General features: G+C 73.2%; 159 protein-coding genes, 1 tRNA gene and 4 pseudogenes. 66 read left to right on the plus strand and 98 right to left on the minus strand.

Features of this window, described 5'->3' with window-relative positions; translation table 11 throughout:
- Nucleotides 1-168: 168 nt before the first annotated feature.
- Together ACL02R_RS12805 and uvrA are read right to left on the minus strand one after the other, a co-directional pair.
- Complete coding sequence (locus tag ACL02R_RS12805) at nt 169-3,468, minus strand: phosphodiester glycosidase family protein (protein ID WP_412797139.1); 3,300 nt, start codon at nt 3,466-3,468, stop codon at nt 169-171.
- Between the two features lie 351 nt (nt 3,469-3,819).
- Nucleotides 3,820-6,747: an excinuclease ABC subunit UvrA gene (gene uvrA, locus ACL02R_RS12810; RefSeq protein WP_412796999.1), complete on the minus strand. Its 2,928-nt coding sequence runs from the start codon at nt 6,745-6,747 to the stop codon at nt 3,820-3,822.
- A 338-nt stretch (nt 6,748-7,085) separates the two neighbouring features.
- Here uvrA and ACL02R_RS12815 point away from each other — a divergent pair, with 338 nt between their 5' ends.
- From ACL02R_RS12815 to pgi, 12 genes are all read left to right on the plus strand, one after another.
- Nucleotides 7,086-7,820, plus strand: a complete 735-nt coding sequence (locus tag ACL02R_RS12815; RefSeq protein WP_412797000.1) for a maleylpyruvate isomerase family mycothiol-dependent enzyme — start codon at nt 7,086-7,088, stop codon at nt 7,818-7,820.
- Nucleotides 7,821-7,857: 37 nt separating this feature from the next.
- Complete coding sequence (locus ACL02R_RS12820; RefSeq protein WP_412797001.1) at nt 7,858-8,514, plus strand: MBL fold metallo-hydrolase; 657 nt, start codon at nt 7,858-7,860, stop codon at nt 8,512-8,514.
- Between the two features lie 47 nt (nt 8,515-8,561).
- The gene (uvrC, locus tag ACL02R_RS12825) at nt 8,562-10,571 is read left to right on the plus strand and encodes an excinuclease ABC subunit UvrC (protein WP_412797002.1); all 2,010 of its coding nucleotides are present in this window, start codon (nt 8,562-8,564) and stop codon (nt 10,569-10,571) included.
- A gap of 65 nt (nt 10,572-10,636) precedes the next feature.
- Nucleotides 10,637-11,590 (plus strand): RNase adapter RapZ, encoded by a 954-nt coding sequence (gene rapZ / locus ACL02R_RS12830; RefSeq protein ID WP_362967661.1) that lies wholly within the window; start codon nt 10,637-10,639, stop codon nt 11,588-11,590.
- A 2-nt stretch (nt 11,591-11,592) separates the two neighbouring features.
- Complete coding sequence (locus ACL02R_RS12835; protein WP_362967662.1) at nt 11,593-12,648, plus strand: gluconeogenesis factor YvcK family protein; 1,056 nt, start codon at nt 11,593-11,595, stop codon at nt 12,646-12,648.
- Nucleotides 12,639-13,616 carry a DNA-binding protein WhiA gene (gene whiA / locus ACL02R_RS12840; RefSeq protein WP_362967663.1) on the plus strand — a complete coding sequence of 326 codons (978 nt, stop codon included), beginning with the start codon at nt 12,639-12,641 and terminating at the stop codon, nt 13,614-13,616. The genes ACL02R_RS12835 and whiA overlap by 10 nt, the downstream gene beginning before the upstream one ends.
- 224 nt (nt 13,617-13,840) lie before the next feature.
- Entirely contained in the window at nt 13,841-14,845 is a 1,005-nt protein-coding gene (gene gap / locus ACL02R_RS12845; protein ID WP_412797003.1) for a type I glyceraldehyde-3-phosphate dehydrogenase, read from the plus strand.
- Between the two features lie 69 nt (nt 14,846-14,914).
- On the plus strand, nt 14,915-16,132 hold the full coding sequence (locus tag ACL02R_RS12850) for a phosphoglycerate kinase (RefSeq protein ID WP_412797004.1): 1,218 nt from the start codon (nt 14,915-14,917) through the stop codon (nt 16,130-16,132).
- A 79-nt stretch (nt 16,133-16,211) separates the two neighbouring features.
- The gene (gene tpiA / locus ACL02R_RS12855; protein WP_412797140.1) at nt 16,212-16,967 is read left to right on the plus strand and encodes a triose-phosphate isomerase; all 756 of its coding nucleotides are present in this window, start codon (nt 16,212-16,214) and stop codon (nt 16,965-16,967) included.
- 123 nt (nt 16,968-17,090) lie between these two features.
- On the plus strand, nt 17,091-17,321 hold the full coding sequence (secG, locus tag ACL02R_RS12860) for a preprotein translocase subunit SecG (RefSeq protein ID WP_362967666.1): 231 nt from the start codon (nt 17,091-17,093) through the stop codon (nt 17,319-17,321).
- Between the two features lie 141 nt (nt 17,322-17,462).
- The gene (locus tag ACL02R_RS12865; RefSeq protein ID WP_079032138.1) at nt 17,463-17,798 is read left to right on the plus strand and encodes an RNA polymerase-binding protein RbpA; all 336 of its coding nucleotides are present in this window, start codon (nt 17,463-17,465) and stop codon (nt 17,796-17,798) included.
- 210 nt (nt 17,799-18,008) lie between these two features.
- Complete coding sequence (gene pgi, locus ACL02R_RS12870; protein WP_412797005.1) at nt 18,009-19,643, plus strand: glucose-6-phosphate isomerase; 1,635 nt, start codon at nt 18,009-18,011, stop codon at nt 19,641-19,643.
- A gap of 57 nt (nt 19,644-19,700) precedes the next feature.
- On the opposite strand, the gene pgl is transcribed toward pgi, so the two are convergent.
- Genes pgl through tkt form a run of 5 tightly spaced genes read right to left on the minus strand, consistent with a single transcriptional unit; the run spans nt 19,701 to nt 26,402 of the window.
- On the minus strand, nt 19,701-20,444 hold the full coding sequence (gene pgl / locus ACL02R_RS12875; protein WP_412797006.1) for a 6-phosphogluconolactonase: 744 nt from the start codon (nt 20,442-20,444) through the stop codon (nt 19,701-19,703).
- Nucleotides 20,441-21,604 carry a glucose-6-phosphate dehydrogenase assembly protein OpcA gene (gene opcA / locus ACL02R_RS12880; RefSeq protein WP_412797007.1) on the minus strand — a complete coding sequence of 388 codons (1,164 nt, stop codon included), beginning with the start codon at nt 21,602-21,604 and terminating at the stop codon, nt 20,441-20,443. Before opcA ends, pgl begins: the two co-directional genes overlap by 4 nt.
- Nucleotides 21,601-23,160: a glucose-6-phosphate dehydrogenase gene (gene zwf, locus ACL02R_RS12885; RefSeq protein ID WP_412797008.1), complete on the minus strand. Its 1,560-nt coding sequence runs from the start codon at nt 23,158-23,160 to the stop codon at nt 21,601-21,603. The genes opcA and zwf overlap by 4 nt, the downstream gene beginning before the upstream one ends.
- Before the next feature lie 7 nt (nt 23,161-23,167).
- Nucleotides 23,168-24,289, minus strand: a complete 1,122-nt coding sequence (gene tal, locus ACL02R_RS12890) for a transaldolase (RefSeq protein ID WP_412797009.1) — start codon at nt 24,287-24,289, stop codon at nt 23,168-23,170.
- 34 nt (nt 24,290-24,323) lie between these two features.
- Entirely contained in the window at nt 24,324-26,402 is a 2,079-nt protein-coding gene (tkt, locus tag ACL02R_RS12895) for a transketolase (protein WP_412797010.1), read from the minus strand.
- 378 nt (nt 26,403-26,780) lie between these two features.
- Here tkt and ACL02R_RS12900 point away from each other — a divergent pair, with 378 nt between their 5' ends.
- From ACL02R_RS12900 to ACL02R_RS12910, 3 genes are read left to right on the plus strand one after another with little or no spacing between them, the layout of a single operon-like run.
- Nucleotides 26,781-27,722 (plus strand): heme o synthase, encoded by a 942-nt coding sequence (locus ACL02R_RS12900; protein WP_412797011.1) that lies wholly within the window; start codon nt 26,781-26,783, stop codon nt 27,720-27,722.
- 40 nt (nt 27,723-27,762) lie between these two features.
- A complete protein-coding gene (locus tag ACL02R_RS12905) occupies nt 27,763-28,185 on the plus strand; it encodes a hypothetical protein (RefSeq protein WP_412797012.1) in 423 nt (140 codons plus the stop codon).
- A gap of 52 nt (nt 28,186-28,237) precedes the next feature.
- On the plus strand, nt 28,238-29,242 hold the full coding sequence (locus ACL02R_RS12910) for an amidohydrolase (protein ID WP_412797013.1): 1,005 nt from the start codon (nt 28,238-28,240) through the stop codon (nt 29,240-29,242).
- Nucleotides 29,243-29,419: 177 nt separating this feature from the next.
- Here the strand turns inward: ACL02R_RS12910 and ACL02R_RS12915 are convergent, their stop codons facing one another.
- The 5 genes from ACL02R_RS12915 to ACL02R_RS12935 form a co-directional block, all read right to left on the minus strand.
- A complete protein-coding gene (locus tag ACL02R_RS12915) occupies nt 29,420-31,159 on the minus strand; it encodes a hypothetical protein (protein WP_412797014.1) in 1,740 nt (579 codons plus the stop codon).
- A gap of 153 nt (nt 31,160-31,312) precedes the next feature.
- Nucleotides 31,313-32,887 carry an alpha/beta fold hydrolase gene (locus tag ACL02R_RS12920; RefSeq protein WP_412797015.1) on the minus strand — a complete coding sequence of 525 codons (1,575 nt, stop codon included), beginning with the start codon at nt 32,885-32,887 and terminating at the stop codon, nt 31,313-31,315.
- Nucleotides 32,888-33,018: 131 nt separating this feature from the next.
- The gene (locus ACL02R_RS12925) at nt 33,019-34,008 is read right to left on the minus strand and encodes a COX15/CtaA family protein (protein ID WP_412797141.1); all 990 of its coding nucleotides are present in this window, start codon (nt 34,006-34,008) and stop codon (nt 33,019-33,021) included.
- Between the two features lie 94 nt (nt 34,009-34,102).
- Nucleotides 34,103-34,873 (minus strand): ABC transporter permease, encoded by a 771-nt coding sequence (locus ACL02R_RS12930; RefSeq protein ID WP_412797016.1) that lies wholly within the window; start codon nt 34,871-34,873, stop codon nt 34,103-34,105.
- Nucleotides 34,870-35,808, minus strand: a complete 939-nt coding sequence (locus ACL02R_RS12935) for an ABC transporter ATP-binding protein (protein ID WP_412797017.1) — start codon at nt 35,806-35,808, stop codon at nt 34,870-34,872. Before ACL02R_RS12935 ends, ACL02R_RS12930 begins: the two co-directional genes overlap by 4 nt.
- Nucleotides 35,809-35,957: 149 nt before the next feature.
- On the opposite strand from ACL02R_RS12935, the gene ACL02R_RS12940 reads away from it, so the two are divergent.
- From ACL02R_RS12940 to ACL02R_RS12975, 8 genes are all read left to right on the plus strand, one after another.
- The gene (locus ACL02R_RS12940) at nt 35,958-36,815 is read left to right on the plus strand and encodes a helix-turn-helix transcriptional regulator (protein WP_412797018.1); all 858 of its coding nucleotides are present in this window, start codon (nt 35,958-35,960) and stop codon (nt 36,813-36,815) included.
- Entirely contained in the window at nt 36,812-38,233 is a 1,422-nt protein-coding gene (sufB, locus tag ACL02R_RS12945; RefSeq protein WP_412797019.1) for a Fe-S cluster assembly protein SufB, read from the plus strand. Before ACL02R_RS12940 ends, sufB begins: the two co-directional genes overlap by 4 nt.
- Before the next feature lie 130 nt (nt 38,234-38,363).
- On the plus strand, nt 38,364-39,545 hold the full coding sequence (gene sufD / locus ACL02R_RS12950) for a Fe-S cluster assembly protein SufD (protein ID WP_412797020.1): 1,182 nt from the start codon (nt 38,364-38,366) through the stop codon (nt 39,543-39,545).
- The gene (locus ACL02R_RS12955; protein WP_412797021.1) at nt 39,542-39,901 is read left to right on the plus strand and encodes a non-heme iron oxygenase ferredoxin subunit; all 360 of its coding nucleotides are present in this window, start codon (nt 39,542-39,544) and stop codon (nt 39,899-39,901) included. Before sufD ends, ACL02R_RS12955 begins: the two co-directional genes overlap by 4 nt.
- A 7-nt stretch (nt 39,902-39,908) precedes the next feature.
- A complete protein-coding gene (gene sufC, locus ACL02R_RS12960) occupies nt 39,909-40,673 on the plus strand; it encodes a Fe-S cluster assembly ATPase SufC (protein WP_362966672.1) in 765 nt (254 codons plus the stop codon).
- Nucleotides 40,670-41,929 (plus strand): cysteine desulfurase, encoded by a 1,260-nt coding sequence (locus ACL02R_RS12965; RefSeq protein WP_412797022.1) that lies wholly within the window; start codon nt 40,670-40,672, stop codon nt 41,927-41,929. Before sufC ends, ACL02R_RS12965 begins: the two co-directional genes overlap by 4 nt.
- Before the next feature lie 27 nt (nt 41,930-41,956).
- Nucleotides 41,957-42,409 carry a Fe-S cluster assembly sulfur transfer protein SufU gene (gene sufU / locus ACL02R_RS12970; protein WP_412797023.1) on the plus strand — a complete coding sequence of 151 codons (453 nt, stop codon included), beginning with the start codon at nt 41,957-41,959 and terminating at the stop codon, nt 42,407-42,409.
- A complete protein-coding gene (locus ACL02R_RS12975) occupies nt 42,406-42,744 on the plus strand; it encodes a metal-sulfur cluster assembly factor (RefSeq protein ID WP_362966666.1) in 339 nt (112 codons plus the stop codon). The genes sufU and ACL02R_RS12975 overlap by 4 nt, the downstream gene beginning before the upstream one ends.
- Nucleotides 42,745-42,926: 182 nt before the next feature.
- Here ACL02R_RS12975 and ACL02R_RS12980 read toward each other — a convergent pair whose 3' ends face one another.
- The 10 genes from ACL02R_RS12980 to ACL02R_RS13025 form a co-directional block, all read right to left on the minus strand.
- The gene (locus ACL02R_RS12980) at nt 42,927-44,729 is read right to left on the minus strand and encodes an ABC transporter substrate-binding protein (protein ID WP_412797024.1); all 1,803 of its coding nucleotides are present in this window, start codon (nt 44,727-44,729) and stop codon (nt 42,927-42,929) included.
- 44 nt (nt 44,730-44,773) lie between these two features.
- Nucleotides 44,774-45,745: an ABC transporter permease gene (locus ACL02R_RS12985; protein WP_412797142.1), complete on the minus strand. Its 972-nt coding sequence runs from the start codon at nt 45,743-45,745 to the stop codon at nt 44,774-44,776.
- 349 nt (nt 45,746-46,094) lie between these two features.
- Nucleotides 46,095-47,144, minus strand: a complete 1,050-nt coding sequence (locus ACL02R_RS12990; RefSeq protein WP_412797025.1) for an ABC transporter ATP-binding protein — start codon at nt 47,142-47,144, stop codon at nt 46,095-46,097.
- The gene (locus tag ACL02R_RS12995; protein WP_412797026.1) at nt 47,137-48,177 is read right to left on the minus strand and encodes an ABC transporter ATP-binding protein; all 1,041 of its coding nucleotides are present in this window, start codon (nt 48,175-48,177) and stop codon (nt 47,137-47,139) included. The genes ACL02R_RS12990 and ACL02R_RS12995 overlap by 8 nt, the downstream gene beginning before the upstream one ends.
- Nucleotides 48,178-48,193: 16 nt before the next feature.
- Nucleotides 48,194-49,144 (minus strand): ABC transporter permease, encoded by a 951-nt coding sequence (locus tag ACL02R_RS13000; protein ID WP_412797027.1) that lies wholly within the window; start codon nt 49,142-49,144, stop codon nt 48,194-48,196.
- The gene (locus ACL02R_RS13005; RefSeq protein WP_412797028.1) at nt 49,137-50,060 is read right to left on the minus strand and encodes an ABC transporter permease; all 924 of its coding nucleotides are present in this window, start codon (nt 50,058-50,060) and stop codon (nt 49,137-49,139) included. Before ACL02R_RS13005 ends, ACL02R_RS13000 begins: the two co-directional genes overlap by 8 nt.
- A gap of 4 nt (nt 50,061-50,064) precedes the next feature.
- Entirely contained in the window at nt 50,065-51,708 is a 1,644-nt protein-coding gene (locus ACL02R_RS13010) for a peptide ABC transporter substrate-binding protein (protein WP_412797029.1), read from the minus strand.
- Between the two features lie 532 nt (nt 51,709-52,240).
- Entirely contained in the window at nt 52,241-54,109 is a 1,869-nt protein-coding gene (gene typA, locus ACL02R_RS13015; protein ID WP_412797030.1) for a translational GTPase TypA, read from the minus strand.
- A 193-nt stretch (nt 54,110-54,302) separates the two neighbouring features.
- Nucleotides 54,303-56,438, minus strand: a complete 2,136-nt coding sequence (locus tag ACL02R_RS13020) for an ABC transporter family substrate-binding protein (protein ID WP_412797031.1) — start codon at nt 56,436-56,438, stop codon at nt 54,303-54,305.
- Between the two features lie 138 nt (nt 56,439-56,576).
- Nucleotides 56,577-57,311 carry an SDR family oxidoreductase gene (locus ACL02R_RS13025; RefSeq protein WP_412797032.1) on the minus strand — a complete coding sequence of 245 codons (735 nt, stop codon included), beginning with the start codon at nt 57,309-57,311 and terminating at the stop codon, nt 56,577-56,579.
- A gap of 90 nt (nt 57,312-57,401) precedes the next feature.
- Between ACL02R_RS13025 and ACL02R_RS13030 the strand changes: the two genes are divergently transcribed.
- The 4 genes from ACL02R_RS13030 (at nt 57,402) to ACL02R_RS13045 (ending at nt 63,757) form a co-directional block, all read left to right on the plus strand.
- On the plus strand, nt 57,402-57,995 hold the full coding sequence (locus ACL02R_RS13030) for a TetR/AcrR family transcriptional regulator (RefSeq protein ID WP_412797033.1): 594 nt from the start codon (nt 57,402-57,404) through the stop codon (nt 57,993-57,995).
- 1,260 nt (nt 57,996-59,255) lie between these two features.
- Complete coding sequence (locus tag ACL02R_RS13035) at nt 59,256-60,914, plus strand: TPM domain-containing protein (protein WP_412797034.1); 1,659 nt, start codon at nt 59,256-59,258, stop codon at nt 60,912-60,914.
- An 83-nt stretch (nt 60,915-60,997) separates the two neighbouring features.
- Entirely contained in the window at nt 60,998-61,204 is a 207-nt protein-coding gene (locus tag ACL02R_RS13040) for an SPOR domain-containing protein (RefSeq protein ID WP_362967773.1), read from the plus strand.
- 66 nt (nt 61,205-61,270) lie between these two features.
- A complete protein-coding gene (locus ACL02R_RS13045) occupies nt 61,271-63,757 on the plus strand; it encodes a SpoIIE family protein phosphatase (protein WP_412797035.1) in 2,487 nt (828 codons plus the stop codon).
- Nucleotides 63,758-63,821: 64 nt separating this feature from the next.
- On the opposite strand, the gene ACL02R_RS13050 is transcribed toward ACL02R_RS13045, so the two are convergent.
- A complete protein-coding gene (locus ACL02R_RS13050; protein WP_412797036.1) occupies nt 63,822-64,574 on the minus strand; it encodes a GntR family transcriptional regulator in 753 nt (250 codons plus the stop codon).
- A 296-nt stretch (nt 64,575-64,870) separates the two neighbouring features.
- Here ACL02R_RS13050 and ACL02R_RS13055 point away from each other — a divergent pair, with 296 nt between their 5' ends.
- Nucleotides 64,871-65,797 (plus strand): cation diffusion facilitator family transporter, encoded by a 927-nt coding sequence (locus ACL02R_RS13055; protein ID WP_412797037.1) that lies wholly within the window; start codon nt 64,871-64,873, stop codon nt 65,795-65,797.
- Nucleotides 65,798-65,874: 77 nt separating this feature from the next.
- Here ACL02R_RS13055 and ACL02R_RS13060 read toward each other — a convergent pair whose 3' ends face one another.
- Both ACL02R_RS13060 and ACL02R_RS13065 read right to left on the minus strand, forming a co-directional pair.
- Complete coding sequence (locus ACL02R_RS13060; RefSeq protein WP_412797038.1) at nt 65,875-67,464, minus strand: S8 family serine peptidase; 1,590 nt, start codon at nt 67,462-67,464, stop codon at nt 65,875-65,877.
- Between the two features lie 300 nt (nt 67,465-67,764).
- On the minus strand, nt 67,765-68,082 hold the full coding sequence (locus ACL02R_RS13065; protein WP_412797039.1) for a hypothetical protein: 318 nt from the start codon (nt 68,080-68,082) through the stop codon (nt 67,765-67,767).
- 333 nt (nt 68,083-68,415) lie between these two features.
- On the opposite strand from ACL02R_RS13065, the pseudogene ACL02R_RS13070 reads away from it, so the two are divergent.
- Nucleotides 68,416-68,858 (plus strand): annotated as a pseudogene (locus ACL02R_RS13070) (hypothetical protein).
- 17 nt (nt 68,859-68,875) lie between these two features.
- Here ACL02R_RS13070 and ACL02R_RS13075 read toward each other — a convergent pair.
- Nucleotides 68,876-69,634, minus strand: a complete 759-nt coding sequence (locus ACL02R_RS13075; protein ID WP_412797040.1) for a LysR substrate-binding domain-containing protein — start codon at nt 69,632-69,634, stop codon at nt 68,876-68,878.
- A 58-nt stretch (nt 69,635-69,692) separates the two neighbouring features.
- On the opposite strand from ACL02R_RS13075, the gene ACL02R_RS13080 reads away from it, so the two are divergent.
- Both ACL02R_RS13080 and ACL02R_RS13085 read left to right on the plus strand, forming a co-directional pair.
- Nucleotides 69,693-70,106: a DUF5997 family protein gene (locus tag ACL02R_RS13080; protein ID WP_412797041.1), complete on the plus strand. Its 414-nt coding sequence runs from the start codon at nt 69,693-69,695 to the stop codon at nt 70,104-70,106.
- Between the two features lie 38 nt (nt 70,107-70,144).
- Nucleotides 70,145-70,750 (plus strand): Uma2 family endonuclease, encoded by a 606-nt coding sequence (locus tag ACL02R_RS13085; protein ID WP_412797042.1) that lies wholly within the window; start codon nt 70,145-70,147, stop codon nt 70,748-70,750.
- Between the two features lie 111 nt (nt 70,751-70,861).
- On the opposite strand, the gene ACL02R_RS13090 is transcribed toward ACL02R_RS13085, so the two are convergent.
- Complete coding sequence (locus tag ACL02R_RS13090) at nt 70,862-71,209, minus strand: TetR family transcriptional regulator C-terminal domain-containing protein (RefSeq protein ID WP_412797043.1); 348 nt, start codon at nt 71,207-71,209, stop codon at nt 70,862-70,864.
- Nucleotides 71,210-71,570: 361 nt separating this feature from the next.
- Here ACL02R_RS13090 and ACL02R_RS13095 point away from each other — a divergent pair, with 361 nt between their 5' ends.
- The gene (locus ACL02R_RS13095; RefSeq protein ID WP_412797044.1) at nt 71,571-72,134 is read left to right on the plus strand and encodes a nuclear transport factor 2 family protein; all 564 of its coding nucleotides are present in this window, start codon (nt 71,571-71,573) and stop codon (nt 72,132-72,134) included.
- 197 nt (nt 72,135-72,331) lie between these two features.
- Here the strand turns inward: ACL02R_RS13095 and ACL02R_RS13100 are convergent, their stop codons facing one another.
- From ACL02R_RS13100 to ychF, 3 genes are all read right to left on the minus strand, one after another.
- Nucleotides 72,332-72,799, minus strand: a complete 468-nt coding sequence (locus ACL02R_RS13100; protein ID WP_412797045.1) for a hypothetical protein — start codon at nt 72,797-72,799, stop codon at nt 72,332-72,334.
- A complete protein-coding gene (locus tag ACL02R_RS13105) occupies nt 72,796-73,386 on the minus strand; it encodes an ArsR family transcriptional regulator (protein WP_412797046.1) in 591 nt (196 codons plus the stop codon). The genes ACL02R_RS13100 and ACL02R_RS13105 overlap by 4 nt, the downstream gene beginning before the upstream one ends.
- A 188-nt stretch (nt 73,387-73,574) precedes the next feature.
- A complete protein-coding gene (gene ychF / locus ACL02R_RS13110) occupies nt 73,575-74,663 on the minus strand; it encodes a redox-regulated ATPase YchF (protein WP_412797047.1) in 1,089 nt (362 codons plus the stop codon).
- A 261-nt stretch (nt 74,664-74,924) separates the two neighbouring features.
- Here ychF and ACL02R_RS13115 point away from each other — a divergent pair, with 261 nt between their 5' ends.
- Complete coding sequence (locus ACL02R_RS13115; protein WP_412797048.1) at nt 74,925-75,368, plus strand: DUF6542 domain-containing protein; 444 nt, start codon at nt 74,925-74,927, stop codon at nt 75,366-75,368.
- A 10-nt stretch (nt 75,369-75,378) separates the two neighbouring features.
- Here the strand turns inward: ACL02R_RS13115 and ACL02R_RS13120 are convergent, their stop codons facing one another.
- Nucleotides 75,379-76,371, minus strand: coding sequence for a 4-hydroxy-3-methylbut-2-enyl diphosphate reductase (locus tag ACL02R_RS13120; protein WP_412797049.1), 993 nt, complete (start codon nt 76,369-76,371; stop codon nt 75,379-75,381).
- A gap of 76 nt (nt 76,372-76,447) precedes the next feature.
- Between ACL02R_RS13120 and xseA the strand changes: the two genes are divergently transcribed.
- The 3 genes from xseA to ACL02R_RS13135 all read left to right on the plus strand — a co-directional run bounded on the left by xseA (nt 76,448) and on the right by ACL02R_RS13135 (nt 78,705).
- Complete coding sequence (gene xseA, locus ACL02R_RS13125; RefSeq protein ID WP_412797050.1) at nt 76,448-77,683, plus strand: exodeoxyribonuclease VII large subunit; 1,236 nt, start codon at nt 76,448-76,450, stop codon at nt 77,681-77,683.
- A 60-nt stretch (nt 77,684-77,743) separates the two neighbouring features.
- Nucleotides 77,744-78,043, plus strand: coding sequence for an exodeoxyribonuclease VII small subunit (locus tag ACL02R_RS13130; RefSeq protein WP_412797051.1), 300 nt, complete (start codon nt 77,744-77,746; stop codon nt 78,041-78,043).
- Between the two features lie 68 nt (nt 78,044-78,111).
- Nucleotides 78,112-78,705 (plus strand): malonic semialdehyde reductase, encoded by a 594-nt coding sequence (locus tag ACL02R_RS13135; RefSeq protein WP_412797052.1) that lies wholly within the window; start codon nt 78,112-78,114, stop codon nt 78,703-78,705.
- Nucleotides 78,706-78,768: 63 nt separating this feature from the next.
- Here the strand turns inward: ACL02R_RS13135 and ACL02R_RS13140 are convergent, their stop codons facing one another.
- Entirely contained in the window at nt 78,769-79,431 is a 663-nt protein-coding gene (locus tag ACL02R_RS13140) for a DUF4245 domain-containing protein (RefSeq protein WP_412797053.1), read from the minus strand.
- A 146-nt stretch (nt 79,432-79,577) separates the two neighbouring features.
- On the opposite strand from ACL02R_RS13140, the gene glpX reads away from it, so the two are divergent.
- On the plus strand, nt 79,578-80,606 hold the full coding sequence (gene glpX / locus ACL02R_RS13145) for a class II fructose-bisphosphatase (protein ID WP_412797054.1): 1,029 nt from the start codon (nt 79,578-79,580) through the stop codon (nt 80,604-80,606).
- A gap of 111 nt (nt 80,607-80,717) precedes the next feature.
- Here the strand turns inward: glpX and ACL02R_RS13150 are convergent, their stop codons facing one another.
- A complete protein-coding gene (locus ACL02R_RS13150; RefSeq protein ID WP_412797055.1) occupies nt 80,718-81,086 on the minus strand; it encodes a WhiB family transcriptional regulator in 369 nt (122 codons plus the stop codon).
- Nucleotides 81,087-81,270: 184 nt separating this feature from the next.
- On the minus strand, nt 81,271-81,936 hold the full coding sequence (locus ACL02R_RS13155) for a DUF1707 SHOCT-like domain-containing protein (RefSeq protein WP_412797056.1): 666 nt from the start codon (nt 81,934-81,936) through the stop codon (nt 81,271-81,273).
- 99 nt (nt 81,937-82,035) lie between these two features.
- On the opposite strand from ACL02R_RS13155, the gene ACL02R_RS13160 reads away from it, so the two are divergent.
- The 3 genes from ACL02R_RS13160 to ACL02R_RS13170 all read left to right on the plus strand — a co-directional run bounded on the left by ACL02R_RS13160 (nt 82,036) and on the right by ACL02R_RS13170 (nt 83,885).
- Nucleotides 82,036-83,001, plus strand: coding sequence for an SPFH domain-containing protein (locus ACL02R_RS13160; protein ID WP_412797057.1), 966 nt, complete (start codon nt 82,036-82,038; stop codon nt 82,999-83,001).
- Complete coding sequence (locus ACL02R_RS13165; protein WP_412797058.1) at nt 82,998-83,234, plus strand: hypothetical protein; 237 nt, start codon at nt 82,998-83,000, stop codon at nt 83,232-83,234. Before ACL02R_RS13160 ends, ACL02R_RS13165 begins: the two co-directional genes overlap by 4 nt.
- Nucleotides 83,235-83,330: 96 nt before the next feature.
- The gene (locus tag ACL02R_RS13170; protein ID WP_412797059.1) at nt 83,331-83,885 is read left to right on the plus strand and encodes a peroxiredoxin; all 555 of its coding nucleotides are present in this window, start codon (nt 83,331-83,333) and stop codon (nt 83,883-83,885) included.
- Here the strand turns inward: ACL02R_RS13170 and ACL02R_RS13175 are convergent, their stop codons facing one another.
- The 4 genes from ACL02R_RS13175 to ACL02R_RS13190 all read right to left on the minus strand — a co-directional run bounded on the left by ACL02R_RS13175 (nt 83,886) and on the right by ACL02R_RS13190 (nt 89,463).
- Nucleotides 83,886-85,739 carry a SpoIIE family protein phosphatase gene (locus tag ACL02R_RS13175; protein WP_412797060.1) on the minus strand — a complete coding sequence of 618 codons (1,854 nt, stop codon included), beginning with the start codon at nt 85,737-85,739 and terminating at the stop codon, nt 83,886-83,888.
- A gap of 110 nt (nt 85,740-85,849) precedes the next feature.
- Nucleotides 85,850-86,581: a DUF402 domain-containing protein gene (locus ACL02R_RS13180; RefSeq protein ID WP_412797061.1), complete on the minus strand. Its 732-nt coding sequence runs from the start codon at nt 86,579-86,581 to the stop codon at nt 85,850-85,852.
- 56 nt (nt 86,582-86,637) lie between these two features.
- Nucleotides 86,638-88,032 carry a class II fumarate hydratase gene (locus tag ACL02R_RS13185; RefSeq protein WP_412797062.1) on the minus strand — a complete coding sequence of 465 codons (1,395 nt, stop codon included), beginning with the start codon at nt 88,030-88,032 and terminating at the stop codon, nt 86,638-86,640.
- A gap of 24 nt (nt 88,033-88,056) precedes the next feature.
- Nucleotides 88,057-89,463: a serine/threonine-protein kinase gene (locus tag ACL02R_RS13190; protein WP_412797063.1), complete on the minus strand. Its 1,407-nt coding sequence runs from the start codon at nt 89,461-89,463 to the stop codon at nt 88,057-88,059.
- A 166-nt stretch (nt 89,464-89,629) separates the two neighbouring features.
- Here ACL02R_RS13190 and ACL02R_RS13195 point away from each other — a divergent pair, with 166 nt between their 5' ends.
- On the plus strand, nt 89,630-91,396 hold the full coding sequence (locus ACL02R_RS13195; protein WP_412797064.1) for a hypothetical protein: 1,767 nt from the start codon (nt 89,630-89,632) through the stop codon (nt 91,394-91,396).
- Nucleotides 91,397-91,610: 214 nt separating this feature from the next.
- Here the strand turns inward: ACL02R_RS13195 and ACL02R_RS13200 are convergent, their stop codons facing one another.
- From ACL02R_RS13200 to ACL02R_RS13215, 4 genes are all read right to left on the minus strand, one after another.
- Complete coding sequence (locus ACL02R_RS13200) at nt 91,611-93,959, minus strand: FtsX-like permease family protein (RefSeq protein ID WP_412797065.1); 2,349 nt, start codon at nt 93,957-93,959, stop codon at nt 91,611-91,613.
- Entirely contained in the window at nt 93,956-94,651 is a 696-nt protein-coding gene (locus ACL02R_RS13205) for an ABC transporter ATP-binding protein (protein WP_412797066.1), read from the minus strand. The genes ACL02R_RS13200 and ACL02R_RS13205 overlap by 4 nt, the downstream gene beginning before the upstream one ends.
- Nucleotides 94,648-95,172 carry a PadR family transcriptional regulator gene (locus ACL02R_RS13210; RefSeq protein ID WP_412797067.1) on the minus strand — a complete coding sequence of 175 codons (525 nt, stop codon included), beginning with the start codon at nt 95,170-95,172 and terminating at the stop codon, nt 94,648-94,650. Before ACL02R_RS13210 ends, ACL02R_RS13205 begins: the two co-directional genes overlap by 4 nt.
- 338 nt (nt 95,173-95,510) lie before the next feature.
- Entirely contained in the window at nt 95,511-97,049 is a 1,539-nt protein-coding gene (locus tag ACL02R_RS13215) for an MFS transporter (RefSeq protein ID WP_412797068.1), read from the minus strand.
- Between the two features lie 63 nt (nt 97,050-97,112).
- Here ACL02R_RS13215 and ACL02R_RS13220 point away from each other — a divergent pair, with 63 nt between their 5' ends.
- The 3 genes from ACL02R_RS13220 to ACL02R_RS13230 are packed head-to-tail and all read left to right on the plus strand — an operon-like array spanning nt 97,113 to nt 100,219.
- Nucleotides 97,113-98,087: a helix-turn-helix transcriptional regulator gene (locus tag ACL02R_RS13220; RefSeq protein ID WP_412797069.1), complete on the plus strand. Its 975-nt coding sequence runs from the start codon at nt 97,113-97,115 to the stop codon at nt 98,085-98,087.
- Nucleotides 98,088-98,113: 26 nt separating this feature from the next.
- Nucleotides 98,114-98,986: an NAD-dependent epimerase/dehydratase family protein gene (locus tag ACL02R_RS13225; RefSeq protein ID WP_412797070.1), complete on the plus strand. Its 873-nt coding sequence runs from the start codon at nt 98,114-98,116 to the stop codon at nt 98,984-98,986.
- 45 nt (nt 98,987-99,031) lie between these two features.
- Nucleotides 99,032-100,219 (plus strand): PLP-dependent aminotransferase family protein, encoded by a 1,188-nt coding sequence (locus tag ACL02R_RS13230; protein WP_412797071.1) that lies wholly within the window; start codon nt 99,032-99,034, stop codon nt 100,217-100,219.
- Here ACL02R_RS13230 and ACL02R_RS13235 read toward each other — a convergent pair whose 3' ends face one another.
- The 4 genes from ACL02R_RS13235 to ACL02R_RS13250 form a co-directional block, all read right to left on the minus strand.
- Nucleotides 100,220-100,816 (minus strand): hypothetical protein, encoded by a 597-nt coding sequence (locus tag ACL02R_RS13235; protein ID WP_412797072.1) that lies wholly within the window; start codon nt 100,814-100,816, stop codon nt 100,220-100,222.
- Entirely contained in the window at nt 100,806-103,028 is a 2,223-nt protein-coding gene (locus ACL02R_RS13240) for a hypothetical protein (protein ID WP_412797073.1), read from the minus strand. The genes ACL02R_RS13235 and ACL02R_RS13240 overlap by 11 nt, the downstream gene beginning before the upstream one ends.
- Nucleotides 103,022-103,456, minus strand: coding sequence for a hypothetical protein (locus tag ACL02R_RS13245; protein ID WP_412797074.1), 435 nt, complete (start codon nt 103,454-103,456; stop codon nt 103,022-103,024). The genes ACL02R_RS13240 and ACL02R_RS13245 overlap by 7 nt, the downstream gene beginning before the upstream one ends.
- A gap of 81 nt (nt 103,457-103,537) precedes the next feature.
- On the minus strand, nt 103,538-104,530 hold the full coding sequence (locus ACL02R_RS13250) for an extracellular solute-binding protein (RefSeq protein WP_412797075.1): 993 nt from the start codon (nt 104,528-104,530) through the stop codon (nt 103,538-103,540).
- 107 nt (nt 104,531-104,637) lie between these two features.
- Here ACL02R_RS13250 and ACL02R_RS13255 point away from each other — a divergent pair.
- From ACL02R_RS13255 to ACL02R_RS13265, 3 genes and pseudogenes are all read left to right on the plus strand, one after another.
- Nucleotides 104,638-105,285: pseudogene (locus ACL02R_RS13255) on the plus strand (acyltransferase); the annotation flags it as partial.
- Nucleotides 105,286-106,046: 761 nt separating this feature from the next.
- Nucleotides 106,047-106,484, plus strand: coding sequence for a hypothetical protein (locus tag ACL02R_RS13260; RefSeq protein ID WP_412797076.1), 438 nt, complete (start codon nt 106,047-106,049; stop codon nt 106,482-106,484).
- 157 nt (nt 106,485-106,641) lie between these two features.
- Complete coding sequence (locus ACL02R_RS13265) at nt 106,642-107,430, plus strand: SAM-dependent methyltransferase (RefSeq protein ID WP_412797143.1); 789 nt, start codon at nt 106,642-106,644, stop codon at nt 107,428-107,430.
- Between the two features lie 22 nt (nt 107,431-107,452).
- On the opposite strand, the gene ACL02R_RS13270 is transcribed toward ACL02R_RS13265, so the two are convergent.
- From ACL02R_RS13270 to ACL02R_RS13300, 7 genes are all read right to left on the minus strand, one after another.
- On the minus strand, nt 107,453-108,334 hold the full coding sequence (locus ACL02R_RS13270; protein WP_412797077.1) for a helix-turn-helix domain-containing protein: 882 nt from the start codon (nt 108,332-108,334) through the stop codon (nt 107,453-107,455).
- Nucleotides 108,335-108,535: 201 nt separating this feature from the next.
- The gene (locus tag ACL02R_RS13275; RefSeq protein ID WP_362961075.1) at nt 108,536-108,769 is read right to left on the minus strand and encodes a DUF397 domain-containing protein; all 234 of its coding nucleotides are present in this window, start codon (nt 108,767-108,769) and stop codon (nt 108,536-108,538) included.
- 255 nt (nt 108,770-109,024) lie between these two features.
- Nucleotides 109,025-109,915 (minus strand): anchored repeat-type ABC transporter permease subunit, encoded by an 891-nt coding sequence (locus tag ACL02R_RS13280; protein ID WP_412797078.1) that lies wholly within the window; start codon nt 109,913-109,915, stop codon nt 109,025-109,027.
- Nucleotides 109,915-110,658, minus strand: coding sequence for an anchored repeat-type ABC transporter ATP-binding subunit (locus ACL02R_RS13285; RefSeq protein ID WP_412797079.1), 744 nt, complete (start codon nt 110,656-110,658; stop codon nt 109,915-109,917). Before ACL02R_RS13285 ends, ACL02R_RS13280 begins: the two co-directional genes overlap by 1 nt.
- Complete coding sequence (locus tag ACL02R_RS13290; protein ID WP_412797080.1) at nt 110,655-111,647, minus strand: TIGR03773 family transporter-associated surface protein; 993 nt, start codon at nt 111,645-111,647, stop codon at nt 110,655-110,657. The genes ACL02R_RS13285 and ACL02R_RS13290 overlap by 4 nt, the downstream gene beginning before the upstream one ends.
- Nucleotides 111,648-111,696: 49 nt before the next feature.
- Nucleotides 111,697-113,277, minus strand: coding sequence for an anchored repeat ABC transporter, substrate-binding protein (locus ACL02R_RS13295; protein WP_412797081.1), 1,581 nt, complete (start codon nt 113,275-113,277; stop codon nt 111,697-111,699).
- A 98-nt stretch (nt 113,278-113,375) separates the two neighbouring features.
- Nucleotides 113,376-115,607, minus strand: coding sequence for a choice-of-anchor M domain-containing protein (locus ACL02R_RS13300; protein ID WP_412797082.1), 2,232 nt, complete (start codon nt 115,605-115,607; stop codon nt 113,376-113,378).
- 201 nt (nt 115,608-115,808) lie between these two features.
- On the opposite strand from ACL02R_RS13300, the gene ACL02R_RS13305 reads away from it, so the two are divergent.
- Entirely contained in the window at nt 115,809-116,453 is a 645-nt protein-coding gene (locus tag ACL02R_RS13305) for a choice-of-anchor M domain-containing protein (RefSeq protein WP_412797083.1), read from the plus strand.
- A 132-nt stretch (nt 116,454-116,585) separates the two neighbouring features.
- Nucleotides 116,586-118,115: a PLP-dependent aminotransferase family protein gene (locus tag ACL02R_RS13310; RefSeq protein WP_412797084.1), complete on the plus strand. Its 1,530-nt coding sequence runs from the start codon at nt 116,586-116,588 to the stop codon at nt 118,113-118,115.
- Here ACL02R_RS13310 and ACL02R_RS13315 read toward each other — a convergent pair.
- The 10 genes from ACL02R_RS13315 to ACL02R_RS13360 form a co-directional block, all read right to left on the minus strand.
- A complete protein-coding gene (locus ACL02R_RS13315) occupies nt 118,081-119,526 on the minus strand; it encodes a UbiD family decarboxylase domain-containing protein (RefSeq protein WP_412797085.1) in 1,446 nt (481 codons plus the stop codon). The two genes, ACL02R_RS13310 and ACL02R_RS13315, sit on opposite strands and share 35 nt — an antisense overlap.
- Complete coding sequence (locus ACL02R_RS13320; RefSeq protein WP_412797086.1) at nt 119,523-119,900, minus strand: chorismate mutase; 378 nt, start codon at nt 119,898-119,900, stop codon at nt 119,523-119,525. The genes ACL02R_RS13315 and ACL02R_RS13320 overlap by 4 nt, the downstream gene beginning before the upstream one ends.
- Nucleotides 119,897-120,277, minus strand: coding sequence for a cupin domain-containing protein (locus tag ACL02R_RS13325; protein ID WP_412797087.1), 381 nt, complete (start codon nt 120,275-120,277; stop codon nt 119,897-119,899). Before ACL02R_RS13325 ends, ACL02R_RS13320 begins: the two co-directional genes overlap by 4 nt.
- A 141-nt stretch (nt 120,278-120,418) precedes the next feature.
- Entirely contained in the window at nt 120,419-121,087 is a 669-nt protein-coding gene (locus ACL02R_RS13330; RefSeq protein ID WP_362961105.1) for a flavodoxin family protein, read from the minus strand.
- A gap of 64 nt (nt 121,088-121,151) precedes the next feature.
- Nucleotides 121,152-122,456, minus strand: coding sequence for a TrpB-like pyridoxal phosphate-dependent enzyme (locus ACL02R_RS13335; protein ID WP_412797088.1), 1,305 nt, complete (start codon nt 122,454-122,456; stop codon nt 121,152-121,154).
- 62 nt (nt 122,457-122,518) lie between these two features.
- Entirely contained in the window at nt 122,519-123,787 is a 1,269-nt protein-coding gene (locus tag ACL02R_RS13340) for an MFS transporter (protein WP_412797089.1), read from the minus strand.
- Between the two features lies 1 nt (nt 123,788).
- On the minus strand, nt 123,789-125,006 hold the full coding sequence (locus ACL02R_RS13345; protein WP_412797090.1) for an ATP-grasp domain-containing protein: 1,218 nt from the start codon (nt 125,004-125,006) through the stop codon (nt 123,789-123,791).
- A 40-nt stretch (nt 125,007-125,046) separates the two neighbouring features.
- Complete coding sequence (locus ACL02R_RS13350; RefSeq protein WP_412797091.1) at nt 125,047-125,793, minus strand: B3/4 domain-containing protein; 747 nt, start codon at nt 125,791-125,793, stop codon at nt 125,047-125,049.
- Between the two features lie 216 nt (nt 125,794-126,009).
- Entirely contained in the window at nt 126,010-126,612 is a 603-nt protein-coding gene (locus tag ACL02R_RS13355; protein WP_412797092.1) for an anthranilate synthase component II, read from the minus strand.
- The gene (locus ACL02R_RS13360; protein WP_412797093.1) at nt 126,609-128,135 is read right to left on the minus strand and encodes an anthranilate synthase component I family protein; all 1,527 of its coding nucleotides are present in this window, start codon (nt 128,133-128,135) and stop codon (nt 126,609-126,611) included. The genes ACL02R_RS13355 and ACL02R_RS13360 overlap by 4 nt, the downstream gene beginning before the upstream one ends.
- A 287-nt stretch (nt 128,136-128,422) precedes the next feature.
- Here ACL02R_RS13360 and ACL02R_RS13365 point away from each other — a divergent pair, with 287 nt between their 5' ends.
- Nucleotides 128,423-129,838, plus strand: coding sequence for a PLP-dependent aminotransferase family protein (locus ACL02R_RS13365; protein ID WP_412797094.1), 1,416 nt, complete (start codon nt 128,423-128,425; stop codon nt 129,836-129,838).
- A 47-nt stretch (nt 129,839-129,885) separates the two neighbouring features.
- Here the strand turns inward: ACL02R_RS13365 and ACL02R_RS13370 are convergent, their stop codons facing one another.
- Together ACL02R_RS13370 and ACL02R_RS13375 are read right to left on the minus strand one after the other, a co-directional pair.
- The gene (locus ACL02R_RS13370; protein ID WP_412797095.1) at nt 129,886-130,917 is read right to left on the minus strand and encodes a zinc-dependent alcohol dehydrogenase family protein; all 1,032 of its coding nucleotides are present in this window, start codon (nt 130,915-130,917) and stop codon (nt 129,886-129,888) included.
- 5 nt (nt 130,918-130,922) lie between these two features.
- Complete coding sequence (locus tag ACL02R_RS13375; protein ID WP_412797096.1) at nt 130,923-131,345, minus strand: hypothetical protein; 423 nt, start codon at nt 131,343-131,345, stop codon at nt 130,923-130,925.
- 124 nt (nt 131,346-131,469) lie between these two features.
- Here ACL02R_RS13375 and ACL02R_RS13380 point away from each other — a divergent pair, with 124 nt between their 5' ends.
- The 4 genes from ACL02R_RS13380 to ACL02R_RS13395 all read left to right on the plus strand — a co-directional run bounded on the left by ACL02R_RS13380 (nt 131,470) and on the right by ACL02R_RS13395 (nt 134,669).
- Nucleotides 131,470-132,273 (plus strand): helix-turn-helix domain-containing protein, encoded by an 804-nt coding sequence (locus ACL02R_RS13380; protein WP_412797097.1) that lies wholly within the window; start codon nt 131,470-131,472, stop codon nt 132,271-132,273.
- Between the two features lie 152 nt (nt 132,274-132,425).
- Nucleotides 132,426-133,034: a dihydrofolate reductase family protein gene (locus ACL02R_RS13385; protein WP_412797098.1), complete on the plus strand. Its 609-nt coding sequence runs from the start codon at nt 132,426-132,428 to the stop codon at nt 133,032-133,034.
- A gap of 55 nt (nt 133,035-133,089) precedes the next feature.
- The gene (locus tag ACL02R_RS13390) at nt 133,090-133,413 is read left to right on the plus strand and encodes a YciI family protein (RefSeq protein WP_412797099.1); all 324 of its coding nucleotides are present in this window, start codon (nt 133,090-133,092) and stop codon (nt 133,411-133,413) included.
- Nucleotides 133,410-134,669, plus strand: a complete 1,260-nt coding sequence (locus ACL02R_RS13395; protein ID WP_412797100.1) for an RNA polymerase sigma factor — start codon at nt 133,410-133,412, stop codon at nt 134,667-134,669. The genes ACL02R_RS13390 and ACL02R_RS13395 overlap by 4 nt, the downstream gene beginning before the upstream one ends.
- 497 nt (nt 134,670-135,166) lie before the next feature.
- On the opposite strand, the gene ACL02R_RS13400 is transcribed toward ACL02R_RS13395, so the two are convergent.
- Nucleotides 135,167-135,685 (minus strand): hypothetical protein, encoded by a 519-nt coding sequence (locus ACL02R_RS13400; RefSeq protein ID WP_412797101.1) that lies wholly within the window; start codon nt 135,683-135,685, stop codon nt 135,167-135,169.
- Nucleotides 135,686-136,002: 317 nt separating this feature from the next.
- On the opposite strand from ACL02R_RS13400, the gene ACL02R_RS13405 reads away from it, so the two are divergent.
- Nucleotides 136,003-137,589, plus strand: a complete 1,587-nt coding sequence (locus ACL02R_RS13405) for a translation initiation factor 2 (protein WP_412797144.1) — start codon at nt 136,003-136,005, stop codon at nt 137,587-137,589.
- Nucleotides 137,590-137,617: 28 nt separating this feature from the next.
- Here the strand turns inward: ACL02R_RS13405 and ACL02R_RS13410 are convergent, their stop codons facing one another.
- From ACL02R_RS13410 to ACL02R_RS13470, 13 genes and pseudogenes are all read right to left on the minus strand, one after another.
- Nucleotides 137,618-139,654: an NB-ARC domain-containing protein gene (locus tag ACL02R_RS13410; RefSeq protein ID WP_412797102.1), complete on the minus strand. Its 2,037-nt coding sequence runs from the start codon at nt 139,652-139,654 to the stop codon at nt 137,618-137,620.
- A 698-nt stretch (nt 139,655-140,352) separates the two neighbouring features.
- Nucleotides 140,353-140,429 (minus strand) — tRNA-Thr (locus ACL02R_RS13415).
- A gap of 40 nt (nt 140,430-140,469) precedes the next feature.
- Nucleotides 140,470-140,676, minus strand: a complete 207-nt coding sequence (locus ACL02R_RS13420; RefSeq protein ID WP_412797103.1) for a zf-HC2 domain-containing protein — start codon at nt 140,674-140,676, stop codon at nt 140,470-140,472.
- Nucleotides 140,677-140,694: 18 nt separating this feature from the next.
- On the minus strand, nt 140,695-142,296 hold the full coding sequence (locus ACL02R_RS13425) for an alpha/beta hydrolase (protein WP_412797104.1): 1,602 nt from the start codon (nt 142,294-142,296) through the stop codon (nt 140,695-140,697).
- A gap of 91 nt (nt 142,297-142,387) precedes the next feature.
- A complete protein-coding gene (locus tag ACL02R_RS13430) occupies nt 142,388-143,590 on the minus strand; it encodes a DNA polymerase III subunit delta' (RefSeq protein WP_412797105.1) in 1,203 nt (400 codons plus the stop codon).
- 530 nt (nt 143,591-144,120) lie between these two features.
- Nucleotides 144,121-144,508 (minus strand): annotated as a pseudogene (locus tag ACL02R_RS13435) (transposase); the annotation flags it as partial.
- Between the two features lie 154 nt (nt 144,509-144,662).
- Entirely contained in the window at nt 144,663-147,593 is a 2,931-nt protein-coding gene (gene tmk, locus ACL02R_RS13440; RefSeq protein ID WP_412797106.1) for a dTMP kinase, read from the minus strand.
- Between the two features lie 115 nt (nt 147,594-147,708).
- Nucleotides 147,709-150,546, minus strand: a complete 2,838-nt coding sequence (gene topA, locus ACL02R_RS13445; RefSeq protein WP_412797107.1) for a type I DNA topoisomerase — start codon at nt 150,544-150,546, stop codon at nt 147,709-147,711.
- Between the two features lie 218 nt (nt 150,547-150,764).
- A complete protein-coding gene (locus tag ACL02R_RS13450) occupies nt 150,765-152,288 on the minus strand; it encodes a methyltransferase (protein WP_412797108.1) in 1,524 nt (507 codons plus the stop codon).
- Nucleotides 152,289-152,316: 28 nt separating this feature from the next.
- Nucleotides 152,317-152,940 carry a small secreted protein gene (locus tag ACL02R_RS13455; RefSeq protein WP_412797109.1) on the minus strand — a complete coding sequence of 208 codons (624 nt, stop codon included), beginning with the start codon at nt 152,938-152,940 and terminating at the stop codon, nt 152,317-152,319.
- Between the two features lie 291 nt (nt 152,941-153,231).
- Nucleotides 153,232-154,167: a phosphorothioated DNA-binding restriction endonuclease gene (locus ACL02R_RS13460; RefSeq protein ID WP_412797110.1), complete on the minus strand. Its 936-nt coding sequence runs from the start codon at nt 154,165-154,167 to the stop codon at nt 153,232-153,234.
- 68 nt (nt 154,168-154,235) lie between these two features.
- Nucleotides 154,236-154,655, minus strand: coding sequence for an ATP-binding protein (locus ACL02R_RS13465; RefSeq protein WP_412797111.1), 420 nt, complete (start codon nt 154,653-154,655; stop codon nt 154,236-154,238).
- 82 nt (nt 154,656-154,737) lie between these two features.
- Nucleotides 154,738-155,079 carry an STAS domain-containing protein gene (locus ACL02R_RS13470; RefSeq protein ID WP_052847650.1) on the minus strand — a complete coding sequence of 114 codons (342 nt, stop codon included), beginning with the start codon at nt 155,077-155,079 and terminating at the stop codon, nt 154,738-154,740.
- A gap of 139 nt (nt 155,080-155,218) precedes the next feature.
- Here ACL02R_RS13470 and ACL02R_RS13475 point away from each other — a divergent pair, with 139 nt between their 5' ends.
- Complete coding sequence (locus tag ACL02R_RS13475) at nt 155,219-157,588, plus strand: DEAD/DEAH box helicase (protein ID WP_412797112.1); 2,370 nt, start codon at nt 155,219-155,221, stop codon at nt 157,586-157,588.
- Between the two features lie 39 nt (nt 157,589-157,627).
- Here ACL02R_RS13475 and ACL02R_RS13480 read toward each other — a convergent pair.
- From ACL02R_RS13480 to ssd, 7 genes and pseudogenes are all read right to left on the minus strand, one after another.
- A pseudogene (locus ACL02R_RS13480) lies at nt 157,628-157,960 on the minus strand (Rv3654c family TadE-like protein); the annotation flags it as partial.
- Nucleotides 157,944-158,315 carry a TadE family type IV pilus minor pilin gene (locus ACL02R_RS13485; protein WP_412797113.1) on the minus strand — a complete coding sequence of 124 codons (372 nt, stop codon included), beginning with the start codon at nt 158,313-158,315 and terminating at the stop codon, nt 157,944-157,946. The pseudogene ACL02R_RS13480 and the gene ACL02R_RS13485, both read right to left, overlap by 17 nt.
- The gene (locus ACL02R_RS13490) at nt 158,269-158,568 is read right to left on the minus strand and encodes a DUF4244 domain-containing protein (RefSeq protein ID WP_412797114.1); all 300 of its coding nucleotides are present in this window, start codon (nt 158,566-158,568) and stop codon (nt 158,269-158,271) included. Before ACL02R_RS13490 ends, ACL02R_RS13485 begins: the two co-directional genes overlap by 47 nt.
- Nucleotides 158,569-158,570: 2 nt before the next feature.
- A complete protein-coding gene (locus ACL02R_RS13495) occupies nt 158,571-159,194 on the minus strand; it encodes a type II secretion system F family protein (RefSeq protein WP_412797115.1) in 624 nt (207 codons plus the stop codon).
- On the minus strand, nt 159,191-160,045 hold the full coding sequence (locus ACL02R_RS13500) for a type II secretion system F family protein (protein ID WP_412797116.1): 855 nt from the start codon (nt 160,043-160,045) through the stop codon (nt 159,191-159,193). The genes ACL02R_RS13495 and ACL02R_RS13500 overlap by 4 nt, the downstream gene beginning before the upstream one ends.
- Entirely contained in the window at nt 160,042-161,265 is a 1,224-nt protein-coding gene (locus ACL02R_RS13505; protein ID WP_412797117.1) for a TadA family conjugal transfer-associated ATPase, read from the minus strand. Before ACL02R_RS13505 ends, ACL02R_RS13500 begins: the two co-directional genes overlap by 4 nt.
- Nucleotides 161,262-162,332, minus strand: a complete 1,071-nt coding sequence (gene ssd / locus ACL02R_RS13510; RefSeq protein WP_412797118.1) for a septum site-determining protein Ssd — start codon at nt 162,330-162,332, stop codon at nt 161,262-161,264. Before ssd ends, ACL02R_RS13505 begins: the two co-directional genes overlap by 4 nt.
- 556 nt (nt 162,333-162,888) lie before the next feature.
- On the opposite strand from ssd, the gene ACL02R_RS13515 reads away from it, so the two are divergent.
- A complete protein-coding gene (locus tag ACL02R_RS13515) occupies nt 162,889-163,719 on the plus strand; it encodes an HAD family hydrolase (protein ID WP_412797119.1) in 831 nt (276 codons plus the stop codon).
- Nucleotides 163,720-163,747: 28 nt separating this feature from the next.
- Here ACL02R_RS13515 and ACL02R_RS13520 read toward each other — a convergent pair whose 3' ends face one another.
- The gene (locus ACL02R_RS13520) at nt 163,748-164,605 is read right to left on the minus strand and encodes an oxidoreductase (RefSeq protein WP_412797120.1); all 858 of its coding nucleotides are present in this window, start codon (nt 164,603-164,605) and stop codon (nt 163,748-163,750) included.
- Nucleotides 164,606-164,708: 103 nt separating this feature from the next.
- Here ACL02R_RS13520 and ACL02R_RS13525 point away from each other — a divergent pair, with 103 nt between their 5' ends.
- The gene (locus ACL02R_RS13525) at nt 164,709-165,710 is read left to right on the plus strand and encodes an ATP-binding protein (RefSeq protein WP_412797121.1); all 1,002 of its coding nucleotides are present in this window, start codon (nt 164,709-164,711) and stop codon (nt 165,708-165,710) included.
- 34 nt (nt 165,711-165,744) lie between these two features.
- Here ACL02R_RS13525 and ACL02R_RS13530 read toward each other — a convergent pair whose 3' ends face one another.
- The gene (locus ACL02R_RS13530) at nt 165,745-166,995 is read right to left on the minus strand and encodes a hypothetical protein (RefSeq protein WP_412797122.1); all 1,251 of its coding nucleotides are present in this window, start codon (nt 166,993-166,995) and stop codon (nt 165,745-165,747) included.
- A gap of 227 nt (nt 166,996-167,222) precedes the next feature.
- Between ACL02R_RS13530 and ACL02R_RS13535 the strand changes: the two genes are divergently transcribed.
- The 5 genes from ACL02R_RS13535 to ACL02R_RS13555 all read left to right on the plus strand — a co-directional run bounded on the left by ACL02R_RS13535 (nt 167,223) and on the right by ACL02R_RS13555 (nt 174,097).
- Nucleotides 167,223-169,637, plus strand: a complete 2,415-nt coding sequence (locus ACL02R_RS13535) for a bifunctional SulP family inorganic anion transporter/carbonic anhydrase (protein WP_412797123.1) — start codon at nt 167,223-167,225, stop codon at nt 169,635-169,637.
- Nucleotides 169,638-169,791: 154 nt separating this feature from the next.
- Entirely contained in the window at nt 169,792-171,762 is a 1,971-nt protein-coding gene (gene acs, locus ACL02R_RS13540) for an acetate--CoA ligase (protein ID WP_412797124.1), read from the plus strand.
- Nucleotides 171,763-172,369: 607 nt separating this feature from the next.
- On the plus strand, nt 172,370-172,807 hold the full coding sequence (locus ACL02R_RS13545) for a phage holin family protein (protein ID WP_362965005.1): 438 nt from the start codon (nt 172,370-172,372) through the stop codon (nt 172,805-172,807).
- On the plus strand, nt 172,804-173,739 hold the full coding sequence (locus tag ACL02R_RS13550; protein ID WP_412797125.1) for an alpha/beta fold hydrolase: 936 nt from the start codon (nt 172,804-172,806) through the stop codon (nt 173,737-173,739). Before ACL02R_RS13545 ends, ACL02R_RS13550 begins: the two co-directional genes overlap by 4 nt.
- 169 nt (nt 173,740-173,908) lie before the next feature.
- Nucleotides 173,909-174,097, plus strand: a complete 189-nt coding sequence (locus ACL02R_RS13555; protein ID WP_412797126.1) for a hypothetical protein — start codon at nt 173,909-173,911, stop codon at nt 174,095-174,097.
- Between the two features lie 78 nt (nt 174,098-174,175).
- Here the strand turns inward: ACL02R_RS13555 and ACL02R_RS13560 are convergent, their stop codons facing one another.
- From ACL02R_RS13560 to nth, 3 genes are read right to left on the minus strand one after another with little or no spacing between them, the layout of a single operon-like run.
- Nucleotides 174,176-175,375: a MarP family serine protease gene (locus ACL02R_RS13560; RefSeq protein ID WP_412797127.1), complete on the minus strand. Its 1,200-nt coding sequence runs from the start codon at nt 175,373-175,375 to the stop codon at nt 174,176-174,178.
- 13 nt (nt 175,376-175,388) lie between these two features.
- The gene (locus tag ACL02R_RS13565; protein WP_412797128.1) at nt 175,389-176,075 is read right to left on the minus strand and encodes an NUDIX hydrolase; all 687 of its coding nucleotides are present in this window, start codon (nt 176,073-176,075) and stop codon (nt 175,389-175,391) included.
- A 25-nt stretch (nt 176,076-176,100) separates the two neighbouring features.
- Nucleotides 176,101-176,919, minus strand: coding sequence for an endonuclease III (gene nth / locus ACL02R_RS13570; RefSeq protein WP_412797129.1), 819 nt, complete (start codon nt 176,917-176,919; stop codon nt 176,101-176,103).
- A 249-nt stretch (nt 176,920-177,168) separates the two neighbouring features.
- Here nth and ACL02R_RS13575 point away from each other — a divergent pair, with 249 nt between their 5' ends.
- Nucleotides 177,169-177,843 (plus strand): Crp/Fnr family transcriptional regulator, encoded by a 675-nt coding sequence (locus ACL02R_RS13575; protein WP_052847634.1) that lies wholly within the window; start codon nt 177,169-177,171, stop codon nt 177,841-177,843.
- Nucleotides 177,844-177,849: 6 nt separating this feature from the next.
- On the opposite strand, the gene ACL02R_RS13580 is transcribed toward ACL02R_RS13575, so the two are convergent.
- The 7 genes from ACL02R_RS13580 to ACL02R_RS13610 all read right to left on the minus strand — a co-directional run bounded on the left by ACL02R_RS13580 (nt 177,850) and on the right by ACL02R_RS13610 (nt 193,314).
- Entirely contained in the window at nt 177,850-178,680 is an 831-nt protein-coding gene (locus ACL02R_RS13580) for an MBL fold metallo-hydrolase (protein WP_412797130.1), read from the minus strand.
- Between the two features lie 4 nt (nt 178,681-178,684).
- Nucleotides 178,685-179,479 (minus strand): NUDIX hydrolase, encoded by a 795-nt coding sequence (locus tag ACL02R_RS13585; RefSeq protein ID WP_412797131.1) that lies wholly within the window; start codon nt 179,477-179,479, stop codon nt 178,685-178,687.
- Between the two features lie 127 nt (nt 179,480-179,606).
- A complete protein-coding gene (locus ACL02R_RS13590; RefSeq protein ID WP_412797132.1) occupies nt 179,607-185,489 on the minus strand; it encodes a hypothetical protein in 5,883 nt (1,960 codons plus the stop codon).
- Nucleotides 185,486-187,717 (minus strand): hypothetical protein, encoded by a 2,232-nt coding sequence (locus ACL02R_RS13595; RefSeq protein WP_412797133.1) that lies wholly within the window; start codon nt 187,715-187,717, stop codon nt 185,486-185,488. Before ACL02R_RS13595 ends, ACL02R_RS13590 begins: the two co-directional genes overlap by 4 nt.
- 346 nt (nt 187,718-188,063) lie before the next feature.
- Complete coding sequence (locus ACL02R_RS13600; protein WP_412797134.1) at nt 188,064-191,831, minus strand: caspase, EACC1-associated type; 3,768 nt, start codon at nt 191,829-191,831, stop codon at nt 188,064-188,066.
- Nucleotides 191,828-192,244: a hypothetical protein gene (locus tag ACL02R_RS13605; RefSeq protein ID WP_412797135.1), complete on the minus strand. Its 417-nt coding sequence runs from the start codon at nt 192,242-192,244 to the stop codon at nt 191,828-191,830. The genes ACL02R_RS13600 and ACL02R_RS13605 overlap by 4 nt, the downstream gene beginning before the upstream one ends.
- Nucleotides 192,245-192,822: 578 nt before the next feature.
- The gene (locus ACL02R_RS13610) at nt 192,823-193,314 is read right to left on the minus strand and encodes an orotidine 5'-phosphate decarboxylase / HUMPS family protein (RefSeq protein ID WP_412797136.1); all 492 of its coding nucleotides are present in this window, start codon (nt 193,312-193,314) and stop codon (nt 192,823-192,825) included.
- 1,341 nt (nt 193,315-194,655) lie between these two features.
- On the opposite strand from ACL02R_RS13610, the gene ACL02R_RS13615 reads away from it, so the two are divergent.
- Together ACL02R_RS13615 and ACL02R_RS13620 are read left to right on the plus strand one after the other, a co-directional pair.
- On the plus strand, nt 194,656-196,116 hold the full coding sequence (locus ACL02R_RS13615) for a class I SAM-dependent DNA methyltransferase (protein ID WP_412797137.1): 1,461 nt from the start codon (nt 194,656-194,658) through the stop codon (nt 196,114-196,116).
- Nucleotides 196,113-197,090, plus strand: a complete 978-nt coding sequence (locus ACL02R_RS13620; RefSeq protein ID WP_412797138.1) for a BsuBI/PstI family type II restriction endonuclease — start codon at nt 196,113-196,115, stop codon at nt 197,088-197,090. Before ACL02R_RS13615 ends, ACL02R_RS13620 begins: the two co-directional genes overlap by 4 nt.
- Nucleotides 197,091-197,101 lie beyond the last annotated feature (11 nt).

Here is a 197,101-nt window from a genome sequence, read left to right on the forward strand (position 1 = left end):
CACCTTCGTGGGCGGCGTCGCGCACACCGGTCAGGTCAGGGCCAGGGTGGCGCGCCGGGACTCCGGCTGGCGGATGACCGCCATCGGAGCCCCGGCGGACGGGTCCACCTTCAAGGACCTCCTGCCGGACATCGAGGCCCACCTCTGACTCCGCCGCTGACCCGGCGGTCAGCGGCGGACGGTGACCACCGCCTCCTGCCGCGCCCCGGCGACCGTCACGGCGAGGGTCACCCGCCCCGGCCGCAGCCCCGTCAGCTCGCCGGTCGCCGGGTCGAACGCCGCCACGTCATGCCGCCCCGCCGTCCGCGCCGGACCCAGATGCAGCCCGCGCGACCCGGCCCAGTCCGCGCTGACCGGGAACGCCACCGGCACCGCCCGCACCCCGCTCGCGTCCCGCTGCTCCACCGTCGCGGCGGCCCGTTCCGTGGCACCCACCGCGAGGAGGCCCGGGGCGTCGAGGCCGAGACCGTCCACGTGCGGCATCGTCCGGACGGACAGCCAGTCGGGCAGCCGCGCCCCCGGCGTCCTGCGGGCCTGCGCCCGCTCCGCCCGCGACACGCCGTCCACCCCGACCAGCGCCCAGCCGGTGAAGCCCCCGTCGCCCGGCGCGGCGGCCGGTCGCTTCCCCGCGTCGCCACCGATGACGTACGGCACCCCGTCCAGGTGGTACGCGTCGAAGACCCCGACATGGGCGCCGAAGAACGCCACACCCTTGCCCGTCTCCCGGCGGAAGTCCGCCAGCCACTCCTCCAGCAGCGCCGCCTCCAGGCGGTCCGTCAGCTGGCTCGCGGGCTGCGCCGTGGTGTCGCGCGGCGGCACGTGCGAGAGGACGACCACCGAGCCCACCGCCGGGTCGTCCGCCGCCGCGTCCAGTTCGGCGCGCAGCCGCTGGAACTGCGCGTAGCCCGCGCCCCGCAGCGTCAGTGACGACGTGTCCAGCGTGAGGAACCGCGTCCCCCGGTGATCGAATGTGAGCTGGCTTGGACCGAACTCCGCCTCGAACTGATCGATACTGCCGCCCATCACCTCGTGGTTGCCCGGCACGTAGTACCACGGCACGGCATCGCCCAGCTCCTCCTCGATCACCCGCCGCCCGAACGCCAGGTCCGCGGGCGAGCCCTCGTCCACCCAGTCCCCGTTGACGACCACGAAGTCCGGGCCGGCCGCCAGCGCCTCCCGCAGCGTCCGCCGCGCCGTCGCGACGATCGGGCCGTCCGGGTCCCGCGCCACGAACTGCGCGTCCGACACCACGGCGAACCGCCAGTCACGGCCCGCCGCCCCCGCCGCCGTGCCGATCACCGGGTCCGCCACCGGGCCGCCCTCCGGCAGCGCCACGTCCGGCGGGGTCCGCGCCCGCAGGCCGTCCAGGACGACCGAGCCGGTGTACTGCTCCCCGGCCCGCGTCTCCGCCAGGTAGAAGCGGCGCACCGACACCGGGTACGCCACCCCCTCCGGCACGGCGAACTCCACCTCGCGCCAGCCGTCCCACGTCACATGCTCACCCCGCAGCACCTGGTCGGTCCCCTGCGCGTCCACGAGGTGCAGCGACGGCCACGCCCCCCGCCCGTCGCCCTCGATCCACAGGGCGAAGCTCTGCGGCTGCCCCGGCACGGGGATGCCGGACGGCGGCGACGCGTACGCGGCACGGGTCGCGGTGCTCAGCCCGAAGTCGTACGTCATCCGCAGCCCGCCGCCCGTCCGCCCCGCCGGTTCCGGGGCGAGCGCCCCGCCCGCCCGCGCGTGGCTGAACCGCCAGGCGCCCGCCTCGCCGGGGTCGTCGAAGCCGGCGAGCACCGTCTCCGTCAGCCCCACGGTCACGCCGAGCACCGCCGTCGCCCCGCCCACGGTGACGGTCACCGTCCCCGAGCCCGACGTGGTGCCGGGCGCGGCGCGCACGGTGAAGCCGCCGCTCCCCACGTCGGGCGCGACGGTGAAACGCTCCCGGTCGTAGGCCAGGCGGACGTCGTCCGGCTCGATGGGCGCCGACGTGCCCGCCGCGTCGTACCCGAGCACGCCGAACCGGCCCTCGGCGCCGGGGCCGGCGAGCCCCACGCGGGTCGTCGTCGGCGTGATCCGCGCCAGCTCGCCGAGGACCGTCAGGTCGAACGAGCCGCGTGCCCGGCCCCGTTCCGCCGTCACCGCCGTGGTGCCGGGGGAGCGGGCCGTGAAGACGCCCGCGCCGTCCACCCGGCCCACGCCGGGGCGCTCCGACCGCCACCGGCCGGGCGTTCCCGCGGCGGGACCGTACGTCTCGTCGTGCCCGGTCGCGGTGAGCCGCCGCGTCAGCCCCGGGAAAACGCGGTCCGGGTGCCCGCCGGGGACGGGGCCGGCCGTGGGCGCCGCCGCCGGGTCGGCCGCCGTGGTCACCCGGAAGCCGGTGATCCGGCCGCTGCCCAGCGGCGCGGTGAGCGCCAGGCCGTTGGGCACCGGGCGCTGCTCGCCGTCCGACGGGCTGTTCACGAGGTGCGGCGCCGCGTCGCCCGGGGCGCGGGCCAGCAGGGTGGCGGACCCGCCGCCGTCCAGGTTGAGCGCGCTCCAGGCGCCCAGATCGGCCATCATGACGGCGAGTTCGGTGAGCGTGGTGCCGCCCGAGTGGGCCTGGCGGCCGTCGACGGACAGCAGGTACATCTCCTGGCCGTCCCGCGAGAAGCCGACCGCCGTACGGGGCGCCGTCGCGTTGTTCGGCAGCCCCTCCCAGTCCAGCGGCTCCCCCTCGGCCACGAGGACGCCGCGTCCGCCGACGGCCGTACGGGGCAGCGGCCCGCCGTCGCCGGTGCGCGGCGCGTACTCGGTGGCCAGCGTGTCCCCGGGCGCGAGCCCCGCCAGGGCCGCGGCGCCCGCCTCGCGCCCGAGCAGCACGTACGCGTCCTCCGGCACCGGCTCCCCGCCGGGCGCGCCGGTCACCGAGGTCACCTCGCCGCCGTCCGTCACCGTCACCTCGGTGACGCGCCCGGCGCCCGCCACCGGGAGCGCGCGGTCCGCCGCACCCCACTGCGCCGTGTAGAGGCCGATGCCGCCCGCCGGGACGTCCGCCGCGTTGTACCCGTCGAGGGGGAGCGTCCCGCCGTCCGGCAGGGTCAGTGTCCCGTCGAAGTACAGGTCGAGCACCCGGCCCGCGCCACCGGGGCCGATCCCCACCGCCTGCGTCGCCGTACCGGAGGGCGACTGGACGAGCGCGCCGTCCGCGACGCCCGCGCCCAGCGGCGCGCCGGTGGCGTTGATGTCGAAGAAGTCGCCGTTGACGGCGGCCACCGTCGTGCGGCCCGCGCCCGGGTCGTGCGCCGCGGCCAGGTCGCCGACGGGCGCCGTCGCGGCCACCGGGCCGGGGGAGAGGTAGTCGACGCGCAGGTCGCTCGTCAGATCGACGGTGAGCGCGTGGCCGCTCAGCCACTTGTCGGACTCCAGGCGGCGGAACGACGTCAGCTCCGCGCCGGGTGCGACCGGCTGCTCGGTGCGGACGAGGTCCATCCCGTCGCGGTCGGCGATCCCCGCCGGGAGGGCGGTGTGCGCGGGGACGGGGGCCGCCGGCGTGCCGGCGGCCCCCGGTGGGGCGAGTCCGGAGGTGAGGAGCGCCGCGGCCCCCGCCGCGACCAGCGCCCGCGCTCCCGACCACCTGCGTCCCGACCTTCTGCGTACCGCGCGTGCCCTCACCGGCAGCTCCCTCGAACGCGACCACAGGGCGCGCGGACAGCGCGCCCAGCGGCACAGCGTTCCAAGCGGGCGCCCCCGACGCCAGAGGGCCTTGCCGAAGCCCGGGGGAACAACGCGTGTCCCCCGGGCCGCCGGTCACCGGCCGGGCCCGGGGGGAGTGACGGACGGTCAGCCGCGCCCGGCGACCGCCGCCTTCTTCTTGGCGCTGCGGGCGGCGCGCGTCCCCCGCGGGGCGCGGGCCGGCGCGTCCGACACCGCGTCACCCAGCACGTCCCGCAGGAACTTGCCGGTGTGGCTCGACGGCTCGGCCGCCACGTCCTCGGGCGTGCCCTCGGCGATCACGACGCCACCGCCGTGGCCGCCCTCTGGACCCATGTCCACGACCCAGTCGGCGGTCTTGATGACATCGAGGTTGTGCTCGATGACGATCACCGTGTTGCCCTTGTCGACCAGGTCGGACAGCACCCCGATCAGTTTCCTGATGTCCTCGAAGTGCAGGCCGGTGGTCGGCTCGTCCAGGACATAGACCGTGTTGCCGGTGGACCGCCGCTGAAGCTCGGACGCCAGCTTCACGCGCTGCGCCTCGCCGCCCGACAGGGTCGGCGCGGGCTGCCCGAGGCGGACGTACCCGAGACCGACGTCGGTCAGCGTGCGCAGGTGCCGCGCGATGGCGGGGACGGCCTCGAAGAAGTCCAGCGCCTCCTCGATGGGCAGGTCAAGGACCTCGGCGATGGACTTGCCCTTGTAGTGGACCTCCAGCGTCTCCCGGTTGTACCGGGCGCCGTGGCAGACCTCGCACGGCACGTACACGTCGGGCAGGAAGTTCATCTCAATCTTGATCGTGCCGTCGCCCGAGCAGTTCTCGCAGCGGCCGCCCTTCACGTTGAACGAGAAGCGGCCCGGCTGGTAGCCGCGGACCTTGGCCTCGGCCGTCTCCGCGAACAGGCGCCGCACGTGGTCGAAGACGCCGGTGTACGTCGCCGGGTTGGAGCGGGGCGTGCGGCCGATGGGCGACTGGTCGACGTGCACGACCTTGTCGAGGCCCTCGTCCCCGTCGACGCGGGTGTGCCGCCCCGGGACGGCCTTCGCGCCGTTCAGCTCGCGCGCCAGGTGCGTGTAGAGGATGTCGTTGACCAGCGTGGACTTGCCCGAGCCCGAGACGCCGGTCACCGCCGTCAGCACACCGAGCGGGAAGTCCACGTCGATGTCCTTCAGGTTGTGCTCGCGGGCGCCGCGCACCGTCAGCTGCCGCTTCGGGTCCACCGGGCGCCTGACCTCCGGGGTCGGGATGGTGCGCTTCCCGGCGAGGTACTGCCCGGTGAGCGAGGCGTCGTTGGCCAGCAGCTCCGCCAGCGGGCCGCTGTGGACGACCTCGCCGCCGTGCTCACCGGCGCCGGGGCCGATGTCCACGACCCAGTCGGACGTCCTGATGGTGTCCTCGTCGTGCTCGACGACGATCAGCGTGTTGCCGAGGTCGCGCAGCCGCACGAGGGTCTCGATGAGGCGGTGGTTGTCCCGCTGGTGCAGGCCGATCGACGGCTCGTCCAGCACGTACAGCACGCCCACGAGGCCCGAGCCGATCTGCGTCGCGAGCCGGATGCGCTGCGCCTCGCCGCCGGACAGGGTGCCCGCGGCGCGGTCGAGCGAGAGGTAGTCGAGACCGACGTCCACCAGGAAGCGCAGCCGCTCGTTGACCTCCTTGAGGACGCGCTCGGCGATCGCCTTCTCGCGCGCCGACAACGTCATCGCGCCGAGGAACTCCGCGCACTCGCTGATCGACATGCCCGCGACCTCGGCGATCGAGCGGCCCTGCACCGTCACCGCGAGGATCAGCGGCTTCAGCCGCGTCCCGTTGCAGGCCGGGCAGGGCGCCTCGCGCATGTACCCCTCGAAGCGCTCCCGGCTGGAGTCGGACTCGGCCTCCGCGTGCCGCCGCTTGACGAAGGGGATGACGCCCTCGAACGCGGTGGTGTACGCGCGCTCCTGGCCGTGCCGGTTCTCGTACCGCACTTCGAGGCGGGCCTTGTGCCCGTGCAGCAGTGCCTTGCGCGCCCGCTGCGGCAGCCCGTTCCACGGCATGTCGGTGCGGAAGCTGAGGGCCTCGCCGAGGGCGCCGATGAGGAGGTTGAAGTAGCCGCGGGTGTGGCCGTGCGACCACGGGTGGATGGCGCCGTCCTCCAGCGTCCTGTCGGGGTCGGGGACGATCAGCTCGGGGTCCACCTCCATCCGCGTGCCGATGCCCGTGCACTCGGGGCAGGCGCCGAACGGCGAGTTGAACGAGAAGGAGCGCGGCTCCAGCTCCTCGAAGGACAGGTCGTCGTACGGGCAGTACAGGTGCTCGGAGAACATACGCTCGCGCTGCGGGTCGTCCTCGGGGAGGTCCACGAAGTCGAGGATCACCATGCCGCCGGACAGGCCGAGCGCCGTCTCCACCGAGTCGGTGAGGCGCCGCTTGGCGCTCTCCTTCACGGTGAGGCGGTCCACGACCACCTCGACGGTGTGCTTCTCCTGCTTCTTCAGCTTCGGCGGGTCGGTGAGCTGGACGGTCACGCCGTCCACGCGGGCGCGGCTGTAGCCCTTGGTCTGGAGGTCCGCGAAGAGGTCGGCGAACTCGCCCTTGCGCTCGCGCACGAGCGGCGAGAGCACCTGGAAGCGGCTGCCCTCCTCCAGCGCGAGCACCTTGTCCACGACGGCCTGCGGGGACTGCCGGGCGATCGGGCGGCCGCACTCGGGGCAGTGCGGCTTGCCGATGCGGGCGAAGAGCAGGCGCAGGTAGTCGTACACCTCGGTGATGGTGCCGACGGTGGAGCGCGGGTTGCGCGAGGTGGACTTCTGGTCGATGGACACGGCGGGGGACAGGCCCTCGATGAAGTCCACGTCCGGCTTGTCCATCTGCCCGAGGAACTGCCGGGCGTACGCGGACAGCGACTCGACGTAACGCCGCTGGCCCTCGGCGAAGATCGTGTCGAACGCGAGCGAGGACTTGCCCGAGCCCGACAGCCCCGTGAAGACGATGAGCGAGTCGCGGGGCAGGTCGAGCGAGACGTTGCGCAGGTTGTGCTCGCGAGCGCCACGAACGATGAGTCGGTCGGCCACGGCCGGATGGCACCTTTCGTCGGAAACGCGGGCAACCCGCGCGGTGCGGGTGCCCCTCCCCAGAGTAGGACGGGTGTCCGGTGATCGGCGCCGGTCGCCCGGGGGCGGGGAGATAGGCCACCCTATAGCACGTGCGTTCGATTACCGGAAGTTTCGCGCCTTCTTCACCCGATCGAGCGGCGTCGCCGCCGGATTCGCCCCGACGGGCCCGGCTTGCGGCGCACGCACGGGCTCCACCGAGGGCCGCGGGGGCTCGTCCAGCTGTGCCAGGGATCACTCGATCCGGTGATCTCGCGGCGGTGCTGCGCCGCCGCCCCGCGCTGGCTAGGGTGGCGACCGTGACAGGACACCGGCCCGACCCCCACGCCGACCTGACCGCGCTCGCCACGGCGACCGACCGCCTCCTCGCGGACGCCGCCGCCCTCGGCGCGGACGACATCGCCGCCCCCTCCCGCCTGCCGGGCTGGACACGCGGCCACCTGCTCGCCCACCTGGCCCGCAACGCCGACGCCCTCGTCAACGTGCTGGCCGGACGGCCCATGTACCCCGGCGAGGACGCCCGGAACGCCGACATCGAGCGCGACGCCGACCGGCCCCCCGCCGTACACCTGGACGACCTGCGCACCGCCTCCGACCGGTTCGCCGAGGCGGCGGGCCGCCTCACCGACGCGCAGTGGGACACCGTCGTGGCCTTCCGCAACGGCGTCACGGGGCCGGCCGGCGCCGTCCCCCTGCGCCGCTGGATCGAGGTCGAGCTGCACCACGTGGACCTCGACATCGGCCGTACCGTCGCGCAGCTGGACCAGGCGTTCCTCCGCCGCGCCCCCGGCTACCTCGCCGACCGCTACCGCGGCCACCCCGCCGTCCCCCCGCTCGACCTGCGCGCCGACGACGGCCGCCAGTGGGTCACCGGCACCCCCGCCCCCGCCGGGACCGCCGCACCGGCCACCGCGCTCACCGTCTCCGGCACGCCCGCAGCCCTCGTCGGCTGGCTCAGCGGACGCACGGACGGCGGCGACCTCGCCGTCGACAGGGCCACCGGCGCCGCCCTGCCCGCACTGCCGCCGCTGTGACCCGCTCGCGGCCCCCCGCACTGGGAGACTGACCGTCATGCCCTACACCGGAAACGTCACCGTCGGCGGGCCCGCCGACGTCCACGAGCTGACCCACCTGATCATCTCCAAGGCAGCGGTCGGCCCCATGGACAACAACGCGTACCTCCTGCGCTGCCGCGCCACCGGCGCCCAGCTCCTCGTGGACGCGGCGGCCGAGCCCGGCACCCTCACCGAGCTGATCGGCGACACCGGCCTCGACGCCGTGGTGACCACACACCGTCACGCCGACCACCGGCAGGCGCTCGCCGACGTCGTCCGCGCCACCGGTGCCCGCACGTACGCCGGACGCCTCGACGCGGAGGGCATCCCGGTCCCCACCGACGTCCCGCTGGACGACGGCGACGAGATCCGCGTCGGCGCCTGCCGCCTCACCGTCCGCCACCTCACCGGCCACACGCCCGGTTCCGTCGCCCTCGTCTACGACGACCCCGAAGGCCACCCGCACCTGTTCACCGGCGACTCCCTCTTCCCCGGCGGCGTCGGCAACACCCACGGCGACCCCGCCGCGTTCACCCGGCTCCTCCACGACGTCGAGACCCGGCTCTTCGCCGCGCTGCCGGACGAGACCTGGGTCTACCCCGGCCACGGCGCCGACACCACCCTCGGCGCGGAGCGGCCCCACCTCGGGGAGTGGCGCGAACGCGGCTGGTGACGCGGTGAAGTTACTCACTGTCAGTCCCGGGCAGTAGGGTTGCCGCCATGGCCGACCCCTCCAGCTACCGCCCGAAGCCGGGCGAGATCCCCGACTCGCCGGGCGTCTACCGCTTCCGCGACGAGCACCGCCGGGTCATCTACGTCGGGAAGGCCAAGAGCCTGCGCCAGCGGCTCTCGTCCTACTTCCAGGACATCACCCACCTGCATCCCAGGACCGCGACCATGGTCACCACCGCGTCCTCGGTGGAGTGGACCGTCGTCTCCACCGAGGTCGAGGCGCTCCAGCTGGAGTACTCCTGGATCAAGGAGTACGACCCCCGGTTCAACGTCAAGTACCGCGACGACAAGAGCTACCCGTCGCTCGCCGTCACGCTGAACGAGGAGTTCCCCCGCGCCCAGGTCATGCGCGGCCCCAAGCGCAAGGGCGTGCGCTACTTCGGCCCGTACGGCCACGCCTGGGCCATCCGCGAGACCGTGGACCTCCTCCTGCGCGTCTTCCCCATCCGCACCTGCTCGGCCGGGGTGTTCAAGCGGGCGAGCGCCATGGGCCGCCCCTGCCTGCTCGGCTACATCGACAAGTGCTCGGCCCCCTGCACGGGCCGGATCACCCCCGAGGACCACCGCGAGCTGGCCGAGGAGTTCTGCGACTTCATGGCCGGGCGCACCGGCGCCTACCTGCGCCGCCTCGAAGAGCGGATGCACGAGGCCGCCGAGGACCTGGAGTACGAGCGCGCCGGGCGCCTGCGCGACGACATCGAGGCCCTGCGCCGCGCGATGGAGAAGAACGCCGTCGTCCTCGCCGACGCCACCGACGCCGACCTGTTCGCCCTCGCCGAGGACGAGCTGGAGGCCGCCGTCCAGATCTTCCACGTCCGCGACGGCCGGGTGCGCGGCCAGCGCGGCTGGGTCACCGACAAGGTCGAGCAGATCTCCACGCCCGAGCTGGTCGAGAGCGCCCTCCAGCAGCTGTACGGCGAGGAGCGCGGCGAGGGCGTGCCGCGCGAGGTCCTCGTCCCCGCGCTGCCCGAGCCCGCCGAGCCGGTCGCCGACTGGCTGGCGCAGCGGCGCGGCTCCCGCGTCAGCCTCCGCGTCCCGCAGCGCGGCGACAAGCGCGACCTGATGACCACCGTCGAGCGCAACGCGCAGCAGGCCCTCGTCCTCCACAAGACCAAGCGCGCCTCCGACCTCACCACGCGCTCCCGCGCCCTGGAGGAGATCGCCGACGCGCTCGGCCTCGACTCCGCGCCGCTGCGCATCGAGTGCTTCGACATCTCGCACTTCCAGGGCGACGACGTCGTCGCCTCCATGGTCGTCTTCGAGGACGGCCTCGCCCGCAGGAGCGAGTACCGCCGCTTCCAGATCAAGGGCTTCACCGGCCAGGACGACGTCCGCTCGATGCACGAGGTGATCTCCCGCCGCTTCCGCCGCTACCTCAGGGAGCGCGAACGCACCGGCGAGTGGGCCGTCGAGGAGCCGGACGGCACGACCCCGGCCGAGGACATGCCCGACGGGGAGGTCACGGACGGCGGCTCCCTCCGCGACGACGAGGGCCGCCCCCGCCGCTTCGCCTACCCGCCCCAGCTCGTCGTGGTCGACGGCGGACAGCCCCAGGTCGCGGCGGCACGCCGGGCGATGGACGAGCTGGGCATCGACGACGTCGCCGTCTGCGGCCTCGCCAAGCGCCTGGAGGAGGTCTGGCTGCCGGGCGAGGAGGACCCCCTGATCCTGCCCCGCACCAGCGAGGGCCTCTACATGCTCCAGCGCGTACGTGATGAGGCCCACCGCTTCGCGATCCGCTACCAGCGCGGAAAGCGGTCACAATCGATCCGCAGGAGTCCCCTCGACGCCGTCCCAGGGCTCGGGGAGACCCGCAAGAAGGCCCTGCTCAAGCACTTCGGCTCGGTCAAGCGGCTGCGCACCGCCACACCCGAGGAGATCGCCGAGGTGCCCGGCATAGGCCCCAAGACCGCCGAGACGGTCGCCGCCGCCCTCGCCGAGGGCGCGCCGGCCGCTCCCGCGGTCAACACCGCCACCGGAGAGATCATCGAGGACTGAACCGGCAGGCCGACCGTACCCACCCGACGCACACACACGCTGAAGACAGGCGGGGGAACCGCACCATGGACGAACGCAGCAGAGACAGGGAACAGACCGCCGCCCCGCCGGAGCAGCCGGGCGGCGCGCCCGCGGCCGGGCTCACCGAGGAACTCGTCACCACACCCGAACTCGTGATCATCTCCGGCATGTCGGGCGCGGGCCGCAGCACCGCCGCCAAGTGCCTGGAGGACCTCGGCTGGTTCGTGGTGGACAACCTGCCGCCCGCCCTCATCCCCACCATGGTGGACCTCGGGGCGCGCTCGCAGGGCAACGTCGCCCGCATCGCCGTCGTCGTCGACGTCAGGGGCCGCAGCTTCTTCGACAGCCTCCGCGAGTCGCTCACCGACCTGGAGGCCAAGGGCGTCACCCGCAGGATCGTCTACCTGGAGGCGTCCGACAACGCGCTGGTCCAGCGCTTCGAGTCCGTCCGCCGCCCGCACCCGCTCCAGGGCGACGGCCGCATCGTGGACGGCATCGCCGCCGAACGCGACCTCCTGCGCGAGCTGCGCGGCGACGCCGACCTCGTGATCGACACCTCGGCGCTCAACGTGCACGAGCTGCGCGCCAAGATGGACGCCCAGTTCGCCGGCGGGGACGAGCCGGAACTGCGGGCGACCGTCATGTCCTTCGGCTACAAGTACGGCCTGCCCGTGGACGCCGACCACGTCGTGGACTGCCGCTTCCTGCCCAACCCCCACTGGGTCCCGGAGCTGCGCCCGTTCACCGGCACCAGCGAGGAGGTCGCCGGCTACGTGTTCAACCAGCCGGGGGCCAAGGAGTTCCTCGACCGTTACGCGGAGCTGCTGAGCCTCATCGCGACCGGCTACCGCCGCGAGGGGAAGCGCTATGTGACGATCGCCGTGGGCTGCACGGGCGGCAAGCACCGCAGCGTCGCCGTCTCCGAGCGGCTGGCCCGCAGGCTCGCCGCCGAGGGCGTCGAGACCGTCGTCGTCCACCGGGACATGGGGCGCGAATAGGAATGCCACGCAAGGGCGTCCGGCAGGCCCGGACAGCGAGGAGCCGCGAGCGCGGCCGGCACGGCGGCCGGCCACGGCTCGGCCGCGGCCGGGGCGCCCAGCCCAAGGTCGTCGCGCTCGGCGGCGGCATGGGCCTGTCCGCGTCGCTCACCGCGCTGCGCCGCATCACCGGCGACCTGACCGCCGTGGTCACCGTCGCCGACGACGGCGGCTCCAGCGGCAGACTGCGCGACGAACTGGGCGTCCTGCCGCCCGGCGACCTGCGCAAGGCGCTGGCCGCCCTGTGCGGCGACGACGACTGGGGCAGGACCTGGTCGGAGGTCGTGCAGCACCGCTTCAAGAGCGAGGGGGCGCTGCACGACCACGCCGTCGGCAACCTGCTGATCGTCGCGCTGTGGGAGCAGCTCGGCGACCACGTACGTGCCCTCGACCTGGTCGGCAAGCTCCTCGGCGCGCACGGCCGTGTCCTGCCGATGTCCGCCGTGCCCCTGGAGCTGGAGGCGCTGGTCAGGGGCCACGACCCGCGCAGACCTGACGAGCTGAGCCGCGTCCGCGGCCAGGCCACCGTCGCGCTGACCCCCGGCGAGGTCCGGCAGGTCGACCTCGTCCCGGCCGACCCGCCCGCCGTCCCCGAGGCGGTGGCGGCCGTCCTCGACGCCGACTGGGTGGTGCTCGGCCCCGGCTCCTGGTTCTCCTCCGTCATCCCGCACCTGCTCGTCCCCGAACTGCTCGACGCCCTCACCCGCACCAAGGCCCGCCGGGTCCTCTCACTCAACCTCGCACCGCAGCCCGGCGAAACTGATGGCTTCTCCCCGCAGCGTCATGTGGAGGTTTTGGTACAACACGCCCCTAAACTCGCCTTTGACGTGGTGCTGGCCGACCAGGCAGCCGTGCCGGACCAGGAGAGTCTGCGCGAGGCGGCCGAACGGCTGGGAGCCGGGGTGCAGCTGGCACCTGTGGCCGCGCCCGACGGGACGCCCCGGCACGATCCGGAGCTGCTGGCCGCCGCGTACGACCGTATTTTTCGGATGCATGGAAGGATCGGCCCATGGCGATGACGGCTGCGGTGAAGGACGAGATCTCCCGCCTTCCCGTCACCCGCACCTGCTGCCGCAAGTCGGAGGTGTCGTCGATCCTGCGTTTCGCGGGCGGCCTGCACCTGGTCAGCGGGCGGATCGTGATCGAGGCGGAACTGGACACCGGGATCGCCGCACGGCGGCTGCGCCGGGACATCCTGGAGATCTTCGGCCACTCCTCCGACCTGGTGGTCATGGCGCCCGGCGGACTGCGGCGCGGCAGCCGCTACGTGGTGCGGGTCGTCGCGGGCGGCGACCAGCTGGCCCGCCAGACGGGTCTGGTGGACGGCCGCGGCCGTCCGATCAGGGGGCTGCCGCCACAGGTCGTCTCCGGGGCGACCTGCGACGCCGAGGCCGCCTGGCGCGGCGCGTTCCTGGCGCACGGGTCGCTGACCGAGCCGGGCCGCTCGTCCTCACTTGAGGTCACCTGCCCCGGGCCCGAGGCCGCGCTCGCGCTGGTCGGCGCCGCGCGCCGGCTCCAGATCGCCGCCAAGGCGCGCGAGGTCCGCAGCGTGGACCGCGTGGTCGTCCGTGACGGTGACGCCATCGGCGCGCTGCTGACCCGCCTCGGCGCCCACGAGTCGGTGCTCGCCTGGGAGGAGCGCCGCATGCGCCGCGAAGTGCGCGCCACCGCCAACCGGCTGGCCAACTTCGACGACGCGAACCTGCGCCGTTCGGCCCGCGCCGCCGTCGCGGCGGGCGCCCGTGTGCAGCGCGCCCTGGAGATCCTCGGCGACGAGGTCCCCGACCACCTCGCCGCCGCCGGACGGCTGCGCATGGAGCACAAGCAGGCGTCCCTGGAGGAGCTTGGCGCCCTCGCCGAGCCGCCGCTCACCAAGGACGCGGTCGCGGGCCGTATCCGCCGCCTCCTGGCCATGGCCGACAAGCGGGCGCAGGACCTCGGCGTCCCGGGCACCGAGTCGAACCTCACGGAGGAGATGGTCGGCTGACCGGCCGTCCGCACGGGATGCCCGCGCCCCCGCGCGGGCGTCGCGCCGTACCCCCCCCGGCCCCCCACCGGGACGGCCGTCCCGCCCCGGGTTTCCGGGCCCGGACACGGCTGGCCGGTGTCACTCCGCGGAGCGGGGCGCGGTAGGGTCGTCCGTGGTCGGGGACATCCCATACAGCATCGTCGGCAGCAGTCCCGCCGGCGTACCAACGAGGAGATCGGTTCGTGACGATCCGCGTAGGAATCAACGGCTTTGGCCGTATCGGTCGCAACTACTTCCGCGCGCTCCTTGAACAGGGGGCGGATGTCCAGATCGTCGGTGTCAACGACCTGACCGACAACGACACCCTGGTCCACCTGCTGAAGTACGACAGCATCCTCGGCCGCCTCAAGGAAGAGGTCAGCCACACCGACGACACGATCACGGTCGGCGGCAACACGTTCCGCACCTTCGCCGAGCGCGACCCCGCGGCCCTCCCCTGGGGCGAGGTCGGCGCCGACATCGTCATCGAGTCCACCGGCATCTTCACCAAGCGCGCCGACGCCGCGAAGCACCTCGCCGCGGGCGCCAAGAAGGTCCTGATCTCCGCGCCCGCCAAGGACGAGGACATCACGATCGTCGTGGGCGTCAACCAGGACCAGTACGACCCGGCCAAGCACGACGTCATCTCCAACGCCTCGTGCACCACGAACTGCGTCGCGCCGATGGCCAAGGTCCTCGACGAGAGCTTCGGCATCGTCAAGGGTCTGATGACGACCGTCCACGCGTACACGAACGACCAGCGCATCCTGGACTTCCCGCACAAGGACCTGCGCCGCGCCCGCGCCGCCGCGATCAACATCATCCCGACCACGACCGGTGCCGCCAAGGCCACCGCCCTGGTCCTGCCCCAGCTCAAGGGCAAGCTCGACGGCATCGCGCTGCGCGTCCCGGTCCCCACCGGCTCCGTCACCGACCTGGTGGTCGAACTGGACCGCGAGGTCACCAAGGACGAGGTCAACGCCGCGTTCAAGTCGGCGGCCGACAGCCAGCTGAAGGGCATCCTGGAGTACACCGAGGACGCGCTCGTCTCCTCGGACATCGTCAACTGGCCCGCGTCCTGCACCTTCGACTCCTCGCTCACCATGGCGCAGGGCAAGCAGGTGAAGATCGTCGGCTGGTACGACAACGAGTGGGGCTACTCCAACCGCCTCGCCGACCTGACCGTCTACGTCGGCGAACGGCTCTGACCGGTCCCCTCAAGCAGGGCTCGCAGCACACGCTGCGGGCCTTGCGCCACTTCAGGAGTCAACGAAACCATGAAGACGATCGATGACCTCCAGGTCGCGGGCCGCCGGGTCTTCGTCCGCGCCGACCTCAACGTCCCCCTGTCGGACGGGACCATCACCGACGACGGCCGCATCCGGGCCGCCGTGCCGACCATCTCCGCGCTCGCCGACGCGGGCGCGCGGGTGATCGTCGCCTCGCACCTCGGCCGCCCCAAGGGCGCGCCCGACCCGCAGTACTCCCTCGCCCCCGTGGCCCAGCGGCTCGGCGAACTCCTCGGCAGGCCCGTCGCGTTCGCCTCCGACACGGTGGGCGAGAGCGCGCGCGCCACCGTCGGCGGGCTGGCCGACGGCGAGGTCGCCCTGCTGGAGAACCTCCGCTTCAACGCGGGCGAGACCAGCAAGGACGACGCCGAGCGCGGCGCGTTCGCCGACAGCCTCGCGGCCCTCGCCGACCTCTACGTGGGCGACGGCTTCGGCGCCGTCCACCGCAGGCACGCCTCCGTGTACGACCTCCCGGCCCGGCTGCCGCACGCGGCCGGCGGGCTGATCGCCACCGAGGTCGGCGTCCTGCGCAAGCTCACCGACGACGTGGCGCGCCCGTACGCCGTCGTCCTCGGCGGCGCCAAGGTGTCCGACAAGCTCGGCGTGATCGGCCACCTCCTCCAGCGCGCCGACCGCATCCTCATCGGCGGCGGCATGGTGTACACCTTCCTCGCGGCCCAGGGCCACGAGGTCGGGGACTCGCTGCTCCAGGCGGACCAGATCCCCGCGGTCCAGGGCTACCTGCGGGAGGCGGCGGAGCGCGGCGTCGAGTTCGTGCTGCCGGTGGACGTCGTCGCGGCGAAGGCGTTCCCCGACCTCAAGACCAAGGCGCCCGCCGACCCGCAGGTCGTCGCCGCCGACGCGCTGACCCCCGGCGTCCAGGGCCTCGACATCGGCCCGGAGACCAGGAAGCTGTACGCCGCGAAGCTCGCCGACGCGGCCACCGTGTTCTGGAACGGCCCGATGGGCGTCTTCGAGCACCCCGACTTCGCCGAGGGCACCAGGGCGGTCGCCCAGGCGCTGCTCGACAGCCCGGCCTTCACGGTCGTCGGCGGCGGCGACTCGGCGGCGGCGGTGCGCATCCTGGGCTTCGACGAGTCGGCGTTCGGCCACATCTCGACCGGCGGCGGCGCGAGCCTGGAGTACCTGGAGGGCAAGGAGCTGCCCGGCCTGGCCGCCCTCCAGGGCGGCGGGGACAGCGAGTGAACGGGCTGGTACGCGGCGTACGGCCGCGCAGCGGAGCGACGAGAGAAGGCACAGCGTGACCGAGGGACGCACCCCGCTCATGGCGGGCAACTGGAAGATGAACCTCAACCACCTTGAGGCCATCGCCCATGTCCAGAAGCTCGCCTTCGGCCTGTCCGACAAGGACTTCGACGCCGTCGAGGTCGCCGTCCTGCCGCCCTTCACCGACCTGCGGTCCGTGCAGACGCTGGTGGACGGCGACAAGCTGCAGATCAGGTACGGCGCGCAGGACATCTCCGCGTACGACTCCGGGGCCTACACAGGCGAGGTCTCGGGCGTCATGCTGGCGAAGCTGAACTGCGCCTACGCCGTCGTCGGCCACTCCGAGCGCCGCCAGTACCACGGCGAGGACGAGGCCGTCTGCAACGCCAAGGTGAAGGCGGCCTACCGGCACGGGATCACCCCGATCCTGTGCGTCGGCGAGCCGCTGGAGGTCCGCAAGGCGGGCACGCACGTCGCGCACACGCTGGCCCAGCTCGACGGCGGTCTGAAGGACGTCCCGGCCGAGCAGGCCGCGTCCGTCGTGATCGCCTACGAGCCGGTCTGGGCCATCGGCACCGGCGAGGTCGCCACGCCGGACGACGCGCAGGAGGTGTGCGGCGCGATCCGCGCGCGGCTCGCCGAGCTGTACGGCCGCCCGCTGGCGGACGGGGTGCGCATCCAGTACGGCGGCTCGGTCAAGGCGGCGAACGTCGCGGCGATCATGGCCAAGCCCGATGTGGACGGCGCGCTGGTCGGCGGGGCCGCGCTGGACGCGGACGAGTTCGTCAAGATCGTCCGGTTCCGCGACCAGTAGGGCCCCTGTACGCTGTCCGGGACCGGGGGGAGCGGGTACGTCCGCGCCCTCCGGCCCCGTGGTGCCGGTCACCCCGGCAGCCCGATCGAATGTCCGTCCGTTGGTGAGAGAGTTGGTTCAGTCGTGGAAACGGCGTTCCAGATCGCGCTGATCGTCTTCAGCTTCCTGTTGGCCCTCCTCGTGCTGATGCACAAGGGGAAGGGCGGCGGCCTCTCCGACATGTTCGGCGGAGGCATGCAGTCCTCGGTCGGCGGCTCGTCCGTCGCCGAGCGGAACCTCGACCGGATCACCGTGGTCGTCGGCCTCGCCTGGGCGGGGATCATCGTGGTGCTCGGTCTGCTGATGCGGTCCTAGGTCCCGGCCCGGAGGTGGTGCTTCCGCCTCCGGCGCCCGGCGGCCGCCGGGCCTCCAAGTCAGTAACTCCCAGCACTGGACGTGCGTTGAGCCTTGCATAGACTGAGGACTTCGCAGGATGGCAGGCAGGGAGTGACGACCGTGGCAGGTGGCAACGCGATCCGGGGCAGCCGGGTCGGGGCGGGGCCCATGGGTGAGGCCGAGCGCGGCGAGTCCGCGCCCCGGCTGAGGGTCTCCTTCTGGTGCGCGAACGGGCACGAGACACAGCCCAGCTTCGCCAGCGACGCACAGATCCCGGATACCTGGGACTGTCCGCGCTGCGGCTTCCCGGCGGGAACCGAACGCGACGCGCCCCCGGCGCCGCCGCGTACCGAGCCCTACAAGACGCATCTGGCGTACGTCCGCGAGCGCCGCAGCGACGCCGACGGCGAGGCGATCCTCGCCGAGGCGCTGGCGAAGCTGCGGGGCGAGATCTAGTGCCGTGCCGGGCGCCGTGAGTCGGTGAACCTTTCCGGTCACAGCACTAGAGACGTCCGTCCCGGAGGACCCGGGTGCCGGCCCGTGTGGCCGGTGCCCGGGTCCTCCGCGCTTCCGGGGCGCGGGCCGGGGAGCCGGTGTACGGGTCCCGACCGGTGATCGGCTAGCGTGCGGCGGGAGTTTCCTGCGTGCGAGAACAAAAGGCGGATCATGAGGCTCGATCAGACGGCGGAGTGGCGTGCGCTCGCCGGACACCGGGACGCGCTGGGCGAGGTGGGGCTGCGGGCGGAGTTCGACGCCGACCCGGGCCGCGCCGGGCGGTTCGCGGTCCAGGCCGGGGACCTGTACATCGACTACTCGAAGCAGCTCGTCACCGACGAGACGCTGCGGCTGCTCGTCGCGCTCGCCGGGGCCACCGGCGTCGCCGCCCTGCGGGACGCGATGTTCCGTGGCGAGAGGATCAACGTCACGGAGGGGCGGGCGGTGCTGCACACGGCGCTGCGCGCGCCGCGTGACGCGGTGGTGGAGGTGGACGGGGAGAACGTCGTCCCGCGCGTCCACGAGGTGCTGGACCGGATGGCTGATTTCTCGCGCCGCGTCCGGTCGGGGGAGTGGACCGGCCACACGGGCCGCCGCATCAGGGCCGTGGTCAACATCGGCATCGGCGGCTCCGACCTCGGCCCGGCCATGGCGTACGAGGTGCTGCGCCCGTACACCGACCGCGCGCTGACGCACCGCTTCGTGTCGAACGTGGACGGCGCCGACCTGCACGAGGCGCTGCGCGGCCTGGACCCGGCGGAGACGCTGTTCGTCGTCTCGTCGAAGACGTTCACGACGATCGAGACGATCACCAACGCCACGTCGGCCAGGCAGTGGCTGCTCGACGGCCTCGGCGCGGGGCAGGAGGCCGTGGCGCGGCACTTCGTCGCCGTCTCGACCAACGCGGACGAGGTCGCGCGGTTCGGGATCGACACCGCCACCATGTTCGAGTTCTGGGACTGGGTCGGCGGGCGGTACTCCTACGACTCGGCGATCGGTCTGTCGCTGATGATCGCGATCGGTCCCGACCGCTTCCGGGAGATGCTCGACGGTTTCCACACCATCGACGAGCACTTCCGCACGGCTCCCTTCGAGGCCAACGCGCCCGTGCTGCTCGGCCTGCTGGGTGTCTGGTACGGGGCGTTCTTCGGGGCGCAGTCGCACGCGGTGCTGCCGTACAGCCATTACCTGTCGCGGTTCACGGCGTACCTCCAGCAGCTCGACATGGAGTCGAACGGCAAGTCCGTCACCCGTGGGGGTGAACCGGTGGACTGGCAGACCGGGCCCGTGGTGTGGGGGACACCGGGGACGAACGGGCAGCACGCGTACTACCAGCTGCTGCACCAGGGCACCAAGGTCATCCCCGCCGACCTGATCGGCTTCGCCCGGCCGGTCGGCGAGCTGTCCCCCGCGCTCGCCGCGCAGCACGACCTGCTGATGGCGAACCTCTTCGCCCAGGGCCAGGCCCTCGCCTTCGGCAAGACCGCCGAGGAGGTGCGCGCCGAGGGCGTTCCCGACGCGCAGGTGCCGCACCGCACGTTCCCCGGCAACCGGCCGACCACCACCATCCTGGCCGCCGAGCTGAGCCCCTCGGTGCTCGGGCAGCTGATCGCGCTGTACGAGCACAAGGTGTTCGTGCAGGGCGCGGTGTGGGACATCGACTCGTTCGACCAGTGGGGCGTGGAGCTGGGCAAGGTCCTCGCCAAGCGCGTGGAGCCCGCGCTCACCGAGGGCGCCGAGATCCCCGGGCTCGACCCGTCCACCACCGCCCTCGTCGCCGCCTACCGGAAGCTGCGCGGCCGCTGACACGGGAACGCCCCCGGCCCCCCCGTCACCGTGCGGTGCGGAAGCCGGGGGCGGCCGTCAGCCTCCGGGGCGCAGCCCCGCCGCCGCCGGTACGTCCACCAGCCACAGCGTCCGCGACAGGCCGAACGCCCCCGCCGCCGGGGCACGCAGCTCCCCCGGCTCCGAGAACGCCGTCGCCACCGCGTCCGCCTTGTCCTCGCCCGCCGCCAGCAGCCACACCTCGTGCGCCGTGCGGATGGTGGGCAGGGTCAGCGAGACACGTGTCGGCGGCGGTTTGGGCGCGTCGTGCACGGCGACGACCGTGCGCTCCGTCTCCCGCACGCCCGGCAGCCCCGGGAACAGCGAGGCGACGTGCGTGTCAGGGCCGACGCCGAGCAGCAGCACGTCGAACGGGCCGGGCGCGGCGGCGAGCTCCGCCGCGTACGCCTCCGCCGCCGCCTCGGCGTCCGCGCCCCACGGCCCGTCCGAGGCGGGCATCGGGTGCACGCGGTCCGGGTCGAGCGGCACGGCGTCGAGCAGCGCGGCGCGCGCCTGCCCGTGGTTGCGGTCCGGGTCGTCCTGCGGGACGAAGCGCTCGTCGCCCCACCACAGGTCGAGACTGCCCCAGTCCACGGCGTCCCTGGCGGGCGAGGCGGCGACGGCGGCCAGCACCCCGTTGCCGTTCCGGCCGCCGGTGAGGACGACGGACGCGGAGCCCCGCGCGGTCTGGGCGTCCACGATCCTGGTGATCAGCCGGGCCGCCACCGCCTGGGCCATGAGGTCCTTGTCGCGGTGGACGACCAGCTCACGTGCCACGGTCATGCCGGCGGCTCCCCGTTCTTCCCGCCCGCGGACCGGGACCGCGGCGCCTTCTTCTGCGCCGCCTTGCCCGCTGCCCTGCCCGGCGCCTTCGCGGGCGCCTTGCGCGGTGTCCTGGCCGGGGCCTTGGCGGCGGGCCTGGCCACGGCGGTACCGTGCGCGCCGTCCCCCGGCGCGGCGTCCACCGACTCCGCCGCGCCCGCCGGAGGCCCGGCCGCCTCGGCGGCCGAGGTGCCCGGCGGGGTGTTCAGCCGGCCCAGGCCGTGCCGCACCGTGCCCGCGTACGCCTCGTCCGGATCGAGCCGCCGCAGCTCCTCCGCGATCAGCTCCGCCGTGGAACGCCGGTGCAGCGCCACATGCCGGTCCGGCTGGCCCGGTACGGCGAGGGTGGCCAGCGCGCCGTCCGGCCGGTCCAGGCAGATCACGCCGTCCGCCGTCGTGAGGCGCACCGCCGTGATGCCGGGGCCGTCGGAGACGACCCGGCCCACCGGCACGTGGAGCCGTTCGGCCAGCCACAGGGCCAGCAGCTCCGTGCTCGGGTTGTACTCCTCGCCCTCGACCTCGGCCGCCGTGACCTTCGTGTGCTTCTGGTCGAGCGCCGCCGCGAGGACGCTGCGCCACGGCGTGACGCGCGTCCACGCCAGGTCGGTGTCGCCAGGCGCGTACACCTCCGCCCGGGACACCAGGGCCGCCACCGGGTCCTCCGTCGCCGCCGCGTCGGTGATCCGGCGCTGCGCCAGCGTGCCGAGCAGGTCGTCCGCCGGGTGCGCGGGCGCCTCGTCCGGCCACCAGACGACGACGGGCGCGTCCGGCAGGAGCAGCGGCAGGACGACGCTGTAGGCGTGCGCCGACAGTTCGCCGTGCAGCCGCAGCAGGACGGTCTCGCCGTTGCCCGCCTCGCCGCCGACCCGGACCTCCGCGTCGAGACGCGCCCCGGCGCGTTCCCGCGGGGAGCGGCCCGGCCGCTTGATGACGACCAGGATGCGCGACGGGTGCTCCTTCGACGCCTCGCTGGCCGCCTTCAGGGCGTCGTAGTGGTTGCCCTCGTCCGTGACGATGACGAGGGTCAGCACCATCCCGACCGCCGCGCCCACGGTGCGGCGGCCCTCGACGAGCGCGGTGTTGATGCGGGCGGACGTCGTGTCCGTGAGGTCGATGTTCATGGGCGGCGCCAGCTCCGTCCGTCTCGTGCGAGCATCTCGTCGGCCTCCGCCGGGCCCCACGAACCGGCCGGGTACGGCGCGGGCCGCCCGTGCCTGGCCCAGAACTCCTCGACCGGGTCGAGGATCTCCCAGGAACGCTCGACCTCCTGGTGGCGGGGGAAGAGGTTGGCGTCGCCGAGGAGGACGTCGAGGAGCAGGCGCTCGTACGCCTCCGGGCTGGACTCGGTGAAGGACTCGCCGTAGGCGAAGTCCATCGTGACGTCCCGGATCTCCATCTGGGTGCCGGGCACCTTCGAGCCGAAGCGCACGGTGACGCCCTCGTCCGGCTGGACGCGGATCACCAGCGCGTTGTGCCCCAGCTCCTGCGTCTCCGTCGCGTCGAACGGCGAGTACGGCGCCCGCTGGAAGACGACGGCGATCTCGGTGACGCGCCGCCCCAGCCGTTTGCCCGTGCGCAGGTAGAACGGCACCCCGGCCCAGCGCCGGTTGTCGATCTCCAGCTTCACCGCCGCGTAGGTGTCGGTCACCGACTGCGGGTCGATGCCCTCCTCCTCCAGGTAGCCGGGCACCTTCTCGCCGCCCTGCCACCCGGCCGTGTACTGGCCGCGCACGGTGTGCCGCGCCAGGTCGGCGGGCAGCTGGACGGCCGAGAGGACCTTCAGCTTCTCCCTGACCAGCGCGTCCGCGTCGAAGGACGCGGGCTCCTCCATCGCGGTGAGGGCGAGGAGCTGGAGGAGGTGGTTCTGGATGACGTCCCGGGCCGAGCCGATGCCGTCGTAGTAGCCCGCGCGGCCGCCGATGCCGATGTCCTCGGCCATCGTGATCTGCACATGGTCCACATAACCGCGGTTCCAGATCGGCTCGAACATCGTGTTGGCGAAGCGGAGCGCCAGGATGTTCTGGACGGTCTCCTTGCCGAGGTAGTGGTCGATGCGGAAGACCTCGGCGGGCGGGAACACCTCGTGCACGATCTGGTTCAGCTCCTGCGCCGACTCCAGGTCGCGGCCGAACGGCTTCTCGATCACCGCGCGCCGCCACGACCCCGCGGCCGGGTCGGACAGGCCGTGCCGCTTCAGCTGCCGCACCACCGTGGGGAAGAACTTCGGCGGCACCGACAGGTAGAACGCGAAGTTACCGCCCGTGCCGTGCTCCTTGTCCAGCTCCTCGATGGTGTCCCGCAGCTGCCCGAACGCCTCGTCGTCGTCGAAGTCGCCGGAGACGAAGCGCATCCCCTCGGCCAGCTGCCGCCACACCTCCTCACGGAACGGCGTGCGCGAGTACCGCTGCACCGAGTCGTGCACGACCTGCGCGAAGTCCTCGTCCTCCCAGTCGCGGCGGGCGAAGCCCACCAGGGAGAACCCCGGCGGCAGCAGCCCCCGGTTCGACAGGTCGTACACGGCGGGCATCAGCTTCTTGCGTGACAGGTCGCCGGTGACGCCGAAGATCACCAGGCCGGAGGGCCCGGCGATCCTCGGCAGCCGGCGGTCCTGCGCGCTGCGCAGCGGGTTCGTGAACCCGTCCCGCGTCCGCGCGCGGGGCTTCGAGCCGTCGCTCACCGGTGCGTCAGCCCTTCCCGGACCCGGCGAGGCGCTCCAGCTCGGCCTTGGTGGAGTCCAGCAGGCCGTTCCACGCGGTCTCGAACTTGTCCACGCCCTCGTCCTCCAGGACCTGCACGACGTCGTCGTACGAGACGCCGACCCCGGCCAGGGCGTCGAGGTCCGCGCGCGCCTGCGCGTAGGTGCCGCGGACCGTGTCGCCGGTGATCTCGCCGTGGTCCTCGGTGGCGCGCAGCGTGGGCTCCGGCATGGTGTTGACCGTGCCGGGCGCGACGAGGTCGGCCACGTACAGCGTGTCCTTGTACGCCGGGTCCTTCACGCCCGTCGAGGCCCACAGGGGCCGCTGGACGTTGGCCCCCGCGCGGGACAGCGCCTGCCAGCGGTCGGCGGCGACGACCTCCTCGTACGCCTGGTACGCCAGCCGCGCGTTCGCGACCGCGGCCTTGCCCTTCAGCTCCAGGGCCTCGGGGGTGCCGATGTCCGCGAGCCGCTTGTCGATCTCGGTGTCCACGCGGGACACGAAGAACGACGCGACCGAGTAGATCTCCTTCAGGTCGAGCCCGCGGGACTTCGCCTGTTCAAGACCGGCCTGGTACGCGTCCATCACCTCGCGGTAGCGGTCCAGCGAGAAGATCAGCGTGACGTTGACGCTGATGCCGCGGCCGATCGTCTCCGTGATGGCGGGCAGGCCCGCGCGGGTCGCCGGGATCTTGATGAACGTGTTGGGCCGGTCCACCAGCCAGGCCAGCTGCTTGGCCTCGGCGACGGTCGCGTGCGTGTCGTGCGCCAGCCGCGGGTCCACCTCGATGGAGACCCGGCCGTCGAGACCGCCGGTCGCCTCGTACACCGGGCGCAGCACGTCGGCGGCGTCCCGTACGTCGGCGGTGGTGATCATCCGCACGGCCTCCTCGACCGTCACCCGGCGGGCGGCGAGGTCGGCGAGCTGCTCCTCGTAGCCCGCGCCCTCGGAGATCGCCTTCTGGAAGATGGACGGGTTGGTGGTCACCCCCACCACGTGCTGCTGGTCGAGGAGTTCGCCGAGGTTGCCCGAGGAGATCCGGCCGCGTGACAGGTCGTCGAGCCAGATCGCCACACCCTCGTCGGAGAGGCGCTTGAGTGCGTCGGTCATGAGAATCGCATCTCCTGCTTGTCGTGTATCTGTGTCAGCGCTCGGCGGCAGCGAGGGATTCCCGTGCGGCCTGCGCGACCGCTTCGGGGGTGATGCCGAACTCGCGGTACAGCGTCTTGTAGTCGGCCGAGGCGCCGAAGTGTTCGAGCGACACCACGCGCCCCGCCCCGCCCACGTAACGGTGCCAGGTCAGCCCGATGCCCGCCTCGACCGCCACGCGGGCACCCACGGACGGGGGCAGCACGCTGTCCCGGTACGCCTCGTCCTGCTCCTCGAACCACTCGGCGCACGGCATCGACACGACGCGCGTGGGCACGCCCTCGGCCTGGAGCGCCTCGCGCGCGGCGACGGCGAGGTGCAGCTCGGAGCCGGTGCCGATCAGGATGACGCGGGGCGTGCCGCCCTCGGCCTCGGTGTGGACGTAACCGCCCTTGGCCGTCGCGTCGTTCGGCGCGTATGTCGGGACGTTCTGCCGGGTCAGGGCCAGGCCGTGCGGCGCCGGGGCGCTCGCGTGCCGCTTCAGGATCTCGCGCCAGGCGAGGGCCGTCTCGTTGGCGTCCGCCGGGCGGACGACGTTCAGCCCCGGGATGGCGCGCAGCGCGGCCAGGTGCTCGACGGGCTGGTGGGTCGGGCCGTCCTCGCCCAGGCCGATCGAGTCGTGCGTCCAGACGTACGTCACCGGCAGCTTCATCAGCGCGGCGAGGCGGACGGCCGGGCGCATGTAGTCGGAGAACACGAGGAACGTGCCGCCGTAGATCCGCGTGTTGCCGTGGAGGGCGATGCCGTTCATGGCCGAGCCCATGGCGTGCTCGCGGATGCCGAAGTGGACGGTGCGGCCGTACGGGTCCGCCTCGGGCAGCGGGTTGCCCGCCGGGAGGAACGAGGAGGACGCGTCGATCGTCGTGTTGTTGGAGCCCGCGAGGTCGGCCGAGCCGCCCCACAGCTCGGGCAGCACGTCGCCGAGCTTCTTCAGGACCTCGCCGGACGCCTTGCGGGTCGCGACGTCGGTGCCCGCGTCGAAGACCGGCAGGGCCTTCTCCCAGCCCTCGGGCAGCTCGCCGGCCCGCACGCGGTCGAACTCGGCGGCACGGTCGGGGTTCGCCTTGCGCCAGGCGGCGAACCGCTCGTCCCAGGCGGCGTGCTCCTCGCGGCCGCGGTCCACGGCCTTGCGGGCGTGCGCGAGGACGGCGTCCTCGACGGCGAAGTCCGCCTCCGGGTCGAAGCCGAGGACGCGCTTGGTGGCGGCCACCTCGTCGGCGCCCAGGGCCGAGCCGTGCGCCGCCTCGGTGTTCTGCGCGCCGGGCGCGGGCCAGGCGATGATCGACCGGGCGGCGATGATCGAGGGACGGCCGGTCTCCGCGCGGGCGGCGGTGAACGCCTCGTACAGCGCGGCCGGGTCCAGGTCGCCGCTGTCCTGCGGCGCGACGCGCTGGACATGCCAGCCGTACGCCTCGAAGCGGGCGAGCACGTCCTCGGAGAACGCGGTGGCGGTGTCGCCCTCGATGGAGATGTGGTTGTCGTCGTAGAGCAGGACGAGGTTGCCCAGCTTCTGGTGCCCGGCCAGGGAGGCGGCCTCGGCGGCGACGCCCTCCTGGAGGCAGCCGTCGCCCGCGACGACCCAGACGGTGTGGTCGAAGGGGGAGGTGCCCGGCTCCGCGTCCGGGTCGAACAGGCCGCGCTCGTAGCGGGCGGCCATGGCCATGCCGACGGCGTTGCCGACACCCTGGCCGAGGGGCCCCGTGGTGGTCTCGACGCCCACGGTGTGCCCGTGCTCGGGGTGCCCCGGCGTCCTGCTGCCCCAGGTGCGGAAGGACTTGAGGTCGTCCAGCGTCAGGCCGTATCCGGCCAGGTAGAGCTGGATGTAGAGCGTGAGGCTGGTGTGCCCCACGGACAGGACGAAACGGTCGCGGCCCGTCCAGTCGGGGTCGGACGGGTCGTGGCGCATGAGCTTCTGGAACACCAGGTAGGCCGCCGGTGCCAGGCTCATCGCCGTGCCGGGGTGACCGTTACCGACCTTCTGGACGGCATCCGCGGCCAGGACACGGGCGGTGTCCACGGCTCGCCGGTCCAGGTCGGTCCATTCGAGATCTGAGGTGGTCGCCTTGCTGCTCACCCTGCGTCAGGGCTCCTCTCCGCGTCAGTCAGGCCGGTGACGGGACCGTGGCCGCCTGGCGGCGGAGTGACGGCTCACCGGGCCGGTCCGAGCCTACCTCCGGCCCCTCCGCCGTCCGGCGGCGAGAGGGCACTCGGCGACCCTTCCAGGGTGCCCCGGATCATCCCGCCGGGCACGCCGGGCGGGCCGCCGCCGGGACCGGCCGCCGCCGGGCCGGATGGGGGGCCCGGCGACAAGCCGCGTAATCCGGGCGTCTAGAGTGACGGGGTGTACGCGAAGTCCCACCCGACGGTCCACCCGACCGGTTTCGCGTCCGGGCAGCCGCCCGCAGCGCACCATTCCGCTGAATCCGCTGATGTCGCACAACCAGGGGTGTCCGTGACGGCCGTCGATTCCCGTCCCGTGGCAGAGCACCGACAGGTCGCCGGCCGCGTGACCGCGGGAGCCCGGGTCAAGGCGTTCGTCTCGCTGACGAAGCCTCGCATTATCGAGCTGCTCCTGACCACGACCGTGCCCGTGATGTTCCTGGCCGAGGGCGGCGTCCCCGACCTGTGGCTGGTGCTCGCCACCTGCGTCGGCGGCTACCTGTCGGCGGGCGGCGCGAACGCGCTCAACATGTACATCGACCGCGACATCGACGCGCTGATGGACCGCACGCGCAACCGCCCGCTCGTCACCGGTGTGCTGCGTCCCGCCGAGGCGCTGGTCTTCGGGCTCGCGCTCGCCGTCGTCTCGACGCTGTGGTTCGGGCTGCTGGTCAACTGGGTCTCGGCCTGGCTGGCGCTGGGCGCGCTCCTCTTCTACGTCGTCGGCTACACGATGATCCTCAAGCGCCGCACGGCGCAGAACATCGTGTGGGGCGGCATCGCGGGCTGCCTGCCGGTCTTCATCGGCTGGTCGTCGGTCACCGGAACGGTCTCCTGGGGCGCGGTCGTCCTCTTCCTGGTGATGTTCTTCTGGACGCCGCCGCACTACTGGCCGCTGTCCATGAAGGTGAAGGACGACTACGAGCGGGTCGGCGTCCCGATGCTGCCGGTCATCGCCGCGAACACCGTGGTCGCCCGCCAGATCGTCGTCTACAGCTGGGTCATGGTCGCCGTTTCGCTGCTGCTGTGGCCGCTGGGCTACGCGGGCTGGTTCTACACGGTCGTCGCGGCCGTGGCGGGCGGCTGGTGGCTGTGGGAGGCGCACGCGCTCCAGGCCCGCGCCCGCGCGGGGGCGAAGGGCGCGAAACTGAAGGAGATGCGGCTGTTCCACTGGTCCATCACCTACGTCTCGATCGTCTTCCTGGCCGTCGCCCTCGACCCGTTCGTCAGCTGACCCCGCGCCGCGCGGGCTACCGGGCAGTAGCATGAGCCGTATGGCTGACACCGGTGAGAACACCCCGCCCCCGGACCCCGTGACCCCCGCCGCGGCTTCCGACGATGTTTCCGCCGGCACGCCCGCCGCCGACGGGGAGGACGGCGTCCTCGGCCGCCGGGTCGCGCGGCTCGCGAAGCGCGTGCGGTCGTTCGCCGCCGCACACGGCGGCGCGGCCGGCACCGAGGGGCAGATCGCGTACCTGGGCGCCCGCGGCCACCGCCTCGTGCTCGTCGGCGCGGACGGCGCCTGGGGCGACGTGGTGGCGCCCGACCGGGGCGAACTCACCGCCGCCGCGGCGGCCGCCGGGGTGACGCTGCGCGAGAAGCTGGACGGCGAGACGGCCGCGCGGCTGCGCACCGGCCCGTACGAGTGGTCCCGCATGGCGGGCATCCAGATCGGCGGCGGGCGGCACACCGCCTGATCCCCGGCACCCGGGAGGGGTCCGTTCCGTTGTCCCGTACGTCATGACAGACATGAGCGCCGCACCCCTCGTGGACCAGTACGGCCACGGCGTCCTCCACGGCGAGGCGGCGCCCGGCGTCTTCGAACGGCGCCTCGCGGAGGCGGGCGGCGCGACCTGGCGGGCCGTGCTCCGCTGGTGCCCGCCGCTGCTCGGGCTCGACGCGGACGTCCCCGCCACCCGCTACCTGGCGCGGCGGCGCGAGCTGGGCGCGTACACCGCCACCCGCCTGCTGCTGCGCGGCAGCGGCATCCGCGTCTTCCTGCTGGCCGACGCCGCGGAGGCGGGGGAGACGGACGACGGCGAACTGACCGGCCCCGCCGCGACGGCCTCGGCCGCCGGCGGCACCACGCGCCCGCTGGCCGGGCTGACCGCGCTCGCCGCACGGGCGGCCGGCACCGCCGGGACAGCCCGCGCCTTCCTCGACCACGCGGCGGAGTCCCTCGTCACGGCGGCCCGCGACACCGCCGCGTTCGTGTGCGCCGCAGACGGCCTCGGCGGGGAAGGGCTGCCCGAGCCCACCGCCGTACGGCACGCGGCGGACCGCTGGCTCGCCGACCCGCGCGGGCCACGGCGCCCGGGTCCTGTCGTCACCCTCCACCTGCTGTGGGGCGCGCTGGCCACCGGGCGCCCCGTCCAGCTGCACTGCGGCGACCCGATGCCCCTCGTACCGCTGCTGCACGCGACGGCGGGCGCGGGGACGCTCGTTCTCCTGCCGTCCCGCGACCACCACCGGGCGGCGGCGCGGCTGGCCTCCGCCTTCCCGCACGTGTACGCCGACGCCGGTCCCGAACCCGCGGCGGCGCTCGCGGAGGCGCCGCCGGGCAAGCTGCTCTTCTCCACCAGGGCGGGGACGCTGCCGGAGCTGCACGTCGCCCGCGCCGGGCTGTTCCGGCAGGCGCTGGGCGCGGCCCTGCGCGCGCGTCCGCACGCCGAGGCCGCCAGGACCGCCCGCCAGATCGGCGGCGGCACCGCGCGCCAGGTCTACCGCCTGGGGGAAGCGGTCCAGGTGTACTGACCTGTGATCAAAGGGAGCGGCGCCGGATCGTCCCTGTACCGGGCTGTCCGGGGCGAGCCGGCAACGCGGCGAGCACGCGCGCCCCGGGACACCGCCCAGCCGTCAGGCCGGGGGAGCGTCGCGAGCGGGGCGACCCCTTTGAAGACGAGCCCCGAGGGCGGTGCCCGGACCCGGCTGTCAGAGGAACGGGACCCAGGGCTCGTCCGGCAGGTGCGCGAAGCGGCCGAAGCGGCCGGGGTCCAGATCGCCGTAGGTCTTCACCAGGCCGCGGATCGTCTCGGCGTCCACGTTGTGCAGGTCGCCCCCCGACGCCGCCTCCGCGTAGGAGAGGTAGGCGTACGCGGCGTCGGCGTGGGCGCGGCCCGCCGGACTGTCGTGCGTGACGCCCTCGGGCAGGGTCGTCGCGCGTTCCACGAACCGCTGCACGTTCGGCTCCACGCCGTCCGTCCAGGTGTCGAACGGGTAGACGTCGCCCAGGAGGCTGCCGGTGAAGCCGGGGTCGCCCATCATCTCCGCCGCACGTTCCGGGTCCCGGGAGGTCACGGCCAGGAGCTTCCTGGCGTCCGTGTCCAGGGGGTTCCCGGCGGCGTCGGTCCTGCCGCGCCCGTGGGCGAGGGTGTCGATCACCGACTCGGTCAGGTCGTGGCCGAACTCCCGGCCGAGGGGGACGGTCGAGTGGCTCAGCACGCTGCCGAAGCCGCTCAGCGCGGCGATGTCCTCGTCGTCGGCGTGGCCGCCCTCCGGCAGGCGGCGGGTGAGGCCGGTCAGCGGGGGAGGGGGGATCGCGTCCCACTCCTCGCGCTGGCTCACGCCGCCCAGTTCCGGGTCCAGCAGGACGGTGACGCCGTCGCCCGCGACACGCATGAGGTGGTCGCCCAGCTCCCGGAGGCGGTCGGTGCCCGCCGTCCAGTGACGCCCGCCCAGCGCGCCCAGGCTGCTCTCGTCGAACACCCGGTAGAAGTCGTCGAGGTAGGCCCGTTCGTCCGCGGTGAGGCGGCGGGACGCCTCGCCGGGGGAGGCCGGGCCGTAGTCGTCGAAGAGGCCGTGGAGAATGCCCTCGACGCCGGCCAGGGCCTGGAGCATCTCCTCCGCCGCCGTCCCGTGGTCGCTCTCCAGCAGGTCGTTCAGTCGGCCGGCCGCCCACCTCGCCATGCCGGGGTTGATCCACAGGCTCTTCAGCGGCCCCTCGGACAGGTCGTACTCGTGCTTCGTGAGCTCGCCCGCCAGCTCGGTCATCTGCCGGTGGTACGTCTCGATGACGGCGGTCAGCTCCTCGTTCGCCGTCCTCGCGTCGTCGGCCGCGTCCTGGAGGTGGCGCGCGCGGATCTCCACGGCCCAGTCGTCGAGGGAGACGTGGTACATCCCGTCGGACCCGATGGCCGGGCTGATCGTGCGCGTCCCGTGCCCGGGGAGGGTGACGGGGACGGCGCGTGGGGGGAGGCCGTCCGCGCTCGGCGGCAGCGCCGCCATGACGCGGTTCACGGCCTCCACCCAGCCGTTGTACTCGTTGACGGAGCCGCTGAGATGGTGGGTGTAGCCGACGTCGAGGCCGCCGTCGCCGAGGATCAGGCGGACCGTCTCGTTCTCGGCGTCGATCGCGAGGTTCATCGCGCGGATCAGGAGGCTCGGGACGTCCTTCAGCTCGGCGGGGCGCAACTGGCGGTCCGTCTCCTTGACGCGGCCCTCGGCGTCGACGAGGGACGAACCGTCCAGCTCGCCCGCCTCCGCGGCGATCGCGGTGGCCCGTCCGGCGATGTCCGCCGCGTCGGTGCCCTCGGCGGCGGCGCGGGCGTAGACGGCCGCCTTCTCCGCCATGTCCTCCGAGTCCACCTCGTCGCAGAACGTCTTCTGCGCCACCCACGGCCAGCAGCCGGCCTTCTCCTGCACATGGTCCCTGGTGAAGTGGAGATCGGGCATACCGGGCGCGCCTCTTTGCCTGGGGGAATCATGGGGTCGGACCAACCAGACCCTCACGCAGGCGGCTTGACGCCCGGTCACATCATCGCGTCGCTCCGGTGAACGGAAGCCGTCCAGCGCCCCCAGCGGTGTCGCGGGGGCGCCGGCCGGGCGTCAGCAGCGCGTCCCGTCGTCCGGGACGGCCCCCTCCAGCAGATGCGCGTCCACCGCCGAGACGACGCAGTCGTCCCCAGAGGTGTACGCGCTGTGGCCCTCGCCGTCGAAGCTGAGCAGCGGCGCCACCTCCGGGCCGCCGATGGCCTCCTGCATCCGCGCCGCCCCGGCGTACGGGGTGGCGGGGTCGCCCGTCGTGGCGACCAGCAGCAGCGGCGACGCGGCGTCCGGCGCGTCGTACCGGGGCCGTTCCGTCTCCGACGCGGGCACGGGCCAGCCGTCGCAGCCGGTCAGGCCCCACATCATGTCCGCGCCGAAGACCGGGGAGAGCGCGACGAGCTCGTCCTCGTGGGAGCGCGCCTCCTCGACGGACATGCCGGACGGGTCGTCGGCGCACTGGATCGCGGTGAAGGCGTCGTTCTGGTTGCTGTAACGGCCCTGCGCGTCACGGCCGTTGTAGAAGTCGGCGAGGAACAGGAGCGTGTCGCCGCTGCCCAGGGAGAGGGCCTCTTCGAGCGCCATCGTCAGGTACTCCCAGGACTCCTCGGAGTACAGCGTGGCGATGATGCCGGTCATCGCGAGGTCCGCCGTCAGCTCCCGGCCGTCCGGGTCCGAGGTCGGGAGGGGGCCGTCCTCCAGGCCGTCGAGGAACGCCGCCATCTCCTGCTGCCCGCCGGCCGGGTCGGTGCCGGTCGGGCAGGGCCCGTCCTCCTCGGCGGCGCAGTCCTCCAGGTAGTGCTCCAGCGCGAGCTGGAAGCCCTCCGTCTGGAGCCTGACCTGCTCCAGGACGTCGGGGGAGGGGTCCACGACCGCGTCGAGCACGGTGCGGCCGACCGAGCCGGGGAAGAGGTGCGCGTAGACGGCGCCGAGCTGCGTGCCGTAGGAGATGCCGAAGTAGTTGAGCCGCTCGTCGCCCAGGACATGGCGCAGGACGTCCATGTCGCGGGCGGCGTCGGTGGTGGAGACGTGCGGGAGGACGTCGCCCGAGTTCTCCTGGCACGCGGCGACGTACTCCGCGTCCCGCTCCTCGGCCTCGGCCAGCTCCGCCGCCGTGTCGGGGTCGCCGGAGTCCTCCTGCGCCCACGCGTCGACGGTCTCCCCGTCCAGGCAGACCACGCCCGCGCTCTCGCCGACGCCGCGCGGGTCGAAGCTCACCAGGTCGTAGCCGCCGTCGCGCAGTTCGCGGTACTCCTCCGCGAACTGCGGCAGCGTGTACACACCGGAGCCGCCCGGTCCGCCGAAGTTGAAGACGAGGGAGCCGAGCCGTTCGCCGGCCGGGGCGGTCGTCGCCGCCCGTATCAGGGCTATGCCTATCGTCCCGCCGTCCGGGTCTTCGTAGTCCAGCGGCACGGTGAGGGTCGCGCACTCCCAGTCCTCGCCGGGCGCCGTGCCGGTGCCCTGGAGCGGCGTCGGCGCCTCGCAGGTCTCCCAGGACAGCTCCTGCCGCCCGATGGTGTCGGGCAGCCCGTCGTAGCTGCCGGCCGGGCCCGCCGCCGAGCCGGACGGCCGGGAGTCCTGGGGCATGGCCAGGTCGTTCGTGCAGGCCGTGGCGGCGAGCAGGGCGACGGCGGCCACGGGGGCGAGAGCGGCCGGCGCGCGGCGTCGGCGGGTCCTGTGGCGGAACGGCGGAGGTGTCTTCGCGTATTTCATGGCACGCAGACCGTATCGCCACGCACCGACAGCGGACGCGCTGGGTGAGCCCCGGTTCAGGCGGTCGCGGGGACCCGGGGCTCGGCGGCCGTGCCGCCGCTCCCGTCCGCCGCTGCTTGCGGGGCGGGGCCGCCCCGGTCGCGGACCGACAGCAGCAGCCGCAGCGCCGCGATCCACACGAGCGTCGCGCCCAGTATGTGCAGGCCGACGAGGATCTCGGGCTCGTCCAGGAAGTACTGCGTGTAGCCGATCACGCCCTGTCCGAGCAGCACGGCCAGCAGGTCGCGGGCGCGTGCCCGGGTGACGCTCGACGCGTCCATCAGCCGCAGCCCGACGACCAGGGCCACCGTGCCGAGCACCACCACCCAGGCGAGGCCGGAGTGCACCCGGGTCACGGTGTCCCAGTCGAACGGCATCCGCTCGATGTCGCTGTCGTCGCCCGCGTGCTTGCCGCTGCCCGTCACCGCCGTGCCGGCGGTGACGAGGGCCGCGCTCGCGGCGGTCAGCGCCACGATCGCGCGCCGTACCGGCACCCCGACGAGCGGCCGGGGCGCCGCGTCGCCCTCGCGGGCTCTGATCCAGCTGACCGTGGTCACGGTGAGCAGCGCCATGGCGGCCAGGAAGTGCGCCGCGACGATGAACGGGTTCAGCTCGGTGAGGACCGTGACCCCGCCGAGTACGCCGTTGCTCATGATGACCCAGAACTGGGCCCAGCCGAGCCGGGTCAGCTCCCTGCGGCGCGGCTTCGCGGCGCGCGCGGCGACGATGAACCAGCCCGTGGCGGCGGAGACCACGTACGCCATCATCCGGTTGCCGAACTCGATGGCGCCGTGCAGGCCCATCTCGCGCGTCGCGACGAGGCTCTCGTCGCTGCACCGGGGCCAGGTGTCGCAGCCGAGGCCGGAGCCGGTCAGCCGGACCGCGCCGCCGGTCACGACGATGACCACGCTCATCACGAGCGCGGTGGTGGCCGCGCGCCGGACGGTCCTCGGGTGGGGGGTCCAGCGCCCGGCGATGTACGCGAGGGGGTTTCGCACCGCTTTCAGCACCCCGTCATCGTAGCCCCGAGCTTGTGCGCCGATTCACGAGCCCCCGGCCCCTCTCACTCCCAAAGGCCCCTCTCACTCCCAACGGCCCCTCTTACTCCCATCGAAAGAAGCGCGCCGCCGCGGCCGGCGCGAGGACGGCCCAGGCCGCGAGGACCCCTGTGTCCGCCCACGGCATGGCCGCCCCTTCCCGCAGCACGGACCGCAGGCCGTCCGCCAGCGCGCCCACCGGCAGCAGCTCCAGGACGGTCCGCACCCCGGCGGGGAAGTCGTCCAGCGGGATGATCACACCGCCGAAGAAGACCAGCAGGACGAAGACCAGGTTGGCCGCGGCCAGCGTCGCCTCCGCCCGCAGCGTCCCGGCCATCAGCAGCCCGAGCCCCGAGCAGGCGGCGGCCCCCAGCAGCATCAGGACGGCGACGGCGAGCGCGTTCCCGTGCGGTGACCACCCCAGGGCCAGGGCGACGACGCACAGCACCGCCGTCTGGAGCGCCAGCGTGACCAGTACCGCGCAGGTCTTCCCGCACATCAGCGCCCAGCGCGGCAGGGGAGAGGCGGCGAGCCGCTTCAGCACCCCGTAGCGCCGCTCGTACCCGGTCGCGATGGCCTGGCTGGTGAAGGCGGTGGACAGCACGGCGAGCGCCAGGATGCCGGGCGTCAGGAAGTCGACGCGGCCGTCGCCGCCGCCGTCCGGGAGGTCCACGATGTCCACCGCGCTGAACAGGACGAGCAGCAGCGTCGGGATCACCGCGGTGAGGAGCAGCTGCTCCCCGTTGCGCAGCAGCATCCGCGTCTCCAGCGCCGCCTGCGCCCTGATCATCCGGGACACCGGCGCCGCGCCGGGACGGGGTGCGTGACCGCTCATGACCGCAGCTCCTTGCCGGTCAGCTCCAGGAAGACGTCCTCCAGGGAGTGCCGCCGCGTGGTGATCCGGTCGGGCAGCACGCCGTGCTGCGCGCACCAGGCCGTGACGGTGGCGAGCATCCGCGGGCCGACCTCTCCGGCGACGCGGTAGCTCCCCGGGCTCGGCTCGGACACCTCGCTCCCGGCGGGCAGCGCGGCGCGCAGCGAGTCGAGGTCGAGGCCGGGCCGCCCGGCGAAGCGGAGGACGTCGGCCGCGCCGCCCCTGGCCAGTGCGTCGGGGCTGCCCTGGGCGACGACCCGGCCGCCGTCGATGATCGCGACATCGTCGGCCAGCTCCTCGGCCTCGTCCATGAAATGCGTGGTCAGCACGGTGGTGACGCCGTCCGTGCGCAGCGCGCGGATCAGGTCCCAGGTGGCGTGGCGTGCCTGCGGGTCGAGGCCCGCGGTCGGCTCGTCGAGGAAGACCAGCTCGGGGCGGCCGACCACGGCGAGCGCCAGCGCGAGCCGCTGCTTCTGGCCGCCGGACAGGCGGCGGTACGGGGTGCGGGCGGCGGGGCCGAGGCCGAGGCGCTCGGTCAGCTCGGCGGTGTCGAGGGGGTGCGCGTGCAGCCCGGCCATGTGGCGCAGGATCTCCCCGGCGCGCACGCCCGGGTACACGCCGCCCTCCTGGAGCATCACGCCCACGCGGGGCCGCAGCGTGTGCGCGTCGGCGACGGGGTCCAGGCCGAGGACGCGGACGCGGCCCGCGTCGGGGACGCGGTAGCCCTCGCAGCACTCGACGGTGGTGGTCTTGCCCGCGCCGTTCGGGCCGAGCACGGCCGTCACGGTCCCGGCGCCGACGGTCAGGTCCAGGCCGTCCACGGCGGTGGTGGCGCCGTACCGCTTGACCAGGCCGCTGACCACGACGGCCGGTGCGGCGGCTCCTGTGGACTGCATGGGGGCGAGTCTAGGTCGGGGCCCGTGCCCGCCGGGCCCGGGGGCTTCGCGGGCCGGTGGAGCTTAGGCATGCCTTACGTGACGCACTCCATCCGGGCTGGTCAGGACGCGGCTTGCCCGTCTCCCGGGAATTACGCAACAATGGCGTTGTGAAAAACCGGAACGAGCAGCGCGACGCGCCCGCGGCCCCCCGGGCCGCCGGTGAGGCGGGCCTCTCCCCGGTGACCGACGAGCAGTCCGGCACACGGCAGCGCGTGGTCCGTTCCATCCGCGACCACGGCCCCTCCACGGCGGCCGAGCTGGCCGACCGGCTCGGCCTGACCCAGGCCGCCGTCCGCCGCCACCTCGACGCGCTCGCCGCCGACGGACTGGTGGAGCCGGGCGAGAAGCGGGTGCGCGGCTCACGGGGCCGCGGCCGCCCGGCCAAGGCGTTCGCCCTCACCGACTGTGGCCGTGACGCGTTCGACCAGGCGTACGACGAGCTTGCCGTCGAGGCGCTCCGCTGGATCGAGCGGGCCGCCGGGGGCGGCGAGCCGGGCGCGGCCGCCGTGCTGGCGTTCGCGCGGGCGCGTGCGGCCGGGCAGGCCGAGCAGTACCGTGCCCTGCTGGAGGGCGTGGCGCCCGGGGAACGGGTCGCCGCGCTCGCCGAGGCGCTCTCCACCCAGGGGTTCGCCGCCGCCGCGCACGCGGTGAAGGCCCCGGCCGGTGAGCAGCTGTGCCAGCATCACTGTCCGGTGGCGCACGCCGCCGCCCGCTACCCGCAGCTGTGCGACGCGGAGACCGAGGTGTTCTCGGCCCTGCTCGGCAGCCATGTGCAGCGTCTGGCCACCATCGCCCACGGTGCCGACGTGTGCACGACGTTCGTGCCCAGGGCCGCGCCCGGCGGCACGGACGGCGGCACCGCTCCCCGGAGCACCGCAGCACAGCCCGCAGCACAGACAGTCGGCACCGCCGGCGCACAGAAGACCACCGCAACAGCACGTATCGCCGGGAGGAACCCCGCATGACGCTCCCCACGGAGACCGCCCACCCCGAGCTCGACGGCCTGGGCAAGTACGAATACGGCTGGGCCGACTCCGACACGGCCGGCGCCACCGCCAGGCGCGGCCTGTCCGAGGACGTCGTCCGGGACATCTCGGGGAAGAAGTCCGAGCCCGACTGGATGCTCAAGCTGCGGCTGAAGGGCCTGAAGCTCTTCGGCAAGAAGCCCATGCCGAACTGGGGCTCCGACCTCAGCGGCATCGACTTCGACAACATCAAGTACTTCGTCCGCTCCACGGAGAAGCAGGCCCAGAGCTGGGAGGACCTGCCCGAGGACATCAAGAACACCTACGACAAGCTGGGCATCCCCGAGGCGGAGAAGCAGCGGCTGGTCGCCGGTGTCGCGGCGCAGTACGAGTCGGAGGTCGTCTACCACCAGATCCGCGAGGACCTGGAGCGGCAGGGCGTCATCTTCCTCGACACCGACACGGCGCTGAAGGAGCACCCGGAGCTGTTCCAGGAGCACTTCGGCACGGTCATCCCGGCCGGTGACAACAAGTTCGCCGCGCTGAACACGGCCGTCTGGTCCGGCGGCTCCTTCATCTACGTGCCGCCGGGCGTGCACGTGGACATCCCGCTCCAGGCCTACTTCCGGATCAACACCGAGAACATGGGCCAGTTCGAGCGGACGCTGATCATCGTCGACGAGAACGCGTACGTCCACTACGTCGAGGGCTGCACCGCGCCGATCTACAACTCGGACTCCCTGCACTCCGCCGTGGTCGAGATCATCGTGAAGAAGGGCGGCCGCTGCCGCTACACGACGATCCAGAACTGGTCGAACAACGTCTACAACCTGGTGACCAAGCGCGCCGTCGCCTACGAGGGCGCCACCATGGAGTGGGTCGACGGCAACATCGGCTCCAAGGTCACCATGAAGTACCCGGCCGTCTACCTGATGGGCGAGCACGCCAAGGGCGAGACGCTGTCCATCGCGTTCGCCGGCGAGGGCCAGCACCAGGACGCCGGGGCCAAGATGGTCCACATGGCGCCGCGCACCTCCTCGAACATCGTCTCCAAGTCGGTCGCGCGCGGCGGCGGGCGCACCTCGTACCGCGGCCTGATCGAGATCAGCGAGGGCGCCGAGGGCTCGAAGTCCAACGTGCTGTGCGACGCACTGCTCGTCGACACGATCTCCCGCTCCGACACGTACCCGTACGTCGACGTCCGCGAGGACGACGTGACGATGGGACACGAGGCGACCGTCTCCAAGGTCAGCGACGACCAGCTCTTCTACCTGATGAGCCGCGGGCTGTCCGAGGACGAGGCGATGGCGATGATCGTGCGCGGCTTCGTCGAGCCCATCGCGAAGGAACTGCCCATGGAGTACGCCCTGGAGCTGAACCGGCTCATCGAGCTCCAGATGGAGGGCGCGGTCGGCTGACGCCGCCCCCGTACCCCCGTCCAGCCCCTTCCCGTACCCCCGTTTCCCGACAGGTTCCCCGGACGGGCCCCGCGGACAGGTTCCGCGGGGCCGATCACGGCCGATCAAGAGAGTGAGCACGACGAGACCCATGGCCGATGCCCAGAGTATTCCGGCAGGCGCCAGCGCGGGCGGGTCGGTCGCGGTGGCCGCCGAGTCCACCGTCGCGACCCGGATGAGCGCCCCGCCGTCCTTCGACGTCGCGGACTTCCCCGTGCCGCACGGGCGCGAGGAGGAGTGGCGGTTCACGCCGCTCGAACGGCTGCGCGGCCTGCACGACGGCACCGCGGTCGCCGACGGGTCCCTCAAGGCGGACCTCACGCTGCCCGAGGGCGTCACGGCCACCACGGTCGGCCGGGACGACCCGCGGGTCGGCCGCGCCGGCACGCCGGTGGACCGCGTCGCGGCGCAGGCGTTCAGCTCCTTCGAGAAGGCCACCGTCGTCTCCGTCCCGGCCGAGAGCGTGCACACCGAGCCGGTGCGGCTCGTCCTGCACGGCGAGGGCGGCGCCACCTACGGCCACACGATCTTCGAGGTCGGCAGGTTCGCCGAGGTCGTGATCGTCGTGGACCACACCGGTGACGCCGTGCGCGCCGCCAACGTCGAGTTCCAGATCGGCGACGGCGCGAAGGTCACGTTCGTCAGCGTCCAGGACTGGGCCGACACCGCGGTGCACTGCTCGCAGCACAGCGTCTCGGTCGGCCGCGACGCGACGTTCAAGTCCGTCGTCGTCACCTTCGGCGGTGACCTCGTCCGGCTGCACCCGCACATCGAGTTCGCCGGCCCCGGCGGCGAGGCGGAGCTCTACGGGCTCTACTTCACCGACAACGGCCAGCACCACGAGCACCGGCTCTTCGTGGACCACAACGCACCCAACTGCCGCAGCGACGTCGCGTACAAGGGCGCCCTCCAGGGCACCGACGCGCACGCGGTGTGGGTCGGCGACGTCCTCATCCGCGCCGCCGCCACCGGCACGGACACGTACGAGCTGAACCGCAACCTCGTCCTCACCGACGGCGCCCGCGTCGACTCCGTGCCCAATCTGGAGATCGAGACCGGCGAGATCGTCGGCGCCGGGCACGCCTCGGCGACCGGGCGCTTCGAGGACGAGCAGCTGTTCTACCTGATGGCGCGCGGCATCCCCGCCGAGGAGGCCAGGCGCCTGGTGGTGCGCGGCTTCTTCGCCGAGCTGGTCCAGCAGATCGGCGTCCCCGACGTCGAGGAGCGGCTCGTCGCCAAGCTCCAGGCCGAACTGGAGGCGTCCATCGCATGACCGCCACCGAAGGCAGCGGCACCACGGAAGGCTATGTGCGCGCCTGCGCGCTGGCCGACCTGGAGCCGGACGTCCCGCTCCGGGTCGAGCTCGGCGGCGTCCCGGTGTCCGTCGTCCGCACCGAGGGCGACGTCTTCGCGGTGAACGACATCTGTTCCCACGCGAACGTCTCCCTCTCCGAGGGCGAGGTGGAGGACTGCCAGATCGAGTGCTGGCTGCACGGCTCCAGCTTCGACCTGCGCACGGGCAAGCCCTCCGGGCTGCCCGCCACCCGGCCCATTCCCGTTTACCCCGTCAAGATCGAGGGAGACGGCCCCGACGCGGCCGTGCTCGTCTCCGTCACCCAGGAGTCCTGAAGGCACCATGGCAACGCTTGAGATCCACGACCTGCACGTCTCCGTCGACGCCGAGGGCGGACCCACCGAGATCCTGCGCGGGGTCGATCTGACCGTGAAACAGGGCGAGACGCACGCCATCATGGGCCCCAACGGTTCCGGCAAGTCCACCCTGGCCTACTCGCTGGCCGGCCACCCCAAGTACACCGTCACGGGCGGCACCGTCACCCTGGACGGCGAGGACGTCCTCGCCATGTCCGTGGACGAGCGGGCCCGCGCCGGCGTCTTCCTCGCCATGCAGTACCCGGTCGAGGTCCCCGGCGTCTCGGTCTCCAACTTCCTGCGCACCTCCGCCACCGCCGTACGCGGCGAGGCCCCCAAGCTCCGCACCTGGGTCAAGGAGGTCAAGGAGGCCATGGCCCGGCTGGAGATGGACCCGGCCTTCGCCGAGCGCAACGTCAACGAGGGCTTCTCCGGCGGCGAGAAGAAGCGCCACGAGATCCTCCAGCTGGAGCTGCTGCGCCCGAAGATCGCGATCCTCGACGAGACCGACTCGGGCCTCGACATCGACGCGCTGCGCATCGTCTCCGAGGGCGTCAACCGCGTCCGCGAGACCGGCGAGGTCGGCACCCTGCTGATCACGCACTACACGCGCATCCTCCGGTACATCAAGCCCGACCACGTCCACGTCTTCGCGGCGGGCCGCGTCGTCGAGTCCGGCGGCGCCGAACTGGCCGACAAGCTGGAGGCCGAGGGCTACGAGCAGTACACCAAGGGAGGCGGCACCGCATGAGCCACGACCTGCCGGGTCTCCTGGACACCGAGGCGATCCGGAAGGACTTCCCGATCCTCGACCGCACGGTCCACGAGGGCAAGAAGCTCGTCTACCTGGACAACGCGGCCAGCTCCCAGAAGCCGCGCCAGGTCCTCGACGCGCTGAGCGAGTACTACGAGCGGCACCACGCGAACGTCCACCGCGGCGTCCACGTGCTCGCCGAGGAGGCCACGGCGCTGTACGAGGGCGCGCGCGACAAGATCGCCGCGTTCGTCAACGCGCCGAGCCGCGACGAGGTGATCTTCACCAAGAACGCCTCCGAGTCCCTCAACCTGGTCGCCAACATGCTCGGCTGGGCCGACGACCCCTACCGCGTCGACTCCTCCACCGAGATCGTCATCACGGAGATGGAGCACCACTCCAACATCGTCCCGTGGCAGCTGCTCGCGCAGCGCACGGGCGCGAAGCTGAAGTGGTTCGGCCTCACCGACGACGGCAGGCTCGACCTGTCGGACATCGACGAGATCATCACCGAGCGCACCAAGGTCGTCTCGTTCGTCCTGGTCTCCAACGTCCTGGGCACCCACAACCCGGTCGAGGCCATCGTCCGCCGCGCCCAGCAGGTCGGCGCGCTGGTGGTCGTCGACGCCTCGCAGGCGGCGCCGCACATGGCGCTCGACGTGCAGGCGCTCGGCGCCGACTTCGTGGCCTTCACCGGCCACAAGATGCTCGGCCCGACCGGCATCGGCGTGCTGTGGGGACGGCAGGAGCTGCTGGAGGACCTGCCGCCCTTCCTCGGCGGCGGCGAGATGATCGAGACCGTCTCCATGGAGCACTCGACATACGCCCCCGCGCCGCACAAGTTCGAGGCGGGCACGCCGCCGATCGCGCAGGCGGTGGGCATCGGCGCGGCCGTGGACTACCTCACCGGCGTCGGCATGGACCGGATCGAGGCGCACGAACGGGCGATCACCGGGTACGCGCTCGGGCGCCTCGCCGAGGTGCCGGGGCTGCGGATCGTCGGCCCCACGTCGGCCGAGGACCGGGGCGCCACCATCTCGTTCACCCTGGGCGACATCCACCCGCACGACGTCGGGCAGGTGCTGGACGAGCAGGGCATCGCCGTGCGCGTCGGGCACCACTGCGCCAGGCCCGTCTGCCTGCGGTACGGAATTCCGGCGACCACGCGGGCGTCGTTCTACCTGTACTCCACCCCGGCCGAGGTCGACGCCCTGGTCGAGGGCCTTGAGTACGTGCGTGGCTTCTTCGGATGACAAGGGCGGAACACGAGGGCGGATGACGTGCAGCTGCAATCGATGTACCAGGACGTGATCCTGGACCACTACAAGCACCCGCACGGGCGCGGCCTGCGCCGGGGCGACGCCGAGGTGCACCACGTCAACCCGACGTGCGGTGACGAGATCACCCTGCGCGTCCGGTACGACGGGGAGACCGTCGCCGACGTCTCCTACGAGGGACAGGGCTGCTCCATCAGCCAGGCCAGCGCGTCCGTGCTGAACGAACTGCTGGTCGGCAAGGAACTGTCCGAGGCGATGGCCATCCAGGCGACGTTCCTCGACCTCATGCAGTCGAAGGGGCAGATCGAGCCGGACGACGCGATGGAGGAGGTGCTGGAGGACGCGGTCGCGTTCGCCGGCGTCTCCAAGTACCCGGCGCGGGTGAAGTGCGCCCTGCTCAGCTGGATGGCGTGGAAGGACGCGACGGCGCAGGCACTGGAGAGGGAGAAGCTGTGAGTGACACCGGGACGACCGCGACGGCGCCGGCGAGCGAGGAGGAGATCCGCGAGGCGATGATGGACGTCGTCGACCCCGAGCTGGGGATCGACGTCGTGAATCTCGGCCTCATCTACGGCGTGCACGTCGACGACGCCAATGTGGCGACGATCGACATGACCCTCACCTCGGCCGCCTGCCCGCTGACCGACGTCATCGAGGACCAGGCCAGGTCGGCCACCGACGGGCTGGTCAGCGAGCTGAAGATCAACTGGGTCTGGATGCCGCCGTGGGGGCCCGACAAGATCACGGACGACGGGCGGGAGCAGCTGCGCGCGCTCGGCTTCAACGTCTGAGGGGCCGGGGGAGCGGCGTGACCGCTTCCCCGGGATCGCGAGGGGCGTGGGGGGGGGGGGGGGGGGGGGGGGGGGCACCCCCCCCCCCCCCCCCCCCCCCCGGCCGGATGTGCGGGGCCCTGGCCGCCCCGCCCGGTGGCCCGCCGTGGGGCGGGGCGGCCGGGCGGGGCGGGGGTCCGGCTCTACTCCTGGACGACGTAGAGGCGCTGCATGTCGATCGTGCCGACGTCGTCGTTGAAGACGGCGCCGCCGATGAGCGAACCGTGCAGCAGCGTCTGGCGGTAGTAGATGACCGGCACGGACGCGATGGCGTCCTCGACGACGTACTTGCTCAGCTCGAACCACTCGCGGGCGGCCTCGTCCGGGTCCTCGATCAGCAGGATGCGGTCGATCTCGGAGTTGACGTGCTCGTCGTTCAGGTGCGCGTAGTTGGAGGCGCCGTCGGCGATCTGGCGGCCGTCGTACTGCGGCGGGACGACCGTGGAGCCGGACAGCCAGTCGGCGCCCCAGCTGGAGCGGTAGATGTCGTAGCCGGAGTCCACGACGCCGATGGTGTCGTAGTAGGTCTCCGGCGGGACCTCGGTGCGGTTGACCACGAAGCCGGCCTCCTCCAGCGCGTCCTCGATGGCGACGGCCGCCTGCTGGTCCTCGGGCGCGGTGTGGTGGACGTAGCTCAGTTCGTAGCCGACCGCGTCGGCCTCCTCCAGGAGCGCGCGGGCGCCCTCGATGTCACCCTGCGGGTTGGCGACCTTGCCGAACGGGTCGTAGTCGTCCTCGCGGCCGGGCAGCAGCGGGCTGATCAGGCTGCCCGCGTACTCGCCGCCGAGCGCGCCGCCGTACGCGGCGCGGACGCCGTTGAGCGGCACGGCCAGGGCTATCGCCTCGCGTATGCGGCGGTCGGTGACGGTGTCCTGGTTGATCGCGAGGCTCCAGACGTAGGGCTGGTAGCCGTCGATCAGGCGGTCCTGGTACTGCGGGTCCTCCACGACGGAGGGGCCGTTGCCCGCGTCCAGGCCGTTGTTGAACGTCACGGTCGTCCGGTTGTCACCGTTGTCGGCCATGAGCCGGGCGGTGGTGTCCTCGCGGGTGTGGCCGAACGAGATCTCGTACCGGTCCGGGTAGGCGTTGCGCGCCGGGTCGGTCGCCGGGTCCCAGTACTCGTTGCGCGTCAGCGTCATGGAGCGTCCTGGGCGGAAGTCCTCGATCTGGTAGGGGCCGGACGTCACCGGCTCCTGGTCGTACTGCTCCCGCGTGTCGCCCGCCTCGGAGACGACGCCGTAGCCCGGCGTGGCCAGGGCGTAGGGCAGGTCGTTCTGCGGTTCCTCGAAGTGGAAGACGATCGTGCGCTCGTCCGGGGTCTCCAGGATCGAGTCGGGCAGGTGCTCCCCCTCGAAGGGTCCGTCGGGCAGCAGCGCGCGGTACTCCTTCGGGTCGTTCGCCAGCCAGCCCTGGATGTAGTTGGGGCCCTGGGTGATGAACGGGGCGAACATGCGCTCGAACGTGTGCCGGAGGTCGGCGGACGTGATCGGCGTGCCGTCGTTGAAGAAGATCTCGTCCTTGAGGGTGTACGTCCAGGTGCGGCCCTCGTCGCTGACCTGGCCCGCGTCGGTGGCGAGGTCGCCGAGGACGCTGTAGTTCCCCTCGTTGTCGAGGCGGATCGCGGTGAGCCCACGGTGGAGCAGGCGCGTGATGTTCGACTCGTGCGAGACGTAGACCTGGCCCGGGTCCAGGTGGTCGGGCGCGGTCTCCTGGAGCACGTGGATCGTGCCGCCAGGGGCCGCGCCGGGGACCTCCTCGGCGGGTCCTGTCGAGGCGGCCTCGTCGCCGAAGGTGATGGCGGCGGACACCTCCGGGCCGGCACTCGCCTCACCCTCGGGGTCGCCCCCGCCTCCGCCGCCGCTGCTGCACGCGCTGAGGACCAGGGCCCCGGCGAGGGCGAGCGCCACCCCCGCCGTGCGCCTTCTGTGCGCTGTTCGCTTGCTCATGGGTTCCTTGGCACCTGCCCGTTCGTTGTGAGAGGTCGTGCCGGTCATCGCACGGTCTTCGGGTCGAAGGCGTCCCGGACCGCGTCTCCCAGGAGGTTGAAGGCGACGACGAAGATCACCAGCGAGACTCCGGGGAAGAACATGTAGGTGATGTCGCTGCGGTACACCTGGGCGGCGGTGGCGAACATCCGGCCCCAGTCGGGCGTGGGCTCGGTGATGCCGACGCCGAGGAAGGACAGGGCCGCCGCCGTGGTCACGAAGGAGGGGAGCATGTAGGTCGCCTGCACGAGGATGGGCGAGACCACGTTGGGCAGCAGTTCCTTGCGGATGATGCGCCAGGACGACGCGCCGCTGACCTTGGCCGCCTCGACGAACTCACGCTCCCGCAGCGTCAGGGTCACGCCGCGCAGGATGCGGCCCAGGGTCATCCAGCCCAGGGCCCACAGCACCACGATGATCGAGACGACCTTGATCCAGACCGGTGTCTCCTCTCTCGGGTCCACGAACAGGCTGGTCGTGATCGGGAGGAAGGCCACGAAGAACAGCTGCTGGGGGAAGGCCATGAGCAGGTCGGTCGTGCGGCTGATCAGGAAGTCCCACACACCGCCGAGGTAGCCGGCCGCGATGCCGAGGACGATCGCCGTCAGCACGGCGAGGACCGTCACCGCCAGGGCGATGAAGAGCGATGTGCGGATTCCGTAGAGAAGTTCGGTCAATACGTCGCGTCCGGTGCTCGGTTCGAGACCGAACCAGAACTCGCCGTCGATCCCGCCGTTGGGCTTGACCGGATAGCCGTAGTCGTTGAGCAGCTCGGGCCGAACTTGCCCATAACGGGTGTAGGGGTCCTTGCCGTACAGCCACGAAATGACCGGCGCGAGCAGTCCCACCAGAAAGAAGAACGCCACGATCAGGGCGGATATGACGCCTATCCGATCACGTCGGAAGCGGCGCCACATCAGCTGCCCTGGCGAGCGGCCGACGAGTTCGGCCTCGACGGGCTTGGTTGCAATGGACATCTCGGCGCCCCCGGCGGGATGGACCTGCATGCGATGCGTGTAGATCGCGACTGTGGCAAGGCACAGACTTTCCCGTCAAGAGTTAGCAATGGTATAAACCTATGACAGTCCATTCATGGGTGAGACTTATGCAGATCGAGCCCGTAGCGTGCTTGACTACGATTCCGGATTTCCGGAATGTGCCGCTAAGTGGGGACCATGTCTTTTAACGCGGAGGCAACACCGGTGACGCCTTCGCGATATGCGAACGCCCCAGACTGGGGCGGTACGGCCGTGCGGGTGCCGTAGACCGGGGTGGCACCGCTTCCAAGCGGTGCCACCCCGGTCACTGTCCAGGCGTTTTTGCCGTTCAGGCCGCCGACGCGGCGGGCTCCTCGGCGGCGAAGTGGCAGGCCGAATCGTGGGCCGCGGGGCCCGATGCCTTCGCGAACGCCACCGGTACCGCGAGCGGCGGATCGACCTCCGCGCACAGGTCCTGCGCCTTCCAGCACCGGGTGCGGAACCGGCATCCGGACGGCGGGTCCGCGGGCGAGGGGACATCGCCGGCGAGGATGATCCGCTCCCGCCGCCGCGCCCCCGGATCGGGCACCGGCACCGCCGACAGCAGCGCCTGCGTGTACGGGTGCGTGGGGTGTTCGTAGATCTCCCGGTCCGTTCCGGTCTCCACGATCCGGCCCAGGTACATCACCGCGATCCGGTCGGAGATGTGCCTGACCACGGAAAGGTCGTGCGCGATGAAGAGATAGGCGAGGCCGAACTCGTCCTGGAGCCGCTCCATCAGGTTCACGACCTGTGCCTGCACCGAGACGTCGAGCGCGGAGACCGGCTCGTCCGCGATGATCACTTCAGGCCGCAGCGCGAGTCCGCGCGCGATGCCGATACGCTGCCGCTGCCCGCCGGAGAATTGGTGCGGATATCTGTTGATGTACTCCGGATTGAGCCCGACCACATCGAGGAGTTCCCGCACCCGGCGGCGCCTGTCCCCCTTTGGTGCGACCTCCGGATGGATGTCGAACGGCTCCCCGATGATGTCACCGACGGTCATCCGCGGATTCAGCGAAGTATAGGGGTCCTGGAAAACCATCTGGATGTTTCGGCGCACGGATTTCAGGGCACGGCCGGACAGCCCGGCGATGTCCTCGCCCTTGTAGAGAATGCGTCCCCCGGTGGGCTGTTCCAGGTGCATCAACAGTTTCGCCACCGTCGACTTGCCGCAGCCGGATTCGCCGACCATGCCCAGCGTCTCGCCGCGCCGCAGGTCGAACGAGACACCGTCCACCGCCTGCACCGCGCCGACCCTCCGGCGCACCAGCACGCCCTGTGTCAGCGGGAAGTGCTTGATCAGGCCGCGCACTTCGAGCAGGGGCTCACCCACCGCCTCATTCGCCGTCTCACTCACCGACGGTCTCCTTCCAGAAGTGGCACGCGCTGGAACGCCCGAGGGCCGAAGGGTCGTCCGGCATCAGCTCGGCCGCCCGCAGCGCCTCGGCGTCCCGGCCCGCGTACGTCACCTCGTACAGCGGCGGCGGCGGATCGACGCGGCACACGTCCCTGACCTGCGGGCAGCGCGGGTGGAACGGGCAGCCGGGCGGGATGCGCAGCAGGTTGGGCGGCAGCCCGCTGATCGCGCGCAGCTCCCGCCCCTTGCGGTCGAGGCGCGGGATGGAGTCGAGCAGCCCCTTGGTGTACGGGTGCGCCGGCCGCTTGTAGAGGTCCGCGACCGGCGCGTTCTCCACGATGCGGCCCGCGTACATCACCGCGATCTTGTCGGCGACGTCCGCGACCACTCCCAGGTCGTGCGTGATGAGGATCAGCCCCATCCCGAACTCCCGCTGGAGATCGGCCAGCAGCTCCATGACCTGGGCCTGCACGGTCACGTCGAGCGCCGTCGTCGGCTCGTCGGCGATGATCAGCTCGGGCTCCAGCGCGAGCGCCATCGCGATCATGATGCGCTGGCGCATGCCGCCGGAGAACTGGTGCGGGTAGTCCCCGGCGCGCGCCCTGGCCGCCGGGATGCGGACCCGGTCCATCAGCTCGACGGCGCGCTCCCGCGCCTCCTTGCGCGACGCGCGCCGGTGCACGCGGAACATCTCGCCCAGCTGGTACCCCACCGGCAGCACCGGGTTGAGGGACGACAGGGCGTCCTGGAAGATCATCGCCATCCGCTCGCCCCGCACGCGCCGCCGCTCCTCCGCGCCGAGCGTCAGCAGGTCCGTGCCCTGGAACAGGACCCGGCCGCCGGTGACCCGGGCGGGCGGGGTGTCGAGGATGCCCATCACCGCCTGCGCCGTCACGGACTTGCCCGAGCCCGACTCGCCGAGCACCGCCAGGGTCTCCCCCTCCGCCACCGAGTAGCTGACCCCGTTGACCGCCCGCACGACGCCCTCCCTCGTGCGGAACTCGACGCGCAGGTCGCGTACGTCAAGCAGCATGGAGCCTCCCGGCGGGTCAGCGGAGCTTGGGGTCCAGGGCGTCGCGGACGGCGTCGCCGAGCATGATGAACGCGAGCACCGTGATGCTCAGGGCGGCGGCCGGATAGAACAGGATGTGCGGCGCGTTGCGGAACTGCATGCCGTCCGAGGCGGCCGAGATGTCCACGCCCCAGGAGACGGTGGGCGGGCGCAGGCCGACGCCGAGGTAGCTGAGGGTGGCCTCCAGGGCGATGAACGTGCCGAGCATGATCGTCGCCATCACGATGACCGGCGCGACGGCGTTCGGCAGGATGTGCCGCAGCAGCAGCCGCGTGTTGCTCGCGCCGAGGGCGCGGGCGGCCTGCACGTAGTCGTTCTGCTTGGCGGTGATGACCGCGCCGCGCGCGATGCGGGCGATCTGCGGCCAGCCGAGCGCCGCGATGATGAGGACGACCGGCCAGATCCCGCCGAGCGAGACCATCGACAGGAAGACGATGGCGCCCAGCACCATCGGGATGCCGAAGAAGACGTCGCCGATCCGGGAGAGCACCGCGTCCCGGAAACCGCCGTAGAAGCCCGCCAGACCGCCGATGACGGCGCCGAGCAGCGCCACGCCCAGCGTCGCGCAGACGCCGACGGCGATCGACGCGCGGGCGCCGTGGACCGTGCGGGTGTAGACGTCGCAGCCCTGGGTGTCGAAGCCGAACCAGTGGCCGGACGACGGGCCTTCGAGCGAGCGGATCAGCTCGCAGTGGTTCGGGTCGCCGCTCGCGATCAGGCCGGGCCACACCGCGACGAGGACCAGGAAGAGGATCAGGAGGGCCGAGACGAGGAAGACGGGGTTGCGCCGCAGGTCACGCCAGGCGTCCGTCCACAGGCCGTGGGGCGCGCCCGGCTCGGGGGTGGCGCCGGACGTCCCGGCCGTCAGGCCCCCTGCGGCGGCGTCCTCCTGGGCGCCCAGCGGCTGGCGCGCCTGCGGGTCAGGCATAGCGGATCCTCGGATCGAGCACGGCGTACAGGAGGTCGACGAGCAGGTTGGCGAGGAGGAAGATCAGGACGAGGACGACGACGAAGCCCACGACGGTGGGCGAGTTCTGCCGCAGGATGCCCTGGAAGAGCTGGTAGCCGACGCCCTGGATGTTGAAGATCCGCTCCGTGACGATGGCGCCCGCCATCAGCGTGCCGATGTCCGCGCCGAGGTAGGTGACGACGGGGATCAGCGAGTTGCGCAGCAGGTGCCGCACGGTGATGCGGCCGCGCGGCAGGCCCTTGGCGACGGCGGTGCGGATGTAGTCGCTGCGGGCGTTCTCGACGACGGAGGTGCGCGTCAGCCGCGTCACGTAGGCCAGCGAGACGAGGCTCAGGATCAGGCCGGGGACGAGGAGTTCGCTGAACGGCGCGTCCGGGCTGACGGCCGGGTCGATCCAGCCGAGCTTGACGCCGAGGAAGTACTGCGCGGTCGTGCCGAGGACGAAGGTGGGGATCGCGATGACGACCAGCGTCAGGACGAGGACCGTGGTGTCCACCGCCCGGCCGCGCCGCAGGCCGGTGACGACGCCGAGGGCGATGCCGATCAGCATCTCCAGGACGAGCGCGACGATCGCCAGGCGCAGGCTGATGGGGAACGCGTGCCGCATCAGGTCGGTGACGGGCTGCCCGTTGAACGCGGTGCCGAAGTCGCCGGTGAAGATCTTGCCCATGTAGAGCAGGTACTGCTGCCACAGGGGCTTGTCGAGGTTGAACTCGTGGCGCAGCGCCCGCGCGGTCGCCGGGTCGGGGGCCCGGTCGCCGAACAGGGCGGTGACCGGGTCCCCGAGCGCGTAGACCATCAGGAAGATCAGCAGCGTCGCCCCGATGAACACGGGGATCATCTGGAGCAGTCGGCGGACGATGTAGCGCCCCACGGAGTCAGTCCACCTTGATGTCGGTGAAGACGGGGACGGAGAACGCGTTGAGCCGGACGTCGCTCAGCCGGTCCGAGTAGCCCGCGGTGCCGTTCTGGTACCACAGCGGGATGGCGGGGAGGTCCTTGGCGAGCTCACGCTCCGCGTCCTGGAAGAGGCCGATGGCGTCGTCCTCGTCGTCCGCGGCGTTGGCGCGGTCCACCAGGTCGTCGAAGCGGCTGGAGCTGTAGCCGGAGTCGTTGGAGGAGCCGTCGGTGTAGTAGATCGGCTGGAGGAAGTTCTGGATCAGCGGGTAGTCCATCTGCCAGCCGGTCCTGAACATGCCGGTCATCCGGTGGTCGCCGACGCGGTTGCGGAAGTCGGCGAAGGTCGCGACCGGGTTGACCGTGCAGGCCTTCGACTTGTCCAGCGCGTTGTTGATGCTGTTGCAGACCGCGTCCATCCACTGCCGGTGCGAGCCGGTGTCCACGTTGGAGGTGATCGTGACCTTGCCGCCCGGCAGGCCGCCGGCGTCCTCGATCAGTTCCTTGGCGCGGTCGGGGTCGTAGGTGCAGGCCTCGCCGCAGAGGTTCTTCTTGTAGCCGCCGTCCTTGCCGAGGACGGGCGAGGTGAAGTCCGTCGCCGGGGTGCGGGTGTCGTGGTAGAGCTTCGAGGTGATCTCCTTGCGGTTGATCGCCATCGACAGGCCCTTGCGGAGCTTGGCGGCGTCCGCGCCCTGCCAGTCCTCGTCGTAGAGGGGGAAGGAGAGGGTCTGGATGATGCCGGCCGGCTGGTTGATGAAGCGGTCGCCGAGGTCGTTCTCCGCGTTGCCGAGCTGGGAGGCGGGGATGTCGTCGACGATGTCGAGGTTCCCGGCCTGGAGGTCGGTGTACGCGGTGTTGTTGTCGGTGTAGACGCGCAGTTCGACACCGTCGTTCTCGGGCTTGTCCGACCCGGCGTAGTGCTTGTTCTTCACCAGCTTCATGCTCTGGCTCGGCCGGTAGGAGTCGATGCGGTACGGGCCGTTGCCGACCGGCTTGTCGAGCCAGCCGTCGTGGTCGTCGAAGAACGACTGGGGCAGCGGCGAGTAGGCGGCGTACCCGAGCGTCTCGGGCCACAGGGAGAACGGCTCGCTGAGGCGGACGGTGAAGGTGTGCTCGTCCTTGACGGCGAGGCCGCTGAGGGTGTCGGCGGTGGGCTCGGCGTCCTCGTCGGCGGGGTGGACCGCGTCGTAGCCGTCGATGAACTGGAAGAAGTAGCTGCTGACCTGGGCGTTCCTGGCGTTGGCGCCGTAGTTCCAGGCGTCGACGTACGACTTCGCGGTGACCGGCGTGCCGTCGCTGAACTTCCAGCCGTCCTTGAGCGTGATGGTGAAGTTCTGCTGGTCGTCGGTCTCGATCGACTTGGCCATGGCGTTCTTGGCCTCGCCGGTCTTCGCGTCGTAGCGCTTGAGGCCGCGGAAGATCATGTCGAGGACCTTGCCGCCCTGCACCTCGTTGGTGTTCGCGGGTTCGAGCGGGTGCTGCGGGTCGCCCCATGAGGCACGCACCACGCGGTCGCCCGCCCCGGCGTCGGCGGAGTCGCCGCCGTCGCCGCCGCAGGCCGTCGCCGTCACGGAGAGGGCCGCCGCGCAGGCGAGGGCCATGGTGAGGTGGGTGCTGCCGCGCATGGGGCGCCTCCTCAGAAATCCCGAAAGTCACATCCGAGTACCATCACACCCCTTATGTCCCTTTCGTGCATCCAGGCGAGCGCCGCTGAGGCGGAATGTTGCCGAGAACCCCCCATATGCCGGAGGAGGGAGGCGGCCTGCGTCCCGGGGACGCGCGGATCGCCGCAGGCCGCCCTCGTCCTGCCGGCGCCCCTGGGGCCGGTCGGGTGTACGGGCTCGGGTCGGGATGCCCCGGACGACCCCCACCCCGGCTCCGGCGCCGCCGCCCGTGCCGTCCGCGCCGACGGGTCGGACGCGTTCGCCCTCCCGTGTGCTGTCCGGCGGCACGTGCGTCCTGAACCGGCCCACGGCGTCCCGGCCGGATCTTCCGCCACGGCGACGGCGCCATCCGGGTGAGCGAGGACGGCGGCAGGCCGTTCCCGGTGGACCGGCCGGGCCCGCCGCCCGAGTGGGGTGCCCGGCCGTTCCGACGGCAAAGCCCCCGGGCCGTTCACACGCGAACGGCCCGGGGGCTCCGGAAAGATCAACCGCGTCAGGCGCGCTTGGCCCGCGCCGTCGTACGGGCGCGCTCGCGCTGGTCGAGGACGACCTTGCGCAGCCGCACCTCGTCCGGCGTCACCTCGACGCACTCGTCCTCACGGCAGAACTCCAGCGACTGCTCCAGCGACATCTTGCGCGGCGGCACGAGGTTCTCGGTGTTGTCGGCCGAGGCCGCGCGCATGTTGGTGAGCTTCTTCTCCTTGGTGATGTTCACGTCCATGTCGTCCGCGCGGGAGTTCTCGCCGACGAGCATGCCCTCGTACACCTCGGTGCCGGGCTCGATGAAGATGACGCCGCGCTCCTGGAGGTTCATCATCGCGTACGGGCTCGCGACGCCCGCGCGGTCGGCGACCAGGGAGCCGCTCTTGCGGGTCCGCAGCTCGCCCGCCCACGGCTCGTGCCGCTCGAAGATGCTGTGCGCGATGCCGGTGCCGCGCGTCTCGGTCAGGAACTCCGTGCGGAAGCCGATCAGGCCGCGCGAGGGCACCAGGAACTCCATGCGCACCCAGCCGGAGCCGTGGTTCGTCATCGTCTCCATGCGGCCCTTGCGGGTGGCCATCAGCTGGGTGATCGCGCCGAGGTGCTCCTCGGGCGCGTCGATCGTCATGCGCTCGACGGGCTCGTGCAGCTTGCCGTCGATCTCGCGGGTGACGACCTCGGGCTTGCCGACGGTCAGTTCGAAGCCCTCGCGGCGCATCGTCTCGACGAGGATCGCCAGCGCCAGCTCGCCGCGGCCCTGCACCTCCCAGGCGTCGGGGCGCTCGGTGGGCAGCACGCGCAGCGACACGTTGCCGATCAGCTCGCGGTCGAGGCGGTCCTTGACCAGGCGGGCGGTGACCTTGTGGCCCTTGCCGCCGCGGCCGACGAGCGGCGAGGTGTTCGTGCCGATCGTCATGGAGATGGCGGGCTCGTCCACCGTGATCAGCGGGAGCGGCAGCGGGTTCTCGGGGTCGGCGAGGGTCTCGCCGATCATGATCTCGGGGATGCCCGCGACGGCGCAGATGTCGCCGGGACCGGCCTGCTCGGCGGGCTTGCGGGTGAGCGCGTCCGTCATCAGCAGCTCGGTGACACGCACGTTCTGCTGGCTGCCGTCGCGCCGCAGCCAGGCGACGGTCTGGCCCTTGCGCAGCGTGCCCTGGCGGATGCGGCACAGGGCGATGCGGCCGAGGAAGTTGTCCGCGTCGAGGTTGGTGACGTGCGCCTGGAGCGGCGCGTCCTCCTCGTACACCGGCGCGGGGACGGTCTCCAGGAGCGTCGAGAAGAACGGCTCCAGGCTGTCGCTGTCGGCCGGGACCGTGCCGTCGGCGGGCTGCGTCAGCGAGGCGATGCCGTCGCGGGCGCAGGCGTAGACGATCGGGAACTCGATCTGCTCCTCGTCCGCCTCCAGGTCGAGGAACAGGTCGTACGTCTCGTTGAGCACCTCGGAGATCCGGGCGTCCGAGCGGTCCGTCTTGTTCACGCACAGGATGACCGGCAGCCGGGCCTGAAGCGCCTTGCGCAGCACGAACCTGGTCTGCGGCAGCGGGCCCTCGGAGGCGTCCACGAGGAGGACGACCGCGTCCACCATGGACAGGCCGCGCTCCACCTCACCGCCGAAGTCGGCGTGGCCCGGGGTGTCGATGATGTTGATGACGACCGGGTCGCCACCGCCCTTGGGGTGGTACTTCACGGCGGTGTTCTTCGCGAGAATGGTGATGCCCTTCTCGCGCTCCAGGTCGTTGGAGTCCATGACGCGGTCGTCCACCTGCTGGTGGGCGGCGAAGGCTCCCGCCTGCCGGAGCATGGCGTCGACCAGGGTCGTCTTGCCATGATCGACATGGGCGACGATGGCGACATTACGGATGTCGTGGCGCGTAGGCATGGCTGGGCGCTTCTCCCGGGCGAGGACGGTGTCAGGACGGCTCGGCGGGGGATGTCCGCCCGGCGGGGGTACGCCCCCGAACAGACCACAGCACCGGCGTCACCCGCCATCGTACGTTGCCGCGCCGGACCGGGCCGAGCCGCGCGGGCCGGCCCCCCGGCCCGGCACGGGCCGGGGGGCCGCGGCGCGGGGGTCAGCGGCGGTGGCCGATGTCCTGGTAGCGGGGGGTCTGGAGGCCGAACGCGCCCGCCCCGGCGAGGGTGTCCCGCACGGCCACGAGCTGGGGGCGCTGGTAGAGCGGCAGGGAGCCGGCGGCGGCCCAGATGCGGGCGTCGGCGCGGTCCAGCAGCGCCGCGTGCTCCTTCTCGTCCAGCTCGCCAGCGGCCTGGTCGAGGAGCTGGTCCACGTAGTCGGTGCCGATGCGCGCGTAGTTCTGCGCCACGCGCAGGGTGCCGCCCGGCAGCTCGCGCGGCTTGCCGAACAGGGGGCGGGCGTCGGTGGCGGGGTAGGCGGTGGCGGGCCAGGAGAAGAGGGCGAGGTCGAAGGCGCCGGTCGCGATGTGGTCCTCGAAGTAGCGGTCGGCGTCCACCTCGGTCGTCACGGCGCGGATGCCGACGGTGGCGAGCATCGCGGCGATGCGGCGGGCGGCGGCGCGCAGGGGCGCGGCGTCGGCGCCGTCGGGGAGGACGAAGCGCAGTTCCAGCGGGGCGCCGTCCTTGGTGCGCGGCGGGGTGGCGGCGGCCTCGGCCAGCTCGGCGGCGCGGCGTTCGGCGGCCTCGGCGCGGCGTTCCGTACGGGCGGCGGCGGCGTCGTCGCCCGCGGCGCGTTCGGCGGCGGCCGACTGGCGCAGGAGGGCGGCGGACGCGGCGGTGGCAGGGCCGGCGGCGTTCAGGGGCGCGGGGGCGGCCGCGCCCGGCTTGGCGTCGCCGTCCGTCTCCTTCCCCTGGCCCGAGCCGGGCGTCAGCCACCCGGCGTCGTCCAGCAGCCCGGCGGCGGACGCGGTGCCCGTCTCGCCGATGGCGGCGCTGTTGTCGCGGTAGCCGGCCTGGCCGAGGGTCCGCAGGTGGCTGCCGAGGGGGGTGGCGGGCAGGTCGGCCGGGCCGTGGACGGCCTCGGCGAGCGCGGCACGGTCGACGGCGCGGGCGACGGCCCAGCGGACGCGTTCGTCGGTGAGGGCGGGGGAGGTGCCGTTCAGGGTGAGCTGGGTCCAGGACGGGTCGTACGCGCGGTGGACGACGAGGTGGCTCATGGCCTCGCGGTCGGCCTCCTCGCGGGTGGCCCACTGGCGCTCGCGCGCGTGCTCGGCGTCGGCGTACGCGTCGCGGTAGCGCTCGGCGGCGGCCGCCACCTCCTCGCCCTCCAGGCGGGCGCGGGCGAGGTCGCCCAGGGCGTCGGCGGCGGAGGGGGCGGCGGGCGCGGGCTGCTTGCGGTCGTCGGTCCCCGGGGCGGCGGCGGCCGTGCGGCGGGCGGCGGTGATCCGTTCGGCGTCCCCCGGTGTCACCTCGGCGATGTCCAGCTCGCCCGCGGCGAGCGCGGCGCGGCGTTCGGCGCGGGGCACGGCGGCCAGGACGAGTGTGTCGAGGAGCGCCGGGTCGCCCCACCACGCGTCGTTGCGCTCCAGGGTGACGGTCCCCGCCTCCTCGTCCACGTCGGCGACCTCGAACGGGCCGCCGGAGACGGGCAGTTCCGTGCGGGCGCCGTCGTTGAACGCGTCGGCGTCGCCGGTGACCGCGCGCGGGTAGAGGGGTGTGAACAGGGACTTCCAGTCGGCGTAGGGGCGGGTGAACGTCACCTCGACCTGGTGGCGTTCCGGGCCCTTGCGCACCTTCTCGATGCGGTCGTACCCGACGTTGCGCGCCGACCAGTAGTCCTTGTCCTCGCCGCCCAGGGCCTTCCACTGGGCGATGAAGTCGTCGGCGCCGATCGGGGTGCCGTCGCTCCAGCGCGCGTCCGGGTCGAGGGTGTAGACGACGCGCTGGCGTGGCTCGCGTTCGGTGATCTCGGCCGACCTGAGGTAGTCGGTGTTGAGCTGCGGGCGGCCCTCGGCGTCGAGGATGAAGAGGCTGGGCAGCACGGCGCCCGCGACGCGGTCGGTGACGGCGTCCGCCTCGAACTGGTAGGCGTTCAGCGTCGCGGGCAGGGCGTCCACGGCCCAGCGGGCGGTGCCGCCGCGTTCGAGCTGGGCGCGGCGCGCGGTGCTGACGGACTGGACGGACCTGGGCGCCGCCCGTTCGGCCGCGTCCCCGGTGGTGCAGGCCGTCAGCGCCGGCACGAGCACCGCTCCCATGGCGCACGCGGCCAGCCACGCGCGTCCCGTCCCGCCTGCCATCCTGCTACCTCCGGCCCTACCGGTGCGTTGATCACATCTATGCGCTCACTGAAGAGGAGCCGCAGGTCATCGCGTTGGAGGCACGGCGGCGGCGGGGCGACAGGCCACCCGAACGGGCGGGCGGGGCGGCCGGTCGAGTCAGCCGAGGGAGACGAGGCGGGCGCCGCCGTCGGTCTCCAGCACGGTGCCGGTGACGTTCGGGTTGGTGGCGGCGAGGACGACGGCCTCGGCGATGTCCTCGGCGGTGGCGACGCGGCCGGTGGGCAGGGCGGCGGCGACCTGGGCGAAGTACGCGTCGCGCGCCCCGGCGGGCATGGCGTCCCACCAGGGCGTGTCGACGACGCCGGGCGAGACCGCGTTCACGCGGACCGGGGCCAGTTCGACGGCGAGCGGGCGGACCATGGCCTCGATGGCGCCGTTGACCGCGGCGAGCCCGGCGGTGCCGGGCAGGGCGGCGCGGGCGCTGGCCGCGCTGATGAACGTGACCGATCCGGCGGGCGCGAGGTGCGGCAGCGCGGCCCGCACGGCCGTGAGCTGGCCGAACAGCTTCGCCTCGAACGCGCCGCGCAGCACGTCGGGTTCCAGCTCGGCGAGCGGACCCGCGCCCGCGCCGCCGCTGCTGGCGAGCACGAGGTGGTCCACGCGGCCGACGGACGCGAACAGCCCGGCCATGCGGGCGGCGTCGGCGGCGTCGCCCCGGTGGACGGTCAGGTCCGGGTCGGAGACGGCCAGCGCCTCGGCGCGCGCGGCGGACCGGCCGACGACGTGGGTGGCCGTGCCGCGCCTGAGCAGGAGGCGGGCGGTGGCGAGGCCGATGCCCGAGGTGCCGCCGACCACGACCGCGGTGGGCTGGGAGGACGTCTGGGAGGACATGGGGCCGCCTTTCCTGGCAGGGAGGAACATGCGACGGTCACGGTCCGCGTTTAATTTCGGACCGTCGCGTCTCGATATAAACTTACACCCATGCCGATCCGCTCCCCAGGCCCGCCCCGCGCGGGCCGCCCGCGCAGCGAGGAGAGCCGCCAGGCGATCCTGGCGGCCGCCGTGTCCCTGCTGACCGAGAAGGGGTACGCCGAGCTGACGGTGGAGGGCATCGCGCAGCGCGCGGGCTGCGGGAAGCAGACGATCTACCGCTGGTGGCCGTCCAAGGCGGACGTGCTGATGGACGCCGCGCTCACCCGGAGCGAGCTGGCGATCGACGTGCCGGACCAGGGGTCGTGGGCGGCGGACCTGCGGGCGTTCCTGAGCGCCACGTTCGCGCTGGCCACGCGGCCGGAGATCGGGCCGCTGCTGCGCGCGATGATGGGCCAGTCCCTGACCGACGAGGAGTTCGGCGCGCGCTTCCGCGCCCGTTTCCTGCCGACGCGGCGCGACGCGCTGCGGGTCCTGGTCGAACGGGCCGCGCGGCGCGGCGACCTGCCACCGGTCCCCACGCCCGGGACGCTCCTCGACCTGGTCTTCGGCGTGCTGTGGTACCGCGTCATCGCCACGCGGGAACCGCTCGACGAAGCCCTGGTGGAAGAACTCGTCACCCTGGCCACCACCCCGCGTTCCTGACCCGGTCGGAGACCCGAGGAGCCCGCGGAGCGGGCCGCCGACCACGGCACGCGCACACGGAGTCGGCGGCCCGCCCCGGTGAGGGACCACCCGATCCGCCCGGCCTCGTGTTCCGTCCGGGTGACGGAGCCCGGGGCATCCGCCCAGCTCACCTCCGCGCGCGGCGGACCTCGCCGGGTAGCGGCGGGCAGGGAGCCCGTCCCGGCGGGGATGTCACCACCGGCCCCCGCAGGAGCCCACCCGAGCGCCCGCCCCGGCACCAAGGTCCGGCCCGCGACCAGCCGCAAGAGGCGCTCCCGGTCTGTCGTGAGGCCCGGCCGACGCCGACCGCTCGGCCGAACCCGGACGCGACACCCCTGTGTCCGGTCCATCGACCCGTCGTCCGGCAGCCGCCCGGTGAGGAAGGAAGCGGGGCATGGCACGCAGCCCCTGACGGCGCAGCACCCGGAGGCAGCAGGCCGGCCGGAGCAGGTCCCGTTCCCCGGGCGTCCGGTGCTCCGCCAGGTCCGGTGTTCCCCCCGCAGCGGCCGGTCCCGGCGCCCGGGAGACACCCCGACCGTGCCCGCGACTCCTCCGGACCGCGCGCCGCCGTGGCCCCGGACGGCGGCCGCGGTGACGGCGTCGAGCGCCCGTGGCGCGGCCCTCGAACACCTCCCCTGCCCGGCCGCCGGCGCACCGCCCGCGGCCTCACGTGCCGGGACGCCGAGGGTGACCTCCCCGCCGCCACGCCTCTGACCGTCCAGGACCGTCCCCACCACTGTTCCGTCCCCTGCCCACTCGCGTGCGGGCCGGAAGGCCCGTACGCACCCGTCCGTCGCGCAGGAGACCGCCGAGTTCTCCGCTCGTGATCGCCTGCTGTGGCAGGGGCACCGCCCGCGACACCGCACGCACCGGAGTCCCGCCACGCAGTCCGGAGCGAACGGCGCACGGCCCTGCCCTGAGCCGGGAGCGCGGTCCTTCCCCGTCACGCCCTCGCCCCCGTACAGCGGACGGCAGGACCTTCCACACCTCCCGCACCGTCGTCCTCCGCCCGCGCATGCGGAGACCCGTGCACGCGGCGTGCGGCCGAGCCGGGCGGCACACCGTTCGCCGGGGCGCGCGGCGGACAGCCCGCCCTGGGACCGCCCACTCCGTCCGGGCCACGGAACCCGGCGCCCGCGCGGGCGACATGGGCCGCCCGTCCGGCCCGGAGCGGTCGCGCCCACGGGGCCCCGCGCCTACGGTCGAGGCGATGCGCTTCCCCGGTCGGGAGGTGGGCGGATGCGCGCACGCCCGGCCGCCGCGCTGACCGCCGCACTGGCCGCGTGCCTGACGGCCGTCCCCCTTCCGGCCATGGCCGAGGACACGGTGACGCTCGACCACGCCGGGCAGATCACCGACCAGGTGGGCGCCCTCGGCGGACGCGCGGACGCGGTGCAGCGCGCGCTCACCCGGCTGGAGGACGAGGAGCGGTACCAGCTGTTCGTCGTGTACGTGCGCGACTTCTCCGGGCACGAGGCCCAGTCGTGGGCGGACGGCGTGGCCGACCGCAACCGGCTCGGCGCCCACGACCTGCTGCTCGCCTTCGCCACCCACGAACGGCGGTACGCGCTCTCCGCCGACGTGCACTCCGGCTTCTCCGCCCGGGAGCTCGAACGCGTCGAGTCGGTCGCCGTCGCCCCCGCCCTGCGGCACGCCGACTGGGCGGGGGCCGCCATCGGCGCGGCGGAGGGCTTCGCGGCGGTCAAGGAGGGCGAACGGGTCCGGCGGCCCGCGATCGTGCCGGGCGACCAGGACCCCGGCCCCTCCCCCGGCAGGGACATCCGGGACTGGGTGGTTCCCGTGGTGCTGCTCGCCGGGGCGGCCGCGCTGGTCGTCTTCCTGATCCGCCACGGGGAACGCGGCCTGCCGCCCGTCGTCCCGCTGACGGCGCTCGACACCCACGTCCGGGGGCTGCTGATCGACCTGGACGACGCCGTACGCACACGCGCGGCCGGGCTGTCGTTCACCCCGGCCGCGCCCCGGGCGGCCCCGGCGGCGCTGGAGGACGCCCGCGCGGGCACCACCGCCGCGCTGCGCGAGTGGTACGAGGCGGACGCGACGGCGGCCGGGGCGGGCGCGGTCGTCCGGCGCCGGACGCTGATCAGGATCGCCGAGCGCTGCGCCCTCGCCCGGGAACACCTGGCCGCCGCCGGGCCGGTCGCGGCGGCCGGGACGGCGGGCGCCGTCGCCACCGCCGGGACCAGGATCGCCGCCGTGACGGCGCCCGCCCGAGCCCTGCCCGTCGCACGGGCACGGCTGGCCGGCGCCCGCGAGCAACTCACCCGCGCCCGGCGGGCGCTCGCCCGGAACGACCGGTCCGCGGCGGCACACGCCGTCCGGACCGCGCGCGACGCCGTCGCGGCCACCGAGACACTGCTCGCCGCCACGGCGCGCCGGACCGCGGCCCAGGCACGCGCCCGCGTCGTCCTCGCCGAGGCGGCGGCGGGGACGGCGGCGGACCTGGCGGAGGCACGCGCGGGGCGCGCGGCGCCCGGCGCCGTCGCGCGGGCCACCGCCGCGCTCGCGGGCGCACGCCGGGCGCACGACCCTCTCGACGCACTGCGGACACTGCTCGCCGAAGCCACACCGCTCGCCGGCGACCTGGCGGCGCACCGGACGCCCGCGGAACGGGAACGGCGCGCGCGGGCGCTGCTGGCCCAGGCCCTGCTGCTCGCCCACACGGAGGTGAGCTGGGCGGACGCCCTGGTCACGGCGCACCGCGCCGCCCTGGGCACCGCCGCCCGCGCCCGGCTGGCGGCGGCCCGGAGCGTGCTGGCCGAGGCCGCCGCGCGGGCGGACCGGGAACCGGTCCGCGCCCTCGCCGCCGCCCGTCTGGCGGACGCGCTCGCCCGCGTGTCCGTCGCCAGGACGGAACGTGACGCCGGGCCGCTGACCTGAGGGGACGCTCCGGCTGCCCAAAGCCCTGTTCGGTGGGTGAGGCGCTGGCGTATGGTCTGGCATATGCGGATGGGGGGTGATGAATGAACGCCGGCAATGCACAGCCCTGGCAGGTGGTCCGGCAGGACGAGGACGGCAGCAGGTACCGGATAGGGCACTGCGCCACCCGTGCCGAGGCCCAGCGCCTGATCCAGCGGCTCCTGCTGAACGCGGGGCCGCAGGCGGCGGACGCTCCGGCGCACTACGTCGTGGAGCGCGTCGATACGCCCGCGGACCGCATACCGCGCTGACCCGCCGCACCCTTGGCACAATCGGTCATGAGGGACAGAAGAACCCAAACCCGACAGGGGCCGGCGGTGTCTGTAGAACCAACCGAACCGAGCGGCCGTGACGAGGCCGTCACGGGACGGTCGGCCCGGTACTCCCTGCTGGACCTCCTGCCCGTGGGGACTGCCGCGCTGGACGCCCGCGGGACACTCCTGCTCTGGAGCCCGCCCGCCGGAGACATCCTCGGCTGGGGCGCCCACGAGGTCACCGGGCGCGCGTTCACCGCCTTCCTGCCGCCGGACCATCCCGCCGGGAACGGCACCGCACTCCTGCGGACCCTCCTCCGCGACGGCCACTGGCACGGCGTCCTGCCCCTGCGCCACCGCGACGGGCGCACCGTCGCGACCGCCGTCCTCGCCTGGCGGGTCATGGACGCGGACGGCACCCCCCGCGTCCTGGCCGAACTGGCCGAGGCCGCGCCGCTCGACGGGGCCGGACGCGATCTCGCCGCGCTGGACGCCCTGTTCACCGCGTCCCCGCTCGGCATCGCCCTCTTCGACACCGAGCAGCGCTACACGCGGGTCAACGACACGCTCTCCCGCCTGTACGGCATGCCCGCCGACGACCTGATCGGCCGTACCGTCAAGGAGGTGCTGCCCGCCCCCATGGGCCAGGAGCTCCACCGCATCCAGCGCGCCGTCCTGCGCACCGGCCAGCCCATCACCGACCTGGTCACGGCGTCCCCCGACGGCAAGGGCGCGCAGTCCGTCTCGTTCGGCCGGGTCACCGACCGCGCGGGACGCCCCCTCGGCGTCAGCTGCACCGTCCTGGACATCTCCGAGCGCCGCGTCGCCCTCGCCGACATCGAACGGACCCGCCAGCGCCTCGCACTGCTGGACGACGTCGGCACGACGCTCGGGGACCTCCTCGACGTCCGCCGCATCGGCCAGGCCCTGGCCCTCGCGCTCGTCCCGCGCTTCGCCGACTACGCGGGGGTGGAGCTGCTCGCCCCGGTCGCCACCGGCGGCGAGCCGCCCAGCGTCGGGGACGACGGCCAGGCCGAACTCGTCCAGGTCGGCATCGCCGCCAAGCGGCACGACTCGACCGTCGACCGGTGCCTGCGCGTCGGCGGCGAGGACGTCACGTTCCGCCCCGGCTCGGTCCTCGGCCCGGTCCTCACCTCGGGCACGCCCCACCTGGCCGAGACGCGCGAGCAGCTGCGGGCCGCCGTCGCCGGCGACGAGCCGATGGCGGAGGCCGTCGAACTGCTCGGCATCCACTCGATGCTCACGGTGCCGCTGCGCGCCCGCGGCACGGTCCTCGGGCTCCTCGTCGTCAGCCGCGCGGGGGAACGCGCCGCCTTCGACCGCGAGGACCTCGCGCTCACCCTCGAACTGGCGGGGCGCGCGGGCATCTCGCTGGACAACGCGCGGCTGTACATCCGCGAGCGCGAGGGCGCCCTCACCCTCCAGCGCAGCCTGCTCCCCCAGTCGTTCGCCGCCCAGCCAGGCGTCGAGGTCAGCCACCGCTACGTCCCCGGCAGCACCGGCGCCGAGGTGGGCGGCGACTGGTTCGACGCCATCCCGCTGACCGGCGGCCGGGTCGCGTTCGTCATCGGCGACGTCACCGGGCACGGGCTGCGCGCCGCCGCCCTGATGGGCCAGCTCCGCACCGCCGTCAGGACCCTCGCCGGGCTCGACCTGGCGCCGGGGCAGCTGCTGCGACGGCTCAACCAGCTCGGCCGCGACATCGCCCAGCGGCCCGACGACCCGGTGATGGCCACCTGCCTGTACGCGGTGTACGACCCGGCGACCGGCGTGCTCGTCCTCGCCAAGGCGGGGCACCTGCCGCCCGTGCTCGCCGGGACCGACCCCGCCACCGGCCGCTGGACCGCCCGCGTCCTCGACATGCCGTCCGGCGCGCCGCTCGGTGTGGACGGCGTGCCGTTCGAGGAGCTGCGCGTGGACGTCCCGCCCGGCAGCGTCCTCGCGCTCTACACGGACGGACTGGTCGAGACGCGGGGCGAGGACATCACCGACCGCGTGACCGGGCTGGCCGACCTGCTCGCCGGGTCCGCCGGGCGCGGCGCCCCGCTGGACGCCGTCTGCGACCGGGTCATCGACGAGCTGCGCCCGGCGGACGACGGGCACGACTCCGACGACCTCGCGCTGCTCCTCGCCAGGCTCTCCGTCCTGCCCGCGGACCGGGTGGAGAGCTTCCGGTTCGCGTCCGGTCCCGATGCCGTGGACGAGGCGCGGCGGCGCGTCCGCGCCACCCTCGCCGCCTGGGACCTCGCCGCGCTGGCCGACCGTGCGGAACGCCTGGTGGCCGAGCTGGTCGGGAAAGCGGTCGGCGCGCTCCGCGAGCCGGTCGCCCTGCGCATGGTGCACAGCACCACGCTCCTGGTCGAGGTCACCGACCCGTCCCCCGACCCGCTGCGGGAGACCGCGTCCGTGCTGGACGACGACGCGCGGCACGGGCTGCCGCTCGTCTCCGCCGAGGCCCACCGCTGGGGCACGCGCGAGGGGCCGATCGGCCGCAGCATCTGGTTCGAACTGTCCATCTCCGACCCCTGAGGTCCCCATCCCCGTCCCCTCCCCGATCCCGCACGGTCCCGCACGATCCCGCCGCCGCGCCCCCTCAGCGCACCGGCAGGTGGTAGGCGACGCGGAACCGGTCGGCGGGGACGACCACGTCGGCCGTCTCCACCGGCAGCCCGCCCGCCTGGTACGTCCTGCTGACGACCAGCACCGCGTGCCCCGGCAGCCCGCCGAGCTGCCGCGCCTCCTCGGCCAGGGCGGGCCGCGCGCCGACGTGCTCGACGACGTTGTCCACCGTGACGTCGATGGCGGCCATCCGCTCCACCACCCCGCGGCCCGCGAGCGGCCCGTGCTCCGGGAGCACGACCGGCGTGCGGCCGGTGAGCCGCAGCGGTTCCCATGACGTGGAGAGCATCACGGCCTCGGAGCCTGTCCTGAAGACGTACCGCGTCCGCATCACCGGGTCGCCCGCCTCCACGCGCAGGCGGGCGGCGATGGCGGGCGCGGCCTCCTCCCGCTCGCTGTCGCCCTCCCAGGTGCCGCGCACCCGTTCGTCCGTCTGTTCCTGGCGGAACGGCGTGCAGCCGCCGAGCGTCCTGAAGCCGCTGCGGCGGATCGCGCGCGGCACGGGCTGCTCCCGCACATAGGTCCCCGACCCGGAGCGGCCCTCCACCAGCCCCTCGGCCATGAGCACCTTCCTGGCCTCCAGCGCGACCGTGTCCGAGACGCCGTAGGCGGCGCGGATGGTGGCCTGCGACGGCAGCCTGGTGTGGGGCGGCAGCGTGCCGTCGGCGATCTGCGCTCTGAGGTCTTCCGCGACACGGAGGTACGCGGGCTTCTCACCCAACGGCACTGGCCCTCCCGGTGCTGTCGACCGCGGTGCTCGTCACCCGGTGCTGTTGACATGCTGTTGACTACCTGCAACAGCTTGACAACGCTCGGTTGCGATGCGCAAGAGACGGCCAGAGTTTCACCCGAAGTGATGACCACGGGCGGGACCACCCGCAGGCACCCCGCGGGCGCCCGGCCGGGACCGCCGGGGAGCGGCCCGCGACGGCCCCCTGTACCGGCCCTCTGACGGGGAAGCGGTACTGCAAGAATGTGCCGCGCCGCAGGGTGCGGAGACCGTCAAAAGGGGGACCCACAGACATGAGCGCGTCAGGTGGAACCAAGGCGATCGTCGCCGCGTTGGGCGCCAATCTCGCCATCGCCGTCAGCAAGTTCGTGGCCGCCGTCTTCAGTGGCTCGTCCTCGATGCTGGCGGAGGGCGTGCACTCGCTCGCCGACTCGGGCAACCAGGCACTGCTCCTCCTCGGCGGCAAGCGCGCCAAGCGCGCGGCCAGCGAGGAGCACCCCTTCGGGTACGGGCGCGAGCGCTACATCTACGCGTTCCTGGTCTCGATCGTGCTGTTCTCCGTCGGCGGCGTGTTCGCGCTCTACGAGGGCTTCGAGAAGATCAGGCACCCGCACGAGATCGAGCACTGGTACTGGCCGGTGGGCGTGCTGGTCTTCGCGATCATCGCCGAGAGCTTCTCGTTCCGCACCGCCATCAAGGAGTCGAACGAGACGCGCGGTTCGCAGTCGTGGGTCCAGTTCGTCCGCACGGCCAAGGCGCCGGAACTGCCCGTCGTGCTGCTGGAGGACCTCGGCGCGCTGGTCGGCCTCGTCCTGGCGCTCGGCGGCGTCTGCCTCGCGCTGGCGACCGGCGACGGCGTCTGGGACGGCGCCGGCACGCTGTGCATCGGCGTCCTGCTGATCGTCATCGCCCTCGTCCTGGCCGCCGAGACGAAGTCGCTGCTGCTCGGCGAGGCCGCGGGCAAGGGCGCGGTCGTCCGTATCCGCGCGGCCGTCGTGGACGGCGAGACCGTCACCCAGGTCATCCACATGCGCACGCTGCACCTGGGCCCCGACGAACTGCTGGTCGCCGCGAAGATAGCGGTCGAGAGCGGGGACGACGCGGCCACCGTCGCGCGGGCGATCGACGCCGCCGAGGCACGCATCCGGGCGGCCGAACCGACCGCCCGCGTCATCTACCTGGAGCCGGACATCCTGCGGCGGCCCGCCCCGGCGGAGTGACGCGGGCGGGATGACGCGTACGGCGCCGGCCGGCCCTCGGCGGAGGACGGACCGGCGCCGTCACGCGTCCGGTGCGCTCAGAACTGGAGCGACCAGGAGTCGATCAGGCCCTGGTCCAGGCTGGCGTTGTCCGTCACCTGGAGGGTCCAGGTGCCGTCCGCGTCCACCCCGTTCCCGTTCAGGTTGTAGGTGGCGTCGATGTCGTCGGCCGAGCCGCCCGACTGGTCGCGCAGCAGGACGGTGTCACCCGCGGGGGTGACCAGCTCCACGGTCAGGTCGCCGACCCAGGTGTGCTGGATGTGGATCTCCACCTGGTAGATGCCGCTGAGCGTCCCGACGCCGGAGACGGCGAGCGGGGACGACACGGTGCTGTTGTCGACGATCGCGACGTTCGTGTCGCTGGTGAACTTCGGACCGGTCGGCAGCTCGGGGCCGCCGCCGCCCTCGCCGCCGATGTGCAACAGCGCGTTGGCGGTGTCGGCCGGGATGCCGGACAGCTGGTTCCACACGGCGGTGTCGACCAGCTCGTCCTCCACCTCGGCGGGGGTGGCGTCCGGGTTCTCGGCCAGGAAGAGCGCGGCGGCGCCGGCGACGTGCGGGGTCGCCATGGACGTGCCGGAGATGGTGTCCTCGTCGGTGTCGCTCCCGTTCCAGGCCGACGTGATGCCGCTGCCGGGCGCGAAGAGGTCCACGACGCCGCCGACGTTCGAGAAGTACGAGATGGCGTCGGTCGAGTCGCTGGCGCCGACCGTGATGGCGTCGGCGACGCGGGCGGGCGAGTAGCCGCTCGCGTCGTCGCCGTAGTCGTTGCCCGCGGCCACGGCGTAGACGACACCGGCGTCGATCGAGTTCTCGACCGCCTCGTCCAGGACCTCGTCGGCGCCGCCGCCCAGGCTCATGTTGGCCACGGCCGGGCCGTCGAGGTCCGCCACGTCGCCCGTGACCCAGTCGATGCCGGCGACGACCGACTCGGTGGTGCCCGAGCCGTTGTCGTCCAGGACGCGGACGGAGACGATCTCCGCCTCCTTGGCGACGCCGTAGTCCGCCCCCGCGACGGTGCCGGCGACGTGCGTGCCGTGCCCGTAGCCGTCGAGGCCGTCGCCGCCGAAGGCGTCGAAGCCGACGCGCGCGCGGCCCTCGAAGTCCTCGTGCGTCACGCGCACACCGGTGTCGATGATGTACGCCGTGACGCCCTCACCGGCCGAGTCCGGGTAGGTGTAGCTGCCGTCGAGCGGCAGGCTGGGCTGGTCGATCCGGTCCAGGCCCCAGGACGGCGGGTCCGTCTGGGTCGCGTCGGCGTGGTAGACGCTGTTCTGGACGACGCGCTCGACCGCCGGGTCGGCGGCCAGTTCCAGCGCGTCGGCTTCGCTCAGTTCGGCGGCGAAGCCGTTGAGGGCGTGGGTGTAGACGCTCGTCACCTTCGCGTCGTGCCGGTCGGCGAGCGACTCGGCGCGCGCGGAGGACGCGGAGAAGCCGCCGTCCTTCAGGACGACGATGTAGCTGCCGGGCACGGTGTCCGCCGCACCGGCGTTCGCGATCACCGCCCGCGGCCCGTCCGCGGCCTGTGCTGTCACCGGCATCAGCGCTCCGGCGCCGAGGGCCAGCAGCGCGGCGGTGGCCACGCTCGTCCTGGTCCGCGGCAGGCCGGGGAATCGCATCACTGCCATCGAGGGGTTCCTCCTCATCGGTGGTGCGCCAAAACCCAAGGGAGGGCAGCGCACGGTCACCGATGCACCATGGCATGGCCATGACATATCCATGACCGTGGGGGGCTGCCAGATGGAATGATGCGATCACGTACAGGAGTTGACAAGACCTACGCGAGTAGCGACACACGGCGGACATCTTCGTGAAATCAAGGCGACGATCCTTCGCGCAGGTCACGGCCGTGTCACGGTGGTCAGGTGAGGGGATGTTACGTTTTCCACCACACGACCGGCACACCCCACCCGGCGCGCGGTACCCCGTCAGCCGCCCAGCGCCTCCCCGACCGTGACGGCGAGCGGCGTGGCGGGACGGCCGAGGAGCGCGCTCAGGTCGCCCGTCGTCCGGGACAAGGCACCGCGCGCGATCTGCACGTCCGCGTCGACGATCAGCTCGACGGCCGGGCCCGGCAGCCCCGCCCGGTCGAGCACCCGCCGGTACTCGTCCGCCGGCAGGTCCGTGCAGGCGACCGGCCTGCCCGACCGCGCGGCGGTGTAGCCGGGGTGGCCCTCGGCGACGAGGCGGCGCGCGGTCCCGTACCCGAGCCCCTTGTTCGCTCCCGTGACGACTGTGCCGGTCATGCGGTCGAGCATGCGCCGCGCCGCGCGCGCCCTCCAGGAACGCCTCGTCCTGGGAACGCGGGTACCAGGCTGTCCGCCGCCCCTGTTGGGACGACGGACATATGGACGACGCCTCGGGCGAGCTGGCGGCGGTCCTCCGCGTAGGGCGCGAACGCCTGGCCCCCCGGGCCGCCGACCCGCCCGCGAACACCTCCCGCCGCACGAGCGGCCCGCGCCACGCTCGCCCGCGCGCTCCAGCTCAGCACCACCGAGCAGGAGCACCTCTTCCGGCCGGCGGGCCACGCCACCGGTACGGGCCGTAGCAGCCGCCTGGTCCCCGCGGGCATCAGGCGGTTGGCGGAGCGCACGCCGGACCGCCCCGTCGCCGTCTTCGATGCGATGTGGACCCTGCTGCTCCGGAACCCGGTGTGGGCGGCCCTGATGTCCGCCCCCTCCCGCCCGCGCGAGGCGGAACGCAACGTGCTGTGGCTCCACTTCGACGGCCTCACCGACTGCCACGTCCGCGCGACGCGGGCCGCTACCCGGACGACCCGGAGCTGCGGCGGCTCGTCGCGCGGCTGGGCGAGGAGAGCGCGCCGTTCAGGGAGCTGTGGCGGCGGCACGAGATCGCGGAGCACGGGCCGACCGTGAAGAGCGTCGGGCGCCTCGACCCGGACTGCGACGTCCTCACCACGCAGCGCGGCGACCTGCGGATCGTCCTGTACTCGGCGGAGCCCGGCAGCGAGTCGGAGGGCAAGCTCGCGCTGCCGGCCGCGATCGGGACGCAGCGCCTGTGACGTGCCGGGCGGGCGCGTCAGCCCTTGCGGCGGGGCTTCCCGCGCCGGGCGCCCGCCTTCTTCGCGGCGGCCTGGGGGCGGGGCTTGGCCTTCGCCTTGGCCTTGGCCTTGGCCTTGGCCTTCGCGGTGGGCTTCGCCTTCGGCTCGGGCGGCGTCGCGGGGCGCCCGCGCGTGCTGTTCACCGTCCTGCCGCGCACGATGCCGATGAACTGCTCCACCAGGTCCGTCGTCCCGTCCTCCCGCCAGGACAGCGCGACGCGCGACGCGGGCACGTCGTCGCCGGTGAGCGGCCGGTACGTGAGGTCCTTGCGGTGGTGCAGCCGGGCCAGCGACATGGGGACGACGAGCAGCCCCACGCCCGCCGCGACCAGCTCGACGGCGTCCCCCGTCGTGGCGGGCCGCTCGACCGCCGGGCGGCCGGGCGGGCGTTCCCATGCGAGAACGTCGTCCAAGGGGTGGAACACGACCTCGTCGGCCAGGTCGTCCGACGTGACCTCGTCGGCGGCGGTCACGACATGGTCCTTGGGCACGACGACGACCGTCGTCTCCGTGTACAGGGGGATGGCGCTGAGGTCGGTCCGGTCGGCCGGCAGCCGCAGGAGCCCGGCGTCCGCGCCACGTCCGCGCAGCAGCCCGGCGGCGTCGGCGGCGGGCACGGGCACGAGTGCGAGCGGCACCCCGGGGAGCCGCTCCTGCCAGATGCGCACCCATTTGCCCGGCGTCGCCCCCGGGACGTAGGCGAGCCTGAACGAGGGCGGGGTGTCCGAGCCTGTCACCCGGCCAGGTTACCGGGCGTGTCCCGGGCACCCCGACACGCTCGTTACGCTTGACACCATGACGCCGCACAGGACCAGCCAGACGATGAAGCCCGCCACCGCGGCGAAGAAGCTGGAGGTCTACCTCAAGGCCACTCCGGCCGAGTTCCAGGAGGGTACCGTCTCGCGCGACGAGCTGGACGCCCTCCGGTCCGACCCACCCGCCTGGCTGCGCGACCTGCGGCGCAACGGCCCGCACCCGCGCTCCGTCGTCGCCGCCCGGCTCGGCGTGTCCATCTCGGGCCTCGCGCGCGGCGGCGTCACCGAGGCGCTGACGACCCAGGAGATCGAGGAACTGCGGGCGGAGAACCCGGAGTGGCTCCAGCGGGAGCGCGCCACACAGGCGGAGGTCCAGAAGGAGGCGCTCCGCCTCAAGGAGAAGAACGCCACCCCCGCCAAGCCGGCCAGGCCCACCTCCCGCAAGCGCCCCTGACCCCGCTGCGGACAGCTGTCCGCACCTATGGTGGAGCCATGACCGCACTGCCCGACTGGATGCGCCCGCCACGCGCGGAAGGCTGGTTCGCGGAGGACCTGGACCGCCTCCCCGAGGCACCGCGCCACACGGAATTGATCGATGGAGCCCTCGTCTTCATGATGTCCCCCCAACGGTCCTGGCACGGCCGTCTCGTCACCGGGCTGACGACGGCGCTCGTGGCGGTGGCGCCTGCCGGTGTCGAGATCGAGCGGGAGATGACCATCCGCCTCGACGCGCGCAACCGTCCCGAGCCGGACCTTCTGGCGACGACCGCGCCGTACGACCCGGACCGCACCTGGTTCGCGCCCGAGGACATCCGGCTCGTCGTCGAGGTGGTCTCGCCCGAGTCCGCCCACCGCGACCGCACCGTGAAGCTGCGCAAGTACGCGGAAGCGGGCATCCCGCACTACTGGTGCGTCGAGGACGAGGACGGCTCCCCCGCGGTGCACGTGTACGAACTCGACGGCCCCACCGGCGCGTACGCGCCCGCGGGCATCTTCCGAGGCGCCCTGCACCGCCCCGTACCGTTCGACATCACGCTGGACCTCACCCGCCTCGTCCCACCGCGCGAGAACCTCCACGACGACGCGGCCGGGAACTGAGCACCAGGCGCCCTCCGGCGACCGTCGCCATAGCGAGGTGACCGGCGCACGCCGCGCATCCAGCACAGGTAGTACGTCAGCGGCTCCGGCTTGCCGGCACCGGCGAGCCGATCACGTGGTGGAAAGAGAGCGGGCCACCATGGCGCGGTCGTATCCGGCGCCCAGATGACCGATCGCGACGTCCAGCGCGGCGGCCAGGTGCCGCGACGAGCCCGTGACCGCCGTCATGGCCACGCCGCCCTGCACGGCCGAGATGATCGCCGAGGCCGATCGCTCCGTGTCCACCCCAGGAGGTACGGCGCCCTCGGCCTGCATCACGCCGATCCCCTCGGTCAGATGGGTGTGCCACTGCGCAAGGAGCTGCCGGACCAGCGCGAGGGCCCCGGGCGTGGTCGGCGCGAGGTCGTTGACCAGGACACGCAGCGGGCAGTCGTTCCCCTCCGCACCTGGTCCCGCCACCGCACCCAGCCTTCCCAGTCGGTCAGCGGCGGCATGCGCAACCGGAGGGCGGAGACGGCGCGTTCCGCCTCGTGCCGGGCGACCGCGGTCAGCAGTTCGTCCTTGCCACCGGGGAAGCAGCGGAACAGCTGGCTCTTGCTCGCCCCGGACGCATCGCGCAGATCGTCGAGCGTGGCGTCGGCCACTCCGAGCGAGAGCAGCGCCTCCGCCGCACCCGCCACGATACGGGCCCTGGTGGCCTCACCCTTGCGCGTCGTCCCGTTCGGCATGCCACGCCCCTCAGCCCAAAGCAAACTCGCCGGTCCATTCTGCTCCGTCGATCCTCGGTGGCGACCGTTCCCGACACCGGAGGCGACACCCGGTGAGGACCGACCCCTCAGCCGACGCCACCATGCCACGCGCCCTGACAGAACTGCTGGACAAGCAGGCGATACACGAACTGATCCACGCCTACGCCAACGCGGCCGACCGGCGCGACCACGCCAGGATGCGGCAGCTCTACCACCCCGACGCGATCGACGAGCACGGGCGGTTCTCGGCCGGACCGGCGAGGGACTTCATCGACCGCCTCCCGCAGATGCAGGCGGACATGCTGATCCTCCAGCACCACATCACCACCGTGAACCTCAAGCTGGACGGCGACCGCGCCGAGGGCGAGGTGTACGTCATCGCCTTCCACAAGATCGACGACGGGCAGGGCGGGGTCGACATGCTCGTGCACGGCCGCTACCTCGACAAGTACGAGAAACGCGGCGGTGTGTGGAAGTTCAGCCACCGCGTCATCGTGGCCGACTGGCTCTACCCGGCCGAGCCCTCACGCGTGGACCTCGACCACCCTTTCCTCGCCGGAGCCCACATAGGCCACCCGGGCCCCGACGACCCCTCCTACGCCTTCTTCACCTTCCTGCGCCGCGGCCACCGCTGACCCCACCCGCCCCAGCACTCCCGGCGTGCGCGCAGCGAGGCGCTGTCAGCTCATCCGCTCAGACGTTGAAGCGGAACGCGCGGTGCAGGGCTCTGCACTGCGGAGATGTGGTTCTGCGGGGTTCAAGTCAGCACAGGATCAGCACGGGAGAACAAGGTCGATGCTCCCGGCCCGCGACCGAGTCGGCGGATCGGAGTTCAGTAACGCGGCATGTTCGTAATTGCCTTTCCCGCAAGGTCGATGAGCGCCTCCACCTTCGCCAAGTCGCCAGCGACCTCGTCCGGCGTCACAGCGGGAGCCTCCGACGACCGGTACTCGACTTCGTTGCGCCGGGCTCGCATGCGGTGGAAAGGGCGCAGCATGGACCCGAGCGGGGGGTCGAGCTGCGCCCGCACGGCCTCATAGATGACGGTATGGCCACCACGACTGGTCGCACGCAGCCCCTGGTTCTGCAATACCGCGGCCAACGCTCGGCGCGCGGCGTCATAGGCCAGCGTGTACGCACCCTCCGGGTCTCCGGACGCCAACTGCCGCGCGGAGCCGACATGGGTTCGCGCCCGAACCAGTTCCGCTTCGGCGGCCTCCAGGGAGGCGGGGACTCGTTCGAGTCCGCCACTGGCGATGAGCGCGTCAACAGTCGACCGCCCTTGATTCCAGCGCGTCATTGCACCTCCACGTCAAGGTTCAGCTGTACCAGCGGACGTTCGCGAACGCTGGTGAGGAATGGATCGCCCGTAGGGGCCTCCCACGCCTTGGCGGAGACCCGATGCACATTGACCTCACGGCGCAAGCGCCGCGACGCTTCCTCGGCAAGGTCGAAGAGCGCGTCGGCATCGGGGGCACCCACAACGAGGACATCCACATCAGCAGGCGGCAGCCCGGACTCACCGCTGTACCGAGCGGCCCACGAGCCATAGATATAGGCGCGCTCCACGCCTTCGAGTCCGGCGAGCGCATCGGTGAGCACGGACACAGGGCCGAAGGAGACGGACATGAGCTCACTCAGCGGACGGTACAGCGGAGTATCCGTACGGGCCTTGACGAGGCGACTACGTCCCACTCGCCGATCCATCAGGATGCCACCACCGACCAACCGGTCGACCTCTCGGAGAACAGCGGTGGGCGTCACGCCGACCTCGGCCGCGAGCTCCGTGATGCTGTACTCGCGGTCCGGGTGCAGGAGTACCAAGGCGAGGAGCTCGCCCTGCGTACGAGACCGGAGGATGGGGAGCAGACTCGGTGACACTTTCATTGGGCGCAGGATATCAAGCGCCCAATGAAAGTAACAATCCGCATTTACTTGATCACTCAACACTTACGGACATCTGTCGCGGAGCACCCCCAGGTCAGCACCAAGTCAGCACGGAACGCAGGAGGGGGTCGGGCTCGACAGAGTCCGACCCCCTCCGACCTGCACGCTTGACGAAACCATCTGACCGACTACACGTTGAAGCGGAATTCCACCACGTCGCCGTCGCGCATCACGTAGTCCTTGCCCTCCATGCGGGCCTTGCCGCGGGCGCGGGCCTCGGTGGTGGAGCCGGCTTCGATCAGGTCGGTGAAGGAGATGACCTCCGCCTTGATGAAGCCCTTCTGGAAGTCGGTGTGGATCACCCCGGCCGCCTCGGGAGCGGTGGCGCCCTGTTCGATGGTCCAGGCGCGCGTCTCCTTCGGGCCCGCCGTCAGGTAGGTCTGGAGGCCGAGGGTGCGGAAGCCCGCGTGGGCGAGGGTGGCGAGGCCGGGTTCGGTCTGGCCGACGGTGGCGAGCAGTTCGAGCGCCTCGTCCTCGTCCAGTTCGGCGAGGTCGGCCTCCAGCTTCGCGTTGAGGAAGATGGCCTCGGCCGGGGCGACGAGGGCGGCCTGCTCGGCCTTGAACGCGTCGTCGGTCAGTTCGTCCTCGTCCACGTTGAAGACGTAGAGGAACGGCTTGACCGTCAGCAGGTGCAGCTCGTGCAGCGGCTCGGCGCGCTCGGTGCCCTGGGCGATGCCGGCGGCGAAGAGCGTGCGGCCCTCCTCCAGGATCGCCTGGGCCTCCTCGACGGCCTTGACCTGCGGCTGCTTGTCCTTCTTCACCCGGGCCTCCTTCTGGAGGCGCGGCAGGACCTTCTCGATGGTCTGGAGGTCGGCCAGGATCAGCTCGGTGTCGATGGTCTCGATGTCGCTCTTCGGGGAGACCTTGCCGTCCACGTGCACGACGTTCTCGTCCTTGAACGCGCGGATGACCTGGCAGATCGCGTCCGACTCACGGATGTGGTGCAGGAACTTGTTGCCCAGGCCCTCGCCCTCGCTGGCGCCGCGCACGATGCCCGCGATGTCCACGAAATCGACGTGCGCCGGGACGATCCGCTCGGAGCCGAACACCTCGGCGAGCCGCGCCAGCCGCGGGTCGGGGACGCCGACGACACCGATGTTCGGCTCGATCGTGGCGAACGGGTAGTTGGCCGCCAGCACGTCGTTCTTGGTCAGGGCGTTGAACAGCGTGGACTTGCCGACATTCGGCAGGCCGACGATACCGATCGTGAGCGACACGTGAGACTTCCCGGAGCGAGGTCGTGGGTCCGCCGGACGGCGGAAGGGCCGAGGACCCAGTCTACGGGCGCGGAACGGGGCGGCGGCCGGGCGGCGTGCGTACCGTCCGACGGGCAGCCAGGAGGACAGTCATACGGCGTGCACGCGTGTCCATCACCCCCCACCCGGGGCCCGGCGGCTTACCTTGACCCCGTGGAACACTCTACGCACACAGCTCATCACCCTCGGCACACGAATGCCGCGGCCCGGGTGCGGACACGGGTGCCCCGGCCGGCCGGGGCCGTACGGGCCAGGCCCCAGCCGGGCCGGCCCGCCCGCAGGCTCCCGCGTCCCCGGCTGACCGGCCTGGGCTGCGGCGTGCTGACCACCCTGGCGATGGTGGGGTCGGCGTGGTTCTGCGAGCTGCTGGGCGGGGTCCCGACGCTCTACGGCGTGCTGTTCGTCGTGACGGGGACCGCCGCGGCGGTGTGGGTGCGGCCCGCCGACCTCGTGTTCGCGCCGGTGGCGGCGCCGATCGCGTTCGCGGCGGGGCTGTTCACCACGGGCGGCCCGCTGGACGCCGTCACGCAGCTGGCGCTCCAGGCGCCGTGGGTCTTCGCGGGCACGGCCGTGGCCGGGGCGATCGCCCTCGTCCGCAAGCTGCTGCTGCTCCTCGGCCGCAGGCTGCGCGACCGCCGCCGGGCGGCCGAGGGGCGCGGGATCTGAGCGCGGCGGCTCAGCGGGCGGCGGTCTTGGCGGCGGCGGCCTCGGCGCGCAGGTCGCGGCGCAGTTCCTTCGGCAGCGAGAACTGGATGTGCTCCTGCATCGGCTGCACGATCTGCACGTCCGCCCAGCCCCGCGCCGACAGCCACTCCAGCACGCCGTCCACCAGCACCTCGGGCACGGACGCGCCGGAGGACAGGCCGACGGTCGTCACGCCGTCGAGCCAGGCCTCGTCGATCTCCTCGGCGCCGTCCACGAGGTACGCGGCGTCCGCGCCCGCGCCGAGGGCGACCTCGACCATGCGGGCCGAGTTGGAGGAGTTCTTCGAGCCGACGACGAGGACGAGTTCCGCGTCCGCCGCGACCTGCTTGATGGCGGTCTGCCGGTTCTGCGTGGCGTAGCAGATGTCGTCGCTCGGCGGGTCGATCAGCTGGGGGAAGCGGTCCTTGAGCGCGGCGACGGTCTCCATCGTCTCGTCCACCGACAGTGTGGTCTGGGAGAGCCAGACGACCTTCTCCGGGTCGCGGACCTCAAGACCCGCCACGTCGCCAGGGCCGTCCACCAGGGTGATGTGCTCGGGGGCCTCGCCGCTGGTGCCGATGACCTCCTCGTGCCCGTCGTGGCCGATGAGGAGGATGTCGTAGTCCTCCCTGGCGAACCGGACGGCCTCCTTGTGGACCTTGGTGACGAGCGGGCAGGTCGCGTCGATGGTGGCGAGCCGCCCGCGTTCCGCCTCGCGGTGCACCTCGGGGGCGACGCCGTGGGCGGAGAAGATGACGATCTCGCCCTCGGGGACCTCGGCCGTCTCCTCGACGAAGACGGCGCCCTTCTGTTCGAGGGTGCGCACGACGTACTTGTTGTGCACGATCTCGTGGCGGACGTAGACGGGGGGTCCGTACTGCTCCAGCGCGCGTTCGACCGCGATGACGGCACGGTCCACTCCCGCGCAGTATCCGCGGGGGGCGGCGAGCAGGACGCGGCGCTTGGTCTCGGTCGGGTCGGCCATGCGTTCATCGTACGGGGGCGGGCGGCCGGCCGGGGAACGGACCGCGTTGTCAGTGGCGGGCGTTAGCGTTGCGCGCATGGCTGTCACGACGTCCGCAGAGGCACCGATCCCGGTCGGGGAGGTGTCGCGGCTCATCGGTGGGTGGATCGACCGGCTCGGCGCGGTGTGGGTCGAGGGGCAGATCACGCAGCTCACGCGGCGTCCGGGGGCGGGGGTGGTGTTCCTGACGCTGCGCGACCCGGCGCGGGACGTGTCGCTGCGGGTGACGTGCTACCGCGCCGTGTTCGACCAGGTGTCCGATGTGGTGCGGGAGGGGGCGCGGGTCGTCGTCTTCGGGAAGCCGTCGTGGTACGCGGCGCGGGGCGACCTGTCGCTGCGGGCGACGGAGATCCGGGCCGTGGGGATGGGCGAGCTGCTGGTCCGTCTCGAACGGCTGAAGCGCGAGCTGGCGGCCGAGGGGCTGTTCGCCGCCGACCGGAAGCGGCGGCTGCCGTTCCTGCCCGGCTGCGTGGGGCTGGTGACGGGCCGCGCGTCGGCCGCCGAGCGCGACGTGCTGGAGAACGCGCGGCTGCGCTGGCCCGCCGTCCGCTTCGCGGTGCGGAACGTGGCGGTGCAGGGCGTCCACGCGGTGTCCCAGGTCGTGGCGGCGGTGCGCGAGCTGGACGCCGATCCCGGGGTGGACGTGATCGTGGTGGCGCGGGGCGGCGGCAGCGTGGAGGACCTGCTGCCGTTCTCCGACGAGGAGTTGGTGCGGGCGGTCGCCGCGTGCGGGACGCCGGTGGTCTCGGCGATCGGGCACGAGCCGGACGCGCCGCTGCTTGACCTGGTGGCCGACCTGCGCGCCTCGACGCCCACGGACGCGGCGAAGCGGGTGGTGCCCGACGTGCGGGAGGAGCTGACGCGGATAGGGCAGCTGCGGGACCGGGCGCGGCGGTGCGTCGAGGCGCGGCTCGACCGGGAGGAGCGGGGGCTCGCGGGCATCCGCAGCCGTCCGGCGCTGGCGGAGCCGTACGGGCTGGTGGAGGGGCGCGGGGCGGAGCTGGCGGATCTGCTCGGGCGCTCCCGGCGTGCGCTGGGCCATCTGCTGGACCGCGCGCGGGCGGACGTGGAGCACACGAGGGCGCGCGTCGTGGCGCTCTCGCCGGCGGCGACGCTGCGGCGGGGGTACGCGGTGCTCCAGCGGGCGGACGGCGCGGCCGTGCGGTCCCCCGACGAGGTGGCGGCCGGGGACGGGCTGCGGGCCCGGGTGGCGGACGGGACGTTCCGGGTGACGGTGAGCGGGGACGGGCGGGACGGGACGGAAGGGAGCTGAGGGCGGCGTGGGTGTGATGTGTGACGGGTGGCCCGTGGGGCCGGACATAGGGTGGCTGGCATGACGGAAGCGGGGACCGGTCCCGGCGCAGCGCTGGGCTACGAGCAGGCGCGCGACGAGCTGATCGACGTGGTGCGCCGGCTGGAGACGGGCGGCGCGACGCTGGAGGAGTCGCTCGCGCTGTGGGAGCGGGGCGAGGAGCTGGCGCGGATCTGCGGTCAGTGGCTTGAGGGCGCGCGGGCGCGGCTGGACGCGGCGCTGGCGGCCGGTGACGAGGACGGTGACGGCGGTGACGGCGGTGACGGCGGTGACGGCGCCGAGCCGGTGGGCGGTGCGCGGGGCGCCGACGGGGAGGAATAGCATCGCGGCCGAACAAGTTGACCGGTCAATTTCCGCCGGTCGGCCGCGATCGTGAAAGGCACTCCCCGATGGCTCTCAGCCTCGACACCGAAGCCCAGGACCTGCTGTTCCACCAGGCGCACACGGCCCGCGCGTTCACCGGGGAGCCGGTGACCGACGAACAGGTGAGGGCGGTCTACGACCTGATCAAGTACGCGCCGACGGCGTTCAACATCTCGCCGCTGCGTGTGACGGTCGTCCGCAGTCCCGAGGGGAAGGCGAGGCTGCTCCCGCACCTGACGGAGGGCAACCGCGTCCACACGGCGCCCGCCCCGGCCACGGCGATCCTCTCCGCCGACCTGAACTTCCACGAGAAGCTGCCGACGCTCTTCCCGGTCAAGCCGACGCTGGCGCGGGACGTGTACGGCGACCCCGGCGTGCGCGAGGCGGACGCGCGGCTGAACGCGTCCCTCCAGATCGGCTACTTCGTGCTCGGTGTGCGGGCGGCGGGGCTGGCGGCCGGTCCGATGAGCGGCTTCGACCGCGCCGGTGTGGACAAGGAGTTCTTCCCCGACGGGCGGCAGCGGTCGCTGGTGCTGGTGAACATAGGCCGGCCCGCCGAGACCGCCTACCGACCGCGCCAGCCAAGGCTGGACGCCGCCGAGGCCGTCAGCTTCCTGTGAACCCTGTGAGTCCTGTGAGGTGAGCGGCGCGGGACCGGTGGGACGCGCCCGCCGGTCCCGTCGTCAGGCGGCCCGGCCGGGCTCGGGGGCGAGCGCCTCGGTCAGCCCCGTGAGGCCGTCGAGCGGCGCGGTGCCCATCACGACCGTGGTGTCCTCGGGGCCGACGCGGACCAGCGCGTCGTACTTCGGCCCCTCGTAGCGCGCCCACGTGTCACCGGCGACCTCGACGGTCTCGCCGGTGGCCGTCGCGCCGACGGTGACGGAGGACACGAACGCGTCCTCGTTGCCCTCCACCGGCACCGCCTGGGTGAGCGCGACGTACTCGTCGGACGGGTCCATGAAGCCGAGGCGCCAGGTCGGGCCGAACTCGCCCTGCGGGTCGTAGCGCACCGCCGTCGCCCGCCAGTCCTCGTCCAGGCCGCGCGGGACGAGCAGGTCGTAGGGCGCCGCGCGGGCCGCGGTGGCGGCGGCGACGTCGTACTCGACGGTGCGGACCGGGTCGCGCGACTCGTCGTGCGGGATGACGAGCCAGAAGCCGAACGCGCCGACGCAGATCAGCGCCATGGACAGCACCATGTTGCGGAAACTCTGGAGGCGCAGGCGGTGCGCCCGCCCGCCGCCCGGCCGTCCGCCGGGCGGCGCGGGGGCCGTTCCGTCCGCGCTCCCCGACGGGGTCTCCGCCGCGGCGTCCGGCGCGGGGCTCTCACTCGACACTTCGCTCGCCACACAGCCATCGTCGCGCACGCCGGGGCGGAGCCCGCACCCGCCCCCGGTCTCGCTCAAACGACGGTTGCCCCGCTCATCTGAAGGGCATGCGGCTAGAGTCGGAGCACCCTCCCCGCGCCGCCCGGCGCAGAAAGGCGCGTCCTCAGATGCCCGATCACCTTCCGCCTCCCCTCGACGTCGCCCCCGCGGCGCCCGACCGCAACCTCGCGCTGGAACTCGTCCGCGTCACCGAGGCCGGGGCGATGGCGTCCGGCCGCTGGGTGGGGCGCGGCGACAAGAACGGCGCGGACGGCGCCGCCGTCCGCGCGATGCGCGCGCTCGTCTCGACCGTCTCGATGAACGGCGTCGTGGTCATCGGCGAGGGCGAGAAGGACGAGGCGCCGATGCTCTGGAACGGCGAACGCGTCGGCGACGGCACGGGCCCGGAGTGCGACGTGGCCGTGGACCCGGTGGACGGGACGACGCTGACCGCCAAGGGCATGGCGAACGCCGTGTCGGTGCTGGCGGTGGCCGAGCGCGGCGCGATGTTCGACCCCAGCGCGGTCTTCTACATGGACAAGCTGGCGACCGGCCCCGAGGCGGCCGAGTTCGTGGACATCGACGCGCCGCCCGAGGTGAACATCCGCCGGGTCGCCAAGGCCAAGGGCGGGAAGCCGGAGGACGTGACCGTCGTCATCCTCGACCGGCCGCGCCACGGCGACCTGGTGCGCCGCGTGCGGGAGAGCGGGGCGCGCATCAAGTTCATCGCGGACGGGGACGTCGCCGGGGCCATCATGAGCGTGCGCGACCACACCGGCGTCGATCTGCTGCTCGGCATCGGCGGCACGCCCGAGGGCATCATCGCGGCGTGCGCGATCAAGTGCCTGGGCGGCACGATCCAGGGCAAGCTGTGGCCCAAGGACGAGGCCGAGCGCCGCGCCGCCCTGGACGCGGGGCACGACCTCGACCGGGTGCTGCACACGGACGACCTGGTCGGCGGCGAGAACGTGTTCTTCGTCGCGACCGGGGTGACGGACGGGGAGTTGCTGCGCGGGGTGCGCTACCGCGCCGAGACGGCGACGACGCAGTCGCTGGTGATGCGGTCGCGTTCCGGCACGATCCGTCAGATCGACTCCACGCACCGGCTGAGCAAGCTGCGGGCGTACAGCGCCGTGGACTTCGACCGCGCCGGCTGACGGGTCGTCCGGCGGGTCGGGAAGGGGAGCCGGCGGGGCGGGCGGTGGGTTGGGGGGCGGCCGCCCCGCTCGGCGGCGTCCGGCTCGCTCAGGCGGCGCGCGGCGGGCCGTTCACGCGATGCGCGGGATGTCGGCCGCGCGGCCGCCGGGCGCGGCCGTGTCCCGGCGGCGCCTGCGGCTGAGCACGACGCGGCGCTCGGCCGCCGTGAGCCCGCCCCAGACGCCGTAGGGCTCCGGCTGGAGGAGGGCGTGCTCCCGGCATTCGAGCAGGACCGGGCAGCGGGCGCACACGGACTTGGCCGCCTGTTCGCGCGACAGCCGGGCGGCGGTGGGCTCCTGGGACGGCGCGAAGAACAGGCCGGCCTCGTCGCGCCGGCACGCGGCCTCCGAGTGCCAGGGGCCGCCCAGGTCTCTCGTACTGCGCTGGGCGGGGGCTGCTGGGGACCACTGGGACTCATGTGGCGGTGACGATTGCAGCACGGTCAACTCCTGACGACGGCTACGGGGGTCGCTCCTGGCTGGTGGACCCTCACCCGTCCTGGGGGACGCCGCGCTTGCCCTTCCCACCATGCGGCCATACGAGTGACGGTCCCCCGAGCCCTACCCGCTGTGCGCACGCTTATGCACGGAGCGACAACGCGGCCCGCCGTATCAGCCGTACCGGTCAGTCCTTGCGCAGGTCCTTGACGCGCCGGCCGTCCACCGGCTTCGCCTCCACGCCGCCCATCACGGCGAAGCCCTTGACGACGATCACGGGCGCGTCAGGGTCCGCCGCCTCGGTCTCGCGGACCTCGAAACCGCCCATGAAGCCGCTGCCCTCGCAGCGCAGCGAGACGTTGTCCGGCACCCGTATCTCGATGCCGCCCAGGACCGCGACCGCGTTGACCACCACCTGGCGCTGCTCGAACAGGGCCTCGGTGAAGTCGAGTTCGATGCCGCCGAGGACGGCCACCGCGTTGATGGTCCCGCCGACGCGCCACCGCCCGTGCCGGGTCGAACCGCTGAGGACGGCCACGACGTTGCGCGTCCCGGCGGACGCGCCGCCCGGCGCGGGGCGTACCTCGGGCGCGGGCCTGGCGGCGTGGTCCGCGGGGGGTGTGAACGCCTGCCCCTCCGGCAGGTCGCGGATCAGCGGCTCCAGTTCGGCGACGGTCTTGGCCGCGTAGACGGCGTCGACGCGCTCGGAGTGCTCCTCGGCGTCCAGGCGTCCGTCGCTCAGGGCCTGGGCGAGGATCTCGGCCACCCGGTCCCGCTCGGCGTCGGAGGCGCGGACCGGCGGGGGCGGCGGTTCTTTGCCCAGCGGTACCGCGGGCGGATTCTCGGCTGTCACGGGCGACAGCCTAGCGACTCGCGATACATCGCGACCACCCCCTTGAGGTAAAGTGCTAGCAGATTGCTAGACCATCGGACCGACCGGAACGGGGACCCCATGACCGACGGCACACCCACACAGCCCACCCGCGCCACCACGGGCGGCGCCGACCTGCCGGCGATGCCGGCGCCGGGCGTACGCGAGTTCCCCGCGCACAGCGTGCCCGGCGGCCTCGCGCTGCTGCTCACGTTCCTCGGCCTCCTCGCCGGGCTCGGCGGCGCCGCGTACGGCATCGCCCTCGCCGACGACGGGTCCGCCGGCGCCGGGGCCGCCCTGATCGCCGGCGGCCTCCTGCTCGCGCTGGCCTGCATCGTCCTGATGACGGGACTGAACATGGTCGCCCCCGGCGAGGCACGCGTCGTGCAGTTCTTCGGCCGCTACACCGGCACCATCCGCAAGGACGGCCTGCGCTGGGTCAACCCGCTGACGACCCGCGGCAAGATCTCCACCCGCGTCCGCAACCACGAGACCAACGTCCTCAAGGTCAACGACGCGTACGGCAACCCGATCGAGCTGGCCGCCGTCGTCGTCTGGCAGGTCGAGGACACGGCGCAGGCGTCGTTCGAGGTGGACGACTTCGTCGAGTTCGTCAGCGTCCAGACCGAGTCCGCCGTCCGGCACATCGCGCTCGACTACCCGTACGACGCGCACGGCGAGGACGAGCTGTCGCTGCGCGGCAACGCCGAGGAGATCACCGACAAGCTGGCCGTCGAGCTGACCGCGCGCGTCGCCGCCGCGGGCGTGCGGATCATCGAGTCACGCTTCACCCACCTCGCGTACGCCCCCGAGATCGCCTCCGCGATGCTCCAGCGCCAGCAGGCGGGCGCGGTCGTCGCGGCGCGCAAGACGATCGTCGAGGGCGCGTGCAGCATGGTGGAGGACGCCGTGTCGCGCATCGCGGAGATGGACGACATCACACTGGACGAGGAACGCCGGGCCGCGATGGTCTCCAACCTGCTCGTCGTCCTGTGCGGCGACCGCTCCCCCCAGCCCGTGCTGAACACCGGGACGCTGTACCAGTGACCGCACCGCCGCCGCCCCCGCGCAGGCAGGTCCTGCTCCGGCTCGACCCCGCCGTCCACGACGCGCTCGCGCGGTGGGCGGCCGCCGAGCTGCGCAGCACCAACGCGCAGATCGACTACCTCCTGCGGCAGGCGCTCCTGGCCGCGGGGCGCCTCCCGGACGACACCTCGCCCGCCCGGCGGCGCGGCCGGCCGCGCCGCCGGGACGCGCCGGGCGGCGATTCCCCCGCCTGAACCGCGGCGCGCGCGACAGGAGGGCGACGATCCGTGACGGGTGTGGCACGGTATGCGACAAACCTTTCGTGCACCGCGCCCCGAGGAGGCCCCGCCGTGCTGACCGTCGGCGACCCGTTCCCCCCGTTCGACCTCCCCGCCTGCGTCTCGCTTGAGCCTGGCCAGGAGTTCACCAGGATCACCGAGAAGACCCACGCGGGCGCGTGGAAGGTCGTCTTCGCCTGGCCCATGGACTTCACCTTCGTCTGCCCGACCGAGATCGCCGCCTTCGGCGGGATGGCGCAGGAGTTCGCCGACCGGGGCGCCCAGGTCCTCGGCCTGTCGCTCGACTCGGAGTACGTCCACCACGCGTGGCGCCGCGAGCACCCCGACCTGCGGCACCTGCCGTTCCCGATGCTGTCGGACGTACGGCGCGAGCTGTGCGCCGCGCTCGGCGTCCTCGGCCCCGACGGGCTGCCGCAGCGGGCCGTCTTCCTCGTGGACCCACAGGACGAGATCCGCTTCGCGATGGTCACGGCCGGGACGGTCGGCCGGAACCCGCAGGAGGTCCTGCGGGTGCTCGACGCGCTCCAGAGCGACGGGCTGACGCCCTGCGGGTGGACGCGCGGCGAGCCCGTCCTCGACCCGGACGCGCTGCTCGCCGGGACCTGATCAGGCCGCCTGCGTCGCCATCTCGAACCAGACGACCTTGCCGGTGCTCAGCCGTGTCGCGCCCCAGCTCCGCGCCAGCCGCTGCACCAGGTAGAGGCCGCGGCCGCCCTCGTCGGCCGGGCCGGCCTGGCGCAGCCGCGGCAGCTGGGGCACGTCGTCGCCCACCTCGCAGCGCAGCACGTCGGTGCGCAGCAGCCGGACGGTGACGGGCCGTTCCGCGTACCGCACGGCGTTGGTGACGACCTCGCTGACCAGCAGCTCCACCGTGTCCTCGATGTCGAGCAGGTCCCAGCGGGCCAGGCTCTCGCGGACGAGGCGGCGCGCCTCGCGGACCGACTGGGCGCGCGGGTCGAGGCGGAGGAACGCGTTGGCCTCCGGCGCGATGCCCTCGAAGCGGGCGGCCAGCAGGGCGATGTCGTCGTCGCGGTCGCCGGGGCCGACGATGTCGAGGATCTCGTCGCACATCGGTTCAAGGGGCAGCGCCGCGTCGGGGCGGGTCAGCCGGGAGATCTCGGCGAGCTTTTCGCGCAGCTGCTCCACGCCCGTCCACACGTCGCGCGTACGGGACTCGACGAGGCCGTCCGTGTAGAGGACGAGGGTGGCGCCCGCCGGGGCGTCGAACTCGACGGTCTCGAAGTCCACGCCGCCGACGCCGATCGGCGCGTTGGGCGGCATCTGCACCAGCTCGGTGGAGCCGTCCACGTGGAGGAGGACGGGCGGCGGGTGGCCCGCGTTGGCGGCCTTGATGCGGTGGGCGACCGGGTCGTAGACGGCGTAGAGGCAGGTCGCCATCCGGTCGGTGCCGAGCCGCTGGGCCTGCTCGTCCAGGTGGTGCAGGACCTCCTGGGGCGGCAGGTCGAGCCCGGCGAGTGTCTGCACCGTCGTGCGCAGCTGGCCCATGATGGCGGCGGACGTGGTCGAGTGGCCCATCACGTCGCCGACGACGAGCGCCACGCGGCTGCCGGGCAGGGGGATCGTGTCGTACCAGTCGCCGCCGACGCGGGCGGACTGGGCGGCGGGCAGGTAGCGGCTCGCGAGGCGGACGCCGGTCGGCTCCGGCAGGTCGTCGGGGAGCATGGTGCGCTGGAGTTCGTCGGCGATGGACGCCTCCCGCCCGTACAGCACCGCCTTGTCCACGCCGAGCGCGGAGTGGGTGGCGAGCTGCGCGGCGACCTGGAGGTCCTCCTGTTCGAACGATTCACGATCGGGTGTGCGGAGGAAGACGGCCGCGCCGATCACCCGCCGCCGGCCGCGCAGCGGCGCGACGATGACGCGGCGGCCCTCCGGCAGGTCGGTGGCGCCGGTCAGTTCGCGCATCGCGGCGCGCGGCACCTGCGAGTCGGTGAAGACGGGCCTGACGCCGCGCAGCACCTCGGCCAGCGGCCCGTTCCCCCTGACCTCGACCTGCGGCATCGCCTCGCCGAGCAGCGGCGGGAGCGCGGGCGGGCGCTCGGCGGGGCGGGCGCCGCCGAGGTACATGTGCTCGGGGATGCGGTCGCTGCGGCGCAGCTTGAGCACCCACGGCGTGACCGGCTGCTCGTCGCCGACCGGCAGCGGGTGGCGCAGGTAGACGAGGATGACGTCCGAGAACGTCGGCACGGACGACCGGCACAGGCCGAGCACGATCTCGTCCAGGTCCATGCCGCGCGCGATGCGGCGCGTGGCCGACCCCACGAACCGCAGCCGGTCGGACTCCGCGATGCCGCCGCCGAGGCCCTCCCCGGCGACGGGCCCGACGGGCGGATGCTCCGCGGGGGCGGACTCGGAGCGCGCGTGCGGCAGCGTCCGGCTCTCGGCGAAGGTGGTCAGGTCCGCCGTGCGAGCCACGGGCTGCGAGGGGGTCGGGTCCGTCACGAGAGGATGTCCATCCAGGCTGGAACTGCGGAAACTGGGGCGCGTGGTGGGGGTGTTGTGCAGTTGTGCGGTCGTGGGGACCGATCCTACGGGCGGCGCGGGGGGTCGTATCAAGAGGCTCGGGGATGATCCGGCATCCGGCGGGCCTGCCGCGGGCCGGTGAGCGCGGGGCGCGCGCGGTCCCAGTCGGCGGGCAGCTGGGGCGTGCGCCAGCGTGGATCGGGGCGCCAGGACGGCCAGTTGTCGGAGAACGGCGGGCCCCAGGCGGTGACGAGCCGCGCGGCCTCGCGGGCCGCGGCGCCGATCGTGGCCGCCTGCCCCGCGTCGAGCAGCCCGGCCTGCTGCGCCTGGGCGAACTCGTCCTCGTCCCGCCACTCCCAGCTGCGGTCGGGGTAGACGGCGATGTCGAGGAAGTGGTCCTCGGAGTCGATGCCGCCGGGCCAGCGGCTCCTGGGCTCCTCCAGGTTGAGGTACCAGTTCTTGAAGCGCCAGCCGCGGTCCCAGAACAGCCAGACGGACCACGGCTCGGCGGGTCTCGCGAGCTTCAGCACGCCCGCGCCGAACCAGCGGGAGCGCACGGTCGTGCGCGGCTTGGTGTAGCGGGTCGCCAGCGGCTCCAGGTGCACCGGCGTGCCGTCGGCCAGCTCCGGCTTGATGCACTCGGTGCCGGGCGCGAGCCAGACGGCGAGGAGGTCGGGGCTGTCCTGGACAACGGTCACGGGCCGGCAGATGTGGAAGCGCCCGGCGGTGCCTCCCGCGCCGTTCGCGCGGTAGCGCCACAGGATGTGGTCGCCGGGTCGCCACGGATGCGCGCCGCCGTTCCGCTCAGTTCCCGTTGTCATCTACACATGGTATGGGCGACGCCACGGACAGCGGGCGCATCCGGCCGACAAGTACGTCAGGGGCGCGTCATCCGCAGGACGTCCAACGCCTCGTCCAACTGTTCGAGGGTGAGGTCGCCGCGCTCCACGTAGCCGCCGTCGAGGACGGCCTCGCGGATGGTCTTGCGCTCCTTGAGGGCGCGCTTGGCGACCTTCGCGGCCTCCTCGTAGCCGATGTAGCGGTTGAGGGGCGTGACGACGGACGGGGAGGACTCGGCGTACTCGCGGGCGCGCTCGGCGTTCGCGGTGATGCCGTCCACCGTGCGGTCGGCGAGGAGGCGGGAGGCGTTGCCCAGGAGGCGGATCGACTCCAGCAGGTTCTTCGCGATGACGGGCAGCATGACGTTCAGTTCGAAGTTGCCCGCCGCGCCCGCCGTGGTGACGGTCACGTCGTTGCCGATCACCTGGGCGGCGACCATCAGGACGGCCTCGGGGATGACCGGGTTGACCTTGCCCGGCATGATCGAGGAGCCCGGCTGGAGGTCGGGCAGGGCGATCTCGGCCAGACCCGTGCGGGGGCCGGAGGACATCCAGCGCAGGTCGTTGCAGATCTTGGTGAGGGACACGGCGATCGTGCGCAGCTGGCCGGACGTCTCCACCAGGCCGTCGCGGGCGCCCTGGGCCTCGAAGTGGTCGCGGGCCTCGGTCAGCGGCAGGCCGGTGACGCGGGCGACCTCGGCGATGACGGCGGCGGAGAAGCCGGGCGGGGTGTTGATGCCGGTGCCGACCGCGGTGCCGCCGAGAGGCAGTTCGGCGAGGCGCGGCAGGGAGGCGTTCAGGCGCTCGATGCCGTACCGGATCTGCGCCGCGTAGCCGTCGAACTCCTGGCCCAGGGTGACGGGCGTGGCGTCCATGAGGTGGGTGCGGCCCGACTTGACGACGCCGGAGAACTCCTGGCCCTTGCGCTCCAGCGCCTCGGCGAGGTGCGCCAGCGCCGGGATCAGCTCGCCGGTGACGGAGCCGGTGGCGGCGATGTGGATGGAGGAGGGGAAGACGTCGTTGGACGACTGGCTCGCGTTGACGTGGTCGTTGGGGTGGACCGGGCGGCCGAGGCGCTCGGTGGCGAGGGTGGCCAGCACCTCGTTGGTGTTCATGTTCGAGGAGGTGCCGGAACCGGTCTGGAAGACGTCGATCGGGAAGTGCGCGTCCCAGGCGCCGTCCGCGACCTCGCCGGCGGCGGCGGCGATGGCCTCCGCCATGTCCTTGTCGATGACGCCCAGCTCGGCGTTGACGGTCGCCGCGGCGGCCTTGACGCGGGCGAGGGCGGCGATGTGCGCGCGCTCGATGCCCTGACCGGAGATGGGGAAGTTCTCCACGGCCCGCTGGGTCTGCGCACGCCACTTCGCGTCCGCCGGGACCCGCACCTCGCCCATGGAGTCGTGCTCGATGCGGAATTCGTTGCTACCACTCATGGGGAGGAATCTACCGGGAGGGCTTCAGCCCAGAGTGATGCGCTTCCCCTGGAGGGCCCGGCGGGCTCGGCGGGTGCGGCGCGCGCCGTGTTCGCGGAGCAGCAGCGCGGCCACGTCGCGTGCGGTTCCGGTGGGGTCGAGCAGGCCCAGGCGGACGCAGGCACGTTCGGTCGGCCAGCCGTCGGGGCCGTGGTAGCGGGCCAGGTCGGGTATCAGCGCGGCCCAGTCGGCGGGGGATGCGGCGGCTTCGGCGGCGGCGAGGCGTTGGCGGAGGGTGGTGGCCTCGCTGGGGGCGTGGCGTACGGAGGAGCGGCGCAGGGGGCGCGGCTCCTGGGTGTCGTGGCTGTTCTCGCTGGTCTCACTGTTCTGGCTGTTCTGGCTGTTCTGGCTGTTCTGGGCGCTGTGGGTGCTGTGGTTGTCGGGAGCGGGCGTACGCGGGTCCCGCGCGCCGGTCGGGCGGGCGTCCTCCGGCAGGGCGGCCGGGCGGGCGTCGGCGGGTGGCACGTCAGGAGCGGGGGCGGGGCCGTTGTACCGCAGGTCGTTCGTCGGGGTGTCGTGGGACGGGCCGTCGGCATACCGTACGGCCAGCTCACGCAGGCGGTCGCGGACTGTGGTCGCGTGGGCCGGGCGGTCGGCGGGGCTCTTGGCGAGGAGGCGCAGCACCAGCGCTTCGATGTCGGCGGGGATGTCGTCGCGCAGTTCGCGCGGGGGTTGCGGGGCCTGGTGCACCTGGCGGTAGAGGACCTGCATCACCGTGCCGCCGGGCGGGAAGACCGTACGGCCGGTGAGCATGCGGTAGAGGACGCAGCCGAGCGCGTACAGGTCGGTCCTGGCGTCCACGGGGTCGCCGAGGCACTGCTCCGGCGCCATGTAGTCGGGGGTGCCGATGGCGGCGCCGGTGGCGGTCAGGGAGCTGCGGTGGCGGTCGCTGAGTCCCTCGGCGAACCGCGCGATACCGAAGTCGAGCAGTTTGACCCGGCTCTGGACCACCATCACGTTGGCCGGTTTCAGATCGCGGTGGATGATGCCGACGCCCGGCGCGTGGGCGGCGGCGAGCGCGTCGGCCATCTGCGCGGCCCACTCCAGCGTGGTCGGCAGCGGGGGCGGCCCTTCGGCGAGGAGCCGGTCGAGGGAGCGGCCCGGCACCATCTCCATGACGAGGAAGACGGTCGGCCTGCCGTCGAGTGCACCGGTGAACAGGTCGTGGACGGTGACGATGTGGGGGTGCGCGAGGCGGGCGATGGCGAGGGCCTCGCGTTCGAGGCGGGCGACGATGTCGTCGTCCGCGGCGCCGCCCTCGGTAGCGGTCTTGACGGCGATGTCGCGCCGCAGCCGCTCGTCGTGGGCGTGCCAGACCTGGCCCATGCCGCCCTCGCCGAGCTTGCGGACGAGGCGGTAGCGGCCTTCGAGTACGTCGCCCGTCGCGACCATGTGTCCCCCGGACCACCCGGCGGTGCGGTCCGCCGGTGGCTGTTGCTGTGTCGGTGCCGGTGTCGGTGCCGGTGCCGGTTCCGCCGGTGCCGGTTCCGCCGGCGCCGTTGTCAGTGGCGCGGCTTAGGATTCCACAGCGAACGGCATCAGGTGAGGGGGGTGCGCGATGCGGAGGCGTTCCGGGGGGCGTGGCGCCGGGCTGATCGGGGCCGTGCTCGCGCCGCTGCTTGCGCTCGGGCTGCTGACCGCGCCCCCGGCGCGGGCGGCCGGGCAGCTCGACGAGGCCGCCGAGGCGCTGGCGGACGGGCCCGGCGTGTGGGTGGCCGACGGGTTCGAGGGCGCGCCGGAGCCGCTGGTGGCGCTGATACGGGCGCGGTACGCGCGGGCGGAGACGCCGGTACGCGTCGCCATGGTCACCGAGGAGCTGGGCGAGGGCGACGCGGCGGCCCAGCAGTTCGCCGCCGCCGTCGGCGAGCCGGGGGCGTACATCGTTCACAGCGAGACCGACGACCCGACCTCCGACTACCCCACCACGGCCTCCCAGTGGACCACCTACGGCGCGGGGTTCACCGGCGAGGAGATGGACGACGAGTACATGGACCGCGTCGGCATAGGCGTGGGCAACTTCCTCCTGAGCCTGCCGGACGCCTTCGACGGCGACCTGTCCCCCGGGGTGTTCGCGCTGTCGGACGAGGAGCCGTTCTTCGTGGACCCGGCGGTGACGGACGTCTTCCCGTCCGTGGACGCGGCGTCGCTCGCCACCACGTTCGCCGACGCGCGCACGCCGGTGCGGGTCGCGGTCGTGACGGCGCTCGGGGGCGACGAGTCGGCGATCCAGGAGGAGTTGTTCGCGGACCTGCCCGAAGGCGGGACGGGGGTGCTGCTGCGCTGGGAGGACGAGGACTTCTCGGTGACGACCGGCACCAGGGAGGCGCCGTTCGGCGTGGACGACGTGAGCCTCACGGTCGGCGGCATAGGCATCGGCGCGGTCCCGCCCGGGGCGCTCCCGCAGCGGATGGCGCTGCTGGCCGCGCTCCTCGGCCCCGACCCGGTCGAGGTGGCGCGGCAGGCGCTGGCGGACGATCCCGTCTACGTGCACCCGGGGGTGTCGGACGGCGAGACGGGCCAGGAGGAGCTGGACGCGCTGCGGGAGCGGCTGCGGAGCGCGGACCCGTCCGCGCGTGCGGCGTTCATGCCGGAGGGGGTGCTGGAGCTGCGCCTCGGGGAGGACCTGCCGGACAGCGACTCCCCCGAACTGGCCGAGATGTTCGTGCCGGAGGGCGACGGCACCGACGTGGTCGTCTGGACGGTGGACACCGAGTCGGACGCGTACGTGACGGACGTCTCGGCGACGGGCGACTCGTCGTTCGTGGAGGCGACGGAGTGGACGTGGGGCGAGACCCCCGCCATATCCGGGCCGTTGGAGGAACTGCTCACCGAACTGGGGGACGACGGGGGCGGCCCCGGCCCCGCGCTGCCCGGCGCGGCGGGCGACACGGGGCAGCCGCGGATCTACCTGCTGGTCGTGCTCGCGATGGGCGCCCTGTGGCTGGTGCCGCTGCTGGCGGCCAACTCGACGCGCCGCAGGCGCCGGATACGGGCGACGGCCAGGTGGCGGCGGCGCCTGGCGCGGTTGCCCGCGAGCCAGGCGCGCGGGGAGCAGGAGCGCGCCGATGTCGCGGCGGTGGCGGTCTGGCGTGACCTGGTGGCGCTGGGCGACGACCTCGCCCGGGTCGCCGCGCCGCAGAATCCCACCAGGCTGCGGGCGTTGCAACGGCTGCGCAGTGAGTACGAACGCATGCTCACGGCGCACGACGAGGCGATGACGTGGCACGAGATAGCGGTCGTGCGGGCGGACGCGGAACGGCTGCGGCGCGCACTGACCGTGTGGCTGCGCACCACCGACGCACGGCGGTCCGCCCCCGTGGCCTGAGGCCGGGACCGCCTCGACCACGCGGCCACGGTCACTGCCACACACCGGGCCGGAGCCGTCCGGACCCGTCGGCCGACTCCCGTCCGGCGGGTGCGCCATGCCCCGGGGAGGCCGGACCGGATCGCCCGCCAGGAACGGGCCCGTGCTGCCGCGCACGGCCGCCCGCCCGCGCCCCCGGCCGTTGGGGGGCGGGGGGCGCGGGCGGGCGGGGAGGTCACTCCGTGCGGAGGCCGTCCGGGCGCATCATCCGCCACAGCGGCGGCAGGCTCGCCAGCGTCACCAGGGCGATGACCCCGGCACCGGCGCCCGCCATGGGCCAGAAGAAGAACCAGCTGCCCACCGGCAGGTCCACCATCGCCAGCAGAATCGCGCCGAGCCCCGTGCCGACGAGCGACGCCAGCAGCAGCCCGAGCACCACGGGCACCGCCGACTGCCACAGCACCGAGACGCCCAGCGTCCCGCGGCGCGTGCCGAAGGCGACCAGGACCGACAGCAGCCGCCTGCGCTCCCGCAGTTGCTCGATCGTGGTGACGACCATGCTCAGCCCGATGATCCCCATCACGCCGGTGGCGCCGACGAGCAGGCCCTGCTTGATGCTCCGGAAGCGCTCGGGCTGCCGCTCGCTCTCCATCTCCCAGACGGAGGTGTCCAAGCCGTGGCCCCAGACGACGTTCCTGACCCGTTCGCCGGCGTCCGGGTCGGCTTCGTCGACGCGCACGAGGACGCGGCTCATCGGGTCGAGCAGCACGCGCTGGTCGAACGCCCCGGGCGTGGCGAGGACTCCGGCGGTCACCCCACCGCCCGGGTCGCCGGACGCGTGGACGACCGGCGCGTCCGCCGGGACGGTCCAGGTGTCCGGCGTGCCGGTGAAGGCGAGTTCCTGCCCCGGGTCGGGACGGGCGGCGCCGCCGCCCTGGTAGGCGAAGTCGGAGAGGAAGACGTCGCCGTCCTCGCAGGAGTCGAGCGCCACCAGCTGCCGCAGCACCGCGCAGTCGGCGATCGTGAAGTCGAACATCCCGGCGTCCGTCTCGACGCCCCATCCCACGACCGCGCCGTACACCGCCGCCACGCCCGGCTGGGCGCCGAGGTCCGCCGTCAGCCGCTCCGGCTCCCCCGGTCCGGGTGCCGGCACGGTGACCTCGAACTGCGCCCCGCTCGGGTCACGGCCGGTGTCGAACGTCTGCTCCTCGTCCACCCCCGCCAGCAGCATCAGCAGCGCCGTGGCGCCCGCGACGGCGACGGTGATGCCGCTCACCGCCCGCGCGGCCGGGCCGCTGCTCAGCTGGAGGCGGCGCATGGCCAGCTGCCACGCGACCGGGCCGCGGTGCAGCCGGGCGACGACCCGTTCGACGACCCAGGGCAGGACGACGGTCGTGCCGACGAGCAGCAGGACGACACCCGCCGTGGCCTGGGTCAGCGTGACGTCGTCCGCCGCCTCGTACGTGAAGGCCAGCGGGACGAGCAGCAGCGCGCCCAGCACGCCGGGCACAAGCCGCCAGCCGAGCCGCCGCCCGCGCGCCGCGCCCTCCCGTACGACGCCGAGCGGCTCGATCACGACGCCGCGCAGCGCGAAGAGCGTCACGGCGACGGCCGAGGCGGGCACGGCGAGGACGATCAGCAGGCCGAGCACCGGCGAGGGCCTGATGTCGGACGCGTACCCCGACTCGCCCCACACGCTGACGTCCCCCAGCAGCCCCCGGCCCGCGAAGAAGAACACGCCGCCGACGAGGAGGCCGAGCAGCGCGCCGGTCATCGCCTCGCCGGCCGCGACGCGCCGCGTCGTCGTCGTGTCGGCCCCGACGAGCCGCAGGGCCGCGAGCCGCCGGTCGCGCCGTTCGCCGCCGAAGCGGACCGCGGTGGCGATGAACACGGCGACGGGCATCAGCAGGACGACGCAGATGATGAGGATCAGCAGGGTCAGCGTCGGCCCGAGGGGTTCGCCGGCCATGCTCTCGATCCACGCGTCGGTGCGGGGCGTCTCCTCGGGGAGGTCGTCGGTGCCCACGTAGAAGTACAGCTCGCCGGGGCCGACGAGGCCCTCGCGCCCGATGGTGCCGACGATGTCGTCGCCGAGCCGGTCGGCGAGCAGCGCGCCGTCGTCGGAGGCGAGGAGGCGGCCGAGCGCCGGGGAGACGAGGAGTTCGCCCGGCCCCGGCCAGCGGTCGGTGCCGGGCGGCAGGGTCGCGGTGCTGTCGGCGGGAGCGGCGTCGGTCTGGACCGCGAGGCCGTCGATGCGGTCGCCGTGGTACTCGGTGCCCATGTCGCGAAAACGGAACGTGTCCTGGCCGGGCGTCATCTCGCCCGTTCCCCACTGGGGCACCCGCGCGTCCTGCCGGTCGGCGCGGGCGGAGAGCATTCCGGGGATGGACGCGGCGAGCAGCAGGACGGCGACGCCGAGGCCGACGCCGACGGCGGTCAGCGCGGTCCTGATCCAGCCGGACCCGCCGCTCGCCAGCGCGAAGCGCGCCCCCATGCCGAGGTCGCGCCGCCAGCTCGTGCCGCCGTCGGGGCGCTCCGGGCGGTCCTGGCCGGTGGCCCTGATGTCGGTGAGGCCCGCGCTCACGCGGCGCCCGCCATGTCCCGGGCGCGCCCGTCGCGGACGACGACCTCGCGGTGGGAGTACGCGGCGACGCGCGACTCGTGCGTCACCAGGACGACGGCGGTGCCGGTCTCCTGGGCGGCGGCGACGAGCAGTTGCATGACGCGTTCGCCGTTCAGGGAGTCGAGGGCGCCGGTCGGCTCGTCCGCGAACAGGACGCGCGGGTCGTTCACCAGTGCCCGCGCCACGGCGACGCGCTGGCCCTGGCCGCCGGAGATCTGGCCGGGGCGGTGGTGGCGCACGTCCTGGACCTCAAGGCGCGCCAGCCACTCGGTCGCGCGCCGTTCCGCCTCCTTGCGCGGGGTGCCGGTCAGCCGCAGGGGCAGCGCGACGTTCTCGGTGCATGTCAGCTCGGGCACGAGCTGGCCGAACTGGAAGACGAAGCCGAAGTCCGTGCGGCGCAGCGCGCTGCGCTCGGCGTCGGAGAGGCCGCCGAGGTCGCGGCCGGCGTACCGGATCTCGCCGCTGTCGGGCGGGACGATGCCGGACAGGCAGTGCAGGAGCGTCGACTTGCCGGAGCCGGAGGGGCCCATGACGGCGACGATCTCGCCCGCCCTGATGGTGAAGTCGGCGCCGCTGAGGGCGGGCGTCGCGCCGTAGGTCTTGTGGACGTCCGTCGCCGTGAGGAGGGCGGGGGCGGTGTGCGGGTGGTTCACGGTCGGACCTCCGAGGCGAGCCGGTCCAGGCGGGCGGCGGTGAGTTCGAGCCAGCGCAGGTCGGCTTCGAGGTGGAACAGGGCGTGGTCGCAGATCAGCTGGTCGGCCAGGTCGCCGCCCGCCTTGCGCGCGGTCAGCTCGCGCATGAGGCGGAGGTGCTCGGCGCGCTGGACGTCGAGCAGCGCGTCGGCGTCGCGGCCGGTGAGCAGGGCGAGGACGACCTTGGTGTACAGGACGCTCTGAAGGTACGGCTCGGGCTTCTCGGCGCGCGCGAGCCAGCCGGCCACGTCGGTGACGCCCTCGGCGGTGATGGCGTACCGCTTGCGCTCGGGGCCGCCGCCGGGCTCGACACCGTCCACCTCCACGAGCCCGTTCTTCAGCAGGCGGGACATCGTCGAGTAGACCTGCCCGTAGTGCAGGGAGCGGTCGTGGCCGAAGTGGGAGTCGAAGGCGCGCTTGAGGTCGTACCCGTGGCGCGGTCCCGCCTCCAGGAGGCCGAGCAAGGTGTGGCTGATGGACATGCCCCGCACTATACACACGATGTATAAACCTCGTGTATAGCAGGAGCGTATACGCCCTGAGCTGCCGCTTTCCCCGAACGGCCGCCCGCCGCCCGGACGATGGCCCGCCACGGCACGCCCACAGCACGGATCGGCACCGGAGAGGCAACGCCGCATACCGCCCCTGCGTCCGATCATCTAGCGTGGGAGAGCTTCACGACGGCGACAGGTGGACGGGGGCGTGGCGTGGACGACCGACCGACGCCGGAGCCGGACAGAGCGGGCGGACCCGTCGGCGGGGGGGGGGTGGGGGGGGGGGGGGGGACCCCCCCCCCCCCCCCCCCGCCCGCGCCCGTCCGTCACACCGCCGCCGCGACCCGTTCCGCCCCGGCGGGCGCCTCCGCCGGCACCTCCGCCGGAACGGCCGCCTCCCTGGCCCGGCGCGGCAGCAGGAAACCGAGGGCGAACGCCACCACGACCAGCCCCGTCGCGAGCAGCGTCACCTCGCGCTGCGCGTCCACGAACCCGTCGACCACCGTCCGCACCCCGCCGTCCGCACCGGCACCCGCGCCCGCGCCCGCGCCCGCGCCCGCGCCAAGACCCGAGAAGAACACCGTGCCGAGCACCGCGACCCCCAGGCTGGCCCCCGCCTGCTGGAACGACTCCAGCAGCCCCGACGCCGACCCGACCTCGTGGTCCCGCACATCCCCCAGCACCACGTCGAACAGCGGCACGAAGATCTGTCCCATCCCGAAGCCGTAGACCAGCAGCGGCAGCGCCAGGTCCCACCGGTCCACGCCGCTCCCGGCCTCCCCGAGCACCATCCACACGGCGAGCTGCCCGACCACCATCAGCGCGAGCCCCAGGTGGAGGATCCGCCGCCCGAGCCGCCCCCTCAGCACCGCCGCGAACCACGAGCCGAAGAACGCGCCCACCGCCAGCGGCGCCATCGCCGTGCTCGCCCGCAGCGGCCCGTACCCGAGCCCGAGCTGGAGGAAGAGCCCCAGCGTCAGCGAGAAGCCGACCACCGCCCCGAAGAACACGACGATGAACCCGACCCCGGACGTGTACGACCGCAGCCGCAGCACGCTCAGCTCGACCAGCGGCGTACGCCCCGCCCTCGCCCGCCGCAGCTGCCGCACCGCGAACCCGGCCAGCGCCACCACCGCGCCCGCCGCCACGGCCCACAGCCACCCGGGCCAGCCCAGCTCACGTCCCTGCACCAGCGGGAAGACCGCGAGGAACATCCCGGCCCCCGCGAGCAGCGCGCCGAGACCGTCGAGCCGCAGCCCCGGCCGCCCCGCGCCCCGCGGCAGCGCCCGCGCCCCGGCGACCAGCGAGAACGCGCCGATCGGCAGGTTGATGAGGAAGACCATCCGCCACCCCGTGCCCAGCACGTCGGCGTCCACCAGCACGCCCGCGACGACCGGCCCGAGAATCGTGGCGAGCCCGATGACGGGCCCGAGCGCGCCGAACGCCTTCCCGAGCTCCCGCGGCGGGAACAGGTCCCTGATCAGGCCGAACGACTGCGGGATCAGCACCGCGCCCGCCAGCCCCTGCACCACCCGCGCGGCGATCAGCGACTCGGGCGACCAGGCCAGCGCGCACAGGACCGACGCCGCCAGGAAGCCGGCGATCCCCAGCAGCATGACCCGCCGCCGCCCGTACATGTCGCCGAGCCGCCCGCCGGTCAGCAGCCCCACGGCGAGCGCCAGCGTGTACGCGGCGGCCGTCCACTGGAGGTCGGCCGCCGAGCCGCCCAGGTCGGTCTGGATGGCGGGGCCCGCGACGGTGACGACGGTGCTGTCGAGCAGGTTCATGATCATCGCGGCGAGCACCGCGAACAGGCCGAGCCAGCGGCGGTCCTTGGTCCCCTCGGGGGACGGCTTCGTGTTCATGGGGACCACTCTCCCGGCCATTCAGGAAAGTTCCGTTCCGCTATCGCGTCCGACAATGCACGCATGCTGGAAACCTCCGCACGCCTGCTGCGCCTGCTGTCCCTCCTCCAGACCCCCCGCGACTGGACGGGCGACGACCTCGCCACCCGCCTCGACGTCACGCCCCGGACCATCCGCAACGACGTCGAGCGCCTTCGCCGCCTCGGCTACCCCGTCCACGCCACCCGCGGCCCGGCCGGGGGCTACCGCCTCGGCGCCGGTTCGTCCCTGCCGCCGCTGCTGCTGGACGACGAGGAGGCCGTGGCCGTCACGGTCGGCCTGCGGACGGCGGCGGGCGGCTCCCTTGCCGGGGTGGAGGAGTCGTCCCTGTCCGCCCTCGCCAAGCTGGAGCAGGTCCTCCCCCCGCGGCTGCGCCGCCGTGTCGCCGCGCTCGGCGAGTACACCGTCACCTCGGCCGCCACGCCGGGACCGCGCGTCGCCCCCGACCTGCTGACGCTGCTGGCGGGCGTCTGCCGCGACCGCGAGCGGCTGCGCTTCGACTACCGGACGCACGGCGACGACGCCAGCCGCCGCGACGTCGAGCCGTACCGCCTGGTCAACAGGGGCCGCCGCTGGTACCTGATCGCCTGGGACACGGACCGGGAGGACTGGCGCACGTTCCGCGTGGACCGGATGACGCCCCGCGTGCCGACCGGTCCGCGCTTCACCCCGCGTCCGCTGCCCGAGGAGGACCTCGCGGCGTACGTCGGCCGGGGCGTCCGGGAGGCGCGCGAGCCGTTCACCGCGCGGGTGACGGTGTACGCGCCGGCCGGGACCGTCGTCCAGCGGCTCGGGTACTGGGGGCGCCCCGAGACGGTGGAGCCGCTGGACGGGGAGTCGTGCCGCGTGACGTTCGGCGCGGACTCGCCGGGGTCCATGGCACGCTGGCTCGCCGTCCTGGACGCCGACTTCGACGCCTCCGACAGCCCCGAACTGGCAGCGGCCGTCCGCGAGCAGGCCGCCAGGTACGCCCGCGCGGCGAATCCCGGCAGCGCCTGACGCGCGCCGCGCCTACGCTGACCGCCATGCACCTCTTCGTCGCGGGCGCCGGCGGCGCCGTCGGCCGCTCCCTCGTCCCGCGGCTCCTCGCCGCCGGGCACCGGGTCACCGGCACGTCGCGCAGCGAGGCAGGGGCCGCGCGGCTGCGGGCCGGCGGCGCCGAGGCGGTACAGGTGGACGTCCTGGACGCCGACGCCCTGCGGGACGCGGTCGTCGCGGCGGCGCCCGACGCCGTGCTGCACATGCTCACCGACCTGTCCGGCGCGGACGGCGCCGCCAACAGCAGGCTCCGCCACGAGGGCACCCGCCACCTCGTGGACGCCGCGCGCGCGGCGGGCGTCGGCCGCATCGTCGCGCAGTCGATCGCCTGGGCCTACGCGCCCGGCGCCGACCCGGCCGACGAGTCCGTCCCGCTCGACCTCAACGCCCCCGGGCCGCGCGGCGCGACCGTCGCCGCCGTGGACGCGCTGGAGCGGATGTCGGCCGAGCTGCCGGAGGCCGTCGTCCTGCGCTTCGGCCTGCTCTACGGGCCCGGTACCTGGTATGTCCCGGACGGCGCGGCCGCGGCGGCGCTGCGGGGCGAGCCGGGGCCGCCGTTCCTCGGCAGCGTGACGCCGGACGCGGCGGTCAGCTCCTTCGTGCACGTGGACGACGCGGCGTCCGCCGCCGTCGCCGCGCTGGACTGGCCCTCCGGCCCGGTCAACGTCGTGGACGGCGAGCCCGCCCCGGCCCGCCTGTGGGTGCCGGTCCTCGCCGCCGCCGTGGGTGCGCCGCCGCCGGAGCCCGTGGCGTCGGACGAACGCCCCGGCTGGGCCCGCGGCGCCCGCGCCGACCTCGCGCGCTCCCGGGGCTGGCACCCCGGCCGTCCCACATGGCGGACAGGTTTCTCCGAAGCGTGAAACAATAGCTGGCACCTACACGCACTCGTTCCGTATCCTGTGCCCATGCAGAACCGCGCAGACGTCCCCGCCCTGGCGGCACGCGCCATCGGGGCGCCGGCCTCGCCCATACGTGCACTGCTCGCCCTGACCGCCCGCCCGGAGGTCATCTCCTTCGCCGGCGGACTGCCCGCGCCCGAGCTGTTCGACGCCGAGGGCCTGCGCGCCGCGTACGACCGCGTACTGGCCGAGACCCCGCGCCGCGCCCTCCAGTACTCCACGACCGAGGGCGATCCCGCGCTGCGCCGCGCCGTCGCCGACCGCCTCGCCGGCCGCGGCCTGCCCACGGACCCGGACAGCCTGCTGATCACGGCAGGTTCACAGCAGGCGCTGACGCTGCTGGCCACGACGCTGCTCGACCCGGGCGACACCGTGCTGGTCGAGGACCCGACCTACCTCGCGGCCCTCCAGTGCTTCGCCCTCGCAGGGGCCCGCGCGATACCCGTGCCCACGGACGGCGAGGGCATCGACCCGGCGGCGCTCGCCGAACTGATCGACCGCGAACGCCCCAAGCTGCTCTACACCGTCCCCAACTTCCAGAACCCGACCGGCAACACCCTCTCCGCCGCCCGCCGCCAGGCCATCGCGCGCACCGCCGAACGCCACGGCGTGTGGATCGTCGAGGACGACCCGTACGGCGAGCTGCGCTTCGAGGGCGAGCCGGAGCCGTGGATCTCGGCCTTCCCCGAGGCGACGGACCGCACGGTCCTGCTGGGCAGCTTCTCCAAAATCATGGCGCCCGGCCTGCGGCTCGGCTGGCTGCGCGCACCGGCCGCGCTGCGGCGGCACTGCGCGGTGGCCAAGCAGGCGGCCGACCTCCACAGCTCGACCATCGACCAGGCGGCGGCGGCCCGTTACCTCCTGGACAACGACCTGGACGCCCACCTGGCGCGCGTCCGCGCCGACTACCGCATACGCCGCGACGCCCTCCTCACCGGCCTGCCGGACGCCCTCCCCGACGGCAGCACATGGAACCGCCCGCAGGGCGGCATGTTCGTCTGGGCCCACCTCCCGGCGGGCACCGACGCGACGGCCCTCCTCCCCAAGGCACTCGACCACGACGTGGCCTTCGTCCCCGGCGCCCCCTTCTACGCGGGCACCCCCGACCCCGCGACCATCCGCATGAGCTTCACGGCCCACACGGCCCCGGACATCACGGAGGGCCTGCGCCGCCTGGCCAAGGTCTTCTCCTGATCACTCGCCACCCTCTCCAGCGCCGTACTCGGCACACGGAATCTGGTCGAGAAGCGCGGCCATGTACGGCTGGATGAACTCACTCAGAATTCGCTTCGACTCCTCACCATCCTCCGGGTGCTGCACCTGCACCGCGACCGTAAACGATCTGATGATGGCGCTTTCATCATCTCCAACGGTGCACGGCGCCTTCGCCATGACGAACCCCGGCCACACGAGGGCCTCATACTCGCCCGCCACATTTTCCGCCTCGCTCATGGAATAGTCGAGACCGCGCACAGCGAGGAAGGAGTCGAACTCGGAATCGCCACTCGTTCCGGACATGACGGCGGTTTCCCCGTCAACGCGGTAGGAGCAGTTCAGCCCGGCAGGCACTGCCCCGTCGAATCTTCCCCGGCTCTCCACCTCTCCTCCCGGCGGAAAAATGGGGTCGTAGAGCCCAGTAGGCACCTCGACTCCGCAGAAATTCGAGGGCAAATCGTACTCTCGCGCATTCGACTCGTCGCCCCCGCATGCCGAGAGCAGAACGGCGACACCGACGCAGCCAACGGCGGCCACAGCCTGTCGGCAGCAGGCGGAGAAGAAATTATTGCGCATCGCTGGGAGCCTGCCATTCTGGTGGGGCATTGAAGGATTCCGTCACCTGGAGGGAGACGATGTTGACCAAGGGCCCGATACTGTCGCCTCCAAGACCGGCGGCCTGCCCCGCGATCCGCATGGCCTCTTCAGCTGATAGCCGAGTGGCATCGAGCCCTTCGTCGAACCCGTCGGAGGCATCTTGAGCGGCTTCCGCGCTGGTGTCCCGCTGCATACTGTCGAAAAAAGCGGTGGATAGTTCGTTCACCCCCCACTCAAGAATCGGTCCTGCGACCGGATACCGGTCGCCGAGGCGACCGACGACTTCGTCGATCACCATGCCAGTCCACTCCTCGACGGTCTCCAGTCGCCCGTTGAACTGCGCGTCCGAGGCGACGGCACCTGAGTAAACGGCGTCGGCACGCGCTTCGTTGATGATCCACGCGACTGACGCACCCGGCACCACCGCTGGTCCGACACGGTCTCCCCTCGTAACGGCTTCGGTATCCGGCCGGTTCATGGCGTAGTCCAGCGCAATGGCGGTGTGTGTCTGCTGAGCGGCCGACAGGACGTTGTAGCCTTCGGGATCCGAGGCCAGTGTGCCGAGTAGGGCCGGTAGCTCCATTCCGCTGAAGTCTGCCTCGATCAGCTCAGGCGGGGCCACCTCCACCCGTGCGATCGCCTGCTGCACCTCCGCCATGTACGCCGCGGTCATGCGGGAGAGTTCTGGGCGCATCGTGGCGAAGTCGCCGCCGTCGGCGATGCGTGCGGGGTTCTCGGAGAACTCGCGGACCACCGCCTCCATCACGCGGGCGCCCTCGTCGGTGCGGTTCAGGCCGTCCGTGGTGGGGGGTGCGCCCTGGGGGATACCGGTCGTCGCGGCCTCAAGCGCGGCCGCGAAGCCGGGGCCCGCCGCGTCCGGCAGGGCGGTCGGGCCGCTCGGTGTCGCCATCTCGTAGTGCGACCAGGAGCGTTCGTTCAGCAGGTACTCCAGGCGGTCGTCGCCGCCCGCCGGGTCCAGGTAGGCGGAGGCGACGGCCGGGTCGTGGCTCATGATGCCGAGCAGCCCGTCCAGCGGGTCGAGGGCGAAGCGGTCGAGGTCGTCCGCGTCCAGGCCCTCGACGCCGCCCAGGTCGTCGCCCCTGAGCCGCCAGATGTCCGGGGCGCCGCCCTGCGCCGGGTCCTCGGCCGTCCGTACGCCGTCCGCGAGGTCGTGCAGGAAGCGTTCGCCCCACTCCCCCGGCGGCTCGGTGTCCATCAGGCTGACCAGCAGCTGGTAGCCGCGGACGTCCTGGTCGGTCAGGCCAGGGACCGCGTGCTCCGCGACGCCCGCCTCGTGGAGGTCCGCCAGGAAGCGCGTGTAGAAGCGGCCTTCCTCGCCGCGCGACCACTGGCCGTACGCCGCCGAGCCCGGTTCGAGCAGGGGAACGCGCGTGGCCGTCGCCAGGGCGGCGGCGATGCCGTCGCGCAGGGCGGTGTGCCGGCCGGAGGGGTCGGCGGTGACACGCGCCGCCAGGTCGACCAGTCCGTCCGCACCAAGTCCGGACAGCAGTGTGCGGCTGAACTCGGCGTCGTCCGCGTTCAGTTCGAGCAGCCGCCGCAGTTCGTCCCACTCGGCGCCCGTCAGCTCCTCGCCCTCCGCAACACGGCGCGCCAGTTCCTCGGCGCGGGCGCCGAGCACCTCGTCCACGTCGCTCCGTGCCCCGCCGTTGAAAATGCCCGCGTGCCGGCCGTCACGCCCCTCCGCGACGCGGGCGAGGGCGAGCCGCAGGTTCGTGTCCGCCTCGGCCACGTCGGCGACCGCCCGGTCCACGCGCCGCTGCCACTCGGCGCGGGCGTCGTCCACGTCCGGGTTGCCGGTGCGGTCCAGCGCGTCCAGGACGACTCCGCGCGCGTCCACCAGGAGACCGGCGTCCGCCGCGTCGGCGGCCAGACCGGTGAGGACGGTGCGCAGCCGCAGCAGCTCCGACCTGCCGTCCCGCAGGAGCGCGGACAGCGCACGCGCCTCCGCCTCCGCCGCCTCCAGTTCACCCGCCGTGTCGGAGAACCGCACGTGGGCGCTGTCGGCGGACAAGCCGGTCCACAGCCGCCCGTGCCGCGTCAGTGCGCCGACCTCCCGCGCGTACTCCTCCGCGACACCGGCGTACCCCTCCGCCGCCGTCTCCAGGGCGTCGGCGGCGGACGCGAGAGCCGCCGCGAAGCCGTCGTCGAGGACGTCCGCGTACGTCACCACGGGTGGATCTCCCCGCGCAGCGCGGCCAGGCGGTACGTGATCTCCGCCTCCGTCCCCTGGAAGCCGGACGCCGCCGCCCGCAGCACCACGGCCTCCGCTTCCAACTGGTCACGCAGGTAGCCCGCCTTCCGTGACCAGACCTCCGCCAGGTCACGCAGCCCCGTCGCCGACTCCCAGCCGGACAGCCTGGCCGCGGCCCCCTCCAGCTCCCCGACCGGCGCGTCGCCGACACGCGCCACGTCCGGCACGAGGTCCTGTTCGAGCCGGTCGGCCGCGTCACGCTTGGCGCCGGCGTCCGCCGTCAGCTCAGGACCCGGCACCGTACCGCCCCCCGGTTCCAGACCGTTCAGCCGCGTCCGCGCCACCTCGTCCCGCGCCGCCGCCTGGTAGGCCGCCCACTCGGCGTCGAACGGATCGGTGCTCCCCACGCCCTCCGTACCCACATCCGCTCCCCCTTCTCCTCGCTCCTACCATAAGTGACGCCTCTGACACCGAAGGTGGCGGGGGACTCACCCCTTGACCGCGCCGTCCGTCAAGCCGGAGAGGGCCGTGCGGCGGAACGCCGGCACCAGCACGGCGATGCCCACCGGGATGGTGACGAAGTCGCACCAGCCGCCGAGGCAGCCGTGGCCGTCTGGCCCGCCGCCGTCGAAGCCGGGGCGCGGCATGACGCCGACCCGCCCCGCGACGGGCGAGCCCGCGCCCTCGACCACCCCCAGACGTACGCCCAGTTGCGCAGGGAGACGGCGCGCCCGCCGGTGAACGCGTCGGTGGAGTGCTGCTCCTTGAACGTCGCCACCGCCGCCGGGACCACCCCGCCGGCCGGCGCGTCCTGGAGGAAGCCGAACGCCCGCTCGCCGACCGGGCCGCCGAGCGTCACCCGGCCGCCGGTGGAGTCGAGGGACGGTGCCGCCCGCGTCGGCGTCGCCCGCGCGCCGCACGGCGGTCGCGGCGCGGGCGACCTCCTCCCATGTGCGGGGGACGGCGAGGCCGTGCTTGTCCAGGAGGTCGGCGCGGTAGTGGAGGTACGACTGGTCGCTGTGGAAGGGGAACGCGTACGGCTCGTCCTCGAAGGACCGCGCGCGCACGAGTGCGCCGGGGAAGCCCTCCCAGAACGCGCCCGGCAGCAGCGAACCGAGCGGCAGGGCCGACGCGTTGTACTCGAACTGCGCGGGCCACGCCACGTCCCCCATGTACAAGTCGGGGAACGGCGCGCCGCTCGCGTCGGCGGTGGACAGCGTGGTCCTGGTGATGTCCGTGTTGGCGGGCGCCTCGACGAGGTTGACGCGGATGTCGGGATGCCGCCGGTTGAACGCGCGGACGAGCGTCTCGCGCACGTCCCCGCCGTCCGCCGTGGCCATGCGGAACGACCACCAGTCGAGGGTGACCTCGCCGGTCGGCACCTCGGCGGCGTCGAGGTCGGGGGCGCCGCCCGCGCCCGCGCCGCATCCGGTGCCCGCGGCGAGGAGGTGTCTGCGGCTCAACGACGTGGTGCGCGGCATGGTCCCGCCCCTTCCCGCCCCTTCCCGCCGCCCGCCCACCCCACCGGGTCACCGCGCCGCATCCGGGCGCGGGCCACCTGCGGAGCGTCGGAGGGTACGGTGCCCAGGTGCCGACATTCGCACATACGATCGCACGCTGGCCACGCCGGGCCGCGCAGCGCGCCGTCCAGACAGCGGCGCGCTGGACGCGTGCGGTCGGAGCCGTGACCGCAGAGCATCCAGGACGTCTGCGCTTCGGGGCCATCGGCCCCCACACGCGCCTCGCGTACCCGCAGGGCACGATCTTCGGCGAGCGCTGGATCCGCCTCGGGGCGCACTGCGTGGTCGCCGAACAGGTCACGCTCACGGTGGGTCTCGCACCCGGTCAGGACCTCGGCCCGGAGCCACTGCTGACAGTGGGCGACGGTGCGGTCATCGGCAGGGGCAGCCATGTCGTCGCGGGCGCGAGGGTGACGATCGGCGCGGACTGCTTCATGGGGCCCTACGTCTATGTCACCTCGATCAACCATCGCTACGACGACCCGAGTACGCCGGTCGGGAAGCAGTGGCCGAGCATGGCACCGGTGCGCATCGGTGCGGGGAGCTGGATCGGCACGGGCGCGGTGATACTGCCCGGCGCGGTGGTGGGGCGGAACGCGGTCGTGGCCGCGGGGGCGGTGGTGCGCGGCACGGTGCCGGACCACGCGGTGGTGGCGGGCGTTCCCGCGCGGGTGGTCCGGCGGTGGCTGCCTTCGGCAGGGTGGGAGCCGCCGGTTCCGGGGAGTTTCGGGGGTTCGAAGTGACGGGATGCCGGGCGGAGTTGCATATGCACGTGCAGGGCGGGAAGAAGGTGTCAGCCGGGAAAGGGGGGGCTCACCCGATCGGGTGATGTTCTGCGGTAGGGTCATGCCGCCCGCGCATATGCGGGCTGGTTGTGCCGCGGGTGGTGATGCCGGAATTCCGCCCTCAATACTTCGCTTTTTGACGGTTGTCGCACGAACAGGCGGGTGAGTCCGGTCATTTTTCGTCCATTCACGGTCCCCTGCGTACCTACCCGGAATGGTCCGGGATCGTGGCGGGAAGCAGTCGGGCCGATGCCGTTTTTTGCACGGAACCGATGAACTCCCTGACGCCCGGGGAAGGCTGCGGGTAGCTTTTAGGCTGTACGTACATCCGGGCTGCGAGGATTCAGGTACCGCGGCCCACGCGAAAGGCCCCGGAGGGCCGGCAAGCAAGCCCGGGGTCTTCGATCGAGCCCGAGGGAGGGTGAACATGTCCGACCGGCGCAGCCGATGGCGCTTTCTCCCGCCCACGGCGTGCAACGTCATTCTGCCGGGGTTCGCCCGCCACGAAACCGTTCCGGCACCGCACGCACCCGTCCCTCCTCCCGGGAACGCGACCGGTGCGCGCGCGACCGCCTGAGACGCGGCCCGACGCCCGCGCGACCCCCGTACCGGCGGCGTCCCCCCACACCCGCCCGGCCCGCCCCTCCATCCCCTGCCGCCCGCGGTGATTCTCCCCCCACACAGGAGCGATCATGGTCTTCCGACAACGCCCAGGCGGCACGTTCACCGAGCCAGGACCGGCCCGCACCCGCCTGGACTACCAGGCCTTCCGCGAGCTGCACCACGGCGCGTACTTCCGCTTCGCACAGGCGCGCACCGGTGACGACCACGCCGCCACGTCCCTGGTGGACGCCGCGTTCACCGACCTGGCCGCCATATGGCCCGAGGTCCTGCGCAGCGCCCGGCCCGCCGCGATCGCCTGGTCCGTCCTCGGCCGGCACATCGCCGCACTCAGCACACCCGCCGCACCCGCCGCACCCACCGCCCCGGACACCCCGGCCGCCGCGCACCAGGGGCCCGACCGGTCCGACGCGTTGCTGCTGCACGGGCAACTCGGCCTGTCCGTCAAGGAGACGGCCGAGGTGATGGGCATCGACGAGCCCTCGCTGCGCCTGCTGCTCCGCCCCTGAGCGCCCCCGCTCCCTCCCGTGCCCCCCTCCGCTCCCCCTTCCCCGGCGGCAACGGCGCCCGCCCTGCCGTACAGTGCCGTTCCGAGGGGGTGGCCGTACACGACAGCGGGTCCGTGCCGGGCCCGTCGCGGGGGATACGAGCCAAGGGGAGACACCCATCTCGCACATCGACGTCAACGCGCCGAGCGTCGCCCGGATGTCCGACTACCTGCTCGGCGGCATCGAGAACTACGCGTCGGACCGCGCCGCGTGCGCCCGGCTGCTCGGCCTCGCGCCCAGCACGGCGGCCGTCGTCCGCGACAGCCGCGGCTTCCTGCACCGCGCCGTCCGCGTCCTGGCCGGGGAGCACGGCGTCGAGCAGTTCCTCGACTTCGGCTTCGGGCTCCCCGCCAGGGAGAACGTCCACCAGATCGCCCGCCGTTCCCGCCCCGCGTCGCGCGTCGTCTACATCGACACCGACCCGCTGGCGCTCACCCACGGCCGGACCATCCTGGAGGACGACGAGGGCACGGCCGTCGTCGACCTCGACATGCGGGACACCGACGCGCTCCTCGGCCACCCCGAGGTGGAGCGGCTGATCCGCCCCGACCGGCCGACCGCCGCGCTGTTCGCCGCCGTCCTCCACTGCCTCCCGGACGACAGCGACCCCGGCGGCCTGGTCGCACGTGTCGCGCGGCGGCTCGCGCCCGGCAGCTTCGTCGTCATCTCCCATCTGGTCAGCGACGACGAGGAGTTCCGCGCGCGCACGACCCGCCTCATGGCCGAAGTGACCGGCGGGAGCTGGGGCCGCGTCCGCTCGTCGGCCGAGGTCGGCGCGTACTTCGCGGGAACGGCGCCGCTGCCGCCCGGCCTGGGCGACGTCCGCGGCTGGCGGCCGGACGGCGAGGCCGCGCCCGCCAGGCCAGGCGGCGAGTGGATCAGCTGGGGCGGCGTCGCCCGCGTCTGACCCGGGCACCCGCCACACCGGCTCAGGAGGCGGCGCGGGCGCGCTCCCGGTAGCCCTCGATCGCCTCGTCCAGCAGCTCCCCGCTGCGCCGCCGGTCGGCGGCCACCTGGTTGATCTTGTCGAGCACCACGCGGTACTGCTCGACCTCCGAGGCCCGCGTCACGTAGTGGGCGCTGTCGATGTGCTCGACGTAGACGAGCTGGGACGGGCCGCCGTCCCCGAAGTGCAGCCGCGTGATCGGGTAACTCGGCACGCGGCACGCGCCCTTCTCGAACTCCACGACCCGCACGTGCACGTTCTCCAGGCGGGCGACCTCCCGCAGGTGTTCGAGCTGCGCGCACATCACCCCGGGGCCCCCGACCGGCCGCCGCAGGATGCCCTCGTCCAGCAGCGCGACGACCCGGGGGCGCTGCGGGCTGTGGATCAGCTGCTGCCGGGTCATGCGGAGCGTCACGCGGCGCTCTATGTCGTCGTCGTGCGCGTTCGGCAGCGCGGCCCTGATGACCGACCTGGCGTAGGCGGGCGTCTGGAGCAGGCCGGGCACGACGTGGTTCTCGTACGTGTAGATGCCGACCGCCGCGCCTTCCAGGCCTATCAGGCGGCGCAGGTACTCGGGTGTGACGTCGCTGAACTGCTTCCACCAGGGGCTCTCCTGCGCCTGCCGCAGCAGCGCGCGGATCTCCCTGGCCCGTTCGTCCGAGACGCGGAAGAAGCGGATGAGTTCCTCGATGTCCCGTTCCTTGGGCGGTGAGACGCCGCGCTCCAGGCGGCTGACCTTGGCGACCGAGCCGCGGATCGGCCCGGCCACGTCCTTCAGCGCCAGGCCCTGCTCCTTGCGTAAGAGCCGCAGGTACTCGCCCAGCACGCGCGCCGCGACCTCCGGCCTGCCCTGCTGCCTGGGCACGGGGACCGCCGGAGCCATGGGTGTCCGGCGGCCGGACCCGGTGGCGGACATGGGAACCCTTCAGGGAACGCGGAACTGCGCGGGACGGGTGGGGGGGAGGTGCCAGTATCCCCGACCGGAGTCCGCCGCGAAGGGAGTTCTCCGCACCCGCCGGAACGGGCGCCGGGGCGAACGCCGGAACGGACGGCGCGGCCGCCGCCGTCAGGCGGTCAGGAAATCGAATTCACCCGACTTGGCACCGGTGACGAAGGCGGCGACTTCCTCCCGTGTGTAGACGAGGGCGGGCCCGTCGGGAAAACGGGAGTTGCGCACCGCGACCGCGCCGCCGGGAAGTGCCGTGAGTTCCACGCAGTTGCCCTCTCCGATGCTGGCGCTGCTCTTGACCCACTCGGCCCCGGTGATTCCGTCCGCGGGCGTGCCGTTCTCGAACGTCATGGCGAACCGTTCCTTTCGTGTGCGCGTCGAGGGCGTACGGGGATCGTGCCGGCGCTCGCGCGTCCCGGGTCCCCAGGTTCCCGGGTCCCGAATGCAAGAACATCTGCAATTTCACGGGCCCGTCACCGGAGAACATGTCCCGTCCGCGCCCCGCTAATGTCCCCCGTACGAGGGTCATTCGGGGCACGCGCCGCACGCCGTGCACCACCGCGCGCACCCCTTGCGCCCCGCGCGTGCTCTCGTGCCATGCGCCGCTCAGACCAGCGCGCCCCCCGGCACCGGCCGCCCCCGGTGCCGCAGCCACAACCGGGCCACCAGCCCGTGCCGCGGCGCGGCCAGCCAGACGAGCAGGAAGACCCCGGTGGCGACGAGCACGACGGTCCCGCCCGCCGGCAGGTCCAGGCTCCACGACAGGTAGATGCCGGTCAGCGCCGCCAGCCCGCCGAGGAGCGGGGAGAGCAGCATCATCACGCCCAGCCGGTCCGTCAGCAGCCGCGCCGTCGCGGCGGGCGTGACGAGCAGGGCGAGCACCAGCACGTTCCCGATCGTCTGCACGGAGATCACGACGGCCACCGCGACCATGACGCACAGCGCCATGTCCAGCCAGAACACCGGCAGTCCCAGCGCCCGCGCCGACTCCCGGTCGAGCGAGACGGCCACGAACTCCTTGTGCAGCGCGAACGCCAGCGCCAGCAGCGCCACGGCCGACAGCGCCACCACGTACAGGTCCTCGTCCGGGATGCCGGTGATCGAGCCGAAGAGGAACGCCTGGAGCGACCCCGAGTACCCCGGCGCCCGCGAGATGATCACGATCCCCAGCGCGAACGCCCCCACGAACAGCACCCCGATGACGCTGTCCTCCTTCAGCCTCCGCGTCTGCGACAGCACCGCGACCGCCACCGCGGTCAGCACCCCCGCCACCGCGCCGCCGAGCACGAGGTTGCCCTGCACGACGAACGCGACCGCGAGCCCGGGGAACACAGCGTGCGACACCGCGTCCCCGATGAACGCCATGCCGCGCAGGACCACATGGCAGCCGATGACCCCGCACACCGCCGAGGAGACGAGCGCGACGAACAGCGCCTTGGGCAGGAACGCCAGCGCCGGGTTGAACAGGTCCGCGACGAAATCCGCGGGTGACAGCATCACGCCACCCCCAGCCCGGCCAGCAGCGGGCTGCCGGGACCGACGCCGAACGCGGCCTGCCACGGCGCCGCGTGCCGCAGCTCGTCCGGTGTGCCGTCCGCGACCACCGTGCGGTTCACCAGCACGAGGCGCGAGCAGGCGTGCAGCGCGCCCAGCAGGTCGTGCGTCGTCATCAGCACCGCCTTGCCCTCCCCGGCCAGTTCGGCGAACAACGCGGTCAACTGCTCCTGCGTCGGCATGTCCAGGCCGGTGAACGGCTCGTCGAGCAGCAGCACGGCGGGCTCGGCCACCAGGGCGCGCGCCACGAGCACACGCTGCCGCTGCCCGCCCGACAGCTCACCCACCGGCCGCCGCCGCAGCGCGCCCATCCCGACGCGCGCGAGCGCCGCCTCCACCGCCCGGTGGTCCGCGAGACCCGGGCGCCGCACCCAGCCGACGCGCCGTACGCGCCCGTACAGCACCGCGTCCCGGACACTGACGGGGAAGTCCCAGGCGAACTCGTGCCGTTGCGGCACATAGCCCACCCGGTGCCGTACGCGCGGGACCGGCGCGTCCTCGACCGTCACGCGCCCTTCCGCGCGCCGTACCAGGCCGAGGACGGAGCGCAGCAGCGTCGTCTTGCCGGCGCCGTTGGGCCCGGCCAGACCGACGAACTCGCCCGCCGCCACGTCCAGCGAGACATCGCGCAGCACCGTGCGCCCGCCGAGATCGACGCGCAGGCCGCTCACCGAGAGGGCGGTCACGCGTCCCCCTCGCGTTCGGCCTCCTGCTCGGCGCGCGCCCGTGCCCGGCGACCGCGCAGGGCGGTGGCACCGGCCAGCGCGAGCAGCACGACGGCGGCGGCCCCGGCGCCCAGCAGCACGGCGGACGACGGGCCGCTGTCCTCGTCGCCCTCGCCGTCGGCCTCGGCGCCGCTCTCCGGCGCCGACGACGAGGCGGATGCCGAAGCGGACGGCGAGGGCGACGATCCGGCGGACGCCTCCTGCGCCGCGGCGGCGAACGCGTCGGCCGGGTCGGTCCCGTCCCCGACCGCGAACCACAGCGGCACCCGGTCCGACACCTGCTCGCCGCCGACGAGTTCGGCGGCGACCTCGACATCGAGCGCGTACACGCCCGGCTCGGTGAACACCCAGTTGGCGTGCGTGTGCGTGTTCACATCGACCCAGATGTCCTGCGGTCCCGCCTCGTCACCGTCCCACAGCACATCCGGCGCGCCCAGGTCACCGTTCTGGAGGAACACCGAGAAATGCCCCGGGCCCTCCACTCCGTGCAGCGTCAGCGTGACGCCGCGCGCCACGCTGTCCATGACCTCCGGGTCCTGCGTGTTCCAGCCGAGCCACACCACGTCCGGCTGCTGCGTCTGCGGGATCACGTGCACGTCGCTGCCGGGCTCGGCGTCCAGGAAGCCGAACTCCGGCCGGTCGGGCGCCTGCTGGATCGCCGCGTCGGCGACGCGCACCACGATGTCGTCCGGCGTGTGCCAGACGGGCGGTACCACGGAGTCGTCCCGGCCGGCGAGGCGCCAGTCGCCGTCCAGGAAGCGCGGGCCGATGTCCACGTGCCCGGTGTCGAGGACTGCCTGGTCCCCGGCGACCTCCTCGTCGGGCGCCAGCGTCTGGTCGAGGTCGTCGTCGGGCGGCGCGGTGGCGGCGGAGGCGCCGGCGGCCGGCAGCAGCGCGCACGCCGCCGCGAGCAGCGCGGCCAGCGGCAGCCGCAGGGCGGGAACGGGCATGGCGGGGGTCCTTCTCTTGGTCGGTCGGGTCAGGTCAGGTCGGGCCGGGTCAGCCGAGACAGTCGAGGAGCGAGCGGGCGTTGGCGCGCATCATCTGGACGTAGCTGTGCACGTGTTCGTCGAACGCGTCGCCGTACAGCGGGCAGACGCGGACGCCCTGCTCCTCCGCGATGCTGACCAGCGTGCTGGAGCGCGCGGCCAGGTTGGGTTCGAGGAAGACGGCGGGCACGTGCAGTTGGGCGATCGTCTCGGAGAGTCTGCGCCGCTCCGCCAGGCTCGGTTCGGTGGCCGGGCCCGGCGTCACGAAGCCGGCGATGGAGAGCCCGTAGGCGGCGCCGAGGTAGCCGAACGCGTCGTGTGTCGTCACGAGTTGGCGGTGCGACTCCGGGATCTCCCCGATGGTCGCAGTCATCTCGTCGTCGAGATCCGCCAGTTGGTCGAGGTACCGCTCGGCGTTGTCGCGGTACGCGCGGGCGTGCGCCGGATCGACGGTGGTCAGCGTGTCGCGGATGATCTTGACGTACGCCATCGCGTTGCGCGCGTCGTGCCACAGGTGCGGGTCGATCTCGCCGTGCACATGGCGGCCGAGCACGGCCTGCGGCAGCTGGTACACGTCGTCGCCCGCCCGGCCGAGGAAGCGGAAGCGCGGGTCGCCCGGCACCTCCGTCAGCGCCCGGCCGGGCACGTCCACCACCGTGCGGTCCAGCGCCAGCACCTCGGGCTCCCCGTGGACATGCCCGTCACGCGCCGGTTCGGGGTCGGCCCGCAGCACCAGCCGGCCGTCGCCGTCCGGCGCGTCGAGGTCCACGGTGACGTCCGCGTGCCCCTCGCCCAGCACCTCCGCGCCCGCCATGCCCGGCACCGAGTGCGGGTCCACGCCCACCGCGAACGTGACCGTCCCGCCGCCGAGCGGGACCGGCCGTGTGCGCGGACCGGTGGCCAGTTCGGCCTCCATCTCCAGCCGGTAGACGCCCGGTTCGGTGAACGCCCAGCTCATGTGGGTGTGCGCGTCCGGCGGCAGCGGCGCGGTGTCCGTGGCGTAGCCGTCGCCCGCGTCGAAGCCGTCACCCGAGTCGAAGAACACCGACGGTTCGCCGAACGTCTCCGTCAGATAGCCCACGAGGTCGCCGGGACCGTCGAGCCCGACCGCCTTCAGCCGCACCTCGGACGTGCGGTCGGCGCCCAGCGCGGCGCCCGTGCCGGCCACGCGCAGGCCGAGCCAGACGGTGTCGAGCGCCGCGTTCTCGACCAGCGGGATGATCTCCGCGCCGTAGGCCGCGCCGCGTTCGGCGAGCGACACGTTCGGCACGCCGTCCGGCAGGTTGGCGTCGATGGTGCGGATGAGGTTCTGCTCCTCCAGCATCAGGTAGTTGGTGAACGCGGCGTCGGCGTAGACGATGTCGCGCACGTCACGCAGCGACGGCTCGTACGTGTGCGGGTCGCCGCCCTCGGGGACGAGGGAGTGCACGTCCGCGAGGTCGCCCGCGACGTTGCGCGCCAGGTCGGCGAGGATGCCGGTGGTCGTGACGACCTCGACACGGCCGTCGTCCCCGGTGCCGTCCGGCGCGCGGCAGCCGCTCAGCGCCAGGGCGAGCGCCGCCCCGAGGGCGAAGGCGCCGCGTGCGCGCATGCGTGTCTCCATGGTGGTCAGCGGGTTTCCGTCAAGTGGTCCGGAGCGTGCGCCCCGGCGCGGATGGTCGGTCCGCGCCGGAGCGCACGCCGTCTGGGTTACGCGCGCCCGGCCCGCCGGCGCCGCGCGTACAGCACGCCACCGGTACCGGTGACGAGCAGCGCCAGCGCGGCCGCGAGCGCGAGGGGCGGCAGGTCGCTGCCGGTACTGGCGAGGGAGCCCCCGCCGCCGGCGGCGCCACCCGCGAGCTGGTCGTCCGACAGGTCGCACGGCTCGCCGTCCGCCGTCCGGCCGACGGTGCTCGTCTGCGCCTGCGCGCCCGCCGTCCGGACGGTGGCGTCGTCGGGCAGCTCGCCCACGGCGAAGGTGTACTCGGCCGTGCGGCTGGTCAGCGAACGTCCCGAAGCCGGGTCGGTCGCCACCGCACGGACGGTCAGCGTGTACGCGCCTTCCTCCGTGAACGTCCACTGCGCGTGCGTGTGCGCGGGCGTCTCCTCGCGCAGCGAGCCCGGCAGCTGGTAGCCGCCGCCCTCAAGCAGCGGCGCGGCGCCGCCGAAGGAGGTCGTCGAGTAGAGGTACACGTCGCCGGGACCGTTCACGCCGGTGATCTCGATGGTCACGTCCGTGTAGTCGCTGCCCGCCGTGCCGTTGGTGTCCCAGCCGGGCCACAGCAGGTCCGAGTCCTGGGTGAGCGGCAGCAGCCAGCCGGACGGGGCGCCCGGGTAGGACGCCGGGATGCCCTCGGTGAACGCGTCCTCCTTGACGTGCAGGAGGACGTCCTCCGGCTCGTGCGCGACGTGCGATCCGGTCACGTCCTCGGTGAGCCGGAGGTCCAGCTCACCGCCGTCCACCCCGACGGTGAAGGCGTCCACATGGCCGTGGTCCAGCACCACGCGTTCTCCGGCGGGGGCCGAGGTCCCGGGCTCCTCCGACGGCTCCTCGACGGGGTAGCACGCGGGCGCGGGGTCCGGGTCCTGGCCGGCGGGGCCGGGCGGCGCGGTGGCGGGCGGGGTGGGCGTCGCGCCCGGGTCGTCCGGCGTGCCGGGCGGGTCGGTGGGCGGTGTGGGCGTCTGCGGGTCGCCGCCGCCGGGCGGGGGCTCCTCGTCGGCGCGCACGCGCACGGTCACCGCCGCCGACTCCGCGATCCGTTCGCCGGACGCGTCGTACAGGGCGGCCTTGACGCGGCGGCCGTCCAGCGCCTCGGTGGCCTCGAAGGAGTACGACGCGCCGTCCGCGCCGTCCGCCGTCTCCCAGTCGCCGCCGGGGTCACGGACGGACCAGCGGTACGCGCCGTCGCCGCCCGGCGGGTCCTGGGCGGCCGTCAGCTCGACGGTGTCGCCGGGCCGGTAGCTCTGCGCGAGCCCGCCCACGGTCAGCCGGACGGGCTGCTCACCGCCGTCGTCCACCACGTGGACCGTCACCGGTTCCGACTCGGCGGCCACCTCGCCGCCGCCGTCGAGCAGCGCGGCCTTGACCTGCTCACCGTCCGTACGGGCGGTGCCGTGGTACGCGGCGCCGTCCCCGTCGCCGCTCTCCGTCCACGGGTCGGCGGCGGAGGCGCGGGTGTACCAGCGGTAGTCGTCGAGGTCCGTCGCGCCGTCCGGCACGGCGGTCAGCTCCACCGGGTCGCCCGGCCGGTAGCTGTCGGCGAGCCCGGACACCGACAGGCCCACCGGTTCGGCGGGCGCGTCCCCGACCTCGAAGTGGTAGGTCTCCTCGCCGCTGGTGAGGACCGCGCCCGTCGCCGGGTCGGTCGCGCGGGCGTGGACCGTGAGGAAGTAGTCGCCCGCCTCGGGGAAGACCCACTGGGCGTGGGTGTGTGTCGGGCGGGCCTCGCGTATCTGGGCGGGCAGTTCGTAGCCGCCGCCGACGAGGAGGGACTGTGGTTCACCGAAGACGGACAGCGTGTGGAGGCTGACCGTGCCCGGTCCCTCGACGTCCGTGATGTCGAGGGTCACGTCCGTGTACCCGCTGGCCGCGGTGGCGTTGGTCTCCCAGCCGGGCCAGATGAGGTCGGGGTCCTGGGTGAGCGGGAGGACGTACGCGGCCGGTGTCCCGGGGAAGCCCGCGGGGATGTCGTCCCACGCCTGCTCCTTGACCTTGAGGACGACGTCCTCCGGCTCGTGGCGGACGCCGCGGCCGGTCACGTCCTCGGTCAGGTCGAGCTGCAACTCGCCGCCGGAGACGGACACATGGAACGCGTCGATGTGCCCGTGGTCGAGCACGAGCGGCTCGGCGGCGTGGGCGGTGCCCGCGACGCCGGCCGCCAGCGCGGCGGTCAACAGGCCCGCGACGGCGGCGCGCCATCGCGAGCGCTTTCGGATGGTCATGACGGTGGATCTCCCCTCAGTCCCGCGACTTGCGCCCCGCAGACTATATGAAACGACAATCGTTATCGACATCATGAACGATTCCGGCATCCGTCACACCGGGGGGCACCGGACGCCTGTTGATAATGATTGTCATTTTATCTAGGATGCGTCAGGCGTTCACAGCGCACCCCCATCCCTTCCGTCGAACCGGAGGTCCGCATGTCCACCCGTCTGACCCGCGCCGTCCTGTGCTCGGGCGCCGCAACCGCCGCGCTCACGCTGGCAGTCGGCACCGCGTCCGCCGCGCCCGTCGTCCTCTCCGAAGGCCACGTCGATGTGATCGACATCTCCTACGAGGACGGCGAACTCGGCCTCGGCCTGCACGACGAGACGACCGGCGCCGGCGTCGAACGCGACCCGGCCGACGTCACGCTGTGGGTCAAGCCCGAGGCGGAACTCGCCGTTCCGTCCAACCCGGCGTACTCCTTCCTCGGCTCGCCCGGCGACCCGGTCTGGATACTCCCGCAGAGCCTCGACCCCGACCTGCTGTACGCGGGCTGGGCCGCGCACGAGGTGCCCGCCGGCGTGTTCGAGGACGACACCGTCACCGTCGAGCTGACCTCCGTCAGCGGCCCAGGCGACGTCAGTTCCTGGGACATCGTGGCCGCGCAGCCGGTCCTCAACTTCGACAGCGGTGACGGCCTGCCCGACGCGTTCGACGTCTCGGCGGGCGGCCACCACCACACCAACTGGGGCTTCGAGGCGGAGGGCGACTACACCCTCACCTTCGAGGCGAGCGCCGAACTCCCCGACGGCACCGTCGTGACGTCGGACCCGACCGCGTACCACTTCACGGTCGGCTGAGCTGACTCCCGGGCCGGGCACGGCGCTTCCCCCGCGCCCGGCCCGGGTCGCCCACCCGTGCCGCCCGCCTCTGTCAGTGCCCCGTGCCACACTCGGCGAGGAGAGACGGAGGAACGGGAACGGGGGGCGGCCATGGGGTCGGTGGAACTGCTCATCGTGCTCGACCGGGACGGCGGCACGCCGCTCCAGCAGCAGGTGTGCGACCAGGTCGTCGCCCTCGTCCGCGCCGGACAGCTGCGGCCGGGCGACACCATGCCGCCCTCCCGCGACCTCGCCCAGCAGCTCGACGTGTCCCGTACGGTCGTCACCCGGGCGTACGAACTCCTCGCCGCCCGGGGCGTCGTGACCGCCAGGCGCGGCTCGGGCACCACCGTCGCCGGTACGCCCGCCGCCCCCGTCCCCCCGCCCCGCCGCGCCCCCGCCGCCCTCGCCCCCCAGCCGCCCGTCCCCACCGACGGCGCCAACTCCCTCTGGCAGCCCTGGGAACCGCCCCCCGTCCGCCAGCCAGGCGTGGGCATCGACTTCCGCCACGGCACCCCCGCCCTGGCCGACTTCCCCGTCGCCCGCTGGCGCCAGTCCCTGCACGCCGCCTACGCCCGCGCCGACGCCGCCGCCCTCGGCTACGGCCCGGCCGAGGGCTCCCCCGCCCTCCGCGCCGAGATCGCCGCGCTGCTGCGCCACAGCCGCGCCCTCGACGCGTCCCCCGACCGCGTCATGGTCACCGGCGGCGCCACCCAGGCGCTCGACATCCTCACCCGGATACTCGTCCGGCAGGGCGACGTCGTCGTCATCGAGGACCCCAGCCACACCGTGCTGCGCCAGGTGTTCGGCTGCTCGGAGGGCGCGGTGGTCCCCGTGCCGGTGGACGAGGAGGGGCTGCGCGTCGCCGACATCGACGCCCACGTGCGGGCGCGCGGCCTCGACCCGGCGCGCGTACGGCTGGTGTACGTCACGCCGTCGCACCAGTTCCCGACCGGCTCGATCATGTCCGAGGCACGCCGCCGCCACCTGCTGGGCTGGGCGTACGAGCGTGGCGCGACCGTCCTGGAGGACGACTACCACAACGAGTTCACGTTCACCGCCGAGCGGCTCCCCGCCCTGGCCGCCGAGCGGCACCGCGACACGGTGGTGTACGTCGGCAGCTTCAGCAAGACGCTCTTCCCCGCGCTGCGCATCGGCTACGCGGTGCCGCCGCCGCGCCTCGTCCAGCCGTTCCTGGGCATCAAGTGGATCACCGACCGGCTGACGCCGACCGTCGCGCAGGAGGCGCTCGCCGACTTCATCCGCACCGGCGCGTACGCCCGGCACATCAGCCGGATGACGCGCCTGTACCGCCAGCGCAGAAGCCGTCTCCTCGGCGCGCTGTACGAGCACTTCGGCGCCGGGGTCCGCGTCTCCGGGGAGGCGGCGGGCCTGCACGTCCTCGTCACCCTCACCGGGCTCGACCCCCGCCTGGAGGACACCGTGGTCCGCCTGGCGGCCGGGCGCGGGGTGCGGATCTACCCCGCGTCCGGCTACTTCGTCCAGGAACCGCCGGACCATCCGGCGTACCTCATGGGCTACGCCACGCTGCCCGCCCCCCGCATCACCGAGGGCGTCGCGCTGCTCGCCGACGCGGTGCGCGAGGCTACGGGACGGGGGCGGCGGCCCCCGGCGCCGTGAACGCGGGCCTGCGGAACCGGTCGCGGTGCGCGTACGGCACGGTGCAGTCGAAGTGCGCCTTCGCCGTACGCCCGTCCGCCGAGACCGTGTCCGAGTACGCCGTGGACTGCGTCGGGTCGAGCGGGAAGCCAAGACGGTCGGGCAGGACGGCGATGTCCCGGTCCGCCTGGAGCCGGGTGACCACCGCCCACCACAGGTCGGCGTCCGACTCGACGTCCACGTCCTCGTCCACCGACACGACCAGCTTCACCATCCTGAACTGCTCCAGGACGGCCTCGCCCGCCGCGCGCACCACCGCGTCCTCCCCGGCCGACCGCTTCGCGCGCCACTGCACCACCAGCATCAACTGCCCGCCACCCGCCGTATGGCAGTGCACCCCGGCCACCGGCGCGCCGCGCCCGCGCAGCACGTCGAGGACCGCCGCCTCCATCCCGAAGCCGAGCAGCACCGACTGTTCGTGCCCGGGACCCGAGACGGTCTGGAACATCGCGCCCTCGCGCGCCGTCACGCCCGTGACCCGCACGGTCGGCAGCCCCGGGTGGGCGCGGCCCTGGTAGCCGAGGAACTCGGGTGTCGCCGCCGGGCCCTCCGGGTTCTCCGGCACGGGCCCCGGCAGCAGCTCGCCCTCCAGGACGTACTCGGCGTGCGCGATGTACTCCGCGTCCACCGTGCGGCAGGTGGACAGTTCGACGGGCGCGCCGCCCAGCGCGCCCGCGACGGCCAGCTCGTCCGTCTTCTCCGGCACGAGCGACGTCGGGCAACACGACGACAGCAGTATCGCCGGGGCCAGCCCGATGTGGACCGCGACGGGCAGCGGGCGGCCGAGACGCTGCGCCGCCAGGTGCGCCGCCTCCAGGTCGCGGCCCGGCACCATCCAGATGGACAGCAGGTCGGGGCCCTGCACGCACATCCGGTGCACGGACAGGTTCCGCACGCCCGTCTCCGGGTTGGTCGCCAGGACCGCGCCGAGGGTGAGGTACGGGCCGGCGTCCTCGTCGGTGAGCACCGGCACCGGCAGCGCGGTCAGGTCCGGCGGCAGCGCGACCCGTTCCGGCACCCGCTCCTCCCGTATCCGCACGGGCTGCACGGGCGCGGCGACCGCGTCCAGCAGCCGGGCGGGCAGCTCGGCCGGGGTCGTGCCGAGCAGGGCGGCGGCGCGGCGGCGCGTCCCGTACAGGCCGATCAGGACGGCGCGCGCCTCCGCGTCCGGCACACCGGGCGCGACCCGTTCGAAGAGGACGGCGGGCCCGGGGCCGGTCGGCGGCGGGGCCGGGGTCCCGGCCCACTTCGCGTACCGGTGGGAGACGCCGAAGCGCGCCGGGACCTCCTCCCGCACCCGCACCAGCTCGCCGGGCAGCGGGTCGAGCCCGGCGAGCGCGGTGCGCAGGTCGGCGAGGCGGGGCGGCGTCACGTCGCCCCGTCCCCGGCCCCGGTCGTGCTCCCGGCGGCGGCGCGCCGTTCGTGGAGCCGTTCCATCTGCATCGCGGTCAGCTCCGCGATGAGGGCGCGGTAGGCGGCCTCGGCGATCCCCGGCGGCATGCCGTGCTCCTCGGCCAGCGCCCGTACGCGTGCGACGACCTGCTCGACGCGGCCGGGCGAGCGGACGGTCCGCTCGTCGCGCTTGTGCTCGGTCAGCTCGCGGACGACGGCGGTGCGTTCGGCGAGGAGGGCGACGATGCGGCGGTCGAGCGCGTCGATGGTGACGCGCAGTTCGGCGACGCGCTCGGCGACCGGCTCGACGGTGGGCTCGGCGGCGGGCTCGGCGGCAGGCTCGGCGGCGGTCACGGGGCGGGCACCTCGTCGATCACGTAGACGACGGTCGGCTCGGCGTCGGAGCCCTGGGAGCGGTGCCGCTCGTCGCCCGGGATGATGAAGCCCATGCCGGGGCGGCAGGGCACCGAGCGGTTGTCGAAGTGGATGGTGAACGTGCCCTGGAGCACGTACCCCTGGTGACCGCGCTCGCACCACTCCGCCTCGTTGAACCCGGCGGGCAGCTCCATCAGGCGGATGCGCAGGCCGCCGGTGTAGGCGAGCTTCACGCGGCCGTCGGCGCCGGGCTTGTGCCACTTCTCCCAGGGGATGGAGTCGAAGTCGATGCCGACGAGTGCCGGGACCGCCGCTTCGGCGGCCTCTGCGGAACCGGAGGTGGGCGTGGTGGTCATGAGTGGTGTCTCCTCACTGGACGGTGGGGGTGGTGAACGGTACGGGGTGGCACGGCGGGCGCGCGGTCGCGTACGGCCGCGCGCGTACGCCGGGCCGGGGAGGTGAGCGGATGTGGGGGGACTGTCCGGGAAGGTGCCTGCTCAGGACGCCGAACGGTGGCGCTGGACGCGCTCGTTGCGGTCGTCCAGGGGCAGCACCTCCCCTTCGCCCGAAGCGGCGCTGCGCAGCAGCAGCGTCATGTCGACCATGCGGTGGATCATGCGTTCCAGCGCGTCCAGGCCCTCCGTGTCGTGGAGTCCTGGGGTGCCCGTCGCGTTGCGCAGCAGGGCGGGGAAGCCGCTGCCCACCAGGATCATCCTGTTGAGCAGCAGGTTGTCCACGAGCTGGTGGTGCACCGAACCGTCGCTGTAGCGGCGCCCGGTGACGATGATGCCGCCGACCTTGTTGGCCAGCGGCCGGTCGAAGCGCAGGAAGCCGACGCCCGCCCGTTCGACGAAGATCTGCATCAGGTGGGCCAGGCCGAAGCCGTGCACCGGCACGGCGTACACGATGCCGTCGGCCTGCTTCATCTGCTCGACGATGGCCGGCATGTCGTCCCTGACCTCGCAGGGCAGCGTCCGGCTGTTGCAGTCGCCGCACGGGCTGCACGGCGAGATCCGGTGGTCACGCAGGTGGATCTGCCGGAAGACGCCACCGCGCTCCCGGACGAGGGTGCCCGCGTGGTCGAGGGCGAGATCGGTGTTCCCTCCGGGGCGTTCCGACCCGGAGATGCCGAGGATGACGGGCTGTGCTCCTTGTACGACGTGCATGAAGGTCCCCCAAGAGTCACGGGCCGGGCGGGCCGGTCCTGTGCATCCTTCGCTCCCCGCCGGGTCAGTCCGTGAGCTTCCCGGCGAAGTAGTCGATGTACGCCTGCATGTCGAAGTGGCCGTGTCCGGAGAGCGAGAAGAGGATCGTCCGCTCCTCGCCCGCCTCGCGGGCGGCGAGCGCCTCGTCGATGGCGGCGCGCACGGCGTGCGTGGACTCGGGCGCCGGGACGATGCCCTCGTTGCGCGCGAACGTGACCCCGGCCTCGAAGCACGCCGTCTGCGGCACGGCGCGTGCCTCCAGGTAGTCGAGGTCCTTGAGCGCGCTGATGATCGGCGCCATGCCGTGGTAGCGCAGCCCGCCCGCGTGGATGCTCGGCGGCACGAAGTCGTGGCCGAGGGTGTGCATCTTGGTCAGCGGCGTCATGCCCGCCGTGTCGCCGAAGTCGTAGTCGAAGCGCCCCTCGGTGAGGCTCGGGCAGGAGGCGGGCTCGACGGCGACGGCGCGCACCGCCCTGCCGCCGCGCAACTGCTCGCCGAGGAACGGGAGGGCGAGGCCGCCGAAGTTGGAGCCGCCGCCCGCCGCGCCGATCACGACGTCCGGGTAGTCCTCGGCCAGCTCCATCTGGAGCAGCGCCTCCTGGCCGATGATCGTCTGGTGCATCAGCACGTGGTTGAGGACCGAGCCGAGCGCGTACTTGGCGGCGCCGTTGCTGGCGAGCGCCGCCTCCACCGCCTCGGAGATGGCCAGGCCCAGGCTGCCGGGCGAGTCGGGGTCGGCGGCGAGCGCGGCGCGGCCCGCCTCGGTCGTCTCGCTCGGGCTCGCCGTGACGCTCGCGCCGAACGTCTCCATCAGCCCGCGCCGGTACGGCTTCTGCTGGTAGCTGACCTTCACCATGTAGACCTCGCAGACGAGGCCGAAGTACTGGCAGGCGAGGGACAGCGAGCTGCCCCACTGCCCGGCGCCGGTCTCGGTGGTGAGCCGCTCCACACCGGCCTGCTTGTTGTAGTACGCCTGGGGGATCGCCGTGTTGGGCTTGTGGCTGCCCGCCGGGCTGACGCCCTCGTTCTTGTAGTAGATGCGGGCGGGCGTGCCGAGGGCCTGCTCCAGGCGGCGGGCGCGGACCAGCGGGCTGGGCCGCCACTGCCGGTACACGTCGAGGACGGCGCCGGGGATGTCCACGGTGCGCGCCGTGGTGAACTCCTGCTCGATCAGCGTGTCGGGGAAGAGCGGCGCCAGGTCGGCGGCCGTGACCGGCTCGCGGGTGCCGGGGTGGAGCATCGGGTCCAGCGGCTTGGGCAGGTCCGCCACCACGTTGTACCAGGTGGTGGGCATTCGGTCCTCGGAGAGCAGGAACTTCGTCTGCGGCATGGCAACTTCCTGTCGATCGGGTGGAACCGGTGCTGTGCGGCGGGCGGTCCGACCGGGGACGGTCAGCCGCCCGGCCCCCGCGCGTCCGCCGTCCTGGCCTGGCCGGTGGGCGGCGCGGGGGTGTCTGCGGGGTGCGGTGCGGCGGCGAGCGGGGCGGGGCGCGTCCGCAGCAGCGCGTAGGCCGCCATGCCGGCGAGCGGCGCGGCGAGCAGGATGAGGAAGACGGGTTCGCGGCCCTCGGCGGTCCACACGACGCCGAGGCCGACCGGGACGACGAGCCTGGCCACGCCGAGCACGAAGCCGTTGAGCGCCATGAAGCTGCCGACGCGCCGCTGGTCCACGTGGTCGGCGATGTAGGTGGGGACGACGACGGAGACGATGATCTCGCCGAGCGTCCACACCGCCGTGGCGGCGAGGATTGCCGTCAGCGAGAAGCCGAAGGCGATCACGGCCAGGCCGAGGCTCCACAGCAGGCCGGCGACCAGGAGCAGCGGCTTCGTGCCGTAGCCCCTGATGTGCTTCTCCATGACGAGGCCGAGGCTGACGACCACGACGCTGTTGATCGTGTAGACGGCGCCGACGAAGCCCGCCGACTCGTGCAGTTCGGTCGTGATGGCCAGCGGCAGCGCGTACTCCAGGCCGATCAGCGGCACGACGTAGAAGAACGAGACGAGGACGAGCAGCAGCACGTGCCCGTGGCCGAGCGGCCCGGCGCGCCGCCGCTCGCGCGGCCCGTCCGCGCGTGCCGGCCGGTCTCTCGGCACCCACACGGCGATCAGCGCGGCGCAGACGAGGCCCGCGAGGATGTTCCCGGCGAACATGACGCCGTACGAGTACGCCGCCGCGACGCCGCCGAGCAGCGGTCCGACGCCCATCCCGAGGTTGTTCCCGACGTAGCTGAGCGTGTAGGCGAACGGGCGCTGCTCCGGCGTGGTCAGGTCGGCGACCAGCGTGTTCGACGCCGGGCTGAACGCGCCCATGCCGACCAGCGCGACGAACAGCAGCGCGCCGTACGTCCACGGCGGGCCGTCGAGCACGGCGAGGCCGAGGTAGCCGCCCGCGTTCAGCAGCAGCGCGGCCAGCAGCGCCGTACGTCTGCCGCGCAGGTCGCACAGCGGGCCGCTGAGCAGGCTGCCGACGAGCAGCCCGGTGCTGCCGACCGAGATCAGCAGGCCCGCCTCGCCCGCGCTGAGCCCCTCGCCGCGCACCAGGTAGACGGCGAGCAGCGGGAAGACGAACATGCCCGCGCGGTTGACGAAGGAGGCGAGGAACAGCACGCGCAGCGCGAGCGGCAGTTCGCCGAACCGTGTCCAGAACCGGGTCCAGGCCATGTCACACCCGCTCGGTGCGGACGTGGAACGCGTCGCGGACGGTCTTGAAGCGCGCGCGGACGTCCTCGAAGTCCTCGCCCTCGCACACGTACCAGCCGAGCACGTCGTTGGAGCGCGTCGGCGGGGCGAGGACGTCACCGACGCCCTTCCACACGTCGGCGGCCAGCACGCCCTCCAGCGCGGTCAGTTCGCCCGCGCCGGTGATGCCGGTGATGCGGCCGACGGCGGGCGAGCCGAGGTACTCGGTGCCGATCTCCGGGCCGAGGCGTGCGGCGGGCCGGTGGCCGGGGTCGAGTTCGAGGCGGCACCACTCGCCCGCCAGGTTGATGCCGCGCCCCGCCTCGATGGCCGGGACGATCGAGCCGCCGCCCGCGCGGGCACCCGCCTCGCCGAACACGACCGCGCCGTCGTCCTGGAGGAAGAACTCGGCGTGCACCACGCCGGTCCGCAGCCCGAAGCCGCGCAGCACCACCGCGTTCAGCTCCAGGATGCGGCGCTCGCCCGCCGTCAGGCCGTACTTGCGGGAGATCGTCCCGCCCGGCTCGTCGCGGTACTCCAGGACGGAGTACGTGTAGCGCGACAGTTGTTCGAAGACCGGCTCGCCGCCCTGGAAGAGCGAGTCCACGTGGTACTCCGCGCCGCGCACGAACTCCTCGACGCGGTACTCGTGCCGGTCGTCACCCATCAGCGCCCACACACGGTCGAGGTCCGCGCGGTCGTCCACCCGGTACGTGTCGCCGCAGGCCCAGCCCGCGTACGGCTTGACGACGACGGGGTAGCCCACCGCGTCCGCGAACTCGGCGACGGCGCCCACCGTGTCGGGGCGGCAGGAGCGGGCGACGCGGACGCCCAGTTCCTCGGCCCTGCGGTGCATCACGTTCTTGTCGCGGAAGTTGAGCGCCTGGTCGGGCACGAGACCGGGGATGCCGTGGTCGCGGCGGCTGTGCGCGGCGGGCAGGACGTCGCCCTCGAACAGCGGGAAGATCCGCTCGACGGCGTGCTCGGTGACGATCCGGTCCACCGCGGCCCGTACGGCGGCCGTGCTGTCGAGGTCGGCGTGGTGGCACGGCAGCCCCTCGGCCTCCGGCGCCTCCTCGCCCTCGGGCAGCAGCACGACGGTGCGGACGCCGAGCCCGGCGGCGGCCTCGGCCACCGCGCGGAACTGGGCGGTGTAGCGTCCCGCGGCGGGCCGGTGGACGACCAGGATGGAACGGTCCATGGGGCAACTCCTCGGTGGGGTCGTGGGGGACGGGCGCGGCTCAGCCGAACAGGACGGCGGACGGCGCCGACCGGTCGAGGACGAGCGGCGGTTCCGCCTTCACGCCGAGCCCGTCCAGCGCGTCCGCGAGCGCGCCCAGCGCCCGTTCGACGTCCGCGCGGCCCTGCGCGTGCGCCGACTCGGCGGTGAGCAGCAGCCGGTGGCGCCCCACGTCGGTCCGCACCATGTCGCCCTGCCGCCAGTTCCAGCGCCGCGAGTGGGCGCGGCCGGCGGAGTCGGCGTAGACGATCTCGCCGGGGTCGGGACGCTCCGGCCGGTCCGGCGCGCCGAGCGGCAGGAACGTCTCGGTGCCGTCGGCGGGCCTGACGGACAGCTCGCCGGCGATGTCCCCGACGTCGCAGGAGGCCACCGGCAGGCGGAGGTCGAGCGACGTGGCGTTGCACAGGTCCACCAGCGCGTTGATCCGCGGCAGCCGGTCGCCCCTGGCCACCCGGCGCAGGACGGACTCGGCCGCGCAGGGGAAGCGGTTGGGGTTGACCCCGGTGATGCGGTAGGCGTCGCGCCAGGCGGCGATGGTGGGCAGCGCCGAGACGTCCGCCTTGCCGAGCCGTTCGGCGTGCAGGCGGTCCTCGGCCGCCGTGAGCAGGGCGTCGGTGGCCCGTGCCTCCCGCGCGACGTCGGCGGTCGGCACGGCGATCAGCCCGAGCACGTAGCCGGGGACGCGCGCCGTCAGCCGTGCGTCGACGGTGACGGCGAGGCTGCGGTCGCCGGGGCGGGTGCTGTCCATGAGCGCGGTGGTCCTTCGGTGAGTCGGTGCGGGTGACGGGTGGGGCGCGGTGGTCGGCGTGGGGTGTCGTGGTCGGCGTGGGCGTTGCGGCGTCGTGACTGACAGTAAGCAGTCGGCGGCATGCCGGATGTGGCCAATTCCCAGGAATTCCATCAGGCCACTTGCGCGCCCGCCGGGCGCGGCGCACCCGTCACGCCGCGTCCCCGGCGCGCGCCGTCAGCCCCGCCCGGCCGCCGGCACGGCCCCCGCCTCCGCCCCGGCACCCGCCAGGAAGTTGGCGAACAGCCTGCTGCCGTCCTCCGTCGTCACGCTCTCCGGATGGAACTGCACGCCCTCCACGGCGAGCGTCCGGTGCCGCACGCCCATCACATAGCCGTCGTCCCGCGACGTCGCCGTCACCGCCAGCTCGGCCGGCGGATCGGTCACGATCAGTGAGTGGTAGCGCGTCACCGTCAACGGGCGCGCGGCGCCCGCGAACACGCCCCGCCCGTCGTGCTCGACCGGGCTCGTCTTCCCGTGCATCAGGTTCCGCGCGACGGCGATCCGCGCCCCGTACGCCAGGCCGATCGCCTGGTGCCCCAGGCAGACGCCCAGCAGCGGCACGCGCCCGGCGAACGCGTGGACCAGCTCGACGTGCCCCGAGTCCGCCGGGTGCCCGGGACCCGGCCCGAGGACCACGGCGTCCGGCGCCGAGTCCACCAACTGCTCCACCGTGCGCGTCCGCGACCGCACGACGTCCGTCTCCGCCCCGAGCGTGAGCAGGTATTGATCGATGATGTGGCTGAAACTGTCGTACGCGTCGACGAGCAGGACCCTCACCCGAGCAGCTCCTCACCGGTCAGCGCCCAGTACGTGGCGCTCATCTTGGCCAGCGTCTCCCGCCATTCGGCGACGGGGTCCGAATCCGCGACCACGCCGGCCGACGCCTGGGTGCTGTACCGCTCCCCGTCGTGCACGACCGTGCGGATGCACAGCGCGAGCACCGCGTACCCGCGCATGTCGACCAGCCCCAGCGCCCCCGCGTAGATGCCGCGCGGCTGGTCCTCGACGTCGTTGATGATCTCCATGGCCCGCAGCTTCGGCGCACCCGTCATGGTCCCGGCGGGGAACGTCGCGCGGATCGCCGCCCACACGTCCGTGCCCTCCCGCAGCCGCCCGGAGACCGTCGAGACGAGGTGGTGGACGTACGCGAAGGGCTCGACGTCCATCATCGTGTCCACCGACAGCGTCCCCGGCACGCACACGCGCCCGATGTCGTTGCGGCACAGGTCCACCAGCATCACGTGCTCGGCCTGCTCCTTCGCGCTCTCACGCAGCAGCTCCACCCGGCGCCGGTCCTCCGCCGGATCGGCGGCGCGCCGCGCGGTGCCCGCGATGGGGCGCATCGACAGCGTGCCTTCCTCGACGCGCACGAACAGCTCGGGACTCGCGCCGATCACCGTCCGCCCGGCCCAGGGGACGAGGTACATGTACGGCGACGGGTTGCGGTGCCGCAGCCGACGGTAGACCTGGGCGGGCGTCAGGTCGCTCTCGACATCGATGCGGTGCCCGATCTGGATCTGGTAGCTGTCGCCCACGCCGATGTGGCCCAGGCACCGCTTGGCGCGCGCGACGAACGTCTCCTCGTCCACCGTGTCGCGCACCGAGCGCGGCGCAGGGGCCGGCGGGACCGCCGCGCCGCCGCCGTCCGTCCCGGCCGCCACGCGGTCCACGACCGAGAGCAGCGGCTCCTGCCCTTCCACGTCGCCGAACAGCGGTCCGTCGGCGCGCAGATGGCGCACGCCGCCGCGCCGCAGGTCGTACCAGACGGTGTCGCGGAAGAGCGTCAGCGTGCAGCGCGGCGTCTCGGGTCCCGGCGGCGGCGGGGGCAGTTCCTCCATGGCCCAGGCCGCCTCGTACGACAGCGTCGTGAGGAAGCCGAAGGCGAACGAGTCGGCGGGCAGCGCCGTGCGCACGTCGAACGCGGCCTGCGCCGCCCGGACGAACGGCCACATCCCGTCGGCCCCCGCGAGGCGCCACACGGCGACCTGCCCCGCCCGGACGACCGGCTCCCCCGCGGCGGCCGTCAGCGCGCCGACCAGCGCCTCGCCGAGGGCGCCCGGCGCGGACAGCTCCACGCGGTCGGCCCACACGCGCAGTTCGGCGAGGCGGCCGCAGCCGACGGCGGTCCAGTACCGGTCGCGGTCGGGGCCGTCGAGGCTCTCGAAGAGGTAGGTGTCGCCCTGTTCCCGCGTCGCGGCGAGTGCTTCGTACAGGCGCGGCGCGTCGACGTGCGGTAAGGGCTCGGCGACCACGCGCACCGGCACCCGGCCGCCGCGTACGGCGGTCTGCGCGGCGGTCATGGATCGGACGGTCTCCCCGGCGACGGCGCCGGGCGGATACGCCTGCGACTGCAACGACATGACGAATGCCTTTCTGATCCGCCAGGACCGTCAGGGCTTCGGGGACGCCGCTGCCACACCCGCGACGCGCGTAGAAAGCACACACACCGGGACCACTCCGTCCCGGCTCCCCCGTTCACCCCCGGCCACTGACGCGACGTACCAGCGGCGTAACTGCGCGCGAGGTGATTTCATCAAACGTGACACCGTTTGGGCCATACCACTTCGCTGCTCATGGAGAAGACCACTTGCCGTGGCACCTCGTGCTCACCGTCGACCGCGGCGCGCGCCTGCCGCTCACCGTCCAGGTGCGCAACGGGCTCCGCGCCCTGATCGAGGACACGACCCTGTGGCCCGGCACCCGCCTGCCGTCCACCCGCCAGCTCGCCGCCGACCTCGGCGTCTCCCGCAGCGTGGTGGTGGAGGCGTACGAGCAGCTGTCCGCCGAAGGCTACCTGGAGACGCGGGCCGGCTCGGGCACCACCGTCTCGGCCCGCGCCGCCTCGCACGACACCTCCTCCACCCTCGTCACCGACGACCCGGAGCCGCTGCCCGAGGCGGTGTGCGACCTGCGCACCGGCACGTCCAACGTCGTGGACTTCCCCCGCCAGGAGTGGATCCGCTGCGTCACCGCCGTGGTCAACGGGGCGGGCCGCCAGGAGCTCGGCTACTCGCCCCCGGCGGGCGTGCCGCTGACCCGGCGCGTGCTGACCGGCTACCTCGGGCGCGTGCGCGGCGTGCGCGTGCGCCCCGAAGACCTCATGATGACGGCCGGGTTCGCGCAGGGCCTCGCCCTGATCTGCGCGGTCCTGCTCGACCGGGGCCACACCGCGCTCGGCGTGGAGGACCCCGGGCACCCGGGCGAGCGCGAGTTCATCACCAGCGCGGGCCTGCGGCCGGTCGGCATCCCGGTGGACGAGGACGGCCTGCGCGTGGACCTGCTGGAGGAGAGCGGCGTACGGGCCGTGCTCGTCACGCCTGGCAACCAGTTCCCCACCGGCGTACGCCTCGCGCCCGACCGGCGCGAACGCCTCGTCGCCTGGGCGCGCGCGGTGGACGGCTATGTCATCGAGGACGACTTCGACAGCTCGTTCCTCCACCGCGCCGACCGGCTCCCGTCGTTACAGAGTCTGGCGCCCGACCGGGTGGTGTACGCCGGGAGCGCGAGCAAGGCACTCGCGCCCGCCCTCCGCCTCGGCTGGCTGGCCGCCCCCTCCGAGCTGATGGCGTCGGTCGAAGGGGTACGCGCCGGCTGGGACATAGGCTGCTCGGGCCTCGAACAGCTCGCCTTCACCCGCTTCGTGGACACCGGCGGCTTCGACCGGCACCAGCGCGCGCTGCGCGCCGAATTCCACCGCCGCCGCCAGGTCCTGCGCCAGCACGCCGCCACCCACCTCCCCGGCAGCCGCCTCCTGGGCAGGAACAGCGGACTCCAGGGCTACCTGGAACTCCCCCCGGGCACCGACGAAACCGCCCTGGTCCGCACAGCACGCCGCCACCACGTCCTGGTCCGAGGCGGTCAGTTCTACTCCCTGACCCCAACACCCCGACGCCCCCCGGCACTGGTGATCAGCTACGCGACCACACCCCCACAAACCCTGACCCGAGCCCTGACCACCCTCACCACCGCCTACACCGAGACCACCACCCGCCAGGGCCTGTAGCGAGTGGTGATCAACGGTGGCCGGGTGAGGCGCGCGGGTGGAGCCGGCTATCCGATGCTGATGACCACCTTCCCGAACGGGCCGGCCGACTCGTAGTACCTGTACGCTTCCACGGCCTCTTCGAACGGGAACACCTGGTCGAGGACCGGTCGGAGCCGATGCGCGGTGATGGCGGCGTTCATCGCGACGAACTGGGCACGACTGCCGACGGCCGGTGCGCGGACCGTGGCGGCGACGCCGAACAGCAGACGGGAATCGACCGGTGGCCACTTGCCGGTGACCGACCCGACGAAGGCGACGTGTCCGTCGACGGCGAGCGACTTCAGCGACTGCTCCAGCGTCCCGGCGGTGTCGACGACACGGTCGACGCCTCGCCCGGCGATGAGTTCACGAGTGGCGGTGTGCCAGTCCGGGACGTCGCGGTAGTTGATCACCTCGTCGGCTCCCAGATCGCGGAGGCGCTGCTCCTTGTCCGCGCGGCTTGTCGTGGCGATCACTCTCGCGCCCAGGAGTCTGGCGAACTGCACCGCGAACAGCGACACGCCGCCGGAGCCGGTGGCCAGCACGGTCTGTCCGCGCCGGACTCCGCGGCCGTCGCCGGTCAGGGCGTTCCACGCCGTGACGGCGGCGCAGGGAAGAGTCGCCGCCTCGGCGTACGAGAGGTGGCCGGGGACGGGCACGAGGGCGTCCTCGGGGAGGACGGCCAGTTCGGTCAGCATTCCGTCGAGCGACCCGCCCAGTTGCGGCAGGTGCGCCGGTTCCAGCGGGCCGTCCAGCCACCGCGGGAACAGCGCCGCGGTGACGCGGTCACCCGGGCGTACCCGCCGGACGTCCGGCCCGACCGCGACGACCTCGCCGGCACCGTCCGAGACCGGTATGACGTCGGGCTTGACGGGCAGCACGTACTCCCCCCGCAGCACCAGAAGTTCGCGGAAGCTGAGTGAAGCGGCACGGACCGCGACCGCGACCTCACGCCTCCCCGGTGTGCGTGGTGCCGCCGTACGCAGTGAGAGGCCCTCGACACCGCCGCCGGTGGTGGCGTGGTAGCTGCGCACCATCGACGGGAGTGTCTCCGTCAACGCGCTCATCCCTCGATGAACTGGTAGTCGCCGACGATGCGGCCGTCCGGGCCGAGCATGAGGATCTCCAGCCCGACGCCGGCGATCCCGTCACCGTCCCGGTGCGCCATCTCCCAGTGGAACCTGACGACGTCGTGGAGCCGGTCGGCGTTGCCGCGTGACCGGAAGACGAAGGTGCCCGGCGCGACGAACTCCTCGTAGGCGCGCGTCACCCGGAACTCCAACGCGCCGTGCCCGCGCGCCTCCAGCACGAGACGGTCGAAGCCCAGCCCCTCGGCGGTCCGCCGGATCTCCTCGGGGGGCTGGAGCACGTGGACCGCGTCGGCGGACCACAGCTCGCGGACCGCGGCGCGGCGGCGCTCGGCATCGGGTTCGTTCCATACGGCGACGTAGCGGTCGGTGAGGTCGTGGATGTCGATGTCAGCCATGGCTGATCCCCTCGCTTGCCTGCGAATGGCCGGTGTGTGCCGACGACCTTGCTGCGCCGGCCGCCGCGCGGCAATTCCTCGCGGGGAATGGTGGATCAGCGGCCGGTCGGGTTACACAGGAGGGGTGAGCAGCGAACCGACCAGAGGCGGGCTCGCCGGAGCGTTGCGCGAGTGGCGCACCCGGCGGCGCGTCAGCCAACTGGAACTGGCCATGCGTGCCGGAACGACGCAGCGGCACGTCAGCTTCATCGAGAGCGGGCGGTCGATCCCCGGCCGATCGATGATCATCCGGCTGGGCGAATCCCTGGAGGTGCCGATCCGCGAGCGCAACGAACTGCTCCTCGCGGCCGGATTCGCCCCGGTCTACCCGCGGACCAGCCTGGACGACCCCCGGCTCGAACCGATCCGCACCGCCCTCGAACGGATTCTGCACGGCCACCTGCCGTACCCCGCGGTGGTCGTCGACCGGCACGGCGACCTCGTCTCGGCCAACGCCGCCTTCCGCGCCCTCACCGCCGGCGCGGCCCCCCACCTGCTCGTACCGCCGGTGAGCGTCCCCCGGGTGCTGCTGCATCCGCAGGGCCTCGCGCCCCGCATCATCAACCGCGACGAGTGGGCGTGGCACATCATCGACCGCGTCCAGGCCGAGAGCGTGCGCAACCCGGACGACCGCCTCCGACGCCTGGCCCGCGAGCTCACCGACCTGGCGCCCCCACGCCCGCGCGACTCACCGCACCACCTCGGCTTCGCCGTCCCCCTGCGGCTCCGGGCGGCCGACCCGGCCGACGACAGGGAGCTGACCCTCATCACCACGCTCACCCATTTCGGCACCGCTGTCGACGTCACCGTCGCCGAACTGCGCCTTGAGGCGTTCCTGCCGGCCGACCAGACGACCAGTGCCCTGCTGGCCGAAACCCTCAAGCGGTGACCGATCCGCCCGCCCCCCACCCGTTTGCCGGCGAGGCCCGGAAAAAATCTTCCGAAGAAACCCGGGAGGCGGTGTCGGATCGGGGCGGTCGCGTTCGTAGGAGAGGTGAGAGCGCCCACCAGGGGCGCCGCCAGGGCAGAGGGACCACGATCATGAAGCTCACGACCATGACCCAGATCACCGTCGATGGAGTGATGCAGGGGAACGGCGCCACGTCGGACGACCGCAGGAACGGATTCGAGCGCGGCGGCTGGGCCCTGGGGAAGGGCGACGACGAGACCAGGGCGTACATCACGCGGACCTACCAGCGCGCGGAGGCGTTCCTGTTCGGCCGGCGCACCTACGAGCTGTTCGCCGGCTCCTGGGGATCGATCGACCAGATGCGCGCGCACCCCATCGGTGTGGCCTTGAACGCGGCCCCCAAGTACGTCGCCTCGACCACGCTCACCGCGCCGCGCTGGGCGGACACGACCGTTGTCGGCGGCGACCTCGTCGCGGCCGTCCGTGAGCTGAAGGCCAGGCCGGGGGGCGAGCTCCAGGTGCACGGCAGCGGCGTCCTGATCCAGTGGCTGCTGGAGAACGACCTGGTCGACGAGATGACCCTGATCGTGATACCGGTGGTCGTCGGCCAGGGCGCGCGGCTGTTTCCGGAGACCGGCCCGGATCTCGCGCTCGACCTGGTCGAGTCGCGGGTCGACTCGAAGGGCGTGACGATCCAGGTCCACCGGCCGTCCGGGCGCCCGCAGTACGCGGCGGCCTGAAGCCCCCGGCCACCGGACGGTGCTGTCCCGACACGACAGGAGATGATCCTCAGACATGCGGTACCTGGTTTCCGTGATCGATGACAAGGCCAACCCCGGCAGCACGGACAGGCAGCGTGCCATCAGCGCGTTCAACGAGCGGCTGATGGCCGAGGGCCACTGGGTCTTCGCGGGCGGACTCGCGGACACCGACGCGGCCACGGTCGTCGACAACCGGGGCGAGCGGGCGGTGTTCAGCGACGGGCCCTTCGTGGAGTCGAAGGAGTACCTCGCCGGCGTCTGGGTGTGGGAAGCCCCTGACCTGGATGTGGCGCTCCGGCTCGCCACCGAGGCGTCGAGGATCTGCGATCGGAAGATCGAGGTGCGGCCGTTCCTGTGAGCGACGCCGAGGAGGCGGTCACCCGGGCCCACCGCGACGAGTGGGCGCGGGTGGTTGCCGCCCTGACCAAGCGTTTCGGCGACCTCGACATCGCCGAGGAGGCAGCGGCCGACGCGTTCACGACCGCCGTCGAGCGGTGGCCGGCCGACGGCGTACCCGCCAATCCCGGGGCCTGGCTGACCACCACCGCCCACCGCAAGGCCATCGACCGGATCCGGCGCGAGAACAAGCGCGACGACAAGCACTGGGAGGCTCGGATGGCTTTCCACGACGACCCGCCCGCGCCTCCCGGCCCCATCGACGACGACCGGCTCAGGCTGATCTTCACGTGCTGCCACCCGGCGCTGGCGACGGAGGCCCGCGTGGCGCTGACGCTGCGCATCGTCGGCGGTCTGACCGTGCCCGAGATCGCCCGTGCCTTCCTGGTGTCCGAGACCGCCATGGAGCGGCGGATCACCCGGGCGAAGACCAAGATCAAAGCGGCGCGCATCCCCTACCGCATCCCGTCCGCCGAGGATCTCCCGGCCCGCGTCTCGGGAGTACTCACCGTCCTCTTCCTCATCTTCAACGAGGGGTACCTGCCGACCGGCCCCGACACCGATCCCCTGCGTCCCGGCCTCACCGCCGAGGCGATCCGGCTCACCCGCCTGATCCTGACCCTCCTGCCGGAGGACGGCGAGGCGGCCGGACTGCTGGCGCTGATGCTGCTCATCGAGGCCCGCCGTCCCGCCCGGGTGTCGGCAGGCGGCGAACTGGTCTCTCTCGACGAGCAGGACCGCGGAGCGTGGGACGTGGCGCTGATCGCCGAGGGGCACCGGCTGGTACGCGAGCGCCTCGCCGCTGCCGCCGCCGGGGTGGCTCCGGGCCGCTACCAGATCCTCGCGGCGATCAACGCCGTGCACACCTCCGCCCGGGACATGCGCGACACGGACTGGTCGCAGGTCGTCGCCCTCTACGACCAGCTCGTCCGCGTCGATCCCTCGCCCGTCGTCGCCCTGAACCGGGCCATCGCGGTCGCCGAGCTGGACGGCCCCGAGGTGGGACTGGCGGCCACCGAGCGTCTCGATCACAGGCTGGCCGGCTATCACGCCTACCACGCCACCCGCGCGGACCTCCTGCGCAGGCTGGGCCGCAGCCGGGAGTCGCGAGCGGCCTACGACAGAGCCATCGAACTGGCGGGCAACACAGCCGAAACCGCCTACCTGACCCGCCGCCGCGACCAACTGGGCCGGCGCTCACCCGAGTCGCCGACGTGAAGAGCCGGACGGCGCACCACGGATGTCGGACGACAGCTGTCCGGAGCCTTCTCGGAGCCGCCCGAGGGAATCGAATCCTTACCCGGTGCGGTAGCGGATGCACGGCATGCACCCATCACCCCAGGGCCAGGAACAGGTCGTACCCTCCTCCGGAACGGCCGGCCCAGCCGTTCGGTCGCTGAACTTCCCCCTCACTGCGGCACCCGGTCCGGCATGGCCGCAGGCCCCGGCCCGGCGGGCTGCGCCGTCCGTACAGGGAAGGCGACGCCACCGGGGATGCGCACCCGCTGGAAGATCACACCGTGGTTCACCCCACCGCGCCCGCACCGCCTGGGCACCCGCCTCGGCCGCCGCCCGAGGAACCGTGCCGGCCCACCCCGCACCCGTCCCCACGCGTCCGAGACCATCAGCCCGACCAGCGTCGGCGCGCCCGACACGGCCAGAGCCGCCAACTCGGCCGGCGCTCCGCCGGAGGAGGAGAGAACGGGCCCGGTCTCTCAGCCGGCCGCAGCCCCGCCGTGCACAGCCCGCTGCGCCTCCGCCACGAAGGCCAGCTTCGCCTGGTGCAGTTCGTCGGGCGTCCCATGGCGCCGCAGGCAGTCGGCGAGACGACCCGCAGCCGCGGCGGCCTCGGCCGGCCCTTCCAGGACGACTCCGCCGAGGGCCCGCTGGAACAGGACTTCATCGCCGGCGTTCCCCCGCCCTGTCCGCTCGGTCAGCATTCTCGCCTCCGCGGCTCCGAGGAATTCCGCGTAAACCTGTCGCCGGAGCGCGAGCGCCCGCTGCGCGGCTTCCCCCTGCAAGGTCATCCGGACCGACGCGAGCAGCGCGTCGGCCTGCCGGTCCCCCGCATGACGGGCCGCCGCGGCTTGCCGGATGCCGGCACTCCGGGTGTACCAGCCTGTGACGATGCCGCCGGCGATCGCCGATCCCGAGGCAATCAGCGTGATAGCCCATTCACTCATTCCGCCATCTTCCCGATCCCCCGCGGAATCCGACAAGGCGGCGCCGCTCACGTCCGATCCAGCACCTCAGGCATGGATGCCACGATCGGTACCATCGGGTCATGTCGCCGGACGATGCATCCGAATCCGCCCCGATCAGTCGGAAAATGACACTTTCCCCGAACTCGCCAAGTAGAATGGACACTCGGGCGACGGGCGACGGGCGACGGGCGACGGGCGACGGGCGACGGGCGACGGGCGACGGGCGACGGGCGACGGGCGACGGGCGACGGGCGACGGGCGACGGGCGACGGGCGACGGGCGACGGGCGACGGGCGGTACTGCTCGCCGCACGGTCAGCAGTGGCCCTGTACCGCCTGCTCGACGTCATGCCCGCCTTCTCCGGCGACGACCGGATCACCCGCCTCTTCACCCTGGTACCCGGCTCCGACTTCGGCGTCGACACCCTCGCCGCCATCGAGGCGGTCGGCGGCCGTACAGTCCCCTGGGCCGAGGCGTGCGCGACCACCTACGACCTGGTGCTCACCTCAAGCCCGAAGGGCGATCTCCCCCTGCTCAGCGGCAGGCACGTGCTGCTGCCGCACGGCGCCGGATACAACAAGTCGATCCCCGGCGAGAACGCCGACTCCGCGTCCGGCCTCGACCCCGCGCTGCTCCGGCGCGACGGCGGCGCTCCGATAGCCCTGCACGCCCTCGCCCACCCCAGCCAGGTAGCCAGGCTCGCCGTCGGCGACACGCGTCTCGCCCACCGGGCGAAGGTGGTCGGGGACCCCACTCTGGACCGCGCCCTCGCCTCGCGCCCGCTCCGCGACCACTACCGGTCCGCGCTCAGGACCGGCCCCCGCACACTGCTCGCGATCGTCTCGACATGGGGACGCGAGTCCCTCCTGCGGCGACGCCCCGGCCTGCCTGCCCAGCTGGCGGCCCACCTTCCCCACGACGAGTTCCAGCTGGCCCTGGTGGTCCACCCCAACGAGCACAGCCGGCTCGGCACGTACGAGCTGGCCGAGATGCTGGCGCCCGCCCTCGACGCGGGACTGGTCCTGGCCGCTCCGCACGAGGAGTGGGCCTCGGTGCTGATCGCGGCGGACGCGCTGATCACCGACCACGGGTCAGCGGCCCTGTACTACTGCGGCGTCGCGGACCGTCCCGTGGTGGGCTCCTATCCCGGCGGGGCCGAACTGATCGCGGACAGCCCGATGCACACCCTCCTGCGCCGGATACCGCGCCTCGGCGCCGCCGAGACCGTGCGGGACGCGTTGCGGGCGTACGTGCCAGGTACCGGACGCGCGGCAGCGGACGCGGCGTTCACGTTCCAGGGCGACGGGCTGCACCGGCTGCGCACCGAGCTGTACGCCCTCCTGGACCTCACCCCGCCAGGTCCCGGCAGTCCGCTCAGACCACTGCCCGCTCCCCGGCCGGCCGGCCGTTCCCCCAGAGGGTTCGACGTCCACGCCGAGGTCACCGTGCAAGGCGTACGCCTCGTGCGGCGTCCCGTCGGCCTCGCGGCGCCGGGACACCATCTCGCCGCGGAGTACGGCGCCGCCGACGAGGGCCTGACGCGCTCCGCCGGCCTGTTGTACCGCCGCCCCCTCCCGACGTCCGCCACCGAGGCGGAACTGTCCTGGACCGCGGACGGGTGGGCCAGGTATGCCCTGTCCGCGTACCCGGGTTGCCGCTCGGCCGCGGCGATCCTGCCCACCCCGGGGACGTGCCTGCTCAGAACGCGCGGTCAGGACCGCCCCTGCCTCCTCCGGACCGAACCGGAGGACGACGGGAACGGCCGGCTCGCCCGCCCCGACCCGGCCGCCATCGCGTCGGCCGTCCACGCCTGGCTGCTCGCCCAGCCCGCGCGCCCGCCCCTGCCCGCGCGCCTGACCTGCCACATCGGCGGCCGCGACTACTCCGTCCTGATCCGTCCGGCCTCCGGCGGAGAAGCCGCGCAGCTGGTCTGAACGCCACCCGCCGTCCGGCGCGACGCGCTCAGACCGTCCCGTCCTCCTGGCCGTCGTCGAGCCCGTTGCGCCGCCGGATGTCGCGGGCCGCCGCACGGTGTTCCGCGGCTTCGCCCGCCCGCCCCTCCGCCTCGGCCAGTCCGGTCATCGCGTCGTGGACACGGGCCTGGTCGAAGCCGGAGCCCCGGCCCCGGGCGCTCCGCAGCGACTGCTCGTACAACGGCCGTGCCTCCTCCGTACGCCCGAGCGCGCACAGGACTCCGGCGAGCGCGAAGCCCGTACGCCGCGTCATCCGCTCGCGGCGCAGCTCCGCGGCCCCGGCGTGCGCCTCGGACAGCAGGGTGTACGCCGCCTCCGCCTCGCCGAGCGCCGCCCTGGCTTCGCCCAGCCGGTAGGTCTGGAGCATGGCCCCGTAGGGGTTCGGGATGGCCAGATGCATCTCACGGGACCGGGCGAAGTCGGCCGCGGCCGCCCGCCAGTCACCGCTCACGCTCCTGAGCATCCCCCGGAACTCGATGAGCGAGGCACCGAGCTTGCGATCCCGGGCGCTGTCCCCGAGCAGCCCGAGAACGGCCTCGGCCCCGTCGAGTTCACGCCCGGCCTCGTCCAGCAGACCGGCTTCCCACAGGTGACGCGCGAGCTGACAGCGCGTCCGCACGAGCCATGCCGCGTTCCCGCCGTGCCGGACGGCGGAGGCCACGGCGAGGCGGAAGACCCCGACCACGTCGGACTGGTGCGGATGGTCGAGCGCGTACGTCCACACCGGCTCGGACAGCGCCACCACCTCGGCGTCAAGTCCTCGCCCGTGAGCCATCCGTACGGCGGCGAGCAGCGTGTGGCGTTCCTCGTACAGCCAGCGCGAAGCGGCTTCGGCCCGCTCGGTCCTGGCCGCGTCGTCCACCGCCTCGTCGGGGTCCGCCAGCGGCACGTCCGGTGCGCCGGGCACGGCGGCGTACTCCGCCGAGACGATCAGCCGCCGGCCGGCGGCGAACCGGTCCGCCCGCTGCCCCTGCCGGACCATCCAGCGCAGCACCCGCGTCTGGCCCTCGCCCACCTCCCCCTCGGCGGCGTCCTGGCGCGACCGGCGCAGCGCGTGTCCGCGCAACGGCCCCGGCAGCCGCATCCGCCCGTCCCCCGAGCCCGGCAGGAAGCGCGGGTCGAGTAATCCGGCTCCGTGCAGTTCCTCAAGTGACTCCTCACACGCCTCCTGGCCGAGCCCCAGCAGCGCGGTGGCGGACTCGACGGTGAAGGCCGCTCCGGGATGGTGCGGCAGCAGGCGGTAGAGCAGCCGCCCCTGGCGGGACAGACCCTCGTACACGGTGTCCCAGACCCGCGCCACGTCGGGCACGCCCTTCTCCTCCAGCTCACCCCGCAACTGCGGGATCAGCCGGGAGAGCGGGCGCAGCCGGTGCCCGCGCACCCACCGCCCGGCGGCGTGCAGGGCCGCCGGCAGCCCCTCGCACATCCGCACCAGCGTCCGCACCGCCTCGGGCTCGGCGGCCAGCCGGGCGTCCTGGACGACGAGCCCGAGCAGCTCCGCGGCGTCCCGCTCCTCCAGGGGCGGCAGCGTCAGACCGAGGGAGGCGCCGTCCGCCACGTCGTGGAGCGGACCGTGGCTGGTGACGACCACCAGGCACCCACCGGACGCGGGAAGGAGCGGAACGACCTCCGAGGCGTACCGCGCGTTGTCCACGACCAGGATCAGCCGCGCGTCGGACGTCACGTTCCAGTACTGCCGGCACCGCGCCTTGAACTGGGCGGCGACGAGCTGCGGTTCCACCCCGAGGGACTCCAGCAGCTGCGCCAGGGCGTCCCCCGGGTCGAGCACGCCGCCCAGCCGGAAGTCGTCCAGATCCACCGCCAGGACCCCGCCGGGGAAACGGGCGCGGTGCGCGCGGGCGATCAGATGCGCCAGCTCCGTCTTCCCGATCCCGCCCGGCCCGTCGAGCGCCACGACCAGCGGCCTGGAACGCCCCCGCCATTCCCGCACCGCACGCAGCACCCGCTCCCGCTGCTCCTCACGATCGACGAAGTACGCCGGCTCCGGCGGAAGCTCCACCCTCATGCGACCCCTCCCCTACCTCTCGCCCGACTGTCAACGCACTCCTTACTCCCCAGCCGACCATACCGACAACCAAGAACTCCATAGACGCAGTTCGAGGGCTACTCTGCCGGAGACCCGTACTCCACACCCCCGCAGGCGCACACCTGTCGGAACACCTCGCGGCCTTCCTCCGCCGACGTCCGGGGTGGCGACCGAGCCGTACCAGCCGGACTGGCCGCCGAGGAACTGCGGCTCCACGGCCGGGCTCACCACACGGCTCACCCTCAAGTGGCGCGACGAGAAGGCCGCCAGGTCCCTGCGCCAGGCTGCGCACGCCCAAGGCACAGCGGCTCATCGACAAAACACCGCCACCGGGCGGATCGACGAAACCGCCGCTCCGCCCCGGGCGCCGTACCTTCGTTCTCCTGATCCTGAAGGAGGCGCACCATGTCACCCCGGGCACGCCCAACCAGATCCACGCCGTCGCTTCCCACATCGAGCCCCGGCACTTCCTGCCCGCCACCCCACACAACAGCTACCAGAACAAAAGAAGCCCAGGCCAGAAGATTTCTGTCCTGGGCTTTCCCAAGCCGCCTAAGGGAATCGAACCTTTGACCTACGCATTACGATGCACAGACGGACGGTGCCCGAATTGCCGAGATTCCAAGGTCATCCGGAACAAGAAACCCCAGGTCAGAGGCCTGACCTGGGGCTCACCATGGAGCCGCCTAAGGGAATCGAACCCTTGACCTACGCATTACGAGTGCGTCGCTCTGGCCGACTGAGCTAAGGCGGCGGGTGCTGGGTGCCCTGGTGGGGGTGCAGCGGTGGTTAGTCTACACAGGTTCGGGGGGTGCACCTGAACGGCGGCGGCGGAGCAGGTCGTCCGTCGCCTCGCGCAGGGTGCGGACGCGCTTCGACCAGCGGCGGCAGTCCTCGCAGGTGGCCAGGTGCGTGTCCAGTTCCTGGTCGGTGACCTCGCGGGGAGAGAGGTCACCCTCGATGCGCGCCGATATGGCGGTGCGGTAGCGGATGCACGGCATGAACCCATCATTCCAGGGTCAGGAACAGGTCGTGCCCTCCGCCGGAACGGTTCCTTCCACCAGGTACGCGTTGACCGCGTCGTCCACGCAGGTGCTGTTGCCGCCGTACGCGCCGTGGCCGTCGCCGTCGTACGTCAGGAGCGTCGCGGACTCCAGCTGCTCGGCGAGGCCCTCGGCCCATTCGTACGGGGTGGCGGGGTCGCGCAGGGTGCCGACGACCAGGATGTCGGCGGCCCCGGAGGCCGCGATGCTGACCGGGTGCCCCGTCGGCTCCACCGGCCAGGCGCCGCACACCAGCGTGGCCCACGCGAAGTCGCGGCCGAAGGTCGGGGACGCCTCCTCGTAGGAGGCGAGGGAGGCGCGGACGTCGTCCTGTGTCTCGTTGCCCGCCGGGCTGTCGAGGCAGCTGATGGCGGGGAAGGCGTACGAGCTGGTGTCGTACGAGCCGTCCGGGCCCCGCTCGTTGTAGCTGTCGGCGAGGGCGAGGAGGCCGGAGCCGTCGCCGTCCTCGATGGCCTGGGCGAGGGAGTTGCGCAGGTCGCCCCACAGGAACACGGCGTAGAGCGCGCTGGAGACGCCGGTCGTGGCGAGCGACTCGGTGAGCGGGCGCTCCGGGTCGCCGCTCGGCAGCGGCTCGGCGTCCACCTGGGCGAAGAAGTCGAGCATGGCCTCGGACGCCCCGTCCACGCCGCTGTCGCCGAGCGGGCAGTCGTCGTAGGTCAGGCAGTCCTCGGCGAACGAGCGGAACGCCGTCTCGAAGCCGCCCGCCTGCTCCCGGTCGGTGTCGAGGGTGGGCAGGCGCGGGTCCACCGCGGCGTCGAGCACGAGGTGCCCCGCGCGCTGCGGGAAGAGGCCAGCGTAGACGGCGCCGAGCTTGGTGCCGTAGGAGAAGCCGAGGTAGTGCAGCCGCTCGTCGCCGAACGCGGCGCGCACGATGTCCATGTCGCGGGCGGTCTCGATGGTGGAGATGTGCTCCAGGAGGTCGCCCGAGTTCTCAGCGCACGCCGCGGTGAACTCCTCCATGGCTGCGACGAGCGCGTCCCCCTCCTCCTCGGAGTCGGGCGTGCGGTCGACCAGGGTGTAGTCGTCCATCGCCTCGCCGGTCAGGCACTCGACGGGCTCGCTGCCGCCCGTGCCGCGCGGGTCGATGGCCCCGAGGTCGTAGCGGTCCAGCGTCTCGGACGGGAACGCGGCGTCCCCCCAGCTCTGGACGAAGTCGACGGCGGACGCGCCGGGGCCGCCCGGGTTCATCAGCAGCGTGCCGATCCGCCCGTCCCGCTCGGACGTCTCCAGCCGGGTCACGCGCAGCCCGATGTCCTGCCCCGCGCCGGCGGCGTCGTAGTCGAGCGGGACGGTCACCGTGGCGCATTCGAAGCCGGAACCGCCGCAGGGGCTCCAGGACAGCTCCTGGTCGTAGTACGGCCTGAGGTCGTCGGGGATCGCCTCGGGCAGCGGTTCCAGGGGTGGCGCGTCGGCCGCCGCCCCGTCCGTCGACTCGCCGCCGCCCGCCGGGGTGCGCTCCGGGGCGCGCTCGTCCGGGCGGTCGTCCGACGAACAGCCCGCCGCGAGGAGCGCCGTGGCGGCGGCCAGCGCGGTCAGGGCCTGACGGGTTTTGCGCATGTTTCCCCCGTATAGCTGCGTGTGTGCCTCGACGTGGAGCGTAGCCCGTACGCGCTGCCCGGCACATACCGCCCGCCGCGCGGGGCGCGTCTCAGCGCAGCGCCATGGTCATCGCCTCCACGGCGAGGAGCGGCGCGACGTTGCGGTCGAGCGCGCGGCGGCAGTCCAGGATGGCCTCCATGCGGCGCAGGGTCCGCGCGGGCCCGCCGACGGCCGCGATCCGTTCGACGGCCGCGGCGCTCTCCCCGCCCGCGAGTCCGGCCGCCGAGCCCAACTGGCGTGCCAGCACGTCCCGGTAGAACGCCGAGAGGTCGGTGAGGGCGAGGTCGAGGGCGTCGCGCTGGGCGCGGGTGGCGCGGCGCTTCTGCCGCTCCTCCAGGTCCTTCATGACGCCCGCCGTGCCCCGGGGCATGCGCTTGCCGTCGGTGGCGCCGAGGGCGGCGCGCAGCTCCTCGGTCTCCTTCTCGTCCCGTTCCTCGGCGAGCTGCTTGGCGTCCTCGGCGGCGGTGTCCACGAGTTCCTGCGCCGCGCGCAGACAGCCGCCGACATCGGTGAGACGCTCGGGGAGCCGCAGCACGGCGAGCCGCCGCGTACGCGCCCGCTCGTCCGTGGCGAGCCGCCGGGCGCGCGCCAGGTGCCCCTGGGTGGCCTGGGCAGCGGCGTGGGCGACGTCCGGCTCGATGCCGTCACGCCGTATGAGCGCGTCGGCGACCGCGGCGACGGGCGGGGTGCGCAGCGACAGCTGGCGGCAGCGCGAGCGGATGGTCGGCAGCACGTCCTCGATGGAGGGCGCGCACAGCAGCCACACCGTGCGGGGCGCGGGCTCCTCGACGGCCTTCAGCAGCACGTTGCCCGCGCCTTCGGTGAGGCGGTCCGCGTCTTCGAGGACGATGACCTGCCACCGGCCGCCCGCCGGGGACAGCTGGGCGCGGCGGACGAGGTCGCGCGTCTCCTTGACACCGATGGTGAGCAGGTCGGTGCGGATGACCTCGACATCGGCGTGCGTCCCGATGAGCGCCGTGTGGCAGCCGTCGCAGAAGCCGCAGCCGGGCTGCCCGCCGAGGGCGCGGTCGGGGCTGACGCACTGGAGCGCGGCGGCGAACGCCCGCGCCGCCTCGGCGCGGCCCGACCCGGGCGGACCGGTGAACAGCCACGCGTGCGTCATCGCCGAACCGGACAGCTCCGGCTCCTCGCCGCGCCCGGCAGCGGTGACATAGGCGTCGGCGTCCCGGGCGGCGGCGCCCAGCTGTGCCGTCACCCGGTCCTGGCCGACCAGGTCGTCCCAGACCGTCATCGTTCACTCCATCCCGGCGGGCGGCGGGTGCCGTCCGCCGCAGCCCATTCTGCGGCACGGCACTGACAGCGCCCGTACGGCCCGGGGACGCGGCCCCGGTGTTCGGCCGCCTTCCGGCTTCGCGTTCGAAGGAGTACGCGCCCGGCGGGCCGTCCCCGGCGGGCGTGGGAACGGGCCGAACGGGCGGTGGCCGGCGGGGTCCTGGAGGACACGGCCGGAGGGTCCGGGCCCGGCCGGGAGGGGAACCCCTCGGAGCCGCACGAGGCGCCGTCCCGCGCCGCAGCGCTGACCGCGCGCGTCGCGGCGGGCCGGACGGGAGTGGTCGCCGTGAAGGGCTTCGTCACCGGCCGGACCCCGACGTCCGAAGGCCCGCCACCCCGGCAACCGGCCGCGGTCCGGCAGCGGAACAGATCGCATTCCGCGGGATCGGCGCGGCAGGAAGCCCCGGGCCCCGGGCCGGCTCGGGGGGTGCCTCTATGTCTTTCGTCAAGGTGTCTCTGTCGGGTTTGGGGTGGTTCGGGTTGTTGGGGTTATGCGGCGAGGTCGACGTTCTTTGGTGTCCCGGATTCGTAGGAGGTGCCGTCGCGGAGCATGGCGAACAGGAACGCTGATGCGTTGGCGGGCGAGGCGGAGGAGGGCTTGGGTGTGGGTCTTGCCGCGGGCTCTCTGTTTGTCGTAGTAGGCGCGGGAAGCCGGGTCGGCGTTCATGCAGGCGAAGGCGGACAGGAACATCGCGCGTTTGAGTTGCCGGTTTCCTCCTCGGGGCGCGTGTTCGAGGTGGGCGGCGGTGGGGAGGCTGGTGCCGTCGCCGACGGTGACCAGCAGGACGGCGGCGGTCCTGACGCCGACGCCGGGCATCGAGGTCAGGACCGGGGAAAGAGGGTGGGCCTCCAGCAGGGTGTTGATCCGGGCTTCCATTCCCGGGGCAGCGCGTACCGGCCTGAAGGAGGAACCGCGACGCATCCGGGGCCACCGCGTCGTCGCACCGGGCGGAGCCCCATCTGCGGCGAAACGGCGGCGGCCGGGGCGGGGGGTTCCCGTCCCGGCCGCCGGCCGTCGCCGTCGTAGTGGCTCAGCGCCGCCCGCGACCGCCCTTGCCGTCCTCGTCGTCCGGCTCGTCGTCGTACCCCCCACGCGGGCCGAGGAGTTCGTCGGCCAGCGTCGGCACGTCGTCCAGCGGCGTCTCCTCCGCCCACTGCGGGCGGCGGCGCGCCGCCCCGGCACCGTCCTCGTCCACGCGCGGCAGCGGCCTGGTGTCGCCCGCCGCGCCAGGCGCTGCGTCGTCCGCACGCGGGATGACCGCCGTCTCCTCGCTGTCCTGGCCGCCGGGCTCGACGGGACGCGGGATCTGCTGGGTCTCGGCGGTCGAACGCGGGATCTGCTGCGTCTCCGCGTCGTCCGCCGCCGCCAGGCGGGCCTGCTCGGCGCGCAGCAGCGCCTCCTCCGCCTTCCGCTGCTTCTCGCGGCGCCGCTCCTCGGCCTGCGCGCGCAGCCGGGCCTCCTCCTCGGCCTCGCGGCGGCGCCGTTCCTCCTCCTCGCGCCGCAGCCGCTCCTCCGCCTCGCGGCGGCGGCGCTCCTCCTCGGCGCGGCGACGCGCCTCCTCGGCACGGAGCCTGGCCTCCTCGGCGAGGCGCGCCTCCTCGGCCAGCCGGCGTTCCTCCGCCTCGCGGCGGAGCCGCTCCTCCTCGGCGGCGCGCAGGCGGGCCAGTTCCTCCTGGCGCTCGCGCTCCCTGCGCGCCTCCTCCTCGGCACGCTGCCGCTCCTCCTCGGCCCGGCGGCGTGCCTCCTCCTCGGCGCGGCGGCGTGCCTCCTCGCGCGCCCTGACCTCGGCCTCGGACAGCGGCAGCACCTGGTCGAGGCGGTGCCGCGCGGCGGTCGTGACGGACTCGGGGTCCTGCCCGGCGTCCACGACGAGGTAACGGGCCGGGTCGGACGCCGCCAGCGCCAGGAACCCGGCGCGCACCCGCTGGTGGAACTCGGCCGACTCCGACTCAAGGCGGTCCGGCGCCTCGGTGAACCGCTCGCGCGCCGTCTCGGGCGACACGTCGAGCAGCACCGTCAGGTGCGGCACCAGGCCGCCGGTCGCCCAGCGGGAGATGCGGGCGACCTCGGTCGGCGACAGGTCGCGGCCCGCGCCCTGGTAGGCGACGGACGAGTCGACGTAGCGGTCGCTGATGACGACGGCGCCGCGCTCCAGGGTGGGGCGGATGACGGAGTCGACGTGCTCCGCGCGGTCGGCGGCGTACAGCAGGGCCTCGGCCCGGTGCGACAGGCCGCCGGACGAGACGTCGAGCAGGATCGTCCGCAGCCGCTGCCCGATCGGCGTGGCGCCCGGCTCTCGGGTGACGACGACCTCGTGGCCCTTGGCGCGGATCCAGTCGGCCAGCGCCTCGGTCTGGGTGGACTTGCCCGCGCCGTCGCCGCCCTCGACGGCGATGAAGAAGCCGGTGGGCGCGGGCGCGCCGACCGGGTCGGCGCCTCCGGCGGGCGTGCGGACGGCCTCGGCGAGGTCGCGGCGCAGCGACCGGCCGCGCCGGTCGTCGGCCCGGCCGAGCACGACGGCGGCGACGGGCAGCAGCAGCACGCCGACGATCATCAGCGTGAACGCGGCGCCGCCGTGCTCCAGCGTGAAGCGGCCGCGCTCGACCCGGTGCGGGCCGATCAGCGCGGCGGCCAGCGGCGCGAGGACGGCGCACAGCGCGACGACCACGCGGACGACGGCGTGCAGGTGCTGCGTGAGCCGGGGCCTGCGGAAGTCCTCGGTCTCCTGGTCGAGCAGGACATGGCCCGTGTGCGCGGCGACACCGGCGGCGAGGCCGGTCGCGGCGGCGGTGAACAGGATGGTGGCCGGGTCGGAGATCAGGCCGACGCCGAAGACGCCGAGGCCGGTCAGGGCCAGCGCGAGGGCGAACAGCCGCCGCCGCGACAGCGTCGGCAGCGTCAGCGGGGCGAGCCGCACCCCGGCGGCGACGCCCCCGGTGAGCCCGAGGACCAGCAGGCCGAACGCGACCGGCCCGCCGCCCAGGTCGGCGACGCGCAGGACACCGACGCCGACGGCCGCGGCGACCGCCCCGGCGACGGCGGCGCAGCCGAGGACCAGGACGCCGATCGCGCCCGTACGGCCCTTGTCCGGGTCGGTACCGGCGGCGGGGCGGCGCAGGCCTTCGAGGGGGGAGACGGGACCGCGCGGCGCCGTTCCCGGCAGCCGCAGGCCGTAGAGGACGGAGATCCCGGCGGCGAAGAATCCGGCGGCGACGTACGAGGCCAGCGCGGCCTGGTGCGTGCCGAACCAGTCGAGTCCGGTCGCCAGCAGGTTGCTGACCAGCGCGGCGCCGACGAGGGCCAGCGCCGCGAACGGCAGCGCCAGGAAGCCGCCGCGCAACCACAGGCGGCGCAGCGCCTCGTGATGGTCGGGCAGCGGGCGGACGGCGGCGCCCTCGGGCGGCGGGGGCGGCAGGAGTGCCGGGGCGACGCTGTCGCGCGCGGCGGTCCACACCCGTTCGGCCAGGCCGGTCAGGAAGACGGTGACGAGCAGGTAGACGTACGCGCTGGTGGGGGTCCAGTCGATCCACAGGGGGGCCACGATCAGCAGCGCGGCCCGTACGCCGTCCGCGCCGATCATGGTCCAGCGGCGGTCGAGCGGCCCGGCGGGCGCGAGGAGTCCGGCCAGCGGGCCGAGGAGCAGGACGCCGGACAGCAGCGTGGCCGCCAGGCGGACGGCCAGCGTGAGGGTCACGGCGAGGGCGACGCCCCGGTACTCGCCGCCGAACAGCGGGTCGCCGCCATCCTCCGGCAGGTACAACGCGGCCTGCACGGTGAGCAGGAGAAACACCAGCACCGACAGGGCGTCGCCGATACCGCCGGTGAACTGCGCCTCCCACAGCCGCCGCAGCGCCGGGACCTGAAGGAGCGTCCGGCGCGCGCGTTCACGGGAATCCGCGGCGAGTGCCTCGTCCGTGGCGCGCCAGGTGGGGTCAACCTCTGGTTGCTCTGCTCGCGTCATTCGGCCAGCGTAACGTTCGGCACGGACAACGGTCCCACCCGCCCGAACATGCGCCCGGACGCGCCGGTCGGACCAACGGCCCGGGAGGCGGCGCGGCCGGGCCGTCGGCGGCGCGTCAGGCGGAACCGGCGTCCGGCGCGGACTGCTTGGCCGCCGCCTTCTTCGCGGGCGCCTTCTTCGCGGGCGCCTTCTTGGCCGTGGTCTTCTTAGCCGTCGTCTTCTTAGCCGTGGTCTTCTTGGCGGCGGTCTTCTTGGCGGCGGCCGTCTTCTTGGCCGCGGTCTTCTTCACCGGGCCCTTGGCGCGCTTCTCGGCGAGCAGTTCGTACCCGCGCTCCGGTGTGATGGTCTCCGGGTCGTCGTCGCGGCGCAGCGTCGCGTTCGTCTCCCCATCGGTCACATACGGTCCGAAACGGCCATCCTTGACCACGACCGGCCGCTCCGTGACCGGGTCCGTGCCCAGTTCCTTCAACGGCGGCTTCGCGGCGGCCCGCCCGCGCTGCTTCGGCTGCGCGTAGATGGCCTGCGCCTCCGCCAGCGTGATGGAGAAGAGCTGCTCCTCGCTCTGGAGCGACCGCGAGTCCGTGCCCTTCTTGAGGTACGGCCCGTACCGCCCGTTCTGCGCCGTGATCTCATGCCCCGACTCGGGGTCCACGCCGACCACGCGCGGCAGTGCCAGCAGCCGCAGCGCGTCGTCGAGGGTCACCGTGTCCAGCGCCATCGACTTGAACAGCGAGGCGGTCCGCGGCTTCACGGCGTTCTTGCCCGTCTTGGGCGTGCCCTCGGGCAGGACCTCCGTGACGTACGGCCCGTACCGCCCGTCGCGTGCCACGATCGGGTGACCGGTGTCCGGGTCGGTGCCCAGCTCGAAGTCGCCGCTCGGCCGCGCCAGCAGTTCCTTGGCGAGATCGACGCTCAGCTCGTCGGGCGGCAGGTCCTCGGGGACGTCCGCGCGCTTGCCCGGCTCGCCGCTCGCCGGGTCCTCCGGCGGCGCCTCGACGTACGGCCCGTACCGCCCGACACGCAGCACGATGCCGTCGCCGACCGGGAACGACGAGATCTCCCGCGCGTCGATCGCGCCGAGGTCCTCGACCAGTTCCTTGAGCCCGCCGAGGTGGTCGCCGTCGCCGTTCCCCGCGTCGGCCGCGACGCCCACGCCGGGGCCCTCGCCCTCGCCGAAGTAGAAGCGCCGCAGCCACGGCACGGCCTCGGCGTCGCCGGTGGCGATGCGGTCGAGGTCGTCCTCCATCCGCGCCGTGAAGTCGTAGTCCACGAGGCGGCCGAAGTGCCGCTCCAGCAGGTTGACGACGGCGAAGGAGAGGAACGAGGGGACCAGCGCCGTCCCCTTCTTGAAGACGTAGTGCCGGTCCAGGATGGTGCCGAGGATCGTGGCGTAGGTGGACGGGCGGCCGATCTCCCGTTCCTCCAGCTCCTTGACGAGCGTCGCCTCCGTGTAGCGGGCCGGGGGCTTGGTGGCGTGGCCGTCCGCCTCGATGCCGCGGGCGGTGAGCGCGTCGCCCTCGGTGACCTGCGGGAGGCGGCGTTCGCGGTCGTCGGAGTCGGCGCCCGGGTCGTCGACGCTCTCGACGTACGCCTTCAGGAAGCCGTGGAACGTGATGACCTTGCCCGTCGCGCTGAACTCGCAGTCACGCCCGTCCGCGCTGGTCCCCGCCACGCGCACGGCGACCGACTGGCCGACCGCGTCCTTCATCTGCGAGGCGACGGTGCGCTTCCAGATCAGCTCGTACAGCCGGTACTGATCGCCCGTCAGGCCGGTCTCGGCGGGGGTGCGGAAGCGGTCGCCGGAGGGGCGGATCGCCTCGTGGGCCTCCTGCGCGTTCTTGACCTTGCTGGCGTACACGCGCGGCCGGTCCGGCAGGTAGTCCGCGCCGTACAGCTGCTCGACCTGGGCGCGGGCGGCGTTGACGGCGGTGTCGGACAGCGTCGTCGAGTCGGTCCGCATGTAGGTGATGAAGCCGTTCTCGTACAGCCGCTGCGCGACCTGCATGGTCGCCTTCGCGCCCATGCCGAGCTTGCGCGAGCCCTCCTGCTGGAGCGTCGTGGTGCGGAAGGGCGCGTACGGGGAGCGGCGGTACGGCTTGGCCTCGACCGAGCGGACGGCGAACGACGTGTCGGCGAGCGCGACGGCGAGGGCGCGCGCGTTCTCCTCGCTGAGCGCCTCGACCTGGCCCGGGTTGCGCAGCCGCCCGTCCGGGCCGAAGTCGCGGCCCTGCGCGACACGCCGTCCGGCGACCGCGCTGAGGCGCGCCTCGAACGTACCGTCGCCGGGGACCGTCGCGAACGTCCCGGTGAGATCCCAGTACTCGGCCGAGCGGAACGCGATGCGCTCCCGCTCCCGCTCGACCACCAGACGCGTCGCGACGGACTGCACGCGGCCGGCGGACAGCCGCGGCATGACCTTCTTCCACAGGACCGGCGAGACCTCGTAGCCGTAGAGGCGGTCGAGGATGCGGCGGGTCTCCTGGGCGTCGACGAGGAGCTGGTTCAGCTCGCGGGGGTTGGCGACGGCCTGGCGGATCGCGTCGCGGGTGATCTCGTGGAAGACCATCCGGCGGACCGGGACCTTGGGCTTCAGGACCTCTTTGAGGTGCCAGGCGATCGCCTCGCCCTCGCGGTCCTCGTCCGTCGCGAGGTACAGCTCGTCGGAGTCGGCGAGCAGTTCCTTCAGCTTCCTGACCTGGTCGCGCTTGTCGCTGTTGACGACGTAGAGCGGTTCGAAGTCGTCGTCCACGTTGACGCCGAGGCGGGCCCACGGCTCGCTCTTGTACTTGGCCGGCACCTCCGCGGCGCCGCTCGGCAGGTCACGGATGTGCCCGACGCTGGCCTCGACCACATAGCCGGGGCCGAGATAGCCCTTGATCGTCTTCGCCTTGGCGGGCGACTCGACGATGACAAGTCGGCGTCCGCCGTTCGCGGTCTCGCTGGTCGGGGACAACTTCTGCTCTTCTCTCCAGCCTCGGGGGCGCTTACGGACATGCGGAGTGTGACGGTACATCCCTGCTGCGTGCCACAAGGGAAAACTCCGCAACGCATCTCGAACGGTAACCCGAGATCCGCCATTCCCGCCGCCCGGCCGGGCCCCGCGGCTTGTCCGTGTCTCGTCACACGAGCGTGACGCGGGGTACGCGCCCGGCCCGGCGGCGGCCCGCGCCGTCAGCCGCGCGGCAGCAGAAACCCCTGCTCGACGAGGGGGCGCAGCCAGCGCGGCGCCTGCTCACGGAGCGTGTCCCCGCGCTCGCCGAGAATCTGCGCGATCGCGTCGAGGATCGCACCGGCGGGCAGCGTCCCGTCGCACCCGCCCGCGAACCCGGCGCCGACGGTGTCCATGGCCGTGGCCCGCCGCATCCCGTGCCGCTGCCGCAGGACGACGTGCTCCGGGTCCTCCGCGCCAGGCTCGCCCAGCTGCTCCTGGACGACGCCGGGGGCCGGCTCGTAACGGGTGCGCAGCAGCGTGGCGTCGTCGGCGCGGCGGAGGAAGTCCTGGCGGCCGAAATGTGCCCGGACCGTCTCGCCGAGCGGCTGTTCGACGGTGTGCGGCCAGTCCTCGACGGTGAGGGAGGGGTGATCGGTGCCGCTGCGGTGCAGCGTGATCCAGCCGAATCCGACCGCCCGCGTGCGGCGCGCGGCGAACTCGTCGAGCCACGCACCGTACGCCGCCTCGTACGCGGCCCGGTCCCCCTGGTGCGCCCCGGCGTCGCGCAGCCACAGCTCGGTGTACTCGGTGACGTCCTGCTGCTCGCGCTGCACGATCCACGCGTCGCAGCCCGCGGGCACCCAGGCGGCGACGCGTTCGCGCCAGTCCTCCCCCTCGACGTGCTGCCAGTTCGCGAGGAGCTGGCACCAGCCGTCGTCCGCGAGGTGGCCAGCGGCGCGCCGGACGAGCGTGCGGCACAGCTCGTCGCCGCCGAGGCCGCCCTCGCGGTAGGTCAGCGCTGCGCCGGGCGCGGGGGGCGCGATGACGAACGGGGGGTTCGAGACGATCAGGTCGTAGCCGTCCTCGCCGGTGACCGGCTCGTACAGCGACCCTTGCCGCAGGTCGGCGGGGCGCGCGCCGGAGAGCGCGAGGGTGAGGGCGGCGATGCGCAGCGCGCGGGGGTTCACGTCGGTCGCGGTGACGCTCTCGGCGTGGCCGGAGGCGTGGAGCGCCTGGACGCCGGAACCGGTGCCGAGGTCGAGGACACGCCGCGCGGGCAGCCGTACGGTCAGCTGCGCCAGCGTCGTGGACGCGCCGCCGACGCCGAGGACCACGTCCCGCGCCCGGCCGCCGGCGCCCGCCGCGCGGCCCACGGCGCAGCCGGCGTCGGAGACGATCCACCAGTCCTGCCCGTCGTCGCCCGCGTACGGGCGGATGTCCACGGCCGCCCTGACCTCGCCGCCCTCGCGCGCCAGCCAGCCGTCGGCCAGCGCCGCCGCGAGGGGGAGCGCGGCCCGCGCGGCGGCCTCGGGGACCGGGCGCTGGAGCAGGAAGAGGCGTACGAGCGTGGCGGCCGGTCCCGCGTCGCCCTCGGTGGCGCGCAGCGCGGGGACGGTCTCGCCGCGGGCGAGGGCGGCGTACGCGGGCGCGCCGAGCAGGTCGAGCAGACCGTCCGGGGTGAACGAGGCGGCCAGCAGGGCGTCGCGCAGCGGCGCGACGGCGGGGCCAGGCACGGGGAGGCCGGGGGTGACGGGGGTACTCACGGCTCCATTGTGGCGACGGGGGTGCGGGTCACTCGTCGGCGGCGTCCCCGGCGGGCTCCTCCTCCGACGCGGCGTCACCTTCGGTGTCACCCTCGCCGTCACCCGTCGGCGTGCTGCGGCAGCCCTCCTGACGGGCCATCGCCTCGCCGAGGTCGCCGGTCTGCAACTCGTGCAGCGCCTGGTCACCGCTCTGTCCCAGCTCCTCCAGTTGCCCGGCGACATCGCGCAGCCCCTGGGAGAACTCGGCCTGCTCCGACGTGTCGAGACCGTCCACCGTCTCCTTGAGGTCCCCGTACGAGCCGGACAGGTCGCGCAGCTCGGACACCGCGTCCTCGCGGAGCCTGGCGCCGTCGTCCACCGGCGGGTCGCCCGCGCCGTCCACGGCGTCGGCGAGCGCGGCGTACGCGTCCGAGATCTCCTGGAACGCGGCCGAGTCCGTCTCCTGCACCTCGGCGGGCGACCGGTCGCCCTCGGTCGCGGCGGCGATGGCGCCACTGGCCTCCTGGATCTTCTCGACCTGTGGCCTGATGTCGCCGCAGACGTCCTTGGCCCAGGCGTCCAGTTCCTCCCGGTTGTCGTCGCCGCCACAGGCGGACAGCGTGAAGACCAGCGCGGCGCAGCATGTCAGTGCTGTCGCGAGCCTCTTGTGCACGGTTCCTCGTCCCTTTCCTGCCGCCGGGGCCCGTCTGGCGGAAGCCCGTCCGGCGTGCGGCGCTCCCCGGCCCGGTCTGTGTCGGACGGGTCCCCGGAGCGGGAACTTACACGCCGTGCTTCCCTCGTCCGAGTGACGGCCGGTGGCGACACCGCGTGTCACAGCCATTTGAACCAGCGTGCCCGACGGCGGGGAACGGGCCGAACGCGCCGCCTGACGACCCGTTTCCCGCCACACCGCGCCCCAAGCCCGCCACCCGACGTGGCGGATGTCACGCCGCGTCAGGCGGCGTCAGGCGGCGCCCTTGAACACCTGGGCACCGTGCCACGCGATGTGCGCCGCCGCCGGAGGCTCGATCCCCGGCCGCGGCACGGCAAGCGGACGGCCGGCCAGCTCGTCCACGGCACGCCCGGCGGCGCTGCCCGCCACGTACAGGGCGGAGACCCGTACGTGCCGGTCGGCCGTCAGGCCGAGCACGCCGAGGTCGAGGAGGGCGTGGTGCAGCGCGCAGAGCGCCAGGGCGTTCGGCAACTCGTCCGGCCCGTCCTGGCTGTGCCAGCGGATGTGGGCGGCCTCCAGGCCGACGGGGTTGCGGCCGAGGCGGCCGTCGAAGCCGCAGACGGCGCAGGCGTAGGCGTACGCGCGCAGCACCTCCTCGGCGAAGTCCGGCCTGCGCTGCCGCCGCCGGGGGGTGCGGCCGGTGAGCTGCCGGTGGAGAGCCAGTTCCTGCGCGGTCAGCTCCAGCGCGGTGAGGTCGAGTCCCGCCGCCTCGCACAGCGGACCCTCCAGTGCGGGCGTGAAGTGCTGGTCAAGGAGGATGCGGGAGGCGGCGACGAGGGTGCCGCGCTCGGCGAGGAGCCGCTCGACGTCCGCCCGCAGGCGCCCGTGGGCACCGTGCTCGCGCAGCCACGACCCGCGGTCGGGCACGTCCTGGCCCAGGACGGTGCCCTCGGCGTCCCGCAGGTCCCACAGGTCGCGTTCCAGGTGGACGAAGGGCATCGCCGCCCGCTGCCGCGCGGCGCCGGGACTGCGCACCGATGGCCCGAAGTCGTTGATCAGGCGGCTGACGGGCTCCTCGGCCTCGTCGTAGCGGACGGCCGTGCTGCCGTGGGCCTCGAAGCGGCCCAGCAGCCAGAGCAGCAGCAGGGGTTTGTGCGGGGCGCGCCGCCCGCGCACCTGCGCCTGGCGGAGCGCGGCGAGCCGGGCCAGCAGGTCGTCACGCGTCACGCGCACAGCCTGTCAGAGCGCCGCGACGCCGTACGGGGCGGGTGTCCGTGCGCCGGACGGCCGGGTCCTCAGACCACGGACGTGGTGGCGACGGGCCAGCTCATGCGGATGCGTCCGCCGTGCGCGTCGGAGACCACCTCGACGTCGTCGACGAGCCCGCTGATGACGGCCAGCCCCAGCTCGTCGGTGTCCTCCGCCGCCTCGGCGGCCGACTGGTCGCGCGGCGCGGGGACGGTGGTGGGCGCGTCGTCGCCGACCTCGATGGAGAACGCCTTCTCCCCCTCGGTCAGCGCCACGCGGACCGGTGTGGTGAGGCCGTGGACGGCGTGCAGGCCCACGGCGCGGCTGCACGCCTCGCCGACGGCGAGCCGCAGCTCGTCGAGCACCGACTCCTCGACCCCGGCGCGGCGTGCGACGGCGGCGGCGACGAGCCGGGCGGTGCGCACGTGCTCAGGGGACGCGCTGAATCGGAGTTCGACGGTGGCCATGCCATCCCCCATTGATCGTGCGGACACGCCGCCCCGGCACCGGTGCCCGGGGCGGTTCACGTGATGTTCCTGCGGCGGACGGCTAGTCGGTGGCCGCGATGGCCTCGTCCACGGACTCGTGGATCGGGAACACCTTGGTCAGACCCGTGATGCGGAAGATCTTCAGGATGCGTTCCTGATTGCAGACCAGCCGCAGCGAGCCCTCCTGGGCGCGGACACGCTTGAGACCGCCGACCAGGACACCGAGCCCGGTGGAGTCGAGGAAGTCGACCCGCTCCATGTCCACCACCAGGTGGTGGTTGCCGTCATTGACGAGCTCCACCAGCTGTTCGCGCAGCTTGGGCGCGGTGTATACGTCGATCTCGCCGCCTACCTCGACGACCGTTCGGTCGCCTACGGTTCGGGTCGAAAGGGACAGGTCCACGGATGATCCTCCAGCACCTTGCTAACGAGCGGTCGCCCCCCATGGATCGGCAGCCGCCAGGGCATTCAACCACTTACCCGGTGTCCGGGACGACGTCTTACGGCCATTGTCCGTCGGACCAGTGACAGACTCGAAGCCGATGTCCTATGAAGCCGACGCCCGAGAGCACCCGTCACCGCGGGATGTGCTGGAACGCCTGGGCGCCCGGCAGGACCGGGCTGCGCGCCTCACCCACGCCGAGCACGTGCCCGCCAGAGCGGGTTCGCATGCAGATTGGCCGCAGGAAATACGTCACGAGGTGATCACCGCCATACGGACCGCCGGAATCGGCCGTCCGTGGGCGCACCAGGCCCGCGCGATCGGGCACGCGGTGCGTGGCGAGTCGGTGATCGTCGCGACCGGCACGGCGTCGGGCAAGTCGCTCGGCTACCAGGCCCCCGTCCTCAGCGCCCTCCTCGACGGGGACGCCGCGCCCGCGCGGCGGGGCGCGACCGCCCTGTACCTGGCGCCGACGAAGGCGCTCGCCGCCGACCAGCTGCGCGCGATACGCGGTCTCGCCGCCCCGCTGGGCGCGGCCGTCCGGCCCGCCGCGTACGACGGAGACACGCCGCCCGAGGTCCGCGCCTGGGCCCGCGACCACGCGAACCTGCTGCTCACCAACCCGGACATGCTCCACCGCGGGCTGCTGCCCGGCCACCGCCGGTGGGCCCCGTTCTTCCGCGCCCTTCGCTATGTGGTGATCGACGAGTGCCACGTCTACCGGGGTGTCTTCGGTTCGCACGTGGCCCAGGTCCTGCGCCGACTGCGGCGGATCTGCGCCCACTACGGGTCCGCACCGGTGTTCCTGCTGGCCTCCGCGACCACTGCCGAGCCGGGCGCGTCGGCGACGCGGCTCACCGGCGTGCCGGTCGCCGAGGTGACCGACGACACCTCGCCGCGCGGCGAACTCGTCTTCGCCCTGTGGGAGCCGCCCCTGACCGAGGCGCGCGGCGAGGGCGGCGCGCCCGTCCGCCGTACGGCCACCGCCGAGACGGCCGAGCTGCTCACCGACCTGACCGCCCACGGCGTACGGACGCTGGCGTTCGTACGGTCCCGGCGCGGCGCGGAGCTGGTGGCCCTGATCGCCCAGGAACGGCTGGCCGAGACCGGCCGGTCGCTCGCCGGGCGGATCGCCGCCTACCGGGGCGGCTATCTTCCGGAGGAGCGCCGCGCCCTGGAGCGGGCCCTGCACAGCGGCGAGCTGCTGGGGCTCGCCGCGACCACCGCGCTGGAGCTGGGCGTGGACGTCGCCGGGCTGGACGCGGTACTCCTCGCGGGCTATCCCGGGACCCGGGCGTCCCTGTGGCAGCAGGCGGGGCGGGCGGGACGCCGCAGTCAGGGCGCCCTGGCCGTGCTGGTGGCGAGGGACGACCCGCTGGACACCTATCTGGTGCACCACCCGGACGCCCTGTTCCGCCGACCGGTCGAATCGACGGTGCTCGACCCCGCGAACCCGTACGTCCTCGCGCCGCACCTGTGCTCGGCCGCCGCGGAACTGCCGCTCTCGGATGTCGACTTCTCGGAGGACGCGGGCCTGTTCGACCCGGTGGCCGCCGATCTGCCGCCCAAGCTGGCCGAGCGCGGCCTGCTCCGCCGCCGCGGCACCCAGTGGTACTGGACGCACCGCGAACGGCCCGCCGACCTCGTGGACATCAGGGGCGGGGGCGGCGACCCCGTCCGGGTGGTCGAGGCGGACACCGGCAGGCTCCTCGGCACGGTGGACGCCTCGGCCGCGCACGGAACCGTGCACGACGGCGCCGTCCACCTGCACCAGGGGCGCAGCTACGTGGTCAGGGAGCTGGACCTCGCGGACTCCGTCGCCCTGGTCGAGGAGGCCAACCCCCCGTGGACCACGTCCGCCCGCGAGGTGACGGACCTGTCGGTCCTGACCACCGACACCGAGACCCCGTGGGGTGACGCCCGGCTGTGCCACGGCTCGGTCGAGGTCACCCACCAGGTCGTGTCGTACCTGCGGCGCAGGCTGCTGAGCGGCGAGGTCCTCGGGGAGACGCGGCTCGACCTGCCGCCCCGCACGCTGCGCACCCGCGCGGTCTGGTGGACCATGACCGAGGACCAGCTGGACGCCGCCCGGATCCCCCCGGCGATCCTGCCGGGTGCCCTGCACGCGGCGGAGCACGCGGCGATCGGGATGCTGCCGCTGTTCGCCACCTGCGACCGGTGGGACATCGGCGGTGTCTCGACCGCCCTGCACCCGGACACCCTGCTGCCGACGGTCTTCGTCCACGACGGCCATCCGGGCGGGGCGGGCTTCGCCGAGCGGGCGTTCCACACGGCCAGGGAGTGGCTGACCGCCACCCGTGACGCGATCGCCGCCTGCGAGTGCGAGTCCGGCTGCCCGTCCTGCGTCCAGTCCCCCAAGTGCGGCAACGGAAACGACCCGCTCCACAAGTCCGGTGCCGTACGGCTGTTGACCGAACTGCTCCGCCACCCCGGCGACACGCCCGCCTGACCCCGCGGCCTTGTCCGCCCCGTCCGACGGCCCGGCCCTGGCACGCGCCCGCGTACGGTACGGCCCCGCCGCCGTCTCGGCGGTGAGGTCGGCGATCTCCCCCGCCACATGACAGCGCACCAGCGTGGCGCCCTGCGCCCCGGCGACACGCCGGGCCAGCTCGCACGCCGCCTCCCCGCCCATGAGGGCCAGGTCGGCGGCGGCGAGCGCCGCGAGGTCGGCGGCCGCGGCCGCCCGCTGCCGGGCGGCCGTCACCTGCCCCAGGGCGAGGACGGCGGCGAACACGAGGCACAGCGCCGCGGCGCAGGTCACCGCCCAGATGCTCGCCGAGCCACGGTCGGCCGCCGCGCCCCGGTCATCCCGACTCGGCATGGGCCACCGCCTCACCGGTCACGCCGAGGGCGAGCGCACCGGGGCCGAGCGTCTCCGCCCGCACCACGACCCGGTACAGCTCCCCCTCCCGCCGGACGTCGATCCGGGCACCGCCCGGCGCGACCGCGGCCGCCACGGCGGTCACGTCCGCGACCTCCTCTCCCCGCGCGGCGGCCCGTGCCCCGGCGCGGGCGGCGTCGCCGCATTGCAGCCGGACCAGGACGGCGCCGAGTCCCCACAGCATCGCCCCGAGCAGCAGGACCAGGGCGGGTACGACGATCGCGCTCTCGGCCGTGACGTACCCCCGGTCACAGCTGCGCGTCGAGCGCCTGCTCGACCAGCCCCAGCAAGGCATCGCTCACCGCCCCCGACGTGAGGACCTGGTAGAGCACGGTCCCGAGGGCGGCCGCGGCGATGGTGCCCACCGCGTACTCGGCGGTGCTCATGCCGTCGTCGCGGCAGGCGGCGGCCCGCCGCCTGGCGGCCCAGGCACGGCAGGGCCGTGCCTCGCGCCGCCGCACGGCCCGGGGCCGCCCACGGACGGGTCGCCGGGTGCAGGGGGCGCCGTCGTCCGGGGCACCCGCGGTCAGGACATGTACGGAACGCATGCTCACAGCAACTCCTTCGTCAGCCCGATCACCACGGGCACGACACCGATCAACAGGAAGGCGGGGAGGAAGCAGAGCCCCAGCGGGCCGGTGACGGCGACCGCCGCGCGGCGTGCGCCGCCCTGGGCGGCCCGCCGCCGCCTGGCCCGGCTCTCGGCCGCCTCGGCCGTCACGGCCGCCGCCACGGGCGCGCCGCTGGTCTCGGCCAGCTCCAGACGGCGGGCGAGCCCCGCCGCGCCGGGGAGCGTGCCGAAGAAGCCCCATACGGCGGCCGGGTCGCCGCCGAGCCGCAACTCGGCGCCGGCCCGCCGCAACCGGTCGCCGACCGGCCCGCCCAGCGCGGCTCCGACCGCGCCGGCCGCCGCTGCCGGGGCCGCACCGGCCGCGAGGCACGCGGCCAGCAGACCGGCCGCCAGGGGCAACGCCGGGTCCGTCCCGGTCCGCGCCGGGCGGGACCGCCGCCGCAGCGCCGCCACCCGGGCTCGGGCGGGCGGGCGCCCGCACAGCCTCGCGAGCCGGTCACGCCGCCACCGGTCCCCCCGCTCGCGCGCCAGCGCCCACACGAGCACCGGCAGCGACAGGGCGAACGCTGCGGTGGCGGTGGCCGTGGCCTGCGGGGCGTTCACGACGCGGCCCGTTCGGCGCGGCGGACGATCGCGGCCACCCAGAACACGCCCGCCCACTCCAGGGCCGCACCCAGCAGCAGGCAGACCAGCCCCGGCGTGGTGTGCAGCAGGACCTCAAGGGGCCGCACGCCCATCGCGGCGCCGAGCAGCAGTCCGAAGACGGGCAGCCCGGCCAGGAGGAACGTGGTCGCCCTCGGTCCGGCGAGCTGGGAGCGCAGTTCCTCCCGCTGGGCCTGCTCGGCGCGCAGGACCTCGGCGACCCGTTCCAGCCCGGTGGCGAGCGACGCCCCGCCGTCGACCGCCACCGCCCAGCAGGCGGCGACGCCGCGCAGCCCCTCCGCCCCCGGCTGCCCGGCGGCCCGGCCGAGCGCGGCGGGGATGTCTCCCCCGTACCGCGCCGCGGCGCGCAGGGCCGCTCCCCGCTCGCCGAGGCCCTCCGGCGGGACGGCGGCCAGTGCCTGGACGGGCGTCCGTCCCGCCCGCACCTCCCCCGCCAGTGAGGCGCAGAAGGCCACGACCTCCTTGCGCCGCCGCTCCGCCGCGCGCCCGTCCCGGACATGCCGCCGGCGGCGGACGGCGAGCGGTGCCAGCGCCGCGCCGAGGAGCAGTGGCAACGGCGAGCTTCCCCAGGCGGCGAGGAGCAGCCCGGCCGCCAGGGCGCCGAGCGCGACCCGCCGGTCCCGCGCGTCCATCGGGCCGAACGGCCGCCACCGCCATCGCGTCCGCACCGGGCCCGCGTCACCCGTCGGCCGGAGCAGCAGCCTGCTGCGGCGCGGTGGGCCGTCGGCGAGGAGCCAGGCCCCGGCGCCCGCGCAGAGCGCGGCCGTGAAGTGCGGCAGCTGGCCGGTCACAGGGCCTCACCCGCCCGGGAGCAGAGCCGGTCGAGTCGCTCCCAGCCGGACTCGCGGACGAATCCTCCGGAACTCCAGCGCGCGGCCGGTACCGTCCGCACCAGCCCGTCCCCGTCCCGCTCCAGCACGTGGACCTCGGCGATCCTGCGCTGTCCCGAGGCGCGGTCGCGGGTCAGGTGCAGGACGACGGAGAGCGCGGCGGCCAGCTGGCTGTGCAGCGCGGCCCTCGGCAGTCCCGCCGCGCTGCCGAGCGCTTCGAGCCTGGCCGGGACATCGGCGGCGGCGTTGGCGTGCAGGGTGCCGCAGCCGCCTTCGTGGCCGGTGTTCAGCGCGCCGAGCAGGTCGAGCACCTCGGGGCCGCGGCATTCGCCGACGACCAGCCGGTCGGGCCGCATCCGCAGCGCCTGCCTGACGAGGTCCCGCAGCGTGACCCGCCCCGCGCCCTCCTGGTTGGCGGGGCGGGTCTCCAGGCGTACGACGTGCGGGTGGTCGGGCCGCAGTTCGGCCGAGTCCTCGACCAGCACGACGCGTTCGCCGGGTCCCGCCAGTCCGAGGAGGGCGGCGAGCAGGGTGCTCTTGCCGGTGCCGGTGCCGCCGGTGACGAGGAACGACAGCCGGGCGGCCATCAGTGTCCTGAGCAGGTGGTCGCCGCCCGGGGGCACGGTGCCCGCCGCGGTCAGCTCCTCCAGGGTGAACGCGCGGGGCCGCACCACGCGCAGCGACAGGCACGGCGAGCCGAGCACGACCGGTGGCAGCACAGCGTGCATGCGCGTCCCGTCGGCGAGCCGGATGTCGGCCCAGGGCCTGGCGTCGTCGAGCCGCCGTCCTGCCGCGGCGGCGAGCCGCTGGGCCAGCCGCCGGACGGCCGTGGCGTCCGGGAAGCGCACGGGGGCGCGTTCCAGCCCGTGGCCCCGGTCGACCCAGATGTCGTCGGGCCCGTTCACCAGGACGTCGGTGACGTCGGGCTCGGCCAGCAGGGCCTGGAGCGGTCCCGCGCCGACCAGTTCCGAGCGCAGGGCCCGGACGACGGACAGGACGGCGCTGTCGCCCAGCAGACGCCCCTGGGCGCGGAGGGCGGCGGCGACCCTGCCGGGTGTCGGCTCGTCTCCCCCGGCGGCGAGCCGCAGCCGGACGCCGTCCAGCAGTTCGCGCAGTTCGGCGGGTTCGAGGGAGCCGACACCACCAGCGGTGGCGGCGGGGGCGGGGATCGCGGTGCTCATGCGGCCACCTCCGCGTCCGTCGAGACGCGGGACAGCAGGGTCTCGCAGAAGCGGGCCAGCACGCCCCGCGGGTACGCGCCCGGCGGATCGCCCCGTTCGGCCGCCGCCGTCAGACCCGGCTCGTCCGGGAGTTCACCGGCGAGCGGCAGTCCGAGCAGCTCGCCCAGTTCGTCAGCGGTCAGCCCGCGCGCGGCGGGCGGCCTGGCCACGACCCGCAGGTCGCGGACGCGGCTTCCGGCCGTCGCCACCACACGCCGCGCGGCGACGAGCGCCCGCAGTTCCCCCGGGACGACGAGCAGCCCGAGATCGAGATGGGCCAGCGCCACGGCGACCGCCTCGTCCACGGCCCTCGGCAGGTCGAGGACGACGAGCCCGCCGCCGCGCCGCGCGGCCGCCAGGACCGAACGCATCGCCTCGCCGGGAAGCGGCGTGCTGTCCGCCCGGTCCCAGCTGAGGAGACGCACACCATGGGCGCGGGGCAGGGACTCGTCCAGCGCGCGCCCGGACAGGCGTCCGCTCGCCGAGACGAGCGCGGGCCAGCGGGGGCCGGTCGCCGTCTCGCTGCCGAGCAGGACGTCGAGCCCGCCACCGAGGGAGTCGCAGTCCAGCAGGGTCGTGCGGGTGCCCCGCCGGACCGCCGTGACGGCCAGGGCGCAGGCGAGCGTGGACGCGCCGGCCCCTCCCCTGCCGCCGAGCACGCCGACGGTGAGCGCGGGGCGGCCGGGATCGGTGACCTCGGCCAGCCGTTCGACCAGCCACGGCTCGTCGCCCGGCAGGTGCACGACCTGCTCGGCGCCCAGGGTGAGACCGCGCTCCCAGACGGTGTGGTCGTCGAGGTCCCGCCCGACGAGGACGACGCCTGGCCGCCTGCCGGGCCACTGGGCGGGGTCGGTACGGGCCAGGGCCCGGTCGTCCCCGAGCAGCACGAGCGGGGCCCGCTGCCACGGGCCGGGCGGCGGGGTGGCGTCGCGCACCACGTCCGGCTCGGCGCCGACCGCCGCGCACAGCCTCAGCAGCCGGTCGAGCAACTTCTCGTCACCGGTGAAAATCAGAATGGAATCGGTCATGCCGCGCGTCCCCTTCAACCCGTTCACACCGCTCAACACGGGTAAACCGTTCGTCCGTTTGCCACATCGACTTCGCCCTGCGCATCCGGCCGGTCGCCGAACGCATCGGAAGTCACGGCAATACGGTGCCGCCGCGAACGGCGTTTCAGGGGCCGCGGCCGAAATCTGTGGACAACTCACAGCCTGTGGAAAACTCCGTCACCCGATTCGGTGACGTCTGGGCACGAAAAACCGCACACCCGTCATGGGCCGCTACGGTGAGTGAGTGCTCAGGGGAAAGGGCCGGAAAGCCGGAGACGAAGCGGCCGCGCCGAACGCGCGCCGGGCCAGGGGCCGTTGGTGGCCGCCTGGAAGGGAGAACGCCCCCGGACATGCGACGACCCCCGCCGGGGGGGAGAGCGGGGGTCGTCTTCCTCGGCCGACTCGGGGGGGAGGAGCCGGACCGGGTTAGCACGGTCGCGAACGATCCGTGACTTCCATGGTGTACCCGAGAGCCTTCTCAGGCAAACCCAACACCACCAGCGTACGCCGAATGGCGGCCCTTTATGCTCGGCACGTGGAAATCCTGCCCCGGCCTCGCACCGCCGCGTTCTTCGATCTCGACAAGACCGTCATCGCGAAGTCGAGCACGTTCACCTTCAGCCGACACTTCTACCAGGGCGGCCTCATCAACAGACGCGCCGTCCTGCGCACCGCGTACGCCCAGTTCGTCTACCTGCTCGGCGGCGCGGACCACGAGCAGATGGAACGCATGCGGGAGTACCTTTCCGCGCTCTGCCGGGGGTGGAACGTACAACAGGTCAAGGAGATCGTCGCCGAGACCCTGCACGCGGTGATCGACCCGATCATCTACGACGAGGCGGCCTCCCTCATCGAGCGGCACCACGCGGCGGGCCGGGACGTCGTGATCGTCAGCTCGTCGGGCGCCGAACTCGTGGAGCCCATCGGCGAGCTGCTGGGCGCCGACCGCGTCGTCGCGACCCGCCTCGTGGTCCAGGACGGCTGCTTCACGGGCGAGGTCGAGTACTACGCCTACGGCCCGACCAAGGCAGAGGCGATCACCGAGCTGGCCGCCTCCGAGGGCTACGACCTCGACCGCTGCTACGCGTACAGCGACTCGATCACCGACATCCCGATGCTGGAGTCCGTCGGCCACCCGCACGCCGTCAACCCGGACCGCGCGCTCCGCCGCGAGGCGCTGGCCCGCGAGTGGCCGGTGCTCACGTTCGAGCGGCCGGTGCGGCTGCGCAAGCGCGTCCCCGGGCTGTCGCCGCGCCCCGCGATCGTGGCGGGCGCGGCCGTGGCCGCCGCCGCATGCGCGGCAGGCGTCGTCTGGTACGCCGGGCGGCGCAGGTCGGCACGCCGCGCGGCGGCCGCCGCCTCCTGAGCACGGGCCGCCCGCACGCCGGGCCGGGTCAGGCCCCCCGCTGGAGCGCCTCGCACACCGCCACGGACTCCCGGGCGCCCAGCTCCACCGCGCGCCCGCAGTGCGTGATCCAGGCCGCGACCCCCTCGGGGGTCCCGGCCGCGTAACCGGCCAGCGCGGTGAGATACGCGTCACGCCCCGCCTCGGCATGCCCGACCTCCGCGGGCGTCACCGACTTCGGGTCGAGCCCCGACGACACCAGGACGATCCGCTGCGCGGCCCGCGCCACCAGCCCGTTGTGCGAGGTGAACGGCCGCAGCGCGAGCAGTTCCCCGTGGACCACGGCGGCCTGGACGAGCGCCGGCGCCCGGCTCCCGGCGACGACGAGGGCGCCCAGCGCGTCGAGCCTGGCCGCCATCTCGTCGGCGCCCGGCAGCGCCACCCCTCGCGCGGTGAGTCCGTCGAGCGCGGTCTCGTCCACCGCCTCGCCCGCCAGGCGGGGCCTTCCCACCGCAGGAACGTCGGGGCCACCGCCGTTCACCCCGCCCGCCGCCAGCAGGTGCAGCCTGGCCAGCACCCGGGACGGCGACGCACGCCAGACGGAGAGCAGCTGCCCGGCCTCCGCGCTCAGCCGCAGGGCGGCTCCGACCGTCCTGGCCTCCGCGTCCGCGCCGAAGTCGCTGCGCCTGCGGACCTCCTCAAGCGCCCAGTCGGCGCCGTCAAGCGCCGCGGACGCGCGGGCACCGCGCAGGGCGGCTTCGGCGGCCACCTCGGGGCTGCGGCGGCGCATCACCCGGTGCCCGTGCACGCCGTCGACGGCCGCGCGGACGGCCGCGACGGCGTCGGGGACGCCCGGCAGGTCACCGAGGGGCGCGAGGGGGTCGGTCGTCGAGAGGTCGCCGTTCATAGCACCGAGCCTAGGCCCGGTCCAGCGGGCAGCACTCACACGTTCGAGTGCACTTGCCGACCGCTGTCCGAAGGAACCGTCCGGCACGACTAGGCTAATGAACATGAAGATCGCTTTCGTTGGCAAGGGCGGCAGCGGGAAGACCACGCTGTCCTCGCTGTTCATCCGCTACCTGGCCGCCCGGGGCACGCCGGTGACCGCTGTGGACGCGGACATCAACCAGCACCTCGGCGCGGCGCTCGGCCTGAGCGACGACGAGGCCGCCTCGGTGCCGCCGCTCGGCGGGCACCTGCCGTTCATCAAGGACTACCTGCGCGGCAGCAACCCCCGCATCCTCTCCGCCGATTCCATGATCAAGACGACGCCGCCGGGCGAGGGCTCCCGGCTGCTGCGGCTCGCGGGGGACAACCCGGTGTTCGCCCGGTGCGCCAGGACGGTCCCGCTGGAGGGCACCGGCGGCTCGGCCAGGCTGCTGGTGACGGGCCCCTTCACCGAGGACGACCTCGGCGTGGCCTGCTACCACTCGAAGACGGGCGCCGTCGAGCTGTGCCTGAACCACCTGATCGACGGACGCGACGAGTACGTCGTGGTGGACATGACCGCGGGGAGCGACTCGTTCGCCTCGGGGATGTTCACCCGCTTCGACATGACCTTCCTGGTCGCCGAGCCCACCCGCAAGGGCGTCTCGGTCTACCGCCAGTACCGCGAGTACGCGCGGGACTTCGGCGTCGCGCTCCGCGTGGTGGGGAACAAGGTGCAGGGCCCGGACGACGTGGAGTTCCTGCGCGAGCAGGTCGGGGACGACCTGCTCGTGACCTGCGGGCACTCGGACTGGGTGCGCGCGCTGGAGCGGGGCGCGCCCCGCCCGTTCACCGCCGTCGAGACGGAGAACCTGCGGGCGCTCGACACCCTCTTCGAGGCCGCGGACGCCGCGCACGAGCGGCGCGACTGGGGCCGCTACACCCAGCAGATGGTGCACTTCCACCTCAAGAACGCCGCGGGCTGGGGCAACGAGCGCACCGGCGTCGACCTCGCCGCCCAGATCGACCCCGGCTTCGTCCTCAGCGAGTCGGCGGACGTGGGCTGGAGCCCACAGCCCGCCTGACCCGCCGGGACGCGGCCGCGCGGCGGGGGACGCGTCAGCCCGCGAGGAACGCCTTCCACCCCGCCGCCGGACGCTCGCCGACGCCCAGGGTCCGCAGCTTCTCCAGCACCGCCGGGTCCTGGGCGTCCAGCCAGTCCACGAGCTGGCGGAACGAGACGCAGCGCACGCCGTCGCGCGGGCAGACGTCCTTGATGACGTCCTCGACCGCGTCCATGTAGACGCCGCCGTTCCAGTTCTCGAAGTGGTTGCCGATGACGAGCGGCGCCCGGTTGCCCTCGAAGGCGCGGTCGAACGCCGCCATCAGCCCGGCGCGCATCTCCTCGCCCCAGGCGGCGTGGCGCGAGGGGTCGCCGCTCTGGGCACCGGACTGGTTGAACATGAAGTTGTAGTCCATCGACAGCGTCTCGAAGCTGTGGCCGGGCACGGGCACGGACTGGAGCGGGACGTCCCACAGCCCCTCGCGCCGGCTGGGCCAGACCTGGAGCCCGTTGCCGCTGGAGTCGTAGCGGAAGCCGGCCTCCGCCGCGGCCGTCAGCAGGTTGTCCTGCCCTTCGAGACAGGGGGCGCGGCCGCCGATCAGCTCGTCCGCGTAGTCGAACGGCAGGGGGTCGAGGTCGGTGCGGCCGGTGGTGGTCCGCCAGTTCTGGACCATCCACATGGCCTGCTCGATCTCGCTGCGCCAGTCGTCCACGCTCCAGCCGGCGACGCCCTCGGGGCCGCAGAAGTGCCCGTTGAAGTGGGTGCCGATCTCGTTGCCCTCGCGCCAGGCGGCCGCGACCTGCTCGACGGTGTCGGCGACGTGCTGGTCGTTCAGGTAGCCGATGTCCGAGGCGCCGGGCGACCTGCCCGGCGGGTGGTAGCGGTCGCGCTCCGCCTCCGGGAGGAGGTAGAGGCCCGACAGGAAGAACGTCATGTCGGCGCCGTACTCCTCGCCGAGTTCGCGGAAGCGGGCGAACAGTCCGCTGCCGTCCTCGCCCGCGCCGTCCCAGGAGAAGACGACGAACTGCGGCGGCTCCTCACCGGGCGCGAGCGGCTCGGCCGCTGCGGCGCCCGGCTGGGGGCCGGTGTCCGCCGTCGAGCCGTCGCCGATCGGGCGGGCGGCGGGGGTCTCCGACGCGTCGGGCGTTCCCGGGCCGTTCTCGCCCGTGCCCTGGCCGCCCGGCGCGTCCTGCCCGCCGCGCGTCGCGTCCGTCGCGTCCCCGCCGCCGGAGCCGCAGCCCGCCGCCGCCAGGGCCAGCGCGGCGATCGCCGCGCCCGAAGCCACCAGCCTCCTGTGTGTGACCATCCCAGGTCCTCTCGCCGCCGATACGGCGCCCGGGGCCGGGTTCGCCGCATGGCCAACTTCCCTCGCGAGGCATAAGAGATGTTTGCACGACAAGCGTATTCACTGATTAATTAACTCCTTTAGGTTAATTAAGGCCTGAAAGGAGACTTCGGAGTAGAGGAGGGCTTTACGCGGCATTACTCTTCATTTACCGACGCTTGAGCGCGCACATACCATCACCCTCCGTAATGATCTTTGCCCATGATCCGCCGACCCCGCCCGGACCACCCGCACCGGCCGGCTCGGCCCGACCAGTCAGCCCTCCACCGGACGGAGACGGAAGAATGTCCGCCTGCGCCCCCCGCCGAGCCGACGTGTCCGCGTCGGTCTCGGTCTTTCTCATCGCCCTGCCCTTCGCCCTCGGCATCGCCCTGGCGACCGGCGCGCCCCTCCAGGCAGGTCTGGTCGCGGCGGCGGTCGGCGGCCTCGTCGCCGGGACACTCGGCGGCTCCCCACTCCAGGTCAGCGGCCCGGCAGCCGGGCTCACGGTCATCACGGCCGAGCTGATCCACCAGTACGGCTGGCGCACCACCTGCGCCATCACCGCCCTCGCCGGGCTCACGCAGCTGGCGCTCTCCGCCCTGCGCACCGCCCGTTCCGCACTCGCCGTCAGCCCCGCGATCGTCCACGGCATGCTGGCGGGCATCGGCGTCACGATCGCCCTCGCACAGCTGCACATCGTCCTCGGCGGCAATCCAGAAAGCTCCGCCGTCGCCAACGTGCAGGCGCTCCCCGCCCAGCTGACCGCCCCCGGCGGCGCCGACCTCGCCGTCGGCGCCGCGACCGTGGCCGCGCTCCTGCTGTGGCCGCGCCTGCCGGGGCGGCTCGGCGGGACACTGCGCAAGGCCGTGCCCGCCGCGCTGGCCGCCGTCGTCGTCGGCACCGTCCTCGCACGGGCGGGCGGGCTGCGGCTCGAACAGGCCGACCTGCCCTCGTGGAGCAGCCACACCCTGCCCGAACCGCCGGACGGCCCGGTGCTCGGGCTGCTCGCCGCCGTCCTCACCGTCACGCTCGTCGCCAGCGTCGAGTCGCTGCTGTCCGCCGTGGCGATGGACAAGCTGACGGCCATCAGGCAGCGCGCCGGGGGCCCCCGGGTCGCGCGGGCCGACCTCGACCGCGAGCTGCGCGGCCAGGGCATGGCCAACGTGGTGTCCGGCCTGCTCGGCGGCCTGCCCGTCGCGGGCGGCGCGGTCCGCAGCACGGCGAACGTGACGGCGGGCGCCGTCGGCCGCGCGTCCACCGTGCTGCACGGCTGCTGGATGGTCCTCGCCGCCGGGCTGCTCGTCGGGATGATCGAGCTGATCCCGCTGGCCGCGCTCGCCGCGCTGGTGATGGTGGTGGGCGTGCGGATGGTCAGCGTCGGGCACATCAGGAGCGTCGCCCGGCACCGCGAGGTCATCGTGTACGCGACGACCGCCGTGGGCGTCACCGTCTTCGGCGTCCTCCAGGGCGTGGGGCTCGGCGTCGCGGTGGCCGTGGGCGTCGCGCTGCACCGCCTCACGCACACCCGCATCCACCTCGAAGGGTCGGCGGACGGCTCGCACCAGGTCCGCGTACGCGGCCAGCTCACGTTCCTCGCGGTCCCGCGCCTCAGCCGGGTGCTCGGGCAGATCCCGGAACGGGCGCAGGCGGTCGTCGAGCTGGACGGCACGTTCATGGACCACGCCGCCTACGAGGCGCTGCACGACTGGCGCACGGCGCACGTGGCGCAGGGCGGCGACGTCGAGATCATCGGCAGGTCGGGGCAGCGCATCGGCGAGCAAGGCCGCGAGCACAACTGCTGGCCGTGGCAGCCGTGGCGCAACCACCAGTGCACGTCCGCGCCACCGGTCGCCGCCTCGGCCACCGGCGCCGCGCACCCGCCGGGCCATGACCAGCTGCTCAGCGGCCTGCGGAACTTCCAGCGCAGCACGGCCCCGCTGATGCGCCGCGAGTTGGCCAGGCTGGCGGACGAGGGGCAGCGGCCCGGCCAGCTCTTCCTGACCTGCGCCGACTCCCGCCTCGTCACGAGCATGATTACGTCGAGCGGCCCAGGCGACCTCTTCACCGTGCGCAACGTCGGCAACCTCGTCCCGCTGCCGGGCACCGAGGCGGCCGACCACTCGGTGGCCGCCGCCATCGAGTACGCGGTGGACGTCCTGCGCGTCGGCACCATCACCGTCTGCGGGCACTCCGGCTGCGGTGCGATGAACGCGCTGCACACCATGCGGGACGACGCCCCGGCCGACCAGGACACCTCCCTCCAGCGGTGGCTGCGGCACGGCCGCCCCAGCCTCGACCGGGCGGCGGCGGAGGAGGACGGCCTCGCCCCCCGGCTCGACCAGCGGCCCACCGCCGACGCGCTGGAGGCCCTGGCGCTGGCCAACGTGATGCAGCAGCTGGAGCACCTGACGCGGCACGAGTGCGTCGCGCGGCGTGTCGCGGAGGGGTCGCTCGAACTGCGCGGCATGTACTTCCACGTGGGTGAGGCGCAGGCGTACGTCCTGGAGCCGGACCGCGTGAGCCGGCCGGCGGGGACGGCGGACGAAGCCGCAAGCGGGGCACCGGTGTTCGCCGCCGTACGGCCCGACGCCGAGGCCACGCCGCAGATAATCCCGGGCTGACGGGCCCCCGCCGCGCCGCCCCGGCGCGGCGGGGACACCGGCGGGAAGCGGCCCGGAAGAGGTCTGGACCACTCGGCCGTCCACCCTTGTCAAAGCCGACCTCTCCTGATGAGGTGTGGCGTGGGGACACAGCTGACGCCGCAAGGGAGATGTCGTGAGCAACGAGAGCCTGGCCAATCTCATGACCGAGGAGCGGAGGTTCCCGCCCCCCGCCGAGGTGACCGCCGACGCGAACGTGACAGCCGCCGCGTACGAGGCCGCCGCCGCCGACCGGCTGGGGTTCTGGGCCGAGCAGGCGCGCCGCCTCAGCTGGGCGACCGAGCCCACGGAGACCCTCGACTGGTCGAACCCGCCGTTCGCCAAGTGGTTCGCCGACGGCCGGCTGAACGTCGCGTACAACTGCGTGGACCGCCACGTCGAGGCGGGGAACGGCGACCGCGTCGCCATCCACTTCGAGGGCGAGCCGGGCGACTCCCGCGCCATCACGTACGCCGAGCTCCAGCAGGAGGTCTCCCGGGCCGCCAACGCGCTGCTCGAACTGGGCGTCGCCACCGGCGACCGGGTCGCCATCTACATGCCGATGATCCCCGAGACGGTCGTCGCCATGCTGGCCTGCGCGCGCATCGGGGCGCCGCACTCGGTCGTCTTCGGCGCCTTCTCCGCCGACGCGCTGGCCACCCGCATCGAGGACGGCGACGCCCGCGTCGTCATCACCTCGGACGGCGGCTGGCGCCGCGGCGCGCCGTCGCCGCTCAAGCCGACCGTGGACGAGGCGCTGACCCGTCCCGGCGCGGCGAACGTGCGCAGCGTCCTCGTCGTCCGCAGGACCGGCCAGGACACCCCGTGGACCGAGGGCCGCGACCACTGGTGGCACGACCTGGTGGCCCGCCAGTCCCCGGAGCACACGCCCGAGGCGTTCGACGCGGAGCACCCGCTGTTCATCCTCTACACGTCCGGCACCACCGGGAAGCCCAAGGGCATCCTGCACACCTCGGGCGGCTACCTCACCCAGGCCGCCTACACGCACCACGCCGTCTTCGACCTCAAGCCGGAGACGGACGTCTACTGGTGCACGGCCGATGTCGGCTGGGTCACCGGCCACTCGTACATCGTCTACGGCCCGCTGGCCAACGGCGCGACGGAGGTGCTGTACGAGGGCACGCCCAACACGCCGCACAACGGCCGCTGGTGGGAGATCGTCCAGAAGTACGGCGTCACCCTCCTCTACACCGCGCCCACCGCGATCCGCACCTGCATGAAGTGGGGCGACGACATCCCGGCCGGCTTCGACCTGTCCAGCCTGCGCGTCCTCGGCTCGGTCGGCGAGCCGATCAACCCCGAGGCGTGGATCTGGTACCGCAAGCACATCGGCGGCGACCGCACGCCCGTCGTGGACACCTGGTGGCAGACGGAGACCGGCGCGGTGATGATCAGCCCGCTGCCCGGCGTGACGGTGGCCAAGCCCGGCTCCGCGCAGGTGCCGCTGCCCGGCATCAGCGCGACCGTGGTGGACGACGACGGCAACCCCGTCGCGAACGGGTCGGGCGGCTACCTCGCGCTCACCGAGCCGTGGCCGTCGATGCTGCGCACCATCTGGGGCGACGACCAGCGGTTCATCGACACGTACTGGTCGCGTTTCCCCGGGAAGTACTTCGCGGGCGACGGCGCCAAGAAGGACGCGGAGGGCGACATCTGGCTGCTCGGCCGGGTGGACGACGTGATGCTCGTGTCCGGGCACAACATCTCGACGACCGAGGTGGAGTCCGCCCTCGTGTCGCACCCGCGGATCGCCGAGGCGGCCGTGGTGGGGGCGACCGACCCGCAGACGACGCAGGCGATCTGCGCGTTCGTCATCCTGCGGGGCGGCGCGCGGCCGGACGAGGACGACGCGGCGCTCGTGGACGAGCTGCGGGCACACGTCGCGAAGGAGCTGGGGCCGATCGCCAAGCCCAAGCGCATCCTGCCGGTGGAGGAGCTGCCGAAGACGCGGTCCGGCAAGATCATGCGGCGGCTGCTGCGCGACGTGGCGGAGAACCGGGAGCTGGGCGACGTCACGACGCTCACCGACTCGTCGGTGATGGACCTCATCCAGGCGAAGCTGCCGACGGCGAAGAGCGAGGACTAGGGTCTGTCCGGCGGATCTTGTCGCGGCTCACGGCTCCCCCAGCCTGGCGGCTGGGGGTGCCCCCAGATGCCGGTGCATCGCAAGGCGCCGGATCGCAGCTCATACCTGGCCGTATTCGCGCGATTCGGCAACGCAGCGAGGTTCCCCCAGGCCCAAGGGGCCTGGGAGGTACCCCCATGCCGGCGTCGTGAGACAGGCAAGATCCGCCGGACAGACCCTAGCCGCACGGCGGTTGCAGATCTGCGCAAGGGCGCGTCTTCCGGGTCTTCCCGGGTCAGGCCGCGTTGTCGGATGCGGTGCCTCGCGAGGCGGAGCATCGCAGCTCGTACTCGGTCGTACTCGCGCGATGCGACAACGCAGCGAGGGTCCCCCAGGCCCAAGGGGCCTGGGAGGTGCCCCCACGCCGGCAGCGCGGCCCCGGGAAGATCCGGAAGACGGGCCCCAGGGGCGTCCGGTATGTCATCGGGCGCCCCTATAACATTCGGATCACTCCCCAGGGCGACGGCGATGTGTCACCAACTGACGCACCCCGGGCGCACCGTTACTGTCGGACTGCACCGGCAACGCGACCACGACCGCCTCCGGGAGAGGAAAGAGGGAGATTGCGATGAGCGCAGCCGACGAGGGGCGCAGCCTCGGTGAGCTGGTCAAGACGGCCGTCGACGAACTGTCGGGGCTGGTGCACGACGAGATCGCCCTGGCCAAGGCGGAGCTGCGGCGTGACGTGCGGAAGGCGCTGCTGGGGAGCGCGGCGCTGGTGATCGGGGCGGCGCTGCTGCTGCTGGCGATGCCGCTGTTCAGCTTCGGCCTGGCCTTCTGGCTGCGGAACTGGTGGGACCTGCCGCTCGCGGTGGCCTGCGCGATCGTGGGCGGTCTGTACGTGGTGCTCGGCGGGCTGCTGTTCGGCTTCGCCAAGGCCAAGTTCGGCCGTGTCTCGCCGCCCGAACGGTCGATCAGGTCCGCCAAGGAGTCAGCCGCCGTACTGTCGGCCGTCAAGCCCCATCCGCGTGGTGTCCCCGCGGACAAGGCAGGCTCCGCCACATGACCTCTGCCGACCAGGCCGGGACGCGTTCCGCCGTCGTCCTGCGCGACGGGCCGTGGACGCACCGCGACGTCGCCGCGAACGGAGCGCGTTTCCACATCGCCGAGATGGGTGACGGGCCGCTCGTCCTGCTGCTGCACGGCTTCCCGCAGTTCTGGTGGGCGTGGCGGCACCAGCTGCCGGTGCTCGCGGAGGCGGGCTACCGCGCGGTGGCGATGGACCTGCGCGGGGTGGGCGGCAGCGACCGCACGCCGCGTGGTTACGATCCGGCCAATCTGGCGCTGGACGTGACGGGCGTCATCCGGTCGCTGGGCGAGCCGGACGCCGCGCTGGTCGGGCACGACCTGGGGGGTTACCTGGCCTGGGTGGCGGCGGTGATGCGGCCGAAACTCGTACGCCGTCTCGCCGTCTCCTCGATGCCGCACCCGCGCAGCTGGCGCGCGTCGCTGCTGCGCGACCCGAAGCAGACGGCGGCCAGCGCGTACATCTGGGGTTTCCAGCGCCCCTGGCTGCCGGAGCGGCGGCTGGTGGCGGACGAGGCGGCGGCCGTGGGGCGGCTGATCGAGGACTGGTCGGGGCCACGGCATCCGGAACCGGCCGACGTGGAGGTCTACCGGCGGGCGATGTCCATCCCGTCGACGGCGCACTGCGCGATCGAGCCGTACCGCTGGATGGTCAGGTCGATGGCGCGGCCGGACGGCATCCAGTTCAACCGGCGGATGAAGCGGCCGGTGCTGGTGCCGACGCTGCACCTGCACGGCTCGCTCGACCCGGTGCTGCGGACGCGCAGTTCGGCGGGGTCGGGCGAGTACGTCGAGGCGCCGTACCGGTGGCGGCTGTTCGACGGGCTCGGGCACTTCCCGCACGAGGAGGACCCGGCGGCGTTCAGCACCGAGCTGATCGACTGGCTGCGCGACCCAGAGCCCGACCGCTGAACCCAGCCCGCTCCCGGGGCTGCGGAGCACCGGCGTGACCGGTGTGCAAGGGGTGGCCGACCAGCGCGTACGCCCTCCCACGCGCCCTCGCGCATGTGCCAGGCGCATAGGACGCGTGACTTCGCTTCCGGGAGGTTACTGACCTTGGAGGCCGGGCAGGGAGGTGAGTATGGGCTGGACGCACGACTACCGTGACGTGGCACGTGACCGCGGCGGCGCTGGAGCCGCCGCCCCCGCGCAGAACGGCGCGCGGCGTCTTGAGGGCGCCGTCCTGCACGACCCGCACATCGGCTTTCCGGATATCCTGCGCCGCCGCGCACGCTGGGTGGGCGTGCGCCTGCGGCATCCCCGCGGCTGACCCGGGGAGACGCCGAGACCACCCCGTCGCGCCCCGAAGAGGACACCGCGATGACCGACCGAAGACCCCGTACACCGATCACATGGCGCAGGCCCCGCTGTCCACCGGTTCCTCGGCGGCGCGGCCCCGCGTCACCATCTCCCGCACCTCGTCGCTGGTGAGCGCGTAGCCGGTGTGCTTGTCGTCGAGCGACTTGGCGAAGACGACGCCGAACACCTGGCCGTCCGGGGTGAGGAGCGGGCCGCCCGAGTTGCCGGGCCGGACCGTCGTGTACAGCGAGTACACGTCACGGCTGACCGTGCCGCGCCGGTAGATGTCCGGGCCCGTGGCCGGGAAGCGCTCCCGTACGCGGGCCGCGCGCGCGTCGAACGGGCCGCTCTCGGGGAAGCCGGCGATCACCGCGCCGTCGCCCGAGACGGCGTCGCCCTCGCTGAGTTCCAGCGCGGGCGCGTCGAGTCCCGGCACGTCGAGGACGGCGACGTCGCGCTCCCAGTCGTACAGGACGACGCGCGCCGTCCAGAGCCGGCCCTCGCCGCCGATCTGCACGGTGGGCTCGTCCACCCCGCCGACGACATGGGCGTTGGTCATCACCCGTTCGTGGGAGAAGACGAAGCCGCTGCCCTCCAGGACCTTGCCGCACCGCACCGCCGTGCCGACGACCTTCACGATCGACGCGCGCGCCTCCTCGACCATCGGGTCGCGGGCCAGCTCGGGGTCGGGGGGCGGGACATGGGTGATCGTCTCGCCGCCGAACGGGGCGAAGACCTGGGGGAAGCCGTGCTGCGCCAGGATCGAACTGAAGTCGGTGAACCACCCGTTGGCCCGCTCGGGTACCACCCGCGACACGCCGAGCAGCACGCGGGAGGACCGTACCTCGCGGCCCACCGTCGGGAGCGTCGTCAGGGCGAGCGCCGAGCCGATCAGCCAGGCGACGAGCAGCATGGCCAGCACGTTGACCAGCGCGCCGCCGGTCGCGTCGAGGGCGCGGGCGGGCGTCCAGGTGATGTGGCGGCGCAGGCGGTTGCCCCAGTGGGTGGTCAGCGCCTGGCCGACGGAGGCGCACACGATGACGACGAGCACCGCCGCGACGACACCCGCGCCCCCCGGCTCCGCCCCGTCCCCCACCTCGCGCCAGACCACCGGCAGCGTGGACACGGCGAGCAGCCCGCCGCCGACGAAGCCGCTGACCGAGAGCACGCCGACGACGAACCCCTGCCGGTAACCCATCGCGGCGAACCACACGGCGGCGAGCAGGAGCAGGACGTCGAGCACGTTCATGCCCGCAACGGTCTCACGCCCCGTGGCCGAGTGGCAGCTCGCGGTCGCGGTCCCACGGCCGCTCCCACCCCGCGTGGTGCAGGATGCGGTCGATCACCCCCGCCGTGAAGCCCCACACCAGCGTGCCGGCGACCTCGAAGCAGGGCCCCCGGTAGCCGCTGGGGTGGACGGCGGTGCCGCGGTGGCGCCGGTCGGCCAGCAGGCTGACGGGGACGGTGAAGACGCGCGCCGTCTCCCGCGGGTCCACCGCCGCCACCGGCGAGGGGTCGCGCCACCAGGCGAGGACGGGCGTGACGACGAAGTCGCTGACCGGGATGTAGAGCCGCGGCAGCGTGGCGAAGACGCGGACGCCCGACGGGTCGAGGCCGGTCTCCTCCTCCGCCTCGCGCAGCGCGGCGCGCAGCGGCCCCTCGCCCCGCGGATCGCCGTCCTCCGGATCGAGGCCCCCGCCGGGGAACGACGGCTGGCCCGCGTGGGCGCGCAGGCTCGTCGCCCGTTCCAGCAGCAGCAGTTCGGGACCGTCCGCGCCCTCGCCGAAGAGCACGAGGACGGCGGACGGGCGGCCGCCGTCCGGCGGGGGCAGCCAGCGGCTGAGCTGGCGCGGCTCGATAGTGAGCGCCGCGTCCGCGAGGGGGCGCAGCCAGGGCGGCAGCGCGTCGCGGTCCGCGCGCCCGATGTCGGCCTTCTGCACGCTGCTCATGGGCTCCTCGGCGCCGGGGCGGGTCTCAGGGGAGGGGTTCGGCGGGCTTGCCCGGGTAGTCGGGCGGCGGCTTGAGGCGCTGGCCCGGCTTGCCGCCCTTCTCGTACTTGAGGAGCGCCTTCGCCTTCTCGGGGTCGGTCTCGCCCTCGCCGTACGCGGGGCACAGCGGGGCGACGGGGCAGGCGCCGCAGGCGGGTCTGCGGCTGTGGCAGATGCGGCGGCCGTGGAAGATCACCCGGTGCGAGAGCATCGTCCAGTCCTTCTTGGGGAAGATCTCCGCGACGGCATGCTCGATCTTGACCGGGTCGGTCTCCCCGGTCCAGCGCCAGCGGCGTACGAGCCGCTGGAAGTGGGTGTCCACGGTGATCCCCGGGTGGCCGAACGCGTTGCCGAGGACGACGTGCGCCGTCTTGCGGCCGACGCCGGGGAGGGCCACCAGGGCGTCCAGGTCGTCCGGCACCTCGCCGCCGTGGTCGTCGCGCAGCGCGGTGGCGATGCCGAGGATCGCCTTGGCCTTGCTGCGGAAGAAGCCGGTGGGGCGGATCAGCTCCTCCAGCGCGGCCGGGTCGGCGACCGCGAGGTCCTCGGGGGTGGGGTAGGCGGCGAAGAGGCGGGGCGTCGTCTGGTTGACGCGCAGGTCGGTGGTCTGGGCCGACAGGACCGTGGCGACCAGCAGCTGGAACGGGTTTTCGAAGTCCAGCTCCGGGTGCGCGTACGGGTAGGTCTCCGCGAGGACCCGGTTGATCCTGCGGGCGCGGCGGACCATGGCGAGGCGGCTCTCCGGCCGTGTCCCGGCGCCACGAGCACCCTGTTCGCTGTCAGCGGAATCCTTGCGTGGGTTCACCCGGTCGGTCGCTCCCGTCCTGTCGTCCTGCCACAGCCACACCCCACCACCCGGGGCGCCGCGCCCCGTTGGCCACCCGGCCAGCGTAAACGGGCGGACCGACATTCGCCCGGCTCCCGGCCGAATCACCGCCGGAACGGGGCCCTGGCGTACGGCGGACCGCCGCGGTGCGTCAAACTTGTGACTGATAGCACTGCCGAGGCGTCCGGCATGATGAGGATGTCACCCGGCCGACAAGGAGAGGAACTCGTGGACGACGTTCTGCGGCGCGCCCCGCTGTTCGCGGCGCTCGACGACGAGCAGGCCGCTGAGCTGCGCGCTTCCATGACCGAGGTCACCCTGGCCCGCGGCGACACCCTCTTTCACGAGGGCGACCCCGGCGACCGGCTGTATGTCGTCACCGACGGGAAGGTCAAGCTCCACCGGACCTCGCCCGACGGCCGGGAGAACATGCTGGCCGTCCTCGGTCCCGGCGAGCTGATCGGCGAACTGTCCCTCTTCGACCCGGGCCCGCGCACCGCGACCGCCACCGCGGTCACCGAGGTGCGCCTGCTCGGCCTGGGGCACAGCGACCTCCAGCCGTGGCTCAGCCAGCGCCCCGAGGTGGCCGCCGCGCTGCTGCGCGCCGTCGCGCGCCGCCTGCGCCGGACCAACGACCAGATGTCCGACCTCGTCTTCTCGGACGTGCCAGGCCGCGTCGCCCGCGCGCTGCTCGACCTGTCGCGCCGCTTCGGCGTCCAGTCCGACGAGGGCATCCACGTCGTGCACGACCTCACCCAGGAGGAGCTGGCCCAGCTGGTCGGCGCCTCCCGCGAGACCGTGAACAAGGCGCTCGCCGACTTCGCCGCCCGCGGCTGGCTGCGCCTGGAGGCCCGCGCCGTGATCCTCCTCGACATCGAGCGGCTGGCGCGCCGCTCGCGCTGACGCGCGTCAGACCAGGCCGCGTTCCCGCAGGTAGTCGAGCTGCGCCCGGACGGACAGCTCGGCTGCCGGGAGAACGGCCGGATCGACGTCCGCGTACACGTGCGCGACGACCTCGGCGGCCGTGCGGTGGCCGTCCTCCACCGCCGTCTCCACCTGCGCGAGCCGCGTCGCGCGGTGGACGAGGTAGTAGTCGACGGCCTCCTGCGCGTCCCGCAGCACCGGCCCGTGGCCCGGCAGGACGGTCCGCACGCCGTCGTCCACCGTGAGGGCGCGCAGGCGGCGCAGCGAGTCCAGGTAGTCGCCGAGCCGCCCGTCCGGGTGGGCCACGACCGTCGTGCCGCGTCCGAGCACCGTGTCGCCGGTGAGGACGGCGGCGTCCGCCGGGAGCAGGAACGACAGCGAGTCCGCCGTGTGCCCCGGCGTGGGGACGACGACCAGGTCGAGGCCGTCCACCGTCAGTGTCTGCCCCGCCGTCAGCCCCTCGTCGCCCAGGCGCAGCGCCGGGTCGAGGGCCAGGACGGGGCTGCCCGTCAGCGCGGCGAAGCGCGCGGCGCCCGCGGCGTGGTCGGCGTGGCCGTGGGTGAGCAGCGTGTACGCGACGCGCCGCCCGGCCCGTTCCACCACGCCGGCCACCCGCCGCAGGTGCTCCTCGTCCAGCGGCCCCGGGTCCACGACGACGGCGCGGCGCGCGCCGGGCTCGGCGAGCACCCAGGTGTTGGTGCCGTCCAGCGTCATCGCCGACGGGTTGGGCGCCAGGACGAGGTGCGCGCGTTCGCCCACCGGTCCGTCGGCGACCCGTTCCGCCGGTCGGCCGGGCGGCAGGACGGCCTCGGTCATCGGTTCACTCCCCACTCGCGGACGGGCCCGGCAGCCGGATGTCGAACTCCGCGTACCCCGGCCAGGTGACGACCAGCGCGTCCCCGTCCGTGCCGACGCGCGCCAGGACCGGCTCGGGCTCCGGCGCGGCCGCGGCGGCGTCCCGTACGTCCGCCGCCCGTGCGCCGTCCTCGGCGTACGGGAGGAGGCGGCGCAGCGTCGCGACGGTCGGCGGCAGCATGGCGTACGCGCCGCGGCCGTATCCGGCGAGGGCGTCGGCGGGGCGGAGCCAGGCGGTGCGGTCGGCCTCGGTCGACGCGTTCGCGCAGCGCTGGCCGTCGGGCAGTGCGGCGACCCAGAACCACGTGTCGTAGCGCCGTGGCTCGAACTCGGGGGTGATCCAGCGCGCCCAGGGCGCGAGCAGCTCCGTACGCGCCACGAGCGCGCGCCGCGCCAGCACGTCGGCGAACGCGCGCCCGTCGTCCGGCTCCTGCGCCGCCAGGCTGCCGGGCGGCCCGCCCGCCGGGCCCGCGAACAGCACGCCGGTCTCCTCGTACGTCTCGCGCACCGCCGTGTACGCGGGCGACGCGTCGTCCGCCTCCGCGGCGCCGCCCGGGTACGCGTACATCCCCGCCGCGAACGCCATCGACGTCCGCCGCCGCAGCAGGAACACCTCGATCCCGGCCGCCCCGTCCCGCAGCAGCAGCACCGTGGCGGACAAGCGCGGCACCACCGGCGTCACTTCCCCACGCACCAGCGCCCCGACGCGGCGCGGCCAGTCCGCCGGGACGGCCCACCTGCCAGCAGCCGTTCCTCCCATGCCGCGGATGCTACGCGCCGCACCCCCGCCGCCGACAGATGGACAGAAGAACGACCCGGCTACCCGAGGAACCTCCCGCGCCCGGACACCGCGGGCTCCTCCGGCTCCCGCTGCCAGACGCCACGCATCACCGCCCCGCGCGCTCCCAGCAGGCCCGCAGCACCGGCTCGACGCGGTACAGGCCCGAGGAGGCGGCGGAGAGTACCTGCATCGCGCGCAGGGCCCTGACCGTCTCGACGGCGCCGCCGAAGGGCTCGCACGCGACTTCCTCGACAGCCGCCTGGAGATCCTCCGTGCTCAGCCCTTCCTCGCCCATATACCCGACGACAGAGGCGAACGGCGCCCGCAGCGGCATCCCCGGCGCGAGCCCCGCGGAGGCGACGAAGCCGACGGCGCCCTCCCGCGTCCCCAGTTCGTCCGAGATCGTCCGGAGTGCCTCGGAGGCCGAGGTGCCCCCGGCGAGCAGGACGGCGAGCCGGTCCACCAGCAGCGGCCATCCGCCCGTGACGCGTTCGAGCTGTTCGAGGGACGTGTCGCCGGAGAACACACCGTCCTGGTCGAGCGCCCAGGTACGCAGGCCGCTGGAGGTGAAGCGGCGCAGAGGCACCGCGTGGACGTCGGCCTCGTCGCCGTCGGCGAGGACGGCGGCCCACAGTTCGGCCTGCCCGGGGCCCGCGACGACGACGGCGGTCCTGCTCACCCCCGCGCCGCCCGGGACACGGGTCAGCGCGCTGTCGAGCGTCTGGAGGCAGGACTCCGCCCCCGGGGTCTTCGCGGTGAGGTCGGAGACGACGACCCGGCTGGTGCCCGGCTCGCCGCCCACGAGTTCGGCCAGGAAGTCGGAACGCTTCGTGACCCGGGGCATGATCCAGCCCGTCATGCCCGCGATCTCCTGGAGCCCGGGGACGACACGGTCGATCCCGGTGGCCGGCGTACCGATGACGACGCGTGCCGCGTTGCCCCGCCCCGGCAGGACATCGGCGATCTGCGCGGCGGTCAGGGGGCAGTGCGAGTGGGTGACGGCGGACCGGTGCCGGATCTCCATCGCCGTGAGCCGCTCGGTCACCTCCCGGCTGGCCACGTTCTGCAACTGCGCCTCGACGTCCTCCAGCGCGCCGATCATGCTCAGCGCGTTGGCGCTGCGCAGGTGCCAGCCGCGGCGCATGTCGGGAGCCAGGACGCCGAGGCCCTCCATCTCGGTCAGGTAGGCGCGGAACTGGTCGGGGTCCAGGTCCTGGAAGCCCTCGGCCCACCAGTAGATGCACTCGTCGCGCAGCTGGGCCTGGCTCAGGTGCGCGTCGATGCCGTGGTGGTGGGCGTGGTGGGCGACGACGTTGCCGATCACGTTGTACCGGGAGTCGAGGCGCAGGGTGTCGTGGAACGCGGAGGTGATGCTGCGCCGCAGCTCGTTGTCGGACTGCACCAGCTCCACGTCCGCCCGGCCGATGTCCCACGGCGGGCCGGGCAGGCCGTCCCGCCGCCTCGCGTGCATGGTGCGCACCAGCCGGTGGGCGAACATCTGGAGGAGGAACGGCTGGTACGAGCAGTGCCCCAGGATGCGGTGCACCAGCGCGGGCTCGGTGAAGCGGTAGCCGAGCAGCGACAGGGGCTTGATCAGCAGGTCGGCGGCGTCCTGCGGCCTCAGCGGCCCGATCGGCCTGGGGTGCTGCGACAGGTGGCTGAACGGGTTGTTGACGGCGATGGTCGCGTACCGCTGTACGGAGTGCAGGCCCGCGAAGACCACCTTCACGCCGTCGTCGGTCGCGGAGGTGAGGTCACGCAGCAGGCGGGTCTGCGTGAACCGCGGCGAGTCGGCCTCGAAGAATCCGTCCGCCTCGTCGAGCATGATCAGCAGCCGGCGCCCGTGGTCGTCCTTCAGCCACGCGTTGACGCCGCTCAGCACGCGGTCGTACGAGATGGCGGCGTCGGCGCCCAGTCTGCGGGGGACCGTCAGGACGCCGAGGTCGGCGAGACGGCGCCCGATCGTGGTCCACACGGTCTCGGAGGGCGCGTTCGTCCCGGTGAAGGCGGAGTCGAGGCTGAGGACGAGGCTCACGTGCCCCGTCCTCGCCTCGGCGGTGAACTTGCGCCCCGCCTCCTTCAGCAGCGCCGACTTGCCCAGGCCGCGGCCGCCGAAGACCACCTGGTTGCCGGTCGGGTTGACGACCGACGCCAGTTCGTCCGAGCGGCCGAAGAACATCTCCTCGGGGACGCGTCCGCGCTTCTCGCTCACATACGGGTTGACGGCGGAGAACGGCAGCAGCACCCGCATCGCCGGATCGAGCAACTGGTTGCCGTGTGCGGCGAGATGGGCGAGGGCGGCGTCGTCGAGGACGACGAGCGGCCGTCCCCCCACGCACTGCACCGCGAGTGCCGCACGGTACGCGGACGGCATGGTCCCGAAGTAGGCGACCAGCAGGGCGTTGTGCCCCGGGTCCTGGCGGACGCGGGCGATCAGCGCCTCGGCGGTCGGCTGGCCCCACACCAGCATGACGTCGAGGCCGCCGCGCAGGTCGGACCCGAACGGCGGGACGAGCGCGTCACCGGTGTGGCGCACCTCGGAGATGTGCACGAAACGGTGATTGGCGCTCCGGCTCTTGTGCCGCTCACGGTGCGGCTTGAGGCGGCTGTGGTAGCCGATGAGCCGCAGCGCGGGCATGAGCAGGCCCTCCTCGCTGAAATGCCGCTGGCCGGCCTGCCGGGAGGCCATGCCGAGCCAGCCGCGCAGCCCTTCCGCCGCGATCTCGGCGAACTCGGCGGACAGCCGCGTGTAGTCGAGCGTCTCGACCCCCGGGAAGCGCCGGCGGTCGCGTACCGCCTCGATCAGCCGGGGGGTGATGCCGTCCGGCAGGGCGTCGGGCACCCCGGGGAAGAAGGCGTCGAGTGCCTGGCCGGCCTGCTGGATGTCCGGGATGCTCTCTCCGTTGGCCAGATGGGAGATGAGGTCGTCGGCGGTGAGGAGGTCGCCGTCGTCCAGCAGCGGTGTGACGCGGGCGAGGTCGGCGGGGTCCAGGCCGGGGATCTCGGTGAGGCGGGCGTGCAGCTTGGCGGTCGCGGCGGCGTGCGCGCGCTCCAGCTCCTCCGCGAGAGTGCGCAGTTGCTCACGCGCCGCGCGCAGGTCGTCGGCGGGCGTGACGCGCGCCGCGTGCACGCGGCGTTCGAACTCCCGCTCCTGGTCCTCCTTGAGCACCCCGTTCACCCGGGCGCTGCGCACCCGCTCCTCGATCCGGCCGCGGGCGGCGTCGAGTTCGGCGGCCACCTCCTTGCCCCGTTCCGCGACGAGCGCCAGCACGTCCCCGGGCAGCGCCACGGCACCGCCCGGCAGGTGGTCGCGCTCGGCGAGCCGGACGATCGCAGTCGCGGCGTCGAACCTGTCGTCCGCCACGTGCGCGCGTACCGCGTCCTCCCACGACCGGTCCGCGGCCGCGGCGAACTCGGCGGCCGGCAGCCGGGGCACGACGACGCCTCCCCCGTCGGGGTCGAGCCGCGCGCCCGGCATCTTCAGCACCTCGCCACCGAGCACGAGGGCGGGTGGCGGTTCCTCCTGCCCGAGCCGCGCGTCGCCCGCGAGCAGCCGGAAGGTCGTCCGCAGCGAATCCGCCGCGGCCTCGATCGCCGCCGCTCCGTACTCGCCCTCCAGACGCGCCTGGCCGCGCAGGTCGTCGAGCACGCTGTCGCGCAGCGCGAGGACGGTCCCGCGCATCTCCTGCACCTGGTCGGCGCTCCAGTCCGCCGTACCGGCGTTCAGCGCGCGGGCGCCCGCGACCCACTTCTCGACGTGGTGCAGCCGCTCGTTCATCATCCGCAGGAGGTCCTGGCGGGCGGGACCTTCGAGGCGGCTGCGGCTGGAGCGCATCAGCGTGCGGTCGATCTCGTTGAGGTGCTGCTGGAGCGTGGCGTCGTCGGTGAGTTCCCGCACGGCGGCGGCCACGCGGTCGAGGGCGCCCCGGTCGTCCTCGGCGGCGCCGGCGAGGAGGCGGCCGATGAGCCCCGTGGGCGCGAGCCAGCGCCGGGCGATCTCGCTGGCGCGGTTGAACCGGAGCCTGGGCGCCTGCTTCAGCGCCTCCCGGCACTCCTCGCGTGCCTCGTCGAGGGCCTTCTCCAACTCGGCCGCGCCGCGTGCCAGGGCGAGCGGCGGGGAGTGGAGGAGTGTGCTGCGCAGGGCGCGCTGCGAGACCTCACGGGCGATCGTGCCCAGGCTGGGCGGGAGTTCCAGGGCGATACGCCCGAGCGGGGCGCCGATCTCCGGCTCGCCGGTGAGCAGCACCGTGCGCAGCAGCGAGGCGGTGCCGAGCGCGGCGTCGGGGCGGCTGCGGGCGAGTTCCTCCATGTCGGTGGTGAGGAGTTCGGCCTGGATGTGGGAGGCGCAGCCACCGCCCGCCGACCGGAGCGCGTGTGCGTACGCGGCGATCCGCAGCACGGCCGTGCGATGCGGTGGCGCGCCGGCCTGGCCGGAGAGCGCGGCGGCGAGGCCGTAGCGGTGGGAACGCACGAGGGCGGCGAGTTCGCGGTGCCCCTGCGGTCCCGTCTCCGCTTCCCGCGCCGTCGGCACGGCGGGCGCGGTGCTGCCGGGCTCGTCCTCCGGACCGGGCGCCGCGGCCTGGCGGGGCACGTCCGGCTCGGCACGCGGCGCAGGCGTCTGCGCGGCGGGTGTGGACAGCTCGGGTGCGGGCCGCCGGCCGACGGGCGGCGTCTCGGGCGACAGGTGGTGATCCCGCTGAGCCGGGAGGGAGTGCGCGGGGCCGGTGGCGTCCACGCCGTCCCCGCGCTCCGGCTGCTCCTCCTCGCCGGTGACGAGCGCCTGGTGCTGTGCCGCCAGGATGACCAGCCAGGGTGCCTTGGCGGACATGCCGGCCAGGTGGGCGAGGATCTCCCCCGACCGGTCGTCTTCGCCGTGCGCCAGCTCCACCATGTCGAGCAGGGCGGCGAGCGCGGCGGCGTCGTCGCCCGCCCGTTCGTCCCACTCGTCCAGCGCACGGAGCTCGGCGGCACGTTCGTGTGCCCGTGCCAGGACCTCCGCTGCCACCACCTGGCCGGGGACTGCCCGCAGACGGCCGACGGTACGGAGGCGGTCGCGCAGATCGGCGTCGGCGAGCGAGGTGAGCAAGGACGCCGTGGCGTCGCGTACGGCGGCCAGATCGGCGCTCCGGGGCGTGACCTGGTGCTCGGCCAGCACCGCGAGGACGGCGTCGAACGCGGCGGTGACCTCGGCGACAGCGGTCATGTCCGCGTCCACGGGCCGCGCGGCGTTCGCGACGGCGTCGGCGATCCGGCGCGCGGGGTCGGCGGCCGCGCGGAGTGCGCGGGCGACCCGGTCACACGCCGTGTCGAGGCTGTACGCGGTGGGCCGTTCTGCCGGTTCCCCGGTCCCGGCGGCCGAGGCGGGCCCCTGATCCGCCGCCATCACCTTCCGCGCGGCGTCCCTGACGGCCTCGGCGAAGTCCGACGTGCCGTCATCCGTCATCCATGGCTGACCGAGGGCCCACAGCCAGGCCGGCGCGTCGGCGGCGGCGGCCCTGAACGCGGTCCAGGCCGCCAGCCGGAGCAGAGCCGGGCTCCACCGCTGCGTGAGTGTCCCGGACCGGTCGGCGTTCCCGCCTGCCGTACCGAGATGGACGGCGACGGCGAGGTCGTCGAAGAGTGCTTCGCAGACATGGTGCGCCGCATGCCGGGTGCGGGCCGAGTCGGGCTCACGCTGCATCCGGGCGAGGATGTCCCGGCAGAGCGCCGGGCTGACGCGCGCGCCGCTGACGGGGATACGGAGCGCCCCCAGCAGGTGACGCCGGCCTCGGGCGGGCAGGGAGTGCAGGGCCTGCTCGATGTCGGACTGGACGAGGCTCCGCACCGCCGAACCGACGGGCGACGGGACGGCGCGGAGTGCGAGGGACAGTCCGGCGAGTGCCGAGCGCAGTCCGGGAGTCTCCCCCGAGACGGATTCGAGCACGGGGTAGGCCGACTCCGCGCCGAGGTCGTCGCACGTCCGTTGCCTCGGATGGCGGGGTGAGGTCATACGTTCTCCAGCGGGGGTGCTGCCTGGGCGGGCCGGGCGGAGCCGCGGTGGTGGGGGCGTACGTACGTGTAGCCGGGGGGTAGTTCCGACGACCCGGCGAGCCCGAAGGCGTCGTGGTCCGCGCGGAACAGACGGCGCTGTTCCTCGCTGGCTTCGTGGCCCAGATGTCCGATCAGCCGCAGGAAGCCGGGCACGCGATGGCGGCGGACGACTGCGCCGGAGGCGGCGTGGGCGTCGCCCGTGCGGGCCGCGGGGAGCAGGTACTGGATCTCGGGCCGGTAGCAGAGCAGGTCCAGGAGGGGCTCGCGCGACCGGGGCGGGTAATGGGGCCGCCCATCAGCTCCGCGGCTGCCACGTTCTACGGTCAGGAGCCCGCCGGCGATGAGTTGCGCCACCGTCCCGTCCAGCCGTGCGGGAGGCCGGGGGATGTCCGGCATGGCGAGCCGGACGGCCTCGGGAAGGTGCTCCCGGGCCAGCATCGCCCGTCCGTGGGCGTCGAGATAACCGAAGCGGCGGACGGCGATCATGACGTAGGTGTCCGCCGGTACGTGGCCGTCGCGCGTGCGGACGTGCCGGTCGTACCGATGCCTGACCGGACGCCCGTCCACGGACAGGGGTTCGGGAAGCGGCTGGGTGGCGGCGGTGATCAGCCCTGTGTCCGGCTCCCAGACGCAGCTGAGGCGGATCCCGGGGAAGAAGTCGTCGGGCCAGCCGATCCGCGCGGCCCCGCCCGCCTTCGGGTGGAGGCGTACGGGGTGCGTCGTGCTCGTGTCCTGATCCGTCGGCCCGGAGTGGCGGAGACGTACCCGGAGGGCGTCCAGTGGCATGTCCCGCATCAGGTCGGGTGGGACGGGAAGCAGGCCGTCGCGCAGGTGGACGCCGCGCAGCGGCTGGATCCACGCGCGGCCTTCCTGTCCTGACGGCCGCAGCGGCGCGCCGACCTCCGAGTCGTCGGGCAGCCAGGCGGGGACCGGCGGACGGCCCGCGCCGTGGGTGAGGCTCGACCGCCATCCCGTGCCAGGCGCGGCGTCCACGCTCTCGTTCGACAGCGCGCGCCAGACGCCGCCCCCCTGCCAGGGGTCGTCGAGGGTGAGACGGACCCCGTTCGGCAGCAGGCCCGTCGTCTCGTCGCTCTCGCCGCGTGCGTAGTCGGCGACGACTGTGCCGGCATGACAGACGGCCAGGGGATAGGCGGTGCCGCGCAGCAGATCCCGCGCATGCGCGAGGGAACGCAGGGCGGGGCCGATCGCCGTGTAGGCGGCGCCGGCCTGACCGGTTCCGTGCCGCATCGGACGGGGAACGCCGGAGCGGGCGATGGACAGGGCCACGTGCTCCAGGTCGTCCCGTCCCAGCGGTCCGCGGTTCCGCAACCGCGCCGCCATCGACGACCGGGAGAACGCGTGGTCTCCCCAGACCCTCACCCCGGGCAGCGCCCCCAGTGCCTCACGAACTGTCTCCACCAGACCGGTCAGTGCCGACCGCAGGGCGGAAGGCCCGCTTCCGCGCGGCAGCAGGAACGGCAGCGGGGCGGGCACGAGAGGACTCAGCAGGACGTCTCGTGCCGGACCGAGGAGGTGCTCGACGTAGAAGGCCGTGTCGTCCATCTCAGCCTGCGGGCCGGTGTACCGGGACTCGACCAGCAGGTGCCCGAACTCGTCGATGGCGCCGCGCCTGCTCAGGCGGCCCAACCGCTCCGCGGGCGCGGACAGCGCACGTCCGAAGGCGCCCGTGTCGAACACCAGACGCTCCCGCAGGCACGGCTCCGGATCAGGCGCGAGGAGCCCCGGCCCCCGCGCGGCGGCAGGAGCGCCGGAGAGCCAGCCGGGCATGTCCCCGTCCGTGCCGAGAAGCGGGTGGGCGCCCTCCTTGTAGACGACCTCGGCGGGCACGAGGTCCCCGTTCGTCCGCACCGTGATCATGGCGCCGACCGGCAGCGCGTCCACCCGGTCGCCGGTGGCGACGGGCGCGAAGTCCGCGAAGTCCAGCGGGCCTCCGACGTACCCACCCGTGGTGGTGTCGAAGCCGAAGTAGACGGCGTTGAACGCGACGGCCGTGTGGACCGGAGCGGTCCTGGCGGTGACCAGGGCGTCGAGATAGCGGCGGAGCCGCACGGCCTCCCACGACGGGCAGGCCCCCGGCCCGCCGGTCATGGCGGGGGTGAGCAGCGGCTCGTCAAGGTACGGACGCCAGACGCCTCCGTCCCGCCCCGCCTCCGGCGACACCGCCATACCCGCCCCACTTTTCACCACAGGACACGGACGACCACACACACCGCGCGATCCCCCTGGCTCTCACAGGGGCACCCATTTTGGCCATCACTGCCCGCAGAGGGAAGGGATTCGGTTATATGGAGTTTTTCAATCAGGAATCATGCAAATATCACTCACCTTTGGTTGACCAAGGGAACCTTTGCGCCACTCAGCGTTCACCGACACCGCACGCGCCTGGTGCGGTAACGCGTTGGCCCAGCCCTCATCGGCTCGCCCGTGAGCACACGCGGATCCCGCCGCGGCAGAATCCCGTGGGCACTTCTGTTGTTCTGCGCGGGCCAGGAGAAGGCGGCGGCCCGAAAGGTCACCCCCACTGCTCGTCGGTGTCGTACAGCCGCCAGGCCGGCCAACGCGTCGCTTCGGCCTCGCCGTCTCCACCGCTCAGCAGGTTCCGGCGGTGCAGCATGAGCCGGAGGTGGCGTGCCGCGTCGCCGTTCTCCTCCATCCCACGATCGAGAAGCACCGGTCGGAAAGCAGTTCCGCGGACGCCACGCACCACGGCGTCCGCGGGATACCCGTGAACGGTCTCGCCCAGCGTGACAGTGGCTTCTTCCGCGCGGGAGAGGGTCTGGTAAAGGCGCTTGAGCAGCGCTTCCTCGTCCTCGCCTCCCGGGGGTAGGGCGTCCCGCTCCGCCGCCTCAAGCAACGCGGCGCCCACACCTCCCCGCTTTCGCCAGCCTTCCTTGTCCCCCACCACGATGAGGTGACTGCGAGCCCGGGTGATGGCGACGTTCCACAGGTTCAGCTGTCCGGCGACCCACTCGACGGAGCCCGGGTGCATGCCTTCGCCGACGACCAGGGAGAACACCATGACGTCGCGTTCGCCGCCCTGGAAGGTGTGCACCGTACCGATACGCAGACGCTCCTCGTCGTATGGGCGAAGCCGCTTGCGCAGGATTTCGGCCTGAGGCGCGAAGGGCGTGACGACGCCGACGGTGGCGTCGGCTGGGAGCTGTTCCAGCAGGTAGCGGACGCTGTCGTGCACTTTGCGGACCTCAGCCTCGTTGACCCATGAGTCACCGAAAGGAGGGTGGGCGGCCCGCCCGGTCACATCCGTCCAGATGACGGCGGGGCGTCCGGCCAGAGCGGGTCGGCCACGGGTGTCCGTGAGGACAGTCAGCCCGCCGTCGTAGAAGAAACTGTTGGAGATCGCGGCGATGTGCGGATGGCAGCGGAAATGCTCGTCGAGAAGCAAGGTACCGCCCGCGGACTGCTCGGCCGCGTGGAAGGCGGAGTGGCGCCGGTAGGCGAGGTGATGCTTCTCCAGCCAATCGGACCGCAGCCCCTTCCCGCGCCGGATGAGAGCCTCACGGTGCGGGCTGGTCTTCGAGATGTGCGTGAGCTGCATGGGGTCGCCGATGACCAGAGCGCGTCGCGCGCGGAACAGCAGCGGCAGGACGTGGGGGATGGCGCACTGGCTGGCCTCGTCAACGATGACGAGGTCGAACAAGGCCGGACTCAGCGGGAATCGCCGGGCGGAAAGACTGGTGACAGCCCACCCGGCCACCGCGGGCGCATCCGTGGAGCCGTCCGAACGGCCCAGAACCCTCCGCATCTGCGGCCAGTCGCTGCGTTCGCTGTCCCGAGCCGCCAACAGGTCCAGAAGGCGGCGGCGTCCGACCCGGGCGGCGGCTTGGACCTTGGTGGCGAGGAGCGTGCGTGAAGCGTCCTGGACGGCGCTCTCCGCATCGCGGAGGGCACACGCGAGCGCTGCGTCGTCAACGGCGGCCGCGTGCTCGCGCCTGTCACGCCACTCCGCCTCGGCCGCGGCGAAACCGGCGAACGCGAGGCAGCCGGCGGCCGGATCACCGGCGTACCCCGCCAGACCGGCCTTACGCAGGAAACGGACCCGGCGCCACGATCCGAGGAAACGCGCGCAGGAGAGGCGCCGTGCCTTGTCCTCCAGCTTCCTCAGCCGCGGCGGGCCGCCGAGCAGCTCCTGGAGTGCGGTGACGGTGATCCCGAGCTGTTCCGCGTGTCGGGCGCGGGCTTCGCCTGCCCGGTGAAGCCGCAGCTCGGTCTCGGCGATGTGGGCCAGATGCCGCCGCACCTCTGCCAGGTGGTCGGTGGCCAGCACCGTCGCCATGGATGCCGTAGCCACGGTGGTGGACGGTTCCGGGCCGGTGCGCAGCGCGTGGAGCGCGGCGGCCTCGTGCTCCGCGTTGCTCTTGCCGGTCTTCCGCGCCGAGCCGGTGCGTACGACGCTGCCGGGCACCAGTTCGTCGCAGCGGCGCCATACCTCGTCCACGGCATCGTTGTTGGTGGACGCAACCAGCACGGTCTGACCTGCCGCGATCGCCGTGGCCACGAGGTTGGCGACCAGCTGGCTCTTGCCGGTGCCGGGCGGGCCTGTGGCCACCGTGAGGCGACGGGTCATGGCAGACCGGAGAACGGCGATCTGCGCCTCGTTGCAGGGCAGCGGAGTCACAAGACTCGCCGGCTCGGGATCTGCGTGGGTGAGGCATCGGACACGCTGCGAAAGGTCGGGCGCGAGCGCCCCAAGGGCGGTCTTCCCCATCTGGTCCGTCTGTTTGGCGATACCGGAGAAGTCGTTGAGAAGCCCTTTCGTGAAGTTTGTCTGGGGGCGTACCGCGAAGAGGACCGCGGTGTTGCGGGCCCCGTGGCCGGGTGTGCGGACGTCGATGCGGTCGGCGAGTTGGTCGGGACGGAGTTCCTGTACGCACGGCAGCTCGAACTCCTGGGTGAGGAGGTTGCGCACCTCCACCGCCATCCGGTCGTGCTGTCCTCGATGCCAGGAGGGCTGAAACGTGTCGATGAGCTGGTTGGCCTCGTCCTCGCCCAGCCAGTCACGCGCCAGCTGTGGATGCGGCTGGACCGGTCCGTACGGCTTCAGCCGCACTTCCCCCTCGTCCTGGACGATTTCCACCCGGCGCACCAGCAGAGGCGCGAACTTCGGCTGCCGCCAGGGTCTCCCGGTGCGCGGCCCGGTGAGGAGCACGGCCGGATAGCCCGCCCAGAGCTCGGCATCCTCCTCCGCCGCTGATTCCACCAGCGGGCCGGCTTCCTTGGGGAGCGCGACGCAGCCGTCGTCGTCGACGTCACCGGATATGAACCTCTCCGCGCCGTCCAGGCACACGTACGACCTGCCCTGACGGCTCACGTCCATCAGAGGTGTCTCGGCGCTCTCGGCCAGGACGCACTCGCGGTAGTAGTCCAGCAGGTCGATCCAGGTGGGATGGGCGTGAGCGGACTTCGCGGCGTGTGGCGGGGCAGCTCCTCCGGCGGCTTCCCGGGGCCGGGAACTCAGAGGATCGAGGACGGGCGCCCGGCCGAAGGGGCTGTCCGCGATGACGATGCGGTCGTCGACACCGAGCGCGGACTGCACCGGCACCTGACGCCCGCCATCCTGGGCGCGCATACGCCGGTTGACATAGTGGAACAGGTCGCTGACCGTTACCGCGCTGCCACCGTCCTTGCTGACCTTCCCCGTGCGCAGCGCCTCGATGACCTCGCCGGTGAACGCCGACGGCTTCACATCGACGCCGCCGCCCGCGTCCGCGTACGAGTCCTCCCCGGCCCGCGAGGACGACAGGACGTACACGCCTCTGCTCGTCAGCGGGGGCCGCTCGCCGGACTTGGCCACGGAGCTGTCACCTTGCCGGTCCGACGTACGCAGGCCCACGGCGAACCCGCCGCTGCGGCAGCAGTCGATCATCACGATCTTCTGTGGCGCGACGCACTCCTCCAGCGCGTCGTTGAGAAATCCGGCGCTGACTCCGGTCGCGGACACCCGGTCGTGGTCGGTGTCCCTGGCGACGAAGTGGAACTCGCCGCCGTCATGCACGGTGCGCACACCGTGCCCGGATACGTACACGAGCGCGAGTTCGTCCTCGTCGCGCTCCTGGAGGAACTCGCCGATGACTGCTCGCATGTCATCGGCGGCGAGATCGGATTCCGTCTGTACGGAGGCGAAGTTGCCGATCTTGTGGTGTTTCAGGACCTGGGCGAGTCCCCATACGTCCGCCCTTACGGAAACCAGCGAGGAGAAGCGGCCGTCGTCGTAGCGTTCGTTGCCGATCAGAAGAGCTCGGCGCTTGTGGAGGCGGGTCACGCCGCGTCGTCATCCGAAGCGGGACCGTCGCCGCCGGCGACCCGGTCCTGGAACTCCCCGACCATGCGCTCCTGTGCGGCGTCCGGACGGCCGGTGATCTCGATGGAGTCGTCCCCGACGGTGACCACGACCTTGCGATGCCGCTCCTTCGCGCACCACTCCTTGATGAGGGTGATCAGTACCTGGGACGCTGGACGGGCGATGGCGGCGGTGGTGGCGACCCAGAGAGCCACCTCACCGACGCCTGCGCCTTTACTGCCCGGTTCGGCGGGATCGTCGGCGTCATGGAAGCCGACGACGTGATCGTCCGCCCTCCGCAGCCTGTCGTGCAGATCCCGGGTGAGACGCTCCTGCCGGAGTGCGTCGCCGCCTGTGGGTACGGTGAGTGTCCACAGCGATCCCCCGTTGTGCATGTGCCGCTCCTTGCCTTCCCGTACGCGCCTGGTGATCTGTCCAGCGACTTTGGCATGTATGCCATCGAAAAGGACAGTCGCGGCTGAGCTGGAGGGGCGGCATCCGGCCACTCTGTCCAGCGTCGGAGGAGAGACGCCTGATCCGCTGCCAGGGCCCGCCCCAAGTCGGCACGGACACGCAAGAGCCGGCTTCTTTTCCGGCAACGCCCTTCGTACGGGTCACCCCGGGGAGTGGTCGTCGGGCGATGCCTGCCCGGGTACCGCCTTTGTTTCGTAGCCACGCCGGAAACACCTCGACCCGCGTGCCGTCGATACGGGAGACCTGGTCAGTGCCGACGCACCGCACGCCGACGCAACAGGCCACTGCGTCGTGGACGCTGGCAGTACCGGCGTAGGCGGACATGCCACAGCGGCGCAGCCGCCCGTCTCCGTGAGTAGCTGGACGGACTGCCGACGTCCTGGCCGCCCAATGCCAAGAACACGCCCGCACCCGCAGCGAGGAAGGCATCCGCTGGGGTGGGCAGCCGCGCCCTGACCAGCCGTGGTCAATGTTCCCTACCGCGATTGCAGATCGCCGTTTACAAGGCGGAATGCGGATGCCGGGTCCATGGCGCGTGCGACCGTCCGTCCCACGACGACGTGTGAGGCGCCCGCGGCGATGGCAGCCCGCGGTGTGCCGGGACGGGCATGCTCACCGGGAGAGTCACCGGGCAAAGCAACCCAGGCGTGACAATCAAAGCGCTGCCACCCAGCAGTCGTCGCAAGGCGGAGACTTCCTGCGGCGAGGCGATCACGCCATGGCATCCAGCCTGCTGAGCCAGGCCGGCCAACCGGAGTACCTGATTCCCGGCAGAAACACCGACACCGATGTCCGCGAGGTCGGAGTCGGTCATGCTGGTGACGACGGTCAGAGCGAGGACGAAATCGCGAGCCGCATCGACAGCGGCAGCCATGATGCCCGTGCCTCCCATACTGTGCACGGTCACCATGGAGACGCCGAGGGCTCCTGCCGCACGGACGGCGCCGGCGACGGAGTTCGGGATCTCGAAGAGCTTGAGGTTCAGGAACACCTCTTTGCCCTGGGCTACAAGGTGCTGTTGAACTCAGGCCCAGCCGCTGTCAGGAGCTCAGTCCAACCTTGTAGAAGCGGCACCCGTCGCCCAGTTGACCGACGATGTCTTGAGCGGCCGCGCGGTTGTCGCAGTCCAAAGCGACGATGATCTGGCTGGTCGGCTCCATGACGTCATTCTGATCTCCGCACGCGTAGCGCTTCTCATCGGCCCCTCTCACTGCTCGGCGTACCTCCGAGCATGGCCCCGCAACCCGGGGAACCTATGCGGTCACAGACCACAGACCATCTGCCCAGCCCAAGCACCAAAACCCTCACGCCCCGGCCCCGGACGACCACCAGGTCGAACCAACACCCGGCCCACCCCACGCCCCGCCGCACAGGTCAAGGATCAAGCTAGCGCTGTGGCCGCAAAGTCAGGGCGGCCAGAGTTCGGCGCCGTTCATCCTGCGGCACTGGAGACTGCTCCTGGGAGAGGCCGATCAAGTCTTCTCCCAGATTTCTCCCAAGCGGTCTCCAGGAACCAGTCAGGGGCCTGACCCGCACTGCGGATCAGGCCCCTGAGCTGGTACTTCACTGTCGGGGTGGCGGGATTTGAACCCACGACCTCTTCGTCCCGAATGAGGTTCGGTTGGTGATCTTGCCTGCGCAGATGGCGTTTGGGCTGGTCAGGGGCTTGGTGTCGAAGGGGCTCGCAGGGTGCGGCGAGGGCTTGGGGAGCAGGTCGGCTCCCAGATGGCTCCCAGACGACGGTGTCGGCGCACGCGGCTCCTGTGAAGTTAGCGATCATGGTGGCCTGTGCCGCGTAGTGGTGGAAGATGCTGCTCTCCAGATCAGAGGGCATGCGGAAGACTCGCTGCCCACCGTGGCGGTGGGACGGCAGGTCGGGCGGTGCGCGAGTGACGGGTCGTGCGGGACTGTCCGCTCGCGCCTTGCTCGCACAGGCTCCGAGACCGTCACCGGATCGGGTGCACCCGGATGCCCACACCCGCCTGGAGCGACGGGATGGGCGAACGGCAACGTTTGCCACAAGGTGTCGCCCGCCTGCGATGGTTGGCGTCCTGACTTGAGGACGACCAAGCGCGCGAATTCGCTGCGGGTGCACAGGCATGCGTGTGCACTCTTCGTATGGCCCAACAGGCAGCTCACCCATGTTCGACTCACACTCACGACGAGTAGCGATTTGATGTGTGGGTGCCTGCCAGTCAGTGCGGCGAGCCACGTCGTCTTGACCGAGGTCGATGGTTCAGTGGTGGCTCCTGTGTGAGGCGTCGCAGTGGGCTCTATCTCCATCAACCACAGGGCACCCCGTGAGAGGATCGCAGACGTGAAATTGGCGGACGTGAAACCGATCGAGAACACCGAGGCGCGACGGGTGAAGGCGCTCGGTGGCCTTTCGCCTGCTTCTCAGGCCGCCTTGGGGCAGTTCTTTACCCCGGCGCCGGCCGCCGACCTGATCGCCTCGATGTTTCGCCTCGACGCGCTGAGTAATCCCGTTCGTGTCCTGGACCCCGGCGCCGGGGTCGGCTCGCTGACCGCCGCGCTGGTGACCCGACTGCACGTAGAGCGACCTGAACTGGACGTTCACGTCGTCGCTGTGGAGACGGACTCTCAGGTCACGCCGTACCTGCGGGCGGCACTTGAGGAATGCGGGGCAGCCTACGGCACTACGTTCGACCTCGTAGAGGGCGACTACCTTACTGTCGATGACGCTGTCATCGACGGGCCGTTCGACCTCGTCGTAGCCAACCCCCCCTACGGAAAGCTCGCCGCAGGCAGCCTGCACCGTACGCGCACTGCACACCACCTGGTCGATACCAGCAACATCTACACGGCCTTCTGGGCTAGGGCCACGGCAGCTCTCGCCCCTGGCGGCCAGATCTCGATCATCGTGCCCCGTTCCTGGGCCAATGGCACTTACCATCGCGCCTTTCGTCAATGGATGCTCGACCGCATCAGCCTCGACCTCCTACACGTCTTCGAGAGCCGTAACACAGTCTTCGCCGACACCGGCGTTCTCCAGGAGAACGTCATCGTGGCTGGTACACGGGGCGAACAGCAGCCACAGGTTGTCCTGTCGGCGTCGATTGCGCACAAGGACGCCCCGCTTCACCGCACCGTCCCTTTCGAGGCCGTGGTCCTTCCCGGAGACAGTGAGCGGTTCGTGCGCTTCGATGACTCCGCTGTTGTGCCGCCAGCGGCCTCGTTCACCTTGGCGGACCTGGGCTTGGGTGTTAGCACGGGCAAGGTGGTCGACTTCCGCAACCGCGAGCACTTGACTGAGGACCTCAGCGCCGACGGTGTCGTGCCGATGGTCTACCAGGCCAACGTGCGCAGCGGAGAGATCGAGTGGCCACAGCGTCCTGCGAAGAAGCCGCAGGGCTTCTCCCCTAGCACCGAGGCCGCTCGCAAACTGCTCCTTCCGGAAGGGCACTACGTCGTCATTAAGCGTTTCTCCGCAAAGGAGGAGAAGCGGCGCGTGGTCGCGGGCGTCTGGAAGCACGTCGGCCCGGTCGCCCTGGACAATAAGACCAATTACCTCCATGAGAAGAAGGGGCCTATCGACCCCCAGCTCGCGCACGGGCTGATGCTCTGGCTGAACTCATCGACGCTAGATGCGATCTTTCGCACCTTCTCCGGGCACACCCAGGTCAACGCCGGGGACGTCAAGACGCTCCCCTTCCCCTCACGTGACGACCTGCTGCGCTTGGCGAAGAGCGCGCCGGAATGGCTCCCGGAGCAGTCGAAGCTTGACGCCCTCGTGGCGGACCTGTTTCCCACTGTCGTAGGCTCCGCAGAGTGACCAGCCCTGCACGAGCATCCGTCGAAAACGCCAGCGCCCTTCTGCGAGCCTTCCGCTTCGACAAGGTCCGCTGCAATACCAGGTCCGCCCTAACAGCCCTCGTGCTGCTCGGACTGGAGCCCGGCGAGCCGTGGGAGGCGGCGACCAACCCGCGTCTCGGCGTCACGGAAGTTATGGGCGTAATTGCGGGAAAATGGGGCAAAGAGTACGCCCCCAACTCGCGTGAGACCTTCCGCAAGCAGACCCTCCACCAGTTCGTCGACGCGGGGTTTGCGGAGCACAACTCCGATGCTCCCGAAGGGCGCGCGGTCAACTCCTCAAAGAACAATTACCGGATCGCTCCGGCCGCCCTGTCCGTAGTGCGTCTTTTCGGCACCCCGGGCTTCCAGGATGCCCTCGACGCCTGGATAGTCGAAGCTCCCACCCAGCAGGCTGCCTATGAGGCGGTCCGCGAGATGCAGAAGATCCCGGTCAGGCTGCCCGACGGTTCTATTTTCCGTCTCTCCCCTGGTGGCCAGAACCCCCTGATCCAGAGCATGGTCGAGGAGTTTTGCCCCCGTTTCGCACCCGGTGGGCAGCTGCTCTACCTGGGAGACGCCAAAGATCATCGCTCGGACCTCCGCCGAGACGACGTCTTCGCGCATCTCGGGCTGACCTTCGACGAGCATGGCAAGAACCCGGACCTTGTGGTCTATGACGAAAAGCGCGGTTGGCTTTTCCTGATGGAGGCCGTCACTTCCCACGGGCCGATCGACTTCGGACGGCGTGAGCACCTGAAGAAGCTGTTTGCGACAGATAAAGCAGGGCTGGTGTTCGTGAACTGCTTCCCGGACCGCACCACGATGCGGAAGTGGCTGGCGGACCTCGCATGGGAGACCGAAGCCTGGGTGGCTGACGCGCCTGACCACCTGATCCACCTGAACGGCTCACGCTTCCTCGGCCCCTACGAGGGGCCTTTTCAGCTCACCCCCTGATTAGGCGCGTC

The sequence above is a fragment of the Streptomyces sp. MS19 genome (assembly GCF_047200595.1).
GTDB lineage: Bacteria > Actinomycetota > Actinomycetes > Streptomycetales > Streptomycetaceae > Streptomyces.

Bases quoted from the DNA above. Each gene is read 5' to 3' on its own strand.
- ACL02R_RS12805 (WP_412797139.1), bottom strand. From the start codon at position 3,468: ATGGACCTCGTCCGCACCGAGCAGCCGGTCGCACCCGGCGCGGAGCTG.
- ACL02R_RS12820 (WP_412797001.1), top strand. From the start codon at position 7,858: ATGCCCTACACCGGAAACGTCACCGTCGGCGGGCCCGCCGACGTCCAC.
- uvrC (WP_412797002.1), top strand. From the start codon at position 8,562: ATGGCCGACCCCTCCAGCTACCGCCCGAAGCCGGGCGAGATCCCCGAC.
- rapZ (WP_362967661.1), top strand. From the start codon at position 10,637: ATGGACGAACGCAGCAGAGACAGGGAACAGACCGCCGCCCCGCCGGAG.
- ACL02R_RS12835 (WP_362967662.1), top strand. From the start codon at position 11,593: ATGCCACGCAAGGGCGTCCGGCAGGCCCGGACAGCGAGGAGCCGCGAG.
- whiA (WP_362967663.1), top strand. From the start codon at position 12,639: ATGGCGATGACGGCTGCGGTGAAGGACGAGATCTCCCGCCTTCCCGTC.
- ACL02R_RS12850 (WP_412797004.1), top strand. From the start codon at position 14,915: ATGAAGACGATCGATGACCTCCAGGTCGCGGGCCGCCGGGTCTTCGTC.
- tpiA (WP_412797140.1), top strand. From the start codon at position 16,212: ATGGCGGGCAACTGGAAGATGAACCTCAACCACCTTGAGGCCATCGCC.
- pgi (WP_412797005.1), top strand. From the start codon at position 18,009: ATGAGGCTCGATCAGACGGCGGAGTGGCGTGCGCTCGCCGGACACCGG.
- pgl (WP_412797006.1), bottom strand. From the start codon at position 20,444: ATGACCGTGGCACGTGAGCTGGTCGTCCACCGCGACAAGGACCTCATG.
- opcA (WP_412797007.1), bottom strand. From the start codon at position 21,604: ATGAACATCGACCTCACGGACACGACGTCCGCCCGCATCAACACCGCG.
- tal (WP_412797009.1), bottom strand. From the start codon at position 24,289: ATGACCGACGCACTCAAGCGCCTCTCCGACGAGGGTGTGGCGATCTGG.
- ACL02R_RS12905 (WP_412797012.1), top strand. From the start codon at position 27,763: ATGGCTGACACCGGTGAGAACACCCCGCCCCCGGACCCCGTGACCCCC.
- ACL02R_RS12910 (WP_412797013.1), top strand. From the start codon at position 28,238: ATGAGCGCCGCACCCCTCGTGGACCAGTACGGCCACGGCGTCCTCCAC.
- ACL02R_RS12915 (WP_412797014.1), bottom strand. From the start codon at position 31,159: ATGCCCGATCTCCACTTCACCAGGGACCATGTGCAGGAGAAGGCCGGC.
- ACL02R_RS12930 (WP_412797016.1), bottom strand. From the start codon at position 34,873: ATGAGCGGTCACGCACCCCGTCCCGGCGCGGCGCCGGTGTCCCGGATG.
- ACL02R_RS12935 (WP_412797017.1), bottom strand. From the start codon at position 35,808: ATGCAGTCCACAGGAGCCGCCGCACCGGCCGTCGTGGTCAGCGGCCTG.
- sufB (WP_412797019.1), top strand. From the start codon at position 36,812: ATGACGCTCCCCACGGAGACCGCCCACCCCGAGCTCGACGGCCTGGGC.
- sufD (WP_412797020.1), top strand. From the start codon at position 38,364: ATGGCCGATGCCCAGAGTATTCCGGCAGGCGCCAGCGCGGGCGGGTCG.
- ACL02R_RS12955 (WP_412797021.1), top strand. From the start codon at position 39,542: ATGACCGCCACCGAAGGCAGCGGCACCACGGAAGGCTATGTGCGCGCC.
- sufC (WP_362966672.1), top strand. From the start codon at position 39,909: ATGGCAACGCTTGAGATCCACGACCTGCACGTCTCCGTCGACGCCGAG.
- ACL02R_RS12965 (WP_412797022.1), top strand. From the start codon at position 40,670: ATGAGCCACGACCTGCCGGGTCTCCTGGACACCGAGGCGATCCGGAAG.
- ACL02R_RS12980 (WP_412797024.1), bottom strand. From the start codon at position 44,729: ATGAGCAAGCGAACAGCGCACAGAAGGCGCACGGCGGGGGTGGCGCTC.
- ACL02R_RS12985 (WP_412797142.1), bottom strand. From the start codon at position 45,745: ATGTCCATTGCAACCAAGCCCGTCGAGGCCGAACTCGTCGGCCGCTCG.
- ACL02R_RS12995 (WP_412797026.1), bottom strand. From the start codon at position 48,177: ATGCTGCTTGACGTACGCGACCTGCGCGTCGAGTTCCGCACGAGGGAG.
- ACL02R_RS13000 (WP_412797027.1), bottom strand. From the start codon at position 49,144: ATGCCTGACCCGCAGGCGCGCCAGCCGCTGGGCGCCCAGGAGGACGCC.
- ACL02R_RS13010 (WP_412797029.1), bottom strand. From the start codon at position 51,708: ATGCGCGGCAGCACCCACCTCACCATGGCCCTCGCCTGCGCGGCGGCC.
- typA (WP_412797030.1), bottom strand. From the start codon at position 54,109: ATGCCTACGCGCCACGACATCCGTAATGTCGCCATCGTCGCCCATGTC.
- ACL02R_RS13020 (WP_412797031.1), bottom strand. From the start codon at position 56,438: ATGGCAGGCGGGACGGGACGCGCGTGGCTGGCCGCGTGCGCCATGGGA.
- ACL02R_RS13025 (WP_412797032.1), bottom strand. From the start codon at position 57,311: ATGTCCTCCCAGACGTCCTCCCAGCCCACCGCGGTCGTGGTCGGCGGC.
- ACL02R_RS13030 (WP_412797033.1), top strand. From the start codon at position 57,402: ATGCCGATCCGCTCCCCAGGCCCGCCCCGCGCGGGCCGCCCGCGCAGC.
- ACL02R_RS13035 (WP_412797034.1), top strand. From the start codon at position 59,256: ATGCGCGCACGCCCGGCCGCCGCGCTGACCGCCGCACTGGCCGCGTGC.
- ACL02R_RS13040 (WP_362967773.1), top strand. From the start codon at position 60,998: ATGAACGCCGGCAATGCACAGCCCTGGCAGGTGGTCCGGCAGGACGAG.
- ACL02R_RS13055 (WP_412797037.1), top strand. From the start codon at position 64,871: ATGAGCGCGTCAGGTGGAACCAAGGCGATCGTCGCCGCGTTGGGCGCC.
- ACL02R_RS13060 (WP_412797038.1), bottom strand. From the start codon at position 67,464: ATGGCAGTGATGCGATTCCCCGGCCTGCCGCGGACCAGGACGAGCGTG.
- ACL02R_RS13065 (WP_412797039.1), bottom strand. From the start codon at position 68,082: ATGACCGGCACAGTCGTCACGGGAGCGAACAAGGGGCTCGGGTACGGG.
- ACL02R_RS13080 (WP_412797041.1), top strand. From the start codon at position 69,693: ATGACGCCGCACAGGACCAGCCAGACGATGAAGCCCGCCACCGCGGCG.
- ACL02R_RS13085 (WP_412797042.1), top strand. From the start codon at position 70,145: ATGACCGCACTGCCCGACTGGATGCGCCCGCCACGCGCGGAAGGCTGG.
- ACL02R_RS13100 (WP_412797045.1), bottom strand. From the start codon at position 72,799: ATGACGCGCTGGAATCAAGGGCGGTCGACTGTTGACGCGCTCATCGCC.
- ACL02R_RS13105 (WP_412797046.1), bottom strand. From the start codon at position 73,386: ATGAAAGTGTCACCGAGTCTGCTCCCCATCCTCCGGTCTCGTACGCAG.
- ACL02R_RS13120 (WP_412797049.1), bottom strand. From the start codon at position 76,371: ATGGCCGACCCGACCGAGACCAAGCGCCGCGTCCTGCTCGCCGCCCCC.
- xseA (WP_412797050.1), top strand. From the start codon at position 76,448: ATGGCTGTCACGACGTCCGCAGAGGCACCGATCCCGGTCGGGGAGGTG.
- ACL02R_RS13130 (WP_412797051.1), top strand. From the start codon at position 77,744: ATGACGGAAGCGGGGACCGGTCCCGGCGCAGCGCTGGGCTACGAGCAG.
- ACL02R_RS13135 (WP_412797052.1), top strand. From the start codon at position 78,112: ATGGCTCTCAGCCTCGACACCGAAGCCCAGGACCTGCTGTTCCACCAG.
- glpX (WP_412797054.1), top strand. From the start codon at position 79,578: ATGCCCGATCACCTTCCGCCTCCCCTCGACGTCGCCCCCGCGGCGCCC.
- ACL02R_RS13160 (WP_412797057.1), top strand. From the start codon at position 82,036: ATGACCGACGGCACACCCACACAGCCCACCCGCGCCACCACGGGCGGC.
- ACL02R_RS13180 (WP_412797061.1), bottom strand. From the start codon at position 86,581: ATGACAACGGGAACTGAGCGGAACGGCGGCGCGCATCCGTGGCGACCC.
- ACL02R_RS13185 (WP_412797062.1), bottom strand. From the start codon at position 88,032: ATGAGTGGTAGCAACGAATTCCGCATCGAGCACGACTCCATGGGCGAG.
- ACL02R_RS13190 (WP_412797063.1), bottom strand. From the start codon at position 89,463: ATGGTCGCGACGGGCGACGTACTCGAAGGCCGCTACCGCCTCGTCCGC.
- ACL02R_RS13195 (WP_412797064.1), top strand. From the start codon at position 89,630: ATGCGGAGGCGTTCCGGGGGGCGTGGCGCCGGGCTGATCGGGGCCGTG.
- ACL02R_RS13210 (WP_412797067.1), bottom strand. From the start codon at position 95,172: ATGTCCATCAGCCACACCTTGCTCGGCCTCCTGGAGGCGGGACCGCGC.
- ACL02R_RS13215 (WP_412797068.1), bottom strand. From the start codon at position 97,049: ATGAACACGAAGCCGTCCCCCGAGGGGACCAAGGACCGCCGCTGGCTC.
- ACL02R_RS13220 (WP_412797069.1), top strand. From the start codon at position 97,113: ATGCTGGAAACCTCCGCACGCCTGCTGCGCCTGCTGTCCCTCCTCCAG.
- ACL02R_RS13225 (WP_412797070.1), top strand. From the start codon at position 98,114: ATGCACCTCTTCGTCGCGGGCGCCGGCGGCGCCGTCGGCCGCTCCCTC.
- ACL02R_RS13230 (WP_412797071.1), top strand. From the start codon at position 99,032: ATGCAGAACCGCGCAGACGTCCCCGCCCTGGCGGCACGCGCCATCGGG.
- ACL02R_RS13235 (WP_412797072.1), bottom strand. From the start codon at position 100,816: ATGCGCAATAATTTCTTCTCCGCCTGCTGCCGACAGGCTGTGGCCGCC.
- ACL02R_RS13250 (WP_412797075.1), bottom strand. From the start codon at position 104,530: ATGCCGCGCACCACGTCGTTGAGCCGCAGACACCTCCTCGCCGCGGGC.
- ACL02R_RS13260 (WP_412797076.1), top strand. From the start codon at position 106,047: ATGGTCTTCCGACAACGCCCAGGCGGCACGTTCACCGAGCCAGGACCG.
- ACL02R_RS13275 (WP_362961075.1), bottom strand. From the start codon at position 108,769: ATGACGTTCGAGAACGGCACGCCCGCGGACGGAATCACCGGGGCCGAG.
- ACL02R_RS13280 (WP_412797078.1), bottom strand. From the start codon at position 109,915: ATGCTGTCACCCGCGGATTTCGTCGCGGACCTGTTCAACCCGGCGCTG.
- ACL02R_RS13290 (WP_412797080.1), bottom strand. From the start codon at position 111,647: ATGCCCGTTCCCGCCCTGCGGCTGCCGCTGGCCGCGCTGCTCGCGGCG.
- ACL02R_RS13295 (WP_412797081.1), bottom strand. From the start codon at position 113,277: ATGCGCGCACGCGGCGCCTTCGCCCTCGGGGCGGCGCTCGCCCTGGCG.
- ACL02R_RS13300 (WP_412797082.1), bottom strand. From the start codon at position 115,607: ATGACCATCCGAAAGCGCTCGCGATGGCGCGCCGCCGTCGCGGGCCTG.
- ACL02R_RS13305 (WP_412797083.1), top strand. From the start codon at position 115,809: ATGTCCACCCGTCTGACCCGCGCCGTCCTGTGCTCGGGCGCCGCAACC.
- ACL02R_RS13310 (WP_412797084.1), top strand. From the start codon at position 116,586: ATGGGGTCGGTGGAACTGCTCATCGTGCTCGACCGGGACGGCGGCACG.
- ACL02R_RS13325 (WP_412797087.1), bottom strand. From the start codon at position 120,277: ATGACCACCACGCCCACCTCCGGTTCCGCAGAGGCCGCCGAAGCGGCG.
- ACL02R_RS13330 (WP_362961105.1), bottom strand. From the start codon at position 121,087: ATGCACGTCGTACAAGGAGCACAGCCCGTCATCCTCGGCATCTCCGGG.
- ACL02R_RS13335 (WP_412797088.1), bottom strand. From the start codon at position 122,456: ATGCCGCAGACGAAGTTCCTGCTCTCCGAGGACCGAATGCCCACCACC.
- ACL02R_RS13340 (WP_412797089.1), bottom strand. From the start codon at position 123,787: ATGGCCTGGACCCGGTTCTGGACACGGTTCGGCGAACTGCCGCTCGCG.
- ACL02R_RS13345 (WP_412797090.1), bottom strand. From the start codon at position 125,006: ATGGACCGTTCCATCCTGGTCGTCCACCGGCCCGCCGCGGGACGCTAC.
- ACL02R_RS13350 (WP_412797091.1), bottom strand. From the start codon at position 125,793: ATGGACAGCACCCGCCCCGGCGACCGCAGCCTCGCCGTCACCGTCGAC.
- ACL02R_RS13360 (WP_412797093.1), bottom strand. From the start codon at position 128,135: ATGACCGCCGCGCAGACCGCCGTACGCGGCGGCCGGGTGCCGGTGCGC.
- ACL02R_RS13375 (WP_412797096.1), bottom strand. From the start codon at position 131,345: ATGGCTGACATCGACATCCACGACCTCACCGACCGCTACGTCGCCGTA.
- ACL02R_RS13385 (WP_412797098.1), top strand. From the start codon at position 132,426: ATGAAGCTCACGACCATGACCCAGATCACCGTCGATGGAGTGATGCAG.
- ACL02R_RS13390 (WP_412797099.1), top strand. From the start codon at position 133,090: ATGCGGTACCTGGTTTCCGTGATCGATGACAAGGCCAACCCCGGCAGC.
- ACL02R_RS13405 (WP_412797144.1), top strand. From the start codon at position 136,003: ATGCCCGCCTTCTCCGGCGACGACCGGATCACCCGCCTCTTCACCCTG.
- ACL02R_RS13410 (WP_412797102.1), bottom strand. From the start codon at position 139,654: ATGAGGGTGGAGCTTCCGCCGGAGCCGGCGTACTTCGTCGATCGTGAG.
- ACL02R_RS13420 (WP_412797103.1), bottom strand. From the start codon at position 140,676: ATGCCGTGCATCCGCTACCGCACCGCCATATCGGCGCGCATCGAGGGT.
- ACL02R_RS13425 (WP_412797104.1), bottom strand. From the start codon at position 142,296: ATGCGCAAAACCCGTCAGGCCCTGACCGCGCTGGCCGCCGCCACGGCG.
- ACL02R_RS13430 (WP_412797105.1), bottom strand. From the start codon at position 143,590: ATGACGGTCTGGGACGACCTGGTCGGCCAGGACCGGGTGACGGCACAG.
- tmk (WP_412797106.1), bottom strand. From the start codon at position 147,593: ATGACGCGAGCAGAGCAACCAGAGGTTGACCCCACCTGGCGCGCCACG.
- ACL02R_RS13465 (WP_412797111.1), bottom strand. From the start codon at position 154,655: ATGGCCACCGTCGAACTCCGATTCAGCGCGTCCCCTGAGCACGTGCGC.
- ACL02R_RS13475 (WP_412797112.1), top strand. From the start codon at position 155,219: ATGTCCTATGAAGCCGACGCCCGAGAGCACCCGTCACCGCGGGATGTG.
- ACL02R_RS13485 (WP_412797113.1), bottom strand. From the start codon at position 158,315: ATGCCTTGCTGGGGCTGGTCGAGCAGGCGCTCGACGCGCAGCTGTGAC.
- ACL02R_RS13490 (WP_412797114.1), bottom strand. From the start codon at position 158,568: ATGCGTTCCGTACATGTCCTGACCGCGGGTGCCCCGGACGACGGCGCC.
- ACL02R_RS13505 (WP_412797117.1), bottom strand. From the start codon at position 161,265: ATGAGCACCGCGATCCCCGCCCCCGCCGCCACCGCTGGTGGTGTCGGC.
- ssd (WP_412797118.1), bottom strand. From the start codon at position 162,332: ATGACCGATTCCATTCTGATTTTCACCGGTGACGAGAAGTTGCTCGAC.
- ACL02R_RS13520 (WP_412797120.1), bottom strand. From the start codon at position 164,605: ATGAACGGCGACCTCTCGACGACCGACCCCCTCGCGCCCCTCGGTGAC.
- ACL02R_RS13525 (WP_412797121.1), top strand. From the start codon at position 164,709: ATGAAGATCGCTTTCGTTGGCAAGGGCGGCAGCGGGAAGACCACGCTG.
- ACL02R_RS13530 (WP_412797122.1), bottom strand. From the start codon at position 166,995: ATGGTCACACACAGGAGGCTGGTGGCTTCGGGCGCGGCGATCGCCGCG.
- ACL02R_RS13535 (WP_412797123.1), top strand. From the start codon at position 167,223: ATGATCTTTGCCCATGATCCGCCGACCCCGCCCGGACCACCCGCACCG.
- ACL02R_RS13545 (WP_362965005.1), top strand. From the start codon at position 172,370: ATGAGCGCAGCCGACGAGGGGCGCAGCCTCGGTGAGCTGGTCAAGACG.
- ACL02R_RS13550 (WP_412797125.1), top strand. From the start codon at position 172,804: ATGACCTCTGCCGACCAGGCCGGGACGCGTTCCGCCGTCGTCCTGCGC.
- ACL02R_RS13555 (WP_412797126.1), top strand. From the start codon at position 173,909: ATGGGCTGGACGCACGACTACCGTGACGTGGCACGTGACCGCGGCGGC.
- ACL02R_RS13560 (WP_412797127.1), bottom strand. From the start codon at position 175,375: ATGAACGTGCTCGACGTCCTGCTCCTGCTCGCCGCCGTGTGGTTCGCC.
- ACL02R_RS13565 (WP_412797128.1), bottom strand. From the start codon at position 176,075: ATGAGCAGCGTGCAGAAGGCCGACATCGGGCGCGCGGACCGCGACGCG.
- ACL02R_RS13580 (WP_412797130.1), bottom strand. From the start codon at position 178,680: ATGACCGAGGCCGTCCTGCCGCCCGGCCGACCGGCGGAACGGGTCGCC.
- ACL02R_RS13585 (WP_412797131.1), bottom strand. From the start codon at position 179,479: ATGGGAGGAACGGCTGCTGGCAGGTGGGCCGTCCCGGCGGACTGGCCG.
- ACL02R_RS13590 (WP_412797132.1), bottom strand. From the start codon at position 185,489: ATGACCTCACCCCGCCATCCGAGGCAACGGACGTGCGACGACCTCGGC.
- ACL02R_RS13595 (WP_412797133.1), bottom strand. From the start codon at position 187,717: ATGGCGGTGTCGCCGGAGGCGGGGCGGGACGGAGGCGTCTGGCGTCCG.
- ACL02R_RS13605 (WP_412797135.1), bottom strand. From the start codon at position 192,244: ATGCACAACGGGGGATCGCTGTGGACACTCACCGTACCCACAGGCGGC.